This window comes from Rhodoferax potami (genome assembly GCF_032193805.1).
GTDB classification, from domain to species: Bacteria; Pseudomonadota; Gammaproteobacteria; order Burkholderiales; family Burkholderiaceae_C; genus Allorhodoferax; species Allorhodoferax potami_A.
The window spans coordinates 1,385,001-1,615,686 of record NZ_JAVBIK010000001.1; the positions used below are offsets into that span (position 1 = coordinate 1,385,001).

Here is a 230,686-nt window from a genome sequence, read left to right on the forward strand (position 1 = left end):
AATAAGAAAATCGATCTTTGACCGCAACTCTTGCTTCACTTTCGCCATGCCCGCATTCCCGGCTTTTCCTCGCATGAAAAATCTCTGTAGCCTTGCCTGGTCGAGTCCCTTCAACGAATCAGACTTGTATATTCCTTGCGAAGCGGTATGCAGTACTTTGGAGTCAATATCACTCGCGATCAACGAAAAATTTCCATTGGAGCCCAACGCCTCTGTCGCAGTCATCACGATGGAATAAGGCTCCTCCCCTGTTGAGGCTGCACTACACCACATTCTGCAGGCCCCCGCCGACTGGATCGACCGGAGGTACTCCGCCAAGACCTGAAAATGATGGCCTTCACGGAAAAAAGATGTCAAATTGGTCGTCAAAGCATTAACGAATTCCTGCCACTCTGGGCCGTCGGTCGCTTCAAGCCAACGTAAATACTCTCGAAAACTGTTGTGCCCAGTCTCTCGCAAGCGCCGCGAAAGTCTGCTGTAGACCATGGCGTGCTTTCCATCGTGCAAACTTATACCCGCACGCTGATAAATCAGCTTCTGGACATGATCAAAATCAGCACTTGTCCACAAGAACTCTCGACCTTGCATTTCATCTTGAGCATTCGGGGACATCTCTACCTTCCAAGGATTGACTGTGTTCGCAGAACCTAGTGCGCTATCGAGCGCACTTAGTCATCCATCGATACCAACCCCATCTCAGGCGCTGACATCAATTTCTCGATATCCAACAAGATCAGCATCCGCTCTCCGATTGAACCCAGCCCCAGAACTGCAGCACTATCAATCACGCTCTCAATGTCAGGTGCCGCTTTCAAGCTCTCCGGAGGCAACTCCATGACGTCGCTCACGGAGTCCACCACGATGCCAACAATTCTGTTCCTTAAATTAAGGACGATCACCACAGTGAAGGAGTTGTACTCGGACTTTGAACAGTTAAATTTCAAGCGCATGTCCACAATCGGGACAATAGTGCCACGCAAATTAACAACGCCTTTGATAAAGGACGGCGCATTCGCCACTCTGGTTGGTGGCTCATACCCCCGAATCTCTTGCACCTTGAGGATATCTATTCCATATTCCTCTTGATCGAGCCGAAAGGTTAGGTACTCTCGGGCGCCACCAGTTGTGAGATCGCTGAGCTTTTCCATCATTCCCATATCAGTCTCCTAAATGCGAGTGTCTAATGACGGGACCGTCGCACCAAGGCACCGGTATCCAAAATCAACGCAACTTTGCCATCACCGAGGATCGTGGCCCCCGATACGTTCGGAACTTTTCGGTAGTTGGACTCCAAGTTCTTAACTACCACTTGCTGCTGCCCCAAAAGCTCATCAACGAGCAACGCCACGCGGCTACCGTCAGCCTCAACCACCACCATGATGTCACTCGATTTTTCAAAATCAAAGCGCGGGATCTGGAAGACTTTCTCCAACTCGATGACAGGCATGTACTCATCACGAACCTTCACAAGCTGAGAACCTTGCCCGACCGTACTGACCGCTTCCGCCTTAACCTGGAACGACTCAATAACCGACGACAAAGGAAGGATGTAAACCTCTTCCCCAACCCCTACAGACATCCCGTCCATGATTGCGAGCGTCAGAGGCAAGCGCACGGAAACTTTCATTCCGTACCCTTCTGCAGAATCAATGTCAACGGTGCCGTTCAATGCTGCGATGTTTTTCTTGACAACATCCATACCTACGCCACGGCCAGAAACGTCTGTCACAACCGCTGCTGTAGAAAACCCGGGAGCAAAGATCAATTGCCACACTTCGGCGTCTGACATCTGGTCAGACACATCCAAGCCGCGCTCCCGCGCCTTGTTAAGTATTTTGCTGCGCGACAAGCCTCGACCATCATCACGCACCTCGATCACAATTGATCCGCCTTGGTGCGATGCGGATAGCGTGATCGTTCCAGATTCTGATTTGCCTGCGGCGATACGTTCCGCGGGCATTTCAATTCCATGATCACAGCTGTTGCGCACCAAGTGGGTCAGAGGATCTGTAATTTTTTCAACCAGGCCCTTGTCCAGCTCGGTGGCTTCGCCCTGCGTTACAAACTCTACTTTTTTTCCCAGCTTACTTGCAAGATCACGGAGCATTCGCGGGAAACGACTGAAAACGATGGACATCGGGATCATTCGAATCGACATCACTGACTCTTGCAGATCTCGTGTGTTGCGATCCAAGTCCGCAAGACCGGTCAGTAATTGCTGATAAACAGCGGGATCTAGCGCCCGGCTGTTTTGGGCCAACATCGCTTGCGTAATCACCAACTCGCCTACCAAGTTGATCAACTGATCCACTTTACTGATTGCAACGCGGATCGTGGCCGCCTCTGGCTGTGCGGCAGCGGCCGGACCCGCCTTTGGAGGAACTTTGGATGCAGGAACAACTTCTTGAGAGACAGTCGCAACAGAAGGCTGCTCAACCGCTTGATTAGGAGCACCAGGAGAACCATCAAAGAAGCCGAAGCCTTTTTCCGCGGCCGGCGCTTTCGGTTCCTCTGCTACCGCCCCGGGGGAACCGGCTGCACCGTCAAAAAAACCGAAACCTTCGTCGACTGCGGGTTCGTCAGCTTTATGTTCGATCTGGACTTTATCTCGTGCCACATGGAATGCAAACAAGTCCAACAGATCTTCATCACTGGAGGCCGTCGTAGCCTTGAACACTCGATGAGAGCCGTTAGGAGACTCAGCAGGCTGAATTGAACCTAGACCCGGGATATCTCGAAACAACTCTTGGATCGCGTCGGCCTGATCGGGCCTATCCAAGGGGCCGATAGTAATCACTAACTCTCGGTCGCCGCTTATCTTGGTAACTGGTTTGGGGGTCGCAACTTGAGCCGGTGCTGGAGTAGCCTTGGCTGGCGCTGCTGCTGAAGCTGCGGGCTTCTGTGAGGCTAAATCGCCGCCAGCAGCCAAGATGCTGATGCGCCTAACAAGATCCGCCGTAGGTAGTGCCTCACCCTCATCTCCCGCTTGATGACGTGCCAACAAACTGCGAGACGCATCGGCAGACTCCAAAAGCACGTCGACCATTATTGCGGTCGGCTGCAGCTCATGCCGACGCAGACGGTCCAGCAAGGACTCCATTTGATGGGTCAACTCAGCGACATCAGCAAACCCAAAAGTAGCTGCTCCGCCCTTCACAGAGTGAGCGCATCGAAAGATACCGTTGAGCTCTTCATCATCCGCGGTTTCCAGATTCAAATTGAGCAGCATTTGCTCCATCTGATCAAGATTCTCACCAGCTTCCTCAAAGAAAATTTGATAGAACTGACTGAGATCGAAGTCTCCGCCAGAACCGCTGTCTTGATGCGTCTCAGCCATAACTAACTCCTGTTATTGAGAACCAACGACGTCCCCGCCAACTTATCGAATAACTTTTTTAATGACATCCAGCAACTTCGCAGGATCGAACGGCTTCACCAGCCAGCCAGTGGCGCCTGCGGCACGCCCTGCCTGCTTCATCAAATCACTGGACTCTGTGGTCAGCATCAATATGGGCGTCGACTGAAAGTTCGGATGCTCGCGGAGCTTGCGTGTCAAGCCCAATCCGTCCAATCGCGGCATATTCTGGTCCGTCAGAACCAAGTCAAAAGTCTGAGTTTGTGCTTTTTCGTAGGCGTCTTGACCATCCACTGCTTCCACCACTTGGTAGCCCGCACCTGTTAAAGTGAAAGACACCATCTTTCGCATGGAAGGAGAATCGTCAACAGCAAGAATTAAAGGCATGAGAAGCTCCGAAAAAAACGCAGTAATTTATTTATCTTAAAAAAGCTCAATGGATCCAGCGTCCATCTCATCTTGAGTCACCGGATTGGGACGCTCTGGCACTTCATCAACAAAGGGCACCGCTTCACCATCTTCACTCCCCATCGATTCTGAAGCCAAACGGTAGGCGCAGCCTTGCAGTATCTTGGATGTGTGAACAATCAGCTGCGACGCCATGTCCTGGAACTGCAATTCAGTAACCGCTGCATGCAGCGCCTTACGAACCTGATCCAGCTCCTCTGATTGCCCCAAGGTAGGCGATGCCAAATGGGCGCTCGCAGATGTAAAGCGCTCCATGAGATTTTCCATGGTGTGCGCGAGCAAGCCATCCAAACGGGTAAGGTCATGCACCACTACCAATAGGGAGTCTTGCACTTCCGCCACCAACATTACAGGCAGCTGTACAGCCGGAGCAGCAGGTGGCGTCAACGATGGTTCCATTGTCATTCTTCCTCTGAGGCCTGTCTTGTTCGCTATCCTACGCCCGATTTGAAAGCTAAGCGCTTACACCTCATCGCACAAGTTGCAAGATTAACAAATTTTAGGAAAAAATCAATTACTTCGGCAGAATAAAAGCCTTTGTTTGCTCATCGAGCGGCTCATAATCGATTGCATGATAGCCCCGAACCATGAGTCTGAACCAATGGGTAACCCTGTAAAAGTACTCCACTTAGAGGATTCAGAAATCGACCACCGCTTGCTAGTTCGCGCGGTTCACGAATCAGGCCTTCAGGCTCAGTTTCTCAGACTCGATGAGCAGGCCGCCTTTATGGATGCTTTGCACACGCAAAGCTTCGACATCATTCTGATGGACTTCCGGCTCCCGGGCTTTACAGCCTTGGAGGCGTGGTCACAGGTCCAATCTCTGCCCAGTCATCCGCCGTGCGTCATCGTCTCAGGGGCAATTGGTGAACAAGCAGCTGTCAGTGCCATTCAAACCGGAATTTCGGACTATTTGCACAAAGACCGAATCGCTGAAATCGGCCGAGTGATTCAGCGGGCGATGCACCTCCATAAGATAGAAGAAGAGCGAATCAAAGCCCAGCAGGCCCTTTCGCTGTCAGAACAGCGAATTAGAGAACTCGCCAGGCACTTGCAGACTTCCCTAGAGGCTGAGCGAGCAGCCATCTCGAGAGAGATTCACGACGATATTGGTGGCTCACTCACTGCGCTCAAACTTGACCTAGCCTGGATCAAGAGGCACTCAAATCACCAGCCCACGCTCACACGCCTGGTAGCCGCAGAGGAAATGCTGAGTCTTGCCCTCGCAGCTACTCAGAGAATCATGCAAAACACGCGCCCTGCCATCCTCGATCAAGGGCTTAGCGCGTGCGTCGAATGGCTAGTCGCAGGACACAGCAGGCGCACCGGAAAGACAGTGAACCTCATCAACGACCTCACCTCGGAGGCACTGCCAGACGCATTCAGGCTTGCTGCGTACCGCATCGTGCAGGAAGCGCTGACCAATGCGGGTAAGTACGCCCCCGAATCGGACGTCAGCGTCGAGGTGTCTGATGCAGGTGGTACTTTGACGATCGAGATCCGCGACAGCGGGCCCGGATTTGAATTGAGCAGACTCCAGTCCAGCCGAGGATTCGGGCTTAAAGGCCTCAGCGAGCGAGCAGAATCAATCGGTGGATGGCTTGATATCAGCAGCACTCCTAAGCGCGGGACATCGATTACCCTCACCGCACCGCTCTCTTGGGCAGCCGACAACCGACAGGGAGATTCGAGGGAATGATTCACGTTGTACTTTGCGATGTAACCGGTCACTGTCCGGCGTTATTGCCTACGTTACCAAACCGTGTAATGGTGAACGCAATGGATTCTCGGCGAAGTGCTGCTTCCATTGACGAGGCGTCAGTTCTGAAACTCTGGAGGCGGGGTGGTGGCCTACGCGTTGCAAGACATCAACCAGGTAGGTGTAGGGGTCAATGTCATGTAAACGGCATGTCACGATCAGGCTCTGCATGATGCCCGCGCGCTTGGCGCCCACCTCCGTCCAGCAGAATAACCAATTGCGCCTGCCCATTGGTATCGCGCGCAAGGCGCGTTCCAGATGGTTCGTATCCATGGCCACATCCGCATCGCCCAGAAACACCTGCAGTTGCGCGCGGCGCTCGCGTGCATAGGCCAATGCCTTGGTCAACGGATTGCTGGGCAGGAAGCCTTGCCGCTCGAACTGCAAATCCACCCATTCAAAGAAGTTCTGCACCAGCGGTTTGCTGTGGCTTAGACGGTGCTCTCGTTTGGCATCCCCGTAGAGGTCACGTTCACGAATGGCTTCTTCCTGGGCGTAAATCTCGCCAATTTGCTGCAGCGCCTGGCCAGCGGCCTGTGGCTCGGCCCCTAGAGCTTCAAAGAAGCCACGCCTGCAGTGCGCCCAGCATTGGGCATGCGTAATGCCGGTCTTGGCAGCGTAACGTGCATAGGCCTCATAGCCGTCAGTGAGCAACACGGCATCTGTGGCCCCTGGCAGCCCCAATGCCTGCTGTACGTGCTCGTGGCGGCGCGACTCGAAATAGGCAAAGCACACCTCATCGAGTTCGCCGTACACAGGCCAGAAGTAGGCCGCCTTCATCTTGCCGGGCCCACTGCGCCCGGCCTTGATGGGGGTCTCGTCCATTGCCTTGACCCGGCTGTTGCGGATCGACTCGAGCTGCGTGTCGTAAATCGGCTCCAGCAGGGAAATGGTCTTTTGCGCCAGTTGCGTCAGCCACGCCCGGCTGAGTTTGAAGCCCGCTTGGCTCAGGCGCTGGTGCTGCCGGTACAGCGGAATGTGCCAGGCAAACTTGTCAACAACAACGCCTGCGAGCAAGCTCACGTCAGCGCGGCTGCCCTCAATGATGCCTGTTGGCGCGCCCGCACAGTGCAGGGTTTGCGTGTCGTGGCGCTTGATGACAGAGCGCACATACTTCAGCACCACATAGGCACCGGGGCGCTGTGCCAAGCGGTGGCTGACCTTCTGGCTGACAACCTCGTACTGATCGGGCGAGAGGTCTTTGGTCTCGGGGTTGGCCAGCTCGATGGTGTGCACGGGCACCTTGGTTTCGTCAAAGAACGATGCGGGCGTGCCCTCGTCGGCAAAGTTGCTGCGGGGTTTGCGTCGCTGGTGTGCAGGGATGGTGTTGGAGTCGGAGTCGGCTTCGGGCGCATCAGTGGCAGGGAGGTCGCCCAGGAGTTGCCCCAGGTGCATTTGCTGCGCATCGGGCAAGGGTGCAAAGCGCTCGCTCTTCTTGCCAAAGAGTTGGCGTTTGAACCATTCGAGCTGCTGCTCCAGCGCGCTGATGCTGGCGGCCTGTGCTTGCAGTGTCTGCGCGATGCTCTGCGGCGACAGCCCCATGACCGTTTCGACGGTAAATGTGGGAGTGCTGGTATTGGGCATCGACATGGGCCTTATCTTGCGGCCTTTAGGGACAAAGCAAAAGAGTGCTTCTCCGGATTGAAAATGGGCACATCGTCACCTCCGCGCAGGGTGTTGGTAGCGTTTGTGGCGTCGGCGCACTTCGATGCCTTCGAGCATCAGTTTGAGCGCCGTGCAGTCGATCTCGCCACTGCCGCCTTGAACGCCTTTACGGGAGAACTTGCCGCTCTCCAAACGCTTGCACCACAGGCACCAGCCGCTGCGGTCAAAGTACAGCACCTTCATCTGTGTTTGCCGCCGGTTGATGAAAACAAACATGTGTCCGGCCAGCACATCCACTTCAAACCCCTGGCGTGCCAGAGCGTACAAGCCGTCGTAGGACTGGCGCATATCGGCAGCTTGGCCATACAGGAACACGCGAATGCGGCCCTCGGGAAAGAACATTACCGGCGTACCAGATGCAAACTCATGCCCGAGCCGAGTTCGATGCGTAACTCCATGGCTCCATTGCCGCTGCCGTGCACTCCAGCAAGGTCGCCCAGATCAACGAACGCCGCCTTCGGCACGGTGGTGGGGGCTACCTTGTTCGTTCGCAGCGGGGACGCGATTCCCCTCTGTTTATTCCTAAGCGTGCGTCGGCGAGCAAGGCTGCTGCGACTGATGCCTTCGCGGCTGCAAAATTCATCTATCGTCAATCCAGCGCGGTCAAAACGATCCAGTACCTCAGCCCAAGTCTGTTCACTCAACACTGCACGCCTGAGCACGCTCTGCGTCTCTTCCATATCCGACCCCGTCCTGTTTGTTGATCAGGGCGCATTCTTTGGTACCTGCAATCAGTTCGCAAGAACGCCGGACAGTGACCGGTTACTTTGCGATGACCATGCAATGATCCGCCGGGGCATCAAAGACACGCTCAGCGATTCTGGGCAAATCATCGTCACCGGCGAGGCAGGTGTCACGCGCAGTATGAAAATGACACGAGAACGCGGTGAGGAATTGATACACCTCGACTAACGTGCCAAGCCATCCGAACCATGGATGGGACTGGCAATGATTACGAACGAGGAGTACATGGAACTCAAGGTATTAAGGAAACACAGGCTGAGCTTGCGCGAGATATCGGTGCAAACTGGTATGGCAGTCAACACGGTGCGTAAGTATTTGGAGGGTGGTCCGCCGGCCATGAAGAAACTGCCGGCATGTAAGAGCAAGCTCGATCCATTCAAGGACTACCTGGCTGGACGTATTCAGGCGGCCAAGCCTGATTGGATTCCAGCAACGGTGCTGCAGCGTGAGATTGCCGCACAGGGGTATACGGGCTCCGTGCGCATCCTGCAGGAGTACCTCAAGGAGTTGCGTCCACAGGCGCGCCCGGATCCGGTTGTGCGGTTCGAGACCCAGCCCGGTGAGCAAATGCAGATGGACTGGATCGAGTTCCGCAAGGCTGGGCATAAAGACGGCATGTTGGCGGCGTTTGTGGCAACGCTGGGCCACAGCCGGGCGACCTTCGCGGAGTTCGTCACAGACATGAAGCTGGAGACACTACTGGCGTGCCATGTCAGGGCGTTCGAGAGCTTTGGTGGAGTCACCCGTGAAGTGCTGTACGACAACATGAAGACCGTCATCCTCAAGCGTGACGCCTACGGCAAGAACCTGCACCAGTTCCAGGGTGCCTTTGCTGACTTTGCGCACCACCATGGCTTTGTGCCGCGGGTGTGCAAGCCCTATCGGGCCAAGACCAAGGGCAAAGTCGAACGCATGAATGGCTACATCCGGCGCAGCTTCTGGGTGCCATTGGTGGCGAGTATGAAGCAGCAAGGCTTGGTGGTGGACGCGGACACAGCCAATCGGGAAATGCGCACCTGGCTGCGTGACGTTGCCAATGTGCGGATCCACGGAACCACTGGGTGTGTGCCGGCACTGGCTTTGCAAACTGAGCGCGCACATCTGCTGGCCATCCCCAGCGCCTACAGTGGGCGAACAGTGCGTCAATTACAAAAAGTCACCGGTAGCGGCGCAGCAGTCCGGCCAATTCCAGCCGCGGCATGGCGAGGCCTGCAGCATCCTCTGGCGATGTATGACACGCTGGTGCACAACCAAGCCTCAGCAGGAGGACGACCATGAGCCTGCAAATGGAAAGACTGCGTGAACTGTGTGATCAGCTGCGCCTGCTCAACTTACCCGATCAGCTTGCCCACTTGGGGCAAATGGCGGCCAAGAAAGAGCTGGGGTACCTGGAGTTCCTGGAGCAAGCCTTGCGTGGCGAGGCTCTGGCCAGGGTGGAGAGAACGCGCGCCATGCTCACGCGCATAGCGGGCTTCCCCGCCATCAAGACGCTCGATGAGTTTGACTTCCAGTTTGCCAGCGGTGTGCCCAAAACTCTGGTGCAGGAGCTTGGCAGTCTGGCCTTCGTGGAGCGCAGCGAGAACGTGGTCTTGCTGGGCGCCAGTGGGGTGGGCAAAACCCACTTGGCCATCGCCTTGGGCTACAGGGCAACCCAGGCTGGAATCAAGACGCGTTTCATCACGGCGGCAGATCTGCTGATGACACTGAGCACGGCACTACGGCAGAACACCCTGGAAGAGGCTATCAAACGCATCGTGCGTCCCTACCGGCTGTTGATCATTGACGAAGTCGGGTACCTACCCATGAATCGGGAACAGGCGAATCTTCTGTTCCAAGTCATTGCCAAACGCTATGAAGTGGGAAGTCTCATCCTGACCTCCAATCTGCCGTTTGGGCAATGGGACCAGACATTTGCAGACGATGCAACGCTGACAGCGGCGCTACTTGACCGACTGCTCCACCACGCCCATGTGGTCCCGATCTCAGGAGACTCCTATCGCCTGAAAGATAAGCGGCGTGCCGGTGTGATTGCCGCCAGCAGCAATGCCCTACTCAAACGAAAACGCAGTCACCTTGATACACAGGAGGAGCAAGCAGCCTAGAGGCGCCAAGCAAAGACAAAACAACCAATCACCCCACATAACGGTGTATCAAATCCACGCCGCGTTTGCGTTCCACAGTTGTATCAAATCGAGACTGCGTTTGACACAGGCAGTCAGGAAGAACTGAAAAATGTGCTCCGCTCGGCTCGCTGCGAAATCCTGGTCCTCGACCTGAACCTACCGGGAAGGGGCGGGCTAGAAATTATTCCTACCCTGAAAGAGTCGCAGCCGCACATCAAGACACTAGTCGTTTCGATGTACCCCGAGGATCAATACGCGCTTCGGTGCCTCAAAGCAGGCGCGTCCGGGTACTTCAATAAATCGGGGGAACCAGCAGATCTGGTGAAGGCGATCCAACAAATCCATACTGGGAAACGATATTTAACGGCTGCCGTATCGGAGCTGTTAGTAGAAAGCTTGAACACACCAGAGCATGAAACCTTGCATGCGAAGCTATCCGAGCGAGAAATGCAAACGCTGATAAAAATTGCGTCCGGGAAAAAGCTCTCCGATATCGCGGAGGACCTGATGCTGAGTCCCAAGACCGTCAGCGTCTACAGGGCACGCCTCTTGGAAAAACTCGCTTTATCAAACAACGCGGAACTCACTGTCTACGCTATCCGCAACGCTCTGGTTTAAGCGTCAACCTACTCCGAACAGACTAACAACCCGAATCATCAGCGCCATAAAGGGCTGATCGAGCATCGGCAACGTAATGGCGATCGCCAAAATGCCGACGACTAGCGTGATCGGAAAACCGATTGCAAAAATATTCATTTGTGGCGACACCCGCGAAATGATCCCTAGCGCCATATTGGTGAACAACAAGATCCCGACCATTGGCAAGGCAATCCAGAGCGCACTCGCAAACACTTCGGCGCCTAGTTTTTGCAGCTGCATAGAGGCCAACTCTTGCAAGAAACTTGGCGAAACCGGAAAAGCCACAAAGCTTTGGGTAACGGCCATCAGCACCATCAAATGTCCGTTCATGACGACAAAAAGCAACGACGCCATCTGACCGAAAAACCGAGCGACTGCACTCGATTGGGTATTCATGGACGGATCAAAAAAAGCCGCGAAGTTCAGCCCCATTTGAAATCCGACTACCTCGCCAGCCAGCTCGACAGATGCAAAAACCAACCGAACAGCAAAGCCGATTGACAAACCGATCACCACCTGCTGCATCACAACTGCCAACGCTCGGGGGTCTGAAACGGAGATAACGGGAGCCTCAGGCAGGGTCGCTTGCGCCGCCAATGCCACTAAAAAGGACAGCGCAACCTTTGCGCGCATAGGAAAGGCGCGAGACGAAAGTACCGGAGCGGAAGTAAAAACCGCCAAAATCCGCAAAAAGGGCCAGAAGATTGGCGAGAGCCATTGGGCGATCTGTGCCTCGTCAAAAGAAATCACCGCTCGCCCAAGGCTAGACCACAGACGTTGGTATCGCTTCCAACATCCGTCGTATGTACTCCACCAGCATGGTCAACATCCATGGCCCAGCAACCGCGAATACAGCGATAACCGCCAAAAGCTTGGGAACGAATGCCAGAGTCGCTTCATGAATCTGCGTCACGGCTTGAAACAAACTGACCAGCAAACCCACCAGGAGCGCCGTTCCCAGCACTGGCGCTGACACCATCAACAACATGAGCAGCGCCTCTTGACCCAGGGTCAACACGGTTTGGGCATTCATCAGAACAATCCTCAGGTCACGAAGCTGGCTGCCAAAGAGCCGATGAGCAAGTTCCAGCCATCGGCCAAGACAAAAAGCATCAATTTGAATGGCAAGGCGACCAAAACAGGTGACAACATCATCATCCCGAGTGACATCAAGATGCTGGCCACCACAATATCGATGACCAAAAAAGGAATAAAAATCATGAAGCCGATCTGAAAGGCGGACTTCAACTCACTGATCACGAAGGCAGGCACCAACACCCGGATAGGCGCCGTTTCTGCGGTGACATCGGCCGGTAACTTGGCAAGTTTCGCAAACAATGAGAAATCAGACTGCCGCGTTTGCTTGACCATGAAGCTCCGAATCGGCACCTCCCCCTTTTGCAGAGCTTGCTCAAACGACAACGTACCTTGTGAGTACGGTTGATAGGCTTCGGCGTAGATCCGGTCAAAAGTCGGTCCCATGACAAAAAACGTCAAGAACAAAGAGAGACCCACAATGACTTGATTCGGTGGCGCAGACTGGGTACCCAGGGCTTGGCGCAGCAGGGACAGAACAATAACGATGCGGGTAAAACCCGTCATCATCAAAACGATCGCGGGAATGAAAGAAAGTGCCGTGAAAAACAGCAAGGTTTGAATAGGAACCGAAAAATTGGTCCCACCTGCACCTGTACCGACGAGAAGAGGCAACTGCCCTGCCGCTTGCGCAAACGCCGCGCCATGAGAAAAAAAAGCGGCCAGCGCCGCAATAACAAGCAGAAGACGACGGGAAATTCCAGAGACTCTCATATCACCTCACCGGCCGATTCTGCAGCTGGAGCGGCGCTTGTGTGCAAACACTGGATGCCATTTGTGGTCACTCCGAGGGTCAGCCAAACACGATCATGCGAGGGGCCGACTTCGACAGTGACGACACGCTGATGCGGACCCACGGCAACTGCAGAAATCACCTTATTCTGGGCACTCGCAAGATGCAAAGGCTGCGGAATTCGGGATTTTAGCCAGCGGATCAAAAAGGGCAGGCAAGCCAAACCCAGCAAAAACAATATGACGGGTAAAAATTGCAATGACATCGGCACTCGCCGGTTTAATTTCGACTGACACGTTTAAGCCGCTCAGATGGAGTGACAACATCCGTCAATCGTATACCGAACTTATCGTTCACCACGACCACTTCGCCCTGCGCAATCAGGTAGCCATTGACCAACACATCCATGGGCTCGCCCGCAAGCGCATCCAGCTCGACCACCGACCCTTGCCCAAGCTGCAGGATATGCTTGATGGGTACCTTGGTGCGCCCCAGCTCTACCGACAGCTGAACCGGAATATCCAACACCATGTTGATGTCATTCACCTGCCCATCCGTAGAGGCAGAGAACGGCTTAGGGGTCTCGCCGAAAAGAGGCCCGCCAGAGGGTGCTCCAGCGCTGGCATCTGTGGACTTCTGCTCCAGTAGCGCTTCCGCCCAATCCGCCATGCCGTCGTCGGCAGCGGGTTGACTCTCTTCGGGTTTGTCTTCAGATGGCATTTCGTTCTCCCAACCAATTTTGGTCATTGCCGCGAAGCGCCTTTTCTATGCGCAGCGCGTATTTTGAATTATGCGTACCGTACTGGCACTCGAAGATCGGCACCCCGTCGACAGTAGCTTGAATACGAGAAGCCCGATCCAACTCGATGAAATCCCCTTTTTTCATTCCCAGAAGTTGCTCCACCGTTGCATCCGCGCGTGCAAGCTCTGCCACCAGCGTGACCTCCGCGGCCTGGATCTCGCGCGTCAGCACATTCACCCACCGCCGGTCGACTTCGATCGAGTCCCCTTGGGTCGACGAATACAACACATCCCGAATTGGCTCCAGGGTGGAATAGGGAAAGCAAAAATGAATCGCGCCGGTGATATCTCCAATTTCTAGTTGGAACGATGTCGCAATCACGATCTCACTCGGCGTCGCAATATTCGCGAACTGCGGCTGCATTTCTGAACGCTGGTAATCCAGCTCCAAGGGATAAATGCCTTTCCATGCCTTCTTGTATTCGGTCGTAATGACGTCTACCAAGCGGTTGATGACGCGCTGCTCGGTGGCAGAAAAATCGCGCCCTTCAATCCGCGTCTGAAATTTCCCGATCCCGCCGTACAGCGTGTCGATCACACCAAACACCAGAGCCGGCTGACAAACAATCAGCCCGCTCCCCCGTAAGGGCCGAATGGCAACAATATTGAAGTTTGTCGGGACCGCCAACTCACGGAGGAAGGCGCTATAGCGCTGCACAGCCACCGGCCCCACCGAGATCTCAGGGCTACGGCGAATAAAGTTAAAAAGCCCCACCCGCAAATTACGGGCAAACCGCTCATTTACGATCTCCATCGTGGGCATACGCCCGCGAACAATACGCTCTTGGCTGGAGATGTTGTACGAGCGCACCTCACCATGCTCGGCGGCTTCCTCGACGGTTTTCTGGCTCTCACCAGTGACCCCCTCAAGTAAGGCATCGACCTCTTCTTGGGAAAGAAAGGATTCGCTCATAGCCGGCTGGAACTCCGTTTACTGCACGATAAAGCTGGAAAACAAAACACCCGTCACCGGGTACTGCACCTGCACGACTCTCTTTTTCTTTTTCTTGGTCGTCGACTCGTCCTCGTCATCCATGCTGCCCCCGAAAGGAACCGAGGTAGCCTTCAAAATATCCTCAACCAGCTTCTCTTTGCCTTCGGCCTTCAGCAGCTCATCAGCAGTTCGCTGCGATATCAGCATCAACACGCTACTACGAATAGTCGGCAAATAGGCTTTCACGGTGTCAGACGCTTTCGCGTCAATTACCTCGAGAGTAATTCCAATTTGGGCAACACGCTCGCCACCGGGATCGGACAAATTCACCACCATCGGATCCATTGGCAAATAGACAGGTGCCGCCTTCGGATCCACTTGAACTGCTGCTGCTTTTGGCGGTGGAGGTGCGGCCTCTTCTCCGCCCTCTTCCGCAGCTGCATTTTTCTTGCTGATAAAGAAAAAAGCGCCGCCACCTCCAAGTACCAGGACCAAGACTGCAGCAACAATGATGATGAGCATCTTTTTGCTTTTAGCGGGAGGGGGAGCTGCATCGGCTGCTTCTGGTTTTGCTGACACGTAGGTACCTCTATGGCTTATTGTTGGTTGGATTATTCAACGCTGACCTTCAGTCAAAAGATGAATAAGGGGGGTTAATTGGTGTTTCTCTGCATTGTCACCAAATCACTCAAACAAACAAATCAATGTTCCGCCCTGAATTGAGGGGCTTTATGCCGCTGGATACCGTCACCTCTTCCGCTCCTTCTACGCGAGCGCGACGCCATGGAGAACTCTGGCCTTGACCCGCCTTATCGCGTGAATCTCCCGCATTGGATGTACCCACCGACACCCCTGCCAAGCTCATTCCCTGACGGTTCAAGGCATCTTGCAACTGCGTGCTGGCGCTAGACAGCGCATCACGTGTTTGCGCCTCATCCGTACGGAAGGCCACATGCGCCTCATTTCCTTGCAAAGAAATACTCACCTCGACAGCCGATTGCCCGAACCCGTCCAGCGTGAGTTCCGCCTTTTGCATGTCCTGCCCGACCCAATACTTCACGTCTTCAGAAAACTGCTCCCCCATGGCCTCGGTAGCGGAGCCTGCAAACACGCCATCCACGCCCATGGCGCCGCCGGCGCTCTGCTGCAAACCACTCAGCGGCGCGAGGGCATCAGAACCGCCCCCCCGCGTCGACGTACCGGGCTCCTGCACACGGTCCCGCGAATTAGCGCCGGCTAAAGGGATCGCCTCAACACCTTTGAACATCGAAACGATTGCGTCCTGTGTCATGCGCTGAATGCGCTCCGGCATCACATCTTTGGGCGGCATCAGCAAGCCCGGGCTGGCCGCCGTAGTGCGATCTCCAGCATTACCCAGCACTGACTCACTGGCCGCTTCCGCCGCTGCCAGCAGCGCATCACGGCCCGACTTTGTCGGAGCGACAGGCGCCTTCTTAGCTCCCGCATCCAGCACACCGACCAGCGATGCGCCCCCCTCCGAGCTCTGCAGCTTGGCCGGCTTGGGCACCACACCCTCCGTTGGGGTAGCGATGGCCACTGCAGGCGGAGTTACGCCCAGCAATGCCAAGAACGCGGCATCACCAAGTAGCCCTTCCGCTTCATCATCCACGGCAACACCTGCCGCATCACTTTGAAGCGGCACAGCATCGCTCGCCAGTGGCAACCCGCCATCCAGCGTGCCCCCGGAAATGATATTGCCAGCAGGCGCTTCGTCTATACCTTCCAGAATCGTAAAGAAACTGGGCCCCACAGGAGTACTGGCGGTGCTATCAGCCGACGCCTTTTTGTTCACTTGAGGCGCAGATTCCTTCGCAGGGGTGGGCTGTGCTTTGGGGGCAAGTTCAATCGTCATAGCGTTTCACCCTGAAGGTTAAGAGCGCGGGTTCGCGCAAAAAGCTGCGCTGCCATTTCATCCATATCGGCCTGCTCACGGCGCCGGGCCAAGCGTTCCGCCTCAGCACGCCGCTTGGATAACACCGTTTTCAGCCCGGACAATCGAGACTCCGCGGCCTGCAATTGCTTTTGCACGAGCTCTGCCTGACGGCGCAGGTTGGCGATCACGCCCTCTTGCATCACCATGGCCTGCTGGAGACGCCCACTGAACTGGTAGTGATGCTTCAATAACTCCACGGACAAACCCACCGTGCCATTCCGGACCCAACGCCCGTCGGTATCGCCGGCATACGACCGCAGTTGCTCCAGTTGATCTAACGCTGAGCGCACATTTTGCTGACTCTGGGCCAACTGCTGCACCACCGCGTCACGCTTGCGCTCCGCCAAGGAAATCGCCAGCAGCAAGCCAGTTGAGTCACTCATGGCAAGGCCTCTACCGAGGTGCTCATCGCCAGCTCTGCCAGCGTTTGCTCCATGGGTGCCGCCTCAAACATATCCTGCTGTAAAAACTGATGCATACCGGGTTGCAATGCAATGGCTTCGTCCAACATCGGGTCAGAGCCCGGCGCATAGGCACCAATCTGAACCAAATCCCGGCCCTTCTGGTACCGGGAATAGAGGCTGCGAAAACGCCGTGCCTGTTCAAAATGCCCCCGATCCACCACGTTGTGCATCACCCGGGAAGCCGATTGCTCCACATCAATAGCCGGGTAGTGGCCCGACTCTGCCAGGGCACGTGACAGCACAATATGGCCGTCGAGAATGGCGCGCGCAGCATCCGCAATCGGATCCTGCTGGTCATCCCCCTCTGACAGCACGGTGTAAAACGCAGTGATCGAACCCACACCATTCAAACCATTGCCGCTGCGCTCGACCAGTTGGGGCAGCTTGGCAAAGCATGAAGGCGGATACCCCTTGGTCGCAGGTGGCTCCCCAATGGCTAGGGCAATTTCGCGCTGTGCCATCGCGTAACGCGTCAGCGAATCCATCAGCAGTAACACATGCCGGCCTTGGTCGCGGAAATACTCTGCAATCGCAGTGGCATAGGTTGCCCCCTGCATACGCAGCAAGGGCGGCGCATCTGCCGGCGCAGCAACCACGACCGATCGGGCACGCCCGTCCACGCCCAGAATGTCTTCGATGAATTCTTTAACTTCCCGGCCCCGCTCGCCGATCAAGCCCACCACAATCACATCGGCTTGGGTGTAGCGGGCCATCATCCCTAACAGCACACTCTTGCCCACACCGGAGCCTGCAAACAGCCCCAGTCGCTGGCCCCGCCCCACAGTCAAGAGCGCATTGATACTGCGCACTCCGGTGTCGAGCGCCTCGCGCACTGGCGCACGGTCCATCGCATTGATGGGCTTGCGGTCTAAAACACGTGCCGCAACATCGGCCAAAGGGCCCATGCGATCCATGGGGTAGCCTTGTGAGTCAACCACACGACCTAACAGCCCGTCACCCAAGGGCAGGCGCAACATACCGGCGGAGGCCGCATCCACGGTTGCTGGCTTTTCACCCAAACGGGGCACCGGCACAAAAGCAGGCGCTGCAGCCACTCCGGCTCCGCTAGAGAGGCCATGCACATCACCCGCCGGCATCAAATACGCCCGGTCCCCCGAAAACCCGACCACTTCGGCCAACACCGGCTCACGCGCACGCATCGTCACCACACATTGCGACCCGACGGGCACGCGGATTCCGCTGGCTTCCAGCACCAAGCCGGTCAATTTCGTCAGGGTGCCGCGCACTTCCAGCGACGACTCCTCGCGCACCGCATCCCGCGCCTGGGCTAGGAAAGTGGTCCACTTTTCAGTGGAAGCGGATGGCTGGGTCTCAGGTAGGGACATCTTCAGGCTCCCATGGCGCATCCAACCCCAAGGTGGCCACTGTTTTGCGCCAGCGTTGTTCCACGGTGCCATCGACCACCGTGCCTGCGGACTCCACTATGCAGCCTCCACGGCTGATGGAGCTATCAGGCAGCAAGGTCAGAGACAGATTCGAAAACTCTTGGCGCAAGACCTCCGACAGCACCTCCATGTCCAGAGGATTCAGCCGTACCAAGGCCGCTTTGCTATCAATCGCCAGAACACTCAACGCCTCGCGCACGACGGGCTGCAGGGCATTCGGGTTGGTGGACATTTCGTGGCGCAACACCTGGCGCGCCAGTTCACAGGCCAACTCCAACACGCCTTTTGCCATCACCTGCTCGGCTTCTGCAAGTTGGGCGTTCGCGGAAACAAATATCTGGGCAAAGCTCTCAGCAGTCGACCGGCTTTCGTTGGCGATGTACTCTTTGAGTTGCCGCTGGCCCTCCAGCGTGGCCTGCGCATGCCCCTGGGCAAAACCTTCTGCGTAGCCTTGAGCATGGCCCTCTGAAAAAGAGGTCTGCCGGACGCTCGCCTCTTTGGCCTGCTCTTCCAGCAAAGCCTGCGCTGCCAGCTTGGCCGCGAATTTGGATTTCGAGGTGTCTACATCGACAAAGTCCCAGTCCGTAACGGAACCGATTTCTTCGCCGGGGATAAAACGTGCTTGATTGCGACTCATCAGACCATGGCGTCGTCGCCACCTCCGCCACCGATAACGATCTGGCCTTCGTCTGCCAGGCGCCGCACAATCTTGAGAATTTCTTTCTGCTGCGCTTCCACCTCGGAAAGGCGCATCGGCCCGCGGGACTCCAAGTCTTCCTTGAGGGTCGCCGCAGCGCGAGAAGACATATTCGCCAGAATCTTGTCTTTGAGCTCGGGCTGTGCACCCTTGAGGGCCACGACCAGCACATCCGCAGACACTTCTTTAAGCACCATCTGAATCGCTTTGTCGTCGAGTTTGTTGACATCGTCGAACACAAACATCTTGTCCATGATCTTCTGGGCCAGGTCTGAGTCATGGCTGCGAATCGACTCGATCACGGTACCCTCGATCGCGGTACCCATCAAGTTGATCATTTCAGCCGCAGTCTTCACACCGCCCAAAGAAGACTTGCGAACCTTGTCCCCCCCTGCCAGTACCTTGAAAAGCACTTCATTCAGGTCCTTCAGGGCGGTGGGCTGGATACCCTCCATCGTGGCCACACGCAACATCACCTCGTTGCGCTGCCGCTCAGTCAGGTTCTTGAGCACATCAGCAGCTTGGTCGTAGTCCAAGTGCACCAGAATCGCCGCCACGATTTGCGGGTGCTCATTGCGCAACAACTCCGCCACAGAGAGCGGATCCATCCATTTCAGGCTTTCAATGCCGGAGACATCGCCACCCTGCAAAATACGGTCGATCAGGAGCGCCGCCTTGTCGTCGCCCAGCGCTAGCTTTAGCACCGAGCGCACATAGTCGCCCGAGTTAGACACCAGCAAGCTCTGCGAGGCAGCCACCCCGGTAAATTTATCGACGACCTCATCCACCTTTTCGCGGGTGAGCTGGGTGGTTTTGGCAATCGCCTCCCCCAGTCGCTGTACCTCTTTGGGGGACAGGTGTTTGAACACCTCCGATGCCTCGGCTTCGCCGAGAGACATCATGAGGATCGCTGCGTCTTGGAGTCCGTCTTCGTTTGCCATGGTGGTATTTTGCGCCGGAGATTAAGCCGGTGCTTCTCCATTCATCCATGCCTTGACGATGTTGGCCACCGCAGCCGGGTTATCACGGGTCAACTTGCGGGCATCTTCCAGGCGAAGTTCACTTGGCGAGGCTTGCGCCGCATCACTGCTGGTTCCGTCCGGGCCGGTCAGTTGTGGGCGTTCTGGCTGGTCATTCTCGATCGCATCCAACTGCGCAAAATCTTCTTCTGCCGTATTTTCAGCCGCAGGAATCGGCTGTGTCAGGGCCTTCATGGCTGGGCGAATAACACCCAAGAAGACGAGAGCCGCCATACCCAGGGTGCCCAAAGGCCACGCCAAGCTGCGGGCCAGGTCTTGCAATTCAGGCTGGCGCCACAGTGGAACCTCGTTGGAATCCACCTTTTCAGGAGCGAAAGGCGCATTCATCAAATTGACAGAATCGCCACGGCTTTGATTGAAGCCAACGGTTTCGCGCACCAAGGCGGTCATCTTCTCCAGCTGAGCGTCGGTCAGCGGCACACTGGTAGTAACGCCCTTCGCGTCGGTCGTGCTCTGGTTGTTCAGGACCACGGCAGCATTGATACGCTTGATCACGCCAATCGCCCCCTTGGTCACGCGCACCGTCTTGTCCACTTCGTAATTGATGATGGACTCTTTCTTGGAAGAACTATTGGCACCCGCTGCGCCTGCCTGGCCATTGGCAGCCAAGACTTGCGGCTGGCCATTGATCGGGGCAGCAGCCTGGGCGGGTGGCTGATTGGTTGTCGCACCGGGAATGCCGGCTGGCGGCGTAGGCTGCGCGCCGTTGGTGCTTTCCACAAGCTGTTGGCTTCGTACCGCACTGCTATCCACCGTTTGATTGGGCTTGTGGGACTCGGTCGTGCTTTCGGTTTGCGAAAAATCCAGCTCCGCAGTGACTTGCGCCTTCACGTTTTGCTTGCCGACCAGGGGCTCCAGCATGTCCAGAATGCGCCGGCTATAGATCTGCTCAATCTGCTGCACATATTGCAGCTGCTCAGCATCCACACCCGCAGCACCATCCGGGTTGGCGGACAACAGCTTGCCAGTGTCATCCAGCACACTGACGGCAGTGGGGTTCATCTCCGGCACACTGGACGCAACCAAGTGCACGATACCGGCAAGCTGGCCTTTGTCCAGCGCGCGACCGGGGTGCAGGCTCAGCAGCACAGAGGCCGAGGGCTTTTGCTGCTCCCGAAAAAAGCCGTTCTGATTAGGCAGAGCCAAGTGCACCCGAGCACTGGAGACAGAAGCCAGGGCCTGGATAGAACGGGTCAACTCACCCTCCAAGCCGCGCTGGAACGTCAGGCGCTCCTGAAACTGGGTCATGCCGAAGCGATTGGCCTCCATCATCTCGAACCCGCTGACAGAGCCTTTGGGCAAACCTTGCGAGGCCAGCTTCAAACGGACGTCATGCACACGATCGGCCGGAACCATGATGGCTCCGCCGCCTTCGGTGTACTTATAGGGAACATTCATAGTGGTCAGCTGGGCGATGACCGCGCCACCGTCTTTGTCTGCCAAGTTCGAGTAGAGCACGCGCCACTCTGCCTGACGCCCCATGACCATGCCGATCACAGCAATAGCAACAAACAGCGCAACGCCCAACGCCAAGCGAATGCGCTGCCCCTGGTCTAACGCCGAGAGGCGTTGTCCCAAGGTGGGGTTCACAGGAATGGTGGCAACTGCGGGCATGTCGTGGTTTCCAGGGCTGAGGGCGGGCTTCTCCGCATGAATGGAGCCGATTATTCGACCCACCTTCCAAAACATTAGGGTAATAAGCCACTGCTTTACCGGCCAATTCAAAAAAATACGCCATGAGGTGCAGGCATAGGATTCGCGGCAACCCAACTTACAGGGAGACCACCATGGATCTCAAGCTCACCCCGGTATCAATGCCCACCTCTATCCGCCCCTCCACCGGGATCAAACCCGGCGGGGCCAGCAGCGCCTCAGGCGTCGGTGGCGGCTTCTCCGGCGAACTCAAAAGCGCGCTTGGCGCAGTCAGCGCTGCCCAGAACGAATCCGGCCGCCTCCAACGGGAAGTGCAGCTGGAAAACCCCAAGGTCAGCCTGGAAGAAACCATGGTGGCCATACAAAAGGCCCAGATCGGGTTCCAGGCCACCCTCCATGTGCGCAACCGCATGGTGCAGGCCTACACCGACATCATGAACATGCAGGTTTGATGAATTTGCTATATTTTTAATAGCTAATAACGCAGTATTCACGAGCGTCAAAAGCACTTTTTGAGGCTTAAGTAAGTCTGTAACTTTTAAACCTGTGGAGCACTCCTAACTCCGAAAAAGCGCTATTTTTCCGGTTTGTGCCCCAACGGACTCAAGAATATTTCAGCCCTGCCGTAATACCGTGGAGAGGCCGTATTGTTGAAGTGGGTGACACGGGTCACCTGCCTAGCGGCCAGAAATTGCCAGCAGACACCTAATCCGAGAGGCTCCCCATGACCACGATCACCATCTCCGGCGGCGACAGCAACCTGACTTTGCCCGGAAACATCGACACGATCGTGGGCGGGACGGGGGTGGATGCCATCACCATCAGCTCCCAGCTCACCGATGTCAGCAACACCCTGATCGACTTGGGCAGTGGCACCGACTCCCTGACGCTCGGCAACTTCAACAACACCGGCACGATTGCGAATATCGAGTCTGTCAGCGGCAACTCCGGGGCCGACACCCTCACCCTGATGGCCTCCAGCACCGGTGTCACCATGGACCTTGGCGCAGGCGCTGACAGAGTGACACTCTCCACCGGCACCAATAGCGTCACCCTGAGCAATGTGGAAACGGTGGTCGGCGTCGCGGGCGATGACACGGTCACCATGGGTGGCTCTTTCGGCGCAGCCAGCGTCAGCCTCGGCGCAGGGGCCGATGCGCTGACCCTCACAACGGCGGTCACCTCCGGCGCTTTCGACTTGGGCGCCGACTCCGACAGCATCACCTTCGCCAACGGCGTGAACTCGGTCACGGTGGCAGGGGCTGAAACCGTTACTGGCAACGCCGGGGCCGACACCATTACCCTGACCACGTCCATCGCTTCAGCAGGGGTTATTGACCTTCTCGGGGGCGTTGACACCTTGACCTTGGCGGCAGGCGGCAACGTGGCCAGCATCTCTAATGTCGAGAGCATTTCCACCGCAGGCGCTGGTGCAGACGTCATTACCTTGGGCGCAGCACAAGCCAGTGGCGCGATCAACCTGGGCGACGGTGCCGACCAGATCACCCTGGCCGGCAGCGCCAACACCCTCACCCTGTCGAATATTGAGTCGGTGACCGGCAGCACCGGCAACGACACCTTGACATTGGGTGCCGCACAAACCGGCGTGTTTGACTTGGCCAGCGGCAGCGACACGCTGACCCTCGCCGCGGGCACCAACCTGATCACCGCATCCAACGTTGAATCCGTAGTGGGCGGCACCGGCGACGACACGGTGGCGCTGCAAACTGCGGTGACCGGAGGCAACTTCAACCTCGGCAGCGGCGCCGGGGTGGACACCTTGACGCTGGCCGATGGAACCAACACCCTCGCAGCGACGGGCATTGAAACACTTGCCGGCGGCACCGGTGACGACACCATCACCATGGGAGGCACCGTCACCAATGGCGTCTACCAGCTAGGCAGCGGCACGGACACCATCACGCTGGCCAACGGCACCAACAGCCTGAGCGCCACCAATGTGGAGACCATCGCTGGCGGCACCGGCGCTGACAGTGTCACTTTTGGCGCAGCCATTTCCGGCGCAATCGCCAATCTGGGCGCAGGCAGTGACAGCCTCACACTCGCAGCGGGCGGCAACATCGTCACCGCCAGCGGCGTTGAGCTCATCACCGGCGGAGCCGATGCGGATGAATTGACACTGACTGCCGCGCTCTCCGGCGGCACGATCGATCTGGCCGCAGGTGCTGACCGACTGACTCTCGCAGCAGGCGGTAACACCATCACGGTGTCCAACGTGGAATCGCTTACCGGCGCAGTCAATGCTGACAACATCACACTGGGAGCCAGCCAGGCCAGTGGGACCATAGACCTCGCAGCAGGCTCCGACACCTTGACGCTGGCCAACGGCACCAATGCGCTGACGGTTGCCAATACCGAAACCGTCACCGGCAACTCCGGCGGTGACAGCATCACCCTGAGCACCACCGCCAACAGCGGCGATATCGTGAACTTGGGCGCTGGAACCGACAGCCTGACGCTCTCCAACGGCGCCAACGTCATCACCGCCACCGGCGTCGAGTCGGTCACCGGGGGAACCGCTGCCGATTCTGTCACCTTCGGTGCGGCGATTGCCGGTGGCACTGTCGACCTAGGGTCTGGCTCCGACAGCCTGACCCTGGCCAACGGCACCAACACCATTACGGCTGCCGGTATCGAAAGCATTGCCGGCAATGCGGGTAACGACACCGTTGCGCTGACCGGCACCGTGACCGGCGCCACCTATGACTTGAAGGCCGGTACCGACACCCTGACCCTGGACGCCGGCACCGGCGCCAACACCCTGACTGCCAGCGGCGTCGAGACCCTGACCGGCGGCGGCGGGGATGACGATGTCACCTTGACCGGTGGCGTGACCGGCGGTTCCTACACACTGGGCGCAGGCGCAGACAAACTGACCTTGGGCGGAGCCTCCACCCTCACGCTGGACGGCAGCATCGAATCCCTGGTCGGTAGTACCGGCGCAGACACTATCACCATGAGCGCGGTGGTTGCCACCGGCACCACCATCGATTTGGGACTTGGCTCAGACAAGCTGAACCTTGCCGACGGCGGCAACACCATCACCCTGAATGCATCGGTAGAGACGCTGGTGGGCGGCGCCGGCGCAGACCTGATCACCTTGACGCAAAGCGTGATCAACATGCAGGTGGACAGCGCAGGCGGAGCCGATCAGCTGGTGCTGGCCAACGGCGCCAACATTTTGCAGGTATCAAACCTGGAGTCCATCACCGGCAACGCCGGGGCAGACCAGATCACTTTGCGCACCGGTGTCACCAACGGCCAGTTCAACCTGGCCGCGGGCACGACAGACCGGATTGTGTTGTCCGATGCCGACAACAGCCTCACCACCACCGCGGTCGAAACAGTCACCGGCGGTACCGGTGCCGACACGCTGGTTTTGGCAGACACCAGCACAGGAGGCGTCTTCAACTTGGGGGCCGGCACTGACAACCTGACGCTGTCTACTGGCGCCAACACCCTCACCGCCTCGAACATCGAAAGCATCACAGGCGTTGGTGGCGATGACACCGTGACGCTGGGCGCTGCAAGCACCAATACCGTGATTGACCTGGCCGGTGGTACCGACCAACTGAACCTTGCCGATGGCACCAACGCCATAACCGCCAGCAACGTGGAAACCATTGTGGGCAACTCCGGTGCCGACACGGTCACGCTGGGCGCAGCCCAAGGTGCTGGTGACATTGACCTAGGAGCTGGCGCTGCCGACAAACTGATCCTGGCAGCAGGCGGCAACACACTCACGGTCGCGGGCGCGGAAAGCCTCCTGGGCAACGGCGGAGCGGACGTCATTACGCTAGGCGCGGGCATCTCCAATGCTCTCATCGACTTGGGTGCCGGCGCTGACGTACTGACCCTCTCGGTCGAAAACCACAACATCACCGTCTCCAACATTGAAACACTCACCGGTGGCGTCGGCGACGACGTGGTGACCTTCAACACCTTGACCACCACTGCCGGCGTTTACGACCTTGGCGTGGGCAACGACCAGGTGATTCTGGGCAACGGCACGGCTGCCAACGGCATCACCGTCAGCAACGTCGAAAGCTTCACCGGTAGTTCCGCGGCAGACACCGTAACCTTCGGAGCGGCTGTGGCCAGTGGCACCGTCAACCTTGGCGCAGGCGCCGACAGCCTGACCTTGGCCGCAGGCGGCAACACCCTCACCGTGTCCGGCACCGAAAGCATTACCGGCGATGCAGGCGCTGACAACATCACCCTGGCCGCAGCCATCAACGGCGCGACCATCCATTTGCAAGGCGGCTCCGACCAACTGACCTTGGCGAACGGTACCAACGCGGTCACTGCCACGCAGGTGGAATCGATCACCGGTGGAAGCGGCGCAGACGCTGTCACGCTGGGTGCAGGCACGACGCTAGGCACCATCGATCTGGGCAGCGGTACAGACACCTTAGCCCTCTCTGCCGACGGCGGAACCTACACCGTCACCGGCGTAGAAACCACCACCGGTGGCGTGGGCGCCGACCTCGTGACATTGGGCAGCGCCGGAAGCGGCATGACCGTAACACTGGGCGCAGGCACTGACGCGCTGACACTCGCCAGCGGCACCAACACGGTGACCGCGGTCGATGTCGAAAGTGTGACCGGCGGCGCAGGCGCCGACACACTGGTACTGACCAATGTGGCCAACACCCTCACGACTGCGGGGGTGGAATCCATCCTCGGCGGCACCTTGACCGACACCCTCGCCCTGACGGACATCACCAACGCATTGACCGTTTCGTCGATTGAAAGCATCAACGGCGGCACCCTGGACGACAGCATCACTCTCGGTACATCGGTCACCGGAGCCGTCTTTGACCTCAACACCGGCATCGACACATTGCGGTTGGCCAGCGGCACCAACAGTCTCACAGCCACCGGTGTCGAGAGCGTTGTCGGTGGCGGCGGAACCGACACGCTAACCCTGGCGGGCAATGGCTCTGCGGTCACCGTCTCCGCCATCGAAACCATTGTGGGCAGCACCGGTAATGATGCGGTGACCCTCAGCACCATTGTCAGTGGTGGCAGCTTCGATCTGGGCAGCGGCACCGACACCCTGAATCTCGCCAACGGTGGCAACACCTTGACAGTGAGCGGCAACATTGAGACCGTTGTCGGCGGCTCGGGCAATGATTTGATCACCGTCGGCAGCGCTGTCACAGGCCTGACCTATGACCTGGGCGGTGGCACTGCAGACCGACTCACGCTCTCCAGCGCGGGCAATAACACCATCACTGCGGTAGGGATTGAGACCATCCAGGGTGGAGCATCCAACGACAACATTACCTTTACTGCTGCAGCCTCCGGTATCAGCATTGACCTGGGTACCGGCTCCGACACCATCAACTTGGCAGACGCGGCCAACACCCTCTCACTGAACGCCACAGTGGAGACCGTGGTGGGCGGTACGCTGACTGATGCGATCACCCTCACCACTGCAGTGACAGGGGGCGTTTACCAGCTCGGCTCCGGCGCCGACAGCCTGACCTTGACCAGCACCGCGGCCAACTCGTTAACTGCCAGCGACATAGAGACCATCACCGGAGCGAACGGTGACGACACCATCGCGTTGGGCAGCGCCATCACTGGCGGTGTCATCAACCTCAACGCCGGCAACGACAGCCTGACCCTGTTCAACGGCACCAACAGCCTGACCGCAACCGGCATTGAGTCCATCACCGGTGCAGGCGGCGACGACTCCGTGACATTGGGCACCGCAGTGAGCGGTGGCACTATTTCCCTCGGAGCGGGCAACGACACCTTGACCCTGGCAGGTGGTGTGGGCTCCACACTGACCCTGGACACTACGGTAGAGACCGTCGTGGGCAGTGCCGGTAACGACACCATCAACCTGAGTGCTACCGTCAACAGCGGCAGCTACGACCTAGGCGCAGGCGCAGGCGACCGATTGAACCTGTCGGGTGGCAACAATACGCTCACACTGGGCAATAGCATTGAGAGCCTGACTGCCGGCGCAGGCGATGACACCATCGTGCTCACGGCCGGTGTGGCCAATATGCGCCTCGACCTCGGTGACGGCACAGACAGCCTCACTCTGGCCAATGCCTCCAACAGCGTGACACTGTCCAACGTGGAGTCGGTCACCGGAAACGCAGGGGTTGACCAAGTCACATTCCTCACGACCCTGAGCAGCGGCCAAATCAATCTGGGCGCAGGCACTGCCGACAAGGTCACCCTGACCAACGGTGTCAACACCCTGAGCACCACCGGTGTTGAAACCGTCCTGGGCGGCACCGGGACTGACACCCTGACCTTGGCAGATGCAGCAACCGCGAGCCAGATCGACCTGGGTGCAGGCACAGACGTGCTGAACCTCGGCAACTTTGCCAACACACTGACCGTCAAAAACGTGGAAACCCTGGTGGGTAACGCCAACGCAGACACGGTCGCCTTGGGCAATAGCGTCACCGGCGCACAAATCGACCTCGGTGCCGGTGCCGACGTCCTGACGCTCTTCGATGCACCCAATAACCTGACGATCACCAACGTCGAAACCGTAGTTGGCGACTCCGGCGCAGACACGGTCACCTTGTCGGCCAGCGTTGCAGCGCTGAATGCCAATCTAGGTGCGGGCAACGACACCTTGGTATTGGCCACTGGTGGCAACACCATCAGCGCGACCAATGTGGAAACCATCACCGGCAACGCGGGTGATGACGTCATTACCTTCGGCGCCGGCGTTACCGGCGGCGTAGTGAACCTGGCAGGCGGTACCGGTGACTCCTTGACCCTCTTCAATGAGGACAACGTGCTCACACTGACCGGCGTTGAGACAGTCGTGGGCGACTCCGGATCGGACACGATCACGCTCACCGACACTGCAGCGGTTAACGTCAACTTCGGGGCCGGCACAGACACCTTGAACCTGGCCAACGGCGCCAACACGCTCACTATTAGCAACGTGGAAACGCTCAACGGCGGCAGCGGCAGCGATGCGGTGACTTTTGGGAGTGCCTTGACAGGCACCGTCGTCAACCTCGGCTCCGGCTCCGGCACCGACAGCCTGACCCTGGCCGATGGCACCAACACTGTCACCACCCAAAACGTAGAGTCGGTGTCGGGCGGCACCGGTGACGACACCCTCACGCTAGCGGTAGCCGCCACTGGCGTGACCATCGACCTGAAAGCCGGCAGCGACGCCCTGATTCTGGCCAATGGCGTGAACACACTCAATGTCAGCAACGTAGAGTCGATCACCGGCGGCTCCGGCGCTGATACCCTGACCCTGGGCGCTGGCAGCTCCGCCGGCACCATCGACCTCGGCAGCGGTGCCGACGCACTGACCCTCTCCAATTCGGATGGCGTATTCACCGTATCCGGCGTAGAAACGCTAACGGGTGGCACGGGTGCAGACACCATCACCCAGTCTGCCGCCGTCTCAGGCGCCATCATCAACCTGGGCAGCGGCACTGACAGCCTGACATTGGCCAACGGCACCAACACCGTCACCGCCAGCGGCGTGGAATCGATCACCGGTGATGCCGGCGCCGACACGGTCACCCTGAGCGCAGCCACCACGACGGCCAACCTCGATCTGGCAGCGGGCACCGACCGCTTGGTGTTGGCCAACGGCACCAATGCTGTCACTGCGGCCAACATCGAATCCATCGTGGGCGGCTCAGGAGCCGACACCCTCACGCTGACAAATATCGCCAACACCCTGTCGGTCTCGGGCATTGAGAGCGTGGTGGGGGGCACACTGGCAGACGCACTGACCCTGGGCGGCGCGGTGACCAACGCGGTCTACGACCTGGGCAGCGGCTCGGACAGCCTGACACTGTCGGGCGCAGCGGCCAACTCGCTGACCGCCACCGGGATCGAAACCATCACCGGCGGAAACGCGGCTGACACGATTGTGTTGGGCGCAGCCATCACCGGGGCCAGCATTGACCTGGGCTCCGGCGCTGACAGTTTGACGCTGGCTGCAGGCGGCACCACGCTGACAGTGAGCAACGTTGAGACCATTCTTGCCAGCGGCAGTGGCGACGACAGCATCACCCTCGCCACCAGTGTCTCTGGTGGCTCTGTGGACTTGGGCTCTGGCACTGACACCCTGACCCTAGGCGCCTCCGGCAATGCACTCACCGTGGGTGCATCGGTAGAGAGCCTGGTTGGCGGCGCGGGCGACGACATCGTGACCTTGAACGGCGCTGTCAACGGCCTGAGTTACGACCTCGGCGCCGGTTCCGGCGACAAACTGATCCTGTCCGGTGCAGGTGCCAATGCAGTCACCGTCAACAACATCGAAACCATTTCCGGCACAGGCTCGGTCAACGACACCGTCACCTTCACCGCGGCAGTCAGCGGCATTACCGTGGACCTGGGTGCAGGCACCGACCAGGTGGTGCTGGCCAATGCGATCAACACTTTGTCCCTGAATGCCACGGTAGAAACGGTCACCGGCGGCACATTGGCAGACAACATCACGCTGACCAATGCCGCCTCAGGCACGGTGTACAACCTGGGCGCAGGCACCGACCGCTTGACCCTGGCGGGTGGCACTAACATAGTGACCGCCAGCGATGTGGAAAGCATTGTGGGCGGCTCCGGCGCGGATGATGTCAGCCTGACCACTGCGACCAGCAATCTGGTGCTGGACCTGGGCGGCGGAACCACCGACAAACTCACACTGGCCAACGGCGCGAACACTGTTACCGCGAGCAATGTGGAAACCATTGCGGGCAATGCCGGCGCCGATATCGTGGTCTTGGGCTCGGTCATCAGCAACGGTAACATTGACCTTGCTGCGGGTGCAGACCAATTGGTCTTGGCCAATGGCAGCAACAACCTGACCGCCACCGGCATTGAAACCATTACCGGAGGTACAGGCGCAGACACCATCACCTTGGGCGCCGCCCAGAGCAGTGGCGTATTCAACCTCGGGGCCGGCGTCGACCGCCTCACCCTCTCCGGCGCAGCGGCCAACATCTTGAGCCTGGATGCCAGCGTGGAGCAAGTCATCGGCGGCGCTGCAGGCGATGCGCTCACGCTGACCCAAGCTGTCTCCGGTGCAGTTTACGACCTCGCAGGTGGCAGCGATAGCCTGACCCTAGCCAGCGGCACCAACTTGCTGACAGCCTCCAACGTCGAGTCGGTAACCGGCAATGCCGGCGACGACAACGTGACGCTAGGCGCTGCCATCAGTGGTGCCAATATTGACTTGGCGGGTGGCAACGATACCGTCCAACTGTCCAGCGCAGGCAATAACACCGTCACCCTGGCCAACGTCGAGTCCGTCTCCGGTGGCGGCAGCAATGACAACGTGACCCTGACCACCGTACTGTCCGGCGGCACCGTCAATCTGGCCGGCTCCAACGACAGCGACCGTTTGCAGCTGGCCGATGGCGGCAACGTCGCCACCATCAACAACGTGGAATCGCTCACGGGCGGCAACGGCAACGACGTTATCACCATGACCAACGCCAGCCCGTTTAACGCGGTGGTGGACCTTGGCGCAGGCAGCGGCGACCAGATCACACTGGCGGCCGGTGGCAACACCATGACCCTCAACAATGTGGAGTCGGTTGAGGGCAATGCGGGTGCTGACGTCATCACCTTCGGCACGGCCGTCGCAGGCGCACAGCTCGACCTGGGCGCTGGTGTCGACAAGCTCTTCCTGGCAGCCGGCGGCAACACCGTGACCGCTTCCAACCTGGAGAGTGTCTCCGGCGGCGCTGGCGATGACGTCATTGCCCTGCTAACCACGGTGACTGCGGGCAACTTTGACCTCGGCTCCGGCAGCGACAGCCTGAGCTTGGCCGATGGCACCAACAGCCTCACCGCCAGCAACTCGGTGGAAACCATGACCGGTGGATCGGGGGCAGACACCGTCACCTTCACCGGTGGCGTGAGCACCGGCGCTTTCAACCTTGGCGCAGGCAACGACACCTTGGTTCTGGCCAATGCCGCCAACAGCTTTACCGTCAGCAGCACCGTGGAGAGCGTGCTCGGGAACTCCGGTGCCGACACCCTGACCCTGGACGGTGCCGTGACCGGCAACACCTACGATTTGGGCGCAGGAGCGGACCGCCTCACGCTTTCGGGTCTGGGCGCCAATACCCTGACACTGAATGCTTCCATCGAATCGCTGGTGGGCAGCTCTGCTGACGACACGATTGCCTTGTTGGCCGCCGTCAGCGGCCACAACTACGACCTCGGCGCCGGCAATGACCAGCTAACGCTGGCCGACGGGGCCAATACCCTGACCCTGGCCGGTATTGAGTCTGTGCTTGGTGGCACCGGCACCGACACCTTGACCCTGAGCGCAGCCCAAACCAGCGGCACGATTGATCTGGGTGGCGGCTCCGACAAGATCACGCTGTTCAACGCCAACAACACCGTATCGCTGGGCAATGTCGAAACCATTGTGGGCAATGCTGGCGATGACTTGATCACGCTCACCACCGCGATATCGGGCGGCTCCGTCAGCCTGGGCGCCGGTGCTGACGTGTTGACCTTGGCCAACTTCAACAACAGCCTGTCGATTGATGCCGCTATCGAAAGCCTCGTGGGTGGTGATGCGAATGACTCCGTCACCCTGACCCAGATCGTGGCTGGCAACAGCTACGACTTGGGCTCGGGCACCGACACCTTGGTGCTGCTTGCCACTGGCAGTGGTGCCAACTCGGTTACTTTGTCGAATATTGAATCGCTCAAGGGCGGCTCAGGGGCAGACACCATCGCCTTGGCCACCACCGTCACCGGTGCCGTGTTTGACTTGGGTAGCGGCACAGACAGCCTGACGCTGGCGAATGGCACCAACACCCTCACCGTGTCTGGCGCCGAAAACATCACCGGCAATTCGGGTGATGACAACGTGACCCTGGGTGCCGCGGTTACCGGCGGATCCATTCTGTTGGGCTCGGGTACCGATACCTTGACCCTCGCCAACGCGGCCAACACCCTGACCGTGGGCGCAGATATCGAAACCTTGATCGGCAACGCCGGGGCTGATGTCATCAGCCTGGCGACCGCAGTGACAGGTCGCACCTATGACCTGGGTGCTGGCAGCGACCGCCTGATACTCGCTGATGGCACCAACCAGATCACCGCCGCCAACATCGAAACCGTCACGGGCGGCACCGGTGATGACAGCATCACTCTGGCTGCTGCGACCAGCGGTGGCTCCTTCAATCTGGGCAGTGGCACCGACATACTGACCTTGGCCGACTTCAACAACACACTGAGCCTGAACGGCTCGGTCGAGACGGTGGTGGGGGGCAATGCCAACGATACGATTACCCTGAGCGCCACCGTCACTGGTGCCGTGTACAACCTTGGCGCCGGCACCGACAAACTGACCTTGCTGGCCACAGGCTCCGGCGCCAACTCCCTGGCACTCAGTGGCGTCGAATCGGTTCTGGGTGGTTCCGGTGCTGACGCCGTCACCCTGACGACCCAAACCACCACAGGCAACTTCAATCTGGGCAGCGGTGCAGACACCCTGACCTTGGGCAACTTCGACAACACCTTGACGGCGACCGGTATCGAAACCATTGTTGGCGACAACGGCAACGACACAGTCACCCTCGGCGCCGGTCTGTCGGGCGTTACCAGCCTGGTGCTGGGCGCGGGCACAGACATCTTGAATCTTGCCAACGCCGCCAACACCATCACGCTGGGCAGTGACATTGAAACCGTCACCGGCAACTCCGCCAACGACGTGATCACGCTCAACGCAGCGGTTAATGGCAATGTCTATAACCTGGGTGGCGGTGCAGACGCGCTGACCCTCTCTGGGGCTGGCAATACAGTCACCTTGAGCGGCGTGGAGACCTTGACCGGCAGCTCGGGTGCGGACCTCGTGACCTTGAGTAGCGCGCAATCCTCAGGCACCTACGACCTGGGCTCTGGCGTTGACGTGCTGACCTTGGCTGCCGGGGTGAACACCCTCACGGTGCGCAACACAGAAAGCATTATTGGTACCTCTGGCGTCAACACCATCACCCTCGGCACTTTGGCTACCAACGGCGAGTTTGACCTTGGCGCCGGTCTGGACAAACTGACACTGGCCAATGGTGCCAACAGCGCCACCTTGTCCAATATCGAGACGATCGTGGGCGGCACAGGCGCTGACACCATCACTCTTGCCACCGCGGCCTCGGGCCTGAACATCGACTTGGGTTCAGGCGCCGACATTCTGCAACTCGGAGACTTTGCAAACACCCTCTCACTGGGCAACAGCATTGAAACCTTGCTGGGTGGCGACTTGGTGGACACCATCACCCTGACTGCGGCTAAATCTAACGGAGTCATTGACCTGGGAGATGGCAGCGACAAACTGGTCTTGCTCAATGGTGCCAATACCTTGACGGTTACCAACGTGGAAACACTGGTAGCCAATGCGGGTGCTGACTTCATTACCCTGGGCAATACCGTCACCGGCCAAACCTTCGACCTGGCAGCCGGTATAGACAAGCTCACCCTTTCCGGCACGGGTGCCAACACCTTGACGGCCAGCAACATTGAAACCATTGTGGGCCTCGCCGGCGATGACACCGTCACCTTGAGCGCAGCCGTGAGTGGTGCCAACATCTCGCTGGGCGCGGGTACCGACACCCTGGTCTTGGCTACCACCGGCACCAACACACTCACGCTGAACACCGACATTGAAACCCTGGTGGCAGGCGGTGCGAATGACGTCATCACGCTCAGCGCAGCAGTCGCGTCCCGCAGCTTCGACCTGGGGGCAGGCACGGACCAACTGACCTTGAGCGGCAACGGCAACACCGTCACACTTTCCAACGTCGAAACCGTGACCGGCAGCAGCGGTGCCGACACCGTCACGATCGCCACCAACTTGACAGCCGCCCTGGTGAATATGGGCTCCGGCGTGGACACCCTGGTGTTGGCCGCCACCTCTGGCGTCAATACCCTGGTGGTGTCGAACGCAGAAACTATCACGGCCAATGCCAGCGATGACACCTTAACCCTGAGCACAGGCATCACCAATGGGGTGATTGACTTGGGTGGAGGCGTCAACAAATTAACGCTTGCAGCTCCCGCCAACATCCTCACGCTATCGAATACCGAGAGTGTGACCGGTGGAACGGCTGACGACCGCCTCACGTTTGGCACCCAAATCACAGCGGGTAACTTCAACTTGGGCGGAGGCACCCAGGACACGCTCACTCTGGCCAACTTTGACAACACGCTCACAGCGCTGGGTGTCGAGACCATCGTGGGCAACGCCGGTGTTGACGACATCACCCTTGCCAATGCAGCAGCGGGTGGCTCGTTCAACCTGGGGGCCGGCAACGATGTCTTGCGCTTGTTCAACGGTGTCAACAACATCACGCTGACCAACTCGGTGGAAACCGTCATCGGCAACTCCGGCTCTGACGTGATCACCCTTGGCACCAACGGCGCGACGGGTAACCTCTATAGCCTGGGCGGCGGGGCTGACTCCATCACCTTTGGTAACTTTGTCAACGTGGCAACCTTGGCAGGGGTGGAAACCGTGACCGGCAACTCGGGCGCAGACACGATCACCCTGACTACACAAGCGGTCAACGCGCTGATCAACCTGGCCTCCGGCACCGACACCCTGAATCTGGCGAACTTTGCCAACACCGCCAGTGTGGCTGGCGTGGAAACACTCAACGGCAACGCGGGTGCAGACACCATTACCCTGACAGCTGCGCAAACCGCGGGCGTTTACGATTTAGGGGATGGCCTGGATAAGCTGACCCTTGCCGCCACGGGAAGCAATACGCTAACCCTGTCGAATGTTGAGAGTGTGCTTGGCTCCGGCGGTGTCGACACCCTCACCTTCACCGCAGGTTTGACCGGTACTGTGATCAACCTTGGCACCTTGAACGACAAACTTGTTTTGAGCAACGATGGCAATGATTTCACGGCTGCCAACGTCGAAACCGTCCTTGGCGGCACCGGCAACGATATCGTGACCTTCAGTGCTGCGATCACGGGTGCGACCAGCTTTACGGGCGGTGACGGAGTGGATGAGCTCCGGCTCTTCAACGGCGCCAATGCGTTCACCCTCTCGGATGGCACGATTGAAACCATCACCGGTAACTCCGCCGCAGATGTCATCACTCTGACCGCTGCGGTCAACGGCACCACGTACAACCTGGCAGCCGGCCTGGACTCGTTGACCCTCGGCAACTTCACCAACAACATCACCGCATCGGGCGTTGAGACCATCACCGGCAACTCGGGGGCAGATACCGTCACCCTGACCACGACCCTCTCCAGCGGCGTGATCAACTTGGCAAGCGGCACAGACACCCTGAACTTGTCGAGCGGAGTCAACAGCTTCTCGGTGTCGGGTGTGGAGTTCTTGAATGGCAACAGCGGCAGCGACCGCATCACCTACACCACGGCGATCACCAACGCCACCGTGGACCTGGGCGGTGCGAGCGATACCTTGACCTTGGCAACCAGCGGTACCAATCAGGTGACGATTGTGGGCGTGGAAACGCTGATTGCAGGTGGCGCCAGCGACGACATCACGCTGGGTGAAGTGGCCTCAGGCATGACCTTCAACCTCGGCGCCGGCTCTGACATCTTGCGCTTGTCCGGCAACGGGGCCAACAATGTCACCGCATCGGGTATCGAAAGCATCATCGGTGGCGTGGCCGATGACACGATCACTCTGGCACTGGCCACTGTCGGCTCCCGCCTGGATGGCGGCAATGGCGATGACAGTTTGATCGGCAGCAACGGTGCGGATATCTTGATCGGTGGCAACGGTGCTGACCGCTTCATCTTCCGCGACACCCTGCAATCGAGCATGACCGTGTCCGACACCATCAACGACTTTGTGGTGGGACAAGACAAGCTGGTGTTCGAAGGCCTGGGCAACGGCACCTTCAGCATCGTGAGTAGCTTCAGTAATACGGGCAATGCACAGGCTACTTACGCCTATAACGGCGGCACGAGCACCGGTACACTGTTGATCGACTCTGATGGCAACGGTGCAGCGGACATGAAACTCACCCTGCTTGGAGGTTCCGCGGCGGCGCTCAGCGCTTCCGATTTCCAATGGACTTGAACACGCTCAATGGCCGGACGGCAATCGAAACAGGACACCGATGCACTGTTTTCCCAAGCCCTGTCACTGCAAAGTGCGGGGCGTGGTGATGCCGCCCGCGAGGCGTACAGCGCCGTCCTGGCGCTGGAGCCGGAGCATGCCAACGCCCTGAACAACCTCGGGATCCTGCACAACAGTGCAGGCCAGCACGAAGAAGCGTTGGCCCTCTTTGAGCGCCTGGTACAAGCCACCCCCCACGATGCGCGCGCCCATGCCAACCGCGGCGTGGCGCTCAAAGCGCTGTCGCAATGGGAAGCCGCAGAACAGGCCTACCACGCGGCCTTGAAGGCGGACCCCGCCTTTCACTCTGCCCACAACAACCTGGGCAATCTGCATTACGCACGAGGCGACTTTGCAAAGTCGCTCACGCATTTTGAAGCAGCGTGCGCCCAGCAAACCCGTAACCCGGACTACCGCTTCATGCTGGCCAAGTGCCTGCTGGAGCTGCGCCAGATGGCACGCGCCCGGGCCGAGCTAGAGCAGGTGTTGCGCGCCGAGCCCGGCCATGCCGACGCCTGGGGCACACTCGCCCGCTGGCAAGGCGAGCGGCACTGCATGCCCGAAGCCCTGGCCTGTTTTGAGCGCGGCATCGCGGTGCGGCCGGACTACGCGGGCCTGATCTACAACCGCGGGCTGGCAAGGCTGCTGGCCGGCGACCTGCCCGGCGGCTTTGCCGACTACGAGCGCCGCTTTGACGTGCCCGACTTTCCCTCCAAACGGCTGCAGACAACCAAGCCGCTCTGGCAAGGCCAGCCCTTGCCCGACCAGACCTTGCTCATCCACGCCGAGCAGGGCTTGGGCGATACCTTGCAGTTTTTACGCTATATCGCCCTCTTGCCCAAGCCTATCAAGCGGGTACTGCTATTAATTCAGGAGTCTTTGACCTCGCTTCCGGTGCTCCCCGCCCATGTGGAGCTGGTCCACGAGGGGGCTCCGACACCCCACTTTGATGTGGTCTGCCCGCTCTTGAGCCTGCCGCACCTGCTGGGCCCGCAGTTGCCCGGCACCGATGCGCTCAACATTCCTCAGACGATTCCTTACCTCGCGCTGGACCATGTGCGTAGCGCGGGCTGGGAGTCTCACTTTGCGCACAGCGGTTTGCGGGTCGGTCTGGTGTGGGCCGGTAACCCGAGTCATAAAAACGATGCCAACCGCTCGGTGGACTTTGCAGCCCTTGCGCCACTCTGGAGTCTAGAGGGGGTGCACTTTTATTCGTTCCAGGTCGGTGCGCGCAGTGCCGACCTCGACTCGCTCACGCCCGAGCAACGCGCCAAGGTCACGGACATGGCGCCTTTGCTGCAGAACTTCGGCGATACGGCTGCTGCACTGGTGCATGTGGATCTGCTGGTGTGTGTGGACACCAGCATTTGCCATGTGGCGGGTGCTTTGGGTATTCCCGTGTGGCTGTTGATTCCGTGGATGCCGGATTGGCGCTGGTTGCTGCACCGTGAAGACTCCCCCTGGTACCCCAGCCTGCGCATCTTGCGCCAGCCGGCCTACCGGGATTGGGATTCGGTGCTGCACACGCTGGGCAAGGATTTGAAGGAGTTGGCCCATCCGCAGTCGGCTGGTGGCAAGCGCCGCCAGCAGGCCACCCATGCGCTGGTGGAGCAAGGGCGTGTGCTACTGGAGCGCAATGAGCCGGCGCTGGCCCGCCCTGCCTTCTGGCAGGCCTTGCGCGAGTGCCCGACCCACGCGCGGGCCGCCAGTGCCCTGGCCATTGCGGCCTTCCGTGCAGGCGACACACATGCCGCACTCATGCTCGGTGCCCGCGCTTGCCGGCAAAGCCCCAACGATCCCGAAAATTGGTCGAACTGTGGCGCCTACCTCAAGGCAGTGGGAGACCTGCCCGCTACGCTGGCCTGTTTTGAGCGCGGCATCGCGGTGCGGCCGGACTACGCGGGCCTGATCTACAACCGCGGGCTGGCAAGGCTGCTGGCCGGCGACCTGCCCGGCGGCTTTGCCGACTACGAGCGCCGCTTTGACGTGCCCGACTTTCCCTCCAAACGGCTGCAGACAACCAAGCCGCTCTGGCAAGGCCAGCCCTTGCCCGACCAGACCTTGCTCATCCACGCCGAGCAGGGCTTGGGCGATACCTTGCAGTTTTTACGCTATATCGCCCTCTTGCCCAAGCCTATCAAGCGGGTACTGCTATTAATTCAGGAGTCTTTGACCTCGCTTCCGGTGCTCCCCGCCCATGTGGAGCTGGTCCACGAGGGGGCTCCGACACCCCACTTTGATGTGGTCTGCCCGCTCTTGAGCCTGCCGCACCTGCTGGGCCCGCAGTTGCCCGGCACCGATGCGCTCAACATTCCTCAGACGATTCCTTACCTCGCGCTGGACCATGTGCGTAGCGCGGGCTGGGAGTCTCACTTTGCGCACAGCGGTTTGCGGGTCGGTCTGGTGTGGGCCGGTAACCCGAGTCATAAAAACGATGCCAACCGCTCGGTGGACTTTGCAGCCCTTGCGCCACTCTGGAGTCTAGAGGGGGTGCACTTTTATTCGTTCCAGGTCGGTGCGCGCAGTGCCGACCTCGACTCGCTCACGCCCGAGCAACGCGCCAAGGTCACGGACATGGCGCCTTTGCTGCAGAACTTCGGCGATACGGCTGCTGCACTGGTGCATGTGGATCTGCTGGTGTGTGTGGACACCAGCATTTGCCATGTGGCGGGTGCTTTGGGTATTCCCGTGTGGCTGTTGATTCCGTGGATGCCGGATTGGCGCTGGTTGCTGCACCGTGAAGACTCCCCCTGGTACCCCAGCCTGCGCATCTTGCGCCAGCCGGCCTACCGGGATTGGGATTCGGTGCTGCACACGCTGGGCAAGGATTTGAAGGAGTTGGCCCATCCGCAGTCGGCTGGTGGCAAGCGCCGCCAGCAGGCCACCCATGCGCTGGTGGAGCAAGGGCGTGTGCTACTGGAGCGCAATGAGCCGGCGCTGGCCCGCCCTGCCTTCTGGCAGGCCTTGCGCGAGTGCCCGACCCACGCGCGGGCCGCCAGTGCCCTGGCCATTGCGGCCTTCCGTGCAGGCGACACACATGCCGCACTCATGCTCGGTGCCCGCGCTTGCCGGCAAAGCCCCAACGATCCCGAAAATTGGTCGAACACCGGTGCTTTTTTCAAAGCGGCGGGCGATTTACAACGCGCCTTGCAATGCCAGCTCACTGCCGTCCAAAGAGCACCCGGTAGTCCGCAAGCCCAAGCCAACCTGGGCAATACCTTGGGCGCTTTGCATCGCTGGCCGGAAGCCCTTGAGGCCACCCGCAAGGCAGTGGCTTTGGTGCCCGGCTCCAGCGAGTACGTCTACAACCTGGGCATTGCACTCAAAGAAAACGGGCACTTCGAAGATGCCTTAAGCGCCTTTCGCAAGGCACAGCAAATGGCCGGCGGGCATGTGCGTGCGGCATTGCACGAATCCTTGTTGGAACTGCTAACCGGCGACCTTGCGGCCGGCTGGCGCCACTACGAAAGCCGCTGGGCCCAGCCCGACGCCAAAGAGGTGCGCCACTTCGCACAGCCTTTGTGGACAGGGCAGGACATTGCAGGCCAGACCATTCTGGTCCACGCAGAACAGGGATTTGGCGACACCTTCCAGTTCTTGCGCTACCTGCCGCTGCTCGCCGCCCGAGGCGCCAAGGTCTTGCTGGTGGTGCAAAGCGATGTGGAAAGCTTGGCAGAGCGCGTCCAAGGCTTGGCACAGCTGGTGCCCAATGGCAGCGAATTGCCGCCCTTTGACTGGCAGTGCCCGTTGCTGAGCCTGCCCATGGCCTTTGGCACCGTGCTTAAAACGGTCCCTGCCCCTATTCCTTACCTCAGCGCCTCCCCTGAACGCATCACGACCTGGCGCGAAAAGTTGGGCCCGGCCCGCGCTTACCGGGTCGCGCTGGTGTGGGCCGGCAGGCCGACCCACGGCAATGACGCCAACCGGTCGTTGGCACTGCACCACTTGGCCGCTTTGCTGCAGCTGGAGGGGGTGGAAATACTGTCTGTTCAAAAGGGCGAGGCGGTAGAACAAATCAAGGCCCTGACACCCGGCTGCCGCTTGCACAACTTGAGCCCCGAGATCCAGAGTTTTGAAGACACAGCGGCCATCCTGGTCGAAGTGGACGAACTCGTTACCGTGGACACCTCGGTAGCCCACCTCGCGGGCGGGCTAGGGTGCCAAGTGCGGGTGCTTTTGCCCCTTATTCCGGATTGGCGGTGGCTGCTCTCTCGGGCAGACTCACCGTGGTATCCCACTGCGCGCCTGTACCGCCAAACTGCCCGGGGAGCCTGGGCAGAGCCGGTCGCGGCGCTAGTGGCCGATGTTGCCAACGCTGCGCGGGCCCACAGGCCTGAAACCCCATGAACTACGTCAAACGCCCGTCGCCCTTTGTGATCCTGTCCACCAGCCAGGGCACCTTGATCACCAATAAAAACGACTACCGCATGATTGACGCCACGCGTGGTTACGGCGTCGGCTGGCAGCTATTCAACCAGGGCTGCTTCGACCCGGACGAAGTGGGCGCCGCCATCAAGCTGCTCAATATCCGCCACAAGTTTTTTGGCGATGGGGTCGTGGGCTTGGACTGCGGCGCCAATCTGGGCGTGCACACCGTCGAGTGGGCCAAGGCTTTGTATGGCAGGGGCAGCGTGATCGCCATCGAGGCACAAGAACGCATCTACTATGCGCTGGCGGGCAATATCGCCATCAACAACTGCTTCAACGCCCAGGCGATCCACGGCGCCATCGGCTCCGAAGTCGGTGAGCTTGAGATCCCCGTGCCCGACTACCTGCAGCCGGCCAGTTTTGGCAGCCTGGAGTTGCGCCAGACGGCCAAAAGCGAATTTATCGGCCAGACCATCCATGCAGAGCGCAACCAGAAGGTGCGGATGTTGACCATCGACTCGCTAAACCTGACGCGGCTGGACTTCATCAAAATCGATGTCGAAGGCATGGAGCTGGAGGCCCTCGCCGGCGGGCGCGCCACCATCGAGCGGCACAAACCGGTCATGCTGATCGAGTCGATCAAAACCGACAAAGCAGCGCTGTTGAAATTCCTCGAGGAGCATGGTTACCAAACCTTCCCGATGGGCATCAATGTGTTGGCGGTGCACAGCACCGACCCCACCCGCGAACAAATATCGGTACAAAGCTGAGCCGGCGCCATGGCCTACCTGTCATTCACCCGCAACTTTGAAGACGTCATGATCAACCGTGCACTGAGCGCGGTCGACAAAGGCTTTTTTGTGGACGTGGGTGGCTACATGCCCATCTCGGACAGCAACACCTGCGCCCTGTACCAACGCGGCTGGCGCGGCATTGTGGTGGAGCCGCAGGCGCGCCTTCACCCGCAATGGGCCAAACACCGGCCAGAAGACATCCTGGTCGGGGCGGCAGTGGGCGAAGCCGATGGCGAAGTGACCTTCAACGAATTCCCGTGGAACGACCAGGCGGCCACCATCGCACCCGAGATTGTGGCCATGCACCAGCGCGAGGGGCGCGAGGTCAAAAGCTACACCGTGCCCTTAGTCACGCTCAACAGCTTGCTCGAACAGCACCGCCCGCAAGGCGATGTTCATCTGCTGAGCATTGATGTGGAAGGCGCTGAAAAGTCGGCATTAAACGGCTTGGACCGCACCCGCTTCCGGCCATGGCTGATCGTGCTGGAAAGCGTGCTACCCAACCGGCCCCAGGCCAACTACGGTGAATGGGAGCACCTGCTGCTCTCTACCGGCTACGAGTTTGTGTATTTCGATGCGGTCAACCGCTTTTACCTGGCCCAAGAGCACCTGGACCTGCGTCAACACTTCAGCTACCCGCCCTGCGTGTGGGACAACTTTGTCGACCACCGCCTTCACCACGCGCAACAGGTGGCCGCCCAAGCGCAAGGTGAGCTGGCCCAGCTCAAGGCCCGCTTGCGGGAACTTGCCGGCTGAGTGCGTCGCTCAGGCGAGCGACCACTCCGGTCCAGTCGCCACTCGCGTCTTGCCGGAACAGGCGCATCCCCGGATACCAAGGGCTGTCGTCACGCCCCAGCAACCAGCGCCAATCGGGGCTGTAGGGCAACATCAACCACACAGGCTTACCCAATGCAGCCGCCACATGGGCCACCGAGGTATCCACCGCAATGACCCAGTCCATGTGCATGATCAAAGCGGCCGTGTCTGCAAACGAGTGCAGCGAGTCCGCCCAGAGGTGCACCCCCTTAGCCGCGGGGTCCCACGCCAGGTCGGCCGCACGGAACTCCTTCTGCAGGCAGTGAAACTCCGCCGGCCCCGCCAGCAAAGGGGCCAACTGCACAAGCGACATGGTGCGGTTGTGGTCATTTTTGTGCTCCGGCCTGCCGGACCACACCAGCCCCACCCGTTGTCGCCGGGGTGGCCCCAGCCGGCGCCCCCATTCGGCGACCAACTCCGGGTCGGCAAACAGATAAGGCACCTGGGCGGGCACCGACTCTGGGCCGGTTTGCAGAGCTCGCGGAAAGCTGAGCAGCGGGCAGTGGTAGTCAAACGGCGGCAGGGCATCCCCCTGGCGGAGCCACACATCCACACCAGCAAGCGAATGCAGCAAAGGCAGCAAGGGGGCTTGCACCTCCATCAAGACCCGGGCCCCCATGGCCTTGAGTTGAGCGGCGTAGCGGCAAAACTGCACTGTGTCCCCCAGCCCCTGCTCCGCATGCAAAAGAATCGTTTGACCTGCCAGGCTCTGCGCCCCGGTCCAGAGTGGCGCGGTGAAATGGCGCACCGCTGATTGCAGTTGCTCGGTTTTCCAGCGCCATTCGTAATGCGCAAACCCCTTATCGAACTCGCCTCGCAACAAATGGCAAATGGCTAGGTTCAGGTGCGCCCCACTGCATTCCGGATCGAGGGACAAAGCGCGCTGGTTCATGGCCATGGAGCCGTCAAGATCCATCATCTCCTTGAGCAGCGTGGAGCAGTTGACCAGTGCATCCAAGAAATCAGGTTGCAGCGCAATGGCTTGCTGGTAGCTTTGCAGCGCCTCTTGCATACGCCCCATGCGCTTGAGCAAGACGCCGCGGTTGGACCATGCCTGCGCATAGGCGGGCCGCAGCGCAATGGCGCGTTCATAGGCCGCCAGTGCATCGGGAAACGCCTCCAACTCACGCAATGCATTGCCACGGTCCAGACAGGCGACCGCCATATCCGGCTGGCACTGCAAAGCCCGGTCAAAGGCCGCTACCGCGTCTTGCCAGCGCAACAAATCGTGATAGGCCAGCCCCAGGCCATGCCAACTGTGGGCATAGCCGGGCTGAAGGTCCAAGGCTTTGCGGTAGGAGTCCACCGCCAGAAGGCTTTCACCGGTGTCCCGCAGCGCGTTTCCGCGGTTGCCCCAGGCTTGGGCGAAATCAGGTTGCAGAGCGACTGCCCGGTCGTAACAGGCCAAGGCCTCTTGGGGCCGCCCCAAGGCGCGTAGCACCAAGCCGGTGTTGGACAGCACGGCTGCATGATCCGGTTGCAAGCGCAATGCGCTCTCCAGCAGGACCAGCGCCAAGGCATTTTGCCCCATGCGGTGTTGAGTAAGCCCGCGCAAGTGGAGCGCCTCCACATGGCCCGGGGAGCGCGCCATCAGGCGCTCCAGCGCCCCGTCGGCCGCGACATAGTCTGCTTTCGCAAAGTGCTGCACTGCTGTTTGCAGCAGCGTGTCTACCGTGGCGGCATGGGCCGGCTGCAGCGCAGACATGGGAGTCGGGTCAGGGGGTGCCGCGGTTGGGGCTCAGCAGTTCGTCGATGTAAGACACCACCGAGTCCGCCGGCACGCCTGCCTTGTTGAACAAGCGCAAGCGCTGGAAGATATGGTCATAGCGGGCTTGGGCCAAGTCGCGCTGTGCCTGGAACACCTTGCGCACGGCCTCGAGCACATCCGCATTGGTGCGCAAGCCGGAAGCCTGACCCTTGAGCGTGCCCTCCAGCGCTACACGGCTGGCATCGAGCACATCTTCGTAGGCCAGCAACTTGGAGCTGCCCGTTTGAATGATCTGGTAGAGGCGGCTTACTTCAACCTCGAGGTTGCGCTTCTCGTTGAGCCACTCGGCTTCTGCCTTGGTTTTTTCGGCCAGCGCCTGCGTCACCGCGGCCTTGACGGCACCGCCGCTGTAGATCGGGATATTGAGCTGCAAGCCAATCGCACTTTGATTGACCGACTGGTTCAAGCTGCTGATCGACTCATTCCGGCTGTTCGACACGCTGGCAACCAGATCCAGACGCGGCATATGGCCGGCATTACTGCGGGCCACCAGGGCATCGGCAGCCTCCACCAGGTAGCGCTTGGCTTGCACATCTGGGTTGGCGCTCACCGCCTTGTCCTGCCATTCCTGCAGACCCGCAGGCACCAGCGGCGGTGGTGAAAATTCGTCTTCGAGCCGCACCACCAAAGGCTGAGGTACGCCTGTCATGGCCTCGAGGGTGTCCCGGGCACTCATCATCTGGTTTTTGGAGTCTGCCCACTGCACCAGCGTCAGGCTCAGGTTCGCGCGGGCCTCGGCCACTTCGGTACGGGTACCCTCGCCCTGTTCAAACCGACGGCGCATCAGGTTGCGCTGGGCCACCGTGGCGTGCACTTGGGCATGCAGCGAGAGGAATGCATCTTCTGCCAACATCCTCTGCAAATAGGCCACCGCCAAACGGTCCACAAGCTCTGCCTTACGGGCCACAAAAGTAGCCTCGGCATTGCCAACCTGAGCATTGGCTTGGCGGACCCGTGCCGTGCCTTCGAGGTTGAGCAAGGGCGCACGCAAGTTGATGCTTTGCACCGGGGCCCGGTAATCCAGGTTGTTGGTTTTGGCACTGCTGCCGGCTGACGTCGTACTGCTGGGTGCCTTGCACTACGGTGTCAGTAATAGACGCATTGACCGTGGGCAGCACCCCGCTGCGTGCCAATGGCAAGGCCTGTTGGCCCGATGCCAGGGTCGCTTTGGCGGACTGAAAGCGGGCATCGTTCTCCAGCGCGGCACGGTAGGCTTTTTCGAACTCGCCGGCGTGCACCGCAGGCCAGACCGCGCAGAGGGCCAGACCGATCAGCGCAACACGACGCAAGGTATGGGGCGTAAGGGGCGAACGTGTCATGGCTCTATGAGTGCCCGGTGCATCCGGTCCGTCAGTGGCTTGAGCAGATAGCTCATGAAGGTGCGCTCCCCTGTCTTGATGAAAACATCCGCCGGCATGCCGGCCTTGACTTCTTGACGCTGCAGTTTTTGCATGCCATCGGGTGTAACTTCGATGACCAGCTTGAAGTAACTGGCATTCTGCCTTGAATCGGTGGCGGCATCGGCAGCGACCTGCACGATGCGGCCTTCGATCCTTGGCGTGGTAGCTTGATTCAACGCACTGAACAAGATTCCCACCTCCATGCCCGGCTTGACTTTGTCAATCAGGTGGGTAGCCAGAGGGGTTTCGATGCGCAAGACATCGTCTTTTGGAAATATCTCCATCAAAGGCATGCCATTGCTGACCACGCCCCCTACGGTGTGGACGCTCAAGCTCATGACTGTTCCGCTCACAGGGGCCCGCACCTCGGCGTTGCGCACCTCGAACTCCAGTCCGCGCAGCCGGCCCTCCAGCGTCGCCGCTTCGCGCTGAACATCTGACAACTGGGACTCGATATCCTTGCGCTGCTCTTGCTGCCGTGCAGCTACGCGGGCACGCCCCTCGGCAATCGCCTGCCGGGTTTTACCCGCACTGTTAAGGTCTTCCGCCACGCCGCCTTGGATGCTGGCGTACAAGCGCTCTTGCTCAGACACCCGGTTGCGCGGGAAAAAGCCATCGTCCGCCAAAGACTTCTGGTTACGCAGCTCTTCACGCAACATGCGGCTTTGCGACTCCTTGGAGTACTTGGCGGCTTCTTGCCCTTGCACCTGGAACTCCAGACCGCGCAAGGCGGCCTCCATGCTTTGGAGTTCGTTCGCCCGCAACTGCCTGCGGGACTCCAGCAAACGGCTTTGCAAGGCCATGACCTCCATCACCCGTGTGTCTTCTCCCAGCTCCAGCAAGGCGGGGGGAAAATCGATCGTCGATCGCCCCTGTTGCTCGGCCTCCAGGCGTGCTTGGGTGGCCAAGGCAACGAGCCACTGCCCTTGCACGATGCTGAGTTGTGCGCGGGCGCTGGTGTCATCCAGCCGGACCAATACCTGCCCCGCCTGCACCTGGGCGCCATCCCGCGCCAAAATCTCCGCTACTTTGCCGCCTGTCAGGGGCTGCACCAACTTGCGGCTGCCGCTGACCACTACGGTGCCCGACGAGGTCACCGCCGCATCAAGGGGCGCCATGGTGGCCCAGGCCATAAAGCCGCCAAAGCCGAATAAAAGTAACAGCCAGCCCCAGCGGATGGGGCGGGCATCATTCAGGTCCACCGATACCGTAGAGCCGAAGGGGGCGTTTTGGAGCGTGCTACTCATCTCAATCACCGAACTTCAGATTGAATGGCGGCATGCCACTTGCTCCCTCGGGGGCTGCGGGAGCAGGAGCAGCCGGAGCCGGAGGCGCAGCAGTTGCAGCGGCAGGTACAGGCTTCGCCGGAGCTGCTTCAGCGGGTGCCGCAGTGACTGCAGGCGGCTGGCGGTTCACCAGCACTGGAGGAGTCATTCCGCGCGGCGGGCCTGCGGAGTTGGCGGCCGCCGGAGGTGCCGGCGGCGGCTCCATCGGCCGGCCATTGAGTGCAGCCAAGACCTCTTCACGCGGCCCATAAGCCGCCACAGTGCCTTCTCGCAAGACCAATAATTTGTTGGCAGCGCCCAGCGCCGACGGCCGGTGGGTGATGATGACCGAGGTCCGACCGCGTGAGGACAGGTCTTTGATGGCGTCTGTCAGTGCTTTTTCGCCGGCGTCATCGAGGTTGGAGTTGGGCTCATCCAGGACCACCAGCACCGGGTCGCCGTAGAGCGCTCTCGCAAGGGCAATACGCTGACGCTGCCCTCCGGACAATGCCGCACCTGCTGCGCCCACCGGCGTGTCATAGCCCTGGGGCAGCCGCAGAATTTGCTCATGAAAACCCACCCGCTGTGCAGCCACAACGACCTGCTGGGGGTCGATGTCGCCAAACCGGGCAATGTTCTCGGCCACCGTGCCATCAAACAGCTCAATATCCTGAGGAAGGTACCCAATAAAAGGGCCCAGCTCCTGCTTGTTCCAACGAAACAAGTCTGCACCGTCCAACCGCACCGTACCGGACAGTGCCGGCCAGATCCCCACGAGCAAGCGGGCCAGAGTCGATTTGCCCGCGCCACTGGCACCGATGACGGCAACGGCATCACCCGCCTGGATTTGGAAACTGATTTGCTTCAGGATGGCCGCACGCCCACCCGGTGCGGCAGTCACTACATTCTCAAAAGCAACCTGCCCGCTAGGCGCGGGCAACGACATGGACTGAGGCCGTGATGGAAAGGCCTGCAGCATCTCCCGCAATCGCTGATAGGCACTGCGCGCTGCGGCTAGCGAGGCCCAATTGCCCACCAGCCCCTCGGCCGGCGCCAGCGCGCGGCTGGTCAGCAGCGAGACCGCAATCATCATGCCGCCGGTCATCCGCCCGTCCAGCACCAACAGCGCCGCCAACCCTAGCGCCAAAGACTGCATGGCCATGCGCACAAAGCGGGTCAAGCTCTCCATAACAGCTGCGCGGTCACTCGCGCGGGCTTGCAAGCCGATTTCTTGGGTGTGCAGCCCTTGCCAGCGGCGCTGAATCGGGCCCAACATGCCCATGGCTTCGATGACCTCCACGTTTTGCAGGTGGCTGCTGAGTTCGCGTTGGGACTGCATGTTGTACTTTTGCGCCTCGTCCAAGGCGGCTTTGGCCAGCTTTTGGTTCAGCCAGGTGATGGCAACCAGCACCAGCGCCCCGGCCAACGTGAATGCCGCAGCCTCCGTAGAGAAAGACGCAATGATCAAGAGATACAGCGGCGCCCAAGGCGCATCAAATATGGCGATCAAACCCGGGCCGGTCAGTGTTTGACGCAGGGTCGTGAGGTCATGCAGGGGTTGGGTGCTGCTGTTGCCGGGCTGGCGGAGCATGCGCTCGTAGGTCGCGCCCAAAACCCGCAGGCCCATCAAATGGTCCAGCCGGGCACTCACCCGCACCAGCACCCAAGCGCGGATAGTCTCCAGCGCTGCCATGAACAGAAAGGCACCCACCACCAACAAGGTGAGGACGAGCAAGGTGGTTTCGTTGCGGCTGCCCAGCACCCGGTCATACACCTGCATCATGTACAGCGAAGGCGCCAACATCATCAGGTTCAAGAACCCGCTGAACACCGCCACCGTCACAAACGCCGTGCGGAGCTGGCGCAGCGCGTGCCTCAGCTCGTCAGGGGGTGCAGAAGGGGTGGAAGCCATGAGGGGGTGGGTACAGATAGAGCCGGTTCGGCCACCATCTTACGTACGCACCCCTGAGCCAAGGCGCGAAACAGCGCCTGAAAAACCGCGGTTTTCTAGTGCAGAAACTGGCGCTGGCCTTCGAAACGCTGCTCAAAGTGCGCGAGCCAAGGCTCGGCCAAGTAGCGGATCTGGGCATCGTTGTGAAGAATACGCTGCATGATGCGCGTTTTCTCTGCCTTGGCGGCGGCGTCGAGCTCTTCGCTGCGGGCCCGTTGGCGAAGTTGCTCGATAAGCACTGCGCAAGCACCTTCGAAGCGCATCACGCCATCCCAGTCTTCAGCCTTGGCGGCTTCCAACATTTTGGCGCTGCTGTCCTCGATGGCTTTGTAAAAGTCGATCAGCATTTGTGTCATGGCGAATTCCCCGCGCATCAGACGGGCTGCAAGTATGCAGGACCTTGGCCATTGATCTGCTTCCAGCCGTTCGCCACAGGCTCCATAACGCGCTGCACCTCTTCGATGACCGCGGCATCGCTGCGAATATTGGCCATCGTGAGCCGATTCACACAATAGCTATACAGATCGTGCAAGTTTTGTGCGAGTTCGCCGCCCTCTTGCAGATTTAACGGTGCCAGCAAGCCCTCTTCAAGAATGCGAATGGCGTGGTTGATGTGTTTACATTTGTTTGGAATGTCGCCATTTTGGATGGCTACGCGGGCACTGCCCAGAGTTTGCTGCAGTGCATCAAACAGAAGCACCACCAGCTTGTGGGGATCTGCATTGTCAACACTGGTCTCAATGCCAACGCGCTTGTAGGCAGAGGCGGAGCGGGAGCTGACGGAGGTAAACATGCTGCAATTCCTTGAGGAGATGCTTTAGTTATCGGCACTTGCCTCGACAAATCAAGTTTTTATCCTCAGGAAATAAAGGCGGCTTCACGTTGCTATTCTTTTTATAGCTATTGCGACAATAGGCGCGCTGGCAGAGCCTCATTTTCAACCTCAGCCTTCAGCCCGTTGACTTGTTCCAGGTGGTTACTTGCTGTGCCACGTAGGCGTTCAAGGCGGTCAGACTCGCCATTTTGGTGTCCAGTGCGGTGTACTGCTTTTTCAGGCGCTCTTCGACCAAGGTAGCGCGGTTACTGATCTTGGTTTGCTCGGTGGCGTTGTTGTCGATCGCTTTCTTCACCGCATTGGTCTTATTGGTGACCGCCCCGGAGGCAGATAGCAGGCCATTCGCAAAATCTTTGATCCGCACCCCGAAACCGTTGGTGCTATCAGTGCCGCCGAAGTTGGTGAATAGCTTTTGAACATTCTCAACATCAGAAAACGCGGCAGTTAATTTGGTGGAGTTCAAACTCAGGGCACCGCCCAGTTGCGCGGTAATTCCGACATCAGCCAACCGCGAAAACGTCGAACCCGTGTTGTTGACCGAGCTGAGCAACCCGCGGAATGCCCTTTGCAATCCATTGGTAACAGAGTCGCCTTGCAGGGGGCCGGCCGTTTTGCTGGATGCATCGTAGGCCGTCGCATCGGACAAAGTTGCATTGAGGGTGTTATAGGCTGTGATGAACTCTTCAATGTTTTTCTTGATCGATCCAGTGTCTTTGGCTACGACCACCTCAACCGGCGCAGTAGTGACTTGATTGAGATTCAGCGTCAAACCACCCAGAACTTCGGTCAACGTGTTTTTAGGTGAAGTTACCGCCACGCCGTTGATGGTTGCCTCGGCGTTTTGTGCAGCTTGGTTTTGCGTCATGTTGGCGGTGGCCAGGCGCGACAAATTGCTGCCAACGCCAGCCCCCTCTGTCACGGTTACGTTGAAGGCGCCAGCTATGCCTGTGTCAGTCGCCCGCAAAATCAGGTTCACTTTGCCCGAGCCATCAGTCAAAACGCTGGCGGAGACCCCCAGACCCGAAGTACTGTTGATTTTGTTGGCGATTTGCGCCAGTGTTCCCTCACCGGAGTTGATCGTGATGTCCACCGCCGCTTTGGTGCCAACCTGAATACTCAGAGTGCCTGCGCCGATTTGCTCTGTTGCAGTAGGGAGCGGGGTCGCAGTCGGGCCGGTCGGCAGGGATACCGATTGCGCCTTCGCCAGTTTTTGAACTTCAACGCTGTACGTGGCAGCTGCGGCACCCGTTGCGGCGGTAACGCCAAGTGCGGCGGTGTTGGACGAGGTGGCGGTTGTACCTTTCCAGTTCAACACACTGCCGAGTTTGGTGGCTGCGCTCACCACGGACGATATCTGCGATTGAATCGTCCCCACCGCAGAGAGCTGGGTCTGCAAGTTGGTCGCTTTGGATTGCAAGGCCTTCAGCGGTTGTTTTTCCAAAGCGGAAAGCTGGGAAATGATGCTGCTGACATCTAAGCCACTGCCCAAACCCGTTGATGAAATCGCCATACCTGACCTCCAGACTGATGCCAACCACGATTATGGTGAGGCAAATCATTCTCTAAAGGCTTAAGTAATCGGCAATCACCGGCCAAACTCAAGTGCGACATCCATAAAAAAAGCGACAACCGGATGAACGGTTGTCGCCTTGGCTTCCCCACCGCGGCCCGCAGGCCGCTTGGATAAGAGTTAACGCAAGAGAGCCAGCACGCCCTGGGGCAACTGGTTGGCCTGAGCCACCATCGCGGTACCGGCCTGCTGCAGGATCTGCGCACGGGAGAGGTTCGCGGTTTCTGCTGCGAAATCAGCATCCTGGATACGGGAGCGCGAAGCGCTTGCGTTTTCAGAGGTGACTGCCAAGTTGGACAATGTGGACTCAAACCGGGACTGAATCGCACCGAAGGATGCACGCTGTCCGTTCACGGTGGCGAGTGCCGCATCCGTAATTTTCAGAGCCAATGTTGCGCCTTCAACGGTAGTCAGGTCAATCTTGTTGACGGCGCTCAATGACGATGCAGCATTTGCAGTAAACAGCGCAGAGGCAGAGGTGCCGATAGAGAAGCTTTTCTCAGAGTTCAACTCTACAGAACCGACTGTGACAGCCGTACCGCCAGCCGCTGCCATGGATGCCGCAGTACCGAAGCCCGGCTGCGTAGTCAATGCATTGTCTTGGGCTGCCAAGGTAGCGACGGCAGTGACCGAGTTGTTCTTGATGTCAATGTTGTCACCCGCGGAACTGCGCAAAATAATGCCGTCCTTGGCCGCATTCAACTCTGCAGTGATACCGGTGGTACCAGACACATCGTTGAACGCATTGACAGCACCGGCCAAGCCGTTCGCGTCACTTGCAGCCACTGTGAACGAAATGCTCACTGCCGTGTCGGTGTTCGCACCTTTGACATCCAAGGCCACTGTGCCCGTGGTGGTCGTGAATTTCAGTTCGGAGATGTTGCGTGCTGTGGCCGATACACCTGTGAGATCCGACTGGCCATTGATCGCAGCAGCAGCAGTTGCAGCGGTGTCAGTGGCTGTCAATGTCACAGTGGCGCTCTTCTGACCGTTGATGACCACTGCACCGGCAATTGACGTTGCAGTCGCGGCCGCAGCAATACTGGTTGACTGGCTGATTTGTGCGCCGTATGTGTTGGTGCGGAAGTTACCTGTGGTCGTTGTGATTGTCTGGTTGGCATTGGCACCCACTTGGAACACCGAGGTGCTGGCCGTACCGTCCAACAGGTTTTTGCCGTTGAACTGTGTGGTCGTAGCAATGCGATCCAGTTCAGCAATCAGCTGATTGGCTTCTGCGTTAATCGCCTTGCGGTCGCTGGCGCTGTTAGTCGCGTTGGCAGATTGAACAGACAGCTCACGCACACGCTGCAAGATGTTGCTGGAGGAGGACAAAGCGCCTTCAGCGGTTTGCGCCAAGGAGATGCCGTCGTTGGCATTGCGGGAGGCTTGGTTCAAGCCGCGGATCTGGGAGCTGAAGCGCTCGGAAATGGCCAAGCCAGCCGCGTCGTCTTTGGCGCTGTTAATGCGCAGGCCCGAAGACAAACGCTGCATGGAAGTGGACAAAGACATTTGCGAACCGGTGAGGTTACGCTGGGCGGTCAACGAGTTGACATTGGTATTGATGGTGGAAGCCATTTTGGTAACTCCTAAAAAAGACTCACTTAATCCGGCGGAATGCCGATCTCAACGCCAGCATTGCTGCTGACACCATGACCGGCGCACCCCAGGAGATGCCTTCCGGACGACGAGTCCGCTATGAACCCGTTGGTTTTGTTTTCGGGAGTTCTCAAAAAAACTTTAGGTGATTCCGCAACGGCCTGCGCATAACACGCTGGTTTTGGCCGGAAAAATGGATTAGCCGGGCCTTTGCCCATTAATTTCCAGAACCAAGGGTTTACCCCTATAAAGATTCCTAGATCCGAATGGATATGGGCGCTTTTCCGGCCGCTTATCGCGTTTTTGCGCAAAACGCGAATCTCCAGAATTCATCCCATCGTTACTGATTGTCTGCAGGTACGCAGGCTTTGCAATCGGCGGCGACGCCGGTTCATTCTTTTTAGGAGTTTCGCAATGGCCTCAACCATCAACACCAACATCCAGTCGCTGACAGCACAGCGCAACTTGTCGATGACGCAAGCATCGTTGACAACTTCCATGCAACGCCTGTCGTCCGGTTTGCGCATTAACAGCGCGAAAGACGACGCGGCTGGCTTGGCCATCACCGACCGCATGACCTCGCAGATTCGCGGCCTGAACCAGGCAGCTCGGAATGCCAACGACGGAATCTCTCTGGCGCAGGTTGCTGAAGGTGCGCTGAGCAGCACATCAAACAACTTGCAACGCATTCGTGAGTTGGCAGTTCAGTCCGCCAACGGCACTAACAGCGCCAGCGACCGCCTCGCGTTGCAACAAGAAGTGATGCAGCTCACCACAGAAATTTCTCGCGTGGGCAGCCAAACTGAGTTCAACGGCTTGAAATTATTGGACGGCAGTTACACGACCCAACAGTTCCAAGTGGGAGCGAATGCCAATCAAACCATTGGGGTCAGTGTCACCAGCGCGCGGGCGGTAGACATGGGAAACAACGCCGTAAGCTCCAAGACCGCAGCGCCCAGCATCGCCACAGCCGCTGCTGGCCCCAGCTTGGCCGGCACCGCCAACGGATTTCTGTCTCAAACACTGACATTGGCCGGCAATGGCACGGTTAACACCATTCCTACATCGGGCACTCTGGCCGACGGCACTAGCGCCAAAGCCGTCGCTACTGCGATTAATGCCTTCACCGCACTCAGTGGGGTGACCGCAGTTGCGACAACGAAAGCCACGATCTCTAACGTATCGCTCGGCTCCGTGCAATTCCAGCTGCAAGGAAGCAACTTGCCGCCAGAACCCGCCATTACTGTTTCTGCCACTATAAATAACGTCTCTGATCTTGCCCCGTTGGCGCAAGCCATCAACGCGCAGAGCGGTTCTACCGGCATCACAGCAGTAGCAGACAAAATCGGCAACCTAGTGCTCACCCAAGCAGAAGGCGATGACATCAAAATTCTGAATATGGGGGTTACCGGTGGTTTGACAGGTGCAACCGTGGTAGGTGAAGACACCTTGACCCCTGTGACCTTTCAGCCTGGAACAGGCGGCACTCCAGCCCCACCCACCAGCGATGTGGCTGTTGCTGTGGGCGGAAAGGTCGCCTTGAACTCATCAACAGGCTTCACCGTAACCAGCACCGACGCCACAGGCACGCTGATCGCCGGTGGAAGCCAGGGTAGTGCGCTCTCGTCCGTCGCAAAAATCGACATCAGCACCCAAGAGGGCGCCAACGCAGCTTTGCTGGTGGTGGATGGCGCTTTGGCATCCATCAGTGCCAACCGCGCACAGCTAGGTGCGGTGCAAAACCGGTTCCTGACGACGATCGAGAACTTGCAAACTAACAGCGAAAACCTGTCCGCCTCACGTTCGCGTATTCAAGACGCGGACTTTGCGATGGAAACCGCCAACCTCTCGCGCACCCAGATCCTGCAACAGGCAGGCACCGCGATGGTGGCCCAGGCGAACCAGTTGCCACAGGGCGTGCTGCAGTTGTTGAAGGGCTAAGGCGGGGGGGCCCTCCCCGGCTTAGGCCGCTTCATTGAATTACGCCGTGCAAACGCGCGCTCCAGCGAGCGGGCCTGCACACGCTCCACTTGCATTCCGTGCTTTAGTTTGTAACTCGCGTGCCGATAAAGGTGCAGTGCCACTCCGTTGTGGCGAGCCACTCTTTGTCGTGATCCGGACCATGTAGGCATTTTTCCTACACAGTGTTCCGACGGCACTGACACGCGGATTAGACGAATTCCGATTTAAGTTCTGCGCCCCCCCGCACAGAATTCGCTCCATGGTGATTCAAACGAATCGCCCCCACTCAGGAGCTGAATCATGCGTAACGAACAAATCCTCGCCGAGATCCGCGAAGCCAACATGACCTACCTCATGCTGGCGCAAACTCTCATCCGTCAAGACAAAGCCGAAGCCCTGTTCCGCTTGGGCATGTCGGAAGAAGCTGCCGACATGATCGGCGCACTCTCCCCCGCCCAGATCATGCGCATTGCCTCCGGCAACATGCTGCTGTGCCGCTTCCGTGTCGATGACGACATCGTCTGGAACCTACTGACCAACCACTCGGTCAACAAAGTGGACAACGACGCCACCACCAAGCTGCACGCCAGCATCCTGATGGCCGGCCGCTTCGCAGAAGCCGTCTGACCCCACCCAAGCCCGAACCGATTTAGTCCAGGAGCAGCACCATGGCAACCCAGAAAAGTGTTTTGAACGATTCCAAGCAAGTGGAACGCGCAGTGTCTTTGATTCAGCTGGGCGCGCGCCTGCAAGTGCTGGAGAGCGAAACCGAGTTGTCGTATGAACGCCTGCTGCGCCTGTACAAAGAAGTGGCAGGCCGCTCACCGAGCAAAGGCCAACTGCCTTTCTCGACCGAATGGTTCCTGACCTGGCAGCCCAACATCCACGCGTCTCTCTTCCAGAACACCTATGAGTACCTGACCAAGGTCAGCGCCATGGAGGACATCGACGCCATCATGGCGGCCTACCGCCTCTATACCGAGCAAATCTCCGCCTGCGGAGTGGAGCCTTTGTTGTCCATCACCCGCGCATGGCGCTTGGTGAAGTTCATTGACAACAATATGTTGTCCATGACCAAGTGCTCCAAGTGCGGTGGGCACTTTGTTTCTGAAGCCTATGAAAACTCGCGTCATTTTGAGTGCGGCCTCTGCAGCCCCCCTGCCCGCGCCGGAAAAGGTGCTTCCACCGGTGGCATACTGCTCCACTAAGCTACTAATTTGATAGCACTTAGTGCATATATCTATTGAGCACCAAGCCTATTTGAAGACATAGTCAAACCATGGGCTACTGCGGGCGATATGATCGTACTGGGCCCGAAAAGCCCCGCTGTTCAACCCTTGAGGCCCACGACCTCCCTGTCACAATGAAACTATGTTTGTAATCATCGGTTGGGTTGTTACGCTCGGTCTGCTGTTTGGGCTCTTTATCGCTCACGGCGGAAATGTGGGTCCCATCATTAAGGCACTGCCTTGGGAAATGGGGATGATCGGAGGCGCGACGGTGGGCGCGTTTCTGGTGAACAACCAGATGAAGGTCATCAAGGCCACCATGAAGGGGCTAGGCGCTTGCTTCAAAGGGAGCAAGTACTCCAAAGCCCGCTACATGGAACTGTTGGCTTTGTTGTTCGACATTTTGCAAAAGGCCCGTAAAGAAGGGCTGATGGCCATCGAAAAAGACGTCGAAGAGCCCGAACAGTCCGAAATTTTCAAGAAGTATCCGACCGTGGGCTCCGACCACCATGTGGTGGAATTCATCACGGACTATCTGCGCATGATGGTTTCGGGCAACTTGAATGCCCACGAAATCGAGTCCATCATGGACAGCGAGATCGAAACACACCACCACGAAGAACATGCTGCGGTATCTGCCATTCAACGTGTGGCGGGTGGATTGCCTGCATTCGGCATCGTGGCTGCGGTGCTGGGGGTGATTAAAACCATGGGCAGCGTGGGCCAACCGCCTGCCGTGTTGGGCGGGATGATCGGCTCGGCGCTCGTAGGAACGTTTTTGGGTATTTTGCTGGCCTACGCCTTCGCAGAGCCACTCGCAGGGCTCTTGGAGCAAAAGAACGAAGAGGCCGGCAAAGAACTCCAGTGCATCAAGACCGTGTTGCTGGCGAGCATGCAAGGCTACAACCCTTCCACCGCCATCGAATTCGGCCGCAAAGTGCTGTACTCCACTGAGCGCCCGACCTTCGGCGAACTGGAAGCGCATGTCAAAAAGAAATAAAAGCAGGAGCTTCTGAGCATGGCCGGAGACGCCAAGAAACTCCAACCCATCATCATCAAGCGGGTGAAGAAGGGCGGCCACGCCGCGCATGGTGGTGCCTGGAAGATTGCGTACGCCGACTTTGTGACGGCCATGATGGCCTTTTTCTTGTTGATGTGGCTGCTTGGCAGCACCACAGAGGGCGACAAGAAAGGCATTTCCGACTATTTCCAATCGCCACTCAAAGTAGCACTGCAAGGCGGTGCCGGCGCGGGTGCCAGCAACAGCATCATTACCGGCGGAGGCAACGACTTAACCCAGTCCGCCGGACAATCCAAACGGGGTGAGGGCACCGACTCCAAAGCCAAGAAGAGCGCTGGCGACCAGCGCAAAATTGAACGGGCAAAAAAAGATGCCCAAACCTTGGCCGCCGTGGCCGCGAAAATCGCCAGCAGCATATCGAGCAACCCGAAGATGGCGGAGTTCAGCTCGCAGATCAAGCTTGAGATCACACCGGACGGACTCCTGATCCAAATTGTGGACGACCAGCGCCGCCCCATGTTCGACATCGGCAGTTCAGCGGTAAAGCCCTATATGCGAGAGATCCTGAAGGAAATCGGGGTAACCTTAACTGATATAGACAACAAAATCAGCTTGGACGGCCATACCGATCAAACCCCTTACGGGAATGCAGCACGCGGATACAGTAACTGGGAGCTTTCCGCGGACCGGGCTAATGCCAGTCGCCGCGAATTGATTGCGGCCGGGATGCCCGAAGACAAGTTGGCGCGAGTGGTCGGGATGGCCTCGAGTTTGTTGGCAGACCCGCAAAACCCCTTGAGTGCCGCAAACCGGCGCATTAGTATCTTGGTTATGACCAAAGAGGCCGAGGAACGGCTGTTGAGCGGAGCGGCGATCCCACTGGAAAATGAGGTGGAAACAGCCGAGCCCGTGGTGGAAAGCAAAAAAGCCAGTCCATGAAATCTCTAAAATTCAGTCATACTCGTTAAAATCAAAAATCGTACGGTCAAAGGTTATTTATGTCTAAAGAATTGCGCTTTCTCATCGTTGACGATTTCTCCACCATGCGACGTATCGTGCGTAACCTCTTGAAAGAAAGCGGCTACGCTGACGCCGATGAGGCGGAAGACGGTGTAGCGGCTCTACAAAAACTGCGCAACGCGACCTTTGATTTTGTGGTCAGCGATATCAACATGCCCAATATGAACGGGTTCCAGTTGCTCGCTGAAATCAAAAAAGACGAGAAACTCAAACATATTCCGGTTCTGATGGTGACGGCAGAAGCCCGTAAAGAAGACATCGTGCTCGCGGCCCAGCAAGGCGCGTCGGGGTACATCGTCAAGCCTTTCACGAAGGCCACCCTGGAGGACAAGGTCAACCATATTCTCACCAAGATGGGATTGAAATAATCATGTCGACCGAACCCACTCCCTCCACACCGACACTCAGCACGGTAGAAGTCCACCAGCAATTAGGCGCTTTGACGCGGCAGCTGCATGACTCGTTGAACGGGTTGGGGCTCGCTGACAAAGTGAAGGACTGGGCAGGCGAATTGCCAGATGCCAAAAGCCGTTTGTCCTACATCGCAAGATTAACGGGTCAGGCTGCTGAAAAAGTGCTCAACCAGGTAGACCAGGCCAAAGAACAGCACGACTTTATTGCAGCAGAAACACGCCGCATCGGCGAGCTCATCGTCAAAGATCCCGTGGCGGCAGTCGCCAAGGGCCACGTGATGAACTTCATCAACGATGTAGACCAAGCCAGCAAAAAGGTGGACGGACACCTCACCGAGATCATGATGGCGCAAGATTTTCACGACCTCACAGGTCAGGTGATTGCCAAAGTCGTCAATCTGGCAGCAACGATTGAAGAGCAGTTGGTGTTGTTGTTGCTACAAACTGCCCCGCCCGAAGCCGCGGCCAAAGCAGCACCACCGTCAGAATATGTGCCGGCACTTGCCGGGCCTGTGGTCGATGGTCAATCCAACCAGGAAGTCGTGACCGATCAGTCGCAAGTGGACGATTTGCTGGCAAGTCTCGGCTTCTAAACAGACCGGATGAAGGGGCAGAAAGCCCTTCTTTTCACCCTTTAGTTTCAGAGGGTGCTCGCGACAATGGTGAGAACGAAAGAGTCTCACCACCATGGAACAAGGCAGTCAAGATCGCAATTTACCGGCCTCCGAAAGGAAGCTGAAAAAAGCACGTGACGACGGCCAGGTCAGTCGCTCGCAGGACCTGACCCACTTGGGGGTGCTCGGCGCGGGCGCATTGGCCGTTCTCTCCCTCTCCCCCATTTTGTTTGAACAGCTCAAACTCAGCATGATCCAGCAGCTGAGTTTTGATGCGGACACGGTTCGCCGGACGGGAACCATGGTGCAACGCTTGGGTGATGCCAGCATCATTGGTACGGCCGGATGTGTCGCATTCGCAGCGATTGTCATGACAGCTGCCATTTTGTCGGCTGTTGCCTCTGGAGGCTGGGTTCAGAGTCTGAAGCCCTTGATGCCCGATTTTTCGCGGCTCAACCCGCTCTCAGGCTTTGCCAATCTCTTTTCTAAAAAGAAGTTCCTCGACACGGCCAAGATGATGTTGATGACGGGCATCTTGTTCGCCATCGCGGTGGGCTTCCTCAAATCCGGCATGCAAGAAATGGCGGCCATGTTGTTGCAGCCCTCACCGGCGGCCATTGCTCAACTCATGAAGTGGATGGTCAGCGGTCTCGGGCTGATGCTATTGGTCATTCTTCTCGCCGCGATGGTCGATGTACCGCTGCAACTTTTCTTGCACAAAGACCAGATGAAGATGTCGCACCAAGAGGTGAAAGAGGAAGGCAAAGAGACCGACGGTAACCCGCAGCTCAAAGGGAAGATCCGGCAGAAACAACGCGAAATGGCGCAAAAGAGCAGCGTCGGTGCCGTGCCCAAAGCGGACTTCATCGTGATGAACCCGACCCACTTTGCCGTCGCGATCCGCTATGACGAAGCCACGATGCGGGCTCCCCGCGTCATCTCCAAAGGTGCAGACCTTTTGGCTATGCGGATTCGCGATGTCGCCAAGCAGCACTCGATCCCGGTACTGCAGTCGCCCATGTTGGCGCGGGCACTGTATGCCAACGCCGAGCTTGACCAGGACATTCCGGCAACCCTGTACACCGCCGTAGCCCAGGTTCTGGCCTACGTCTATCGCTTGCGCGCAGCTCTGCGGGGCGAAGGCGTCATGCCCTCCGAAGTGCCGCAGCCCTTCGTGCCCCCTGAACTCGACCCCCTGTCCAAGACCGTGAAGGCATCCAACCTATGAACGCCCAACTCAAATCTTTCCAGCAGTGGTACGCCTCCAATGCTGGGGTGATGCAAGGCGCGGCAGCGCCTATGCTTGTGGTCGCTATTCTGGCCATGATGGTGCTTCCCATGCCCCCGCTGTTGCTGGACATGTTCTTCACCATCAATATTGCAGTGGCATTGATGGTGATGATGGTGGCTGCCTACATGATCCGCCCGCTGGACTTTGCCGCTTTCCCCTCGGTGTTGTTGCTGACCACCCTGATGCGCCTTTCCTTGAACGTCGCTTCCACCCGGGTTGTGCTGCTCGAGGGCCACACAGGGCCGGGTGCTGCGGGCGCTGTGATTGAAGCCTTCGGCCATTTTTTGATCGGTGGTAACTTTGCGGTCGGTTTGATCGTTTTTGCGATTCTGGTGGTCATCAACTTTGTCGTGATTACCAAGGGCTCTGAGCGGATTGCAGAAGTTTCGGCACGATTCACGCTGGACGCCATGCCCGGTAAACAAATGGCGGTGGATGCCGACCTGAACGCCGGCCTGATTGACGAAAAAGAAGCCAAACGACGCCGTGCTGAAATCGGCGAGGAAGCCGAGTTCTTTGGCTCGATGGACGGTGCATCCAAATTCGTACGGGGCGACGCTATTGCCGGGATTTTGATTTTGCTGATCAACATCTTCGGGGGCTTCGCCATCGGCATCTTGCAACACGATTTGAGTGCATCCCAGGCAGCCAACACTTACATCCTGCTGGCAGTGGGTGACGCGCTCGTTGCTCAGATTCCAGGCTTGCTGATTTCCGTGGCCGCTGCCATGGTGGTGTCACGGGTGGGCAAAGACAAGGACATCGGCAAACAAATCGTGGGCCAGATGTTTGTGTCCCCCAAGGTGCTTGGTATCACTGCGGCCATCATGATCATTTTGGGCTTGATCCCCAACATGCCGCATTTTGTGTTTTTGAGCATTGGCGCGGTGCTCGCCTACGGTGCTTGGGTGCTTGGCAACAAACCGGTTCCAACTGAAGCTGATACAGCCCCTGCGGCCCCCACTGGCGACGGCGACGCCACCTGGGATGACCTGCAGCCGGTGGATCAACTGGGCCTGGAACTGGGCTACCGCCTGATTGCATTGGTGGACAAAACACGCCAGGGCGACCTGCTGAACCGGATCAAAGGTGTGCGCCGTAAGTTTGCACAAGAGGTGGGCTTCCTGCCGCCATCGGTACACGTCCGGGACAACCTGGAGCTCAAGCCCAGCGCTTACCGGATCACACTGCGCGGCGTCATCGTCGGCGAGGGGGAAGCATTTCCCGGCAACTACCTGGCCATCAATCCCGGTGGTATTACCACCCCGCTAATCGGCACTGCCACCACCGACCCCGCGTTTGGACTCCCCGCACACTGGATCGATGAACGCCAGAAGGAAGCCGCACAAATGGCCGGATTTACGGTGGTTGATTCTGAGACCGTCATGGCAACCCATTTGTCACACTTGATGCAAGTCCAGGCCTCCAAGCTCTTGAGCCGGACAGAAACACAACAACTGGTGGAACACGTGGCGAAACTGGCTCCTAAACTCATTGAAGAGGTCGTCCCCAAGATGGTGTCGATTGCCGTCTTCCAAAAGGTGCTGCAGCTGCTTTTGGATGAGTCGGTGCACATCCGGGATATTCGCACCATCATCGAGTCGATTGCAGAGCATGCCCCCTCTACTACAGACCCTGCTGAGCTGGCCAAGCGTGTTCGCGTGGCACTGTCGCCCGCCATCGTTCAACAGATTTACGGGCCGACACGTGAACTCAATGTCATCGCCATCGACCCCGGCCTTGAGCGGCTGTTGGTGCAAGCCTTGGGCAGTGCATCCGGATCTGCTTTGGATCCGGGCGTAGCCGACATGCTCAGCCGTAATGCCGCAGAAACAGCGATGAAGCAAGAAGAGGTGGGCGTACCAGCCTGCCTGCTGGTGCCAGACCAGATCCGCAGCGCGATTTCCCGCCTGGTCCGCCGCGTCGCACCCCGCTTGCAAGTGCTTGGTCACAGTGAAATTCCAGAAACCCACACTATCCGTATCGGTCCGATTTTGAGAGGCGCCACATCATGAACGTCCAACGCTTTACAGCCGCCACCTCACGCGAAGCGTTAGCCAAGGCCCGCCAGGCCTTTGGTGAGGGCACCCTTATCCTGTCCAACCGCCCAACAGCGAATGGCGTAGAAGTCGTTGCCACCGCTGAAGACAGCTTGGCCACCCTCGACGCGGCAGTCAGTCGCACCGCCGCCCGCTCGGGTGGAAGCCCTCAACAACGGCAGCAGCCCCCCAGCTACCGCGAAGTGGCAAGCAAAGTGGAAGAGGACGCGGAGCAGCTGGCAATGAGCACCCTCTCCTTCCAAGACTACGTGCGGGAGCGCATGTTGCGCCGCCGGGCCGAGGCACAGCAGATCCCTGTCTTGCAGCCCGAAGTGACTTCCATGCCGATGCCCACCCCGGCGCCCGTGCCGCTCGAGCGCCCGCAACCCACTTTGACACAGCGCATTGCGATCGACATCGAGTCGCAGCCCAAGCGGGCGGCCCCCGTGCGGCAAACCGCGCCCGCGCCGCAAGCGCCGGCAGTGAACAAAATCGTCATGGACGAGTTGCACGCCATGAAGGAACTGATCGAGGACCGTTTCAACACCCTCACCTGGTTGGGTCAAGCGAAACAAAATCCGATCCAGTCCAACATGATGCTCAAGATGATCCGGGCCGGCTACTCGCCGACGCTGTCACGGGCGATCTTGGAGCGCTTGCCAGATGACATGGATGCACCCGAATCCGTACGTTGGGTGATGGACGTGCTGGAACGTAACCTGCATACCGATGCCGCCATTCCGGCACTCCATGAAGAGGGTGGCGTGTTTGCACTCATGGGTGCCACAGGGGTGGGCAAAACCACCACAGCGGCCAAACTCGCGGGCTTGTGCGCGCGGACCCATGGCCCCGGCAGCGTAGGTCTGATCACCTTGGACACTTACCGCATAGGCGCCCACGAACAACTGCGGGCTTATGGAAAGATGCTGGGCGTAGTGGCCCACCTCGCCCATGACAAAGCGGCCTTGCAAGACTTGCTGGGCCTCCTCTCCAACAAAAAAATGGTGTTGATTGACACCACCGGCATCGCACCGCGGGACCCCCGCAAACGCGAGCTGCTGGAGTTGCTCGACCTTCCGGAGATCAAACGCCTGTTGGTTCTGAATGCCGGAGGCCATGGGGACACCATGGACGAAGCTGTGGCCTGCTTCAAAACCGGAGAAACACAGCAAGTCATCCTGTCGAAGACCGATGAAGCGGTCAAACTCGGACCCTCCATCGATGCCTGCATTCGCCACCAATTGATGTTGCGGGGCACCACTACTGGTCAACGCGTCCCCGAAGACTGGGAAGCTGCAGTTGCCAGCAAGTTGGTCCGCACCTCCATGCGGAGCACGGGGGCTTCTGCCTACGACCCGAAAACGACCGATCTGGGCTTTTTCTTCAGCCAACCAGCCAACACCACTGCACACAAGGGGCGTATGAATGCTTGAAAGCCCCCCGAATCAGGCCGCCGGCTTGATGGACTTTGCCGTCCCTCAAACGCCGAAACTGTTGGCCATGGTGAGCCATGGAGATGAACAGGCAGAACTCCCACTGCTGCTGCGGGTGTGCGCCGCACTGGTCGGATTCGGCTACACCGTGACGGTCCTGGACGGGTCGGTACTGGAAACGACCGACAACCCAGGCTTAGAGCAATTGTTGAATTTCACGTTCACCCAGAGCACGGGAACCGAAGCTCCATCCTGGAGCATTCTTCCTGCGGGTCTGGGGCTCCAAAGCCTGGCAGCGGCCCACCGACACGGCGGCCCGGGGCTTGGTGACTGCGGTTCATTTTTTCCGCTTGAAAGCGTAGTGATCATTTATGCCAACGCACACAGCCTGACCCCGCTTATCAAGGGAAGCCAGATACGCCCGCTGTTGGCCATGTCTGCAGCAAAAACCTCATTGCTGACCACGTACCTCGCCCTCAAGCGCTTGTTGCTCAAAGCCAAGGTTGAGCCTACTATTGTGAATATGGTGGATCCTTCAAAGCCCGCCCAGGCCCACTCCACCACACCCACCAGCTTGAGCGACTGCGCCAAGTACTTTTTGAACTACGACGTGTTTCCGATTCACATCACAGCACCCATGGGGGATGAGCGCCCGTCGCCGTCCATTGAGCGATTGGCTCTGGGCCTGCTGGAAAACGCCATGTCGCTCGAAACGGGCTGGGCCTATGCGCCCCCCCAACAGAATCGTCAGTCTTTTAGCAGCCTAGCAGCCTCAGGGAGACATTGATGTACACCGCCAAAGGGCAGCTCGACCGCTCCGCATTGATCAAACAGTACCAGCCCTTGGTACGACGTTTGGCCCATCACATGATGGCCAAGCTACCGGCAAGTGTTGAAGTGGATGATCTGATTCAGGTGGGCCTTATCGGCCTGTCAGATGCCTTGTCCCGCTACGAGGCATCCCAAGGTGTTCAGTTCGAAACCTTTGCCACCCAACGCATACGCGGCGCCATGCTCGACGAGCTTCGCGAGAACGATTGGATGTCACGCGGCTCCCGCAAAAGCCAAAAAGAAATTGAAACTGCGTTACGCCGCCTGGAACACAGGCTCGGGCGCAGCCCTGCAGAGTCCGAGATCGCCGCAGAACTGGGGATGTCTCTCGCGGATTACCAGTCCCTGCTGGGCAAAGTGCGGGGCACCCAGTTGGTATATCTGGAAGACATGTCCCGTCGCAATGAAGACGATGACACCTACCTTGACCGCCATGTGGCTGATCAGGATGCAGATCCGCTCAACATGCTGCGCGATCAGCGCCTGCGGCAATCGTTGGTCGACGCCATCAAGGGGCTCCCCGAAAGAGAGCAATACATCATGAGCATGTATTACGAACAGGACATGAATTTGAAAGAAATCGCAGCGGTGCTGGACGTTACCGAGTCACGGGTATGCCAGTTGCACAGCCAATCGATTGCCAGGCTGCGCGCCAAAATGCGATCACACTAAGGTGGATGAACTGTATAAAAAAGGGCCCGTGAGGCCCTTTTTTTAAGCTCGGCAGGCCTTCAGGCACTTACCGCTGCCAATCGTCCTGAAGATTTGGGGCCTGCGCCGTAATAACCGCCCCCCGCATAGGTGGGATCCACGGAAGCAGGTACCACCAGGTTCAACGCTTGCTCCACCAACATGGCACGACGCAACAAACTAGAACGCACTATTTGCAAACCCTCGGCCAACGCTTTGACACGTTCTGCAATGCCTGGCTCTACCAAGCCTTGGCGCTGCCATTGCTGCCAAACCCCGGCAAGACTGACGGCTGTTTTCTGGATCTGTTCCGACAAAGCCGGCAAGGTTTCTGCGTCGCCGGTTGCAACAGCGAGTGCAAGGTCGTTGAACTGGACCTCCAGCGCATCGAAGTAAGAGTCAGGTTGGATGGTGCTCATGGGGTCCCCCTCGTATCAATGGCGATACGCAGGAGGCACGCACTTACCGGGTCGTTCGGTTCAGCATTTCCTGCGCGTTGGATAACAGCTTGTCGGCGATCGCTTCCGCATTCACGGAAAACGTGCCGTCCTGGATAGACGCCCGCACCGACTCCACTTTGGCGAGATCGACGTCCGAAGCCTCGCTGCGCTCGGGCTTCTCCAAAGCGCGCGCCGCAGTCGACACCGTCACAGCCACGCCGGCGGACCGGGTGCTCTGAGTGGCGTTGGTGTTCGCATTGGCCGCCGCATTGCTGCTCTGCGCAGCCTTTTGGGCAGCACCGGACACCGTAGTAGATACGGAAGCGGGTAATTCTGAGGGTTGACCAATTTTCATCGCGTTCTCCAAAACTACGGTAAGCGTAGCCTCGTACGATGTTTATCGGTCGGGTTCGGGCTAACTTTAGGGCTATTTTCACGATTTTCGCCTCTAAAGGTCTATTTTGACTGTACGCACATCCAGCACAGTCCCCGATGTCACCCGACCGTTGTCCATTTTGACGCGGGCCTGCTGCCCCACCACCCCAGCGGAAAGCGCCTGGGCCTCACTGGAAATCTGAAAGCCGGGGCCCTGCGCCACAATTTTGACGGTAGCCCCCGCCTGAAAAACCTGGGCCTGCCGCAACATGCCTTGGCGCAGCGCTTGTCCGGTCGTCAACGCGCGGGACGCTGTCTGCCCCAACCAGGCCGCCCGGTCCGTGAGGATCGCGCCCTGCTCTTCAGCCCAATCAACCTCGCCGCGTGTGACATCACTCTCCGTGACTGCCGTGCCCGCCGCGAGCTGAGTTTTTACGACCCACGCTTCACCGAGTGCCCGCACAGTGACCGGCAGCGTGACGTTCCAACGGCTGATGCCGTCCACACAACGCACCCCGACGCGGCTGCGCCCCCAGAGTCGCGCACCCGGTGGCACATAAGCCTCCATGTTGCCGCATGCCGCCAAGCGCACACGCGCATCGAGAGCACCTACGGTGACGTCCATCCGCAAAGGCGTCGGCTCAGCGCGTTGGCTTTTCTGCACCGCCTCAACCGCCCATTGCTGCGCAAGAGCCTGCACTCCCTGTGCCACCTGCTCTTGCGCAAATACAGGAGCCGCGCAAGCAACCAACGCTATCCACAGGGCCTGCGCGGGTTGGAGAGAGGTGCGAATTACGGGCATAGGGGGCTCCAGAAGTTGCTTCAACTATAGGAAGCAGCGCCCACGAAGAAGCCCGCAAATACACAGCTTTCAGCGCCTTATTCCAAAGCTCAAGAATTAAAGCTTTTCCCATAATTGCCCCACGTCACCGGCCGGCCCGCTTGCTGGGACCCGACGATCAACCGTTGAGGTATCTATGTTTTCGAAACTAACCAATGCTTTAGATTTCCAATCAAAGGGGTTGGTGCTGCGCGCAGAGCGGCAACGCGTCATCGCCAGCAACATCGCAAACGCCGACACGCCCGGATATTCCGGCCGCGACTTTGACTTCAAAAAAGCCATGGCGGAAGCGACTTCCGGCCCTGCTTTTCCCATGGCCACTCCCTCTAGCGGCCCCAACGGTGACGGCACAACCAATGCCCGCCACATACCGATCAGCAACATTGACAGCTCCACGTTGGGCGACAACAGCAGGCTTGCCTACACGCTCCAGACACAGCCCGCCATGGACGGCAACAGTGTGGATATGGACCGTGAGCGTGCCAACTTCGTCGACAACTCCGTCCGCTATGAAGCCACGCTCCGTTTTATTAACGGCTCTTCCCGAACAATCTTGAGCGCGATTCAAGGCCAGTAAGCCCTGAATTAGCCAGAGGAGACCCTCCATGTCCATGTTTTCCATCTTCAACGTCAGCGGCAGTGCCGTTAGCGCACAGTCCCAGCGCCTCAACGTCGTGGCCAGCAACCTGGCCAATGCGGACGCCGTAGCAGGCCCGGACGGCCAGGGTTACAAGAGCCGCCAAGTGGTGTTTGAAACCGTGCCCATGGGCTCGGAGGCTTCGGCAGGCGTCAAAGTAAACGCCATCAAGGAAAGCAACGAGCCCCTGCGCAAAGTGCACAACCCGATGCACCCCTCGGCAGATGCAGAAGGCTACGTCACCCAATCCAACGTGAATCCCGTCGAAGAAATGGTCAACATGATTTCTGCGTCGCGCTCGTACCAGAACAACGTGGAAGTCATGAACACGGCCAAGAGTCTGCTGCTCAAAACGCTGCAGATGGGTCAATAAATTCAAGGACGCTCACCATGGCTACTGCAGTCAGTAACAACACCGCACTCTCCGGCACCAGCGCCATATCGAGTGGAACCGTCAGCGCCCAAGAGCAAACAGACCGATTCATGAAGTTGTTGGTGGCACAACTCAACAACCAGGATCCCATGAACCCGATGGACAACGCCCAGATGACTAGCCAGATCGCACAGATCAACACGGTCTCCGGCATCCAGGAGCTCAACGCCACGATGCAAAGCATGGCGGCCCAGTTCACCTCTATGCAGGTCTTGCAGGGTGCCAGCATGGTGGGGCATGGAGTCCTCGTGGAGTCAAACACCCTGTCGATCGACGGCGGCACAGCCAAGGGTGCCATCAATCTGGCCAGCAAGGCAGACAAAGTCACGATCGACATCAAGACCGCTGGCGGCCAATTGCTGGAAACCATCAACCTTGGCGCATTGCCGGCAGGCCAGAGCAACTTCCAGTGGGACGCCTCCAAATACAGCGGCCTGAGCAGTGTCAACTTCAAGGTAAACGCGACCCAAGGCGGAAACACCGTCAAAAGCACCGATCTTGCCCGCGACACCGTAACGGCCGTCGGCACAGAAAACGGAGCCATGTCGCTCCAGCTCAAAGGCCGCACGGCAGTCGCATACAGCGCCATCAAATCCATTCTCTAACCCCCCATTTCCCAAGAGGTAACCACCATGAGCTTTCAAACAGGACTCTCCGGCCTCAACGGCGCCAGCAAAAGTCTGGACGTGATCGGCAACAACATCGCCAACGCCAATACCGTGGGAATGAAATACTCCCGCACAGAGTTTTCAGCACTGGTCGCAGGCCAGCTGGGCGCTGCAGGCGGAAGCACCGGCAACACACCGGGCATTGGAGTGTCTGTGGGTGCGATTGCACAGCAGTTCACCCAGGGCAACATCAGCATCACTGGCAATAGTCTTGACGTAGCGGTCAACGGCGGTGGCTTTTTTCAACTCACCCAGCCTGACGGCTCAACCGCCTACACCCGTGACGGCCAATTCAAGCTGGACTCCGCCGGCAACCTCGTCACCAACAGTGGCGCCAACGTGATGGGCTTCCCCACCGACTTGCTCGGAAACCGGACTAGCATCACGCCCCAGCCCATGGTGATTCCGACCAGCGCTCCGATTCCCGCACAACAAACTACTGCCATCACGGCGGAATTCAACTTGGATGCCCGGACCAAGCCGGCAATCCAAACCACACCGCCCACACCGATTTCTACCTACGGCACCACACTCACCGCATTTGACTCGCAAGGCAACGAAGTTCCGGTGAGCCTGTACTTCGTCAAGCGCGGCCCGGATACCACCGCCAACCCGGCTGTTACGACGGATATTTGGGACGTCTATGACGCCAGCACCGTGGCTGCAGGCACCACGGCACTCAATACCAATGCAGCGGTCTATGCCACGCACCAGGCCAACGTGGCCTACAACACCACCACCCCGCCACCGACAGACCTGAAACCCACCTTCGCAGCCGCAGGTACCGGCGCCTTTGCCGCACCTGCGCTCACCACGGTAGCGACCGGCGCGCTGTTTCAGTTGGAATACGACGTGAACGGCAAACTGACGTCGCCGCTGGCCGCTCAGCCCCTGACCTTGACCTCTCCCAACACGGCGATCGGTACCTTCAGCACCACGCTGGATCTGACCAAAACCACGCAGTACGGCACCACCTTTGCCGTTTCCAACCTCACCCAGGACGGCTACACCGCAGGCGACCTGACAGGCATCTCCATTGACCCGAGTGGCGTGATTACGACCCGCTACTCAAACGGTGAGACCCAGTCCCGTGGACAACTCCTGCTTGCGGACTTCCGTAACGTGCAAGGTTTGACACCCATTAGCGGTGGAAACTGGACCGAGTCGTTTGCCTCCGGGCAGCCGGTGCTTGGCAACCCGGGTCTGGGCAAGTTCGGCGGCCTTCGCTCGGGGGCCCTCGAAGACTCCAACGTCGACCTTACCGGTGAGCTCGTCAACATGATGACGGCCCAGCGTAACTACCAAGCCAATGCACAAACCATCAAGACCCAGGACCAGATCCTGTCGACCTTGGTTAATTTGCGTTAACCAACAGCAGGACTGAAGCACCATGGACCGCCTGATATACACCGCCATGACCGGCGCCAATGCGGCGGCGAGCCGGCAGTCGGTCATTGCCAACAACCTCGCCAACGTTTCCACCAACGGCTTTCGCGCACAGCTGGCAACGTACCGTGCGGTACCCCTGCGCGGCGAAGGCGCCACCACCCGGGTTTTTGCCCTCGAAGCAACAGCCGGACACCTCGACACCCCCGGCCCTGCCATGCGCACTGACCGTAGCCTCGATGTCATGGCCAAAGACGGTGCCTGTTTCGCGGTGCAAGGCCTGGACGGCACCGAGGCCTACACCCGCAACGGGCATGTGGAAGTCGCCACAGACGGCACACTGACCACCGGCAACGGGCTGCAGGTCCTGTCAAGCGACGGCTCCCCCATCACATCGCCCGCCGGGGCTGAACTCACCATTCAACCGGACGGCACGGTCAGCGCCAAAGTCGGCAACCAGCCGGCCAACGCCATCGGCAGGCTCAAACTGGTAGTTCCCACCCCGGAAGACCCACTCGTTCGCAGCGACGATGGTTTGTTCCGCGCCTTGTCCGGCGATCCGCTGAACAACGAAGACACCGCGCGCGTGCAGGCCGGCATGCTGGAAGGCTCCAATGTCAATGCGATCGAAGCCATGGTCGGCATGATCCAAACCGCGCGCCAGTTCGAAGCCCAAACCCGCCTCATGCAAACGGCCGAGTCAAATGACCGTTCTGCTGGGCAACTCTTGAACATGCAAGGATAAACACCATGATCAACTCGCTCTGGATTTCCAAAACGGGCATGGAAGCCCAACAAATGCAGTTGGACGTGATCTCCAACAACTTGGCCAACGTGTCAACCAATGGCTTCAAAAAATCGCATGCGGTCTTTGAAGACTTGATGTACCAGAACTTGCGCCAGGTCGGCTCCAATACGTCTGAGCAGTCTACCCTGCCCACCGGCTTGCAGCTCGGCTTGGGTGTGCGCACCGTAGCGACCAGCCGATCATTTGCGCAAGGCAACCTGCAACAGTCCAGCAACAATCTGGACGTGGCGATCCAAGGCAACGGCTTCTTTCAAGTCACCATGCCCGACGGCACCACCGGCTACACCCGCGACGGCGCCTTCCAGGTCGACAACACAGGTCGCATGGTCACCTCCAATGGACTGCCGATCTTGAACGGCATCACCGTTCCCGCCAACGCTACCAGCCTCGCGATTGCCCAAGACGGCAACGTGACCGTCACCATCCCCGGCAACGTGGCGCCCCAACCGATCGGCACCATCACCCTGGCCAGCTTTATCAACCCGGCAGGCCTGGAGCCCAAAGGGCAAAATATTTACGCAGAAAGCGCTGCATCGGGCCAGCCCAACGCCGGCACTGCTGGCGCTAACGGTCTGGGCACTTTGGCCCAAGGGTTTGTCGAGACCTCCAACGTCAACGTGGTCCAGGAACTGGTCACCATGATCCAGACCCAGCGGGCCTATGAAATGAACTCCAAGGCCATTCAAACCTCTGACCAGATGCTGCAAAAGCTCGGCCAGCTGTAAGGACGCAACATGACACACCGACGCCTACACCGCATCGCAGCCGCCGTGGCCATCGGCTTGCTGGCTGCGGGATGCCAGCAATTGCCGCAAAAAGTCGCCGTCGACTTTGTGGAGCCGCGCGTTCCTGCGGCGCCGATCGTTTCAGTGGCGTCCAAACCGGCCAACGGCAGCATCTACCAAACCGCTGCCTACCGCCCTGCCTTTGAAGACCGGCGCGCACGGCTGGTCGGCGACAACGTCACGATCCAGATCGTTGAAAACGTCACTGCCAGCCAAAAGTCCACCTCCACGGTCAATCGCAACACATCGATTGACTCCGCCATCACGGCCCTACCGGATCAAACACTGGCGGGCCTGGGCAAACTCAACATTGGCGCTGCGACCAACAACAACTTCTCAGGCAAGGGCGGCACCGAGAGTGCCAACACCTTTGCCGGGTCGATCACCGCCACCGTCATCGAAACACTGCCCAACGGGCACCTGATCGTGACCGGTGAAAAGCAGATCGGCGTCAACCAGAATGTGGACGTGCTCCGCTTCTCGGGCACCATCGACCCGCGGATGCTGCAACCCGGCAGCGTCATTAGTTCCACCCAGGTGGCTAATGTGCGCGTCGAGTCCCGCGGACGCGGCGCACAGGGCGAAGCGCAAACAGTTGGCTGGTTATCACGGTTCTTTTTGAGTTTTCAGCCCTTCTAAAGAAATCCAGAATAGTGCCGAGGGGTAACAGATCCAGTCGGATCGCCCCGTTAACCGACTCGGCACATGACACACTGGAACCACTTAGCGAACACCTTCCGCTCACAGCGCTGGGGCGGCTTGTTGGTGGCAATTGCCATGGCCGCAGCACCTGCGGCCCATAGCGCCAAACGCATCAAGGAAGTCGCCGCCATCGAAGGTGTGCGCAGCAACCAGTTGACGGGCTTTGGCCTCGTCATCGGCCTCGATGGCACCGGTGACCAAACCACCCAGATGCCTTACACCACGCAAGGCCTCAAAAACTACATGGAGCAGCTCGGGCTCACCCTGACGCCTGCCTCCCAGAACCAGTTGCAAATGAAAAACGTGGCGGCCGTGCTGGTCACCACCCAGCTGCCCGCATTTGCCCGGCCAGGGCAACTGCTCGACATCAATGTCTCCTCCCTGGGCAACGCCAAGTCCCTCAAAGGTGGCACCTTGATCGCCACCCCCCTCAAAGGAGCCGATGGCGAGGTCTATGCCATGGCACAGGGTAATTTGATCGTGGCCGGTGCCGGCGCCTCAGCGGGCGGCAGCAAAGTGCAGGTCAACCACCTGAGCGCCGGGCGTATTCCGGATGGTGCGCAAGTCGAACGCGCCGTTCCCACCAGCTTGCAAGACGGCCCCACCATCAACCTCAGCCTGAGCGCGTCGGACTTCCAGACCGCTCGCAAGGTAGCCCAAGCCGTCAACACCCGTTTCGGCCCCGGCGTGGCTCAAGCCCTGGACGGGCGGACGGTGCAGGTCAAAGCCCCCACCAACCCCAACGACCGTGTCAGCTTCATTGCCGATATGGAAGAGCTGCCGGTCGACAACTCGGTCGCTGCCGCCAAAATCATCATCAACTCGCGCACCGGCTCTATCGTCATGAACCAAGCGGTCACCCTGGGTGCCTGTGCGATCGCCCACGGCAACTTGTCGGTCAGCGTGTCGTCCAGCCCCGTCATCAGCCAGCCCAACCCGCTCTCGGGTGGGCAGACCGTGGTGGGTGAAAAGGCCAATATCGAGATCAAGCAAGACGCCGGCAAACTCATCCAATTGCCCCAAGCAGCCCAGCTGACCGATGTGGTCAAGGCCCTGAATTCGCTGGGCGCGACCCCCCAAGACTTGTTGGCCATTTTGCAAGCGATCAAATCGGCCGGTGCCTTGAACGCGGAGTTGGAGGTGATTTGACATGAGCTACGGTTCTGCCCTCGGCTCCACGCCGATATCCAGCGCCCAAGACCTGGTCGCTGATGCCCGCTCCCTGAGCGCCCTCAAAGCCGGTGCCGACAAAGCCACGCCGGACACCATCCGGGAAACCGCCAAACAGTTCGAATCGCTGTTCATGCGCGAACTCCTCAAAAGCATGCGCGAAGCGACCATGAAATCCGGCATGCTGGACAACGCCGGCAGTGACCTTGGCACCGACCTGTTCGACCAGCAAATGTCGGTCAGTATGTCCGGCCAGCCCGGCGGCCTGTCCGACCTGATTGCCCAGCAGCTCAGCCGCCAGATGGGTGTAGAAATGCCCGGCTCCACCGTCGGCATGGCTAACAGCAGCAGCCTGCAGCCTGTCAAGGCACCCGACACGCTGACCCCGAAAAGCAGCGTCGGCAAACTCACCGCATCCGATATGGCACTGACGCCGGTCGCCCCCAAAAAGGCGCCCACCAGCACCCAGGCGGATTTCGTTTCCAAGCACACTGATGCTGCCAACAAAATCGAAAAGGCCACCGGCATTCCTGCCAGCTTCATGCTCGGCCAGGCGGGTCACGAAACAGGCTGGGGCAAACACCAGATCAAGAACAAAGACGGCAGCAACTCGTTCAACCTGTTCGGCATCAAGGCAGGATCTAGCTGGACCGGCAAAGTCGCCGAAATCACGACCACCGAGTATGTGAATGGCGTCGCGCAAAAGAAGGTCGCCAAATTCCGCGCCTACGACTCTTTTGAAGACTCGTTCAAAGACTACGCCCGCTTGATTTCAGACAGCCCGCGCTACGCCAAGGCACGCCAGCAAACCCAGTCCGTCACGGCCTTTGCCACCGGCCTGCAAAAAGCCGGCTACGCCACCGACCCCGAGTACGCAGCCAAACTGAGCCGCGCCATCAACACCACCTTGCATCTGCGCCGCGCGCAAGTGCAGGCGTAATCGAGCCAGCGACAGACTATGAGCGTCCTCAATATCGGCACCCGGGCTCTGCAGGCCAATCAGATCGCCCTGCAGACTGCCGGCAACAACATCGCCAACGTCAACACGCCCGGCTATTCGCGCCAAAGCGTGGTGCTCACCGCGGTGGAGGGGCAGTTCAGCGGCGGTGGCTACGTCGGCAAAGGCGTGGATGTGCAAACCATCCAACGCAACTTCAGCGCCTTCCTGACCCGCCAAGCCACATTGGCCAGTGCCACCCAGAGCGCAGATGTCGCCCGCTCCAACAAGCTCAACCAGCTGCAAGACATTTTCTCGGGGGGTAGCACCGGCCTGGGCGCCGCGGTCAGCGACATGATGAACGCGTTCTCTGACGTCGCCAGCGCCCCGACCGACCTCACCGCCCGCACCGTGGCACTCACCCGTGTGGACGAAACCGCAGGGCGCTTTCGCGCTGCTTCGCAGGCAATTCAGGATTTGCAAGCCGGCGTCACCCAAGAGATTCAGCAAAAGGTCAACAACATCAATATGCTGGCCCAAAGCATTGCTGATGTGAACGATGAGATTGCCCGTGCGCAAGGCAAAGGCCAGCCGCCTAATGATTTGCTCGATCGCCGGGACCAACTGGTCCGCGAACTCAACCAATACGTCCAGACCACCTCCATCGCGGCGGACGACGGCAGCGTTGGCATCTTCCTCGCCGGCAGCCAGCCCCTGGTTCTAGGCACCAAGGTTTCGCCCCTCACGGTGGTGAGTGACGATTTTGGCGACCCGCTCAAAAGCAAGCTCTCCATCACCCGCGACGGCCAGCAGATACTGCTAGACGAGAACGCGCTGGGGGGCGGCGAAGTCTCGGGTCTGCTGCGTTTTCAAAACACCGATCTCACCGAGGGACGCAATCTTCTGGGACGTTTGTCGCTGGCCATTACAACCCAGATGAACCAGCAACACGCGCTAGGTCTGGACCTCGACGGCAACGCCGGCGGCCCCCTGTTTACCAGCGTCACCCTGCAGGCGCCGGACAACATCCGCACCCCCACACCGCCCGCCAACCCCAACTCCAACCCCTTGGTGGCGGTCAGCATTTCGGTAACAGACTCTACCCAACTCGCGGCTTCCGACTACACCATCAATTTCAATTCCGCCACGAGCGGAAGCATCATCCGCCTCTCAGACGGCAAGGTCACCAATTTCAACCAGACGCTGCCCTCCACCACATTGGCCACGGTCGATGGCATCACCTTTGACATGCCCAGCTCCGGCGCGGTGCCGCCCCAGGTGCCCGCTGCCGGCGACCGCTTTCTGATTCAGCCCTTCAACACCGCAGCTGCCAACGTGGATCGCGTTTTTTCCACCCCGCGCCAGCTGGCGGTGGCCAGCCCGATCGCAGGGGCCATGGGCACTACCAACAAGGGGAGCCTGCAGCTGGTGTCACTCACCGCGCTGAGCAATAACCAAGGGGCAACGCCCCACGCGCCGGTCACCCTCACCTTCACGAATGCGACCACGTACACACGCAGCGACGAACTGCCCGTGGCCAATGCAACCACCTACACGTTCAACCCCAGTACCCCCATCACTGCGGTAGACCCACTGGCCAACTGGAGCCTGAAACTCACCGGCACCCCCAAGGCGGGCGACACGTTCACGGTGGTCGACATCAAAGACCCGGCGTACAAACTCGACCTCAAGCTCAACGGCGGCAATGCCACGGCCATGATGAACCTGCGCGACAAAGCCATGTTCGACGGTGCAGCCATGACCGATGGCTACGCCAGCGCGATTTCGCAAATCGGCATCCGGACCCAAAGCGCAGGCTATTCGGCCACCGTATCAAGCTCGATTGCAGCCAACCTCGAACAGGACCGCAGCGCCGTGTCAGGCGTCAATCTTGACGAAGAGGCCGCCAAGCTCATCCAATACCAACAGGCGTACCAGGCCTCTGCCAAGATGATCCAGATCGCCCAGAACATATTCGACACCCTGATTCAGGGCTTGGGCCGTTAAGGCCTGAAGGAGAACTTTCATGGCTGTGAACCTCTCGCGCCTCGCATCGGCCAACACGTACGACAACGCCATCAGCAACCTTGCCAAACGGCAAACCGCCTTGTCGAACCTGCAAGAAAACCTCACCTCCGGCAAAAAGGTGGTGCGCGCCAGCGACGACCCGACCGGCGCCGCCCAGGCCGAGCGGGCACTCACCCGGCTGGCCCGCATTGCGACCGACCAGCGCGCCCTGGAGGCCCAGCGCAACACCATTGCCAACGCAGAGAGCACCTTGGGTGATGTGGTCGATGCGCTCCAACAATTCCGCGAACTGGTGGTCAGCGCCGGCAACGGCAGCCAAAGCCCGGCCGAGCGCAAAACGATTGCCAACCAATTGCAGGGCCTGCGCGAGCAGATCCTGAACTACGCCAACCGCAAGGACACCAACGGCCAGCCACTCTTCGGCGCTTTGGCAAGCGCTGCCGAGCCTTTTGTAGGCCCCACGGCAACCGCCCCCGACTACACCTATAACGGCCTGCCCGGCCAGGCCGCCACCAGCAACAACGCCATCGTGAGTGCGCTCGACGGCGAGAGCGCTTTCATGACCCAGACCGCGCGCGACGGCGTTTACAACGTGAGCACCAGCACCATTGCCAGCGGTCGCAGCCTGACTACAGGCAACGTGACGGTGACGGATGCAAGCCTGGTAACCCGCGCGACCTACAAAATCACCTTCGGCCCGGTGACAGCCGGGGCCACCGCGGGCACCAGTTCTACCAGCTACATCATCGAAGAAATCCCGGCCACCGGCGACCTGCCAACCTTCCCCGGTCCGCCCTACCAGGTAGGCCCCTTCACGGTACCGGACTACCCCACCGGCAAACCGGTGTCTGTGTTGATTGCCGACCAAGTCGGCCCGCCCGCTATTACCGGCATGCCCGGTCTCTCGCTCACCATCACCGGCACGCCGGCCGACGGCGATGTGGTCACCGTTGACCCCAACCCCAGCATCTTCAGTGTGATGGACGACGCCATCCGCGACATCGGCGGTGCCGCCAACTCAAATGCCGCCACCCAGGCCGTCGGCCAGGCAATCTACAACCTCGACATCGGCATGAACCGGGTGTCCGCCATCCGGGGCCAGGCAGGCGACTTGCTGAACAGGGCTGATCGCATTACCTCGAACCAGGAGAGCAAGAGCATCCAACTCGAAGCCGACCGCTCACGCGCGGAAGACCTCGACATGATCAAAGGCATTGCCGACTTCCAGAACCAGCAAACCGGCTACCAGGCCGCCTTGCAGTCGTACGCGCAAGTGCAAAAGCTCTCGCTATTCAACTTCATCAGCTAAGGCCATGAGCAGCTCGGTCCTTGGCAGCATCACCATCGGGTACGAAGCCCTGTGGGACCAATGGCGCAAGCGCATGGGGGTGCGGCTCTGGCTGGACCCGGACAGCAGCAGCGCGGTCGATGCCACCCACCTGATCGAATCCCTCCAAGAGCTCTGGCCGGCATCCCGCGAGATTTGCCTGCTCCATGCGCGCACCCCCAGCCTGCTGGCCGACTTGCTGGACCACAGCAGCGCGCCCAACATCTGGGTCGAAGTGCCCGAGCACTGGCTCAACGACGCCCTGTTGGCCGGCCGTGTGCGCAAGGCACAGCAACGTGGCGTCAAGCTGGTGTGGTGCGGCGAGCCGGGCGAGCGCCCGCAGGCCGACATGGCGCAGTGGTTTCACTCCACCGTGCTTTCGCTCACTCCAGCACAAGCGCTGGGTGCACTGCGCGCAGCCCTGCAACGCAGCCAGGACGGCAGCAGCGCTGCGTCGCGCCCGCCAGAGAGCCCGGTGCAAAGCGGGCAACTGTATGAATCCTTGGCAAGCCAAGCCCTGGTGGAGCATGCGCTCGACCAGCAGCATGTGCGCGCGGTATCCGGCTGGCCGGCAGAAGAGGTGTTGTACGCCTACCGCTACCGCCAGATCCAGCCCGCCCGCCAGGCGCTGCTGGACTTGGTCAAGGCGATCGATGCGGACGAATCCCTCGACGCTCTGGAACACGCCATGGGCCGCGAGCCCTTGCTCTGCTACCGCTTCATGCGCTTCGCCAACTCGGCCGCCTTGGGCCTGCGCAACGAAATCGGCAGCCTGCGCCAAGCCTTGATGACCCTCGGCTACAGCCGCTTACGGGCGTGGCTGATGGAGCACCTGCCCCATGCCAGCGCCGACAGCAACATCGACCCCATCCGCCACAACATGGTGCTGCGCGCCCGCATCATGGAGCACCTGGCAGACGCCGGTGTCGAAGACGAGCTGCGCCGGGAGGTATTTTTGTGCGGCGTGTTTTCGCAGGTCGATGTGCTGCTGGGCGAAAACCTGGGCGCAGCACTGCACCGCTTGCCCCTGCCGGGGCGGGTCGCATCTGCGGTGGTGGGCCAGACTGGCCCTTACGCGCCGTGGTTGGAAGTCGCAGCTGCGCTAGAGGGCCGCAACACCAAGGTCATCCGCGAGGTCTGCCGCGCCCACCAGATACCGGCCGACGAGGTCAACCGCGCACTCTTGCGGGCACTGGCGCAGCACTAGCCACGAGCCGGCTCATTTTTTGAGCCACATCAGCCGCTAGCCCTCGTTTTACATGCGTCATCAGCTACTAAATTCATAGCAACTACACCGCCAGCTGCCCATCCAACTTGAAGATGGACACGGTCTGGACCAGCGCCCGGGTTTGGGTTTCCAGGTTCTGGGACGCTGCGGCGCTCTCTTCCACCAAGGCTGCATTTTGCTGGGTCGTCTGGTCCAGCTGGGTGACGGCCTCGCCGATCTGGGCAATCGCACGCTCCTGCTCCGCGCTGGCGTGGCTGATTTCTTCCACCATATGGCCGACCCGCTGCACCACCTCCACCACATCGCGCATGGTGGCGCCGGCCTCGGTGACCAGGTTGGTTCCGGAGTTCACCTGCACCACACTGTCCTGGATCAGCTGCTTGATCTCTTTGGCCGCTTCGGCGCTGCGCTGGGCGAGGTGGCGCACCTCACTTGCCACCACCGCAAACCCGCGGCCCTGCTCACCGGCGCGAGCGGCTTCGACGGCGGCATTCAGCGCCAGGATATTGGTCTGAAAAGCAATGCCATCGATCACGCTGGTGATTTCACCAATACGCCGTGAGCTCGCGCTGATGCCTTGCATCGTGTCCACCACCTGCGCCACCTGGGCACCGCCCCGGTGCGCCACCGCGCTGGCGTTGCTGGCGAGTTCATTGGCGGCCTGGGCGCCTTCGGCGCTCTTGCGTGCCGCGCCGTTGAGCTCTTCCATGGTGGCGGCGGTTTCCTCGAGGGCGCTGGCCTGCTCTTCGGTGCGCTGGCTCAGGTCCATGCTGCCGGTTGCAATTTGCTGCACACCGGTGGCGAGGTTGTCACTTGCGGATCGCACCCGCCCCACGATCTCCACCAGACTGCCTTGCATCGCTCCCATGTAGGCCAGCACACTGCCTTCGGGCGCACCGGCAAATTGGGCTTTCGTAGTCAAGTCGCCATGGGCCACGCTCTCGGCGGTCGCCCGCAAATCAGAAGGTTCAGCGCCCAGCGCCCGACCCAAGTAGCGGATCATGGCCGTGGCCATGATCACCGCAGCCAACAGCGCCACCAAGGCAACACCTGCCAGCAACTGCAGGTTGCGGTGGAAAGAAGCCTCCGCTTCGGTCACCATCATTTGCGAGCGCTCGGTCGCGTAGGCGGCGTATTCCTCCGCCTTGCTCACCAAGGCCACCAGCAACGGGCGGCACTCGACATTGATTTTTTGAATGGCTTGATCGCGCTGCCCTTTCATCGCCAAGTCGACCACGGCCAAGGCTACTGGCTCGTACTGGGCCTCCACTTTGGCAATCTCTGCGACCAAGACGCGCCCGCGTGCTGTCTCGTCGGCATCCTGCATCCGTGTGGTCAGGGCGGCCAGCTTGGCGCCCACTTGCTTGTTGGCGGCCACCACGAGGGTGAACTCTTGTTGCTTGTCAGACTCGTTGGCCGCATTGACCAGGTTTCTGGCGTGCACCGCGCGCTTGAACACCGCGGCTTGCAGCTCCTCGGCAAGGGTGGAGCGGGCATTGACCCCCTTCACAAAACTGGACATGTCGGCATGCATCGCGTTGGTTGAGCGGTAGCCCATCCAAGACACCAGCATCAAAAAGCCGATCATCAGTCCAAAGGCCAGACTGAGTTGGGCGCGGATCGTGAGTGGAGAAGACATGGCAACACCTTGTAAAAGCAGGTGTCTTTACTTTACGCCCAAATTACCGTTTTAGTCAAATTTTTTGTTTTTGAATTAAATTTGCCTAATTCGCCTTTTGCTTGAATCGCAGTGACTCATCGCGCAGCCGGGCAAAGGTTTTCCAGAACTGTGCCTCTTGGGTACACGCAAAATTGATGCGCATCAGGCTGCTGGGCGTGCGCTGCGCATGAAACAGGGCGCCGGGGGCGAGCAGGTAGCCCTCGTCCAACATGCGCTGGCTCAGAGCGTCGGTGTCCACCCCGGTCTCCACCCAGCCAAACAAGCCCACCGGGTCCGATGCAAAGGTGCAGCCGTGGGCCAGCGCCAGCTTCACGCTGCGGGCGCGCGCAGCATCCAGCTGGGTGCGGATGCGCTCGGCGTGCCGGCGCAGCTGGCCTTGGTCGATGCACCAGGCAATGGCTTTTTCCAACAAGGCCGGCGTGGTCAGGGTGGAGAGCAGCTTGGTGTCGAGCAAGCGCTCGGCCAGGTCTTTGGGTGCAGCCATGTAGCCCACGCGCCAATTGGGCGCGAGGATCTTGGCAAAGCCCGCCACATAAATCGTGCGCTGCAGCCCGTCCAGCGCGCACAAGCGGGTGGCGTGCTCGGGGGCAAAGTGGCTGTAGGTGTCGTCTTCGACGATATGAAAATCGTGCTGATTCGCCAACTGCAGGATGCGGTAAGCGCTGCTGGGCGAGAGGCAAAAACCGGTGGGGTTATGGAACACGCTCACGCTCACAAACAGCTTGGGCTTGTGCACTTCGCAGTACTTGGCCATCACCTCCAGGTCCGGCCCCTCGGCGCGGCGCGGCACCGGCAGGATGCGCATGCCCAAGGCGTCCAGCCGCGCAAACTCCACCGCCCAGCCGGGCTCTTCGACCATCACATAGTCACCCGCGCGCAGCAGGGTGCGGCTCACCACGTCCAGCGCATGGGTGGCGCCCATGGTGGTGATGATCTGCTCCGGCGCAGCGTGCACCGCCAGCCCCGCCAGCTTGGTAGACAGCGCTCGGCGCAGCCCGATGTCGCCAGCCGGCTCGCCGTATTGCAGCGAAAAGGCGTTCAGCGCTTCCACACTGCAACTGCGGCGCACCGCGGTGGCCAGAAAGGTGGTCTCCAGCCACTCCTTGGGCAGCACGCCCATGCCGGGCTGCGGCTTGTTGCTCACGCCGTGGAACATGCCGCGTATCAGCGCTGTGGCGTTGAGCGGCGCGCGCTGGCGGGGCATGGTCAGCACCAAACTGCCGCCTTCCGCGCCAGCCTCATTTGCTCCTGAAATCATAGCTACACGCGCACCATCCACCTGGGCTAATGGCACATCTCGCACATAAAACCCGCGGTTGCGGCGCGCCTCGATCAGGCCTTGGGCCAGCAGCTGGTCATAGGCGGTCACCACGGTGGACGGGCTCACCTTTTGCTGCTGGGCACACAGGCGCACCGAGGGCAGGCGCGCGCCGGGCGCCAGCAAGCGGTCGCGAATGCGCTGGGCGAACACAGCGCAGAGCTGCTCGGCCAGGGTCTGGGCGGCGGTTTTCATCAACATGGGGCGGTCCCTTGGGGTGGCGCTGTAACGGTCGTGCCAGCAATACAGATTGCAGGCTGTTTAGCAAAACTGTACTGCAACTGTGTTGTTTTTCAAAGTACAGTGAATCGCATGAACTCCAAAAACGAAACACGCGGCCTCTGGCTGGGCCTGCTTGGCGTGGCGATCTTTGCCATTACCTTGCCCATGACCCGCCTGGCCACCGGCACCGCCGACGCGCCCCAGCTGTCGCCCTGGTTTGTGACGCTGGGTCGCGCGGCGCTGGCCGGCGGTTTGTCGATTGTGTTTCTGCTGGCCACCCGCTCGCGCTGGCCTACCGCCGCCGAGTGGCGCCCCTTAAGCATTGCCACGCTAGGCAATGCGCTGGGCTTCCCGCTGCTGATCGGCTACGCACTCCTCACCATCAGCGCGAGCCACGCCGCCGTCATCATTGCGCTGCTGCCGCTGGCGACTGCGGTGGTGGCCGCCATCGTCATGCACCAACGGGCACGGCTGGGCTTTTGGCTGAGTGCCTGCATTGGTGCCGCGCTGGTGGTGGGCTTTTCGCTCTACCGCGCCACGCAGCATGGCCCGAGCCTGGCCCTTGAGTGGGGCGATGTGCTGATGCTGGGCGCCGTGGTGTCTGCCGCGCTGGGTTATGTGTATGGCGCCAAGGTCACCCCCACGCTGGGTGCCGAGCAGGTTATCTGCTGGGTGTGTGTGCTGGCGCTGCCCGTCACCCTGCCGGGTGCCTGGCTCACCTGGCCGGAGCAGGCGGTTCGCGCCAGCTCCTGGTGGGCACTAGGATATGTGGGGGTGTTCTCGATGTGGGCGGGCTTTTTTGCCTGGTACCGCGGGCTGGCGCTGGGCGGCACGCTCAAGGTGAGCCAGGTGCAACTGCTGCAACCGTTCTTGAGCATTCTGGCGGCCATCCCCCTCTTGGGCGAGTCGTTAGACCTGATGACGGTGGGCTTTGCACTGGCCGTGGTGGCTACCGTGTTCATCGGCAAGCGGTTTGCCTCCAGCCCCGTGCCCCCACCTGCGCCCCGGGCCAGCCCTACCGACCTGCCAAGGGCCACGCCATGAACACCGAAACCCTTTTCGCCGCCGGCCTGTTTGCCGTGGTCAGCTCGGTCACACCCGGGCCTAACAACACCATGCTCATGGCCTCGGGCGTGAACTTCGGGTTCCGGCGCTCGCAGCGCCACCTGTGGGGTGTGAACCTGGGCTTTACCTTCATGCTGCTGTGTGTGGGCCTGGGGCTGCACTCGGTGCTGGACCGGTTTCCGCAGTTTTACGATGTGCTGCGCTACCTGGGCTCGGCCTACATGCTCTGGATTGCCTGGAAGCTGGCCAGCGCACGGCCGGCGCCCACCAGCGGCGCCACCGCAGCAGAGCCCGGCAACCCGGCCATCTTGCGCCCCATGGGGTTTTGGGCTGCCGCCGCCTTTCAATGGATCAACCCCAAGGCCTGGGTGATGGCGGTGACCTGCATGAGCACCTACCTCTCGCCCAACGCCGGAGCGGCCCAAGTGGCGCTGCTGGCGGGCCTGTTTATGGTGATGGGTGCGCCGTGCTCCGCGTTTTGGGTAGGCTTCGGGCTGGCCATGCGCGGCCTGCTGCAAGACCCGCTGCGCCTGCGCATTTTCAACATCACCATGGCGCTGGCCCTGGTGGCCTCGCTCTACCCTATGCTCAAGGGCTGACTCCGTATTTTTTCAAGAGACGATAACCATGACGAACTCCACGCACTGGACCCTGGCCGAACGTGCCGCCAAGATGAACCCCTCGGTGATCCGCGAGATCCTCAAAGTGACCGAGAAGCCCGGCATCATCAGCTTCGCCGGCGGCCTGCCCAGCAGCAAAACCTTCCCCGTGGCCGAGTTTGAAGCCGCCTGCGCCAAGGTGCTCAAAGACGACCCGGCTGGTGCACTGCAGTACGCCGCCAGCGAGGGCTACGGCCCCCTGCGCGAACTGGTCGCCGCCCAGCTCAAAGCCCAAAGCGCCGCTGCCGGCGTGACCTGGAACGTGGACCCCGCGCAGGTGCTCATCACCACCGGCTCGCAGCAAGGCCTGGACCTGGTTGCCAAAATCTTGATCGACAAAGACAGCAAGGTGCTGGTCGAGTCCCCCACCTATTTGGGCGCGGTGATGGCCTTCACGCCGATGGAGCCCAACGTGGTGAGCGTGGCCAGCGACGCTGAAGGCATCGATATTGCCGACCTGGCTGCCAAGTCTGCCGACGCCCGCTTTTTGTATGTGTTGCCCAACTTCCAGAACCCCACCGGCCGCAGCATGACCGAGGCGCGCCGCGCCGCGCTCAGCGCAGAAGCCGCCCGCAGTGGCCTGCCCATCATGGAAGACAACCCCTATGGCGACCTGTGGTTTGATCAGGCACCTCCTGCGCCCCTGACCGCGCGCAACCCCGAGGGCGGCATTTACCTCGGCTCGTTCTCCAAAGTGCTGGCGCCCGGCTTGCGCATGGGCTTTATCGTGGCGCCCAAGGCGGTGTACCCCAAGCTCTTGCAAGCCAAGCAAGCGGCCGACCTGCACAGCCCCGGCTTCAACCAGCGCCTGATTTTTGAGGTGATGCAAAACGGTTTCCTGGACCGCCATGTGCCCACCATCCGCAGCCTCTACAAAGCCCAGCGCGACGCCATGCTGGAAGCCTTGGCCAAGCACTTCCCCGAGTCGAAAGGCCCGGACTCTGCCAATGCCGACAGCACCTTCACCTGGAACACCCCCGCCGGTGGCATGTTCTTGTGGGCGCGCCTGCCTGCCGGCATGAACGCCGTGGACCTGCTGCCCCACGCCGTGGACAAGGGCGTGGCCTTTGTGCCCGGCGCGCCGTTCTACGCCGGCAATGCGGACGCCCGCGCCATGCGCCTGAGCTTTGTGACCCCGAGCGTGGAAGAAATCCACCGCGGTGTGGCCGCGCTGGCCGAAGCCATCCACGCCCAAAGGAGCTGAACATGACGGTCCATATCTGGGGGCGCCTGAGTTCGCTCAACGTACGCAAAGTGGTGTGGGCCGCGCAAGAAACCGGCGTCGCCTTTACCCGCAGCGATGCGGGCATGGCCTTCGGGGTGGTCAAAACCCCCGAGTACCTGGCCATGAACCCCAATGCGCTGGTGCCCACGCTGCAGGATGGCGACTTCACGCTCTGGGAGAGCAACGCCATCGTGCGTTACCTCCGCGCCAAGTACGGCAATGACCAGCTCTACCCCCAAGAACTGGCGCAACGCTTTGACGCCGAGCGCTGGATGGACTGGCAGCAAACCACCCTGAACCGCGAGAGCGGTGGCGCGTTCCTGCAATGGTTCCGCACGCCGGCAGACAAGCGCGACGCTGCCGTCATTGCCCGCTCCACCGCCGCCACCGAGCCGGCCATGGCCCAACTCAACGACCATTTGGCCACCCGCACCTGGATGTGCGGCGAGCACTTCAGCATGGCAGACATTCCCGTGGCCTGTGATGTGCACCGCTGGTTCGCCCTGCCGCAGCAGCGGCCTGCTTGGCCGCACCTGGAGCGCTGGTTTGCGGCCATCCTGGCGCGCCCGGCCACCCGCGGTGTGCTCGACCTCCCTATTTCATAACGCTCAATCCTAGAAAGGCTCCTCGTGCCCCAGCTTCGCCCCTTCGCCCAAGTCGATGTGTTCACTGCCCAGCCGTATTTGGGTAACCCGCTCGCCGTCGTGCTCGACGGCAGCGGCCTGAATGATGCGCAGATGCAGGGCTTTGCGCGATGGACGAACTTGAGCGAAACCACCTTTTTGCTGCCGCCCACCCCCGAGGCAGCGGCGCAGGGCGCGGACTACCGGGTGCGCATCTTCACCCCCGGCGGTGAACTGCCCTTTGCCGGCCACCCTACGCTGGGCAGCTGCCACGCTTGGCTGGAGGCCGGTGGCGCGCCCCAAGCCAAAGACCGCATCGTGCAGGAGTGCGCCAAAGGCCTGGTGCAGATCTGCCGCGACGGCAGCCGCCTGGCCTTTGCGGCCCCCTCGTTCCAACGCAAAAACCCCAGCCCCGGCTTGCTGGCGCAGGTGGCCCATGCGCTGGGCCTGACAGCCAAGCAAATCATCTCGGCCCAGCACCTGAGCAACGGCACCGATTGGCTGGGCGTGCTGGTGGACGACATGCAGTCCGTGCTGCAACTGCAGCCTGACCACCCTGCACTCAAGAATTTGGGTGTAAAAGTGGGTGTAGCCGCCGTGGATAGTGCGCGAGCAGCTCCTGATTCCATAGCAAGCAAACTGGAGGTGCGCGCTTTTGCCGCACTCAACGGCATCAACGAAGACCCGGTCACCGGCAGCCTGAACGCCAGCCTGGCCCAGTGGCTGATTGCGGACGAATACATGCCCGCCAGCTACGTGGTGCACCAGGGCACCTGCATCCAGCGCGAAGGCCGCATCCACATCCGCGAGGACGCCAGCGGCCAGGTCTGGGTGGGCGGTGACTCGGTCACCTGCATACGCGGCAGCGCCACTCTGTAACCCGACGAGACAGCTTATGACCCCACGCGCCTACCAACAAGTCGACGTCTTCACCCGCATCCCCTACCTCGGCAACGCCTTGGGCGTGGTGATGGACGGCAGCGGCCTCAGCGACGAAGAGATGCAGGCTTTCGCCCGCTGGACCAACCTGAGCGAGACCACTTTTTTGCTGCCCCCCAGCCCCGCAGCGGCGGCGCAGGGCGCGGACTACCGGGTGCGCATCTTCACCCCCGCCGATGAGCTGCCGTTTGCCGGCCACCCCACGCTGGGCAGCTGCCACGCCTGGCTGCAAGCGGGTGGCGCGTCCAAGGTGGCTGGCACCATCGTGCAAGAGTGCGCCAAAGGTTTAGTCAAACTCAAGCGCGACGACACCCGCCTCGCCTTTGCCGCGCCCAGCCTGCAGCGCAGCACGCCCGACTCAGCGCTGATCGCACGGGTGGCTTCAGGCTTGGGGCTGCGCGCAGAGCAAGTTCGCGCAGCCCAGTGGCTGGACAACGGGCCAGTCTGGCTGGGCCTGCTGCTCGACAGCATGGACACCGTGCTGGACTTGCGCCCGGATCACTCTGCCCTCAAAGGTTTGGCACGCGGCATCGGTGTAGCCGGCATGGATGTTGCGCCAGCAGCTCCTGATTTGATAGTACGCAGCAACCGCGAAGCACGCGCTTTCGGGGGCAGCAGCAGCTCAAGCGCCGCCACACTAGACGACCCCCCGTCCATCGAGGTCCGCTTCTTTGCGGACGATATCGGCGTGACCGAAGACCCCGTCACCGGCAGCTTCAACGCCAGTCTCGCCCAGTGGCTGATTGCCGATGGCATCGCCCCTGCCCGCTACGTAGCCGCCCAGGGCACCTGCATAGGCCGTGCCGGCCGCGTGTTTATTGAGCAAGACGCGCAGGGCCAGGTATGGGTGGGCGGCGACTCGGTCACTTGCATTGAAGGAAAGGTCACCCTGTGATGGCGCCGCTAGACGCCTGGCTGCACGCCCCCATGGCCGCGCAACTGGCGCTGGCGTGGACTACCTATTTGATTGGCACCGCCAGCCCCGGCCCCAGCAACATGGCCATCATGGGCATGGCCATGAACGCCGGGCGCCGCCCCGCGCTGTGGCTGACGCTGGGCATTTTGAGCGGCTCGTGGTTCTGGGGCGTACTGGCGGCACTGGGTGTTTCGCAGCTGCTGGCCAGCTTCGGAGCAGGCTTAATCGCCATGAAAGTGCTGTGCGGTTTGTACCTGCTGTGGCTGGCCTTCAAGTCGGGCCGCGCAGCCATGCAGCCCCACGCTGCTACAGCAGCGGCCACACCGCAGGCGGTGGATGCGCGCAGCCTGTATTTGCGTGGTTTGGCCATGCACCTCACCAACCCTAAAGCCGTTTTGAGCTGGCTGGCCACGGTCACGGTGGGCATTCCTGCCGGCGCCTCGCCCCACCTCGCTTGGGTAGTGGTAGGCGGCTGCATGGTCATGGGGGCGGCAATTTTCGGCGGCTACGCGCTGGCGTTTTCTACCCCTGCCGCACGCCGCGTCTATGCCCGCGCCCGCCGCGGGCTGGAGGGCCTGCTGGCAGCAGTGTTCGGCATAGCCGGGCTGCAGCTGCTGCGCACCAGCACCCACGCACATTGAATTTCACACTGCTTCAGGACCCACCATGACTGCCAACGCCCTGCTCCCCACCCTGCAAAACATCGAAGCTGCGGCCCAGGTGGTGTACCGCGAATTCGGCCCCACACCGCAGTACCGCTGGGGCCAGCTCTCCAGCCTGCTGGGCGCCACCTGCTGGGTCAAGCATGAGAACCACACGCCGGTGGGCGCCTTCAAGATCCGCGGCGGCCTGACCTACTTTGACCAGCTGGCCCAGCGCGGCGCCATGCCCGCCGAAGTGGTGGGCGCCACGCGCGGCAACCACGGCCAAAGCGTGGGCTGGGCCGCACGGGCGCACGGCGTGCCTTGCACCATCGTGGTCCCGCACGGCAACTCGGTGGAAAAGAACGCCGCCATGCGCGCACTGGGCGTCACCCTCATCGAGCACGGCACCGACTTTCAAGAGAGCCGCGAGTTCGCCATTCAACTCGCCCAAGACCGTGGCGCCCACATGGTGCCCAGCTTCCACCCTGACCTGCTGCGCGGCGTGGCCACCTACTGGTGGGAACTGCTCAAGGCGGCGCCGGAGTTGGATGTGATTTATGTGCCCATCGGCCAAGGCTCCGGCGCCTGCAGCGCCGTGGCTGCCAAACGCGCGCTGGGCCACCGGGCCCGCATTGTGGGCGTGGTGAGCGCACACGCCACCACCTATGCCGATTCATTCGCAGCCGGCAAAGTGGTCGAAGCCCCCGTGACCACCCAACTGGCCGACGGCATGGCCTGCCGCGTGGCAGACCCCGAGGCGCTGGAGATATTGATGGGCGCCATCGATCACCTGGTGCAAGTGACCGACGCCGAAGTCGCCCAAGCCATGCGCGACATCTTTGCCTGCACCCACAACGTAGCCGAAGGCGCCGGCGCTGCCAGCTTTGCCGCCGCCATGCAAGAACGGACTAGCCTGCAAGGGCAGACGGTGGGGATTACCTTGTGCGGGGGTAATGTGGACTCGGCGGTGTTTGCCGGGGTGCTGCGAGCTTAGTTTCCCTGCGCCCCACCACACCTCCTCCTTTCACTCTTTTTGTTGCACCATGATCTCCACACAACAGTTCCTGATCTTTGCTGCGGCCGCCTTGTTAATGGCGGTGACACCGGGGCCCAACATGATTTACCTCATCTCGCGCTCCTTGTGCCAGGGGCGCAAGGCCGGTGTCATGTCGTGGTTTGGCGTAGTACTTGGCTTTTCGGTGCACATGCTGTGTGCCTCCGTTGGCCTCACCGCGCTATTTATGGCGGTGCCCATGGGCTACGAATTGCTGAAGTTCGCGGGGGCTCTTTATTTGATCTGGCTGGCCTGGCAAGCGGTGCGCCCCGGCGCGCGCTCCCCTTTTGAGGCCAAGGACCTGCCACCCGAACCGCCCCGCAAGCTGTTCGTCATGGGCTTGCTCACCAGCGTCCTGAACCCGAAAGTCGCCATCTTTTATCTTTCCGTCTTGCCGCAGTTCATTGCACCCGAGTCCGGCTCAGTGCTGGCGCAAAGCATGATGCTGGGCTTCACTCAGGTCTTCATCGGCTCCAGTGTCAATTTGATGGTCACTCTCTCGGCGGCAGCCATGGCCAGCTGGTTCGCCCAGCACCGTCTGTGGCTCGCCGTTCAACGCTACGTCATGGGCTTGGTGTTGGGGGCGCTGGCGGTCAAACTCTTGGCCCAGCAGCGCAATGCGGCTTGAGCCTTGCGAAGTAAGTGTCCCTTTAACCTTCCCGACATTCAGAGACACCTGCAGCGCTCCTAATTTCATAGCTGCTGTCGCACATTTAACAAGTGCCAAGTGCCGATTGGGCTTAAATCCTACCCATGGGAAATCTTTATCTGGTGCGCCACGGGCAGGCCTCTTTCGGGGCGGCTGATTACGACAACCTGAGCGAGCTCGGCCACCGGCAGAGCGTGCGGCTGGGGGAGTACTTTGCGGGCAAGGGCTTGCAGTTTGACGCGGTGATCACCGGCACACTCAAGCGCCACGCCCAGACTTGGGCCGGTATTGCCCAAGGCGCGGGGCTCACGCACCAGCCCCTTGAGTGGCCGGGCCTGAATGAATACGACAGCGAGGCGGTGATCAAGGCGATTCACCCTACGCCCCTCGAAAAACCCGATACGCCCGAGATGTACCGCCACCACTTCCGGCTGCTGCGCGACGGCCTGACCCAGTGGATGAATGGGGTGGTCAGCCCGCAGGGCATGCCGAGCTACGACGATTTTGTGCGCGGAGTAACCAGCGCGCTGGAGCATGTCCGCAAGTCGCACACCGGCAATGTGCTGATCGTGAGCAGTGGCGGGCCTATCTCCACTGCCGTGGGGCATGTTTTGGGCACCACGCCCGAAACCACGATTGAGCTGAACCTGCGCATCCGCAACAGCTCTGTGACCGAGTTGGCCTACACCCCCAAACGCCACATGCTGGTGACCTACAACACCCTGCCCCACCTGGATGACGCAGCCCATGCGGATTGGGTGACTTACTCCTGAGGGTGTCGCGCTCGCGTCGCTAAAGACGACGCCCTTGGCGGCTCTGGCATAGCTCGTGCTTTGTGACCTGTGTTGGAAAACACAGAGGAACACAATGCACCAAAAAGGTCTGCCCTCCCTAGCGCTATGGATGGGCATCGTCGCGCTGAGCTGGTCGCTCACTACCCAGGCACAAACTCCCGCCAGCGGCACTGTTACCGAGGCCGCGCCAGTTGCAGCGGTAGTTGCAACAGAATCTGCACCGGCCCCGGCTGCGGTCGCAACACCGGCACCGACAACAACACCGACTCCAGCGCCTGTATCGGCATCGGTGTCGCCAGCGCCGACTAAACCCTTTCTGGCCAAGCAAGACAGCATCAACGCCGCAGACACGGCTTGGATGATGACCAGCACCGCACTGGTGTTGCTGATGACGCTGCCCGGTATTGCCTTGTTTTATGGCGGCATGGTGCGCAAAAAGAGTGTCATCAACACCATGGCGAGTGTGGTGGCGCTGGCGGCCCTGCTAAGCCTGCTTTGGTTTGCGGTGGGCTACTCGCTGGCCTTTACGCCGGGCACGGCCTGGCTGGGCGGGACCGAACGGATGTGGTTCAGCGGGCTGGGCTACCTTAAAGAGGCGGGCTTGGTGGCGGTGAGCCATGTGGCGCCGAATATCCCGGAGTCGGTGTATGCGATGTTTCAGCTCACCTTTTTCATCATCACCGGGGCGCTGATCGTGGGTGCACTGGTCGAGCGGATGCGCTTCTCGGCCATGCTGCTCTTTATAGGCATGTGGTCGGTGGTGGTGTACGCCCCGATTGCCCACTGGGTGTGGGAGCCGGGCGGCTGGCTGGTGCAAATGGGCGTGCTCGACTTTGCAGGCGGTGCCGTGGTGCACATCAATGCGGGTGTTCGGGCCTGGTGTGCGCCTACATGCTGGGCGCCCGCAAGGGCTATGGCAAAGAGCCGTTTGAGCCTTTCAACCTGGGCCTGACCATGGTGGGCGCGGGCCTGCTGTGGGTGGGCTGGTTCGGCTTCAATGCCGGATCGGCGGTGGCGGCCGATGGGCGGGCGGGCTTGGCCATGGCGGTTACGCACCTTGCGGCATCTGCCGGTGCCATGAGTTGGATGCTGGGTGAATGGGTCATGCGCGGGCGCCCCTCTTTGCTGGGGCTGTGCTCGGGCTTGGTGGCAGGGCTGGTGGCCATCACCCCGGCGGCAGGTTTTGTGTCGCCCAGCGCGGCGGTGATCATCGGTTTGGTGGCGGGGGTGACCTGCTACTGGGGCGCGACCGGCCTGAAGCGCATGCTCAATGCTGACGACTCGCTGGATGTATTCGGGGTGCACGGCATAGGCGGCATCGTCGGGTCTTTGCTTACCGGGGTGTTTGCCAGCAAGGGCATTTCGGGCGTGACCGGCAGTGTCGCCACCCAAGCGCTGGGCGCGGTGGTGGTGGTGGTCTACAGCGGCGCCATGAGCTTTGCGCTGCTGTGGCTGACCAAGGTGATTGTGGGCCTCCGGGTCGATGACAACGCGGAACTGGTGGGCCTGGATGTGTCGCAACACCGCGAGCACATCGGGGGTTGATAGTGTGATTTGAAACAGGTTGCGGCCGCCAGCGGCTGCCAAGGAGTGTTGCATGTTGAACAGCGAAAAACTGGCGATTGCCGCCCATTTGCACGTGCTGCTGCGCCGCAAAACCGGCCGGGTGACCGATACCGAGTGGATGGCCAGCAACACCGAGTACGCCGCTGAAATCATCCGCTTTGCGCGCGCCGCCGCCAAAGACGACGGCCATGCCGACCTCGGCGAATGGGCCGCCAAACTGGAGCTGGCCATGGAGCCGCAGCATCCCCACCGCGCGACCAGCCGCGACAAGCTGTTCGGCATGCTGGGGGGCAACACCCGCCCTGCGCCCCTGCCCGGCGCATCCGACTCGCTGCTGGGCGCTGCCGATGCGGGCGGGCACCGGTACATACGCGGCATCCGCTAGCGGCGGCCCAACCGGGGGCTATCACCGGCACAATCTGTGCATGCTGTGTTTAACCTTTCGCCTGTTGGCCTGTGCCGCACTAGTGTGCGCCACCACCCTGCACGCCAGCCCCTTGCTCCGCTGTGAGCTCACCTACGCTGGGAGTACCCAAACCCTAGAGGCCACGCCCGTGGACGATCCGTACCCGGTGGCATCGGTGGATGTGGGCGGGCGTTTTTACTTCAAGGCAGTAGTGGTGGGGCGCGGTGCACAGCCGGAGTACATCAAAACCTATGCCTACCTCGACACCCGCACCCAGCCGGTGCTGGTGCAGCAGGCCACGTATTTACCGCCCTTCGCCACTGCGCCGGGGGGCCAACGGCTGACGGGTAAACAGTTTGTGTACGCAGGCCCCGTGGAGCGGGAGCTGCAATACGAGTGTGTACTGCACGGGGTGCAACCATGAAGCGCCCCACCCTCAACAACGTGCTCGGCCTGCTGCTCGCAGGCACTATCGCCCTGCTGGGCCACAGCGCAGCCGTGGCGCAGCCGGTGCCACCAACCAAGGACGAGTCGGGCTGGGTAACGCTGGTGTTTGCCGGGGACATCGTGCTCGACGATGTGGCGGGCGCCATGATCGAACGGGGCGAAGACCCGTTTGGCGGCTTTCGGGACTTTTTTGCGAAGGCGGATATCCGCATTGGCAACCTCGAGTGCGTAGTGGCCACCACCGGCTCGGCGGGCGACAAAAACTTCACCTTCCGGGCCCACCCGCGGACCTTGCCGGTGCTCAAGCGCCACTTCGATGCGCTGGCCCTGGCCAACAACCACTCGGGCGACTATGGCCGCGAGGCATTTGCCGAAATGCTCACCCTGCTACCGGCCGCCGGGCTGCAGTACTTTGGCGGTGGCCGCAACCTGAAAGAGGCCCACGCGCCGCTGATCATGGAGCGCAAGGGCCTGCGGATTGCGCTGCTGAGCTACAACGAGTTCATGCCGCGCAGTTTTGAGGCGGACTTTGATGCGCCGGGCATCGCCTGGAGCGAAGATGAGCAGGTGGTGGCCGACATACGTGCCGCCCGAGCCCTGCACCGCGCGGATTTGGTGATTCCCGTGATGCATTGGGGGTGGGAAAACGAGCTGGTGGCCAACAACCGCCAACGCAGCTTGGCCCGCCGCATGGTGGATGCCGGCGCAGACGCGGTGATCGGCGGCCACCCGCATGTCACCCAGGACATCGACTACCACCAAGGCAAACCCATCGTTTACAGCGTGGGCAACTTTGTGATGAAGGAAACCGACAACGACGACCAGCGCCGCGCGTGGGTGCTGAAGTTGCGCCTGAGCGCACAGGGTGTGCAGGCATTTGAGACCCGGGCTGTCAATATTGACCTGCAGGGCATTCCCACCCCGGACCCGACCCGCGCCACACCGTGCTGGCGCCGTGGCGAGGCGGGTACCCGCCTGTGCACCCCAACCGACTGAGCTAAGCCCGCGACCTCAAGGTGTCGCCGGGCAGTGCATGGATCTCGGCCAATAAGCCCGCAAGGGCGCGGCCTGCGGCAGACAAGACCGCCTCGCCCTTGGCAGCTGTGGCGGCAGCCGCGTTGCCGACAGCGCCTGCAGGGTTGTAGTCCTGCATTTGCCAGCCCAGCTTGGCGCTCTTGCCATTGCCGAGGATGGGAAAGGCCTTGGCACGGTCTTCAGAAGTCGAGGCAAAGTTTTCTGCCTGCGCCATGTTTACGAGGTCAGGGCGCAGGGCGAGCATCATCGAGGTTTCGACGTCACCGGCATGGATGCCAAACCGGTGCTCATGGGCGCTGAAGAGCGCATTTACATCGCTGCCATCGGGCGCGGTGAGGGGCAAGCCAAACCAGTTGACGCTGTAGACCAGCATGCCGAGCCGGGCGCGCAGGTCACGCGCCACCACATCCATCAGCCCCACCTGGCCGCCGTGGCTGTTAAACAGCACCATGCGTTTCACCCCGGTGGCGGCCACGCATTCGCCGATCTCGGTCCAGATGCGGATCACGGTTTCGGCCTTGAAGGTCAGGGTGCCGGCGAACTCGGCGTGTTCAGGGCTGTACCCCACGGCTTGGGTGGGCAAAAACAGGGCGGGAATATCGGGGGCGATATGGGGTAGCGCATGCGCCACCACGCCATCGACCAGCGCGCTATCCACCTGCAAGGGCAGGTGCGGGCCATGCTGTTCGGTGGCAGCTACCGGTAACACGGCAATCATGCGATCCAGCGTGCCGGCGGTGCGGGCGGCGTCGAATTGCGGGCTGGTCCAGTCAGCCCAAAAACGGGAGGGAGGGTGCATCACTCCATCTTAACCAGCGGCACTGTCCGGCGCGATCATTGGTGCCACGAGCGGCATGCGGATGCGGAAGCACGCACCCGAGTCAGGCAGGTTGCTCACATCGATGGTGCCGCCCAGTGTTTTGGTCACCAGGTTGTAGACGATATTGAGCCCCAGACCACTGCCGCCTTGCCCCAGACGGGTGGTGAAAAACGGGTCAAAAACCCGCGCTAGGTGCGCTGCCGGTATGCCGCGTCCGTTGTCCGAGACCAGCAGTTCCAGCCGGTTGTCGCCGTCGAGGCGGGCGGTGATCTGGATGGTGCCGGGCGGGCCGTTGTCGTCGAACGCGTGGATCAGGGCGTTGTTCATCAAATTGGTGAGCACCTGCCCCAAGGGGCCGGGGTAGCTGTTGAGCTCGACATCGTGCGGGATATCGGTGGTCACCTTGTGCGGCGACTTGCGGATGGTGGGCCCCAGCGTCAGCAGAATTTCGGCCACCGTGTGCTGCAACTCAAAATTGCGCCGGTTTAAGCTGGTCTGGTCCACCGCCACTTGCTTGAAGCTGGCCACCAGCTCTGCCGCATGTTGCAGGCCGCGCATCAAGATGCCGGCGCCTTGCTGGGTGTTGGCCACGAACTCGTCCAGCCGGCTGCGGGTCAAGCCTTTGCTCATGCTCTGCGCAAAATTGTCGGCATGGTCTTGCAGGGTGCTGGCCACGGTGAGGCTGTTGCCGATCGGGGTGTTCAGCTCGTGGGCAATGCCGGCCACCAAAGAGCCCAAAGCCGACATTTTTTCGGCGCGCACCAGCTCGGACTGGGCGGCGCGCAGTTGCCCCAAAGCATCGGTCAGCTCCTGGGTGCGCTCTTGGACACGGTGCTCCAGGGTGGCGTTGAGCTGGAGGATGTTTTCGTCGTAGCGGTGCTGCTCGGTGATGTCGTCAAACGCCATGATCAACACCTCTTGCCCCTCCAACCACACCACCCGGCCGGACAGTTCGCAATAGATCTCGGCCCCATGCAAGCCGCGGCTCATCCACGCCTGAAAGTTGGATAGCTCCCCAGTTTTTTGCAAGGTGTCCAGCGCTTTTTCGCGCACGCTCAGGTCTTTCCAGATGCCGACCCGCTTGCCGTTGGTTCCGATCACGCTGGCGCGGTCCATGCCGAACACGCGGCCCCACGCGGAGTTGACATCGAGGGTCTGTACCTCGTCGCCCATGGTCGACACTGACATGGCCACTGGCGAGGCATCAAAAATCGCGGCAAATTTGGCCTGGCTGTCGCGCAGCGCCTGTTCGGTGCGGGCCCGCTCTTCGAGCTCGCGCTGCAGCGCCAAGGTTTTCTGCTCGCGCTCGCCGAGCAATGCGCCAAGGTCGATCCGCATAGTGTCGAGCGCGTTGGAGAGCTGGCCCATTTCGTCATTTTTGGGGCTGGCTACCGACTCGGACAAATCCCCGCGGGCCAGGCGCAAGGCACTTTCCCGCAAGCGCAGCATGGGTTGCACGATGCGGCTGCTGAACAAGGGCCAAATAAAGGCAAACGCCAGCGCGACCTGCAGCAGCAAGGCGCCGGAGAAGCGCATCAACTCATCACGCGCCTCAGCCTGCACCTGCAGGGTGGACATGGTGACGCTCAAGTTACCGACCCGGGCGCCGTTGTAAGTGATTTCGCGCTCTTCTTGCCGCTGGTTGTCGATATCGCCCGAGGCGTCGCCACGCTTGACGAAGGGCTCGCCGAACTCGTCGGTCACGGTCACACTCACCACGTCGGGGTTGCGCATCACGGCTTCGACCAGCTCGATCGCCACACCCCGGTCCAGATTCCACACCGCCACCGCCATGCCGCGCGACAGTACGTCGGCATATTGCTTGAGGGGGACTTCGACCCGCAGTGTGACCTCAGTCTCCAGCTTGCTGGTGACCTGAAAGCCGGCGAAAAACAGGGCTGGCAACAGAATGCCGGCAGCCACCCCGAGCATCAGCGTTTGGCGCAGCGAAAAACTCGGGAACTTCACGCGGAACGGGCCTTTCCGAAGGTTGTACCAAAGTGCTGTCGCAGTATGGCCGCGGGCAGCGGTGCGGGTCAAGCGCACAAAGCGCAGTTGCAACAACCGTACCTGTTTGGCCTGCCTGTTATAACCCAGCGCAAGTACCCCAGCCCTCGCAAGCCAGCCCCACGGCCCGCCCCGCGCGAGGAACTATTGCCCGCCCTTGTGGCTCTGACCAGCAGATGAACGACTCCTCTTTTTGCGCCCGCGTGCGCCGCCTGCCTGCCGCTCTCTTTTTTATAGCTGCTTGCGCACTGTTTTCGGGGGCTTATGCCCAATTGGGGCCTGCAACCAGCCCCATTCTGGGCGGACCCGCTGCGAGCGCAGCCGCGGGGGCCACGGTGCGCACCGAACAGGTGAGCGCCGAGCTGTTGGTGCATGCGCCCGACGGGCTCACGCCTGGCAGCACCCTGTGGCTGGGCTTGCGGCTGCAACACCAGCCCCATTGGCACACCTATTGGAAAAACCCTGGCGACTCCGGCCTGCCCACGCTGCTGCAGTGGACGTTGCCGCCCGGCCTGAGTGCCGGCGAGATTGCCTGGCCGGCCCCGCAAAAGATCGCCATCGGCACCCTGGCCAACCTGGGCTACGTGGGCGAGGTGCTGCTGCCGGTGCCCGTGCAGGTAAGCCGCGACTTCAAGGCCACCGGGCTACCCCCGGGCGCCGAGGTGCAGCTGGCGGCCAGCTGGCTGGTGTGCCGCGAAGAGTGCATTCCCCAAGAGGGCCGTTTCAGTGTGCGGATACCGGCCCAAGGCTCCACCGCGCTGCACGCCGGGCTCTTCAAGGCGGCGTGGGCCGCTGCGCCGCAGCCCTTCACCGGCAAATTTGAAGTGACCGCTGAGCCCGAAGGCCTGCGCCTGCAGGCAAGCGGCCTGCCCGCTGCATGGGTGGGCCGGGCCCTCCAGGCACTGCCTGAAACCGCCGAGTTGCTCGACACCCCGGCCCTGCCCTCCAACACCGACCGCTTGCACCAAGGCGCACTCCAGCTCCGCCAGCAAGGCTGGGATGGCACCACCTGGCGGGCCTGGCTGCCTTACGCCGCCCAACGCAACACCTCGCCCACGCGCTTGGCGTGGGTGCTGAGCGCCGGTGGCACCGAGAGCCTGCGCGCCGAGGTGCCTGTGAACGGCACTTGGCCGCCGGTGACCGCGATGGCCACCGTCTCGCCAGCCCTGCAAGCCGCGCTGGACAGCAATGCGCGTGGCAACGCTACACCGCCCGCCGCGCAAAGCGGCTGGGCCTGGATGCTGATGGGCGCCCTGCTGGGCGGGCTGATTTTGAATTTGATGCCCTGCGTGTTCCCGGTGCTGGCGCTCAAGGTGCTGGGCTTTGCCGGCCAAAGCGCCCAGCCCCGTGGCCAGCAACGCGCCCAGGGCTTGGCCTACACCGCCGGTGTGGTGCTGTCTTTCATGGCGCTGGGTGGCTTGCTGCTGGCGCTGCGCGCCGGGGGCGAGCAGCTGGGTTGGGGCTTTCAGCTGCAGTCTCCCGCGGTGATTGTGGCGCTGGCCTTGTTGTTCACCCTGCTGGCGATGAACCTGGCCGGTTGGCTGCACATAGGCAGCGTGGTGCCCGACCGTTTGGCCGGACTGCAACTGCGGCCCCCGGTGGCCGAGGCATTTTTGTCGGGGGTGTTGGCGGTGGCGATTGCCTCGCCGTGCACCGCGCCGTTCATGGGCGCGTCGCTGGGCTATGCCATTACTTTGCCGGGGGCGCAGTCTTTGGTGTTGTTTGCGGCACTGGGCTTCGGCATGGCCTTGCCTTACCTGCTGGCGAGCTGGTGGCCCGCGGTAGGCCGGATGCTGCCGCGCCCCGGTGCCTGGATGGAGACTTTCAAGCATTTCCTGGCATTCCCCATGGCAGCTACCGTGGTGTGGCTGGTGTGGGTGCTGGGTCATCTGGCCGGTGTGGATGGTGCTGCCAGCTTGCTGCTGCTGCTCTTGAGCGTGGGCCTTGGGGTCTGGGCGCGGCGGCAAACCGGCCGTGGCAAAGTGGCATTTACTATCATTTCTATAGCTGCTTGCGCACTGTCTATAAGCGCCACATGGCAATTTGGCTTAAAAACTGCGGAGGAGCCTACCGCGCGCACTACCGGTGCCGCACCGGCAGGTGCCAACTGGCAGCCATGGTCTGATGCCGCAGTGCAAGCCGCGCTGCAGCAAGGCAAGCCGGTGTTTGTGGATTTCACGGCCGCCTGGTGCATTACCTGCCAGGTGAACAAGAAAACCACCTTGGGCCAAGCCGAGGTGGAGGCCGCTTTTGCCGCCAAACAAGTCACCCTGCTGCGGGCAGACTGGACCCGGCGTGACCCCGCCATCACCCGCGCGCTAGAACAACTCGGTCGCAGCGGCGTGCCGGTCTATGTGCTGTACGCCCCGGGGCGCAGCCCCCAAGTGCTGACCGAGTTGCTCACGCCCGGCGAGGTGCTCGGCACCCTGGCCATCTTGTAAGCGCCCACACACCTTCGCCCGACCGACCACCATGCCCTCCATCGACACCGACATCCTTCACTCGCTGCTGTTCCCGCCCCGCACCGTGGCGGTGGTGGGCCTGTCGCCCAAGCCGCACCGCGAGAGTTTCAAGGTGGCGGCCTACATGCAGCGGCATGGCTGGCGCATCGTGCCGATCAACCCGAACGCCGCCGAGATCTTAGGCGAAAAGGCCTACCCCAGCCTCACCGAGGCCGCGGCGCATGAAACGATTGCCATGGTGAACGTATTCCGCAACAGCGAGGATGTGCCGCCGGTGGTGGACGAGGCGATTGCCATCGGCGCCCCCGCGATCTGGCTGCAACTCGGCATCCGCAACGACGACGCCATGGCCCGCGCTCGGGCGGCCGGCATGCAGACCGTGCAGGACAAGTGCCTACTGATAGAGCACGCGCGCGCCGCCCATTGAGGCACTTGCGTGCGGCCACAGGACAAGCCGTCGGGGTACGGGCAATGATGTCTTGACTTGAGGCAAGACAAAAGCGGCAGGCGCTTGAACTGCGACAATCGGTCCATGACCGACATCAACCCCACCAACGCACCTTTCGCAGTCGAGGCCACCACCTTTGACGGCCTGCACAACCCCACTTTTCTGCAGGCCTGCATGCGCCAGGCTACGCCTCACACCCCTGTGTGGTTGATGCGCCAGGCCGGCCGCTACCTGCCGGAATACGTGGCCACCCGCGCTACCGCCGGCAGCTTCATGGGCTTGGCCACCAACCGCGAATACGCCACCGAGGTGACCCTGCAACCCCTGGAGCGCTACCCGCTGGATGCGGCCATTTTGTTCAGCGACATCCTGACAGTGCCGGACGCCATGGGCCTGGGCCTGTCGTTCGCCCAGGGCGAAGGCCCACGCTTTGCCAGCCCCATCAAAAACGAGGCCGATGTGGCCAAGCTCGAAGTGCCCGACATGGCCAAGCTGCAATACGTGTTTGATGCGGTGAGCAGCATCCGCAAGGCGCTCACCGTAGACGGCAAGGGCCGCGTGCCCCTGATCGGCTTCAGTGGCAGCCCTTGGACACTGGCCTGCTACATGGTCGAAGGCAAAGGCAGCGACGACTACCGCCTGGTCAAAACCATGATGTACAGCCGCCCGGACCTGATGCACCGCATGCTGGCCATCAACGCGGACTCGGTCGCCGCCTATCTGAATGCCCAGATCGACGCCGGCGCCCAAGCGGTCATGGTGTTTGACAGCTGGGGCGGCGTGCTGGCCGATGGCGCTTTCCAAGAGTTCAGCCTGGCCTACACCGCACGGGTGTTGAAGCAGCTCAAGCGCTTCGGCACCGACGGCAAAGTGGTGCCACGCATTGTGTTTACCAAAGGCGGCGGCTTGTGGCTGCAAGACATGCAGGCGCTGGACTGCGAAGTGCTGGGCCTCGACTGGACGGTCAACCTTGCCAAAGCCCGTGCTTTGGTGGGAGGCAGTGAGAACGGCCCCGGCAAGGCATTGCAGGGCAACATCGACCCCAACGTCTTGTTTGCGCCACCGGCTGCAATTGAGGCAGAAGTGGCCAAAGTCTTGAACAGTTTCGGCACGCCCTATCAAGGCAGCGGCACCGGCCCCACGCACATCTTCAACCTGGGCCACGGCATCAGCCAGTACACCCCACCGGAACATGTGGCGGCACTGGTGGCAGCGGTACACAGCCACTCCAAAAACTTGCGCGCTTGATCGGCTACCACGTTTTTTTTGAAAAAACAAAGTTTCCGACACTTAGTTATGCACAAAAATGGCGATTTAGGGTTAACCCTTAATCCCCTTGGTAGGAGCAGCGCTACAAAACCGATAGCGCTCCTAAGTGCTTGATTTATATAGATTTCTGTTTTTGCTTTTTTTCTGGGCAGCGTAAGAAAACCCTTGATTTATAAGACCTGAAGCGCGGCTCAAGGCACATATCAACAAAGTTATCCACAGAAAACCTGAATCAAATGCAAACCTCTTGTAAATCAAGCACTTAGCCCTCATTCCGCAAGTTCACCTCAAGAAGACGCCCCAAGTGACATTCCGCATCACGAGAAGTCAGACGACCTCCGGACCCTGCCCATGAGCCATTGGCTGCCCGTTTTGGTGCACACGCCGGCGCATGCGGCGCTCGGACCCGTGCTCACCTACCGCAGCGAACAGCTGTTGCCGGCCGGCACCCTGGTACGGGTGCCCTTGGGCAAGCGCGAGACGCTGGGTGTGGTGTGGGACGCAGCGACTGCTGAGGCCACCGGCGAGTTCGACCCCGCCAAGGTGCGTGACATAGCCGGTGTGCTGGAGGGCATACCGCCCTTGAGTCGGGCCTGGCAGCAACTCTTGAGCTTTACCGCCGCCTACTACCAGCGCTCGGCCGGCGAAGTGGCGCTGGCCGCCTTGCCCCCGCAGCTGCGCGAGTTGAACCCCGAGCAGGTGGCGCGGCGCCTCAAGCGCAAAAAGGTGGATGCGGGTGCCGGCGGCGCGGTGCTGGCAGCACCGGCACTCAGCCCCGAGCAAGCTGCGGCGATTGCCCAGATCGATAGCCACAGCGGGCCCTTCTTGCTGTTCGGCGCCACCGGCAGCGGCAAAACCGAGGTGTATTTGCACTGCGTGCACAAGTTGCTGGCAGCCGACCCGGATGCCCAGGCGCTGGTCATGGTGCCGGAAATCAACCTCACCCCCCAGCTGGAAGAGCGCTTCAAGGCCCGCTTTGCCCCGCTCTACGGCGAACAGGCCGTGGTCAGCCTGCACAGCGGCATGACCAACCCGCAGCGCCTCAAAAGCTGGCTCAGCGCCCATGGCGGGGCGGCCCGCATCGTGCTGGGTACGCGGATGGCGGTGTTTGCCAGTCTGCCCAAACTGCGACTCATCGTGGTCGACGAAGAGCACGACCCCAGCTACAAGAGCGGCGAAGGGGCCCGCTACTCGGCGCGCGACCTCGCGGTGTACCGCGGCAAGTTGGAGGGGGCCAAGGTCGTCCTCGGCTCGGCCACGCCCTCGCTGGAGACTTGGCACCACAGCCGCCCAGCCGTTGACGGCGGGCGCTACCTGCGCCTGCACATGCCAAGCCGTATCGGAGAGTCTTCCAGATTACCGCTGGTGCGCCGGGTGGACATGAACCACCAGCCCCGGCGCGCCATTTTCTCGACACCGCTGATTGCCGCCATCACCGAGCGGGTGGCGCGCGGCGAGCAAGTCATGGTGTTTTTGAACCGGCGCGGCTACGCACCGGTGCTCACCTGCGAAGACTGTGGCTGGAAGAGCGAATGCCCGCACTGCAGCGCATTCCGCGTGTTCCACAAAATCGACCGCACCCTGCGCTGCCACCACTGCGGCTTTACCGAGCGGGTGCCACGCGCCTGCCCGGACTGCGGCAATGTGGACATTGCCCCCTTCGGCCGCGGCACCGAGCAGCTGGAGGAACACCTGGCCGAGTTGCTGGTGGATGTGCGACGCCATGGCTCCGTCACCCCCGAGAACCCCGACGGCGAACATGTGCGTATTGCACGCATCGACGCCGACAGCACCAAACTCAAAGGCCAGCTCGAAGAGCAACTGGCCGCCGTGCATGCGGGCGACGTGGATGTGCTGGTGGGCACGCAAATGATTGCCAAGGGCCACGACTTCCGCCGCATCACGCTGGTCGCAGCGGTGAACCCGGACGGCGCCTTGTTCAGCAGCGACTTCCGGGCGCCCGAGCGCTTGTTCAGCTTGCTGATGCAGGCCGCAGGTCGCGCGGGGCGCGATGCGTCACTGGGCGCGCAGAGCGAGGTGTGGCTGCAAACCTTCCAGCCCGAACACGGCCTGTACGCCGCCCTCAAGAAGCACGACTACCCCACCTTCGCGGCGCAGCAGCTCAAAGAGCGCGAGCAAGCCAATATGCCGCCCTTCAGCGCCCAAGCGCTGGTGCGCGCTGAGGCCAAGACGCAGGAGGCTGCACAGGCGTTCTTGAACGCCGCCCGCACCTTCGCCCAAACCGAAATGGCCGCGTGGGACGGCTGGGCCGAGGCGCTGGCACAAGTCTTCCTTTACCCCGCCGTGCCCATGGCCATCCAGCGGGTGGCCAATATCGAGCGGGCCCAAATGCTTATCGAGTGCCCCTCACGCGCCACGCTCCAGCAGTTCCTGACCGCCTGGCAAAGCGTGCTCCACGCCACCCGCAGCCAGCCCGAGTGCAAAGGGCTGATCCGCTGGGCGATTGATGTGGATCCGTTGGCGATTTGAAGCAAGTCCTGGCTCTGCTTGAAAGGCTCCGCGCCCGATGACACCCTGCCCCCATTGCCAAGGCGCCGGCGTGCCCTTGTCAGCAAAGAGACGCTCCAGCCGTGAACACCCTGCGGTCTGCAGCTTGTGCGGCAAGCTATCCCACGTGATTGCAAGCTCCAGCTCGGGCATATTTTGGTTTTCACTGTTTATTGTGGGCACCTTCTATTTGATCGGTGCAATCAACGAGGTAACGCTCTTGGGTTGGCTCGGTGTGCCAATAGCCATGGCGTGCTACCGATGGGCATGGAAGCGAGCCGCGCTTTGGCCCATTACCGGTGACAGCGCAAAGTCATCGCGGCAAGCCAGCCGACTAGTCAATGCACTCGGTTTACTGGGAATTTTCTGGTCCTAGCACTCGCTATTTGCAAGAAAACTCGGATAGAGATCATGAAAAAAATCACCGCCACGCTGATCGTGTCAATATCGGTAGCCGCACTTTCGTACTGGTATCTGAACTTGCCAACTGCCAAGGCGGTGTCTTTCAACCAGCGACTTTGGCTAGAAGCATCGTCAAGCGACCAAGAGAACGATCCAGGCTGCTATCGGGGCAGAATGGCAATGGAACTCGTGGACAAGCGCTTGTTGAACGGCAAAACCGGCCCAGAACTCATTTCACTTCTCGGCGTGCCCAGCAACTCCTCAGCAGGCAGTTGGACTTACCCCGTAGGTCAGTGTGGGATGCTGTGGGAGCATTTCCACTTGCGGGTTGACGTAGGGCCAGAGGGGAAGGTCATCCGCGCTGCTGTTGTCAAAGACGGGAGTTAGCCCGACTCGCGAGACACTCAGCGCTTGTCGGCATCCTGCCCATAAGACAGGGCCTGGTCGTTGCGCACCTCATGGGCTTGCACATCGACCACATCCGCCGCAGGCGCACCGTATCCAAAGCCTCCCGCTGCTGACGGGCCGGCAGCACCAAAACCACCGCGCTTGAATTGCTGACGCGCCTGATTGAACCGCTGGAAGGTGGTCACAAACGCCGGTTTGCGGCCGGTCAGCAAGGCCTTGAGCAGCACCCATACGACGCTCAGCAGCGCAACCACGATCAGGCTCAGGGCAAAGACGGCGGCCGCAGCGATAAGCACCAGTTTGAGTGCGGTGCGGAAAATGGCGGATACGAAATTCATCAGAGTGTCCATGTGATTATTGTGCGCGCCGGAGCAAAGCCACCTGCATTTCCAAGGATTCGCCCCGGACGGCTCCAGATCAGCATATTTTCAGCCTCTGGCGCCCATAGAACATGCGCAAGCAGCTATCAATTCAATAGCAACTAAATTCCTACCATCAGCGCCACAGCACCCGAAAAAGTGAAAAAAGCCGCTGCGGTAGAAACCAGAATGATGCGGGCAATGCGCCCATTGTCCGCACCGAAGCGCTCTGCCAGCAGCGACACATTGCTGGCACTCGGGAGTGCAGCCAGCAGCACCAGCACGGTGAGTGCAAATTTGTCGATGTGCACCCCGAGGCTCACTGCCGACACGCCGACCAGCAGCACCAGCAAGGGGTGCAAAAAGAGCTTGATCAGTGCCACTGGCACATATTCCTGCCAATGCACTTCGTGGGATTTGTCGTCCTTGGCCAGCATCTGCGAGCGGGCCAGCACCGCGCCGATGGTGAACAGCGCGACCGGCGAAGCCGCATCGGCCAGCAGACCCACAGTAGCGGCAACAGGCTTGGGTAGCTCTAGCTGCAGCGCAGAAAACAAGGCTCCGAGCAAGATGGACCAAGGCATGGGATTGGCAGCGACCCCCTTGAGCGCGTTTTTGGCCGCCTGCCCCGCCGACACACCGCCCTGCGCCGGGTCACCGCCAAGGCGCGACAGCGCAATACACAAAGACGAGGTGATCACCATGTCCACCAGAATCGTGACGATGGCAGGGCCCGCTGCCTTGGCCCCCAAGAGCGCAACCAGCAGCGGCACCCCCATGAAGCCGGTGTTGGGGAAGGCGCCCACCAGTGCGCCAAAGGCCGCGTCATTCCAGCCGATGCGACCGTGCAGCGTGACCGCCACCACAAAGGCCACCATCACCAGCGCACACAGCAGATACGTGAGCGCGAGACTCACGTCTAACAGTTCACCGATGGGCGTGCTCGCACCGAAGCGGTAGAGCATGCACGGCAACGCGAAAAACAGCACAAAGCCATTGAGCCCGGGGATGGCCGCCAGCGGCAGCATGCCCCGGCGGGCGGCCAGATAGCCGCAGAGCACCAAAGCGAAAAAGGGGAAAGTCACTGTCAGGATTTGCAGCATGGGGGCCATTGTCGGGGAAATGCAGGTGCACCCCAGCCACCGGGCGGGCGAGTAGCGGCGAGCCGTTAAGATGGCCCGCTCTTTGCACGCTACACCTGCCCGATCCATGTCCTCCCCTTCCGCCAACCACGGCATGAACCCCGCCCAGCAAGAGGCGGTGAACTACCTCCACGGGCCCTGCCTGGTGCTGGCAGGTGCGGGCTCGGGTAAAACGCGGGTGATCACTCACAAAATCGCCCGTCTGATCCAAATGGGCATGCCAGCCAACCGGATTGCGGCGATCACCTTTACCAACAAAGCAGCCGCCGAAATGCGGGAGCGCGCCAAGCACCTGATCGGCAAGGCAGCCAAGGATGTGGTGGTGTGCACCTTTCACGCGCTGGGCGTGCGCATGCTGCGGGAAGACGGCTCGGTGCTGGGCCTGAAACCCCAGTTCAGTATTCTGGACAGTGACGATGTGACCAGCATCATCAAAGATGCGGGCGGCACGATCGACACCGCTACCGCCCGCCAGTGGCAGTGGACCATCAGCGCCTGGAAAGGCGCAGGCCTGAACAGCGAGCAGGCGCTTGCCGCCGCCGAGGACGACAACGAGCGCATCATCGCCACCGCCATGGCGCGCTATGAAGAACGCTTGGTGGCCTACCAGAGTGTGGACTTTGACGACTTGATCAGTCTGCCGCTCAAGCTGCTGCGGGATTTCCCCGAAGTACGTGCCCGCTGGCAAAACCTGTTGGGCCATGTGCTGGTGGATGAGTACCAGGACACCAACGCCACCCAATATGAGGTGCTGAAGTACCTGGTCGGGGAGAAAGCGCGCTTTACCGCCGTGGGCGACGACGACCAGTCCATCTACGGTTGGCGCGGCGCCACGCTGGACAACCTGAAAAAGTTGCCGGTCGACTTTCCCACGCTCAAGGTCATCAAGCTGGAGCAGAACTACCGCTCCACCAGCGCCATCCTGCGGGCCGCCAACAATGTGATCGGCCCGAACCCCAAGCTGTTTCCGAAAACCTTGTTCAGTGAACTCGGCGAGGGCGAACCGGTGCGGGTCGTGGACGCTGACAACGAAGAGCACGAGGCCGAACGTGCCGTTGCCCGTATACAGAGCCTCCGAGCGAACGGGATTGGTGGGGGCGTCCCAGACGCCCAGGGCAAGCAGTACAAAGAATTTCGCGACTTTGCGGTGCTCTACCGGGCCAACCACCAGGCTAAGCCATTTGAAAAGGCGCTGCGCAAAGCGGGCATTCCGTACAAGGTGTCTGGCGGCCAGAGCTTTTTTGACCGGGCCGAAATCCGCGACCTGTGCGCCTGGTTCCGCCTATGGAGCAATAACGACGATGACCCCGCGTTTTTGCGGGCAGTCACTACGCCCAAGCGCGGCATTGGCCACACCACCTTGGGCACCCTGGGGGTGTTTGCCACCCAGTACAAGCTGAGTCTGTTTGAGTCGCTGTTTTCGTCGTCACTCGCCAGTGTGCTGAGCGCCAAGGCACTGGGCAGCCTGCATGAGTTTGGCCGGTATATCAACGACCTTGAATACCGCGCGCGCCATACCGAGGGCGCCGAGGCGGCACTGGCGTTCATCATGGATTGGCTCAAAGAAATCGGGTACGAGAAACACCTCTACGACGGGGAAGACAGTGAGGGCGCCGCGTCTGCCAAGTGGAGCAATGTGATCGAGTTCTGCGAATGGATGGCCCAGCGCTGCGGCGGTCAGATTGACGATGCGGCCGGCGTGACCAACACGCGGGAAATCAAAAATCTGCTCGAAGTCTCGCAAACCATCGCCCTGCTCTCGACCATCAGCGAGCGGGAAAAAGACCAGAACGTGGTGACGCTCTCCACGCTGCATGCCTCCAAGGGCCTGGAGTGGCCGCATGTGATGCTGGTCGGTGTGACCGAAGGCATGTTGCCCTTCAAGCTGGGGGACGGCGCAGACACTTTGGGTGGCTCTAGCCTGGACCATGAGTCTGCCAATGAAGACATCGCCGCCCGCCTGCAGGAAGAGCGCCGCTTGATGTACGTGGGCATTACCCGCGCGCAGCGCAGTTTGGCGGTGAGCTGGACCCGCCGCCGCAAGAAAGGCCGGGAGATGGTCGCCGCCTTGCCCAGCCGGTTTATTGCCGAGATGGCACTGGACTCTGCGACCGCGAAAGAAGACCCGCGCGAAAAACTGCGCGCCCTGCGCGCAGAGTTCGCCGCCAAAGCCCTTGCTACAGCCGCCAGTGCGGCCGAAAAACCATGAAGAATCGCAAACACCTCGCTGTTGGTCTGCTCGTACTCTCTGCTCTCTCAGCGGCTAGCCATGCGCAAAAAAAGCCTGAACCCGCCACGGCCGACGCTTTGCTGGTGGAGTCTGTGGCGCCTGTCGAGACCCCGGTGCCCCTAGAGGTGGTGAGCTGCAAAAACCCCTCTGCAACGCCGCTATCGCGCTTCTGGGAGCTGGAGCCTGCCAGCGACTGCGGTACCTTCGGCTTGAGAGGGTATCGGCCTGTGAGTCTTGCAGTCATCGGCTCCGACAGCGTCAATACGGCACCCAGCTCGCCGGCGAGCGGACACACGGGTACCTTTCAGGCCTACACCAAGACCGAAACGCGTATCAACCTCTCCGTGCGGACCAAAGTGGCGCAGGGCCTGCTGACGGGCGGCGACCCCAACCGCTTGGATTCGTTGTGGTTTGCGTACAGCCAGCAGTCGTATTGGCAGCTTTTCAATGCGGATTTGTCGCGCCCTTTCCGCGCAACGGACCATGAGCCCGAGTTGATCTACATTTTCCCGATCGCCAGCGCCCTGCCCTCCGGCTGGCGCTTGCGCTACGGCGGTATCGGAGTGAACCACCAGAGCAATGGCCAAAGCTTGCCCCTTTCGCGGAGCTGGAACCGGATCATCGGGCGGGCCGGCTTGGAGTTCGGAAACCAAATCTCGATCACCGGCGCGCTATGGCAGCGCATTCCGGAGGACAGTGCCAGCGATGACAACCCCGATATCGTGGACCGCATTGGTCGCGCGGAAGTGTCGGCCGTCTGGAATGTGGATCCACACAACTCTTTGGCGCTGACCGTTCGCCATTCCCTGCAATCCAGCGATAGCGGATCTTTGCGTTTCGCTTGGTTCAAAAAAATCGGGAGTGCGACTGAGAACTCCAACCGGAGCAGTCTTCGCTTGCACACCGAGCTGTTTACCGGCTACGGTGACTCCTTGATGGACTACAACCGCCAGCGCACGGTGCTGAGCGTAGGGCTGACCCTGCTGGATTGGTAAGGGCTATCAGCGCAGCCCGCTCAAGCTGGAATGCACCGACGGCGCAAACCCTGAATCAGAGGGGGGCTCTGCGGGGCCGAACAGCACATCGTGCAAATCGGCCAGTTGCAGCATGGCCTCGACAGCTTCAGGCTTGAATCCGATGCGTGCATTCCCCATGCCATCGCCACCACTCATGATGAGTTGGTTGATGTAAGCACTGCACTCTTTGTAGCCCCACAGCGTACGGATCGTTTGGGCAATCCGGTGGTGGTGCAGTTCAACCCGCTCTAGGGCCTCTGCAGCCAGCACTTCAGGCTCTTTCTCATCCAGCCCCATCGGGCGGGTGGGGGCATCATCAAAATCCAAAGCACGATGGGCCGGATAGAGCCCGGGCATGCGGTGTTGCGCCGCGCTACCGTTCGGACGCGTATTGCCGGCTGCATCCAGCATGCTGTGTTGGGAATCCTGCGCAGCCAAGGCGTTGTCCCACAAACTCCAGGAAGTTTCAGGATCATCCTCAACTACTTCGAGCCCCCTGGAGTCTTGGGCCTCAGATCGCTGGGCCCCTCCGGACGCACTTTTGCCGAAAATTTTGCTGAACATGTGATACCCCAGATTGTTTTTTTATATCTGTGAAGCGCGGCTTTTTGCCTGTATCGCTCCCCCACTCCCGCCGCGTGCTGGAACCCACTCACACAGCATCTAAAGGTTAAACCCTTCGTTGCCTCAAGACAAGTGCCCATAGGGACTAGTGGCAAATCCAGAAAAGTAACAAGTACCGGCAAAGAAAAAGCGGCATCTCTTTGAAAGAAATGCCGCTTTATATCTGGTGGCCTGGGGCGGAATCGAACCACCGACACAAGGATTTTCAATCCTCTGCTCTACCGACTGAGCTACCGGGCCTAAGCCTTGAATTCTAGCATTAAATTTAGACGTTATTTCGTTTGCCGCGAGAAAGATCAACTCCGAGTTGTTTCAGCTTGCGGTAGAGATGGGTTCTTTCCAGCCCGGTCCGCTCGGCGACCCGCGTCATGGAGCCATTTTCTTTGACCAAATGGTATTCAAAGTAGGCCTTTTCAAACTCATCGCGAGCTTCCCGCAATGGCTTGTCTAATTCGAAATCTTGATGCGCTTGTGGACCTGTTTCAACAAGACTCACCACCGCGAGGGAATCGACAGCGATGGGTTCTGGCAATGCGCTGTATTCGACGGGTGATGGCGCCGCCTTGCGCACCGCACCACGCGTGAGCCCTTGCTCGACCGCTTTCAAGAGCTTTTGAAGTGTGACGGGCTTCTCGAGGAACGCGAGTGCTCCTATTTTTGTGGCCTCGACCGCAGTGTCGATGGTCGCGTGGCCGCTCATCATGATCACCGGCATGGTGAGGGCACCAGTGGAAGCCCACTCCTTCAACAGGGTGACGCCGTCGGTGTCAGGCATCCAGATATCCAGCAAGACAAGGTCCGGGCGCTCCCGCAGGCGGGCTGCGCGGGCTTGCGCTGCGTTTTCGGCGAGCTCTACCGTATGTCCTTCATCATTAAGGATTTCGGAAAGAAGCTCACGGATGCCGTGCTCGTCATCCACCACCAAAATATTCGCCATATTGCTTGCGCTGTCCCTTGTGAAACCCGTTTAGCGTTCAGGCCGCTGCGTCGGGTGCAATAGCCAATGATAACGACACTTGCGCACCCAAGATGACGCCATCTTTTTGTATGTTGCCTATGTCAATCCGCGAGCCATGCTCATCAGAAATCTTCTTCACCACAGCAAGTCCCAGGCCAGTTCCTCGGGTTTTGGTGGTGACATAGGGCTCAAACGCCCTTTTCAAAATGTTCTCGGAGAATCCGTCGCCCTGGTCCCGGATTGACAACCGGACCCTGCGGTTGGCGGATTGCCACTGGGTGCGAATGGTCACGGTGCGCACGGTGTCATGCGTAGTGGTTGCAGACAGGCATGCGTCCTGGGCGTTTTGCAACAGGTTATGAATGACCTGTCGCAACTGTTCGGCGTCGCCCAAAACGGGAGGACATTCGGGGTCCAACTCCAGGACTACGGGTACTTTGGTGTTTTCCAAGTCATACAGGTGGAGCACGTTTTTCACGAGGCTGTTGAGCATCAGGGGCTTTAGTTCGGCTGCAGGCAGGCGGGCGTAGTCACGAAACTCGTTGACCAAGCGCTTCATCGAGTCGACCTGATCCACGATAGTTTTGACGGACTTGATCAGAATTGCATTCTCAACCGCCTCTAACTTGCCGGTCAGTTTTTTTTCTAGACGCTCGGCGGAGAGTTGAATCGGCGTTAAGGGGTTTTTGATTTCATGTGCCAAACGACGGGCGACCTCGCCCCACGCTTGCGCGCGCTGGGCCGACACGATTTCCGTAATGTCATCAAATACCAATAACTGATGATGCGAAGGAAGCTCCGCCCCCCGCGCTACAAGGGTTACGGGTCCCTCGAAGGGGCTATTGACGGTGGATACCGAACCCGACAACTCAAACGGCTGCTGCCAATGGTCTATGGCTTGGTCCTGATTGCCTTCAACCAAAATATCGAACTGCTTTTTCGCCCCAGCGCCAAACAGTTCCAGACCTTGGATTTCGGATAGCAGCTGCCCTTCAAACTGCACCAAGTCTTTCTTCAGAATACGCGAGGCGCCCGGGTTGGAGCTCACGATGGCGCCGGTTGGGTCCAACACAATCACGCCTGACGTGAGGTTATCGAGGATCGTTTGCAGGTGGGCACGGGCCGAATTCACCTGCGACATACTGACTTCGACAGCCTGCCGCGCATCAGAGAGCTGCTGCGTCATGGACGCAAACGCGCGCGTGAGCCCGCCCAGCTCGTCGCGCCCCTGCAAAGCCAGTTTGGGCGTCAAGTCGCCTGCCGCCACCTGATTCACGCCTTCTGTCAGCAGCAACAAGGGGCGTGCGATTTGGTTTCCCAGCACAACTGCCAGCAAAATTGCAGCGAATACCGCCAAAAACAAGCTCAAGGTGAGTGTTCCGATGTACATGCGCTTCAACCCTTCCCGGCCCAACGCACGTTCTTGGTACTCGCGGTTTGCACGGTCAACAGCCAAAGCATTGCCGACGAGGCTTGTGGGGAGTGCTTTTGTGACCAACATGTAGCGCGCTTCGGATGCCAAGCCGAGGTTCGGGTTTGATATGGGCACCAAGGCTTTTATCCGGGCGGTTGTCAAACCATCCATCGCCACATCATCCAAGCCCTCTACCCATGCCAATGATCTCTGCTGTCTCGCACTTCGAAACTGGCTATTGGTTGGTTTATCCGGGCTCAGTTGAAACTTGGATTGACCGGTGCTCACGATCAACGCACCTGAGCCACTCCAGATCGTGATGTCGGTCGCACCCAGTTGGTCCAGCAACTTCTCTGCGATCAGACCAGAAGCCCCCTCCGGACTTTCAGCCAGTAGACCGGCAGCCGCTTTGGATTTGCCGGCAAGGTCGACGGTCAGCGTATCTAACGTGACCCGCCCCAAATTCAAACCCGCTTCGAGCGCACCTTCGACTTTGACGTCAAACCAGGTTTCGATGGAACGCGATACAAATTGGTAAGAGACGACATAGATCAACAGCCCGGGGGCTACACCCACCAGAGCGAAAATCGTGGCTAACTTCAGGAGCAGCTTGCTCCCGAATCGCCCTTGCCGAAGTCGCGTGACAAGCCGGTAACTCACCCATGCAATTGCGCCTACCAACAGGCTCGCAACCACCACATTCACCATGAAGAGCGTTTGGTAGCTGCTTTCGTAGAGTTCACGATTGTTAGTGGCCTGCGTCAGGAGATACAGCAAAGTAAGGCCGATCAGCACCATGACCGTGGAGCCAATCGCAATTGCGCGGCGCATCGGGCGCGATGTGTGCTGGACTTTCGTCGGATCAGCCCTTTCAGCGTGGGCCATGTCGCTCACTTGCTGAACTCCGGCAAAAGGGGCTGCGAGCGGAGGATGTTGATGTCCCAGTCCGTTTGCCCCAATAGCCCGATTTGGAAGGGGCGTGGCAATTGGCTTACATCCAAGTTGAACCGGAAATCTAAGCGATAACGCCCGGTCGGCTCCAACTCACCGGGCCCGGCTACTCGCCAGCGACTGATTTTTTTCACAGACGACATCGCAGCAGCCAAGGTGTCATAGGACTGACTCAGTGCCAAACCCTGACCGGCTGCGCTGGAGGGACCTGCACTGACGCTCACACGCCACCGCCTGGTCAGCGGCTGATAAGCGAGCTTGTAGTGCCTGGAGACTGCGGAGAGCGACTTGTCATACCAGTACCAGCGTTCTCTAAGCACTTCGGCTTCCGCCCGAAAATACACGGGGATGCCCCGCAGCAGGGCATCCTCTACCGAGGACGAAAGCTCGAATTGCACTTGTGCGTTGAGTACAACTTCTTCGGCATAGCGCTCCACCTCGAACTGGGTGACTTCCACTTGCGTTTGTGCAAAGCAAGGCCACAGCGCGGAGACAAACAGCAACGCGCACAGCCTGTGCAGGAGCTTTTCAAACCCTCGTCTTTTCGAACAGTGCATAGAAGAAGCCGTCATGGTCACCGATTTGATTGTCGGCCATGACGGACGAAGTGGGCACTGCAGCGGGAATTAAATGGCCGGGAGACTGAAGAAGGCGAGCGTCCTTGTTGTTATCTAGAAACGCTTTGACCTGTTCATCCCCCTCAGCCCGAAAAATGGAGCAGGTGCAGTACAGCAAGCGCCCACCCTCTTTCACCAAGGGCCATAGACCCTTGAGGATCCGCCGCTGCTCTGCGGCAAGCTGAACCACATCTGTGGGGCGGCGCAGCCAACGTATGTCGGGATGCCGCCGAACAATACCCGAAGCGGTACAGGGGGCATCCAGCAAAATGTAATCAAAAGGACGGCCATCCCACCAGGTGGCAGGTTCAGCGGCATCGGCGCAGAGCACCGTCGCAGTCAGGCCCAAGCGTTTCAAAGTTTGCTCGATTCGTTGCGCCCGGGTGGGGTCAATTTCCAACGCAAGGACATCCGCCTCGACGAGCTCTAAAAGGTGAGCAGTTTTTCCGCCTGGCGCAGCACATGCGTCCAAGATGCGTGGCCGTTCTTGAGGAGTAGCCGCCTCAAGCAAAAGTGTCGCAGCAACTTGGGCGGCACCGTCCTGCACGGAGACCCACCCCTCTTGAAAACCGGGGAGCTGGGTTACCGCGACTGGTTTCGCCAGTTCTATGCCTGAGCCGTAGGCGTTGCTGACCTCAATACCGGCTGTTTGCAGTGATAGTGCGTATTGCGCGCTTGTCACCTTGCGGAGGTTCACGCGCAACGTCATTGGGGGATGGCGATTAGCTGCCGTCAGCACCGCTTCCCAACGGTCAGGATGATCCTGCTGTACTTTTTTGATCCACCAAAGGGGATGATTCCAACGGGCCTCCAAGCGCCTATCTGCCTCTGCAAGAAGCTGGGGAGCCTCTCTCAAATACCGACGCAAGCATGCGTTGATGAAATTTGCCTGGGATCGGGTACGTGGGCATTGCTTGGCAGCCTCTACCGTTTGATTCACCAAAGTGAAAGCGTCGTAACTGGCATCTGCATCGTTCGATAGGAGGCCCAACGCGAGACACAACAATGCGTCAGCGTGTGGGGCTGGTGGCTTTTTTGCGAGGAGCGAGCGAATCGCCGTCGATCTGCCTTGATTCCGCCACGCATGAAAAGCCAATGCTTGAACCGCTCCACGCAAGTGAGGCGGCACAACGTCCATGGCAGCACTACCGGATTGACCGTTAGATACCTGCAAAAGGACATCTACAGTCGCCTTCAATTGACGCCACAGCTCGGGCGACCTTTGTATCTCACTCATTTGATCCCTATTAATGCACTGACCTTGAATCCGAAAAAATGTGCAACCCAACAAGCAGGCGGCTCACTGACGCCCTCGTTGTAGTCTTTCAATATCGCGTTCAAGGCATCTGAAATTACGATAACTTTCGCTGTACTTGCCTCCCACTCGAGGCGAAATGAATCGGGAACACAAGGCCCTGCCAAATCAGGAGGGGCAGAAACCCAAGCGCTCCATGCTGTCATCAACTTCGCCCAGCTCTCTGTTCGCTGCTGCTGGACATCTATATCCAGACGATCTCTTCGGGGAGCAGCCCAGACCTCCTCCATGAGTCGCAGCGCTTGTAGCCATTCCGCACGGTATTCGTCTGATGCGTTGTTTGACGTATCCGCAGGACTTGCAACCAAGCGATGTTGTAAGGGCACTATCCCTGACGAGACTTGCTTCTCGAGAGCGCTCAGTATCGCGAGTGCCCGCGCACGGAGCCGCATCAATCGATTGTGTACGCCCATTAACCAAAACAACAGGCAGGCACATAGCAACCACACATAAAGCGTCTGTCCCATTTCGAGCCTCGTTCTCTATTTGCAACTCAACAAAAAAAACGCCCCAAGTTGCGTGCAACCTGGGGCGTTTTTATTCAGAAGCGCAGATTACTCAGCAGAGGTATCGTCCGCACCAGCCACGTCCTCTGCCAAGTCAGCGGTACCAGCCAGTTCAGCGGCCTCAGCTTCGGCAATAGCACGCCGTTCAGCATCATCCATGGACTCACGGACTTTACGTGCTTCGTGATAAGCCAAGCCAGTACCAGCAGGAATCAAGCGACCGACGATCACGTTTTCCTTCAGTCCGCGCAGCTCGTCGCGCTTGCCCATGATGGCAGCTTCGGTCAACACACGGGTAGTTTCCTGGAACGAAGCCGCAGAAATGAAACTGTCTGTCGACAACGATGCCTTGGTAATACCCAAAAGCAAGTTGGTGAAGGTCGCAGGGATTTTGCCCTCGCCACGCAAAGCGTCGTTGGTGTTGAGCATTTCAGAGCGTTCCACCTGCTCACCATTGATGTAGCCGGAATCGCCAGCGTTTTCCACGACGACACGACGCAACATCTGACGAACAATCACTTCGATGTGCTTGTCGTTGATCTTCACGCCTTGCAAACGGTAAACGTCTTGCACTTCGTCCACGATGTAACGCGCCAACTCTTCCGAGCCCAACAAGCGCAGAATGTCTTGCGGATCGGCTGGGCCGTCCACCACCGACTCACCCTTGTTGACCACCTGGCCTTCGTGCACCAAGATGTTCTTTTCCTTGGGCACGAGCTCTTCCCAGACCTTGCCTTCTGGATCAGTGATTTGCAAACGAACCTTGCCTTTGGTTTCTTTACCGAAAGACACGGTACCGGTCACTTCAGCCAAGACACCCTTGTCTTTCGGTGAACGAGCTTCAAACAGTTCGGCCACGCGTGGCAGACCACCGGTAATGTCGCGGGTCTTTTGACCTTCGATAGGAATACGGGCCAGCACTTCGCCGGGGCCCACGTCCTGACCGTCACGCACCTGAACCAATGATCCCACAGGGAAACCGATAGTCACGGAGTGGTCGGTTCCGGGAATCTTCACTTCGTGACCCGATGCATCGATCAGCTTCACTTGTGGACGCACTACCTTGGCAGCGCCCCGGCGCTTGGGGTCGATAACCACCAAAGTCGACAAGCCTGTTACCTCATCCACCTGCTTTGCAACGGTCAGGCCTTCTTCGACGTTTTCGAAATGAGCCTTACCCGCGAACTCGGTAATGATGGGGCGTGTCAAAGGATCCCAGTTCGCCAGAATTGCGCCAGCCTTGATGGATTGATCTACCTTGACAGTCAACACGGCACCATAAGGAACCTTGTGGCGTTCGCGCTCGCGGCCATGCTCATCGTGAATGATGATTTCGCCGGAACGAGCAATCACCACCAACTCGCCCTTGCTGTTGGTCACATAGCGCATCGTTGCATTGAAGCCGATGTTGCCGTTAGATTTGGCTTCGACGCTAGAGGCGATCGCCGCACGGGATGCCGCACCACCGATGTGGAAGGTACGCATGGTCAGCTGAGTACCGGGTTCACCAATGGACTGCGCTGCAATCACGCCGACCGCTTCGCCACCGTTGATCAAACCACCGCGACCCAAGTCACGTCCATAGCACTTGGCACAGATACCAAAGCGGGTTTCACATGTAAGAGCGGTGCGGACCTTGACTTCGTCGACGCCAGCAGCTTCCAGCATTTCGATTTCGTCTTCGTCCAGCATGGAGCCCGCGGGCAACAGCACGCCACGTGTTTCAGGGTGCAAGACATCATCCGCAGCGGTACGACCGAGAATACGATCGCGCAGGGATTCAATCACTTCACCGCCTTCAACAATGGCGCGCATCAGGTACCCACCGTGTGTGCCGCAGTCTTGCTCGGTCACAACCAGATCCTGGGTCACATCGACCAAACGACGTGTCAGGTAACCGGAGTTCGCTGTCTTCAACGCGGTATCGGCCAGACCCTTACGGGCACCGTGGGTGGAGATGAAGTACTCCAACACGTTCAGACCTTCGCGGAAGTTCGCGGTAATAGGCGTTTCAATAATGGAGCCATCAGGCTTGGCCATCAGACCCCGCATACCGGCCACCTGACGGATCTGGGCAGCAGAGCCGCGGGCACCGGAGTCGGCCATCATGTAGATGGAGTTGAAGGATTCCTGTTGTACCTGGTTGCCATGGCGATCGGTGACCAATTCCTTGGACAACTTGGCCATCATCACCTTGGACACTTCGTCACCCGACTTGCCCCAGATATCCACCACCTTGTTGTAGCGCTCACCGGAAGTCACCAGACCGGACACATACTGCTGTTCGATCTCTTTTACTTCCTTCTGGGCGCGACCGATGATGTCGTGCTTTTCCTGTGGCACCAACATGTCGTCGATACAGATAGAAATACCTGCCTTCGTTGCCAAACGGAAACCGCTTTGCAGCAGCTTGTCGGCAAACACCACGGTTTCCTTCAGTCCGCACTTGCGGAAGGACACGTTGATGAGCTTGGAAATTTCCTTCTTCTTCAACGCTTTGTTGATGTTGGCGAAAGGCAGTCCCTTGGGCAGGATTTCAGACAACAAGGCGCGACCTGCGGTGGTTTCCCACAGCTTAGTTTCAGGCACGAATTCGCCAGTTTCCTTGTTCTTGGTCCATTCGGTCAAACGAACGTTGATACGTGCGTTCAGTTCCACTTGGCCCGCGTCGAAAGCGCGCTGGACTTCACCGGTATCCGCAAACACCAGACCCTCACCCTTGCCGTTGATACGGTCACGGGTGGTGTAGTACAAGCCCAACACCACGTCTTGCGAAGGAACGATGGAAGGTTCGCCGTTGGCAGGGAACAGCACGTTGTTGGAGGCCAGCATCAAGGTGCGGGCTTCCATCTGCGCTTCCACCGACAGCGGTACGTGCACAGCCATTTGGTCACCGTCGAAGTCGGCGTTGAAGGCCGCGCAAACGAGAGGGTGCAACTGGATAGCCTTGCCTTCAATCAGAATAGGCTCAAAAGCTTGGATACCCAAACGGTGCAGCGTTGGCGCACGGTTCAGCATCACGGGGTGCTCTTTGATGACCTCTTCCAGAATGTCCCACACCACGGGGGTGCCGGATTCAACTTCTTTCTTGGCAGCCTTGATGGTGGTCGCAATGCCCATGGCTTCCAGGCGCGCGAAGATGAATGGCTTGAACAATTCCAAGGCCATCAGCTTAGGCAGACCGCACTGGTGCAGTTTGAGCGTTGGGCCCACGGTAATCACGGAACGACCGGAGTAATCCACGCGCTTGCCCAGCAAGTTCTGGCGGAAACGGCCGCTCTTGCCCTTGATCATGTCGGCCAAGGACTTCAAGGCGCGCTTGTTGGCGCCAGTCATAGCCTTGCCGCGACGGCCGTTGTCCAGCAAGCTGTCCACGGCTTCTTGCAGCATCCGCTTTTCGTTGCGGGCAATGATTTCAGGGGCCTTCAACTCCAGCAAACGGCGCAGACGGCTGTTGCGGTTGATCACGCGGCGATACAGGTCGTTCAAGTCGGAGGTCGCAAAGCGGCCGCCGTCCAAGGGAACCAAGGGACGCAAGTCCGGTGGCAGAACTGGCAACACGTCCAACACCATCCACTCAGGCTTGATGCCGGACTTCTTGAAGGCTTCCAGCACTTTGAGGCGCTTGGCGTTCTTCTTGATCTTCAGCTCAGAGCCGGTCAGGTCGTTGCGCAGCTTCTCGATGGAACCGTCGATGTCGATGCTTTCCAGCAAGTCCTTGATGCCCTCGGCGCCCATTTTGGCAATGAATTCATCGCCATACTCTTGGAATTTTGCGTCGTAATCGTCCTCAGACATGATGCTGTATTTCTTCAGCGGGGTCATGCCGGGGTCGGTCACCACGTATGCTTCAAAGTACAACACGCGCTCGATGTCACGCAAAGTCATGTCCAGCACCAAGCCCAAACGGCTAGGCAAAGACTTCAAGAACCAGATGTGTGCGCAAGGAGCCGCCAAGTCAATGTGACCCATGCGTTCACGACGCACTTTGGTCTGTGTGACTTCAACGCCGCATTTTTCGCAGATCACACCGCGGTGCTTCAGGCGCTTGTATTTACCGCACAAGCATTCATAGTCTTTGATGGGTCCGAAAATCTTGGCGCAAAACAGACCGTCACGCTCAGGCTTGAAAGTGCGGTAGTTGATGGTTTCAGGTTTTTTAACTTCGCCGAAAGACCAGGAACGGATCTTTTCAGGCGACGCCATGCCGATCTTGATGGCATCAAAATGCTCATCGGGCGTGAACTGCTTGAACAGGTCGAGTAAAGATTTCATGTGACTCTTTCCCTTGTCTTTAAGAACGATCCAGCTCAATGTCGATGCCCAAGGAACGGATTTCCTTGACCAGCACATTGAACGATTCCGGCATGCCGGCTTCAATAGAGTGTTCGCCCTTGACGATGTTTTCGTACACCTTGGTACGACCTTGCACGTCATCGGACTTGACCGTCAGCATTTCCTGCAGCACGTAAGAAGCACCGTAGGCTTCCAGCGCCCACACTTCCATTTCACCGAAGCGCTGGCCACCGAACTGGGCCTTACCGCCCAGCGGCTGTTGGGTCACCAAGCTGTATGGGCCGGTAGAGCGGGCGTGCATCTTGTCGTCCACCAAGTGGTGCAGCTTCAGGTAGTGCATGTAGCCGACGGTGGTGGTGCGCTCGAAAGCATCACCACTTCGTCCGTCATACAGTTGGGCTTGTGTGCGGGTAGCGGTCAAACCCTTGGCCTTGGCCACGTCATCCGGATACGCCAACTGCAGCATGTCACCGATTTCTTTTTCGGTAGCGCCATCAAACACGGGTGACGCGAACGGCACACCGGTAATCAGCTCTTTGGCCATGTCTTGGACTTCGCTGTCCGTCAACTGAGCGAGGTCTTCCTTGCGACCGGTGCTGTTGTACACCTGCTCCAGGAAACCACGGATCTCGGTAGAGGCCGCTTCGCGTTGCAGCATGTCGCCAATGCGCTGACCCAAGCCCTTGCCGGCCCAGCCCAAGTGCACTTCCAACACCTGACCAATGTTCATACGCGATGGAACGCCCAGAGGATTCAGCACGATGTCCACCGGTGTACCGTCCGCGAGGTAAGGCATGTCTTCAACAGGAGTGATCTTGGAGACCACACCCTTGTTACCGTGACGGCCGGCCATCTTGTCACCGGGCTGCAAGCGACGCTTGACCGCGATGTAGACCTTGACCATCTTCAACACGCCTGCAGGCAGCTCGTCGCCTTGCGTCAACTTCTTGCGCTTTTCTTCAAAAGCGAGGTCGAAGCTGTGGCGAGTTTGCTCCAGGGAGTTCTTGATGCTTTCGAGCTGGCTTGCCACCTCTTCGTCCGCAGGACGGATGTCAAACCAGTGGAACTTCTCCACAGAAGTCAGGTAAGCCTTGTCGAGCTTGGTGCCCTTGGCCAGCTTTTGCGGGCCGCCATTGGCGACTTTGCCAGTCAACAACTTTTCGATACGGTCAAATGCGTCCGCTTCCACGATACGCAGCTGATCGTTCAGGTCGAGGCGGAACCGCTTGAGCTCGTCGTCAATGATCTGCTGTGCACGACGGTCACGCTGAATGCCTTCGCGGGTGAACACTTGGACGTCGATGACGGTGCCGGAGCTGCCCTGATCCACGCGCAGAGAAGTGTCCTTCACGTCGCTGGCCTTCTCGCCGAAGATCGCACGCAAGAGCTTTTCTTCAGGAGTGAGCGTGGTTTCGCCCTTGGGCGTGACCTTGCCAACCAAGGTGTCGCCCGGCAGAACTTCTGCACCCACATAAATGATGCCGGACTCGTCCAGACGGTTGAGCTGCTGTTCGCTCAAGTTGGGGATATCGCGCGTAATTTCTTCCGCACCCAACTTGGTGTCACGCGCCATCACCACGAGTTCTTCGATGTGGATGGAGGTGTAGCGGTCTTCCGCCACTACGCGCTCGCTGATCAAGATCGAATCTTCGAAGTTGTAGCCGTTCCACGGCATAAACGCGACCAACATGTTCTGACCAATGGCGATTTCACCCAGGTCAGTCGATGCGCCGTCGGCAATCACGTCGCCCTTGGCGAGCTTGTCGCCCTTCTTCACGATGGGGCGCTGATGGATGTTGGTGTTCTGGTTGGAACGCTGATACTTGATCAGGTTGTAGATATCCACACCGACTTCACCGGCTTGCGCTTCTGCATCGTTTACGCGGATCACGACTCGAGTCGCATCGACGTAATCGACGATACCGCCACGGGTCGCTGTCACCACAGTGCCGGAGTCGACCGCGGCGACGCGCTCGATACCGGTACCCACCATCGGTTTTTCAGGACGCAAAACGGGCACGGCTTGACGTGACATGTTGGCACCCATCAAAGCGCGGTTGGCGTCATCGTGTTCCAGGAATGGAACCAGAGAAGCAGCCACCGACACGATCTGGGCAGGCGACACGTCCATGTACTGAACGCGGTCAGCGCTCACCAGAATGGATTCACCCTTTTCACGTGCAGACACTAGGTCGCCGGTCAGCGTACCTTCCTTGTCCAGTGCCGCGTTGGCCTGGGCAATAACGTACTTGCCTTCTTCAATCGCAGACAGGTAGTCGATGTCATTGGTGACTTTGCTGTCCACCACACGGCGATAAGGGGTTTCAATGAAACCGTACTCGTTCAGGCGTGCGTACAGCGCCAAAGAGTTGATCAGGCCGATGTTTGGACCTTCGGGAGTTTCGATAGGACACACGCGACCATAGTGGGTCACGTGCACGTCTCGCACTTCGAAGCCAGCTCGCTCGCGGGTCAAACCACCAGGGCCAAGGGCCGATACACGGCGCTTGTGGGTGATTTCTGCCAGCGGGTTGGTCTGGTCCATGAACTGGGACAGCTGCGAAGCGCCAAAGAATTCCTTCAAGGCTGCCGAAATCGGCTTGCTGTTGATCAGGTCATGCGGCATCAGTGGCTCTTGCTCTGCCTGACCCAAACGTTCTTTCACCGCTTTTTCGATGCGCGCCAAACCAGTTCGGTATTGGTTCTCGGCCAATTCGCCCACACAACGTACGCGGCGGTTACCCAAGTGGTCGATGTCATCGACGTCACCACGGCCATTGCGCAGATCCACCAAGATCTTGACGACAGCCAGGATGTCTTCGTTGGTCAGCACCATCGGGCCGGTAGATTCCGTGCGGCCCATCTTGGCGTTGAACTTCATACGACCCACGCGAGACAAATCGTAGGTATCGGGGTTGTAGAACAAACGCTGGAACAGCGCCTGAACTGCGTCCTCTGTGGGCGGCTCGCCGGGACGCATCATGCGGTAGATAGCCACGCGTGCTGCGAACTCGTCTACCGTTTCATCGGTGCGCAGGGTTTGCGAAATGTAGGCGCCCTGGTCCAACTCGTTGGTGTAGATGCAAGCCAAGTCCTGAATACCTGCAGTGCGCAGTTTCTTCAGGAGTGCTTCTGTAAGCTCTTCGTTGGCCTTGGCCACGATTTCGCCGGTATCGCCGTCGACCACATTGCGCGCGACGACGCGGCCAATCAAAAAGTCTTCAGGGACGCTGATGTGTGTAGTGCCGGACTGTTCCAGTTCACGGGTGTGACGTGCTGTGACGCGCTTGTCCTTGGCAACAATGACCTTGCCCGACTTATCTGTGATGTCAAAGCGTGCGACTTCGCCACGCAAGCGCTCAGCCACGAATTCCATTTGCGCGCCACTGTCCATCAAGCGGAAGTTGTCGTTCACAAAGAAGTTGGCGAGGATGGACTCATTGTTCAGACCGATGGCCTTGAGCAAGATCGTGACCGGCATTTTGCGGCGACGGTCCACACGGAAATACAGCAAGTCTTTGGGGTCAAATTCAAAGTCTAGCCAAGAACCACGGTACGGGATGATGCGCGCAGAGAACAGCAATTTGCCCGAGCTGTGGGTCTTGCCCTTGTCATGTTCGAAGAACACGCCAGGGGAACGATGTAACTGGGACACGATCACGCGCTCAGTACCGTTGATGATGAAAGAGCCCTTGCCAGTCATCAGGGGCACTTCGCCCATGTAGACCTCTTGCTCTTTGACTTCCTTGACCACCTTGTTCTGACCGGTCGAAGACTCGCGGTCATAAATGATCAGTTGCACTTTGGCACGAACCGCAGATGCATAGGTCAAGCCACGGGTCTGGCATTCACGAACGTCAAAAGCTGGCTTGGCCAAGTTGTACTCGAGGTACTTCATTTCCACGAAACCGTTGTGCGAAACGATCGGGAAAGCAGCTTCGAAGGCAGCTTGCAAGCCCTCGGCGGTACGCTTTTTCGGTGTGATATCTGCTTGCAAGAACGCTGTGTAGGCGTCTTTTTGCATTTGCAGCAGGTAAGGGATCTCTAGCACGCTATCGCGACTACCGAAGTTTTTGCGAATTCGCTTGCGTTCTGTGTATGTGTAAGCCATTAGATCTCCGGGCAAAGGCTGAGGAATCCTGGGGGTCCTAGGCGACTGTCGCGTTGAGCATTCTCAACAGACTTGGCGATTGGCCACTACCAATCATTGGCGGACGGTCACGCGTTGCACGCGACCCGTACCAAGGCATCTTCTGCAGTCGGATCAGAAGACACAGGAAAGGAGTTCGTCACTACTTTCCTGTGCACACTAATACGGAGCCTACAAGCGGCAAAGGCTGGAGGCTCTTTTCGAACCTCCAGCCCATGCGAATCGGTCGATTACTTGAGTTCGACCTTAGCGCCAGCTTCTTCCAGCTTCTTCTTAGCAGCGTCAGCGTCAGCCTTGGACACGCCTTCCTTGACTGCCTTAGGTGCGCCGTCAACCAGGTCCTTGGCTTCTTTCAAGCCCAGACCAGTGATTTCGCGCACTGCCTTGATGACGGACACTTTGTTCGCGCCAGCGTCTGTCAAGACAACGTTGAATTCAGTCTTCTCTTCTGCAGCAGCAGCGGCACCGCCACCAGCAGCAGCAGGAGCAGCCATAGCAGCAGCGCTCACACCAAATTTCTCTTCGATGGCTTTCACCAGGTCGTTGAGTTCCATGACCGTCATGCTGTCCAGCGCGGTCAAAAATGCGTCTTTATCGAATGCCATTTTGATTTCCTAACAATATTGGTTACTACAGACAGGCAGCGATTACGCTGCAGCTGCCTCTGCGGGGGCAGCTTCTGCTGCGCCAGCGCCACGCTGTTCCGCCAATGCCGACAACACACGTGCTGTACGGGAAATGGGGGACTGCATCAAGCCCAACAACTGAGCCAACAACACTTCCTTCGAAGGGATGCTTGCCAATTGCTTCACGCCGTTCACGTCCAGGGCCTTACCGCCGTACGCACCAGCACGGATCACCAACTTGTCGTTGGTTTTCGCGAACTCGGCAACCACCTTAGCGGCAGCCACTGCGTCTTCGGAAAAGCCGTAGATCAGAGGACCGGTCATCTGGTCGGACACAATTTCAAACGCGCTGCCAGCAACGGCGCGGCGGGCCAAGGTGTTTTTCAACACACTCAGACTCACACCAGCGCTGCGTGCTGTGTTACGCAGTTTGGTCATGTCAGCGACCGTGATGCCACGGTATTCCGCGATCACGAGCGTTTGAGCTTTAGCGGCGAGGCCGGTCACATCACTGATGACCGCTTCTTTCTCACTGCGATTCAGACTCAAGGTCTACTCCTTTAAATGCACTTTGCAACTTACGCTGCTCATGCTCCACATTGCAGCGACCAACTGTTAACAGAACTCTCATTCCATCTGCAGCGGGATCGCCATCTGCGTTGGCAAAAATTAAGTGCCTATGGCACACCAACGGTCTTGGATGGCCCGGTTGCACCTTAACAGCACCCCCGGCCCACCACATCGGATTGGCCCGAGGACCAACCCAAATTCACGATTACGCCGCGATAGACTGGATGTCGACGCGAACGCCAACGCCCATCGTGGAAGACACCGCCACTTTACGCAGGTACAGACCCTTGCTAGATGCGGGCTTAGCTTTATTCAAAGCATCGACCAAAGCGGCCAAGTTACCTTGCAACTGGCCAGCTTCGAACGAACGACGACCGATGGTGCTGTGCACGATACCGGCCTTGTCAACGCGGAACTGCACTTGACCAGCCTTTGCATTCTTCACTGCTGTAGCAACGTCTGGAGTCACTGTGCCAACCTTGGGGTTAGGCATCAAACCGCGTGGTCCAAGGATCTGACCCAATGTACCCACGATACGCATCGCATCAGGAGCAGCAATCACGATATCGAAAGGCATGTCACCAGCCTTCACCATGGCGGCGAGGTCGTCCATACCAACCACATCTGCACCGGCGGCTTTAGCTTCTTCAGCCTTAGCACCTTGAGCAAACACAGCAACGCGCTTTGTCTTGCCGGTGCCGTTAGGCAACACAACAGCACCGCGAACTACTTGATCAGACTTCTTAGCATCAATCCCCAGTTGCACTGCAACGTCGATGGACTCATCGAACTTTGCGTTAGCAAATTCCTTGACCAAAGCCAAAGCATCAGTCAATGCGTACAGCTTGAGGCTGTCGATTTTGCCCACTTGGGTCTTTTGTTTTTTAGTCAGCTTGGACATTTACACGCCCTCCACATTCACGCCCATGGAACGGGCAGAGCCAGCGATAGTACGAACAGCAGCGTCGAGGTCGGCGGCAGTCATGTCCTTCATCTTGGTCTTTGCGATTTCTTCCAGCTGTGCGCGGGTGATCTTGCCAACCTTGTCTACGTGGGGACGGGCAGAACCCTTGTCCAACTTGATAGCCTTTTTGATCAAGACTGTTGCAGGTGGAGTTTTGATAACAAAAGTGAAGCTCTTGTCAGCAAATGCGGTGATCACCACAGGCAGTGGCAGACCTGGCTCAACACCTTGGGTCTGGGCATTGAATGCCTTGCAGAATTCCATGATGTTCAGGCCACGTTGACCCAATGCGGGGCCAATAGGTGGGGATGGGTTGGCCTTACCGGCCGGTACTTGCAGCTTGATAAAGCCGACAATCTTCTTTGCCATGATTTCTCCTGACGGGTCAAACGCCTCAAACCAGCAACTGGTCTCAGCTCCCCGGGGCTAGCGACTCAAAAGTTACCTAAAGTGCCGAGTCGAAAAACACTTTAAGTCGCGGCGCGATGCGCCAAAAATTGTCAGGTCTTCTCGATTTGAGAAAACTCCAGTTCGACCGGAGTAGAGCGACCAAAGATAGTGACCGAAACGCGCACCTTGCTCTTTTCGTAGTTCACATCTTCCACTGAACCATTGAAGTCGGTAAAAGGACCTTCCTTCACCCGAACAAACTCACCGACCACAAACTCAATCTTGTGTCGGGGCTTGTCAGTACCTTCTTGCATCTGATTGACGATTTTCATCACTTCAGACTCAGAAATAGGCGCTGGGCGGTTTTTAGCACCACCCACAAACCCTGTAACTTTGTTCGTGTGCTTGACCAAATGCCATGTATCGTCATCCATGACCATCTCAACCAAGACGTAGCCCGGAAAGAACTTGCGCTCAGTGGTTTTCTTTTGGCCGTTTTTGACTTCGACGACCTCTTCCATGGGAACCAGGATGCGACCGAACTTGGATTGCATGCCAGCGCGCTGGATACGCTCCAAAATATTGCGCTCCACGGCCTTCTCCATGCCGGAGTACGCATGAACCACGTACCAACGCAAATCTGGATTGGCAGCAGACGCAGCCGCTTCCGCAGCGGGAACTAGCACATCGTCAGTCATCATTTCTTCCATCCCAGGATCAAGTCGTAAAAGAGCCACTCCAGCGTCTTGTCAGTCAGCCACAAGAACACTGCCATGATCAACACAAATCCAAAAACGTAAGCCGTGATCTGAATGGCTTCTTTGCGCTCAGGCCAGACCACTTTTTTTACTTCACGCCATGCGTCGCGCCCGAATGCAATCAACTGGCGCCCGGATTCCGAAGAAAAGAAGGCGGCAGCAGACAACGCAAGTCCAACCAACAAAGCACCCCATTGCGCAACCTGACCTTGCTTGCCCAATAGATAAAAGGCAGCCAATGCCGCCAACAACAACACCACAGCCGCAGCAAGCTTGAACTTGTCTGCGCCCGTGTTGACGGTTTCAATTTGAGTCGATGCCATGTTATTTTTTCGCGTTTGCTTGCATTCGGTTTCAGCGACCTTAAGACGCTGAAGCCCGCTACACGGTAGCGGGCTCTTGGTTATCCACCGAATTCTGTTTCGGTGGCAGGGGCAGTAGGAATCGAACCTACAACCTTCGGTTTTGGAGACCGACGCTCTGCCAATTGAGCTATACCCCTACAGACTTTCCTTTACGCGATGATTTTGGCAACCACGCCGGCGCCCACGGTACGACCGCCTTCGCGAATAGCGAAACGCAGGCCTTCTTCCATGGCGATGGGGTTGATCAACTTCACAGTGATGGACACGTTGTCACCAGGCATCACCATTTCTTTGCCTTCTGGCAACTCGATCGCACCGGTCACGTCCGTAGTACGGAAGTAGAACTGGGGACGGTAGTTGTTGAAGAAAGGAGTGTGACGTCCGCCTTCGTCCTTGGACAAAACGTAGATTTCGCCAGTGAAGTGGGTGTGTGGCTTGATCGAACCGGGCTTGCACAGCACTTGGCCGCGCTGCACGTCTTCGCGCTTGGTGCCGCGCAACAGGATACCGACGTTATCGCCTGCTTGACCTTGGTCGAGCAGCTTGCGGAACATTTCGACGCCTGTGCAGGTGGTCTTTTGTGTGTCGGCGATACCAACGATTTCGATTTCTTCGCCAACCTTGATGATACCGCGCTCAACGCGACCTGTCACCACGGTGCCGCGACCGGAGATCGAGAACACGTCTTCCACGGGCATCAGGAATGCGCCGTCCACTGCGCGCTCTGGCAGGGGGATGTAGGAGTCAAGTGCGTCAGCCAACTTCATGATCGCGCCTTCGCCCAGGTCACCCTTGTCGCCTTCCATGGCGAGCTTGGCGGAACCGTGGATGATGGGGGTGTCGTCGCCTGGGAAGTCGTACTTGGACAGGAGTTCGCGAACTTCCATTTCGACCAGTTCCAACAACTCAGCGTCGTCAACCATGTCGCACTTGTTCAGGAACACGATGATGTAAGGCACGCCCACTTGACGAGCCAACAAGATGTGCTCACGTGTCTGGGGCATTGGGCCGTCAGCTGCGGAGCAAACCAGAATAGCGCCGTCCATTTGTGCCGCGCCAGTGATCATGTTCTTCACATAGTCAGCGTGCCCGGGGCAATCCACGTGTGCATAGTGGCGGTTGGCGGTTTCGTACTCAACGTGTGCAGTGTTGATGGTAATGCCGCGTGCTTTTTCTTCAGGTGCTGCGTCGATCTGGTCGTACGCTTTGGCGGATCCACCAAACTTGGCTGCCAACACAGTGGTGATAGCCGCTGTCAGTGTGGTCTTGCCGTGGTCCACATGACCAATGGTGCCAACGTTGACGTGTGGCTTGGTACGTGTGAATTTTTCTTTACCCATGCTTAGCTCCGAAAAGTAATAGGTTCAAACAAATAACTATCGCCGTACTACCGCCATCACAAGCATGCCAGCGGCAACGCCAAAATTGGTGCCCTTTGCGGGAATCGGACCCGCGACCTCTCCCTTACCAAGGGAGTGCTCTACCACTGAGCCAAAAGGGCAAAGATTTGCTTGCGCAAACCTTGATATTTCAACACAACAAACACAGCAACTTGCGACTTTGGAGCGGGGTAGGAGAATCGAACTCCTCGCTTTAGCTTGGAAGGCTAAGGTATTACCACTATACGAACCCCGCACAGGCCCGCCAATCTAACAGTCTTTCAAGTCACTGGTGGAGAGGGCTGGATTCGAACCAGCGTACTCGTAAGAGGGCAGATTTACAGTCTGCTGCCATTAACCACTCGGCCACCTCTCCTTCGGTGAACCCCGGATTATGCCAGCTTTATTCCAACGCGTCACCTTCGCGCTGTTTTTTTTGCAAATTGCACTGAAATAGTTCTTGAGCGCCCAGCATCCGGGACGAATCACTCTTCGGACAAGATCCGGTTTGCCTCGGAAAAATGTCCACACCCGATGAAGGGAACAGGTGGACGCAAGGCAGAAAGTGGCGAGGGATGATTCGCGCACAACACGGTATGGCGAGTCTCGTCTATCAGCGTCCGCTTGCTTTGAGCATGCGCCCCCCAGAGCATGAAAATCACACGGCCTGGGGCACCCGATACCGCGCTGATGGCTGCATCCGTCAGAGTCTCCCAGCCGCGGCGTGCATGGCTCGCGGGCTTCCCCTCCTCCACCGTCAAGCAGGTGTTGAGCAGCAAGACACCCCGACTTGCCCACGACAACAGGCTGCCCTGCGTCATGAGAAAGCAGCTATCGAGCGCGAGAGGCTCGCGCGCCAGTTCTTTGAAAATATTGCGCAAAGAAGGTGGGACAGCGACTCCGGGCGCCACCGAAAAAGCAAGACCTTCCGCTTGGCCGCGGCCATGGTAGGGGTCTTGCCCGAGGATGACCACTCTGACGGATTTCAACGGCGTGAGCTCCAAGGCACGCATTGGCTGCGGAGGAAAAATGACCGCGCCCGCCGCCAAACGCTGCCTGAGGAATGCGAGCAGCCCTTGGCCAACCGCGCCCGAGAAAAATGGATCGGTGACGGCCTGCCAACTCGGATGAACCGGCCACCGCCCGGGATCAGCAGACTGCAATTGCGAGTTCGCAAAAGCGGGCCCGCCCCCGTCATCCGGCAGCAGCGAAAACTGCATGCGGGTCAGCCGAACAGCGCTTCCAGCGCCTCGCCGGGCTCTGGCGCCCGCATGAACGCCTCGCCCACCAGAAATGCGTTCACACCGGCGGCGCCCATGCGCAAAACATCGTCCCGGGTGTGAATGCCGCTCTCGGTTACCAAGAGCTTGTCCGCCGGCACCATGGCCCGCAAGGCGAGCGTGGTGTCCAGCGTCACTTCGAACGTTTTCAAATTGCGGTTGTTGATGCCCAGCAGCGGCGTTTTGAGCTTCAAGGCACGCTCCAACTCGGCTTGGTCATGGACCTCCACCAGCACCGCCATATCGAGGCTGAGAGCAATTGCTTCCAAGTCTTTCATTTGCGCATCGTCCAGGCACGCAGCAATCAGCAGGATGGCGTCAGCGCCCATGGCGCGCGATTCATAAATTTGATAGGGATCGACCATGAAATCTTTGCGCAATACCGGCAACTGGCAGCTGGCGCGCGCTTGCTTCAGGTAGTCCACCTCGCCCTGAAAAAACTGCACATCGGTCAGTACCGACAAACACGCCGCGCCATGCTCTGCATAGCTCTGCGCAATATCCGCAGGAATGAAGTCTTCCCGAATCACGCCCTTGGAAGGACTGGCCTTTTTCACCTCGGCAATCACCGCCGGTTTGCCTGCTGAAATCTTGCTGCGCAGCGCACCCACGAAGTCGCGTGTTAGCACCCGCGATTCCGCGTCGGCTCGCACGATCTCCAATGATTTACGGCGGATAGCGGCCGCCACTTCCTGGTGCTTAACGGCTACGATTTTGTCGAGAATGTCGCTCATGATATTTCCTGTTATTTAGTTCGCCAGCCGGGCACTCAAGGCTACCAGCGCATCCAGCTTGGCCTTCGCCGCTCCTGATTCGATAGCAGCTTGCGCCAGCTTGATGCCGGCTTCCATAGATTCCGCCACATTGGCGGCATAAAGTGCGACACCGGCATTCAAGACCACAATGTCTTTGGCCGGCCCGCTTTGGTTGTTCAGCACGCCCATCAACATGGCTTTGGAGTCCTCAGCGGTTTCCACCTTCAGGGCCCGGTTGCTGGCCATGACCATGCCGAAGTCTTCGGGGTGGATTTCGTATTCGCGGATTTCGCCGTTCTTGAGCTCACCCACCAGCGTGCCGGCGCCCAAGCTCACCTCGTCCATGCCATCACGGCCGTAGACCACGATAGCGTGTTCCGCGCCCAAGCGCTGCAAAGCGCGCACCTGGATACCCACCAAATCAGCGTGGAACACGCCCATGAGGATGTTGGGGGCGCCGGCCGGGTTGGTCAGCGGGCCCAAGATGTTGAAGATGGTGCGGACACCCATTTCCTTGCGCACTGGAGCCACATTCTTCATGGCAGGGTGGTGGTTCGGCGCGAACATGAAGCCGATACCCTGCTCCGCCACGCACTGGGCGATCTGCTCGGGTTTGAGGTTGATGTTCAGGCCCAATGCCTCCAACACATCGGCGCTGCCGCTTTTGCTGCTCACGCTGCGCCCGCCATGCTTGCTGACCTTGGCGCCTGCCGCAGCGGCCACAAACATGCTGCAAGTGGAGATGTTGAAAGTGTGGCTGCCGTCGCCGCCCGTGCCCACGATGTCCACCAGATTGGTTTTGTCCGCGACCTCCACCTTGGTAGAAAACTCGCGCATCACCTGCGCGGCGGCGGTAATTTCGCCGATGGTTTCCTTTTTAACGCGCAGGCCGGTAATGATGGCTGCCATCATCACGGGAGACATCTCGCCGGACATGATCTGGCGCATCAGGTGCAGCATCTCGTCGTGAAAGATTTCACGGTGTTCGATGGTGCGCTGCAAGGCCTCTTGAGGGGTGATTTTGACGGTGTGCGGCATGACAGACTCCTTAGACTTTGGGCGCTGCACTCAGCGCCAATTTGATTCCGAAACCGACAAACAAGGCGCCGGCCAGCCGGTCGAGCCAATGCATGCCCCTCTGGATCGCAGCGGTTCGCTGCGCGGCCCAAGCCGCCAGGACGGCATAACCGATATTGATCGGGATGGCGTTGAGATTGAACAGCACCCCCAGCACCAGAAAAGCCACCGTGGGATGGGCTGCGCCCGGCGTAATGAACTGCGGCACAAAGGCCAGAAAAAACAGCGCCACTTTGGGGTTGAGTGCGTTCGTCCAAAAGCCTCTGAAAAACAAAGATTTTAGGCCTCCAGCCATCACAGAATCTTCGCTTCCCGCTTCTATTTTGATAGCATCCGGTGTCCTGGACAGGAGCAGCCGCACACCTACGTACAGCAAGTAGGCCGCCCCCACCCACTTGAGCACACTGAACGCCATGGCCGAGGTCGCCATCAGCGCGCTCACCCCCAAGCCGGCCGCCACAATGTGCACAAAGCAACCGGCCGTGATCCCCAACGCGGCCACGATACCTGCCCGCACCCCGCTGCGCAGGGCGCTACTCACGATGTAGAGCACATCGGGGCCCGGGGTCAGGTTCAGCAACCAGCCCGACAGCACAAACAAACCAAGGTGCTCGATTCCCAGCTCTGCGAGCATCCCGCGCGCCTCCGCTTAGTAGACCGCGGCGCCGGGCAGCGCAGCAGCCGGTGCGGACGGCACGGCCTGGGCAAAGAAGCTGCGCACCGCTTCGATGGCGCGGTCAATACCCGCAGCGTCCACGTCCAGGTGGGTCACAAAGCGCAAACCAATCAGCCCGGTGGCCAGCACGCCGCGCTCTTTCAAGTGGGCCAGCAGAGCCGGGCCACGGCCCTGCTCCACGTCGACAAACACAATGTTGGTGTTGGCCGAGCGCACCTTTAAGCCGTCGATCCCATGCAGGCCCGCAGCCAATCGCTGTGCCAGCGCATGATCGTCCGCCAAGCGCTCCACATGGTGGCCCAGCGCAAAGCTGGCCGCCGCCGCCAGAAAACCCGCTTGGCGCATGCCGCCACCCGCCATCTTGCGGATGCGGTGGGCACGGGCGATCAGCTCGCGGCTGCCACACAAAGCCGATCCCACAGGCGCACCCAAGCCCTTGCTGAAGCACACCGACACGCTGTCAAAGTAACCCGCTATCCGGCGGGCAGACGCCAGGGCGGTTTCACCCGCTTGACGGGTAGCTACCGCCGCATTGAACAGGCGCGCGCCATCCAGGTGCACCGCGAGACCACGCTCCCGCGCCAGTGCGGTTGCCTGCTCCAGGTAACTCGCAGGCATGGGGTTGCCGTTCCAGGTGTTTTCCAGGCACAGCAAGCGGGTACGGGCGAAGTGGCAGTCATCGGGTTTGATGGCAGCCGCAATGTCGGCCAGCGCCATTTGCCCGCCCGCATCTTGCGCGAGCGGCTGCGGTTGAATGCTGCCGAGCACCGCAGCACCACCGCCCTCATAGCGGTAGGTGTGGGCCATTTGACCGACGATGTACTCGTCACCCCGGCCGCAATGCGCCATCAGGCCGCACAGGTTGCTTTGGGTGCCGGTGGGCATGAACAGCGCCGCCTCGAAACCAAGCAATGCAGCCAGCTTGTCCTGCAGCGCATTGACACTGGGGTCATCGCCAAACACATCGTCGCCCACCGGCGCGGCCCACATGGCTTCGCGCATGGCGGCGGTCGGGCGGGTCACGGTGTCGCTACGCAAGTCAACAATAGGAGTCATTTGAGCCTCTAGCGCTTATGGAATATGCGCGAGTAGCTATTAAAACAATAGCTGCCCGCCTACCGGTTTATTGCAGAAAGTTCTTCAGCATGGCATGGCCATGCTCGGTCAGGATGCTCTCGGGGTGGAACTGCACCCCCTCCATGCGCACCGCGTGCGGCAGGTTCTTGTGGCGCACCCCCATGATCTCGCCATCATCCGTCCACGCGGTGACCGCCAGCTCTTGCGGGCAGCTCGCGCGCTCAATCGCCAGCGAGTGGTAACGGTTGACGGTGAACCTCTCGGGCAGACCGGCGAAAACGCCTTCTTGCGTGGTGGTGATCACACTGGTTTTGCCGTGCATCAACTCCTGCGCGCGGATGATCTTGCCACCCAAGGCTGCGCCAATGCTCTGGTGCCCGAGGCACACACCCAGAATCGGCAACTTGCCCATGAAATGGCGGATCGCGGGCACCGAAATCCCTGCCTCGTTGGGTGAGCAGGGGCCGGGCGAAATCACCAGCCGGTCGGCGCCGCGTGCGGCAATGCCTTCGAGGGTGATTTCGTCGTTGCGGAACACCTCGACCTCGGCACCGAGTTCACCGAAGTACTGCACGATGTTGAAAGTGAACGAGTCGTAGTTGTCGATCATCACGAGTTTCATACGGTTTCTCCTTGGCGCAAACGGGCAAACTCCCGGTGCTCAAATGCAATCGAAGCGTCCATCAGGGCGCGGTAGGCGGCTTCCAGCACATCAGGCTGCCCACCCAGCTCGGTAGCCATACGGCGCACCCGGGCGGCGATGAATTCAATCCGCTCCTGGTCATGCACTTTGGTCACATCCTGCTTGATACGGGCCGCTTGGCTCATGTAGTGGGTCCGCTCGACCAGCAAGGCGGTGATCCGCTCATCGAGGGCGTCGATATGGCTGCGCACCTCGGCCATGGTGTCGCAGTGCCGGGCCTGGGGCAGGTCTTTGTGTAGCAGGCTCATTGCAGTCCCTCCTCCACCAGTTCGGCGGCGCGCAGCAATGCACGGGCCTTCGCCTCGGTTTCTTTCCACTCCAGCTCAGGAACGCTGTCGGCCACCACGCCGGCTGCGGCCTGCACATACAGCATCTGGTCTTTGATGATGCCGGTGCGGATGGCAATCGCCACATCCATGTCGCCCGCGTAGCTCAGATAACCGCAGGCGCCACCATAAATGCCGCGCTTGATCGGCTCCAGCTGGTCGATCAGCTCCATGGCGTGCACCTTGGGTGCGCCGGTGAGTGTGCCGGCCGGGAAAGTGGCCTTGAGCACGTCCATGCTGGTCATGCCGGCGTTCAGGGTGCCCTCGACGTTGCTCACGATGTGCATCACATGGCTATAGCGCTCGACGATGAAAGCATCGGTCACCTTCACAGAGCCGATTTCGGCAATGCGGCCGATGTCGTTGCGGGCCAGGTCGATCAGCATCACATGCTCGGCGCGCTCTTTGGGGTCGTTGATCAACTCCACCTCGGCCGCCTTGTCCAGCTCAGGGGTGGCACCGCGCGGGCGGGTGCCGGCCAGGGGGCGGATGGTCACTTTGGTACCGGGCTTGTCGCCCACGGTGATTTGCTCTTGGCGGACCAAAATCTCCGGCGAAGCGCCCACCACTTGAAAGTCCCCAAAGTTGTAGAAATACATGTAGGGGCTGGGGTTCAGCGTGCGAAGGGCACGGTACAGACTCAGGGGCGATGCGGTGTAGCGCTTCTTGATGCGCTGCCCCACCTGCACCTGCATGAAATCGCCACCGGCAATCAGCTCTTTGGCGCGCTCCACGGCGGCAATGTAGTCCGCCTTAGCAAAATCGCGCTGAGGCTCGAAGGACTGACCGGGCTTGATATCCGGCGCGCTCACGGCCTGCGCCAGCTTGGCACGTAGCTCGGCCAAGCGCGCTTGGCCTGCGGCATACGCGCCGGGTAAAGCCGGATCCATGTACACCATCAGGTGCAGCTTGCCCGACAAGTTGTCAATCACCGCCAGCTCTTCGCACTGCAAGAGCAGGATGTCAGGCGTGCCCAGCTCATCCGGCGGGCAGCTGTGCTGCAACTTTTTCTCGATATAGCGCACGGCGTCGTAGCCAAAGTACCCTGCCAGACCACCGCAGAAACGCGGCATGCCGGGCTGCAGCGCCACCTTGAAGCGCTGCTGGTACTGCGCAATAAAGTCGAGGGGGTTGAGCGCCGAGGTTTCCACCACCACGCCATCGGTGACCACTTCGGTCCGGACATCAGCGCCAAAATGACTGGCTCGCACCAGGGTGCGCGCAGGCAACCCGATAAAGCTGTAGCGGCCAAAGCGCTCGCCGCCCACCACCGACTCCAGCAAAAAGCTGTTGGCAGCAGGTTCGGCTTCCCCAGCATTACGGGCGAGCTTGAGGTATACGGAAAGTGGGGTTTCCAGGTCCGCAAAAGCCTGGATGCTCAAAGGGATGCGGTTGTAGCCTTGCGCCTGCAGGGCCAAAAATTCGGATTCAGTCATCGGGGGCTGTGCCTCTCAAACAATCTATTCACGGGGAGCTGGCACGCGAAGCTGCCAACTCGAAAAAGGTGCGCGCAATAGATCGGAGGGGAATCCGTGCCACTTGATCGCGCAAAGCCCAAAAACCGTGCGCAGTGGCCGCTATATGCGGCCGGCAGGTATCAGAGCCCAGGCACAACAGACAAGGTACGCCAGGGCCAGGCCCCCCGGTCGCTCAAACCTGTTCTGCTGATGTGGTGGATAAACATAGGCACCCAGTGTAGCAAACACGCCAGGGAACCGGACCACAAAGAAACGGGGCTACCCGCAAAAACCCTGATGCGCGTTCGGTTCCACAAATGCACAATCGAATTTAGAAAAAAGAACGACCGTTCTATTTAAGGCCTCCATGACATTGAAACATTTTTTTTCCACGTGGCTGCTAGCGGCTTGTGCAGCAACGAGTGCTGTTGCGGCAACGGAAATCCATGGCGTCAAAATCGAAGACAGCATCACACTGGCCGGCAGCAAACTGCAGCTCAACGGCGCAGGCACCCGCTTTAAAGCCGTGTTCAAGGTCTATGTCGGCGAGCTCTACACCAGCCAGAAGGTCAGCTCCCTCGATGAACTGATTGCAGCGCCCGGGCCCAAGCGCCTGAGCATGACGTTCGTCCGCGAAATCGAAGCCGGTCCCTTCGGCAAGTTGCTGACGCGCGGGGTGGAAGACAACGTACCGAAAAACGAAATGTCCAAGCTGGTGCCGGGTCTGATCCGCATGGGCGACATCTTTACGGTGAACAAAGTGCTTGTCCCAGGGGATGTGATCTATCTCGACTGGATACCGGGCACCGGCATGGTCGTGACCGCCAAAGGCAAAGTCCAGGGCGAGCCCTTCAAGGAGCCTGAGTTCTACAAGGCCATCATGTCCATCTGGTTCGGCCCCTCACCGGCCGACTTCAAACTGAAAGAGGCCCTGCTCGGCCAGAAATAAGTTCCGCTTTACTCCAAGCCTCACAGGCCGGTATGGAAACGTACCGGCCTTTTTTCTTGTGCCGCCCATCAAACACCGCAAATCAAGGTGACAAAGTCACGGCGGCGCGTTAGATTGGGTGCGCCACCTCCATCCCCTCTTGCAGCCTTGGGAGACACACGTGAAACTCAGTTTGAAACTGCCACTGGCATTTGTACTGGCTTTGGTATTGCTGTTCATGGGGGGCGTGTTTGGCATACGAACACTCAACCATGCGGTAGACACCTACCGGATCGACGTGTTGCGCCACGTCGAAGCCAATAAAAAGGCGGCCGACATCGCAGGACAGTTTTCCGTCGCTATCCAGGAGTGGAAAAACGTGCTGCTGCGCGGAAAGAACCCGAAAGACCTCGACCTCTACTGGGCCGCGCACCAAAAAGAAATGGCAAAGGTCATTGAAGGTGTGGACGCCCTGAGCCGCGAAATGGACGACAGCACCAGCCGCGACCTCACCACACGGCTATCGGCCGCCATGGGCAGCACCGCCAAGGCCTATGAGAGTGCTTTCATGGCGTTCAAGGTAAGTGGTTTCGATGCCACCGTGGGTGACAAAGCCGCCCGCGGCAAAGACCGGGAGTCCGCCGGTCTGTTGATCACCCTGCGCAAACACCTGTCTGAAGAAGAAGCCCTGGCCTCCGAGAGCGCGAGCGCGCTAGCCTCGCGCGGAAGCGCTTTGGCCTATGGGGTCATGACCCTCGTCACCCTGATCGGTTTTGCCGGCAGCATTTGGATGAGCCGGCAAATTGTGCGCCCCTTGAGAGAGGCTGTGAGTGCCGCAGACAAGGTATCCCGCGGCGATTTGACGGCAACCCTTTACCCCGAGGGGCAAGACGAAATCGCCCATTTGCTGCGCTCCCTGCAAACCATGCAGACCAACCTGTCCACACTGGTCACCAAAGTACGGCAAGGCGCGGAAAACGTGTCCCACGCGAGTGCGGAGATTGCCCATGGCAATCACGACCTGTCGCTCCGCACCGAACAGCAGGCCAGCGCCTTACAAGAAACCGCAGCGTCCATGGATGAATTAGGCGCGACAGTGAGCCGCAGCTCCGAGGGTGCAGCGCAAGCGAATGAGCGCGCAGTGAGCGCCTCGGAGGTTGCTTCGCGCGGTGGAGACGCGGTGGGCAAAGTGGTCGAGACAATGAAAGGCATTCACACCGCATCGAGCCGTATTTCAGAAATCATCGGGGTCATCGACGGCATCGCGTTCCAGACCAATATTCTGGCCCTGAATGCGGCAGTCGAGGCAGCCCGGGCCGGGGAGCAAGGCCGCGGTTTTGCGGTGGTGGCCGCAGAGGTCCGCAGCTTGGCCGGCCGGAGTGCCGAGGCCGCCAAAGAAATCAAAAGCCTGATCAACGCCAGCGTGGAGCAAGTGGCCCTCGGGAGCAGCCAGGCCGCCCAAGCGGGCCACACCATGGCGGAGGTGGTGAACGCCATCCGGGAGGTCAGCACCATGGTGAGCGACATCAGCAATGCCAGTCACGAGCAACGCATTGGCGTCAGCCAAGCGGGGCACGCGGTCACCCTGATCGATGAGGCGACCCAACAAAACGCTGCCTTGGTCGAGCAAATGGCCGCCGCTGCGTCGGGGCTGAAAGAGCAGGCCAAGGAATTGGTGGGCGTGGCCACCGTCTTCAGGCTCGCCACCTGAACCGCCGCCCGGCCTGTTCCGGCCGGGCGTTTTCTAGATCCAGCGCAGCTGCGTCAGGCGGTCGACCACTGCATCCGCGTCGACCTGATCCACCGGTTCCCCATGGTTGTAGCCGTAACTGACCAGCAACACGGGGCAGCCTGCGGCCCGTGCGGCTTGCGCATCGTTGCTCGAATCTCCCACCATGAGGGTGCGCCCCGGCACGGTGCCGAGTCGCTCGCAGGCGTGCAACAAAGGCATGGGGTCCGGCTTCTTCCGGGCTACCGTGTCGCCGCCAATTACGAGTGGAAAAAATGGCGCAAGGCCTTTCTCTTGCAGCAAGTCGCGCGCAAACGCAGCCGGCTTGTTGGTCACGCACACCATGGGTAGCCCCGCCTGCTGCCAGCCGGCCAGCGCATCACGAACTCCGGGGTAAACCTCAGAGTAGCGTCCGTTGATCGCCCGATAGTGATGCTGGTAAGACGCCCATGCCTGTTCAAAAAGTGCTACGTTATCAGTAGCGGCAACCCCTTGATCAATGTGCGCCAGAAGGCCTTTTATCAAGTTTTCCGAGCCTTTGCCCACCAGCCGCTCGACCAAGGCTTGTTCCACCACAAAATCCCGGTACGGCAGCGGCAGATCTGCCACCATGCGCTGCAGAGCCTGTACAAAATCACCCAGCGTGTCCACCATGGTTCCGTCCAGGTCCACGATCACGGCATCTACATTTGACCGGGGCCAATCCAACATCTCACTCACGAATTCCACTCCTGATGGCGCGCGCCTGAATCCAGGACACGAGTTCATTCACGGGCAAAGGCTTGGCAATCCAATACCCTTGGGCTTTCTGGCAACCCATGGCCGCCATTTGCAAGGCTTGCGCCTCGGTTTCAATGCCTTCGGCCACAGTGCCGAGTTTGAGCGTTGCAGCAACCCGCAGGGTCGCTTCGATCAGCACCCGGTGGTATTCGCTCTTGTCGAGCAAGTTCACAAACGACCGGTCGATCTTCACCGAGTGAACCGGCAGCTCGTGCAAGCACGCAAGCGACGAGTAGCCGGTACCGAAATCGTCCAGCGACAGCGCAATACCCATCGCCCGCAGGTCTTGCAAGGTGCTTTGCACCAGCGCATCTTGCGCGGCCAAGCTCTCGGTGACTTCCAGCACCAGCTGGAAGGGCTCCATATTGGCCAGACGCAGGGCGTCCCGCACCGCATCCACCAGCCCCGGCTCCCGGAGTTGCGCACGGGACAGGTTGACCGACACACTGGGTGGCGCCTCCGGACCCAGCACACGCTGCATTTTTTCAAAAGCCTGGCAGGCCTCTTGCAAGACGAACTGGCCCAAGGCGGCTATCAAGCCGCAAGACTCCGCCAGCGGAATAAAGTCCACCGGCGACACTGCGCCGCGCACCGGATGGTGCCAACGCACCAAGGCTTCCATTCCCGCCAGCCCGTATCCGGGCAGATCCACAAGCGGCTGGTACACCACTGACATTTCACGCTGGGCCAGCGCATCGCGCAGGTCGTTTTCGAGCGCCACGGAATTGCTGACCTGCGAACGCATGGCAGGGTCGAACACCACATAGCGCGCACGGCCCGTGCGCTTGGCTTCATACATGGCGATGTCAGCGTCGCGCAGCACGCTGTCAGCATCGGGCTCGGCGTGGGCGCTGGTCACGATGCCGATGCTCACCGTAGAAATCACCCGGTGCCCCTCCACGGTGTAGGGCACGGCCAAAGTGTCCAGCAAACGGCTCGCGACATGGATTGCATCGAGATCGCCCCGAATGTCATCCAGCAGCACCACGAACTCGTCTCCGCCGATACGGGCCGCCACTTTTTCGAAGTCGTCGCCCAGGGTAAAGGCATCACCCGGCCGAAGGCTGTCTTCGAGGCGGCGCGCGATTTGGCGCAGCAGACCGTCGCCCACCGTATGGCCCAAGGTGTCGTTGACCTGCTTGAAGCGGTCAAAATCCATGAAAAGGACGGCAAAGTGGTAGCCCGGCTCGGTCCGGTGCCGCTCAATCGCCGTGCGGATCAACTCAAGCATCACGGTCCGGTTGGGCAAGGCCGTCAAGTCGTCAGTGCGCGCTGCAGAGCGGAGCTGCTGCTCCAAGGCCTTTTGGGCATTGACGTCCATCGCCACGCCGGCAATCCGCAGCACCCGGCCTTGCACCGTGCGGTCCGCCGCGCGGCCTGCAAACAAAATCCAGATCCAGCGACCGGACTGATGCCGCAAGCGCACCGAGAGCCGGTGCTCGTGGGTTTCATCCAGCAGGTGTTGGCGAATCGACTCCTTCCAGGGCAACCAATCGTCCGGGTGAATCAATGCTTTCCAACTCTCTGCGTGGGGGGACAAAACTCCGTCGGGATAGCCCAGGAACTGCTGCATGCGGCGGTTCCAGCCCACGGTGTTATCCAACAGATCCCAATGCCAAATCCCCAAGCCAGCCCCGGATACGGCCAACGACAAAATCTCTTGCTGGGAGCGCACTTCACTCAAATCGGTGGCCACCAGCACCCAACCGGCGTCGCCGCCTGCAGGGTCTGCAATCGGCTGCATGTCCACCAGCACCCAGCCCCGCAAGCCTTGCCTCGTCAATATGCGGACCTCACGCTTGATGCCACGGCCTTGGACCAGGGCTTCGGTGAACTCTGAAAAATGCGTCGGGTCCGCACTGCGCCCCCGCAACAACGTGCCGATCCGGCGGCCTTGCGCCGCCTCGCTGGTGTAACCGGTGAGCTCGGTGAATGCTTGATTGATCCAGGTCACCCGGTGGGAGGCATCGGTAATGGCAATCGCATTGGAGCTGATTTCGGCGACAGTCGCCATGCGCTTAAGCCGCTCGGCTTGGCGCGATAACTCTTCATATTGGCGGCGCACCGCCCGGGCAGTGGGCTCCACCAGAAACACCGCCAGCGCAAGGATCAGGAGCACAACCCCACCGACGATAGCCCATATCGTTCTAATCAGGCGGTGGCTGCGCTGCGAGGTATCCGCGGCCAACTGCTGCGCCAAGGTGTACAGCGTCATCTCCGCACGCGCGATGACCCGCATGGTGCTGCGGACCTCCGTGTCCTGCAGCGCCCGGGGCGTCTCGCCGGACAGATTAGCCCGGTCGAGTGACGCCCACAGGGCCTCGCGGACTACCAGCCAATCCTTCAAGGCAGCAATGGTTTCCCGGGAAGAAAGCGGGGCACTCTCCGACTGGCGGCGCTGCATTTGATCCAGCACATCCGCCTCTTTGCGCAGTCGCAGCGTGGTAGACGCCAGCGCCTGCCAACGATCAGGGTCCGGCGCTTGCGCCTCCGGGTCGGGGACCAACAGGCTGAGCCGCTGCAGCAACACCCGCTGCTCGGACACGCTGTGCAATATGTGCAGGTCCAATTGCCGGTTTTCCTGCCACTGCAAAGACAAAACGGCACGGTAAATCCCGAGCACCAACAGCAGCAGCAACACCCCGTACATGGCGCAGCGCACCAGCACATGGGTGTACAGCCCGCCCGAAGGAGGCACGCGGAGTCGCTGCATCAGCACGCGGGGGGTAGCCACAAATCGCGGAGTGTGATGCAGCGCTGGATCAGCGAGCGACGCGTCAAGCCGCCAGCGCCAGGCGCATGGCATCGACGACCGACTTGTAGTCCGGCTTGCCGAAAATAGCACTGCCAGCCACAAAGGTGTCTGCACCAGCATCGGCTACGCGGCGGATGTTGTCGGTCTTGATACCACCGTCCACCTCAAGGCGGATGTCTTTACCGCTTGCGTCGATGCGCTTGCGCACTGCCTCGATCTTGCGCAAGGCCGAGTCAATAAAGCTCTGCCCACCAAAGCCGGGGTTCACGCTCATGATGAGAATCAGGTCGATGTCGTCGATCACCCAGTCCAGCACATCCAAAGGCTCGGCGGGGTTGAACACCAAACCGGCTTTTACGCCCTTGCTCTTGATCGCCTGCACGCTGCGGTGCACATGGCCGGAGGCATCGGGGTGAAAGCTGATGTAGTCCGCACCGGCCTCGGCAAAGCTCGCCGCCAGCGCATCCACCGGGGAAATCATCAAATGCACATCAATCGGCACTGCCACGCCGGCCGCTGTTTTGGCATGGGGCTTGAGTGCACTGCAAATCATGGGGCCGAAGGTCAGGTTCGGCACATAGTGGTTGTCCATCACATCAAAGTGAATCCAGTCCGCACCTGCCGCGATAACGTCAGTCACTTCTTGACCCAAACGGGCAAAGTCGGCGGAGAGGATGGAGGGAGCAATGCGAAAGGTCATAACAACGACGTCCGGGTAGGGGTGAGCGGGTTTATAGGGGTATTTCGGATTGCTTATTTTCGCAGGTAGCATTGCCCGATGGCCAAATATGCTTTTATGGTGGAAGTCAGCCCCCAATACTTGGCGGACCAATCCGCACCGAACGAGGACCTCTACGTCTTCGCCTATACCGTCACGATCACCAATGTCGGCGAGGTGACAGCCCAATTGATCTCCCGCACCTGGAACGTCAACGACGCGACCGGCCATACCGAGCGCGTCAAAGGGCTGGGGGTGGTGGGGCAGCAACCCCTGCTCAAGCCCGGCCAGGCCTTCGAGTACACCAGCGGCACCCGTTTGCGCACCCCCACCGGCACCATGCACGGCAGCTTTTTCTGTGTGGCCGAGGATGGTGAGAAGTTTGATACCGATATCCCGATGTTCGTTCTGGACGCCCTGAGCGACGCCGGCGGCTCGCGCACCTTGCATTGAGTAACGCCATGGCCCAAGACGACCTCTCGACCCTGCTGGAACAACTGGAACACCCCACCACCGGGGTGGATCGCCATATTTGGCTGATCCGCTTGATCACCTGGGTGCGCGGAGCCGAAGACGCGCCGGAAGCACCCGTTGCACGCGTGACGCTGCTACTGGATGTGCTGGCCGCGCGCCCCCACACCACCAGCCTGCTGCGCAGCTGGTGGGCCGAACTGCTGGGTACTGTCGACGGCAGCACCTTGCTCTCGGACTACGGCTTCGGGTCCCGCAACGCCTTCATGAGCGAGCTCATGGAGCGCCTGAACCGCAAGCTCTTACCGGCCACGCCGGAAACCCAAGATGCCTCCGAATTGTTTGCGCTGGTGCTCAACGACCCGCGGGATGCGCGCTGGATCGCTGCACTCCCGGCAGAAGCCCTGACACGGCTGGCAACCCTGCTCTCTTTGTCGGTGCCGCCCCCCGGGCCTGTGGGTGCTTTGCGGCCAGTCAGCGTCTGGCAACACACCTTGCTCAATGCATTGACGTTTTGTGTCAGCCAGATTCGGGCCACAGGCTTCTCCCAGGAAATGCGGCTGCGCATGAGCAGCCCGGTGCGGGATGGCAGCCCGTTCCACACCCTTGCCGCCGACCTCGACAAGGTCATCGACACCTGGCTGGGCGGCGCCAACACCGGGGCTGCCGCGCAGCACTTCCGCACCCAGCTGGATGCCTGCCGGCAGGCCGCTGCCACGGTGTACTCCCACCTGGATGCGCATGGCATTTCGGTAGATCTGGTGTTCCGCCTTCGCCAGCTCCGCGAGCGGGTCTTGCGGGTGCGCGCTTTGCTGGACTGCCTGCTCGACGACACCGACCACACCAGCACCGCCAGGCTGCTCTCGCACCTGGCCAGCGTCGGACAAGAGCAACGCAGCGTGGGCGCCTTGATTGCCTCCAACTCCTCGCTGCTGGCGGCCAAGGTGGCAGAGCGCAGCTCTGAGACCGGCGAACACTACATCACCCGCAACCGCGCGGAATACCGGGCCATGCTCGGCAACGCGGCTGGCGGCGGGGCCTTGACGGCCCTGACCACCGCCATGAAGTTCGGCATCATGGCGCTGGGGCTGTCTGCGTTCTGGTACGGGTTCTGGTCGGGCGTGATGTATGCCGCCAGCTTTGTGCTGATCCAGATGCTGCACTTCACGCTGGCCACCAAGCAGCCTGCGATGACGGCCCCTGCCATGGCCGCCAAATTGAAAGACATTTCAGACTCGCAAGCGCTGCAGGCCTTTGTGGACGAGGTCACCCACCTGGTGCGCTCGCAGATGGCGGCCATATTGGGCAACGTGGTCTTGGTGTTTCCGGTCACGGTGCTGCTGTCCGCCGCCATGGTGTTGACCACCGGCGCGCCCATGCTCACCCCCGAAAAAGCGGATTACGTGCTGCACTCGCTTACGCTGCTCGGGCCCTCGTTGCTGTTTGCAGCGTTCACCGGCGTGTTGCTTTTCTCGAGCAGCATTGTGGCGGGCTGGGTCGAAAACTGGTTTGTGCTGCACCGCCTGGACTCCGCCATCCGCTACAACCCCCGCATCACCGCGTGGCTGGGTGCGCTGCGGGCCGATCGCTGGGCCCAGTTCATGCGGCACAACATCTCGGGCTTGGCGGCCAACATCTCGCTGGGCATGATGCTCGGCTTGGTCCCCGCCATCCTGGCATTCCTGGGCCCTGCCCTCGATGTGCGCCACGTCACGCTGTCAGCCGGTCAATTGGGCGCGGCCTGCGCGGCGCTGGGCTGGGAGGTGGTGCGCAGCCCGGCCCTGTGGTGGGCGGCAGCCAGCATCCCGCTGATCGGCCTGCTGAACGTGGGCGTGAGCTTTTACCTCGCATTCAGGGTGGCTCTGCAGGCTCACAACATCTCGGGGGTAGACCGCTCCCGCATCCGGTCGGCCATCTGGCAACGTCTGCGCGTAGCCCCGATGAGCTTTTTGTGGCCCGCCAAAGAATGAGTTCCCTTGGTGAGTTTGAGCTGATCGCGCAGTACTTTGCGCGCGCCCACCGGCCTCTGCCCACCCAGGTGGTGCTGGGCATTGGCGACGACTGCGCCTTGCTACAACCCACCCCCGGCATGCAATGGGCCATCAGCAGCGACATGCTGGTCAGCGGGCGCCACTTTTTTGCCGATGTGGATCCGCGCACCTTGGGCCACAAGGCACTGGCCGTGAACCTGAGCGATCTGGCCGCCTGCGGCGCTACGCCCGTGGGCTTTACCTTGGCGCTGAGCCTTCCGGAAGCCAATGCCCAATGGCTGCATGACTTTTCGCAAGGGCTGTTTGCGTTGGCCGATGCCCATAGCTGCCCCTTGGTAGGTGGCGATACTACCCAAGGCCCGCTCAACATCTGCATCACCGTGTTTGGCGAAATACCGCCCGGCCAAGCGCTGCTGCGTAGCGGAGCGCAAGCGGGCGACGACATCTGGGTCAGCGGCACGCTGGGCGACGCGGCCTTGGCGCTGCATTGCCTCTGGGGCCGCGATGCACTGCCGGCGCCCGACTTGGCACGAGCCCGCCAGCGCCTGGAGCAACCCAGCCCCCGGGTCGCCCTGGGCCAAGCCTTGCGCGGTGTCGCCCACGCCGCGGCCGATGTCAGCGACGGCTTGTTGGGCGACCTGGGCCACATTCTCAAAGCCAGCAAGGTTGGCGCTGATTTGATGGCCGCCGACGCTATGAATTTAATAGCTAGCAGCGCATATTCCACGAGCGCTAACGGCCTATTTGACCCTCAATCGAATCGTACTGCTGCAGTGCTCGAATATGTGCTGAGCGGCGGCGACGACTACGAACTCGTGTTTACCGCAGCCCCGGCGGAGCGCGAGGCCATTGCCGCTGCAGGCACGAAGAGCAACACCCGGGTCACCCGTGTTGGCACAGTGACCTCAGCACCTGGCGTGCGGGTACTGTGGCCGGACGGCAGCCAGGCACTTGGCAAGTGGGCCAGCTTTGACCATTTCAAAGCGGTAGCCACACCGGGGTCCTAAAGGGTCATGAAGGGGCAGCGAAAGACCAGTGGGCGCCCGTGCTGCCCCGCCCCCTAGTTCAACAGCGAGTAACGATGCGCTAGCTCCGGGGGAATATCCTCCGCCGATGTCATCGGCATGGCCGAGGTAGTGGGCGGGCTGAGGTTTTCTCCGGACCCGAGCGCGTCCCGCGCCCGCAGGTTCAAACTGCGGGCAGGCTCTAACGAAGGGCTGCCCAAGAAAAAGCCCTGTGCAATATCCACCTCCAAGGCCTTCATCGTCAGCAGTTCCTCCCCAGTTTCCACCGACTTGGCCACCAGCAAGGCGTTTTGCGTGCGGGCAATCCGCACCAGGCTGCGCACCATCCGGCTTTGTTCTGATTCGGTGGCGATGTTGTGGGTCCACCGGGGCGCCATCTTCACCATGTTCGGGAGCAAAACACTCCAGGCGTTCATGCTTTTTTCGGAGGCACTGAAGTTATCGAGCGCCACCGTGACACCGGCCGTCCGCAAGGGGGACAAGGCGTCGAGCAAGGCGTCAAGCTTGTGCACACGGGTGTAGCCGGACACATCCAAACCGACATGCTTGGGGTTGATCCGGTGTTTGTGCATCAGCTGCAACAAACTCGCGGTGCCCTGCGACTGCTGAAGCTGCACCAAAGACTGGGCGCTGAAATTCACAAACAGCTTGCCTTTGCCGATCTGCGAGGACCATTGCTCCATCACCGCTTCCAGGCAGGTGAGCTCCAACTCTTGGAGACAGTTCTCTTTCTCAGCGGTCTTCCAGAGATCTTCCAAACTCGTATCAGCCAGGGTGCGGGGGGGCGCACCAAGGCCTCTTGCCCGAGCACGATACCGGTGCGCAAGTCCACCATGGGCTGAAACACCGGTGCCAGGCCTTCGCTGCCCAGCAACTGCATCACATTGCGCCCCCGGGCTCGTGGTGCCCGGCGCAACCAGCTCCCCATTTTCGATAACCATTCAGACATTCCAACCCTTTCAAAAACCCGCAAAGCTCTCCCGCTGCGGCGGGGCCAAGGCCCCTCGCGGAAGAGACCGTTTCCTTCAAGACCGGTAGCAGGTGACAGTCCACCACCGATCCTGTGGATTCGCCGACAACACTGCCCGCGAACCCCTCATGCCCACCATGTCCGGCAATTACACGCCGCTTGCCGATCGAACGCAAGCCGGAGCCTCGGACGTGCCCGAATTGCCCCGAAAATCAGGGCATGAGCCGCCTCTCTCTCACCCGGACCAAGATCTACAACACCGTCGCCCGGCAGCTGCATGGGCAAGTGCCCTGCTGGGTTTGCGGTCAACACGTCACCCCCGAAGACGCCACGCTGGAGCACATCCGCCCCCAAAGCGAGGGCGGCAGCAGCCACCTGGAAAATTTGGCCATCAGCCATGGCACCTGTAACCGGGGACGCCACATTCCACAACAGGCCGCCTGAGAGGTCTAGGCGCTGGAGGTAAAACTTTGTAAACCTCGCTGTCTTGCGTCAGCCGGGCGGGCCCGCCCCGGTGCTGCAAGTCGACCACGGCTTTGGGTAAGCTGTACCCATGAACAAACACCTCGCGGCCTATGCGGCCACCGCCCTTGTGCTTTTGATGCTCGATGTGTTGTGGATCGGCGGGCTGGCCCAGTCCCTCTACCAAGAGGGCATCGGCCACCTGATGGCGGAGCAACCCCGGCTTGGCGTGGCTGCATTGTTTTATGTGCTGTATCCCATAGGTTTGCTGGTGTTTGTTGTAGCCCCCCGGGGGGTGACTGACGACTGGCCCGCCACTTTGTTGCGCGGCGCGCTGTTCGGACTCGTGGCCTATGCCACTTATGACCTGACCAACCTGGCCACGCTCAAAGAGTGGCCGGCAGGGCTGGCGATGCTGGACATGGCATGGGGATGTGTGGCGAGCTGCGGAGCTGCTTCCGCGGGAAGACTGGCATTTCAGCGCTTTGCATAAATAAGGGTTTGGGCGCTTATGGGCCTTGTGCCCCTCAGGCTCCAGCATAGTGAATGAAGGTGCTGCTGACATAGCATTGTCAACAGGCTGCAAAAGTTTCGTCATCAAAACGTCGTCATATTCCTGCAACGCGCTTGGCGCAGGATGCTTGCTGTTGCATTTTTCGAAGAGGTTTTGCCATGGCAGTGTCTGAACAACGCGTCCACACCCGCGCCACCTATTTCCGGATAGGTACCGGGACGCAGACAGCGTCTTACTTTGTATTCCGCGATGCGAACAAGCCCGACGCGATTGCCGCGCTGATATTGGACATCAGCGAAGGAGGGGTGCAAATCCTGTCGCAAGCGGGCTCCTACCTCACCGGCAAATCATTCCGTCTGGATTTGCATGTGGCCAGTGCGGACGGGTTCGAGGTGGTGGATGGCGGCGAAGTCCAGTGGGTCTGGTCGCAGCCCGACGGCATTTACACCCGCAGCGGCTTTGTGTCGCGCGCCGAGGGCCACAGCTTGGCCACCCTGCTGCAAGGCCTGCCGGTGCAGAACGAGCAGGTGATCCGCTGCGCGCTCTATCCCGTGGGTCACATGGCGATGGCCTGAGCGGCAGAGGTTTTGGCAAGTGCGCGGGCGGCTTGGGTCTGCCCGCAATACCTGATTGCTAATAGCGCCAGCCCCTCCCTGAACCGCTGGAATCGCGCCGAGGGCACCACCACCGAGGCGCTGACGGTGCTCAACCTAGTGCGCTATGGGGTAGGCATCGCCCGCCTGAATGACCTGATGGCAGCACCCTTGGTACGCTCTGGCGAACTGGTGCCCTTGCTGCAAACGCATTTCGGCGGTGGCCGCGTCCCCATCTTTGCTGTGATGCTGCAGAAGCGGCACCGCTTGCCAAAAGTCCGCACTTGTCTGGATTACCGGGCGGAATGGATTGCCGGCATGTCCTGACGCACTCGACGAAAAACATTCGCAGCGAAAAGATGCCGGGAGGACGTGCTAATCCGCTTTAGCACACTGCCTGCGCCGTTGAATAATCGGGGGATGAGCGAACCTGTCACCCTGATTCCCCTCGATACCCAGACCGGCGAACCCCTGTACCCACCCCGCCCGCGCAAACCGGCCGGGCCTACCGCCCAATTCATGTTCTCCCACCCGGCGCATGTGATTGCGCTGGGCTTGGGCTCCGGCCTGTCGCGGATTGCACCCGGCACCTCCGGCACCTTGTGGGCCTGGGTGGCGTTCATTGCGCTGTCGCAGTGGCTGGGGGAGTTCGGCTGGGGCGTGTTGATTGCCCTGAGCATTCCGGTGGGCTGGTGGGCCAGCACTGTCACCGCACGCAACATGGGCGTGCTGGACCCGGGCAACATCGTGATCGACGAGATCGTGGCGTTCTGGCTGGTGCTTTGGCTGGTCACGCCCACCTCGCTGGTGGGGCAGGCACTGGCCTTCGGCCTGTTCCGCTACTTTGACGCGGCCAAACCCGGACCGGTGGGCTGGGCCGACCGGCTCTTCCATGGCCTGCAGGCCGACACCGACCGTTTTGCTTGGACCAAGGCCGGCTGGGGCATCATGCTCGACGACCTGGTGGCAGCCGGCTGCACGCTGATGGTGATTGCCATCTGGAGGTTTGCGTGAGCGCAACACCCAATCACCCGCTATCAAATCAGGAGCTGCTCGCGCATATTCCATGTGCGCCCTTGGCCGATTTGATGCTGAAACGCCAATGGATGCTGGCTACTGCCGAGAGCTGCACCGGCGGCATGATTGCAGCTGCCTGCACTGAGCTGGCGGGGTCGAGTGCCTGGTTTGAGCGCGGCTTTGTGACCTATTCCAACGAAGCCAAGTCCGACATGCTGGGCGTGCCGGCTGAACTGATTGCCACCCACGGTGCGGTGAGCGAGCCGGTGGCACGGGCCATGGCCAGTGGCGCCTTGCAACACTCCAGGGGCCAAGTGGCCCTGTCGGTGACCGGCATAGCCGGACCGAGTGGCGGCAGCCCTGACAAGCCGGTGGGCACGGTCTGGTTCGGCTGGGCCACACCCGATGGTGTGTGGAGCGACATGCAGCGCTTTGATGGCGACCGCGCCGCAGTCCGCACCGCGACCCTGCGCCACAGCCTCACGCGGCTGGTGGAGCTGCTCACACCTGCGACCTGAAAAGCCGCATTAACGTTTGGGCTTGGCGGGCGTGCGCTCTGGCGCCGGGGCTATGGCATTCAAGCGGCAGCCCGGCCAATTGAGCTTTTCTGTGTAAGCGGGCGTGCGCTTCAGTGCCCGCAAGCCGCGGTTGAAGGCCTGCAAGCGGGCCGCACTGTCGGGCAGTTTGTCGCTGAACATCACATGGGTGGTGAAGTTAGGGGCAAAGAGTCGCGGGTGCGCCCGCAGGTCTTGCACCTCGCTGTCCATGAAATGGTGCTGCATCAGGTAGCACGCCACGTTGCGCTCCATAGGCACCACATCCAAACGCCCGCCAATCAACAAGCGCAGGCTCGCCAGGTCATCTGGCGCGGTGACCGTGTTCAAAGTGCCCGCCTTCAGCAGAGCCAGGAACTCCGGGGTGTAGGTGTAAGACTGCACCACCCCAATGCGCAGGCCCTTCAGGTCAATAAGCCCCTTCCAGTCGAACGGAGCTTCCTTGAAAGCGGCCTGGCGGTACACCAGCACCCATTGCTCGGTCAGCACGTTGTCACTGATCAGAAAACCTTTGTCCCGCTCAGGGTTGCGACCCCAATAGGCCGTGGCATCCCACAAGCCGGCGCGCGACTCTTCGAGGGTGCGGGTCCAGGGCTTGAAGGTGTACTCCACCTCAAACCCCTCCAAGGCGAAGGCGCGCCGGACAATGTCCAGTGCAATACCCTGGTCAGGCCGCTCCTGGGTGGCATAGGGCGCAAACTGGCCGGTCGCAAGCCGAAGCACCTCGGCGGCAGCCGGCGCGCACGCGCACGCCAGCGACAGCAGCGCGGCCCCGATGCTGGAGCGAAAAGCTTGCAGTTGAAAACTGGTGAAGCCCATCGATGTCATGCCTGTGTGAATCCCTTGATCATCATAGTGCGGCCTGTGGCTATTGCACGAGGGACAAGCCCTGTTTTACAAATCACTTAGCCTTAGACCCCGGTTTTGCACACGCATGGAGACACACATGTCCTGGTTTGATGGTTTCGAGCAACGCGATTTCGAGGTCCACGGAGTGCGCATCCACGCCCGGGTACCCCAGGACGCGCAGGGGGACAGGCCCGCGCTTTTGCTCTTGCATGGCTTCCCGCAAACCCATGTGCTGTGGCACCGGGTGGCACAGCAGCTGGCCCAGGACTTCTACCTGGTCATGCCGGATTTGCGCGGCTACGGTGACTCCAGCAAACCCACCGGCCTTACGGACCACAGCAACTACAGCAAACGCGCACTGGCCGCCGATGTGGTGGCCGTGATGGATGCGCTGGGCATCGCCCGCTTCGGCATCTGCGGGCATGACCGGGGCGGGCGCGTCGCCCACCGGCTCGCAGTGGACCACCCGGAACGGGTGCAAGGCCTGTGCGTGATCGACATCGCCCCCACGCTAGACATGTACGCCGCCACCGACTTTGCCTATGCCAGTGCGTATTACCACTGGTTCCACCTGATTCAGCCCACACCTTTGCCCGAGACCATGATCCTGGGCGCGCCCCTGCCCTATCTGCACACCAAGCTGGGCGGCTGGGGCGGCACCGGCACCGCCTTCATTGAGCCGCAGGCCATGGCGGAATACGAGCGCTGTTTTTTGCTGCCGGGCACGGTGCACAGCATGTGCGAGGACTACCGGGCCAGCGCAGGCATAGACCTCGAACACGACCGCGCCAGCCGGGCACTGCCGAACGGAGCCGGGCGCATTGCCTGCAACACCCTCGTGTTGTGGGGCGAGCGGGGCGTGGTGAACCGCCTGTTTGATCCGCTGGCACTGTGGCAGGCCCAATGTGCAGCGACAGTCACCGGCGCAGCCATGTCCGCAGGCCACTTCATCCCCGAAGAGCTTCCCGAGCTCACTGCGCGCTATTTGAAGGAGTTCTTCCATGGGTGAGGGCACCGGAATCACCCATTTGCCCCATGGTGGCAGCGCCATCGTCATTGGCGCCGGCGGCGGTATCGGCGCTGCGCTGTTGCGCAGCCTGGAAGCTTCTGGCCAGTTTGAAACAGTCTGGGGCTTGGGGCGCCACACGACGCCAGCGTTGGACCTGCTGGATGAAGACAGCATCCGGACATCGGCACAGGCTATTCAAGCCGCCGGTCTACCCGTTCGGCTGGTGCTGGATGCGACCGGTTTTCTGCACAACGACACCTGGAGCCCGGAGAAAAGCTGGCAACAGCTCGACCCCGCGCACATGGCGCACAGTTTCGCCATCAATGCCATCGGGCCGGCGCTGCTCATGAAGCACTTTTTGCCGCTGTTGACCCGCGAAGGGAAAACGGCTTTCGTCACCTTATCAGCCAAGGTGGGCAGCATCGGCGATAACCGGCTGGGCGGGTGGTACAGCTACCGCGCGAGCAAAGCGGCACTAAACCAACTGGTGCACACCGCAGCCATTGAGTTAAAGCGCCGCCACCCGCATGCGGTGTGTGTCGCCCTGCACCCAGGCACGGTAGACACCGGCCTGTCCACCCCGTTTGCAAAAACCGGACTGGATGTGCGCACACCAGACGCCGCCGCCGAACGCCTGCTGGCAGTGATCCACCACCTGCAGCCGGAGCAGAGCGGCGGATTCATCAATCACGATGGCACAGAGTTGCCGTGGTGACCTAGCTGGCTTAAGCGCCGTGGCACTTCTTGTACTTTTTGCCGCTGCCGCAATGGCAAGGGTCGTTGCGGCCGGGTTCAGCTTCCTTGCGCACGGTCTCGACACGGGGGCCGAAATTGCGCCATAGTTCGCGCAGGTCGTAGACCGCCCACACGGCATCTGAAAAGTCATTGATGCGGCGCTGGCTCACACTGGCCGGGCCGTTGTCGTCAAACACCGAAATCGTGGGTTCGTCGGTGTCGTCTTCGGTGAGCGCGACGATGGCTTGCAAAGAGGCGTCCAGCCACTTTTCCGCCTCTTTGTCGCGCGGGGCGGCCCACTCTTCCGGCCAGGATTCCACGGCGAACATGAAGCCCAAGGCCCAGACCTGTCCGAATGAGGGCAAGTCTTCGCCCTCCATCTTCGCGCGGTCTTCCTCCGGCAAAGAGGCGACCGCACCGCGGACATCCATCACCTCCGGGTGGTAGGCGTTTTCGTCATCCAGGCCGTTGATTTCCACACCCAAACCGCGCACAACATCGTCCCAGCGGCGGGTCCAGAGGGCCATGAAACGCGCGGCTTGAGCGGCATCCGTAAATCCACCGGCCTCGCCGGGGGCCGGGACTTCCATATCGAGGAGCACCGGGAAATATTCATCAGCCGCAATCGGGCGACGGCAAACCACGAGCGCGGCCATAAAGCCTTCGCAGAATTCCCATTGGGGAATTTCGTCATGGCGGGTCCGCAGATCGTCCAGGATGGTGTCAATTTCATCAAATTCCTCGGGGCTCAGGCTGTAGCCCTGGGACATTTCCAGATCAGTTGCGGATTCGGTCGGTGTATTGGTGGTCATAAGCTGTGCAAAGAGAGTGCAGGCTGGTATTGTCTCTCCGAAGGAGTGCCATGCCATGCTCAATACCCTGAATGCCGTTTTCCCGATTCGCTACACCGTGCTGGGGCTCAGTGTTTTCGCATTGCTGCTGAGCGTCTTCAGCGTGTTGGTGTTCGGTGTGGGCTTCGGCTCATTGCTGATCACCGGCTTGCTGGTCGGCGTGGGGGTGTACGACCTGCGCCAGACCAAACGATCTATCCTGCGCAACTACCCCATCATCGGTCATCTGCGCTTCATCCTCGAGTTTGTGCGGCCCGAGATACGCCAGTACTTTATCGAGAGCGACAACGAGGCCACGCCGTTCTCAAGATCTCAGCGTTCACTGGTGTACCAGCGGGCTAAAGGGGACCCAGACAAGCGGCCCTTTGGCACCCAGTTGGATGTCCATGCCGATGGCTACGAGTGGGTCAACCACTCGGTGTCGCCCACCAAAATCGCCTCGCACGATTTCCGCATCACCATCGGCGAGCACAGCGCCCAACCCTATTCAGCCAGCGTGTTCAACATTTCGGCCATGAGCTTCGGGTCGCTGAGTGCCAATGCCATCCTCGCGCTCAATAAAGGCGCCAAGCGGGGCAACTTTGCCCACGACACGGGCGAAGGCTCGATATCAACCCACCACCGGGTGCATGGTGGCGACTTGATCTGGGAGGTCGCGTCAGGCTACTTCGGCTGCCGCAATGACGACGGCAGTTTCAACGCCGACAAATTCGCAGACAACGCCCGCGACCCGCAGGTCAAAATGATTGAGCTCAAACTCAGCCAAGGGGCCAAGCCGGGCCATGGCGGCATGTTGCCGGGCCCCAAAGTCACCCCTGAGATTGCACAGGCACGCGGCGTACCGGTCGGGGTGGACTGCATTTCGCCGGCCTCGCACAGCGCGTTCTCCACCCCGATCGAAATGATGCAATTCATTGCCCGCTTGCGCGACCTCTCGGGCGGCAAGCCGACCGGCATGAAGCTGTGTATCGGCCATCCGTGGGAGTGGTTTGCGATGGTCAAAGCCATGTTGGAAACCGGCATCACCCCGGACTTTATTGTGGTGGATGGTGCCGAGGGCGGCACGGGAGCCGCACCCCTCGAATTCACTGACCACGTGGGCGCTCCGGTGCAAGAGGGCCTGCTGCTGGTACACAACACCTTGCGGGGCGTGGGCCTGCGGGATCGCGTAAAAATCGGGGTGGCCGGCAAAGTGGTGAGCGCATTTGATGTGGCCCGCTACATGGCGCTGGGGGCCGACTGGTGCAACAGCGCGCGGGGCTTCATGTTTGCCTTGGGTTGCATCCAGGCCCAACACTGCCACACGGGCCACTGCCCCACGGGCGTGACCACCCAAGACCCGTTGCGACAGCAAAGCCTGGTCGTGCCTGACAAGGCGGATCGGGTCTACAACTTCCACCAACAGACCTTGTTTGCGCTCAAGGAAATGGTGCAAGCCGTGGGGGTGTACCACCCGAACGAAATCACCGCCCATCACATCGTGCGCCGCAGCGACAACAAGGTCCGCTCGCTGGCACAGTTCATCCTGACCCAGTTGCCCAACGGCGCCTTGCTAGGCGAATCGGTGGCCAGCTTGCCCTTGATCTACCGCCAAACCTGGCCCCGGGCACAGGCCCACAGTTTTGCGCTCCGCCCCGAATAATGCAGTTCCAGCGGGCAGCGTTTTACAAGCGGGTTCTATGGCTGATGGCATGGCTCTGGTGCGTCGCATCTCCGGCGCTGGCCGGAGACGGCACACGGGTGCTGATGCTGGTTTCGTACCACCCGGGCATGGCGTGGAGCGATGCACAACTCGCCGGTGTGCGCACGGCCCTGGAGGGGGTCGCGCCACCGATTGACCTGCAAATCGAGTACCTCGACACCAAGCGCGTCGCGCCGAGCGACAAGCATTTCCGCCTGGTAGAGGCGGTCTTGATGAGCAAGATCGGGGCCTCTGCTCCGGCCTTGATTCTGGCCTCGGACGATGATGCCCTGGACCTGGCTTTGCAACTCCGCAAACGTCACTATCCGCAAGTGCCGGTGTTGTTCTCTGGCGTGGCGATCAGCCGCTCGGAAGCATTGGCTCGCGAAACCCGCATCGGTGGCGTGTTTGACGACGTGAACGTGGGCAGCAGCCTCATGGTGGTCCTCCGAATGCTCCCCGCCACCCGGCGCATCGTGGTGGTACACGACCAAAGCCGTACCAGCCTAGCCCAAGTCGAGACTCTGCGCGAAGGCTTGGCCGCGCAGCCACGGCTGGAGGTGGAATACCTGACCGACATACCCGCCGCCGCGGTGCAAGCGCGCTTGGCACAACTGGGGCCGCAGGACCTGGTGTTTGCACTGCCATTCAACCGGGATGCCAACGGCGCCCTCTTTAGCCACGAGGAGGCTGCAGACCTTTGGGCCAGCGCGTCGCGAGCGCCGGTCGCGGTAACCCGCGATGTCGCCATGCGGCCCGGGATTCTGGGTGGTTTTCTGGTGTCGGGGCTCGCCCAAGGGCAGGCCATGGGGGAACTGGCGAAGCAGCTCATCAGCGGCAGCGCCCCCCAACCCCTGCCGATGAAAGCAGCCCCGGTGCAGGCCACGTTTGACTACCCGCAACTCCAGCGCTGGGGCATAGACCCGGACCTGCTGCCGCCTGATGTGGTGGTGCTCAACCCACCGCCTAACCCGCTCGAAGACTTGCGCCCTTACTTGGTCTGGCTGGCCGCCTTGTTCGGGAGTCTGCTGATCATCATTGGCTTGCTGCTGTACGGCATTCGCAGCCGCCAGATCGCAGCGCGCGCACTGCAGCAAAGCGAGAAAAACTACCGCGACTTGTTTGACCACAGCCCGGACGGGATCCTGATCCAAGCGCTTCCCGCTGGGCACACGGTAGAGGTCAACCCGCGGTTTCTGGGCATGTTCGGCTACACCGCCATCGAGGCACGGCAACTGCAGTTCAAAGATTTGCGCGTGGAGGCGGGGGCTGCCCCTTTGACCCCGACACAGGCGACTGAGGCCCAGCTCCGCCGCAAAGACGGCAGCGTGTTCTGGGCCGAGGTCTCTGCGATCGAACTGCAGGTGGGCACGTCGAACCGTGCGGTCATCAACCTGCGTGATATCACCGACCGCAAGCGGGCCGAGTCGTTGGCGCAAGAGATGGAACACCGCATCCGGCAGATTTACGAAAACCTCCCGGTGGCTGTGTTTGCCATTGACGCCCAGCACCGCGTGACTTTCTGGAACCCGCAAATGACGCGCCTGACCGGCGTCAAAGCGCAAGACGTGGTGGGCACTACCGACAGTTGGCGCGGCATCTACCCTTCCAAACGCCCCTGCCTGCTGGATGTGCTGGTCGACGGTACCAAGGCCGATGACATCACCCGTTTCTTTGGCGACAACCTGCGAGCCAGCACCCATGTGCCCGGCGCGCTGGAGGGCGAAGGCTATTTCACGAATGCGGACCAGACACAGGGCATGTGGGGCCGCTTCTGCGCATCGCCGCTGCGTGACGCAGATGGCAGGATCACCGGTGCGATTGAAACCATGATCGACATCACGCCGCTCAAGCTCATCCAAACCGATCTGGAGACCCTGAACCGTGAACTTGAAGCCCGGGTGGAGACCCGCAATGCAGAGCTGCAGCGCGCCATGGGTCAGCTGCTGCAAAGTGAAAAGCTCGCCGCACTCGGCAGCCTGGTGGCTGGCATGGCCCATGAGCTCAACACGCCTATCGGCAACGTCTTGGCGGTCGCAAGCACCTTGACCGAAGATGCGGCCTCGTTTTCCCAAAAGCTGCTCTCTGGCAGTGCACGGCGGGGCGATGTTGAAAAAGGCGCACTCCGCCTGCAAGAAGCCAGCGTGTTGATCGAGCGCAACGCCGGCCGTGCAGCCAAGCTGATCAGCGACTTCAAAGAAGTAGCGGTGGACCAGACCAGCTCGCGCAGGCGCCATTTCTCGTTGCTGGAGGTCATGCAAGAAATTTTGCACACCACACAGCCGCTATTCAAAGGAAAGGGCCACACCGTCACACTCGATATCCCGCCTGACCTGGAACTCGACAGCTACCCCGGCCCGTTGGAACAAATCATGACCAATCTGTTGGCCAACTCGGTCCACCACGCGTTTGCAGCCGATGTGGCCGGCGCAATGGTGATTCGGGCTGAGTCGCAGGGTGAGCAGATCCTGCTGCACTACCGGGACAACGGCTGCGGCATTCCCGCGGCCAACTTGGCACACATTTTTGAGCCGTTTTACACCACCAAACTTGGCAAGGGCGGCAGCGGGCTTGGGATGTACCTTGTCTACAACCTGGTGAGCAATGTTCTTGGAGGGCGCATCCAGGTGCAAAGCCCGCCTGGCGAGGGCACCTGGGTGGACATCACGATCCCGCGCACTGCGCCGGACGTAGCCACCAACCCTTTGGCCAAAGGTGTCAGCCAGCCCGGATTCTGAGTTGCTATGCTTTAAATAGCAACACGCGCATGCGCACCGAGGGCTAGCAGCCTTTTTTCCATACAAAGTACCGCCTGGTCCTTGCTGAGCACGGTGCACCGGTGCGCGACCGCGAGGTCGATAAAGCGCTGGTCATCCGGGTCCTTGCAGGTCACCGGGGCCTTGTCGGCCACCGCCACGGTGTGTACCAGCGCATCGCGCGCAGCCAGCACCGCCTCGGGCAGCAGGGCATAAAACGCCAGACGTTTGGCGATTTGGGGGTAGGCCAGCACCCGCTCCAGCTCGTCCCGCATGGCGGGAGTCGCAATCCACCGCAGCGCGCCTGTGCTCAATGCGGCCTGCAAGGGCTGGGTCAGCGGGTCTTTGAACACCAACAGGTCAAGGACGATGTTGGTGTCGAGCACAATGCCCGGCGCCATCTCAGGCATCGGGAGCCGGTGTACCGGGCTTGGCAAGCCGGCCCTTGACCATGTCGAACTTGAACAAGCGGCACTCCAGCGGACCGTTCCACATCGGTACCCGGCGCGACTCTTTGAGGCGCATTTTGCTGGGCAGCTTGAGGTCGGGGGTGAGCATCCAGGCGGTCCAGCCGCTGTAATTTTTCTTCCAGTGGCTAGCCAGCTGGTTGAAAAAGTCCACGCCCTCATCGGTCTCCGCCAGCTCACGCGCGCCATAACGGGCGCCTTCACCCTCACCCGCCACGCCGCTGATACCGATACGCTCGCCATACGGTGGGTTGATCAGCATGACGCCACCCCCGGTGTCGCTCACATTAATAGGAGGCATGCGCTGCAAAGCATCGCCGCCGCGGAACTCGATCACATCAGCCACACCCGCGCGCTGCGCATTGCGCTCGGCAAAGTCAACCATCCGGAAGGACACATCGCTGCCGTAGATCAAGGCTTTTTGGCCTGGCTCCGGCTTCACGACGGCGTCAGCAGCTTCTTTTTTCATAGCAGCCCACTCTTCCGAGCGGAAGGGCTTGAACTTCTCAAACGCGAAGCGGCGCAGCGAGCCTGCTGCGATATTGCAGGCAATTTGGGCCGCTTCAATGACCACCGTGCCGCTGCCGCAGCAGGGGTCATAGAGGGGCAGCAAATCGGCGTCGCCCGAGGCCCAGCCGCTAGCGGCGATCATGGCGGCGGCGAGGGTTTCTTTGAGCGGCGCATCGCCCTTGTCTTCGCGCCAGCCGCGCTTGAATAGGGGCTCACCCGAGGTGTCGATATAGAGCGAACAGCTGTCGGTGGTCAGGTGGGCGAAGATGCGTACATCTGGCCACTGGGTGTTCACATCCGGGCGCACGCCGCCCGCCACTTCGCGGAAGCGGTCGCAGACTGCGTCTTTCACCTTCAGCGCGGCAAAGTTCAACGAGGTCAAGGGGCTGTGCTGCGCCGTGACCTCGACCTTGATGCTTTCGCGCGGCGTGAACCAGCGCTCCCAGGCCACTTGCATGGCGGCACGGTACAAGTCCTGCTCGCTGCGGTACTCGGTGTACGACACCAAGACCAGCACCCGTTGGGCCAGGCGGCTGTAGAGGTTGAGCAGCATCGCATGCTCAAACCCGGTGCGCACGGCTACGCCGCCGCGTTGCTTGGTGATACAGCCAGGGGGCAGACCGGTGATCTGCAAAATTTCGGGGGCAAGAAAGTCCTCCACGCCAGCAGCGCAGGGGAGAAAAAGAGTCAATTGGTTCATAGCGCTTTGCGGAGTGAGGCGGGGGCAATCTTCAGCCCCTCGCGGTATTTGGCCACGGTGCGCCGGGCGCATTCAATGCCCTGCTCTTTGAGCATGTCGGAAATCTGGTTATCGCTCAAGGGCTTTTTAGGGCTCTCGGAGGCAATAAATTGCTTGATCAGCGCCCGCACCGCGGTGCTGGACGCATTGCCACCGCTCTCGGTGCCCAGGCCGGAGCCGAAAAAGTATTTCAGCTCAAAGGTGCCGAACGGCGTGGCCATGTACTTGGCGGTCGTGACGCGGCTGATGGTGGACTCGTGCAGGCCCAGCTCGTCAGCAATTTCACGGAGCACCAGAGGGCGCATGGCCAGCTCACCGTGGGTGAAGAAATTCTTTTGTCGCTCGACGATGGCGGTGCTGACCCGCAAAATCGTGTCGAAGCGCTGCTGGATGTTTTTGATGAACCAGCGTGCTTCCTGCAATCGCTGCTGCAGCCCGGCATGGCTGGAGCTGGCTTTGTGGTTGCGCAGCACATTGGCATAGATGTCGTGGACTTTGAGCCGCGGCATCACATCGGGGTTGAGCTGCACCCGAAACTTGGCGGCGCCACCCACTCTGCCGATCGGCACGACCAGCACATCGGGCACCACGATGTTGCGCTCGACATCCACAAAACGGCGGCCGGGCTTGGGCTCCAGGCGGGCAATCAGGGCAATGGCTTCACGCACCAGCGCGTCGCTCCCGACGCCGGCTTGCACCAGACGCTTGATGTCCCGGCGGGCCAACAACTCCATGGGCTGTTGGCAAATCGCCAACGCAACCTGCAACACCTCGATACGGGCCCATTCGCCATCGTCATCCGCGGTTTGCAACAGGGCCTGGATCTGCAGGCGCAAGCACTCGCCCAAGTCACGCGCGCCTACCCCCACCGGCTCCAGGCTGTGCAACAAGCCCCGTGCGACGGTGAAGTGGTGCACCAGTTCGTGGAGCTGCTCTTCGTCACCGGGGTGCAGGCTTTGGGCCAATTCCGCCAGCGGCTCTTCAAGGTAACCGTCGTCGTTCAGGGACTCGATCAAGAACCGCAGGGCCGCTGCATCCTCAGGGCTCAGGCGCAGGCCCGCCGCCTGGCGGTGCAAAAAAATCTGCAATGACTCGCCCGAGCGCGCCAGTTCGGTGGCGTCTTTCTGCTCGTCGTCGTCGAGGTTGTTGGCTTTGGCCTTCGCGTCAACGCCCCATTCGCCATCGTCCGGGGTCATTTCGGTCGTTCCGTCGCCCTCCCAGCTGGGTTCGTCGCTACTAGACAAGGGGGAGGATTCTTCCTCATTGGAGCCGCTAGCGCTGGTACTACTTGCGTATTCAGCTACAGAATTGATAGCAAAATCAGGCTCTTGCTCGCTCAATCGATCGCCCTCGCTCACTGTGGCATCGACCGTATCGAGCCCGAAGTCCTCGCGCTCGGCACGCTCTTCGGTCAACTCCAGAAACGGGTTTTCATCCAGCATTTGCTCCACTTCCTGGCTGAGCTCCAGGGTGGAGAGCTGCAACAGGCGAATGGATTGTTGCAGCTGGGGCGTGAGTGCCAGGTGCTGCGAAACTCGGAGCGAGAGACCTTGTTTCATCTACATCTTGAAATGTTCACCGAGGTACACCCGGCGCACATCGGCGTTATTCACGATCTCTGAGGGCGTACCCTCTGCCAGCACATGCCCGTCACTGATGATGTACGCGTGGTCGCAAATGCCCAATGTCTCACGCACGTTGTGGTCGGTGATCAGCACGCCGATACCGCGGGCCTTCAGGAAGTTGATGATGCGTTGGATCTCAATCACCGCGATCGGGTCGATACCCGCAAAAGGCTCATCCAGCAAGATAAAGCGGGGCCGGGTCGCCAATGCCCGGGCGATTTCCACACGGCGCCGCTCCCCTCCGGACAAGGCAAGCGAGGGCGATTCCCGCAAATGCTCCACCCGGAGTTCTTGCAGCAAATCGGTCAGCCGGCGTTCGATTTCATCGGACTTCAAAGGCGCTCCGGCATCGTCGCGCTGCAGCTCCAGCACGGCGCGCACGTTGTCTTCCACATTGAGCTTGCGGAAGATGGAGGCTTCTTGCGGCAAGTAGCCCAAGCCGAGACGGGCACGGCGGTGAATCGGCATGTGCTCGATGCTTTGGCCGTCGATGGTGATGTCGCCCGCACTGGCTCGCAGCAAACCCACGATCATGTAAAACGAGGTGGTTTTACCCGCGCCATTGGGGCCCAGCAAACCTACTACCTCACCGGTGCGAACCGCCAGCGACACATCTTTCACGACCTGGCGCTTGCCATAGTACTTTTGCAGATGGCGGGCTTCGAGCCGCCCGGCACTGCTGTCCGGGGTGTCTTTGACGAGGTCGTTCACTGGCCGACCTTCTCGATTTGGGGCGTAACTTTGAGTTCAGCACCACTGGCCGCCGACGCCGCAGTGCCCCGCTCGGGCTTGGGTGTCAACATGGCACGCACCCGCCCTGCAGGGGCTGCGGCTGTCTTGGGCGCACCATCGACTGTGAAACGGTCGGTCAGGTTCTCATAGAGGATGACCGCACCGGTTACCTCGTCCGCCAGCGTTGCGCCGCGCAAACGGCGCATCTGGGCTTTTTTGATGAAGCGCACGGTGTCGGCTTTGCCGTCGTATTCGATCGTATCGCCTTCGCCCTCGATGTATTCATCGATGCCGTCGCGCTTCTGGCGAAAAAAGGCCTGCTTGTCCGGTGAGCCGGTCACCAAGCCGAATTGGTAGCCCTCGGGGTCCTGGCGAACCTCGATCTGGCTCCCGCGGATCAGGATGCTCCCCTTGGTGAGGATGACATTGCCCGTGAAGATGCTGACTTGTTTGAGGTCGTCGTAACGCAAAGCATCGGACTCCACATTCATGGGCTTATTGCGGTCCGCTTTTTCGGCGCGAACGCTGCCCACAAGGCCCGACAAGACCAGCAGAACCGACAGGGACAACACAATTTTTTTCATAGGGGCACGAAACTTGCTCGAAGAGCGCTCGGCTCATTGTACCGAGCACTTCACGGCTCCTGCCCCCGCCGTACTCAGCCGTCTGCGTTAATTTTGTGGATCAGTGCTTGCAGCACTTCGGCAGCTTGGGCGTTATCCACTTGGCAGGTGCCGGCATTGGCATGACCGCCGCCGCCGTAGCTCAGCATCAATTCGCCAACATGGGTTTTGGAGCTGCGGTTGGTGATCGATTTACCGGTCGCAAACACGGTGTTTTGTTTTTGCAGACCCCACAACACGTGGATGGAAATATTGGTGTCCGGGAACAAGGCGTACACCATGAACCGGTTGACTGCGTAAATGATGTCCTCATTGCGCAAGTCCAGCACCAGCAGATTGCCGTGCACGGTAGAGCAGCGCAAGAGCTGCTCCTTGGCTTTGGCCGCATGCTCAAAATAGAGCTCGACCCGCTCGACCACGTCCGGCAGCTGCAGGATCTGCTCGATACCGTGGTGACGGCAGTACTGGATCAAGTCCATCATCAGCTGGTAATTGCTGACCCGGAACTCGCGGAATCGGCCGAGGCCGGTGCGCGAATCCATCAGGTAATTCAGCAGCACCCAGCCTGTGGGATTCATGATTTCATCGTGGCTGAAGCGGGCAGAGTCGCCTTTGTCCACCGCCTCCATCATGTCGTAGAAGCGTGCCGGAAAGCGGCTGGCGCCACCGTAGTGGTCATAGACCACGCGGGCCGCCGAATCGGCATGCGGGAGGATGATGTGATTGGGCCGCTCGCCGGTGTTGCGCAGCGTCTCAGACTCGTGGTGATCAAACGCCAAGTGAACGCCCGGCACATAGGGCAGATTGGTCGTGATATCGCGGTCAGAGACCTCGATCTTGCCGTCCTGCATGTCCTTGGGGTGGACGAACTTGATGTCGTCAATCAAGTCCAACTCGTTGAGGAGAACGGCGCACACCAAGCCATCGAAATCGCTACGGGTGACCAAACGGAACTTCTGGCTAGACATACGACAGACTCCTCAAGGGTAAATAAAAATTCATTCTAGCCCCGCACCTGAGGCCAAGCGCCACAGGTTTGCCTAGTGCAGGGCTGGGGTATTAGCCGCGTCCTGCGCGCTGGTCGGCGATCAATGTATCGACCACTTGCAAGGCCCGCTGCATGTTACCGGCCATAGAGCCGTCGGTATAAAAACGCCCCGCCACACCGAGGGCCGGCACGCCTTCCACCTTGTAGGCGTTTTGCAACTGCAGTGCCTTGCCGGCCTTGGTCGCTACTGTGAATGAGTTGTACTGGGCCACAAACTGCTCCCGGTTCACGCCCTGTTGGCTGATCCACTCCACGATGGCCTCGGGCCGCGCCAGGTTTTGCTTTTCCACATGGATGGCGGCAAACACTTTGGCGTGGAGTTTGGGCACCAGGCCCATGGCCTCGAGTGTGTAAAACAAGCGCTGCTGGGGAACAAAGCTTTCCTGGAAAGCAATCGGCGCACGGCGGAACGACACATCTTTGGGAAGATTTTTGGTCCAAGCCTGCAATGCCGGCTCAAACGCGTTGCAGTGCGGGCAGTTGTACCAAAAGAACTCCACCACCTCGATCTTTCCTGCGGGCGCCTCGACCGGCGCGCGGGGATCTACCACCTGATAGTCGGTACCGGCCTCTGGCTTTTTCGCTTGGGCTTGGGCCAAAGAAAACCAGGTTCCGGCGGCGCTCAAGGCGGCGCCAGCAGCGACATGGGTAAATGCACGACGTTTCATATCAAAAAGACTCCATAGAGGCGCTGTGTGAGCAAGCACCGCGCCCAAAGTTCCCGCTCTGGCTCAGCGCTGCACGCGCACCAGCGCTGTTTCCAAACCGGCTTTGTCCATCTTTTCCTTGGCCTTGTCCGCATCCTCTTTCTTCTCGAAAGGACCGACCCGGACCCGGAACACCGGTTTGCCCGATAGCTCGCGCTCAGAAATTTTGGTTTCAATACCGCTCAACGAAAGCTTGGCACGCTGGCTTTCTGCATCCTCGGCAGTACGGAACGAGCCCACCTGCACCCAGAAAGAGAACACCTCCGACTCTGAGGCTGCCACCTTGGCCTTTGCCAGATCACCCAAAGGATCGGCAGAGGCTTTGGGGTCTGCTTTGGCATCCGGCTTGCCGGCTGTTTTGGCGTCGGCCTTGGTATCCGACTTAGCCTCTGACTTTGCTTCGGATTTGGCATCCGTTTTTGCGTCAGTTACTGCCGGCTTCGCTTCGGTAACTTTGCTCGGCGCACTCGGGCTCGAAGCGGCAAGTCCCGGCACGCTGGTAGCAGGCACAGCTCCGGCCGGGTTTTTGCCGTACATCGGCGCATTCGGGTCCCAGTTTTTGTTTTTCTGGGTCTCGGCAGCATCCTGGTCGGCGCTGCGGCTGTTGCTCTTGTTCATAAAAGGCACAGGCACCTTGGTGACGTAAACCGCCACCGCCAGCGCTGCGCCCAAGCCCACCACCACGCCTACGATGAACCCGACCAGAGTTCCGCCACGCTCGTTCTTCATGCCTTGCTTTCTCAGAGAAATTACATCTTCTGCGGAGCGCTCACGCCCAGCACCGCCAGGCCATTGTGCAGCACCTGTGCAGTCGCAGCGACCAGCGCCAGGCGCGCGAGTTTGACCGCCTCGTCATCCACCAGAATGCGCTCGGCATCGTAGTAGCTGTGGTAGCTGGCCGCCAATTCGCGCAGGTAGAAAGTCACGTCATGCGGCGCCTCGCCCTCAGTAGCGGCGGTCAGCATTTCAGGGAACTTGGCCAACAGCAGCATCAGGGCCTGGGCTTGCGGGCTCTCGAGGGCTGACAGGTCAACCCCCTTGAGCAGGGCCACATCGCCACCCCAGCTCGCCAGCACCGAGCAAATGCGTGCGTGGGCGTACTGCACGTAGTAAACAGGGTTGTCGTTGTTTTTGGCCACTGCCAAATCCACATCGAAGGTGTATTCGGTGTCCGGCTTGCGGCTCAGCAGGAAGAAGCGCACTGCGTCTTTGCTGGTCCACTCAATCAGGTCGCGCAGCGTCACATAGCTGCCCGCGCGCTTGCTGATCTTGACCTCTTCACCGCCCTTGACCACGCGCACCATAGTGTGCAACACGTAGTCGGGGTAGCCTTGGGGAATGCCTACATCGGCCGCTTGCAGCCCGGCGCGCACCCGGGCAATCGTGCCGTGGTGGTCGGTGCCCTGGATGTTCACCACTTTGCTGAAGCCACGCTCCCACTTGGCAATGTGGTACGCCACATCGGGCACGAAGTAGGTGTAGGTGCCATCCTTCTTGCGCATGACGCGGTCTTTGTCGTCACCGTAGTCAGTGCTCTTGAGCCACAGCGCGCCGTCTTGTTCATAAGTTTTGCCGTTGGACACCAGCTTGTTCACTGCCGCTTCGACACGGCCGCTGGTGTACAGGCTGGACTCAAGGTAGTACTGGTCAAAGTGCAGATTGAAGGCCTGCAGGTCTTTGTCTTGCTCGTTACGCAAGTAGGCCACTGCAAACTGGCGGATGTTGTCGTAATCCTCTACATCGCCATTGGCGGTGAACTCGCGGTCGTCGGCCTTGACGGTCGCACAGGCCAGAAAATCGTTGGCAATTTCCTGGATGTAATCGCCGTTGTAAAACGCCTTGCTCTCCGGGTTGTCGGGGTCGGTGGGCCAGCAGGTGTCGCCCGGCTTGAAGCCCTTGGCGCGCAGTTGGGTGCTCTTGGTGAGCGTTTCGATTTGCACGCCGGCGTCGTTGTAATAAAACTCGCGGTGCACCTTGTAGCCTTGGGTGGCAAACAGGTTGCAGATAGCGTCGCCCAGCGCCGCCTGGCGGCCGTGGCCCACGTGCAGCGGACCGGTGGGGTTGGCCGACACAAACTCCACCAACACCGGCTTGCCGCTGTCCGCCTGGTAGCCAAAGCGCAAGCCTTGGCCCAGCACTTCGCGCACCACTTCTTGCTTTGCAGCGGGCTTGAGGCGAATGTTGATAAAGCCGGGGCCGGCAATTTCAACGTCTTGCACCCACTGTTGGTACACCGGAGTGGCCAGCAGCTCCGTGCGCAGCGTTTCGGCGAGCTGGCGCGGGTTCATCTTGAGCGGCTTGGCCAATTGCATGGCCGCCGTGGTGGCGAAATCGCCATGGGCCGCCACCTTGGGCGACTCGAAGGCGGCCTTGGGGCCGGCTCCGGGAGAAAGTTTTTCCAGGCAGGCGGCCAGCGCCTGCAGAAGTTCGTGTTTAACAGTAAGCATGCGCAGATTTTACGGGCCTGGAAAAACTGTGATTTCTGTGACTTTGTCCGCCCCTGTGGTCATGGGCTGGCTGTATGCTGACGGCTCCCATTGAGGGATTTCTGCAACGGCAGCTGCGCTGCCTTTTTTACGGGACACCACATGAAGCAACTGATTTCTTATATCGCTTTGGGTTTGGCTCTGGCAGTGGGCGGCGCGCATGCTGCCGACGAAAAGGCTCCAACAGCCCAGCAAAGCAAGATGAAGACCTGCAATGCCGATGCCAAGACCAAAGACCTCAAAGGCGATGAACGCAAAGCCTTCATGAAAGACTGCCTGAGCGCCAAGCCCGCCGCAGCTGAAGGCGGCAAAACCGCCCAGCAAAACAAAATGAAGACCTGTAATGCGGACGCCAAGACCAAAGACCTCAAGGGCGATGACCGCAAGAAGTTCATGAGCGAGTGCCTGAGCGCCAAGTAAGCCACCCGGCATCGCTACATCCAAGGCCCGGCGGCATCACTGCCCGGGCCTTTTTTTATGGCCCGACGCTGAGCAACACACCCACAAACACTGAAAAACCCACCCAGTGGTTCAATCGGAAGGCTTTGAAACAGCCTTCCCGGGATCGATCTCGGATCAGCGTGCCATGCCAAACCACTTGCACCGCGGCCCCGGCAACCCCCAGCCACCACCCCCAAGCAGCATCAAGCCCGGGCAGCACCAACCACGACCAGAGGGCCAGATAGGCCACATAAAACGCCATCACAGCGGGCACATCCCAGCGCCCCAGGGTGATGGCAGAGGTTTTCATGCCGATGCGCAGGTCGTCGTCCCGGTCGACCATGGCGTACTCGGTGTCATAGGCCAACACCCAAAACAGGTTCCCCACCAACAGCGCCCACGCCTGCCACGGAATGTCGCCCCTCACGGCTGCGTAGGCCATGGGTATGCCAAAGCTGAACGCCACGCCCAACACCGCCTGCGGCATGGAGACATAGCGCTTGGCATAGGGGTAGACCAAGGCCACCGCCAGCGCGGCGAAGGACCATGCAATCGTCACGGCATTGGTCGTCAGCACCAAGCCGAAAGCGGCTGCGGCCAGCACACCGCCTACCGCCAGGGCCTCGCGGCTCGAAATACGGCCACTGGTCACCGGGCGCTGGGCGGTGCGCTTGACGTGCTTGTCAAACTCCCGGTCCGCCACGTCGTTCACGCAGCAGCCGGCACTGCGCATCAAGATGGTGCCCAAGGTGAACACCACCACCAAATGCCAACCCGGAAACCCACCTTGGGCCAACCACAAGGCAGACAAGGTCGGCCACAAGAGAAGCAGCCAGCCGGCAGGCCGGTTCCAGCGGATCAGGTCTAGATAGAGAGAGAGTTTCGCGCGCACGGAATTACGATGATTTTGATAGCTACTGGCCCATTTAAAACCTGGGCAAACAGCCGTTTTTATTCAATTCAAGACAAACGGGTCACACCCGGCAGCTCACAACTGTAGATGGCATTGCGCAAAGCGGCGATGGCCTCGTACCGGGTAAAGCTGCGGCGCCAGGCCAGCACCACGCGGCGCATGGGCGGCGGTAGCGGGCTGCCATCGGGCTTGGCATCCTGGACCGGCAGGTATTTGACGAACCCGGGCTCTGCACCTCGTTTTTTGGGCTCCAGCGCCTCTTTGGGCACGCTCATGCGGGGCACCAGTGTCATCCCCATGCCGGCAGCCACCATGTGCTTGATGGTCTCCAGCGAGGAGCCCTCAAAACTTTTGCGGATACCCTCAGCATCGCTGGAAAAACGCGCGAACTCGGGGCAGACCTCCAACACGTGGTCACGGAAGCAGTGGCCATTGCCCAGCAGCAACATGGTTTCGCTTTTGAGTTGCTCCGCCGTGACCGAGCTTTGCTTGGCGAGTGCGTGCCCTGCAGGTACCGCCGCATAGAAGGGCTCGTCATACAGCGGCGCGAGCGCCAGGCCAGTATCCGGAAAAGGCTCGGCCAGAATGGCGCAGTCGATCTCTCCAGTGCGGAGCATTTCGAGCAGCTTCACCGTGAAGTTCTCTTGTAGCACCAGCGGCATTTGGGGGCTCTTGGTGATGACTTGCCGCACCAAAGCCGGCAGGAGGTAAGGCGCTATCGTGTAAATCACCCCCAACTTGAGGGGACCAGCCAAGGGGTCTTTGCCACGCTTGGCGATGTCTTTGATGTTGGCCGCCTGCTCCAGCACACTCTGGGCCTGCCGGATAATTTCTTCGCCGAGCGGGGTCACCGTCACCTCGTTGGCGCTGCGCTCAAACAGCTTACAGTCCAGCTCCTCTTCGAGCTTTTTGACCGCCACGGAAAGCGTGGGCTGCGAGACAAAGCAGGCGTCCGCTGCCTTGCCGAAGTGCCGCTCACGGGCCACCGCCACAATGTATTTCAGTTCTGTCAGCGTCATACCGTCGCCTCCTAATCGTCAACCATGATGCCACGGCCGATAGCCTGAATCAATGCCGCCTTTCAATGGGCATGGCCCTTGGGCTCGATGATGACCAGCGCAATACCGCAGACCAAGAGACCCGCGCCGCTCCAAAACGCAGCGTCCGGCGTCTCCGCAAAAAATACCGCGCCCAGCGCCGGGCTGAACAACAGCAAGGAAAAGCTACCCGCCTCCACCGCCGACGCATCGCCCGCTCGGTAGGCGAAAAAATAACCGAGGTAAATCCCCGCCGCGGCCATGCCCACCACCGGCAACAAGGGCCACAAATTCGCAGGCACTGCGGGAAGTGCAAAGCCGGTAAACAGCCCGAACGTGAGCCAACATGCCACCTGGCTCCAGGTCAGCACCGCGATCGGGTGCTCGGTGCCGGAGTATTTTTTCAAGACGATGCCCAGCATCGATTCCATGAGCGCGCCCAGCAAAGCCACCAATGCCGCCGGATGAAAAGCACCCGCGCCCGGCTGCAAAATCACCAGCACCCCTCCGAAGCCCACGGCCACGCCAGTCCAGCGCAGCCAATGCGGTTTCTCTCCCAAAAAGAACACCCCCAAGGGCAACATGAAGAGAGAGCCGGTCATCAAAAAGGCACTCGCCTCCGCGAGCGGCAAATGCGAGACCGCATAGGCCGCGCACCAGGCTGAGGTGACGATGAAGCCCGCCCGCAGCACATGGATCAGGGGCTTTCGACTGCGCACCACCCGCCCCTTTGTCGCCACCCATACGGGCATCAGCATGCACAAGACGATGGACGCTTGCAAAAACAGCACCTGCTTGGGCACCAGCCCTTGGGCCATGAGTTGCTTGTTGCAGGCGTCCAGCACAGACCAGCACAGCATCGCCATGACGACCAGCAAAACCCCACGGGTATTGCCCTGCAGCGCTTGCCAGCGCCTGACCATTGTTTGAACCATAGGGTGTGAAATCAGCCCACCGACGTCAGGTCGTGGCGGGCACCATTTTCTTGAGGCTGTCGCGCAGAATTTCCATGCGCTCTTTCCAGGCGCGGCGTACATCGGGCGGCGTATTCTTCAGCACCCGGAAGGAGTGGGGGTCCGGGTGCCCCTCGGCGTCCAGCACATTGATTTCGAGCTCGCCGCCCAAAGAGGTCACCGTGGCACCCCGCAGCGTCGTGTGGGCCGTCTGCTTGCCGGAATGCAAGGTAATGCGGCCTGTCGCGTCGAGGTCAATAAACCACTCAATCCCACCTTTGCCATCCAGACCCACTTCACTGGTGGTCCCGGTAAAACCCGCTACACGCCGCCACTGGGCGATTTGCTCATCGGGGGTCATGGCGTTGACTTTGCCTTTGGCCTTGAGGGCCGCTTTGGCCGCAGCAGCCTCTTCGGCCTCGCGCTTGGCCGCTTCTTCCGCATCCAGGCGCGCTTGGCGCTGGTGCTCCAAGCGCTCTACCCACAGCTGGATTTGCTTGGCAAAGGTGACAAATTCGTCCGCAACCTTGCTGGGCAAGGGCGCCAGGCGCAGCTCAGCATCTTCTTCGGATGCCAGAAATGCTAGGCTGTGCCAGCCAGAGGGCTCAGTGGCTTCCTGACCCGGCTTGGGATTGCTCAGGGTGCGCACCATGCGAGCGAGTTCGATGCGCAGGCCCAGCGCATCAAAGGTCACATCCAGCGCGCCCTGTTTTTCCATCTCAGCCTGGCCTTCGCGCGCCTTCTGGTGGTAGGTGGCTTTGCGCGCTTTGACCCGTATCTTGCCTGCACGACGCAGCATGTCGACGCTGAACTCATGGGCCTCAAAGCGCTGGCCTCCGGGGATTTTGGTGACCGCAGTGCGCATCCAAAAGGCCTGTAACTCGGCATAGAGGTAAGCCGCGATCGACAGCACGAAGATCGCCCCCACACTCCACAAGATCCAATCCATTTGTCCGCTCATGCAGCGATGTTAACGGGCCACGATGACACTAGGCCCGATCAGGCCTTGAGAAACTCAGCCTTGCCACCCAACCAGCGTGCCACATGCTTCGCCGCCAAATGCGGGTAGGTATCGAGCAGCATGGGCGCCTCGGCTTTGGCCCACTCCAGCAAATCCACATCGACCGAAAGATCCGCAAAGCGCAGCATGGCCTCGCCGCTTTGGCGGGCGCCCAAAAACTCACCGGGGCCGCGGATCTCCAAGTCACGCCGGGCAATTTCAAACCCGTCATTGGTCTCGGCCATGGCCTTCAGCCGCTCCCGCGCCGCTTCGCCCAGCCGCGGCGCATCGCCGGTGGAGTACAGCAGCACACAAGCCGATGCCGCAGCGCCCCGCCCCACCCGCCCGCGCAACTGGTGCAGTTGGCTTAGGCCGAAACGCTCGGCATGTTCAATCACCATCAGCGAGGCATTGGGCACATCCACACCCACTTCAATGACCGTGGTGCTCACCAGCACCGACATCAGCCCCGCGGTGAAGGCGCCCATGACGGCCTTTTTGTCATCCACATGCATGCGCGAGTGCAGTAGCCCGATCAGCACCGGCTGGCCGTCGGCACGGATAGCACCCTGCAGAGCCTCGGCCAGATCGGCGTGGGTCTGGGTGGCGTTGCTCAAGTCCAGTGCCTCGCTCTCTTCAATCAGCGGGCACACCCAATACACCTGCCGGCCCTGGCTGATCTGGGCGCGGATGCGCTCAATCACCTCATCGCGCCGCGCATCGTTCACCACCTTGGTGACGATGGGCGTGCGCCCGGGCGGCAGCTCATCGAGGGTGGATACATCGAGGTCCGCGTAGTAGCTCATCGCCAGCGTGCGCGGTATAGGCGTCGCCGTCATCATCAGCAAATGAGGTTCCATATCCTCATGGTGCAGCTTGTTGCGCAGGGCCAAGCGTTGCGCCACGCCAAAGCGGTGTTGCTCGTCGATGATGGCCAGGGCCAGGTTCTTGAACTTCACCTTGTCCTGGATGATGGCGTGGGTGCCCACCACCAACTGGGCTTCGCCGCTCTCGATCAAGGCCAGCATGGCCCTGCGCTCTTTGGCCTTTTGGGTGCCGGTGAGCCAGGCGGTGGTGATGCCCAAGGGCTCCAGCCAAGCCAGCAGCTTGCGGAAGTGTTGTTCGGCCAAAATTTCGGTGGGCGCCATCAGGGCACACTGCCAACCCGCATCCATGCAGATAGCGGCAGCCAGCGCTGCCACCACGGTTTTGCCGGCACCGACATCGCCCTGCAACAAACGGTGCATGGGGATGCGGCGTGCCATGTCCTTGGCAATTTCTTCGCCCACGCGTTGTTGCGCATTCGTCAGGCCAAAGGGCAACGCCGCCAGCAGCCGGGCATGCAGCGTGCCGCCCTCCACCGCTTGGAGCTGCGGGGCCTTGAGCGCCGCTCGCTCGCGCCGGCTTTGCAGCTGGCTGAGTTGCTGGGCCAACAGTTCCTCGGCCTTGAGTCGTTGCCAGGCCGGGTGGCTGTGGTCCATCAGGGTGTCGATCGACACATCCGGCGTGGGGTGGTGCAAAAACTGTAGCGCGTCACGCAGTGTCCACAAGGGCTGCTGGTGGTTTTGATGCTGACGATGCTGCAGCCACTCTAGGTCTCCGGGCGCGAAGGTGTCGCTCAAATCGGCCCGCGCCAAGCCGGAGAGCACCGCCTTGCGCAGGTAGGCCTGGGGCAAACCAGCCACCGTGGGGTACACCGGGGTGAGCGCCGTCGGCAGATCGCCACCGGCTGCCTTGAAGCTGGGGTGCAACATGGTGCGCCCCAGAAAGCCCCCCTTGACTTCGCCGCGCACCCGCACCGTGTTGCCTACCGCGAGCGCCTTTTGCTGTGAGCCATAGAAACTGAAGAAACGCAGGGTGCAAGTGTCGGTGCCATCGTCCACCGTCACGATGAGCTGGCGGCGCGGCCGGTACGTCACCTCCTGGTGGGTGACCGTGGCTTCAATCTGGACAGGGTAGCTGTCGCGCACGTCACTGAGTTTGACGATGCGGGTTTCGTCTTCGTAACGCAGGGGCAGGTGCAAGGCGAGGTCGATATCCCGGCGCAGGCCCAGCTTTTCGAGGGCTTTTTGCGACTCGGTTTTGGGCTTGACTTCAGGCATGGGCGCATTGTGCCGCACTACACTGGGGTGTTTGCCTGCCAGCGCAGGCTCAGTCACCGAGGAGACCACATGAAACAATGGATTGCACCGCTGGCCGTCGTGGCCACCCTGCTGGGCAGCGCTGTCAGCGCCCCCGTTTACGCCCAAACCGCGGCCTACCCGTCCAAGCCTATTCGCTTGGTTATTCCCTTCCCGCCAGGAGGCGGCACCGACATCCTCTCCCGCCTGGTCGCAAGCAAGCTGACCGAAAACTTCCAGTGGACCGTGGTGCCTGACAACAAGGCCGGCGCCGGCGGAACTATCGGCATTGCCGAAGCCATCAAGGCCGCGCCCACGGGGTATGACATGGTTATGGGCCAGAAAGACAACTTGGTAGTGGCCCCTTGGCTCTACGGCAACCTGCCCTGGGACCCGACCAAAGACCTGGTGCCCGTGGCCCACGTGGCCTACACGCCGGTGGTGATTGCCACCGCCGCCAACTCCAAGTTCAAGACATTGGCAGACGTGGTCGCAGCTGCCAAAGCCGCGCCCGACACCATCACCTACGGCTCGCCCGGTAACGGCACCACCATTCACCTCGCGGGCAACCTGTTCGAAAAGGCCGCCAAGGTCGATATCCGCCACATCCCCTACAAAGGCTCCAATCCAGCGCTGATGGACGCACTGGCCGGTAATGTGGATTTGTTGGTGTCCTCCGTACCCTCGGCGATTGCCCAGATCAAGGCGGGCAAATTGCGCGCCTTGGCAGTGACCTCTGCCGCCCGCAGCACCTCGCTGCCCGATGTGCCCACCGTGGCCGAGTCCGGCTACAAAGACTTTGATGTGAGCACCTGGTACGGCCTTTTCATGCCCGCCGGCACGCCCGCCAACGTGGTCACCTTGGTGAACAGCAAGGTCAATGAGCTGCTCGCCACCGCTGAATTCAAGGCCGCCATCCACGCCCAAGGTGCAGAGCCTCAGGCCATGAAGTCCGAGCAATTCGGCAACCTGCTGAAAACGGACTACGCCAAGTGGAAGGGCATCGTGCAGGCCTCCGGCGCCAAGGTGGAATAGTCCGGCAGAAGCCGCAAAACGCAACTGCTTCAGATCTGCCATTTCCTGCCGATATCGAGGCATGGAAATGGCTCACCCGGAACTCGAAGCGCGCCCGACTGAAACCTCGCTGCTCACGCTGCGCATACGGTCTGCAATTGCCCTGAGTGTCCGCAATTGCCTGTGCCACTGGTTCCCCCACAACTTCCACTCCTTATGCCATGCCTTTGCGGTGGTGGGATCGAATGTGGCGAGCATCGCGCTAGATCGCAACTATCGCCCGGTTGCGGGCTTGGCGGCTATAGATGCGGGCAATGACCAGATCATTGTGATGGCCGATGAGCAGGCATTCAGCAACCCGCTGGGCGGTGCCTACCACTGCTGGATCGAGTCGGATGACGCGGCTCCGGTGGAGCTGGTCGACTTCACTTTTGAGCACAACCACATCTACGCCGAAGCCAATGGATACCCCTGGATCGGAGAGGCATCGCCGGCGTATCTGTGGGGTCCTTCCGACGTCGTATCGATCCGGACGCCCTTGGCCAGCCTGCGTCCAGGCTTTGGCAAAGACAAAATCTGGGTGAGCGAACCGCAGGCAGGCGCGCGATGGATGCAAGCGCACATTGCCAACAATACCAACGCCTATGTGCAGCTGACCTCTGACGCTTTAACCCGGTATCAACAGCTGATGGCCTGATTCGCCCCGCATTCTGCAAAAGCACCGCTATGGGAAAATAGCGGCCTTTCAACCTTGGAACGGGCCTGTCCGGCCCTCAAGCACCATGTCTTTGCCTACTTCTGACGCGCAACGCGTCTTCACCCTTAGCGACTTCGACTTTGAACTCCCCGAAGCGCTGATTGCCCAACACCCCGCTACAGAACGCAGTGGCTCCCGATTGCTGGACGGCACGGGCGATACCTCAGTAGACCGCATCTTCAAGGACCTGCCCGGCCTGCTGCGTGCGGGTGACTTGCTGGTGTTCAACGACACCAAGGTCATCAACGCCCGCCTCTTCGGGGAAAAAACGACCGGCGGCAAGGTGGAACTGCTGATCGAGCGCGTGCTGGGCGGCAACCAGGTGGCAGCCCACATGCGGGTCAGCAAAAAGCCCGAGGTGGGCGCCACCATCAAGATGATCTGTGCCCCCGGCCAGGAAGACGGCCTGTGCGCCACCCTGCTCGGCCGCTGGCCGAATGTGGACGGGCCGATTTACCGCTTTGTGCTGAGCAACGACCGGGGCGACGACCCCTATACCCTGATGGAGCGCCACGGCCATGTGCCCCTGCCGCCCTACATCACCCACAGCGACTCGCCGGAGGATGTGCAGCGCTACCAGACGGTGTTTGCCAAGAACCCCGGCGCAGTGGCCGCACCGACGGCCGCCCTGCACTTTGACGAAGGTGTATTTGCGCAGCTCGATGCCATGGGCGTACACCGTGCGCATGTGACGCTTCACGTCGGCGCGGGCACTTTTCAGCCGGTCAAAACCGAGAACATCGCCGAGCACCAGATGCACAGCGAGTGGTACAACGTGCCGCTCGAAACGCAAGAAGCGATTGCTGCCTGCAAGGCACGTGGCGGGCGCATAGTGGCGGTGGGCACCACCAGTGTGCGCACCCTAGAGAGCTGGGCCCAAACCGGCATTGCCAGTGGCGACACCAATATCTTCATCACCCCCGGCTTTGAGTTCAAGCTGGTCGATGTGCTGGTCACCAACTTCCACCTCCCCAAGAGCAGCCTGATGATGCTGGTGAGCGCCTTCACCGGCTATGACCATGTGATGGGCCTATACCGCGACGCGATTGCGCGCGGCTACCGCTTCTTCAGCTATGGCGATTCCATGCTGCTGACGCGAAGATAAGCACCCACGCGCCAATTAAGCGCGGGTGGCCGCTCAGCGCAGACCAGGCAAAGTGCCGAGGCGCAAAAACTGCGTCTCGCCGTTGGAGCCATCTACACCGTCGTTGTCGGTAATCGCAAAGGCTTGGCCCGCGCTGTCCACCGCAAAACTCTCCACTTTGTCCAAGACATAGCCGTGGGGCTTTTGCAGGTCGGGCACGAGGTTGCGCAGCAGGCGCTTGGTCACGACCGGCACTTTGGCATCGCCAGGGGCGGCGGCCGTCAAGCCAGCCACTGAGAAGCTGTGCAGGGTTTTCAAGGCGGAATCGCCAAACTGGTTGTCTCGCTCAATCACCACAAAGGTGTCCGGGCCGACAGCCGTGATTTCTGAGAGGCCGACCCAGCCGCCTTCGGCCTTGGTCGCTTCCAGCGGGTAATGCAGCACGCCCCAGGTTTTGGTAGCGGGGGTGTAACGCAAGATTTTGGTGAAGCCCTTGGGGTCGTCCTTCCACTCGCGCTGCACCGCCAGCCACACCACTTCCTGATCACCGGTGCCGGTAACAGTCACGCCTTCCAAACCAAAGCGGGTGGCATGTCGGGCCAATGCCTCGGGCAATTCGATTTCTTCTTGCACTTCGGCCTTGGCGTTCAGGCGCAAGAGCAGGTTGCGCAAGGGCGCAGGCTTCTTGTCCGGGTCACCTTCCGAGGCTACCCAGAAGCCGCCATCCGCACGCTGGGCAATGCCCTCGCCGTCGTAGCCCACGGGCTTGCCGTCTTTGGTGACGGTCATCGCGTTGGCAATCAGTGCGGGCGTGAAATTCGTGTCGATTTCCAGAATGCGGGTGGTGGCGTAGACGCTGTCAGTCACAGCGAACAGGCGCCCGGCCTGCTTGCGGTCTGCAGTGGTGCCGGAGATCGCACCCCAAGGAATGGGCGGGCCGGCGGGCGAGTCGCTGGACATGAGCGTGGGGTACGCTGGTGCATCCGCGCCTTGCTGGTAAATCATCACACTCGAACGGGCGGCGCCATCGTTTTCACTGGCGACCACCAACAAGCCGCGCTGCGGGATCGCTGTCAGCCCTTCAGGGCCACTGCCGGCGGGCAAGGCCTGCAGGTATTCAGGCGCTTTGCCCGCACCCCGGTCCCGCCACACGGTGACCAGCGAAGAGCGCTCGGAGCCTACGAAGATCAAGGTGTCTTTGCCAAACACGCCGACCTCTACACCTTCGGGCTCGTTGCCTTTGGCAGCAGAGCGGCTCTCGGGGTAATGGCCCAGGCGCATGGCTTCATGGTCCAGGAAGTTGCCACTGTCCCATTCCACTTTGCCATCGGTGTTGAAGATGGAGATGCTGCGCGAGCCCCCTTTGTAGTCGCCCTCATTGGCGGTCACAAAGCGGGTGTTGTCCAACCAGGCCACCGCGTCGGGTTCGCGCAGCAGGCCTTTGGCGGACTCGCTGGGGTTGATGATGCCGTCGCGGGTGCGATCAATCTCTTTCAAGTCCACTGCACCGGCGGAGAAATGCTTGATGACCTGGCGCTTGGCCACGTCGACCAACACGATATGGTTGTTTTCTTGCAGGGTCACCACCGCAATGCCTTGGGCGTTGACCTTGACCAACTCGGGCTCAGCGTCGTCCGGGGCAATCTCGGCCAAACCGTTCAAGGCCACAGGGTGTGAGCGGGTGCAATCGGGCATGCCTGTCGCACTCAAGGGGATGATGGTGAGATTGCCACCCGGCAGCTGGGGGATCGCGCCTTTGTTGAACTTTTCGTCACGCTCGTTTTCCATCACGATGACCGCGTGGCGCCCACCTTTGTCCAGGGCAATCGAATCGGGCTGGCCGAACAAGGGGCAGGTCCCTTGGGCCTTGCGGCTGGCCAGGTCAAACACCGCCAGGTGACCGGTGGGCTGGGTGAAGTCTTTGGTGGAGTTGACGGCCGCCAACACCTTGCCATGTGCAATCGTCACCGAGGTGGGCTCACCTTCGACCGGCAAGAAACCCGCAGGCTTGGGCTGCGCCGGGTTGCGAATGTCGATCAGGCCAATGCCCATTTGCTCGCCATCGGTGTAGGCGAGCGTCATGCCGTCTGCGCTGACTGCGACGATCTCCGCTACCGACTTTTTGCTCACGTTGCGCCCGGCAGGCACATTGCGGTGCGCCTCAAAAGTAGCGACGCGGTTGAAGTAAGGGCCTGTGGCCGTGGCCTTAACTGGCTGTTTGGGTTGGGCAGCGTGCACGGCGGCAACGCAAACCAGGCTGAGCGCCAATGACGCATACAAGGGATGCAAACGCATGAATTTTCCTTACGGTGGCGAGGGAGCGCACAGCCACACCTTGCGGAGGCTTTCGCGCTAAAACCGCCGATTGGAAGCCGCGGATATGACGAAACGGTGACACATCCGTGTCCTATGGGTCACCCCCAAGCCACCGCTTGCGAGCGTCGACCGCTCCGTGCTGCGCGCCGCTGCGGGCGCTTCGCCGACAATAGAGGCATGCTGAAATTTGAACTTTTGAACAACGACCCCGCCACCGACGATGGCGCCTACTTGGGTAGCCACGCTCGCCGCGGGCGCCTCACACTGAACCATGGCGTGGTCGAAACCCCCATCTTCATGCCTGTGGGCACCTACGGCACTGTCAAAGGCGTGATGCCGCGCAGCCTTCACGACATGAATGCCCAGATCATTCTGGGCAACACCTTCCACCTCTGGATGCGCCCGGGCCTGGACGTGGTCGAAAAGTTCGGCGGCTTGCACCAGTTCGAAAAGTGGGACAAACCCATCCTCACCGACTCGGGCGGCTTCCAGGTCTGGAGCCTGGGTGAAATGCGCAAGATTTCAGAAGAAGGCGTGAAGTTCGCCTCGCCCGTCAACGGCGACAAGCTGTTTTTGACGCCCGAGATCAGCATGCAAATCCAGACCACGCTGAACTCTGACATCGTGATGCAGTTCGACGAGTGCACCCCCTATCTGTCGGTAGAGACCAAGACCAAGGGCCAGATCACCACCGAGCGCGAAGCCCGTAGCTCCATGGAGTTGAGTTTGAGGTGGGCCAAGCGCTGCCAGGACGAGTTTGCCCGCCTGAACAATCCCAATGCACTCTTCGGCATCGTGCAGGGCGGAATGTTTGAGCACTTGCGTGACGAATCGCTAGCAGGTCTTGAAGCCTTGGACTTCCCCGGTATCGCGGTCGGCGGTTTGTCGGTGGGCGAGCCCAAAGAAGACATGATGCGCATCCTGAAGCACATCGGCCCCAAGCTACCTAAGCACAAGCCGCACTACCTGATGGGCGTAGGTACACCGGAAGACCTGATTGCCGGCGTGCAAAACGGCATCGACATGTTCGACTGCGTGATGCCCACCCGCAATGCGCGTAACGGCACCTTGTTCAGCCGCTACGGCGACCTGAAGATCCGCAACGCCCGCCACAAGAGCGACGAGCAGCCGCTCGACGTGACCTGCACCTGCTACGCCTGTGCCGGCTCAAGTGGTGTGAGCTGGGCCGACGGCGGGCGCGAAGGCTTCAGCCGCGCCTATCTGCACCACCTCGACCGCTGCGGTGAGATGCTCGGCCCGATGTTGGCCAGCGTGCACAACCTGCACTACTACCTGAACCTGATGCAAGAGGTGCGCGATGCACTGGACGCCGGCCGCTTTGGCGCTTTTGTGCAGCAGTTTCACGCAGACCGCGCACGCGGAGTGTGAGCCTGCGCCAAGCGGCACAAGTAAAAGGGGCCCTCGGGCCCCTGTTTAGTTGCTACAAAATTAATAGCTACCCGCGCAAATATTACTTGGGCCGACGGCCGATTTGACTCATAACCGGAAGGTCGCCACCACCTGAACGAGATCCGTGGCTTGGCTCTTCAGGCTGCTGGCAGCAGCTGCCATCTCTTCTACCAGGGCCGCGTTTTGCTGCGTGGCCTGGTCCATCTGGGTGACTGCTTCTCCGATCTGGTTGACCCCCGCGCTCTGCTCGTGGCTGGCTGCGCTGATCTCGCCCATGATGTCTGTCACCCGACGGATGCTGCTCACCACTTCTGTCATGGTGGTGCCGGCTTTGTCTACCAGGGCAGTGCCTTGCTCCACCCGCTCTACGCTGGCGTTGATGAGCGTTTTGATTTCTTTAGCCGCTTCGGCTGAGCGACCCGCCAGTGAGCGGACTTCCGAGGCCACCACGGCAAAGCCCCGGCCTTGCTCTCCGGCTCGGGCGGCTTCCACCGCGGCGTTGAGGGCCAGAATGTTGGTTTGAAAGGCGATGCCGTCAATGACGCTGATGATGTCAGCGATCTTGCGGCTGGCTTCGTTGATGCCTTTCATGGTGTCCACCACTTGGCCTACGACTTCTCCACCCTGCACGGCGACCGTGGAGGCGTTGGTCGCCAGCTGATTGGCCTGGCGGGCGTTGTCAGCGTTTTGTTTGACCGCTGAGTTCAGCTCTTCCATGCTGGCTGCGGTTTCTTCCAGGGCACTGGCTTGGCTCTCCGTCCGGGCGGAGAGGTCGTGGTTGCCTTGTGCGATCTCCGCACTGGCCGTAGCCACAGACTCCGAGCCCTCGCGGACCTTGGAGACCACATGCCCCAGCTTGGTCTGCATTTGCTCCAGGCTCCCGAGCAAGCGCCCCAATTCATCCGTACCCTTGATCGCCACCCGGGTGCTTAAATCACCGTCGGCAATCCGGCCGGCCAACTCCATCGCCTGCTGCACCGGTTGAATCACGCTCGCAGGCACCATCCAGATCAACAGCACCCCGACCAGCACAATCACCAGCAATGCCCCCACCATGGCGCGCTCTGCCGAGGCCACGGTGTCCTGAACCTTGAGGGCCGCGATGGCTGTTCCGTCCAAATTGAATTTGAGGATCTTCTCCATCGCGCCAAAAGTTTGCTGGAAAGCGGCAGGCGCTTTTGCGGCGAATTCGTCGCGGGCACGGGCTAACGCTTCTTCTGAACCACTGGCGCTACCCATGCCATCCAGCACCGCTTTCACGACACCGAAATAGGCATCCCGTTGCGTCTGGTATTCCGCGAACAAGGCCTTTTCAGCATCCGCTTGCGGATCGCCCGCCTCGTAGGACAAAAGAGTCGCGGCATAGACCTCGGTCGCTTTGCGCAAGGCCTCGCCGTTTTCGTTGATCCGGCGGTTAAAGGTCGCCAGGTCTTGCTTGTCACGGCCGCCCACCCGGTCACTGACCAACAGGTAGTGGTCTGCCACAAAACCTTTCATGTTGCCGAGGTTCTCGATGGCAGGGATCCATGAGGTCGCGACCTCACCCGATTCGAACTTGACCGACATGTTGCGGTACAGCGAGTTGGCTGCACTCAGAATGGCCAAGGCCAAAATCAGGGCCAAACCCAGGGTGATGCGAGCACGTATGCCCAGATGGTTCAAGCTCATCGACGTTCTCCGCAGAGGGCGCTTCCAACGCGCAAAAGGTGAAATTCCGGCTCAATCAAAGTCTTCAGGACCGAGCCGGCGAAAATCTGGCGCACGGCGCTCAAAAGGTTTCCCAATCATCATCGCCGCCCGCCGGAGTGACCCGAGCTACCGGCTTCGGCAGGGTCGTTACCTTGGGAGCCGACAAAGACGAAGGCGCTTTGGCTGCTGGCGGGCGTGATGCGGCGGGCTTGGCTAAGGGCGTGGCTGGCGGCCGTAGCGCAGGCTTGCTGACCGGTTTGGGCAGGGGCCGGGATGCCGGCGCGGGTCGTGCGGGCGGTGCGATCGAGGGCACCGATACCGTGTGGGTCTGCTGCCCCGCGGCAAGCTTGAACACCGACACCACCTGCACCAGGTCATTGGCCTGGCTCTTCAGGCTGCTGGCAGCAGCTGCCATCTCTTCTACCAGGGCCGCGTTTTGCTGCGTGGCCTGGTCCATCTGGGTGACTGCTTCTCCGATCTGGTTGACCCCCGCGCTCTGCTCGTGGCTGGCTGCGCTGATCTCTCCCATAATGTCTGTCACCCGCCGGATGCTGCTCACCACTTCTGTCATGGTGGTGCCGGCTTTGTCCACCAGGGCGGTGCCTTGCTCCACCCGCTCTACGCTGGCGTTGATGAGCGTTTTGATTTCCTTGGCCGCTTCGGCTGAGCGACCCGCCAGTGAGCGGACTTCGGAGGCCACCACCGCAAAGCCTCTGCCTTGCTCTCCGGCACGGGCGGCTTCCACCGCGGCGTTGAGGGCCAGAATGTTGGTTTGAAAGGCGATGCCGTCAATGACGCTGATGATGTCAGCGATCTTGCGGCTGGCTTCGTTGATGCCTTTCATGGTGTCCACCACTTGGCCTACGACTTCTCCGCCCTGCACGGCGACCGTGGAGGCGTTGGTCGCCAGTTGGTTGGCCTGGCGGGCGTTGTCAGCGTTTTGTTTCACCGCTGAGTTCAGCTCTTCCATGCTGGCTGCGGTTTCTTCCAGGGCGCTGGCTTGGCTTTCCGTCCGGGCGGAGAGGTCGTGGTTGCCTTGTGCGATCTCGGAGCTGGCACTTGCCACCCCTTCTGACCCTTGGCGCACTTGTGTCACGACACGCACCAGACTGTCCTGCATGCCTTGCATGGCCTGCAACAGCTTGCCCACCTCATCTTGGCTGGTACTGTTGATAGGCTCACTCAGGTTACCGCTTGAGACTGCTTCAGCGGCTAGGAGTGCTTGGCCCAAGGGACGGGTTATCGAGCGGGTAATGACCGTCGCAATCACCACACCGAACACCAAGGCCAACAACAAAGAGGCTCCAAGAGTATTACGCGCGGCTGCATACGTGGCATCAGCCTCTTTGATTTGCGCGTCTGCGGCATCCCGATTGAGGTCAATCATTTTCTGCAGCGTCGCCTTAGAGCGCTCAAACATGGCTTTCGATTCAGAATCGAGCAGCATGGCCGCGCCGGTTGCGTCGTTGCGGCGGGAGTAGTCTTTGATGTCTTTATGAAGATCGAGGTACTTCACCCGGAATTTGCCAAACTCTTCATACAGGCGCCTTTCTTCGTCGGAGCTAATGAGCGGCTCGTAGCGCTCGCGGCTCGCTTTGATATTGGCCTGTGTTGCATCCAAGACTTTTTCAATATCTTGTTTGGCCCCCTCCTCGATACTGAGGGCATGCTGCATTTCAAAAATGCGGAAGTCGGAGATCAGAGTATTGAGGTGATTCGCCTCTTGCACGCTGGGCAATGCGTTTTCGGCAATCACTTTGGCAGCGCCTTCTAAGGCCGCCAAGCGATTAAGGGCCAAACCAACGACCAGCAGTATCAACAGCAACAAAACACCAAAGGCTGCATACAGCCGGGTGCCAATCTTCAAATTACCCATCGCAATCTCCTCTTAATCTATGGGTCGGATGGGCCATGCAGCCGCACCTTCGGGGGTTCAGAACCGTACCGCTTACTCGTGAAAAACCGTCAACACGCCGGTGTATCCGTACAACTGATCCGCGGCGATTTCGCCACCCGCAAAAAACCCACCAGTGGCACGTCGCCCAAGGCACGACGCACGATCTGCATCTCGGCGCTAGGTGCGCCAAAGTGGGGGCCTCCGCGCCCGGAGCAACTCACATACACCGCACCGGCAATGCGCCGCGCGGGATGGGGGGCCGACATGGCCTCGTCCGCGTGCAGTGCAGTCGCTACTGCGAAACTCAATTCCTGGGGTTCCAGCTCTTCGCGGATTTCCGCCCCGATGCGCATCAGGTCTGCACGGGCAGCCTCGCGGTTGCGGCGGCAAAACGCCAGCTGCGCCCCCACCGTGATCTGCTCCGCCACCGCAAAACCACGGCGCCCCGGATCCAGCCCGATGATGTGACGCACCATGACCTCGCTGCCGAGATTGCCGGTGCTGCGCACCATGCCGGGCGCATCGTCCGCGGCACTGGCCGCCAAGGCCACCAAGGTCGCCCGGACTGTCGGGAGCGCAGCCTCGGGCTGATCGAGGGTGACGCCCAGGTCCTGCAAGAGCACGTCCAAGGCGGGTTTGCCGTCCAAAGAGATCACCACATTGCGATCGGCTTCGGTGATCGTGCGTGTTTTGGATACCGGGCTGCACCCTTGCGTGACCCGCGACACCATAGCGACCTCGCGGGTGAAAGCCACGCCACTCAAGCCTCCGGAAAAAACCCCGCTTGCCGTTCCGTGACCACTCAGGTTGCCATCGGCTGCGACAGCAAACTGCACACTGCGGCCCCGGCTGCTGCTGATGCCGCCAAACAAGTAGCCCGTGGTGGTGCGACCGGCCATTTCCTCGACCAAATCGCCCAGATCCACCGTGCCGCCATCGGCATGCACCAGCGCCGTGTGGGCCTCAAACCCGAGCCCCAGCGGGGCAATCCCGGAAAACACCCGGTACTGATCACCGGGTATGTCCATCAACATCACGGCCAGCGCGGGCTCGTCAAAGTACTCGACGTTGTTGCTCGCAATCCCGACGCCCACCGTGCCCGACCAATCGGTCACGAGGGGAAGCTCCCCGCTCAGGTGATCCAGGATGTCTTGCGCATGGGGTGCGTAATGGTCGGTGATGTAGAGCAAGGCCAGCGTGGGTTGGGACGCGTAGTCCGGCAGCGCCATTTGCGCTCGCAACTGCGCCAACACCAGCGCGGCAGCCATGGGCCACTGCGGATGGGTGGCGTGGGCATAGGGGAACAAACGCATGACTGGTGTACCAACTCCGTTCATGAGCCGCAGGCCTAACGGCCGCTGGCTTTGCGGGCCGGCGCTTTGCGCGGAGCCGCCTTTTTGGCGACCGCTTTTTTGGTGGCGGCCTTGGCTGTTTTAAGGGCGTCTTTGGCCAAACCGGCGGCCATGTTTTTGGTGATGTCTACCGCTGTTTTGCTCGTGGCTTCCTTGAGCGCGTTGGCAGCAATATGTTGAAACTGCTGGGTCAGCGCGCCCCACAGTTGCAGGGGGTCGCCCAGCGGGTTGGCGGCCGGCGCATCGGCTGATTTGCTCTCGGATTTGCTGTCGGATTTGCCGGTAGCAGCCTCGGCAATCGATTTTGCGGTTTCGGTGGCTTTCTCGGTCGCTTTCTGGACACCGCTGTAGACCGAATCAGCCGCCTTGAGCTTGAGTGCATTGGCCATATCGCCAATGTTGAAATTCATGCCCTTGAGGGTGGCCAGCGTCATCTTCTGGACCTCCAGTGCCTGGATCGTGGCTGCCAGGGCCCGCGAGTTTTGCTCCAGCCAGAAGTGCACGTTCTTCAGCTCATCGATGCGCTTGTCCAGCTCCTCCACATTCAAGGTCGGGGCCACCCAGTTGCCCAGGTTGGGCATCTGGGGGATATTGCTGCCGGCACCTTTGGCCAGGTTTTGCAGAAAGTCAAAACCGGGCACGAATTTGCCGAAACCAGTGCTGTCTGAATCGCTCATTGCTGCTCCTCGGGCTCGATATAGGCCACATCGACAGCTTACTCCAAGCCACAGGAATTGAAGAGCAGAAAGCCCCTGCTTCAGGCCTGCAAACTCCCGCCCCACAGCGACGCCCTCAGCGAACCGGGGCGTCACCCGCATGTCAAGACAAGGCCGCCTTGAGCCCGGGCCACCGCGAAATCAGCACATAGTCCAACACGATGGCAGCCAGCATCACGCCACCGGCCAAAGGAAACGCGAGACCGGTGAGCACCATGACGATGGCGCCACCCTTCCACAAGGGCGTCTGCGCGGGCACCGAGGGTGCAACCAAGCGACCACTCCCCGCAGGCCTGCGAATCCACCACATCACCACACCGCTGACGCAAAGCAACACAATGGCCAGGCAGGCCACGATGTTGGCCCAGGCGCTCCACAGGCCGATATCGCCCTGGTGCAGCGCAATGCCGATGGCCATGCCTTTGGCAACCACCGAGTAGTCGGCAAACGCCACATCGGCCAGCACCCGACCGGTATAGCGGTCTATGTGCACGGTGCGGTCTTTGAAAGGATTGGTCAGGTCGCCACTCATGGTGTCGGCGGAGACGGTGTACACCCCCTTCTCGTCCCGCGGCAGGTTGATATGGAACTGCCCGGCAAAGCCCAAGCGATTCGCCAAAGCCGCCACGCTGTCGAGGTTGACCGGCTCACCGGATGTCACCCCCGGTACGCCAGCGCCCGAGCCGGACTGCGGCAGTGGCGTTTGCTCCAGGCCCCAAGGCACATCGCGGATGCCGGCTGAGTTCAGGCTGGCGTGGGTCAGGTCGGAGGTGGGCACCGCGTCCCACTTGGCTGCGGGGAAGGTGCCCCAAGGCTGCACAAACTTGCCGCCCCAGACTTCCGTCCACGACATGCCGGTCAGCAAAAAAGAGAACAGCACCACGCTGATCCAGAAGCCGATGCTCGTGTGCAAAGACTTCCACCACCGGCGGCCTGTGGCCCGTCACTCAGGCACCAGCACCTGCGCCCAGCCGCTGCCATTGCGCGGCCAAAACAGGTACAGGCCAGTCACGATCATTACGATCCCCAGACCGGAAGCTACCTCCATGACGCGCTTGCCGGTGTCCCCCAGCAGCAGGCTGGCGTGAATCTTCCGGGCCCAGGCGAAGCCGGTGCTCTCTTTGTCTGTGGACTGGATGACAGTAGCGGTGTAGGGGTTGACCGCGACCGCCTCGGTCGCGTGACCCTGCGCCACGATGAACCAGGCCGCCAAGTCCGGCGATTTGGGTGCGATGTATTCCTTCAGCGTGACATCCGGAAAGTGGGCAAACACGGCCTTGGCTTGGGCGGTAACCGCTTGGGTTGTGGCTTGCGGCTGAACGTACACCAGGTTGCCAAGGCGGCTCTGGAAACCGGTGAAATACACCATCACCAAACCGGTGATCGCCAACACCAACAAAAAGGGAACCACAAACAGACCGGTATAAAAATGCCAGCGCCAGGCAGTTGCATATAGACGGGAAGACGAGGCTGCGCGCGACGGCGCCGCCTTGGGGGCAAGAGAAGACATAGTTCAAACATCCACGAAACATGAAGCACCGCAACCGGCGAAGAAACATCGCCGGGCCGCGGAAAGAGCCTGCACACAGCCGGTGCAGGAAGGTGCTTATGTCAAGTCCGGCGGGCCCCGCGCTGGCGGCGGGCGCGAGAGTATTTGAAGCAGGTGCGCGGCTGGCAGCACCGCAATCGGGACGCTACGGGCAGGCTGCGCCGCAAAGGGCAACGCTGCGGGCGGTGGCGCCGCACGGTCTGAGGGTTGCAGGCAAAACGGGCAGTGGTCCAGCGAGAGGGCCACAGGCGCGTCGACAGGTGTTTCTACCTGCGCATCTGCAGCTCCGCGCACCCACTGGGCTGCACCATTGGCGGAACAAATTTCGACCCACGCCCCGGCGCTGGCCCATGCCGCTGCGCGAGATACGGTGGGCAATGCCGCACCCAGCCCCATGACGCACAGCATGAGCCACACCGCCCATCGGCGATGGAGTGGCATGCGGTTCATGGAGTGGGGCAAGGCCACGCTAGAGGCTCTGAGGCGTTAGCCGCTTAGTGCTTGTGGGCACCGTGCGCAGGCGCTGCAGCCGCTCCGGCGGGGGCAGTTTGCGAGACCGGCAGCTTGATCTCTTTTTTGGTTTCCACGCCCTTGGCGTCTTTGAAAACCAGGGTGACCGGGATGGTGGTGTCTTTTTGCAAAGGCAATTTCAAGTCCATCAACATGACGTGATAGCCGCCCGGCTTGAGCTCGACTGGCTTGCCCGCAGGCAGCTCCAATCCGTTAGCGAGCGCACGCATTTTCATGACATCGCCCTCCATCTTCATTTCGTGGACCTCGGCCACTCCGGCGACCGGGGAGCTGACGGACACCAAGCGACCGGGCGTTTGCGCGGTCAATGTCATGAAGGCGCCGCTGGCCTTCTGGCCTTGCACCGTGGCGCGGGCCCATGCGTTTTGCACCTCCACGTTCTGGGCCTGAGCCCACGACGTGAAGGCAAGACCGGTGACGCACACCGCGGTGGCAATAGAACGGATCAATGTCATAGCTACTCCTGTAAAAGTTCAGTGGGCATGGCCGCCGGCGGCCTGGACATCCAGGACATCCAGACGGGCCGCGGGGAATTCCAAACGGTGGGCGTTTTGCCCGTGCGCGGGGATCTCGACCCAAGCGTTCCGGCCGGACTCGCAAGCCTGCACCACTTTGAACCACAAAGTGCCCGGCTTCTTGGGGGTGGTGCCGCGGAACACAAATTCGTCGGCAAACGCATCAGGGAGCGCATTCTCAGCGCCTTTGGCGGTCCAGGTGATTTCCTGCACGCCCTCGGTATAGGTTTTGCCATGGGCTTCATAAGGCTGCTCGAGCTTACCGATTTTGGTGCTCACCGCCCAACCCGGCTTGACAAGGGGCTGCGCGCTGGTGAACCCGGAAGGAATCGCTACGGTGATCGCCGTGGTGGCCGCACCGGCACAGCCGTGCCCAACCCGCAGAACCGCACGGTAGCCCGCGCCGGCCGCTGCAGCCTGGTCGGCCAACGTTACATGAGAAAAAACAGCACTAGCTCCCGTCATCATTGCGCAAGCAGCTACTAATTTTATAGCAAAACGAACCATACAACACCCCAATAAGATCGGCGTAGCCCGGTGCTAACACGCACGGCAAGGCACACCTGACTCACAAAAAACGAATGGAAAGCGAGAACCGCCAGCCGGGCAGCCACAAGCTGCCGACGGGCTTAGGCCACAGCGGGGGGGCCGCGGGCCGACGCGGGGTCGGCATCTTGGGGGGTGAAGTGCCGGAAGGCGGCCATCGGCCGGACGGCAGGAGGGGTTTCGGGCGATACAACCTCGGGGAAGACAGACGGCGGCGCACCTGCAGACAAGCACAGCACGCAGTCCAGCGCATGGACCATCGGCTGGGTGCCGGTGTCATCGCTGCCGGACACCAGCTTGACGACACCTGCCGTGGTGCACACCAGGGTGAGCGCCTGCGGGTTCACCACGGGTGCCGCGACCGCCACGCCAATCGACAGCGCAAACCACACCAACATCCAACGGATGACGGAGCGTGCCTGGCGCAAGGATTGGAGGGAGGACATGGGTCGGGATTATGTACGAGCCGGCGGCAAGGGGCCTGGTCATCGCCCCAAGCTTGACACGCATCAAAGCTTTTTTCGGCGGGCAGGTAGAGCATGGCAAATCCACAACGCAGGAAACACCATGACACACCCCGACCTCCACAGCTACCAGAAACAATTGCTCCAGCAGCGCGACGACTTGCGCGCCCGCCTGAACCAGCTGCGCGGTGGCGAACCCAGCCGGGCATTGGCCTCGGCCGCACATTTCAGCGGACACGAAGACCCCCAAGCCCAAGCCAACACCGAGCGCGACCTGGAGCTGGCACTGGATGAGCACGAAACGGCCGAACTACGCCGCATCGACGCGGCCCTGCAACGGGCAGCTCTCGGCACTTACGGCCGGTGCATCGCCTGTGGCACCACCATCCCCGAAGCCCGGCTGCGCGCCACCCCGGATGCGGAGCGCTGCATCGACTGCCAAAGCGCCCTTGAAGACGCCTGATCGGCACCGCGGCAGCGCCGCGGGCTGGTATTCTCGGGCGCTCTTTCGACCACGCTGGCCCGCCCGGTGTTACGCGCCATGATGAATTACACCTTCGCCTCTGCGACCATTCTGCTGATCCTGATCACGGATCCGATCGGCAACATTCCTATTTTTGCCAACGCGCTCAAACACGTGGCGCCCGAGCGGCGGCACAAGGTGATCCTGCGGGAGATCCTGATCGCTTTCACCCTGCTGCTGACCTTCATGTTTGTGGGCGAGAGCTTTTTGCGGGTGATGAATTTGAGCGAGCTGTCCCTGCAGATCGGCGGCGGCGTGATTCTGTTCCTGATTGCGCTGCGCATGGTGTTTCCTCCACCGAGCACCGCAGAGAGCGAGATCAAGACCGAGCCCCTGATCGTGCCGCTGGCTATTCCCGCGGTAGCCGGCCCCTCGGCCCTGGCCACGGTGCTGCTGCTCGTGTCCCAACAGCCCGACCGCCGCATGGAGTGGATCGGCGCACTCTGCGTGACCATGCTGGTCAGCGCGGTGGTGCTGGTATCGGCAGAGCGGATTCAGCGCATCATCGGCGACCGACTGGTCGTGGCGGCAGAGCGCCTGATGGGTCTGGTGCTGGTGTCGGTGGCGATTGAAATGATGCTGCGCGGCATCAAGACCTTTGTGCAGCAAGTCGCCGCAGCCAGCTGAGCTGCCGTAGCTCCATAAAAAAAGCGCTCCACAGGGAGCGCTTTTTTGTGGGTCAGGCGCTTAGCCCGCCAGCCCCGCGGCGTGGTGCCGCACATGGTCTTCGATAAAGGTGCTGATGAAGTAGTACCCGTGGTCGTAGCCCGCATGACGGCGCAGGGTGAGCGGCTGCCCGGCTTGGGCACACGCGGCCTCGAGGGCCTGCGGGTACAGCTGCTCGTCCAAAAACTTGTCTGCCAGCCCCTGGTCCACCAGAATGCCGCCGGGGTACGGCGCAGCGCTTTGAGCCGCCATCAGGGCGCTGGCGTCGTGCGCAGCCCACAGGCTCTCGTCCGGCCCCAAATACCCGGTAAACGCCTTTTTGCCCCAGGGGCACTGGGTGGGGGCGCAAATCGGCGCCAACGCCGACAAGGTTTTGAACATGCCGGGGTGGCGTTGCGCCAGGGTCAGGGCGCCGTGGCCACCCATGGAGTGCCCGCTTATGCCCATGCGTGCGGCATCGACCGGTAACTCCCGGGTGATCTGCGGCAACAGCTCGTCGATCAAATAACTTTCCATGCGCCAGTGGCCACTCCAGGGGGCCTGGGTGGCATCAAGGTAGAAGCCTGCGCCCACGCCAAAGTCCCAATGCTCAGCCTCGCCCGCCAGCCCCGCACCACGCGGGCTGGTGTCAGGGGTGATCAGTGCCAGGCCCAACTCGGCAGCCACCCGCTGGGCACCGGCCTTGAAGGCAAAGGTTTCTTCGGTGCAGGTCAGCCCCGCCAGAAACACCAGCGCAGGCACCGGCCCCGCCGATGCTTGGGGTGGCAGGTACACGCCGAAACGCATCGGCAGCCCGATTTCTGTCGAGGCGTGCTTGTAAAAGCGCTGCACGCCGCCGAAGCACGCGTGCTCGCTCAGCAGTTCAAAGTGGGGGTTTTGCATTGTTTGCTATCAAAAGAGGAGCTGCCTGCGCAATCATTACCTGCGCCAGCAGCACTTTTCATCAATAAATGACGACGCCGCGGATCGACTCGCCGCGCTTCATCAAATCGAAGCCCTTGTTGATGTCTTCCAGCGGCATGGTGTGGGTGATCAGGCTGTCGATGTTGATCTTGCCTTCCATGTACCAGTCCACGATCTTGGGCACATCGGTGCGGCCGCGTGCGCCACCGAAGGCAGAGCCCTTCCATTCCCGGCCGGTGACCAGCTGGAAGGGGCGGGTAGAAATTTCGGCACCGGCCTCGGCCACGCCGATGATGATGCTCTGGCCCCAACCTTTATGGGTGCACTCCAGCGCCTGGCGCATGACCTTGGTGTTGCCGATGCACTCGAAGCTGTAGTCCGCGCCGCCATCGGTCAATTGAACGATAGCGTCCACGATGTTGCCGCCAGCGGCTTCGATGTCTTTCGGGTTCAGGAAGTGGGTCATGCCGAAGCTGCGGGCCATGGCCTCGCGCTCGGGGTTCAGGTCCACGCCGATGATCTTGTCCGCGCCCACCATCTTCAGGCCTTGGATCACGTTCAGGCCGATACCGCCCAAGCCAAACACCACCGCGTTGGCGCCGGCTTCCACCTTGGCCGTGAAGATCACTGCGCCAATACCGGTGGTCACGCCGCAGCCGATGTAGCAAACCTTGTCAAAAGGCGCGTCGTCACGGATTTTGGCCAAGCTGATTTCAGGCGCCACGGTGTAGTTGCTGAAGGTGCTGGTGCCCATGTAGTGAAAGATGGGGTCGCCATTCAGGCTGAAGCGGCTGGTGGCGTCGGGCATGAGCCCTTTACCCTGGGTGCCGCGGATCAGCTGGCACAAATTAGTTTTGCGAGACAGGCAGAACTTGCACTGGCGGCACTCGGGGGTGTAGAGCGGAATGACGTGGTCGCCCTTTTTGAGGCTGGTCACGCCCGGGCCCACGTCCACCACAATGCCGGCGCCTTCATGGCCCAGGATCGCGGGGAAGATGCCTTCAGGGTCGGCACCGCTCAGGGTGTAGTAGTCGGTGTGGCAGATGCCGGTGGCCTTGATTTCGACGAGCACTTCGCCGAACTTGGGGCCTTGCAAGTCCACGGTTTCAATGGTGAGGGGTTGGCCTGCTTTCCAGGCGACGGCGGCACGTGTTTTCATTCGGAGCTCCCTAGGGTGGTTTCTGGAGATGCATCAGGGGACGCATCGGTAATGGTGGATTCTGGAGTGACAGCGCTGGCTTGAGCAGCAGCCCGCGGCCGGCCTTCCGCCGGCACGAGCTCTTGCAGGATGGCGCCGAACACACTGGCGCCATCGCGGCCTTTCACCTCGATGCGGATGGTGTCGCCGAACTTCATGTACTCCGTGGTGGGCCTGCCGTCTTGCAGGGTTTCCATGGCGCGCTTTTCGGCGATACAGCTGTAGCCGTTGGGCCAGTCTGTGCGGTTCTTGCGCGCCACCCCTTTGTTGCTGACGGTGCCCGAACCGATGATGCTGCCGGCCCGCAGACGCCGGGTTTTGGCCGCGTGCGCAATGAGCTGGCCGAAGTGGAAATGCATGTCGGACCCGGCCTCGCAGAGCCCGACTTTGCGGCCGTTCCATATGCACTGCACCGGCAGGTGCACGCGGCCGCGGGCCCAGGCGTCGCCCAACTCGTCGGGGGTGACCATGACGGGCGCAAATGCGGTCGCGGGTTTGCTCTGCACAAATCCGAAGCCTTTGGCTAGCTCATCGGGCACCAGGTTGCGCAGGGTCACATCGTTGACCAGCGCGATCAGGCGGACTGCATCCAAGGCACGGTCTGAGGCGCAGCCCATGGGCACATCGCCGGTCACCACGGCGAGCTCGGCCTCGAAGTCCGCGCCCCAGGCCTCGCTGGCGCACACGATATCGGCATGCGGGCCCGCCAAGTCGTCGCTACCGCCTTGGTACATCAAGGGGTCGGTCTGTGCGCTCTCGGGCATCTCCGCGCCCCGGGCTTTGCGCACCAACTCCACATGGTTCAGATAAGCAGATCCATCAAGCCATTGGTAGGCCCGTGGCAAAGGCGCCATGCACTGGGCCGGGTCAAAGGCGAACGCGTGACGCGCCCGCCCTTGGTTGAGCTGGGTGTAGACCTCCTCCAAAGCCGGGGCAAGGTAATTCCAGTCATCCAGCACCTGCTGCAATCGATTGGCAATGTGGGTGGCGTAATGGGCCTGACTCAGGTCCCGCGAGACCACGACCAATTGGCCGTCACGGGTACCGTCCTGGTAGGTGGCGAGTTTCATGCGCGCATTTTCGCTGGGTTTGCAAAGCCCGCGCACACTTGTGTCTACCGTACACTGCCGCGCAACGTTCTACACACCATGATGGCCACCGATTACGCCACCTCAGCGCCTTTGCGCCGACGCCCTTGGCACCTCGTAGCCCTGGGGGTCTTGGTGCTGGCGTTGCACTGGAGTTTGCTGGGCGGCTTTGCGTACACCATGCCGTGGCTGGCTGAAAGCAGCGCCGTGGATTCGCCCCCTATGCTCCTGCCGTCACTGTCGACCCGGGTGATTGCAAGCCAGGCCGAACCGGACACGCCGCCACCCACTGCAGCTCCCGCCCTAGCACGCCCGCGGCCTGCATCCGCAGCCCCCCGTCACACCGACATTGGCGTGGCCGTCAACAGTGATACCGCCAGCAGTGCCAGCGCAACGCCTGCAAGCGACAACCCGGCCACTACGCCGCCCGAAGACTCGCCAAGTGAACAGGTCGACACCGCGGCACCATCCAGCGAGCCGGCAAGTCTGGACAAAGCCGCAGACAGCGCCGCTGAAAGCCCTGCTGCCCTCCCCACCGCGCCCGCCAAGAGCACCGAGCGGCCTTTGCGCTTTGCATTTCCACCGCCAATGCAACTCAACTACGACGTGAGCGGACTGACCGACGGCCAACAAAACGTGGTGAGCGCAACGATTGCATGGCGACACGACGGCGCCGCCTACCAGGCCAGCCTGAATGTCACCAAATTCATGCTGAGCTTGCGGCAATGGAACAGCAAAGGCGCGTTAACCGTCGCCGGCCTGGCACCTGCGCGGTTTGGCGAAAAAGGCTTGCGTCGCGCAGAAGTCGCGTCGCATTTTGTGCGCGAAGAAGGCCGTGTGATTTTTAGCGCCAACTCTGCGCCCGCCCCCCTGCTACCGGGGGCACAAGACCACATGAGTGTGTTCATGCAACTGGCGAGCATGTGGGCCGGTGAGCCCAACCGGTTCGGCGCTGGCGATTCGCTGTCGTTCCAGTCCATAGGCCCGAGGCAAGCGGAAACCTGGACTTTTGTGGTGTCTGCGGAAGATCGCATCAGCGTCCCGGGCGGCAATATGCAAGCCATCAAGCTCACGCGCGAGCCCACGGGGGAGTACAGCACCAAAGCAGAAATCTGGCTGGCACCCCAACTGGCTTATATGCCTGCCCACATCAGACTGTCCGAACCCAACGGCAACGTGCTCGACATGGTCTGGACCGGCAGCCAACCCCTTTAAATAAACACACTACCTGTGCCTCCTGATTCATTCGCTACCACAACAAGACGCGCCCTACTGGCGCTCGCAGCCGCATGGGCCAGCCCCTCCTGGGCCCAAACCAGCCTTGTAGAGGTAGCACCGGCTTCTGCCGCGCTGTACCAGCCGCCACCATCGGCTCGCATCGCCTATGACGTGGATGGGCTCATAGGCGGATCGTCTTACAGCGGCAACGCGGAGTTGGTGTGGACGCGGGATAGCAAAAACTATCAAACGCAGTTGCTGATCCGCAAATTCGGACTCACGCTCCAGGCGTGGACCAGTGCGGGCAGGCTCACCGCACGCGGGTTGGAGCCCGAGACTTTCAGCAGCCAAAAAATAGGCCAAGCCGAGATATTTGCCTACTTCGAGCGGGATGCAAACCGGATCCGCTTTAGCGCCGGTACTCCGAATGCCCCTTTGCAGCGCGGTGCCCAAGACCAACTCAGTGTGTTCATGCAACTGGCCAGCCTGTTGGGCGGAGCCGGTACATCTGCGACCTCGGGAAAAGCCGTCAGCATGCAAGCGATCGGCGACCGGTACGCCGAGCAATGGAGCTTTCACCCGTCCGCGCCTGAGACGGTAAAGCTGCCAAGCGGGACGCTTCAGGCCGTCAAGTTCACCCATGAACCCACGGCAGAGCGCAAGCAGCGCCTGGAGCTCTGGTACGCGCCCACCCCACACTATGTGCCGGTGCGGATACGCATTACCGAAGCCAACGGGGATTACCTTGATTTAGTGGGGGCAAATACCCAATTCCGCTGAGGTTCGCACGCGGGCGCGTTTTTGCTGCTACTCTTGAATCGGTGCAGATGGCATCCATTTACGGTTCATCTCTCAGGTAACACCTATGCAAACGCTCTACGACTCCGATTCTTTCTCCGTCACCCACATGCTCGCCAATGGCGAGGCCGAGGGTCAGGCACCGGAAAAAACCGAGCGCTACCCCTTGGGCGTACCGAGCCTGGCGCGCCATGGCTTCGAAATTGTGGACAAACGCTCCAACAAGGAGGTGTACCTGGACGGCTCTTGGGCCGAACTCTTCCAGCAGCACATCATGGCCTGGCAAGTCAACACGCCCACCCAAGAGGAAGTGGAAGACACCCTGGAGCAATACGCCGAGCTAGCGCAAACGCCCGTGCAGATTCACTGACTCGGGACATTGCCGGCGGCTCTGCCCCGGTTGCGCGGAACTGCGACAATCGGGGGATGAGCCAGACCTATATTCTTACGTTTTCCTGCCCCGACCGCTTGGGGCTTGTCCATGCTGTTTCGGGTTTTTTGCTGGAACGCGGTGGCAACATTGAAGAAGCAGCCCAGTACAACGACCACGACACCGGCCTGTTTTTCATGCGGGTGCAGTTCAGTTGCGACTCGCTCAGCGCTGAAGAGTTAAAAGCCCAGATCGGCACCTTGGGACAAACCTTGCAGCTGCAATGGAGCCTGCACACCCAAGCACAGCCGGTGCGCACCGTCATCATGGTCAGCAAGGAAGGGCATTGCCTGAACGACTTGCTGTTCCGCAGGAAGAGCGGCCTGCTGCCACTAGACATCCGGGCCATCGTGTCTAACCACCGCGAGTTTTATCAACTCGCTGCCAGCTACAACGTGCCCTTCCACCACATCCCGGTGACTGCTGCGACCAAAGAGCAGGCCGAGGCAAAGCAGCTCGAGATCATCGAGGCAGAAGGCGCTGAACTGGTGGTGTTGGCCCGTTACATGCAGATCCTGAGCGACAACATGTGCCAACAACTCAATGGCCGTGCCATCAATATCCACCACAGCTTTTTGCCCAGCTTCAAGGGTGCCAAGCCGTATTACCAAGCCCATGACCGAGGTGTGAAACTGATCGGTGCAACCGCCCACTACGTGACGGCAGACCTGGACGAAGGCCCGATCATTGAGCAAGATGTGGCCCGCGTGGACCACAGCCGCACCGTCGAAGACCTGACCACGCTAGGCCGCGACACCGAGAGCCAAGTGTTGGCACGCGCGGTCAAGTGGCACAGCGAACACCGCGTGCTGCTCAACGGCCACAAGACAGTGATCTTCCGCTAACGACACCAGGAATAAAAAACGGCGGCCATGGGCCGCCGTTTTTGTTGGTGCCAACCAAAGGCTTAACTGCGCAAGTGGAAGCGTCCTACTAGCTGATCCAACGACTGCGCTTGCTCATCCAGCGACTGCGCTGCAGCGGCGGCCTCTTCCACCAGCGCGGCGTTTTGCTGGGTGCTGTCATCCAACTGCGCAACCGCCCGGTTGATCTCTTCAATACCGTGGTTCTGCTGCGCCGAAGCGCCTGAGATCTCGTCCATCACGGCACTGGTTTGCTGCACAGTTTCTGCCATTTCGCTGATGGTCTGGCCCGCCTTGCTGGCGAGTTCTGCGCCTTCGGTGACCTGGCGGGTGGACTCCTCGATCAGCGCATTGATTTCACGAGCTGCTTTGGCACTGCGTTCGGCCAGTGAGCGCACTTCCTGCGCAACCACCGCAAAGCCACGCCCCTGCTCGCCGGCGTGCGCCGCCTCGACCGCCGCATTGAGCGCCAGGATGTTGGTCTGAAAGGCGATTCCTTCAATCACACTGATGTTGCCGTGAATAGCCTGGGTGCTCTTGCTGATCTTCTCCATGGTGCGGATCACATCGGCCACCACTTCTCCCCCCAAGCGGGCGGAGCGGCTGGCATTGCCCGAGAGCTGTGCAGCTTCCGCAGCGCTCTCGGCATAGCGCCGGGTCAGCGATGCCATCTGCTCCACGTTGGTGCTGGTTTTTTCCAGGGAGGCGCTTTGCTGCTCGGTGCGCTGGGACAAATCGAGGTTGCCCATGGAAATCTCGCGCGAGGCATTGGCCACCTGCTTGGAGCTGTCGGCGATGTCGCGCATGGTGTCCGAGAGCTTCATCTGCATGTCGCGCAGCGAATACAGCAGACTGTCGTTGTCTTTGGGGGCCAGCCGGATTTGCATGGTCAGGTCACCATCCGCGATACGACTGGCAATGGACTTGGCATACGCCGGTTCCCCACCCAGCTGGCGGGACAAGCGTCCGGTAACCCAAGCGCTGATCACGAGCGACAACACCAGTAGCAACAGCATGATGCCGATGACCCACATTTGCGAAGACTGGTAGATCTGGCCTGCCATTTCAATCGTGGCCTTGGCCGACTGTGCGCGTTGCTCCACCAAAGTGTCGACCAGCTTTTCCAACTTGCGGGTGTCGTTGAGCAGGCGGGCGTCCTCGGTGGGTACATCGGTGCTCATCTGCACCAGATCAAGGGGCTGCTCTTTCACCAATGCAATGTAGGCACGTTGGCGTTTGGTCCAGCTGCCCATGGCATCGATCAGCTGTTGGCTGGTGGCCGTGGTTTCCTCAGAGTCAGACAGGCCTTTGATGATGTCCAAGCGCTTGGCAATATCCGCCAAACTGGTTTCGATCGCAGCGCCCAAGGTGTCCCGCTCGGCTGCCGTGGTGGCCGTGAGCAGTTGTGTCTGGGCGCGGCTGGCGCGAAGAATCAGGCTACGAGCCTCTTCCGCAGCCTGACCCGCGGCGTATTCCTGCTCGTAAATCACCTTGGTGGAGGCGTTCAAGCGTCCCATCTGGAACAGAGAGAACACCCCAATCACCACCGCGCCCAACAGCATGCTGGCAAACGCCATCCACAAAGTCGAGCGGACGGTCAAACGGTCCAGCGCAGCGATGCGCGTGCGGCGGTAAGGAACCGACTCAGGGGGCTCACTGCTTCCAACGACAGAAGCAGAAGATTCGGGTACGACGTCAGCGTTACTCATGGCAAGCCCTCTGTGGGGTTTCAAAAAACTCAGGATACTGAATTTCAGCCCCGTCCGCTCGATTAAATACCCATGCTTTCACCCAGCTGTACGGGTTTGGCGGGTGACCATTCGGGGTTGAAGTTCAGCGCATCTTTGCGAAACAGCAAAACGACGGTAGAGCCAAGCAAGAAACGGCCCATCTCATCGCCCTGCTTGAGAACCACGTTGCCCGGCTCGTAATGCCACTCCGTCACCTGCGGCAAGCGCGGGGGATTCACCACGCCATGCCAGGTGGTCGCCATGCTGCCGACCACGGTGGCACCCACCAAAGTCAATACAAACTCACCATGGGGCGAATCGAACACGCAGACCACCCGCTCGTTGCGTGCAAACAGGCCCGGCACGCCGCGGGCTGTCGTGGGGTTTACTGAAAACAGATCGCCCGGCACATAGATCATGCGGCGCAATTCACCGTCACAGGGCATGTGGATGCGGTGGTAGTCGCGCGGGCTGAGGTAGATGGTGGCGAAGGTGCCGTGGTCGAACTGAGCGGCCAACCCGGCATCACCGCCCACCAGGGCCGTGCTGCTGTAGTGGTGACCCTTGGCCTGGAATATCTGGTCCTTGTCGATCGCACCGAACTGGCTGATCGCGCCATCCACAGGGCACACAAAGGGTGCGTGTGCCAGGGGGCGGACACCGGGCTTCAACGCCCGGGTAAAAAACTCGTTGAAGGTCGGGTACGCCGCGGGGTCCGGATTGGCGGCTTCCGCCATGTTGACTTTGTATTTGCCAATGAACCAGCGAATCAGCGCCGTTGTAGCCTTACCCCCGCGCGCGCCAGCCACCAGACCGGCAAACGCCGTAAGGGCTTTTTTGGGGAGTAGGTACTGCGGGAGTACGGCGAGGGCATCAGACACAGGGCAACTCCCGAAAGAAAAAGAGGGCCATTCTACTGACGCCTCTTCTTCTCGATAGAGCGTTTCCCCCTACTTTCCCGGATCTCAGGAATCGGCGGTGAATCCGATTTTCTTGATCAAGGGCCCCCAGGTGTCGAACTCTGATTTTTGCCAGCGGGCTTGCTCTTCAGGCGTGGAGCCGCGGGGAATCAAGCCGACCAGCGCCAGGCTGTCGATGACCGATTTTTCTTTCAAGGCTGCGTTGATCGCTGTATTGGCAGCCATCACCACTGACTTCGGAGTATTTACAGGCGCGTAGAAACCGAACCACTCTTCGGTCGTCAGCTCCGGGAAGCCCTGCTCAGCGAAGGTGGGGACCTCGGGCGCGTAGGGCGAGCGGTTGGGGCCGGAGGTCGCGAGAATGCGCAATTTGCCAGCCTTGTAATTGGCTAGGTAGTCGCCGTGCGGCGTCACCATGGCTGCCACTTGACCACCCACCAGATCGGTCACGCCGGGCACCGAGCCGCGATAGGGCACATGCCGGAGGTCCACCCCGCTATTGATGCCCAGCAAAGCGCCAATGAAATGCGGTGTGGAGCCCGCACCGGGCGAACCGTAGCTCGCGTCTTTGGGGTTGGCCTTGGCCCACGCCAAGAAATCCTTCACTGTCCGGACATTGGCAGGCACCATGGGGCCCACCGCCAGGCCGTGGTGCATGATGGCCGCAATGGAGACAGGGGCAAAGTCCTTGTCGGTATAGGGCATCTTGTTGAAGATGTGCGGATAGTTCGCAAGCGCTGACACCTGCGAGAGCGCCAGCACCGAGCCATCGGCCGGCGCGCTTTTGAGGGCCTCGAGGGCAATACGACCGCCTGCGCCGGGCTTGTTTTCCACAATGCCTGCGTTTTTACTGAAGGGCGTACCCGCCCACTTTTCCGCGACCCGGCGCGCCACGGTGTCGCCGGAACTGCCCGGCGGAAAGCCGAAGTACACCTTGACTTGGTCTACCTGCGCTTGCGCAGTGAGTGGATACAGCGCGCCCAAAGCAGCGCTGCTGCCCAAGGCGTGAATGAGTTGCCTGCGAGTGAACATGGTTGTCTCCTATTTTTAATTGGCAGGTTGCACAGGGAAAGAAATGCTGCTGAGTTAGCGCGGCGCCATGCGCAGCGCGCCATCGAGCCGGATCACCTCGCCATTGAGGTGCCCATTGGTCACGATGTGGCAAGCCAGTTCAGCGAACTCTTGCGGCTTACCCAAACGGGACGGGAAAGGGATGCTGGCCGCCAGAGATTGCTGCACGGCTTCCGGCAACTCCTTCATCAAGGGGGTGGCAAACAAGCCGGGGGCTACGGTGCACACCCGAATCGCGTGCTGCGCAAGGTCTCGGGCCATGGGCAGCGTCATGCCGACCAGGCCACCCTTGGAGGCGCTGTAGGCCTGCTGGCCCACTTGCCCGTCAAACGCGGCGACCGAGGCCGTGAACATCATCACCCCGCGCTCGCCATTCTCCAGGGGGTGCAGCTTGCTACACGCCGCCGCGAACAAGCGGCTAATGTTGTAGGTGCCAATCAGGTTGATGGAGACCACGCGGGCAAAGTCTTCCAGCGGTGCTGCACTCCCGTCGCGTTGGACCACGCGCTTGGCGCTTCCGATGCCGGCCACGTTCATCAGGATGCGCGCGGCACCCAAGGCGCGCTCAGAAGCGTCTAAAGCAGCTTGCACGCTGTCAGTCTGCGTGATGTCGCAACGCAGCCCGATGGCACGGCCCTCACCGAACTCTGCCCGGATCGCGGACGCCACGGTTTCTGCTTGGGCTTCATTGATGTCCAGCACGGCGACTTTCGCGCCCAGTCTCGCCAGATCACGGGCAGTCGCTTCACCCAAACCTGATGCTGCACCGGTCACCAGTGCGGTTTGTCCTTGAATATGCATGTCTTTTTCCTGGGCTGAGGCGCACTCAGGCCGTGGGTTTGATGATGAAAGGCAGGGCGTCGTCGTGCAGCCCCCCAACCAAGGTGTGGCGATGTTTCAAGACGGCCCGTTGGTTCAGCGAGCCTTTGTCGGTGATCTCGCCCTTTTCGGCGGACGGTGGTTCCACCATCAGCAGTGCGCGGGCGATGCGGCTGGCACTGCCTGTCGCTTCGCGGGCCAGCTGGTCTACAACGGCTTCTATGCGCTGCCGCACTGGCGCACTCTGGACCACATCCGCCCAAGGCGCATCCGCTGGAAGATTCGCTACATCGCGGCAAGCGGCAGACAGGAACAGCAGCGCTCCGACTTCTTTGCGATTCAGTCCGGTAATCACCGCGTCCTGGATGTAGGGCGCGCCCGACACCACAATCTTGGCGCGCATGGGGCCCACGCTGACGAAGGTACCCGTGGAGAGCTTGAAGTCCTCCGCGATCCGGCCATCAAAGCGCAGGCCACGGTGAATATCAGACTCGGAAATCCACTTCACCGCATCGCCAGTGCAGAGGTAACCTTCCTCATCAAACGCATCCCGCGTAGCCGCATCTGAGCGCCAATAGCCCGGGGTCACGTTGGGTCCGCGGTAGCGCACCTCAGTTTTGCCATCCACATCTACCAGTTTGAGCGTCATGCCCGGCACCGGAACGCCGATGTCCCCGGACGCCACATCCGGGCTGTTGACGAACATGGCAGAGGGCGAAGACTCGGTCATGCCCAGCCCGGTGGCCATTACGATCCGCTCGCCGATGGCGGACTCCTGGATCGCGTGGAGCTTGTCCCACACAGGCTGAGACAACCCTGCACCAGAATAGAAGAAAACCTTCAAACGCGACAGCAAGGTGGTGCGCAACTGCGCATCAGACTCCATGGCCGATGCGATCATCTCGAAGCCGGTGGGCACATTGAAGTACACCGTCGGCGCGATCTCCCGCAGGTTGCGCAGCGTTTCGCCAATGAGCGCCGCAGTGGGTTTGCCGTCATCGATGTACAGCGTGCCGCCGTGTTGCAGGGTGAGCCCGAAATTGTGGTTGCCACCAAACGTGTGATTCCAGGGCAGCCAGTCCACCAACACTGGCGGCGCTTCGGCAAACACGGGCAGCGACAGGGATATCTGCTGCAGGTTGGCGCACCACATGCGCTGTGTGTTGATGACCGGCTTGGGCAGCTTGGTCGAGCCGCTGGTGAACAAGAACTTCACGATGGTGCCCGGGCCGGTGGCATGCATGGCAGCGTCCACGGCAGGCGTAGCCGTTGTGGCCAACAAGGACGCATAGGAAGTTGCTACCCGACCTTGCATCTGCCCGGCTGCAGCCACCACTTCCACATCCAGCCCGACCGTGGCGGCAACGCCCGCGCCATAGCGGCTTGCGTCCGCCACAAAGACCAGCCCCGGCGTCAGGGTGTCCATCACATGGCGCAGCTTTTCGAAGTCCTGGCTCACGGTCGCATAGGCTGAAGACACCGGGCAATAGGGCACGCCGGCATACAGGCAACCCAGCGCCATCATGGCGTGCTCGAGGCTGTTCTCGCTCAGGATGACGACTGGCCGTTCCGGGCTCAAGCCCCGGTCTAAAAGCGCCTGCCCGATGCTGCGGGCGCTTTCCAGCGCCTGGGCATAGCTGATGTGCTGCCATTCGCCGGTCGTGCCGTCCGGCAACTGCTGGCGTCGGGCCAGAAAGGTCTGGTCCGGCGTGATCTCCGCCCAATGCACCAGGTAGTCAGCGATCCGGCGGGCATAGGCACCCAATGCCAAATCAGCCTGCAGATAGCGAACGCCGGGCGCGCCGTCAGTGACGGTAATGCGGGTGACGCCGAATTTGGTCTCGCGGTAACGCGGGGTGGGGAGTTGCATGTCGCTCATGGCCTCAGTCCTGCTTGCGTACCTTGGCAGCACGGCCTTCCAAAAAGTCGTTCAGACGGGTCTTGGCCTCCGGTGCGCTTTGGGCAATAGCCGCCATCATGGCTTCGGTGAACAGCCCCTGGTCGGCCGGTTGCTCTGCAATGCGCGGCAAGGCGTGCATCAGGGCGTAGTTCGTCAGCGGTGCGTTCTGCGCCACGCGCACCGCCAGCTCCAGCGCCTTGTCAAAGGCAGCGCCCTCCGGCACCAGGTATTGCGCAAGACCAATGCGCTCACCATCCTGCGCGTTGTACACACGGCCGGTGAGCATCATGTCGGTCATGCGGGCTGCACCGATCAATTTGGGAATGCGCACCGCACCGCCGCCGCCCACAAAAATGCCGCGGGAACCCTCCGGCAAGGCATAGAACGCAGAAGCATCGGCCACACGAATGTGGCAAGCGCTTGCCAACTCCAAGCCGCCACCCACCACTGCGCCTTGCAGGGCTGCGATCACAGGAACGGGGCCGTATTGCACACGCTCCAGCGCGGCGTGCCACATGCGGGAATGGTGCAAGCCCTGGCCGGCATCACGCTCTTTGAGCTCACTCAGGTCCAGGCCTGCACAGAAGTGCGGTCCCTCGCCGGCGATCACAGCAGACCGCACGCCTTCGGGCATGTTTTCGAACAGTTCCCGCAGCGCGAGGATGAGTCCGTCGTTCAGGGCGTTGCGCTTGGCGCCGCGGGTCAGGCGGATCACCGCCACTTCTTGTTCCTCACCGAGGCGTTCGAAATGGATATCGGGGTGTTGCGTAAAAGTTTTCATAATGGCGCAATTTTGGTTATAGTTAATAACCAAATCAAGTCACTTGAACGCTCTTTTTCTAGGTAGTTTCCCTTGCTATCCTTCCCGGGAAGTACGCAATCAGGGAGGCTGCCCCCGTGCGTCCACAGATAACTAACAGGAGACAACCATGGACTACAAAAATCTGCGCGCCATCGATATCCACACCCACGCGGAAGTGAGTTGCTGGAACCCGTTTGACAACTACGGCGAGGAATACGACCGGGCCGCCGACAAGTACTTCAAGAACGGGCGACGCCCCACGATTGCAGAAACCGTGGCCTATTACCGCGAACAGAAAGTCGGCTTGGTGATGTTCACCGTGGACGCCGAATCGAAAATGGGCCGCCGCCGTATTCCCAACGAAGAAATTGCCGAAGCCGCCAAAGCCAACAGCGACATGATGACGGCGTTTGCCAGCATCGACCCGCACAAAGGCAAGATGGGTGCGCGCGAGGCGCGCAAGCTGATCGAGGAGCACGGCATCAAGGGCTTCAAGTTTCACCCCACGGTGCAGGCCTACCACCCCTACGACAAGATGGCCTGGCCCATTTACGAGGTGATTGCCGAATACGGCATGCCCGCCATTTTTCACACGGGCCACAGTGGCATCGGCAGCGGCATGCGCTGCGGCGGCGGACTGAGGCTGGAATACAGCAACCCGATGCACCTGGACGATGTGGCCATTGATTTCCCGGACATGCAAATCGTCATGGCCCACCCCAGCTTTCCCTGGCAAGACGAGGCCTTGAGCGTGGCCACCCACAAGCCCAATGTCTGGATTGACCTCTCCGGTTGGAGCCCCAAATACTTTCCCAAGCAACTGGTGCAATACGCCAACACCTTGCTCAAAGACCGTGTCTTGTTTGGCTCGGATTACCCGCTCATCACCCCTGAGCGCTGGATGAAAGACTTCCAGGAAGCAGGCTTCAAACCCGAGGTGATGCCCGGCATCCTGAAAGACAACGCGGTGCGTTTGCTGCGCCTGGACCCCGCGGCGGTAGCCGGCGAGTAAAGCGCCGCTCAGTCGGCCGGGGTGTAGACCTTTTGCAGCAGGCGGATCAGGGTTTTGCGCTCTGCGTCCGTCAAGCGGGAGGTGGCATCCATCTCCAGGTCGAATGCCGTTTTCTCCGCCTGCAACATCAGCTCTGTACCTTGGGGCGTGAGGTGCACGCCCATGGCCCGGCCATCACTGGGGTGGGGCAGCCGCTCAATCAGGCCCCGGCGTTCTAGTGTGGCAATCAAACCCACCAAGTTGGGCGGTAGCACGCTGAGCGCCGCGCACAGTTGGCGGGACGTGATGCCCGGGTTGTGCGCGACCAGCGAGAGCACCGAGAAGTCCACTACCTTGAGGTCATAGGGCGCCATGCGCACCATGAAGGTCTCGATGATCGCGAGTGACGCGCGCCGGGCGTTGTAGCCCACCAGCGTGCGCAAGTAGCTGGTGTCTACAGGTTCTACCGGAAGCGCATCAGGGGCTGCCGCGCGCTGACGCCCGCTTTTGGCCGTTGCCAGACTGGCCGACGCCGCAGGTTTGCGCACACGCGCCGCCGGCTTGGACTTGACCGCGGGCGACTGGGCAGAGGTAGAAATTTTTTTCAATGGGTTCAAAACAAAATCAACGCCTAGCCCACGCAGAATGTGCGCAAGCAGCTATCAAAAAAGGAGCAATCAACACGTTGAATTCAACCCAACTGTTGACCGCCTAGGGTGAATGCTAACGGTTGAACCTTGCCGCAAACTGGCTGCACATGCACATGCACCGGCTCAGACCAGCCCGTGCTTTCTGGCCCGGTAGGCAAGCTTGGCGCGGCTGGTGTTCAGCAGCCGTGCGGCTGCCGACAGGTTGCCCCCCGAAGCTGCAATCGCCTTTTGGAGCAGCGATTGCTCGGTTTGCTCCAAGGTCATCGCCTGCGCCGCCGAGTATTGATCGACGCACTGCGGCACAAACCTTCTTGGCGTCAAGGACTGTGGCCGCGCGAATTTCAAGTGACATTGATAATTTACCAACTCAGTGAAACTAACCAATTCAACGCTAGTTATTTAGAAGCCATGACTCCACGCGGACCTTCAATCCGAAGCCGGGGCATATAGAGACAAATAGCCTGCTTTCGTATTGAGCTAAAGCAGTCGTTACGTCCCTCTCGATGGAAGGGTTAGGCGTCACTGCCCGCACCCTTTAGAACTTTCTTTGGATCTCGGATAAATGCTGCGACACGCGAGCGCTCAAGCGCGATGGCAATAGCGGCAGACTTTGCTTCGATCGGCTGCCAGAACTCGACTGCGAATAGGCTGCAGTCGAGCAACTCACTCAGTTCGCAAAGCGACTCTATAAACTCAGTTGCCTCGCCTCTGGCATCTATCCGGGCGCCTATTTCCGCCGTGCCATCTTGATCAAGGACGAGATCTACACGACTTCCATCTGTCGGTCCGTAGATTAGCCAACCATCAAGCATTTCCCATGGCTCACCGAAGCGCGCAGACAACCAAGCTTTGGCTTCGACAACTCTCTCAGCTCCGACTGAGGGGCTTTCGTGACCGTCCGAAGTTCGTGATGGCATTGGACCGCCGCAGGGAACGAGTGAGAGGTCGAATTGCCAGATTGCCATGGTCGACGCGTTCGTGACGCCTAACGTTTGAGATGAGAGGAGTCGCGGTGCCAGTGAGCCGCTGATTCATGGCTTTTCGCGAACCGCTTGCCCGGCGGATAGCGTGGCGACCACCAAGCATGCCAATACCGACATAAAGCCAACAGTCGCGACTGCAAACAGGCCGGACTGAAATGCTTGTGTCGCCTCCGTAGCGGTTAATGGCGCAAACTCTTTAAACAAACCGTTGATCCACACCGGCAATACATGGATAACTCCAAGACTGCTGATGAGTAGCAGTGGAATGCCGAGCCAGTGCAAACGCCAGGATCTGTGGATTGAGGCATATGCCAGCGTGAGAGCCAGCAAAGTTGCGGCCGGAACGCCTCGCTCCGCTTGGATGTGTGGGTACTCGAATTTTGAGATTGACCAAACGAGCTCGATGAACCACAGCGTGGCGACCACTGCAAGGAGCAGTGTTGTTGCTTTCGCAAGCTTCGATCGCATGCTTTGACGACGCCTAACGTTGGAGGCCACCAGCAGGCAACATGCGCCGCGAAGCGGCAACCTGATGTTGCTTGTCCGTGTGGGCCGAAGTGTTAAGCGTCATTTTCAGCATAGTGAATAATTCTTTCGACTAATGAATGAAGGTCCGGCAGCTGTATTGGCTGGTTAGCCCTCCATTCAGTCAGCATCTCTAGAACGATTGACGCCTCCAAAAAGTACTCCATGCCAGGAGCGCGTTCGGCTGCGACTTCGCGCCACGGGAGTGAAAGCTCATTCTCTGAAAGTACAAGCGCAACCGCAGCCGACCGTGAGAGAAACTGGCCGTTTACGCGCTCGGCAAAAATCAAGGTTTCGTCCGGACACTCACTTAGCCCAGCGATGACTTCGTGCAGTTGCATGATGTTTAACGCCCAAGTTCACCGGCGGCCATGCGAAGCATGGACGTCCGTGTGCAACGACCAGTTAGGCTGGTGGCGGATGCTCGGGTGTTGATACGCATGACACTATTCACGGGTTCTTCGGGCCTCTTCAAACGGACAGATGCTGTCGGGCGGTGGAAGACGCGCAGGGTTCTCGGAGTAGTTGTAGAGCTCGAGGTTAACAATGCGAGTGCCAGACGCCCACAAGATCATGCCAATTTCTTCGCCGTCCTCGGTGTATCCAAGTCCATCCGCGAGACGAAACTGATTTTTTGCTTCGGTGACGCCGCTGAAGAACAGGCTTTCGCAGCCGCAGGGGCATTTGCCAACGATCGTCAGTGAACCAATTTCGCAAGATGAGGCTTCACAGGATGGACCAATTGGCGCACGTGTGAGCAGCGCGCTAACTACAGCTGCTTCAATAGGCGCTATTGGTCGCGGAGTGACGGGCAGCATGAGAGGCCTAACGTTTGCGGTAAGCGGACCAGCCAGAGTAGCTGGCGCAGGTCCGCTTGACCAAAAGGTTATGCCTCACCTGCGCCTGCCTTCGAACTTTTCAGCCAACTCGTAGAGCAGGCGAAGCTCTTGCTCTTGCCCCGGCTCGCCCTCCAGCATGTCGATTTGATGGCGAACAAGGTGGAACTCGCCCTCTCCACGAATGGATCCGCGCATCTTGATCTTTGCGAGGCGGTCGGCTTCCTTGACTAGGAAGTCCGGATAGTGGGCTGAGGTTGCTGCCGCTAGCGCTTGGACAGCGTGCTTTCTAGCCTCGGGTTGCATGGATTGCATCAGCATCGGTGTTTCGCGGAGACCCTGCTCCATTCCGGAGGCAAGCGCTGATCGAGGAGCAATCGTCGGCTGGTCGTATTGATGCCGAATCCCGGCCCAGTTCACCACAAGGCGCTGCGCCATCGGATCGTCTAGCTTCGCGATGGCGAAGTGGAACTGGTCAAAGACGGCGACCAACTTACCAAGCTTGTCACTTCGTGTCACGGTGCGGTCCTGAGGCATAACGTTTGAGCTGAGGGGCCGGAACCGGGATGGCGCTTGGCCCGCGAAGCGGATGATGACAGCGAGCGCTTCGCGGGCCAAGAGCCATGCCGGTGGAGGTCCCGCTCCAGCGAAGGGTTAGGCCTCGCTCGCTGGGTGAGGAACTGGCTCGCAGAGATTTCGGCTCACCGCTTGTAGCGAGTGACTGCCGGCGCCTCCGCTCTTTGCACCCAGTTGCGGTGCGCCCATGGCTGCCACCCAAGTTGCACGCTCAATGAGTACCGGTGATTCTGAGTAGCAGGCCTATGCATGCGCCTGCGACAGCTGCTGCGCTACAGAAAAATGCGCTACGAACCTTGGTGCGACGGGCTTTGACTAACGGATTGAACTTGCCTAGCAGTACACCGGGTCCTTTCGAGAATGCACGATTCTCTGCGACCACGAACCACGATAGAGCGATACAAACTGCGAAGAGTCCGAGGATGACGTGCGGCACGTACTCTGCTGTGACGACACCCGCAAGCAATGCGCCAGCGATCGCGCTAAGCAAAGGTAGAAGAACGTACATGGGTCGGAGTCGCGAGGCCTAACGTGTTATGGGCGTCAAACACGTCTTATGAACAAAGCTACATGGACCCATGTTTTCCTCCCGTGGATTTTTTAAGTGCTTGATTTATATACGATGAGCCCGACCTGAGGCCGCATGGCCAACTATAAAAATGAAGCTAAACCCTGCAAACCTGCTTATGAACAAGGTGGCTTGCTGATGAACAAGGTGGCTTGCTGATGAACATTGCGAACGAAAGATCAGTAAGTCTTTGAATCGATTGGGCATTTTGACTTTGGCTGGAATTTTTATGTGAATAACAGAATAGTCAAACCCTGCAACAAGCTAGAACTAGGTGTCTTGTTCGTAGGTCCGCTTATGCCCCTCATTGCACCCGCCCCACTAATGGCATCATCCCCGCCATGAGCGCCTCCCGCATCCCCCCGATTCAGTGCCTGTTGACCTTTGAAGCCCTGGCGCGCCTGCGTTCGGTCACCCTGGCGGCAGAAGAACTCTTTGTCACCCCCAGCGCCGTAAGCCACCGGGTGCGGCAGCTGGAGCAGATCATCGGCACCAAGCTGTTCGGCCGGGCGGACTTTTCGCTGACCACTGAGGGCAGCGAGTACCTGGCCCATGTGCGTGAAGGCCTCGCCATCCTGCAGAAATTTCCCAGCGCCGCTGCGGCACCTGGCAAGCGCAAGCTGCGCCTGGCGGTTACGCCCACGTTTTCGCGCTCCATTTTGATCCCGCGCCTGCGCCAGTTCACCGACGCCTACCCCGAGATCGACCTGACCCTGCAGGTGTCCATTCCCCTGCTCGACGTGGTGGCCGAAGATGCCGACCTGATGGTGCGCTTTGGCGCAGGCCGCTATGCCGACATGGAGCATGTGTGCCTGATGAAGGACGAGGTGACACCCCTCGCCTCACCCGCTTTTGTGCGGGAACATGGCCCATTCGAAACTCCGCAAGATCTCGCCAACCTGCCCCTCTTGCGCAGCCCGCTGGAGCCCTGGCGCACCTGGTTTGCCGCCAACGGGCTGGACTGGCCGGAGCCGGTAGAGGGTTCCCAGTTCAACGACATCGGCCTCATGTGCGATGGCGCCGCCGCCGGCATGGGCGTGGGCCTGATCCGCCTGAAGCTGGGTGCCCCCTGGCTGGACAACGGCTCGCTGGTGCGGCTGTATGCCCACAACGCGCCCAGCCCCCACGCGCACTACCTGTGCTGGCGCACAGGCGCCATGGACCGCTGGGAAGTGGCGGCCTTTGCCGACTGGCTCAAAAAGGCGGTGGGTTAGCCGCCCCCGAGACCCGTCACCGGGCCCTTTTTCACACAGGGCTGCAAGTTTCTTCACGCCACGGGGGGCCGCTTTCTTTTAGAGTGAGGTTCCACGCAACCGCCCTTTCAGCACCCGATAGCCCCCATGAACGCCCCACTTGATACAACCGCCCGGGAAATGCTACAAAAAAGAGAGCTACTCGCGCAGGTATTGCCTGCGCTAGAGGCCTATTTGCCTAAGCATGCGCTGCTCTACCAGACGGAAGACACCACACCCTATGAATGCGACGGCCTGACCGCCTACCGCCAGCGCCCGCTGCTGGTGGCCCTGCCGGAAACCGAAGACCAAGTGGCTGCGGTGTTGCGGGTGTGTCATGGCTTGAATGTGCCGGTGGTGGCTCGCGGCGCGGGCACCGGCCTGTCCGGTGGTGCCATGCCCCATGCCATGGGGGTCACGCTCTCTTTGGCCAAGTTCAACAAGATTCTGAAAGTGGACAAACGCAGCCGCACGGCGGTGGTGCAGTGCGGCGTGCGCAACCTGGCCATTAGCGAGGCGGCAGCGCCCTATGGGCTGTATTACGCGCCGGACCCCAGCAGCCAGATTGCCTGCACGATTGGCGGCAACGTGGCCGAGAACTCAGGCGGCGTGCACTGCCTGAAATACGGCCTGACGCTGCACAACGTGCTCAAGGTACGCGGCTTCACCATGGAAGGCGAGCCCATCGAATTCGGTGGTGACGCGCTCGACGCCCCCGGCTACGACCTGATGAGCGTGGTAGTCGGCAGCGAGGGCATGCTGGCCGTCACCACCGAGGTCACTGTCAAGCTGGTGCCCAAGCCACAACTGGCCCGCTGCATCATGGCCAGCTTTGACGACCTGCGCAAAGCGGGCGATGCGGTGGCTGCGGTGATCGCCGCCGGCATCATCCCCGCCGGGCTGGAGATGATGGACAAGCCCATGACCGCCGCAGTGGAAGACTTTGTGCACGCGGGCTACGACCTGAGCGCCGAAGCCATTCTGCTGTGCGAGAGCGACGGCACACCCGAAGAGGTGGAAGAAGAAATCGGCCGCATGAGCGAAGTGCTGCGCGCAGCCGGCGCCACCGGCATTGCGGTGAGCAACAGCGAAGCCGAACGCCTGCGCTTCTGGAGCGGGCGCAAGAACGCCTTCCCCGCTAGCGGCCGCATCAGCCCCGACTACATGTGCATGGACAGCACCATTCCCCGCGCCCGGCTGGCCGACATCCTGCTGGCTATTGCCGAGATGGAAAAGAAGTACCAGCTGCGCTGCGCCAACGTGTTCCATGCCGGCGACGGCAACCTGCACCCGCTGATTTTGTTTGATGCGAACGACCCCGACCAGCTGCGCCGCTGCGAGCTGTTCGGCGCCGAAATTCTGGAGGCCAGCGTCGCCATGGGCGGCACGGTGACCGGCGAACACGGCGTGGGAATCGAGAAGCTCAACAGCATGTGCGTGCAGTTCAGCGCCGAAGAAAATGCCCAGATGTTTGCGCTGAAGGCGGCCTTCGACCCGCAGGGGCTACTCAACCCGGGCAAGGTCATTCCTACGTTGCAGCGCTGCGCCGAATACGGCAAAGAGCTGGTGCGCGGCGGCAAGCTCAAGCACCCCGACCTGCCGCGCTTTTAGTGCGGGGATCAGAACTTCGAACTGAGGACGAAGTTGATCGCCCCGGACTCGCCGACAAACGCTTGGTACTGAAAAGACTGACCGGCCGCCGTGGTGTGGACCGAGCGCCATTGGGCGATCAGGCTTTTGCCGGTGGGGTCGTAGGCGAGCTCTAAGGGGCTGTTGCTGAACGAGGTCAGGGACACCCCTATTTTTTTGCGGGCACCGTCATACCGGGTATCGAAGGCCACCACGGTGTTGTGCAGTAGCAGGCCGATCGACTTGCGCTCCGCCACCGCCTTGTCGAGCAAACTGCGGTCCGATTGGTTGAGCGACGGCGCCGCACCCGAAGGCAGGCGGGTCAGAGAGATGGCCTCCTGGCCAAAGGCCTGGCTCGTCAAGCTGGCGCACAAGGCAACTGCAAAGACTGGGTGGTTCATCGGGCCCTCCTGACACACGCAGGAGCCCAATGTCGCACAGCCGCCGCGGCTTGAAAAGCGCTAATTGGCGGTGTTTTGCAACATGGTGTTGCGCTTACCGCCCCGCCCGCAGCGCGCAGGCGGCTCAAAAAAACAAGCCAAATCGGCAGCTATCCCTTATAAATATTGCGCTACTAGCTATGAATTAAATAGCAATCAAACCAGAAAACCCCGCACCGGGTCCGCTGCGCTGCGCTGCAGCCAGTTACTCGCGGCATAGGTAGTGCTCGCGTCGGTCACATGCAGGGTGTAGGCATGGCGGGACACGGCGGAGCGGTTCGGGGCACTGTAGTGCGGCAGCAAGCCATGGAACACCACCAAAGCGCCGGCCTGAACCTCCAGGGGCACTGCGTTGACATTGCTGGCAGGCCATGGGGTACTGTCGAGCTTGCGCATGGTGATGGAGTCACCCTCTCGCTCAAAGCGCTCACGCAACACGCCCCGGGGGCCCCGGTGGCCGCCCGGCTCGGTCCACAAGCAGCCGTTACTCAAGGTGGCGTCTTCGAGGGCAAACCAGAAGGTGGTCACGCTGATCGGGGTGGTGTCAAAAAAGGTGGCATCCTGGTGCCAACCGACTTCGCCCCCGATGCCGGGTTGCTTGAAGATATACATCGACTGCCAGACTTGCGGCTGGGTCAGCCCGAGATCGGCCGCCAACTCTGCCAACGCAGGCCCATGCGAGAAGGCCTCGAACACCGGGTCCTTGTCGTGCATGGCATGGCCGATTTTGTTGATCGAGAGCGCCTTGGCCTGCCGCAAGGCGCCGTTTGCATCGAACGCCTCTTCTTCAAAAAAGCAGCTGATGCGATCGGCCGAGTTCAAAAAGTAGTGGTCCACCTTGCGCGCCTGCTCATTGGTGGTGAAGATGGTGCGGCTCTCTGCCGGATCGAAGGCGTCCACGATAGCTTCTGCCCGCGCGCGCAGGGCTGCAATCTCGGCCTTGGATTTGAAGTCGGGAAGGATCAGGTAGCCGTCTTCCGCGTAGCGGATTTTCTGTTCAGAGGTAAGCATGGGCTATGCAGAGGTTGGCAGTGTAGATAGCGTTTCAGTATAGACAGCCTGGGCAAGGGAATGCGCAAATTCGGCTACTCTCTGGCACAGGAGAGACACGCACTTGAACCTCACACCCCTGATCCAACTCACCCGCGGCGGCACCCCCGAGTGCCTGCATTTCGGCGCGGTCGCTGTGACCAACCGCCTCGGACAACTCACGGCCTTTGCCGGTGACCCGCACTTGGTGACCTTTACCCGGTCCACCCTGAAGGCGCTGCAAGCACTGCCTTTTGTCGAAGCGGGTGGCCCCGCGACTTTTGGCTTCACCCAGGCCGAAAACGCCCTGCTCTGCGCCAGCCACAACGGCGAGGCCATGCACGCGGATGCCGCCGTCAGCATGTTGGGCAAATCGGGCAACACCTACCAGACCCTGCGCTGCGGCTGCCATGTACCACTGCTGTTCAGCTACTTTGACAAAGGAGCACCTGAGGGCGCCACCTACACCGAAGCCCACAACAACTGCAGCGGCAAACACGCCGGCTTTGTGGCCTATTGCGTGCAGCACAACTTGCCCCTGGACGACTACACCGCCCCCGACCATCCGCTGCAGCAAGCGATAGCACGGGATGTTGCCCGCGCCGTCGGCATGGACGTGCAAGACATGCCGCGCGGCATTGACGGCTGCTCTGCACCCAACTTTGCCATGCCCTTGTCCAAGCTGGCGACCGGCTATGCGCGCCTGGCCAGTGGCGCGCAGGATGCCGAGTTCGGCGCTAGCTTTGCACTCTTGAGCGAAGCTATGACCGCCTACCCCGAAATGGTGAGCGGCACAGGGCGTAACGACCTGGACTTCATGCGCGTGGGCAGAGGCGACTGGGTGAGCAAGGTCGGTGCAGATGGTGTGCAGGTGGTGGGCAGCAAAAGCCGGGGCGAGGCCTTTGCCCTCAAGATCATCGATGGCAATAAGCCCGCCCTGTTTGCAGCCAGCGTGGAGGTCCTCGACCAACTCGGCTGGCTTGACGACGCGCAGCGCGCCGCTTTGAAGCCGTGGCGTGCCGCCGAAATTCGCAATGCCCGCGGCCTGCTGGTCGGCGAGCGGCTCCCTGTTTTCCAATTGCAAACACCATGAACCGACACATCAGCCTGATTGGCGCTCCGACCGACATCGGCGCGGGCAGCCGCGGCGCCAGCATGGGGCCGGAGGCCTTGCGCGTGGCGGGCATCCACCATGTTTTGCAGAGCCACGGACTCGAGGTCCGCGACACCGGCAACCTCAGCGGGCCCAACAACCCGTGGCAACCCCCTGTCAACGGGTACCGCCATTTGCCTGAAGTGACCGCATGGAACCGCAGCCTGCATGACGCGGTCTACGCCGAATTACAAGACGGGCGCATGCCCATCGTGCTGGGCGGGGACCATTGCCTGGGTATCGGCTCGATCAGCGCCGTGGCCCGCCACTGCCGCGACACCGGCAAAAAGCTGCGGGTGCTGTGGCTGGACGCCCATGCCGACTTCAATACCAACACGCTCACCCCGAGCGGCAACATCCATGGCATGCCCGTGGCCTGCCTTTGCGGCTTCGGCCCGCAGGAGTTGATCGAGATTGGTGGTCATGTGCCGGCGATCTCACCCAAGTGGGTACGGCAGATCGGTATCCGCAGCGTGGACGAAGGTGAAAAGCGCTTCGTGCATGAGCAGAACATTGAAGTGTTCGACATGCGCTACATCGACGAAATGGGCATGCGCTCCGCCATGGAGCTGGCCCTCGCGCTGATGGACAGCAACACCCACCTGCATGTGAGTTTTGATGTCGACTTTCTGGATCCGGATATCGCACCCGGCGTAGGCACCACCGTGCGAGGTGGCCCCACCTACCGAGAAGCGCAGCTCTGCATGGAAATGATTGCAGACACCGGGCGCATGGGCAGCCTGGACGTGTTCGAACTGAACCCCGCGCTCGATGAACGCAATCGCACCGCCGAAGTGGCGGTGGATTTGATCGAATCCCTGTTCGGGAAAAGTACCTTAATGCGAAAGTAGGCGGGTGGACGAGTGACCGGCATCGTTGCCGGTCCGGAACACCGCCACGGTATTGACCAGCTCGCCAGCCTGATTGCGCAAGCTGCTCGCTGCGGCAGCCATTTGCTCGACCAGTGCGGCGTTCTGTTGGGTGGTCTGGTCCATCTGGTTCACCGCGTCGCTCACTTGGTGCACACCGGCGCTCTGCTCAGAGCTCGCCGCCGTGATCTCGCCCATGATGTCATTCACCCGCCGGATCGACGCAACCACCTCGGTCATGGTCTCACCCGCTTGGTTCACCAGCTTGGTGCCCTGCTCTACACGGCCGACGCTGTCATCAATCAGGCCCTTGATCTCTTTGGCCGCCTCGGCACTCCGGCCTGCCAAGGAGCGAACCTCGCTGGCGACCACCGCAAAGCCACGGCCCTGCTCACCCGCACGCGCTGCCTCAACGGCAGCATTCAAGGCCAGGATATTGGTTTGGAAGGCGATGCCATCGATCACACCGATGATGTCGGCAATCCGTGCCGAGGACTGGTTGATGCCCTTCATGGTTTCCACCACCTGGTCCATCACCTGGCCACCGCGCAGGGCCACGTCTGACGCGTTCACGGCCATCTGGTTGGCTTGGCGGGCGTTGTCCACGTTGTGATTCACAGTGCTGCTCAGGGTGGCCATGCTGCTGGCCGTCTGCTGCAGCGCGCTGGCTTGCTGCTCGGTGCGCATCGACAGGTCGTGGTTGCCTTGGGCAATTTCGGAGCTGGCATTGGCCACACTCTCAGAGCCTTCGCGCACCGCGGACACCACACCAGCCAGGCCTGAGCCGATCTGGTTGATCGCTTCGACCAGGCGCCCGATTTCATCCTGGCTCTGGGCCTTGATCTGCACTGTCAAGTCGCCGCTGGCGATTTGGCTGGCGGCAAGCTGCACCTGCTGCAATGGCATAGACACGAGTCGCTTCACCATCACAAACAACACAATGGCCGTCAAAAGCACGACGCCCACGCCCACTGCACCAAAAATGTTACGGATCTGACGCACCTCGGAAGTGAACTCATCCACATAGGCGCCGCCAGCGATCACCCAGTTGAGGGGCTTCAGGTGGCTGAAGGCCACCACCTTCTCACGCGCGGCAGAGTCTCCGAGTTCGGCATTCTTCCAGGGGTAGCGGATGCTTCCGTTCTTTTGCTCGAGAATCTCTTTGATGAATTCACGACCGCTGGAGTCTTTGGAATCCAGAATGTTTTTACCCTCTTGGGCCGGGTGCACGATCAGGTTGCCCAAATTGGGGCCCGTGCGGGCATCCAGCACATAGAAGTAGCCGGTCTCGCCGATCTTCATGGCGCGGATCGTGTCTTTGAGTTGCTTCAAGTAGTTGCTGAAGTCCATGCCCACGAATGCCAATCCAACCACTTTGCCTGCAGCATTTTTGATCGGCTCATAGTGCGTCATGTACTGGCGCCCAAACAAGGTCGCCGGACCGGCGTAGGTCCCGCCTTCAATCACGGCTTTGTAGCCGGGGTGGGCGCGGTCAAGCAGTGTGCCGACCACACGTTCGCCCTTGTCGTTTTTGAGGGAAGTGCTCACCCGCACAAAGTCTTGGCCGGATGCCGCAAAGATGGTCGCTACCGCGCCGGTGGCCTCGGTGAACTGATCCACCACACTGAAATCCATATTGATGGGTTTGCCACCTAGAGCCAACGCCGGCGTGGGTTTGCCGGCAATGTCGATGCTCTCTCCGGTCAAATCAAATCCGGCGCCGAGCCGTGCGTCAAACGTTTTGGCCAGAGTGACCGTACGGCTGCGCAAATCACTGTCGGTGGCCTCGACCAAAGACACGATGAGTTTGGTTTTCTCGGCGACCTCATCGCTGGCACGGGACTCCACCACGCGGACCAAGGTCACACCGATGCTTATCACGAGCAGGGCGACAAACACGCTCACCATTGCCATCAAGCTCAAGGAGAGCTTGCTACCCACGCCTAAGCGGGAAAACCAGGAAACTTGCTGCATAGGGACTCCAATTCAACGACCGACATCAAACGCAACTTACAGATATTTAAATTTAACGGATTTAATGAAAAAAGCATAAAACCGCACATTACCATAAGTTGATAAGGGTTTTTGGTTTGAAAACCCGGTCCTCCACTGAACCTGCCCTGTTCACACCGACAATCGCATCCTAACCATCTTTACCCCCTCTTGACCATGACCACACTCGGAACGCCTCTCTCCCCCCATGCGACCAAAGTAATGCTGCTCGGCAGCGGTGAATTGGGCAAAGAAGTGTTGATTGCATTGCAACGCCTGGGGGTCGAGACCATTGCGGTAGATCGCTATGACAACGCACCCGGTCAACAAGTGGCCCACCACGCGCGCACGATCACCATGAGCGATCCAGCGCAGCTCCAAGCACTGATTGAAGCGGAGCGCCCCATGCTGGTGGTGCCGGAAATTGAAGCCATTGCAACGCCCATGCTCGAGGAGCTGGAGGCCGCAGGCACGGTGCGCGTGATTCCAACCGCCCGGGCCGCCCGCTTGACGATGGACCGGGAAGGCATCCGCCGCTTGGCAGCAGAAACTTTGGGCCTGCCCACCAGCCCCTACCAGTTTTGTGACTCACTCGCCGAATTGCAGGCGGCGATCGATGGCGAAAACGGGCAAGGTATCGGCTACCCCTGTATCGTCAAACCGGTGATGAGCAGCTCCGGCAAAGGCCAAAGCAAAATTGACGGCCCCGAAGATGTCCAGAAAGCATGGGACTACGCCATGGCCGGCGGTCGCGTCAGCCACGGCCGGGTCATTGTGGAAGGGTTTATCGATTTCGATTACGAAATCACCCAGCTCACCGTGCGCTCGGTCGGCGCAGATGGCCAGATCGTGACCAGCTTTTGCGACCCCATCGGCCACGTGCAGGTCAGTGGCGACTATGTCGAGAGCTGGCAGCCGATGCAGATGCACGCTGCCGCCCTGGAGCGCGCCCGCGAAGTCTCCAAGGCGGTGACCGACAACCTGGGCGGGCAAGGCCTGTTTGGGGTGGAGTTGTTTGTCAAAGGCGAACAGGTGTGGTTCAGCGAGGTCAGCCCCCGCCCCCACGACACAGGCTTGGTGACCCTGTGCACCCAGCACCAAAGCGAATTTGAGCTGCATGCCCGCGCGATTCTGGGCTTGCCGGTCGACACTTCTTTGCGTAATCCGGGCGCCAGTGCCGTGATTTACGGCGGCGCCGATGCGCAAGGCATGGTGTTTGACGGCGTGGACCAGGCCTTGGCAATCCCCGGTACCGATCTGCGCTTGTTCGGCAAACCCGAGAGCTTTACCAAGCGTCGCATGGGGGTTGCGCTGGCACGGGCCGAGGACACCGACACTGCTCGCAGCAACGCCAAGCTGGCTGCATCGAAAGTGAAGCCGCGCGTGGTTTAAGCCGCGATCCGGTCGGCTGCTGGCAGCGGTATGGAGCGGGTCTCTCCATGCCGCATCAACCACACGTGCCCGGGTGCGAGATTGCGCTCGGCCAGCGCGATCGCAAGGTCGCGTGGGGGTTGATCAAATGCCTCTTGGGTCAGCATGAAGGTGCCCCAATGCACGCCCATAGCGAGGGGCGCGTCCAGGTCCAGCAGCATCTGCACCGCATCGGCCGGGTTCACGTGCATCGGCTTCATAAAGTCGCGCGGCAGGTAAGCCCCGATGGGGAGGGCCACAAAATCCATACGCCCGATCCGCTGGCGGATAGCTTGAAAGTCACGGCTGTAGCCGGTGTCGCCGGGGAACAAAAACCGCCAAGGCGCGGCGGGCGCTGCATGCCACTCGAGGCAATAGCCTCCCCACAATGATGCATTGGTGTCCCACGGGGTGCGCCGGCTCCAGTGCTGAGCCGGCGTGAAGTGCACCCGGATACCATCCGCCACAGCGAGCGACTCCCACCAATCCAGCTCTTGCACCCGGGGAATGCCGCGCTGGTCAAACCAGGCTTTCAGTCCCTTAGGCACGATGAAGCGCGGTGTTTGACCGGCGGCCAACAGGCCACGGATCGTGGCATCGCACAAATGGTCGTAATGGTTATGAGAGATCAACACCAGATCAATGCGCGGCAGCTGCGTGGGCGTCAGCGGCGCCTTCACGCGGCGGCGGGCACCGACCCTGCCCCCAGGGCCGGCAAACTCTGCCAGCGTGGGGTCCATCAAGATATTCAGCCCCGCGACTTGCAGCAACACCGTCACATGCCCCAGCCAGGTCACCTGTGGTGTCTCCGGCGCTTGCCGCAAAGCATCGTGGTTGACGGGTACGGTCCATGCGGCTTCAAAAGCCGCATAGCCTTGGTCGGGCGCGCGAAGCGGCTTGAAATCACCGCGCAATGTGCGCCACAACATCTCGTACCACGGAAAGTTACCGAGCTGGACCTGAGGGTCCGAGTTGGAGAAGCGGTTCGGTACAGAGCGGTTGCCGGGCATCAGTCAAACGGAGGAGGTTGAAAGACTGCCATCATGCCCCAAGGTGCCAACCCCGCCAGCCCCGCAGGGCGGCAGGCACTACGCCCGCTGGGGCTATGGGTGAAACACCGCCACAGTGCGCACCAAATCTTGGGCCTGTTGGCGCAAACTGCCGGCGGCAGCGGCCATTTCCTCGACCAGAGATGCATTTTGCTGGGTGGCCTGATCCATCTGGGCAACAGCTTCGCCGACCTCGTTCACACCTTCGGACTGCGCAGCGCTGGCGGCGCTGATCTCGCCCATGATGTCTGTCACCCGGCGGATGCTGCTCACGACTTCGGTCATGGTTTCGCCAGCTTTATCGACCAAGGTAGTGCCTTGCTCCACACGGTCCACGCTGGTGCTGATCAGCGTTTTGATTTCTTTGGCAGCCTCGGCGGAGCGGCCGGCCAGGCTTCGGACCTCGCTGGCCACCACCGCGAAGCCACGCCCTTGTTCACCGGCGCGGGCCGCCTCGACTGCGGCGTTCAACGCCAGAATATTGGTCTGGAAGGCAATGCCATCAATGACTCCGATGATGTCGCTGATCTTGCGGCTCGCTTCATTGATGCCCTGCATGGTGAGCACCACTTCGCTCACCACCTCGCCACCGCGGGCCGCCGTGGTACTGGCGGTCATGGCGAGTGCGTTGGCCTGACGGGCACTTTCGGCCGACTGGGCCATTGCCCCTGTGAGCTGCGACATGGTGCTGGCCGTGCGTTGCAGATTGGCGGCGGTTTGCTCGGTCCGGTTGCTGAGGTCTTCGTTACCCGTCGCAATCTCGTCACAGGCTACATCGATGCTGCCGGTACTGCGACGCACCGCCGCAACTGCGGCATCCATGCGCGCCAGCGTTTCACGGAGCATGGTGCCACCGCGGGTGGTGGTCGGAATGTCGTGCACATTGAGGTCGATCGTGTTTTCCCGGTTGACCTGAGCCACGAGCACCCGCAACTCGTCGCCTTCCCGGCCTGCGCGAGCCATGTTGATCGCCATGATGGACTGCACGCCGGACTGGATGACCACGTACACCGAATGGATCACGACGCGGCCAAAGTTGGGCTCGGCGATGCAGTACAAACCAAAACCCGCCGCCTGCAAACGATCAAACACCACGTGGTGGATCGCATAGAGCACGGCACCGAAAACAATGACCCGCCAATCGCGGTAGGTCAAAAAGAGCGCCAAGGAAACAAACACCCCGAAGTGCATTTCTTCCATGCCCCTGGCGAGTTGGATGTGCAGTGCCACGAAAGAGACCAACACAAACGCCAGTACAAACCGGCTGAGCACGGTGTAACGGGCCACCGCAAACACCCCAAAGGCAAGCCCCAACAGCAACACCGTGGCGGTAATGGCCAGCCCGCTGTCTACAAAAGACAAGCCCAGTGCGACCGACACCACCGCAGACAACACAATGGCTGACAGCAGCACCTTGTCGCCCAACTGGGCAAGGGCTTCCGTACTGGTCCGGCTTTGAGCGATGGTCATGGGAACTCCTGTGTAACGGATTCCCACCATATCAAATTGTGAGCTTTTGCCAATGGCGAAAAGCACTAGGAATCCGGCACACATCCCCGCCTGAGACGGTCTGTTCACTCGGCACGCGATACACATTTTGTAACCGCTTGGCTTTTGCGCGGGAACAATCAGGCCAAAAACAAGAGACTACACTCTGTGGATGCAATTGCTCGTCATAGATGATCATCCGATCGTGCGCCAAGGCTTGGTCGCAGCTTTGCGGCAACTCCAACCCGGGGTTGAGGTGCTCGAAGCGACTGACGGGGCCCACGGACTGGAGCTCTTGGAGCGGTATCCGCGCATCAAAGCGGTGCTGATCGATCTGGAAATGCAGCCATTGGGCGGCCTACCGACCATCCGCCAGATTCGCCAGATGCAAACGGACTTGCCCGTGCTGGTAGTCGCTGGTTCTGAAAACCCGGCCGACTACCATGCAGCCATTCAAGCGGGTGCCAACGGCTATTGCCCCAAATCCAGCGGACTGCGCGCCATTCGCGAGGCGGTGCGCCAGGTACTGGACGGCAAACCCCATGTGCCAGACTTCATAGGTTCAGACCCCGCGTGAGCCAAACGCAAACCCCGATGCTAGACCCGGAGCGGGTCCAGTTGCTGAGCTATTTCGGCTCCGCAGTGGCACTGGCCTGTTGCCTGTATGCCGGGTTCAACTGGCTGATGGGCTTTTTCACGGGCGTGTGGATCATGCTGGGCAACGGCTTATTGCTGATGCTCAACCAGCTGCGGCTCGGCAGCATCGACAGCCACAGCGCCTACAACCGCTTGGCCACCACCCAAACCACCATTTGTTTTCTGGCCGTCTGTGCCGTGATCCAACAAACGGGCGGGGTGCAATCTCCGGTGATCGTGTGGGTAGCACTCGCCCCGATCGCGGCCACCCTGCTGTTTGGATTCACCAGCAGGACGGTGTTTTGGCTCCTGATGACGCTCGGGGCGGTGTCGGTGTTCGGCTTGCTGCCGCTGATCGGCATCCCGGTGCCCCGCAACTACAACACCGAGCTCACCCATGTCTTTTTCAGCTGCAGCCTATTTGGCTTTGTGTTGCTGCTGTTTTTGTTGACCCAGATTTTTGAGAGCACCAAAAACCGGGCGCTGCAACAGTCGGAAACCCACAACCGGGAACTGCGTCTGGCCAACGACCGGGTGGAAGCGGCCTATGTGGCCAAGTCCCGCTTTTTGGCAGCGGCAAGCCACGACTTGCGACAACCGGCGCATGCGCTGGGGATGTTTGTGGCCCGCTTGAGCCAAATGCACAAGCGCCGGGTGGATGACACACAAACCGCAGAGAGCTACCCCGATCTGGTGCAGGGCGTCGAAGCCTCCGCACAGGCCTTGCAAGAGTTGCTGGATGTGCTGTTTGACTACTCACGCCTGGAGGCCAACTCCACCGACAGCCCCTTGTGCCCGGTCAATGTGAATGCACTGTTCAACCAAATGCGCGTGCTGTTCTCGGAAACCGCCAACAGCAAAGGCCTGCGCCTGCGGATACGCCCCACATCGACCTGGATCATCAGCGACCCAGTGCTTTTGCAGCGAGTGCTGCTGAATTTGATCGCCAATGCGATCGAATACACCCCCTGCGGAACCGTGCTGGTCAGCTGCCGGCCCGCGGGCGGCGGTCAGCAAGCTTGTATCCAAGTATGGGACAGCGGCATCGGCATCGACCGGAGCTTGCACACCACGGTGTTTGAAGAGTTTTTCCAGGTCGAGAACCCTGAGCGGGATCGCGCCAAAGGCCTCGGTCTGGGGCTGAGCATGGTAGATCGCGCGTGCCGGCTGCTGGGCCACACGCTGAACTTGCGCTCCAACTTGGGTTGCGGCAGCCGTTTTTCTGTCACCGCGAATAGCACGACCTTGCGTCCGGCTGTGGCCGAGCAGCCCCCAGTCGCTCAGCAAACTGTGGCCCATGATGTTCACGGCACGGCCATTTGGCTGATTGAAGACAACCAAATGGGTGGGGAGGCGCTGCAAGGCCTGCTGCAATCGTGGGGCTGCGACGTTACTTGGTTTGAAAGCGGCCAAGAAGCGCTTGAAGCCGCTGCAAACGGCAACTGGCCTGACTTCATCATCAGCGACTACCGTTTGCGCGACAACCTGACCGGCATCGAAGCGATTCTGGAATTGCGGGACGCAGCGCAATCCGACATCCCGGCCTGCCTGATCACCGGCGACCTGGAAGAAGACGTGAAATACCAGGCCCACCGCGCAGGCCTGACGCTCTTGAAGAAACCCATCCAGCCCGCCAAGCTGCGGAGCTTGCTGCGCCGGAGCGTGACAGTCGCGCTCGATTGAAACAGGGCTGACCTTGCCTGCTGGCAAGGGGTCATGCACTTGTCATACCGCCTACGTAGAGTGCGCCGGCAATCGTGCACAACCTACGTAATTTCAACATGCAATCCAACAGCCGTACCGACGTGCTCGCCACCGCGAGCCATGACGACGACAACCTCAACAACAGCAGCAACCCTTCACTCAACGACATCATCGATGCGCGCATGAGCCGCCGTGGTGTGTTCCGCGCTGCATTCAGCACTGCAGGCGGAGCCGTGCTTGGCTCTATGGGCCTGTCTGCCTGCGGCGGAGGCGGTAGCGCAGCATCGACCCCGGCCGCAACCGTGGCGAAGGCAGCCACTTTGGGCTTCACCGCTGTCGCAAAAAACAAGTTAGACACCGTCACTATCGCCACGGGTTACACCGCCCGTACCATCTACGCATTGGGTGACCCACTCACGGCCGCTACTAGCGCATATTTGAACGACGGCACCGACACCGACTTTGACAACCGCGCAGGCGATCACCATGATGGCATGGAGTATTTCGGCCTGAGTACCTCAGGCACCGCAGACGCGAGCAGCAGCGACCGCGGCCTGCTCGTGATGAACCATGAAGCCATCACTGACCAATTCCTGCACGCCGCTGGCGTCAGCGCCCGACCACGCCCCGCTTCGGAGACCGACAAGGAAGTGCCCGCCCATGGCGTATCGATCGTGGAAGTACGCAAAACTGCAGGAGTTTTCAGCTACCAGCAGTCTTCCACCTTCAACCGCCGCATCACGCCGCTGACTCCGATGGAAATCAAAGGCGTAGCCCGGGGTAACGCCCTGATGCAAACCAAGTTCTCAAACACCGGCAACGACTGCCGCGGCACCATCAACAATTGCGGCACAGGCTATACCCCCTGGGGCACCTACCTGTCCGGCGAAGAGAACTGGTCGGGTTACTTCACCCGCAGCGCAACTGACAACACCACCCGCGGTGGCGCCACCGCCAAAAGTGTGATCTCGCTCAACCGCTACGGCCGCTCCCAAGGTGCCAGCAGTCGGCATGGCTGGGAAACATCCGGCACTGACGACAAGTACGCCCGTTGGATCATCACGCAAGGTACCGGTGCTGCTACCGACGACTACCGCAATGAGATGAACACCTTCGGCTACATGGTGGAGATCGACCCCTATGACAAAACGGCAGCTATCCGCAAGCGCACGACCCTGGGTCGATTCGCCCACGAGAGCGGCGTGTTCGGCAAAGTTACAGCGGGCAAACCACTCGCTGTATACATGGGCGACGACTCACGCGGCGAGTACATTTACAAATACGTCTCCAACACCACCTGGAGTGCAGCTGACGCCACTCCTGCCAACCGCATGAACACCGGAGACAAGTACCTCGACAATGGCAAGCTGTATGTGGCCAAGTTCAACGCCGACGGCTCAGGCCAGTGGATTGAGCTGAGCATGTCCAACTCCACTTTGGCAAGCGCAACCAACTACAGCTTTGCCGACAATGGCGACGTAGCCATGAACAGCCGCCTGGCTGCTGACGCGGTGGGCGCTACCCGCATGGACCGCCCCGAATGGTGCGCAGTGAACCCGATCAATGGCGAGATTTACTACACACTCACCAACAACGCCAACCGTAAGCTGGAGCCCACCTCCAGCCAGCAGGGATTGGATGCTGCCAACCCTCGCAGCTACCAAGACTCTTTCAACAGCGGCGCCCTGGGCTCTGCCCAAAACGTAAACGGGCACATCTTGCGTATGCGCGAGGACAGCGACGAACCCTCAGCAGTAAGCTTCCGCTGGGATGTCTACCTGTTCGGCGCGCAAGCCGATGCGGACACTGCGCTGGTGAACCTGTCGGGTCTGTCGACCGACCAAGACTTCTCCAGCCCTGACGGCCTGTGGTTCAGCCCCAAATCCGGCCTGTGCTTTATCCAGACCGATGACGGCGCCTACACCGATGTCACCAACTGCATGATGTTGATCGGCCGCCCGGGGCAAGTGGGCGACGGCACCACCCCGACCCTGAGCTACACCAAGGCCGACAACACCAAGGTCGATGTGCAAACCCGCATGGGCGTCAAGCCCACAGTGGATACGCTGCGCCGCTTCCTGGTCGGCCCCGTGGACTGCGAAATCACCGGCTGCTGCGAAACACCCGATGGCAAGGCACTGTTTGTGAATATCCAGCACCCGGGCGAAACCATCACCAAAGCCAATGTGTCAGACGCGAGCCAGTACTTGAGCCACTGGCCGGGCAATGCCGGCTATGGCGCTGGAGGCGCCAATGCGCGCCCCCGCTCTGCCACCATCGTCATCACCAAAAATGACGGCGGTTTGATCGGTACCTGAGTGCAAACCGGGCGCTGAGCGCCCGTGCACAAGCACCGCAGCGGTTCAGTGCATGCCTGCCAACAAAGCGGCATTGCCTCCCGCGGCGGTGGTGTTCACCGTCACGGTTTGCTCCGCGCAGAAGCGGTACAAGTAGTGCGGGCCACCGGCTTTGGGGCCGGTGCCACTCAACCCTTCGCCGCCAAAAGGCTGCACACCCACCACCGCGCCGATCATGTTGCGGTTGATGTAGATGTTGCCCACATGGGCCTGCGCGGCCAGCGCTTGGGCGCGGCTGTCGATGCGGGTCTGGATGCCCAGCGTCAGGCCGTAACCCAGCGCGTTGATCTGGGCGATCACGTCTTCCGGGTTACCGTCCCAGCGCACCACTTGCAGCACCGGGCCGAAGATTTCGGCCTTCACTTGCGCAATGCTTTCCACTTCAAAAGCGTGGGGCGCGATCAGGTTGGCTATGAGCGGACGCGACAACGCGTTTTGCTCCGTGTCCCCCGCCCGCGTTGCGGGCTCCTCCTTGACCTGCGCAAAACGCGTTGCCGCGCCCGCTCCGACCAGCACCTTTGACTCATTTTTCAGGCGAGTGATGTGGCGCTGGATGTTGTCGAACGCTTCGCGGTCAATCACCGGGCCGAGGTCGGTGGTCAGGTCGGCCGGGTTACCCACCTGCAACTCTTGGGCTGCGCCTTGCAGCATCTCGATCACGCCATCGGCAATCGCGCTGTGCACCACCAGCAGGCGCAGCGCGGAGCAGCGCTGGCCGGCGGAGCGGAAGGCGCTCATCACCACCGCGTCCACCACCTGCTCGGGCAGCGCGCTGCTGTCGACCAGCATGGCGTTGATGCCACCGGTTTCGGCAATCAGCGGGACGATGGGCCCGTCTTTCGCAGCCAGCGCGCGCTGGATGATTTTGGCCACCTGGGTGGAGCCGGTGAACACCACTCCGGCCACGCCGGGCTGGGCTACAAGCGCCGCACCCACGGTTTCACCGGCGCCGTGCAAGAGCTGCAACGCGTCAGCTGGCACACCAGCTGCCACCATCAAATCCACCGCAGCTTTGGCCACGCCGGGCGTTTGCTCGGCGGGCTTGGCCATGACGGTGTTGCCGGTAGCCAGTGCGGCAGCGACCTGACCCATGAAGATGGCCAGCGGGAAGTTCCAGGGGCTGATGCACACCCACACGCCGCGCGCAGTCAGGCGCAGGGTGTTGGTCTCGCCAGTCACGCCGTATTGGTAGCCGGCCTGTGCATTGGCAACGACGGGACAAGCAATGGGCTGCATGATGCGCTGCGCCTCGTCGGCGTAATAGCGCAAGAAGTCCACCGCCTCGCGCACTTCGCTGACCGCGTCGCCCCAGGTCTTGAAGGCTTCTTTCACTAACAGTGCGCAAAACTGCGGCATAGCGGTTTGCAGTGCATCGGCAGCGCGGCGTAAGGTAGCAGCGCGCTCTTCCACCGGCACTTTGCTCCACTTTTGATAGCTGCTCGCGCATGCTGCATAAGCGCCAGGGATGTTTTTGACATCAAACTCCGGCACCACCGGCACAGGGGCGGTCTGCAACGCGGCCAACAGTGGGTCGCGCATGGCGGCCACGGTCAGGTCCAGGCCGGTGCTGTTGGCGCGGCTGCCCGGGTGCTTGCCGAACAGGTCGGCCGGCAGCGGCAGGCTGGGGTGCGGCTCTAGGCGCAAAGGCGAAATCAGCAGCTCGCCCATGCCCACCGATTCGTCGGCGAGCTGGTGCACAAAGCTGGAGTTGGCGCCATTCTCCAGCAGGCGGCGCACCAGATAAGCCAGCAAATCTTTGTGCGCACCCACCGGGGCGTAGACGCGGCAGGCCACCAGCGGGTTTTTGAGCACCTCGCGGAAGATGCCCTCGCCCATACCGTGCAGGCGCTGCAGCTCAAAGGGTGCGCCCGTTTTGGCGCCCATTTGAAGTATGGCGGCGATGGTGCCGGCGTTGTGGCCGGCAAACTGGGGGTAAATGGCATCGGGCACCGCCAGCAACGCGCGGGCGCAGGCCAGGTAGGACACATCGGTGTGGTGCTTGTGGGTGAACACGGGGTAGTGCGGCAGCCCCAACTCCTGGGCGCGCTTGACCTCCGCATCCCAGTACGCGCCCTTGACCAGGCGGCACATCAGCTTGATTTGGTATTTGCGAGCCAGCGCGGTGACGTGCTCGATCAGCTCCAGCGCACGGGTCTGGTAGGCCTGCATGGCCAGCCCCAGTCCGGCCCACTGCGGGCAGTGCGCAGCCATTTGCACCAGCAGGGCTTCAAACACTTCGAGCGACAGCTCCAGGCGATCCACCTCTTCGGCGTCGATGGTGAGGTTGATGTTGGCGGCAGCGGCGGCTTCGCACAGCGTCCAGACGCGGGGCACCAACTCGTCCAGCACCGCCTGGCGATGTGCGTCTTCATAGCGCGGGTACAGGGCGCTGAGCTTGATAGAAATACCATCGTTTTCGGCCAGGGCGCTCGTCTTGTTTGTGCGAGCAGCTATGAATTCAATAGCATTCGCATAACTCTTGAGGTAGCGCAGCGCATCCTTGTCGGTGCGGGCACCTTCGCCGAGCATGTCGTAGCTGAAGCGCACATTGGCTTTTTTGCGAGACACATCGGCCTCTTTCATCGCCTCCGGCATGGTTTGGCCGAGCACAAATTGGCGACCCAAGAGCTGAACCGCGCGCAGCATGGCGGCCACCACGGTGCGGGCGCCGAGCTTGGCCATCATGCCGGGCTCGTTCTGCGCGTCCGGCAAAAAGTGCTTGGACAGGGCAATGGCGGTGCTGGACAGGCGGGAGAGGACCTTGTCGCCGCTGGCCTCAAAGTCGGCACGGCCCAGTTGGTCGGTGGTGAGCGCAATCGCGGTTTCGGCATCCGGGACGCGCAGCAAAGCCTCCGCCAAGCGCATCAGGGCCAGGCCCTCGGCGCTGGAGATGGGGTATTCCTTGAGCAGACTCTCCATCGCCCAAAAAGGCGGCGGGTTCTCGCGCACCGCTTGCACCCAAGACTCGGCGGAGCGGGCGGCATGGGCCCAGTCGAGCGCGCCTTCCAACACCTGCAAACGGTGGGAGACGATGTGGTCTTCCGCGCGATAGGGCGTGGGCAAACGGGGCGGGACGGGGGTGAACGCGGTAGAACGGGCAGACTGGGACATAGCGACTCCTGCACAAGGCAACGAAATGATTTGTCGCTATTTTTCAGAAGATTA

Annotated in this window: 200 protein-coding genes, 5 tRNA genes and 4 pseudogenes (1 of these 209 running past the window's edge); 90 read left to right on the forward strand and 119 right to left on the reverse strand. The window is 60.4% G+C overall.

Annotated features, from left to right (window positions below):
• The 5 genes in view from RAE19_RS06620 to RAE19_RS06640 are tightly spaced (at most 56 nt apart) and all read right to left on the reverse strand, a layout consistent with a single transcriptional unit that may run on beyond the window.
• Positions 1-612: the 5' portion of a CheR family methyltransferase gene (locus RAE19_RS06620; RefSeq protein ID WP_313874146.1), read on the reverse strand. Its footprint begins 225 nt before the window's first position; the window shows 612 of its 837 coding nt (coding positions 1-612); it begins with the start codon at positions 610-612; the stop codon falls past the left edge of the window.
• A gap of 56 nt (positions 613-668) precedes the next feature.
• Complete coding sequence (locus RAE19_RS06625) at positions 669-1,157, reverse strand: chemotaxis protein CheW (protein WP_313874147.1); 489 nt, start codon at positions 1,155-1,157, stop codon at positions 669-671.
• Positions 1,158-1,180: 23 nt separating this feature from the next.
• On the reverse strand, positions 1,181-3,337 hold the full coding sequence (locus RAE19_RS06630; RefSeq protein WP_313874148.1) for a chemotaxis protein CheA: 2,157 nt from the start codon (positions 3,335-3,337) through the stop codon (positions 1,181-1,183).
• Between the two features lie 42 nt (positions 3,338-3,379).
• Positions 3,380-3,742 (reverse strand): response regulator, encoded by a 363-nt coding sequence (locus RAE19_RS06635; RefSeq protein ID WP_313874149.1) that lies wholly within the window; start codon positions 3,740-3,742, stop codon positions 3,380-3,382.
• Between the two features lie 36 nt (positions 3,743-3,778).
• A complete protein-coding gene (locus tag RAE19_RS06640; protein WP_313874150.1) occupies positions 3,779-4,222 on the reverse strand; it encodes a hypothetical protein in 444 nt (147 codons plus the stop codon).
• A gap of 202 nt (positions 4,223-4,424) precedes the next feature.
• On the opposite strand from RAE19_RS06640, the gene RAE19_RS06645 reads away from it, so the two are divergent.
• The gene (locus tag RAE19_RS06645) at positions 4,425-5,522 is read left to right on the forward strand and encodes a hybrid sensor histidine kinase/response regulator (protein WP_313874151.1); all 1,098 of its coding nucleotides are present in this window, start codon (positions 4,425-4,427) and stop codon (positions 5,520-5,522) included.
• A 48-nt stretch (positions 5,523-5,570) separates the two neighbouring features.
• Here the strand turns inward: RAE19_RS06645 and tnpC are convergent, their stop codons facing one another.
• The 3 genes from tnpC to RAE19_RS06660 all read right to left on the reverse strand — a co-directional run bounded on the left by tnpC (position 5,571) and on the right by RAE19_RS06660 (position 7,927).
• A complete protein-coding gene (gene tnpC, locus RAE19_RS06650) occupies positions 5,571-7,172 on the reverse strand; it encodes an IS66 family transposase (RefSeq protein WP_313872998.1) in 1,602 nt (533 codons plus the stop codon).
• A 69-nt stretch (positions 7,173-7,241) separates the two neighbouring features.
• The gene (tnpB, locus tag RAE19_RS06655) at positions 7,242-7,589 is read right to left on the reverse strand and encodes an IS66 family insertion sequence element accessory protein TnpB (RefSeq protein ID WP_313873004.1); all 348 of its coding nucleotides are present in this window, start codon (positions 7,587-7,589) and stop codon (positions 7,242-7,244) included.
• A complete protein-coding gene (locus RAE19_RS06660; RefSeq protein WP_313873005.1) occupies positions 7,589-7,927 on the reverse strand; it encodes a hypothetical protein in 339 nt (112 codons plus the stop codon). The genes tnpB and RAE19_RS06660 overlap by 1 nt, the downstream gene beginning before the upstream one ends.
• Positions 7,928-8,030: 103 nt before the next feature.
• On the opposite strand from RAE19_RS06660, the pseudogene RAE19_RS19420 reads away from it, so the two are divergent.
• The 4 genes and pseudogenes from RAE19_RS19420 to RAE19_RS06675 form a co-directional block, all read left to right on the forward strand.
• Positions 8,031-8,099, forward strand: a pseudogene (locus RAE19_RS19420) (DNA-binding response regulator); the annotation flags it as partial.
• Positions 8,100-8,195: 96 nt separating this feature from the next.
• Positions 8,196-9,269 (forward strand): IS21 family transposase, encoded by a 1,074-nt coding sequence (istA, locus tag RAE19_RS06665; RefSeq protein ID WP_430962508.1) that lies wholly within the window; start codon positions 8,196-8,198, stop codon positions 9,267-9,269.
• The gene (gene istB, locus RAE19_RS06670; RefSeq protein ID WP_313873548.1) at positions 9,266-10,093 is read left to right on the forward strand and encodes an IS21-like element helper ATPase IstB; all 828 of its coding nucleotides are present in this window, start codon (positions 9,266-9,268) and stop codon (positions 10,091-10,093) included. The genes istA and istB overlap by 4 nt, the downstream gene beginning before the upstream one ends.
• A 78-nt stretch (positions 10,094-10,171) precedes the next feature.
• On the forward strand, positions 10,172-10,732 hold the full coding sequence (locus RAE19_RS06675; protein ID WP_313874152.1) for a response regulator transcription factor: 561 nt from the start codon (positions 10,172-10,174) through the stop codon (positions 10,730-10,732).
• A gap of 3 nt (positions 10,733-10,735) precedes the next feature.
• Here the strand turns inward: RAE19_RS06675 and fliR are convergent, their stop codons facing one another.
• The 13 genes from fliR to fliF all read right to left on the reverse strand — a co-directional run bounded on the left by fliR (position 10,736) and on the right by fliF (position 21,491).
• On the reverse strand, positions 10,736-11,503 hold the full coding sequence (gene fliR / locus RAE19_RS06680) for a flagellar biosynthetic protein FliR (protein ID WP_313874153.1): 768 nt from the start codon (positions 11,501-11,503) through the stop codon (positions 10,736-10,738).
• Positions 11,504-11,516: 13 nt separating this feature from the next.
• Positions 11,517-11,786: a flagellar biosynthesis protein FliQ gene (gene fliQ / locus RAE19_RS06685; RefSeq protein WP_313874154.1), complete on the reverse strand. Its 270-nt coding sequence runs from the start codon at positions 11,784-11,786 to the stop codon at positions 11,517-11,519.
• Positions 11,787-11,797: 11 nt separating this feature from the next.
• Positions 11,798-12,562 carry a flagellar type III secretion system pore protein FliP gene (gene fliP / locus RAE19_RS06690; RefSeq protein WP_313874155.1) on the reverse strand — a complete coding sequence of 255 codons (765 nt, stop codon included), beginning with the start codon at positions 12,560-12,562 and terminating at the stop codon, positions 11,798-11,800.
• On the reverse strand, positions 12,559-12,846 hold the full coding sequence (locus RAE19_RS06695; RefSeq protein ID WP_313874156.1) for a FliO/MopB family protein: 288 nt from the start codon (positions 12,844-12,846) through the stop codon (positions 12,559-12,561). Before RAE19_RS06695 ends, fliP begins: the two co-directional genes overlap by 4 nt.
• A 14-nt stretch (positions 12,847-12,860) precedes the next feature.
• On the reverse strand, positions 12,861-13,301 hold the full coding sequence (fliN, locus tag RAE19_RS06700) for a flagellar motor switch protein FliN (RefSeq protein ID WP_313874157.1): 441 nt from the start codon (positions 13,299-13,301) through the stop codon (positions 12,861-12,863).
• Positions 13,291-14,295 carry a flagellar motor switch protein FliM gene (gene fliM / locus RAE19_RS06705; RefSeq protein WP_313874158.1) on the reverse strand — a complete coding sequence of 335 codons (1,005 nt, stop codon included), beginning with the start codon at positions 14,293-14,295 and terminating at the stop codon, positions 13,291-13,293. The genes fliN and fliM overlap by 11 nt, the downstream gene beginning before the upstream one ends.
• 18 nt (positions 14,296-14,313) lie before the next feature.
• The gene (locus tag RAE19_RS06710) at positions 14,314-14,895 is read right to left on the reverse strand and encodes a flagellar basal body-associated FliL family protein (RefSeq protein ID WP_313874159.1); all 582 of its coding nucleotides are present in this window, start codon (positions 14,893-14,895) and stop codon (positions 14,314-14,316) included.
• A 109-nt stretch (positions 14,896-15,004) separates the two neighbouring features.
• Positions 15,005-16,189 (reverse strand): flagellar hook-length control protein FliK, encoded by a 1,185-nt coding sequence (locus RAE19_RS06715; RefSeq protein WP_313874160.1) that lies wholly within the window; start codon positions 16,187-16,189, stop codon positions 15,005-15,007.
• A complete protein-coding gene (gene fliJ, locus RAE19_RS06720) occupies positions 16,186-16,653 on the reverse strand; it encodes a flagellar export protein FliJ (RefSeq protein ID WP_313874161.1) in 468 nt (155 codons plus the stop codon). The genes RAE19_RS06715 and fliJ overlap by 4 nt, the downstream gene beginning before the upstream one ends.
• The gene (fliI, locus tag RAE19_RS06725) at positions 16,650-18,080 is read right to left on the reverse strand and encodes a flagellar protein export ATPase FliI (protein ID WP_313874162.1); all 1,431 of its coding nucleotides are present in this window, start codon (positions 18,078-18,080) and stop codon (positions 16,650-16,652) included. Before fliI ends, fliJ begins: the two co-directional genes overlap by 4 nt.
• On the reverse strand, positions 18,067-18,777 hold the full coding sequence (locus tag RAE19_RS06730; RefSeq protein WP_313874163.1) for a FliH/SctL family protein: 711 nt from the start codon (positions 18,775-18,777) through the stop codon (positions 18,067-18,069). The genes fliI and RAE19_RS06730 overlap by 14 nt, the downstream gene beginning before the upstream one ends.
• Positions 18,777-19,778, reverse strand: coding sequence for a flagellar motor switch protein FliG (fliG, locus tag RAE19_RS06735; RefSeq protein ID WP_313874164.1), 1,002 nt, complete (start codon positions 19,776-19,778; stop codon positions 18,777-18,779). The genes RAE19_RS06730 and fliG overlap by 1 nt, the downstream gene beginning before the upstream one ends.
• A gap of 21 nt (positions 19,779-19,799) precedes the next feature.
• Entirely contained in the window at positions 19,800-21,491 is a 1,692-nt protein-coding gene (gene fliF, locus RAE19_RS06740; RefSeq protein ID WP_313874165.1) for a flagellar basal-body MS-ring/collar protein FliF, read from the reverse strand.
• Positions 21,492-21,664: 173 nt separating this feature from the next.
• Here fliF and fliE point away from each other — a divergent pair, with 173 nt between their 5' ends.
• The 5 genes from fliE (at position 21,665) to RAE19_RS06765 (ending at position 42,545) form a co-directional block, all read left to right on the forward strand.
• Positions 21,665-21,982 (forward strand): flagellar hook-basal body complex protein FliE, encoded by a 318-nt coding sequence (gene fliE / locus RAE19_RS06745; protein WP_430962519.1) that lies wholly within the window; start codon positions 21,665-21,667, stop codon positions 21,980-21,982.
• A gap of 272 nt (positions 21,983-22,254) precedes the next feature.
• Entirely contained in the window at positions 22,255-36,588 is a 14,334-nt protein-coding gene (locus RAE19_RS06750) for a M10 family metallopeptidase C-terminal domain-containing protein (protein ID WP_313874166.1), read from the forward strand.
• 9 nt (positions 36,589-36,597) lie between these two features.
• Positions 36,598-40,974 (forward strand): tetratricopeptide repeat protein, encoded by a 4,377-nt coding sequence (locus RAE19_RS06755; RefSeq protein WP_313874167.1) that lies wholly within the window; start codon positions 36,598-36,600, stop codon positions 40,972-40,974.
• The gene (locus RAE19_RS06760) at positions 40,971-41,765 is read left to right on the forward strand and encodes an FkbM family methyltransferase (RefSeq protein ID WP_313874168.1); all 795 of its coding nucleotides are present in this window, start codon (positions 40,971-40,973) and stop codon (positions 41,763-41,765) included. Before RAE19_RS06755 ends, RAE19_RS06760 begins: the two co-directional genes overlap by 4 nt.
• Before the next feature lie 9 nt (positions 41,766-41,774).
• On the forward strand, positions 41,775-42,545 hold the full coding sequence (locus tag RAE19_RS06765) for an FkbM family methyltransferase (protein WP_313874169.1): 771 nt from the start codon (positions 41,775-41,777) through the stop codon (positions 42,543-42,545).
• Here the strand turns inward: RAE19_RS06765 and RAE19_RS06770 are convergent.
• The 9 genes from RAE19_RS06770 to RAE19_RS06810 form a co-directional block, all read right to left on the reverse strand.
• Positions 42,514-44,310: a tetratricopeptide repeat-containing glycosyltransferase family protein gene (locus RAE19_RS06770; RefSeq protein WP_313874170.1), complete on the reverse strand. Its 1,797-nt coding sequence runs from the start codon at positions 44,308-44,310 to the stop codon at positions 42,514-42,516. The genes RAE19_RS06765 and RAE19_RS06770 overlap by 32 nt on opposite strands.
• 10 nt (positions 44,311-44,320) lie before the next feature.
• Positions 44,321-45,379, reverse strand: a complete 1,059-nt coding sequence (locus RAE19_RS06775; protein ID WP_313874171.1) for a TolC family protein — start codon at positions 45,377-45,379, stop codon at positions 44,321-44,323.
• Positions 45,270-45,692: a hypothetical protein gene (locus RAE19_RS06780; protein WP_313874172.1), complete on the reverse strand. Its 423-nt coding sequence runs from the start codon at positions 45,690-45,692 to the stop codon at positions 45,270-45,272. The genes RAE19_RS06775 and RAE19_RS06780 overlap by 110 nt, the downstream gene beginning before the upstream one ends.
• Positions 45,689-47,020, reverse strand: a complete 1,332-nt coding sequence (locus RAE19_RS06785; protein WP_313874173.1) for an HlyD family type I secretion periplasmic adaptor subunit — start codon at positions 47,018-47,020, stop codon at positions 45,689-45,691. Before RAE19_RS06785 ends, RAE19_RS06780 begins: the two co-directional genes overlap by 4 nt.
• Position 47,021: 1 nt before the next feature.
• A complete protein-coding gene (locus RAE19_RS06790) occupies positions 47,022-48,950 on the reverse strand; it encodes a type I secretion system permease/ATPase (RefSeq protein WP_313874174.1) in 1,929 nt (642 codons plus the stop codon).
• Positions 48,951-49,045: 95 nt separating this feature from the next.
• Positions 49,046-49,345 carry a flagellar protein FliT gene (locus tag RAE19_RS06795; protein WP_313874175.1) on the reverse strand — a complete coding sequence of 100 codons (300 nt, stop codon included), beginning with the start codon at positions 49,343-49,345 and terminating at the stop codon, positions 49,046-49,048.
• A 17-nt stretch (positions 49,346-49,362) separates the two neighbouring features.
• The gene (fliS, locus tag RAE19_RS06800; RefSeq protein WP_313874176.1) at positions 49,363-49,782 is read right to left on the reverse strand and encodes a flagellar export chaperone FliS; all 420 of its coding nucleotides are present in this window, start codon (positions 49,780-49,782) and stop codon (positions 49,363-49,365) included.
• A gap of 157 nt (positions 49,783-49,939) precedes the next feature.
• Positions 49,940-51,334: a flagellar filament capping protein FliD gene (gene fliD, locus RAE19_RS06805; RefSeq protein WP_313874177.1), complete on the reverse strand. Its 1,395-nt coding sequence runs from the start codon at positions 51,332-51,334 to the stop codon at positions 49,940-49,942.
• A gap of 180 nt (positions 51,335-51,514) precedes the next feature.
• Positions 51,515-52,969, reverse strand: a complete 1,455-nt coding sequence (locus RAE19_RS06810; protein ID WP_313874178.1) for a flagellin — start codon at positions 52,967-52,969, stop codon at positions 51,515-51,517.
• Positions 52,970-53,404: 435 nt separating this feature from the next.
• Between RAE19_RS06810 and RAE19_RS06815 the strand changes: the two genes are divergently transcribed.
• The 12 genes from RAE19_RS06815 to RAE19_RS06870 all read left to right on the forward strand — a co-directional run bounded on the left by RAE19_RS06815 (position 53,405) and on the right by RAE19_RS06870 (position 65,515).
• Positions 53,405-54,931 (forward strand): flagellin, encoded by a 1,527-nt coding sequence (locus RAE19_RS06815; protein WP_313874179.1) that lies wholly within the window; start codon positions 53,405-53,407, stop codon positions 54,929-54,931.
• A 321-nt stretch (positions 54,932-55,252) separates the two neighbouring features.
• Complete coding sequence (gene flhD, locus RAE19_RS06820; protein ID WP_313874180.1) at positions 55,253-55,579, forward strand: flagellar transcriptional regulator FlhD; 327 nt, start codon at positions 55,253-55,255, stop codon at positions 55,577-55,579.
• Between the two features lie 41 nt (positions 55,580-55,620).
• Entirely contained in the window at positions 55,621-56,160 is a 540-nt protein-coding gene (gene flhC, locus RAE19_RS06825; protein ID WP_313874181.1) for a flagellar transcriptional regulator FlhC, read from the forward strand.
• A 163-nt stretch (positions 56,161-56,323) separates the two neighbouring features.
• Entirely contained in the window at positions 56,324-57,181 is an 858-nt protein-coding gene (motA, locus tag RAE19_RS06830) for a flagellar motor stator protein MotA (RefSeq protein WP_313874182.1), read from the forward strand.
• Between the two features lie 18 nt (positions 57,182-57,199).
• The gene (motB, locus tag RAE19_RS06835) at positions 57,200-58,141 is read left to right on the forward strand and encodes a flagellar motor protein MotB (protein ID WP_313874183.1); all 942 of its coding nucleotides are present in this window, start codon (positions 57,200-57,202) and stop codon (positions 58,139-58,141) included.
• A gap of 59 nt (positions 58,142-58,200) precedes the next feature.
• The gene (gene cheY, locus RAE19_RS06840) at positions 58,201-58,590 is read left to right on the forward strand and encodes a chemotaxis response regulator CheY (RefSeq protein WP_313874184.1); all 390 of its coding nucleotides are present in this window, start codon (positions 58,201-58,203) and stop codon (positions 58,588-58,590) included.
• Positions 58,591-58,592: 2 nt separating this feature from the next.
• Positions 58,593-59,228, forward strand: a complete 636-nt coding sequence (locus tag RAE19_RS06845; RefSeq protein ID WP_313874185.1) for a protein phosphatase CheZ — start codon at positions 58,593-58,595, stop codon at positions 59,226-59,228.
• A gap of 94 nt (positions 59,229-59,322) precedes the next feature.
• Positions 59,323-60,477, forward strand: a complete 1,155-nt coding sequence (locus tag RAE19_RS06850) for an EscU/YscU/HrcU family type III secretion system export apparatus switch protein (protein ID WP_313874186.1) — start codon at positions 59,323-59,325, stop codon at positions 60,475-60,477.
• Positions 60,474-62,555, forward strand: a complete 2,082-nt coding sequence (flhA, locus tag RAE19_RS06855) for a flagellar biosynthesis protein FlhA (RefSeq protein WP_313874187.1) — start codon at positions 60,474-60,476, stop codon at positions 62,553-62,555. The genes RAE19_RS06850 and flhA overlap by 4 nt, the downstream gene beginning before the upstream one ends.
• Positions 62,552-64,012 (forward strand): flagellar biosynthesis protein FlhF, encoded by a 1,461-nt coding sequence (flhF, locus tag RAE19_RS06860; protein WP_313874188.1) that lies wholly within the window; start codon positions 62,552-62,554, stop codon positions 64,010-64,012. The genes flhA and flhF overlap by 4 nt, the downstream gene beginning before the upstream one ends.
• On the forward strand, positions 64,005-64,799 hold the full coding sequence (locus RAE19_RS06865) for a hypothetical protein (protein ID WP_313874189.1): 795 nt from the start codon (positions 64,005-64,007) through the stop codon (positions 64,797-64,799). Before flhF ends, RAE19_RS06865 begins: the two co-directional genes overlap by 8 nt.
• Entirely contained in the window at positions 64,799-65,515 is a 717-nt protein-coding gene (locus RAE19_RS06870) for an RNA polymerase sigma factor FliA (protein ID WP_313874190.1), read from the forward strand. The genes RAE19_RS06865 and RAE19_RS06870 overlap by 1 nt, the downstream gene beginning before the upstream one ends.
• Before the next feature lie 59 nt (positions 65,516-65,574).
• Here the strand turns inward: RAE19_RS06870 and RAE19_RS06875 are convergent, their stop codons facing one another.
• The 3 genes from RAE19_RS06875 to flgA all read right to left on the reverse strand — a co-directional run bounded on the left by RAE19_RS06875 (position 65,575) and on the right by flgA (position 67,150).
• The gene (locus RAE19_RS06875; RefSeq protein ID WP_313874191.1) at positions 65,575-65,952 is read right to left on the reverse strand and encodes a hypothetical protein; all 378 of its coding nucleotides are present in this window, start codon (positions 65,950-65,952) and stop codon (positions 65,575-65,577) included.
• A 43-nt stretch (positions 65,953-65,995) separates the two neighbouring features.
• Entirely contained in the window at positions 65,996-66,328 is a 333-nt protein-coding gene (flgM, locus tag RAE19_RS06880) for a flagellar biosynthesis anti-sigma factor FlgM (protein WP_313874192.1), read from the reverse strand.
• Positions 66,329-66,421: 93 nt separating this feature from the next.
• Positions 66,422-67,150, reverse strand: coding sequence for a flagellar basal body P-ring formation chaperone FlgA (flgA, locus tag RAE19_RS06885; protein ID WP_313874193.1), 729 nt, complete (start codon positions 67,148-67,150; stop codon positions 66,422-66,424).
• A 175-nt stretch (positions 67,151-67,325) separates the two neighbouring features.
• Between flgA and flgB the strand changes: the two genes are divergently transcribed.
• From flgB to RAE19_RS06945, 12 genes are all read left to right on the forward strand, one after another.
• Positions 67,326-67,766, forward strand: coding sequence for a flagellar basal body rod protein FlgB (flgB, locus tag RAE19_RS06890; RefSeq protein ID WP_313874194.1), 441 nt, complete (start codon positions 67,326-67,328; stop codon positions 67,764-67,766).
• Between the two features lie 28 nt (positions 67,767-67,794).
• Entirely contained in the window at positions 67,795-68,199 is a 405-nt protein-coding gene (gene flgC, locus RAE19_RS06895) for a flagellar basal body rod protein FlgC (RefSeq protein WP_313874195.1), read from the forward strand.
• A 17-nt stretch (positions 68,200-68,216) separates the two neighbouring features.
• Positions 68,217-68,864, forward strand: a complete 648-nt coding sequence (locus RAE19_RS06900; RefSeq protein ID WP_313874196.1) for a flagellar hook assembly protein FlgD — start codon at positions 68,217-68,219, stop codon at positions 68,862-68,864.
• A 27-nt stretch (positions 68,865-68,891) separates the two neighbouring features.
• Positions 68,892-70,295, forward strand: coding sequence for a flagellar hook protein FlgE (gene flgE / locus RAE19_RS06905; RefSeq protein ID WP_313874197.1), 1,404 nt, complete (start codon positions 68,892-68,894; stop codon positions 70,293-70,295).
• Between the two features lie 22 nt (positions 70,296-70,317).
• The gene (locus tag RAE19_RS06910) at positions 70,318-71,058 is read left to right on the forward strand and encodes a flagellar basal body rod protein FlgF (RefSeq protein ID WP_313874198.1); all 741 of its coding nucleotides are present in this window, start codon (positions 70,318-70,320) and stop codon (positions 71,056-71,058) included.
• Positions 71,059-71,063: 5 nt separating this feature from the next.
• Positions 71,064-71,846: a flagellar basal-body rod protein FlgG gene (gene flgG / locus RAE19_RS06915; RefSeq protein ID WP_313874199.1), complete on the forward strand. Its 783-nt coding sequence runs from the start codon at positions 71,064-71,066 to the stop codon at positions 71,844-71,846.
• A gap of 9 nt (positions 71,847-71,855) precedes the next feature.
• Positions 71,856-72,545 (forward strand): flagellar basal body L-ring protein FlgH, encoded by a 690-nt coding sequence (locus RAE19_RS06920; protein ID WP_313874200.1) that lies wholly within the window; start codon positions 71,856-71,858, stop codon positions 72,543-72,545.
• Between the two features lie 138 nt (positions 72,546-72,683).
• On the forward strand, positions 72,684-73,757 hold the full coding sequence (locus RAE19_RS06925) for a flagellar basal body P-ring protein FlgI (protein ID WP_313876191.1): 1,074 nt from the start codon (positions 72,684-72,686) through the stop codon (positions 73,755-73,757).
• A 1-nt stretch (position 73,758) separates the two neighbouring features.
• Positions 73,759-74,718, forward strand: coding sequence for a flagellar assembly peptidoglycan hydrolase FlgJ (flgJ, locus tag RAE19_RS06930; protein WP_313874201.1), 960 nt, complete (start codon positions 73,759-73,761; stop codon positions 74,716-74,718).
• Positions 74,719-74,736: 18 nt separating this feature from the next.
• A complete protein-coding gene (gene flgK / locus RAE19_RS06935; RefSeq protein WP_313874202.1) occupies positions 74,737-76,722 on the forward strand; it encodes a flagellar hook-associated protein FlgK in 1,986 nt (661 codons plus the stop codon).
• 19 nt (positions 76,723-76,741) lie between these two features.
• A complete protein-coding gene (flgL, locus tag RAE19_RS06940) occupies positions 76,742-78,052 on the forward strand; it encodes a flagellar hook-associated protein FlgL (protein WP_313874203.1) in 1,311 nt (436 codons plus the stop codon).
• 4 nt (positions 78,053-78,056) lie between these two features.
• Positions 78,057-79,277, forward strand: a complete 1,221-nt coding sequence (locus tag RAE19_RS06945) for an HDOD domain-containing protein (RefSeq protein WP_313874204.1) — start codon at positions 78,057-78,059, stop codon at positions 79,275-79,277.
• Between the two features lie 82 nt (positions 79,278-79,359).
• Here the strand turns inward: RAE19_RS06945 and RAE19_RS06950 are convergent, their stop codons facing one another.
• Together RAE19_RS06950 and RAE19_RS06955 are read right to left on the reverse strand one after the other, a co-directional pair.
• Positions 79,360-80,937, reverse strand: a complete 1,578-nt coding sequence (locus RAE19_RS06950; protein WP_313874205.1) for a methyl-accepting chemotaxis protein — start codon at positions 80,935-80,937, stop codon at positions 79,360-79,362.
• An 85-nt stretch (positions 80,938-81,022) separates the two neighbouring features.
• Entirely contained in the window at positions 81,023-82,498 is a 1,476-nt protein-coding gene (locus RAE19_RS06955) for a PLP-dependent aminotransferase family protein (protein ID WP_313874206.1), read from the reverse strand.
• Between the two features lie 111 nt (positions 82,499-82,609).
• Between RAE19_RS06955 and RAE19_RS06960 the strand changes: the two genes are divergently transcribed.
• The 14 genes and pseudogenes from RAE19_RS06960 (at position 82,610) to RAE19_RS07025 (ending at position 94,502) form a co-directional block, all read left to right on the forward strand.
• A complete protein-coding gene (locus RAE19_RS06960) occupies positions 82,610-83,563 on the forward strand; it encodes a DMT family transporter (RefSeq protein ID WP_313874207.1) in 954 nt (317 codons plus the stop codon).
• The gene (locus RAE19_RS06965; protein ID WP_313874208.1) at positions 83,560-84,183 is read left to right on the forward strand and encodes a LysE family translocator; all 624 of its coding nucleotides are present in this window, start codon (positions 83,560-83,562) and stop codon (positions 84,181-84,183) included. Before RAE19_RS06960 ends, RAE19_RS06965 begins: the two co-directional genes overlap by 4 nt.
• A gap of 28 nt (positions 84,184-84,211) precedes the next feature.
• Entirely contained in the window at positions 84,212-85,447 is a 1,236-nt protein-coding gene (locus RAE19_RS06970; protein WP_313874209.1) for a PLP-dependent aminotransferase family protein, read from the forward strand.
• Positions 85,448-85,449: 2 nt separating this feature from the next.
• Positions 85,450-86,073, forward strand: coding sequence for a glutathione S-transferase family protein (locus tag RAE19_RS06975; RefSeq protein ID WP_313874210.1), 624 nt, complete (start codon positions 85,450-85,452; stop codon positions 86,071-86,073).
• Between the two features lie 24 nt (positions 86,074-86,097).
• Positions 86,098-86,970, forward strand: coding sequence for a PhzF family phenazine biosynthesis protein (locus RAE19_RS06980; protein WP_313874211.1), 873 nt, complete (start codon positions 86,098-86,100; stop codon positions 86,968-86,970).
• Between the two features lie 16 nt (positions 86,971-86,986).
• Entirely contained in the window at positions 86,987-87,925 is a 939-nt protein-coding gene (locus RAE19_RS06985) for a PhzF family phenazine biosynthesis protein (protein WP_313874212.1), read from the forward strand.
• Complete coding sequence (locus tag RAE19_RS06990) at positions 87,925-88,587, forward strand: LysE family translocator (protein WP_313874213.1); 663 nt, start codon at positions 87,925-87,927, stop codon at positions 88,585-88,587. The genes RAE19_RS06985 and RAE19_RS06990 overlap by 1 nt, the downstream gene beginning before the upstream one ends.
• Before the next feature lie 25 nt (positions 88,588-88,612).
• On the forward strand, positions 88,613-89,584 hold the full coding sequence (locus RAE19_RS06995) for a threonine dehydratase (protein ID WP_313874214.1): 972 nt from the start codon (positions 88,613-88,615) through the stop codon (positions 89,582-89,584).
• A gap of 49 nt (positions 89,585-89,633) precedes the next feature.
• Entirely contained in the window at positions 89,634-90,272 is a 639-nt protein-coding gene (locus RAE19_RS07000; RefSeq protein WP_313874215.1) for a LysE family translocator, read from the forward strand.
• Between the two features lie 125 nt (positions 90,273-90,397).
• The gene (locus RAE19_RS07005; protein WP_313874216.1) at positions 90,398-91,066 is read left to right on the forward strand and encodes a histidine phosphatase family protein; all 669 of its coding nucleotides are present in this window, start codon (positions 90,398-90,400) and stop codon (positions 91,064-91,066) included.
• Between the two features lie 379 nt (positions 91,067-91,445).
• Positions 91,446-92,632, forward strand: a pseudogene (locus RAE19_RS07010) (ammonium transporter).
• A gap of 52 nt (positions 92,633-92,684) precedes the next feature.
• Positions 92,685-93,038, forward strand: coding sequence for a hypothetical protein (locus tag RAE19_RS07015; RefSeq protein WP_313874217.1), 354 nt, complete (start codon positions 92,685-92,687; stop codon positions 93,036-93,038).
• A gap of 40 nt (positions 93,039-93,078) precedes the next feature.
• The gene (locus RAE19_RS07020) at positions 93,079-93,483 is read left to right on the forward strand and encodes a hypothetical protein (RefSeq protein ID WP_313874218.1); all 405 of its coding nucleotides are present in this window, start codon (positions 93,079-93,081) and stop codon (positions 93,481-93,483) included.
• Positions 93,480-94,502, forward strand: a complete 1,023-nt coding sequence (locus RAE19_RS07025; RefSeq protein ID WP_313874219.1) for a CapA family protein — start codon at positions 93,480-93,482, stop codon at positions 94,500-94,502. Before RAE19_RS07020 ends, RAE19_RS07025 begins: the two co-directional genes overlap by 4 nt.
• A gap of 1 nt (position 94,503) precedes the next feature.
• On the opposite strand, the gene RAE19_RS07030 is transcribed toward RAE19_RS07025, so the two are convergent.
• Both RAE19_RS07030 and RAE19_RS07035 read right to left on the reverse strand, forming a co-directional pair.
• Positions 94,504-95,340: a creatininase family protein gene (locus tag RAE19_RS07030; protein ID WP_313874220.1), complete on the reverse strand. Its 837-nt coding sequence runs from the start codon at positions 95,338-95,340 to the stop codon at positions 94,504-94,506.
• 9 nt (positions 95,341-95,349) lie between these two features.
• Positions 95,350-97,422, reverse strand: a complete 2,073-nt coding sequence (locus RAE19_RS07035; protein WP_313874221.1) for an ATP-binding protein — start codon at positions 97,420-97,422, stop codon at positions 95,350-95,352.
• 122 nt (positions 97,423-97,544) lie between these two features.
• Here RAE19_RS07035 and RAE19_RS07040 point away from each other — a divergent pair, with 122 nt between their 5' ends.
• The 5 genes from RAE19_RS07040 (at position 97,545) to RAE19_RS07060 (ending at position 104,844) form a co-directional block, all read left to right on the forward strand.
• A complete protein-coding gene (locus tag RAE19_RS07040) occupies positions 97,545-99,809 on the forward strand; it encodes a protein-disulfide reductase DsbD family protein (protein ID WP_313874222.1) in 2,265 nt (754 codons plus the stop codon).
• 31 nt (positions 99,810-99,840) lie between these two features.
• Positions 99,841-100,257: a CoA-binding protein gene (locus tag RAE19_RS07045; RefSeq protein ID WP_313874223.1), complete on the forward strand. Its 417-nt coding sequence runs from the start codon at positions 99,841-99,843 to the stop codon at positions 100,255-100,257.
• Positions 100,258-100,362: 105 nt separating this feature from the next.
• A complete protein-coding gene (gene hemE, locus RAE19_RS07050; protein ID WP_313874224.1) occupies positions 100,363-101,526 on the forward strand; it encodes a uroporphyrinogen decarboxylase in 1,164 nt (387 codons plus the stop codon).
• 372 nt (positions 101,527-101,898) lie between these two features.
• Complete coding sequence (gene priA / locus RAE19_RS07055; RefSeq protein WP_313874225.1) at positions 101,899-104,037, forward strand: replication restart helicase PriA; 2,139 nt, start codon at positions 101,899-101,901, stop codon at positions 104,035-104,037.
• A gap of 429 nt (positions 104,038-104,466) precedes the next feature.
• Positions 104,467-104,844 carry a hypothetical protein gene (locus RAE19_RS07060; protein WP_313874226.1) on the forward strand — a complete coding sequence of 126 codons (378 nt, stop codon included), beginning with the start codon at positions 104,467-104,469 and terminating at the stop codon, positions 104,842-104,844.
• Positions 104,845-104,861: 17 nt separating this feature from the next.
• On the opposite strand, the gene RAE19_RS07065 is transcribed toward RAE19_RS07060, so the two are convergent.
• Together RAE19_RS07065 and RAE19_RS07070 are read right to left on the reverse strand one after the other, a co-directional pair.
• Complete coding sequence (locus tag RAE19_RS07065) at positions 104,862-105,203, reverse strand: hypothetical protein (protein WP_313874227.1); 342 nt, start codon at positions 105,201-105,203, stop codon at positions 104,862-104,864.
• Positions 105,204-105,346: 143 nt separating this feature from the next.
• Positions 105,347-106,327 (reverse strand): AEC family transporter, encoded by a 981-nt coding sequence (locus tag RAE19_RS07070; RefSeq protein WP_313874228.1) that lies wholly within the window; start codon positions 106,325-106,327, stop codon positions 105,347-105,349.
• Positions 106,328-106,433: 106 nt separating this feature from the next.
• Here RAE19_RS07070 and RAE19_RS07075 point away from each other — a divergent pair, with 106 nt between their 5' ends.
• Both RAE19_RS07075 and RAE19_RS07080 read left to right on the forward strand, forming a co-directional pair.
• Complete coding sequence (locus RAE19_RS07075) at positions 106,434-108,575, forward strand: ATP-dependent helicase (protein WP_313874229.1); 2,142 nt, start codon at positions 106,434-106,436, stop codon at positions 108,573-108,575.
• Entirely contained in the window at positions 108,572-109,591 is a 1,020-nt protein-coding gene (locus tag RAE19_RS07080; protein WP_313874230.1) for a phospholipase A, read from the forward strand. Before RAE19_RS07075 ends, RAE19_RS07080 begins: the two co-directional genes overlap by 4 nt.
• Before the next feature lie 6 nt (positions 109,592-109,597).
• On the opposite strand, the gene RAE19_RS07085 is transcribed toward RAE19_RS07080, so the two are convergent.
• The 28 genes from RAE19_RS07085 to RAE19_RS07220 form a co-directional block, all read right to left on the reverse strand.
• Entirely contained in the window at positions 109,598-110,176 is a 579-nt protein-coding gene (locus RAE19_RS07085) for a hypothetical protein (RefSeq protein WP_313874231.1), read from the reverse strand.
• A gap of 224 nt (positions 110,177-110,400) precedes the next feature.
• Positions 110,401-110,476 (reverse strand) — tRNA-Phe (locus RAE19_RS07090).
• A 25-nt stretch (positions 110,477-110,501) separates the two neighbouring features.
• The gene (locus tag RAE19_RS07095) at positions 110,502-111,173 is read right to left on the reverse strand and encodes a response regulator (protein ID WP_313874232.1); all 672 of its coding nucleotides are present in this window, start codon (positions 111,171-111,173) and stop codon (positions 110,502-110,504) included.
• Between the two features lie 37 nt (positions 111,174-111,210).
• Positions 111,211-113,439, reverse strand: coding sequence for a sensor histidine kinase (locus RAE19_RS07100; RefSeq protein WP_313874233.1), 2,229 nt, complete (start codon positions 113,437-113,439; stop codon positions 111,211-111,213).
• Between the two features lie 59 nt (positions 113,440-113,498).
• The gene (locus RAE19_RS07105; RefSeq protein ID WP_313874234.1) at positions 113,499-114,062 is read right to left on the reverse strand and encodes a DUF4390 domain-containing protein; all 564 of its coding nucleotides are present in this window, start codon (positions 114,060-114,062) and stop codon (positions 113,499-113,501) included.
• 25 nt (positions 114,063-114,087) lie between these two features.
• A complete protein-coding gene (gene rsmB / locus RAE19_RS07110; RefSeq protein WP_313874235.1) occupies positions 114,088-115,413 on the reverse strand; it encodes a 16S rRNA (cytosine(967)-C(5))-methyltransferase RsmB in 1,326 nt (441 codons plus the stop codon).
• Positions 115,410-115,958 carry a hypothetical protein gene (locus RAE19_RS07115; protein WP_313874236.1) on the reverse strand — a complete coding sequence of 183 codons (549 nt, stop codon included), beginning with the start codon at positions 115,956-115,958 and terminating at the stop codon, positions 115,410-115,412. Before RAE19_RS07115 ends, rsmB begins: the two co-directional genes overlap by 4 nt.
• Positions 115,959-116,045: 87 nt before the next feature.
• A complete protein-coding gene (rpoC, locus tag RAE19_RS07120; protein ID WP_313874237.1) occupies positions 116,046-120,272 on the reverse strand; it encodes a DNA-directed RNA polymerase subunit beta' in 4,227 nt (1,408 codons plus the stop codon).
• A gap of 19 nt (positions 120,273-120,291) precedes the next feature.
• Positions 120,292-124,404: a DNA-directed RNA polymerase subunit beta gene (rpoB, locus tag RAE19_RS07125; protein WP_313874238.1), complete on the reverse strand. Its 4,113-nt coding sequence runs from the start codon at positions 124,402-124,404 to the stop codon at positions 120,292-120,294.
• 269 nt (positions 124,405-124,673) lie between these two features.
• Entirely contained in the window at positions 124,674-125,048 is a 375-nt protein-coding gene (gene rplL / locus RAE19_RS07130) for a 50S ribosomal protein L7/L12 (RefSeq protein WP_313874239.1), read from the reverse strand.
• A 42-nt stretch (positions 125,049-125,090) separates the two neighbouring features.
• The gene (gene rplJ, locus RAE19_RS07135) at positions 125,091-125,618 is read right to left on the reverse strand and encodes a 50S ribosomal protein L10 (RefSeq protein WP_313874240.1); all 528 of its coding nucleotides are present in this window, start codon (positions 125,616-125,618) and stop codon (positions 125,091-125,093) included.
• Between the two features lie 226 nt (positions 125,619-125,844).
• Positions 125,845-126,540: a 50S ribosomal protein L1 gene (rplA, locus tag RAE19_RS07140; protein WP_313874241.1), complete on the reverse strand. Its 696-nt coding sequence runs from the start codon at positions 126,538-126,540 to the stop codon at positions 125,845-125,847.
• A complete protein-coding gene (gene rplK / locus RAE19_RS07145) occupies positions 126,541-126,972 on the reverse strand; it encodes a 50S ribosomal protein L11 (protein WP_313874242.1) in 432 nt (143 codons plus the stop codon).
• Positions 126,973-127,103: 131 nt separating this feature from the next.
• On the reverse strand, positions 127,104-127,691 hold the full coding sequence (nusG, locus tag RAE19_RS07150; RefSeq protein ID WP_313874243.1) for a transcription termination/antitermination protein NusG: 588 nt from the start codon (positions 127,689-127,691) through the stop codon (positions 127,104-127,106).
• Positions 127,691-128,074 carry a preprotein translocase subunit SecE gene (secE, locus tag RAE19_RS07155; RefSeq protein WP_313874244.1) on the reverse strand — a complete coding sequence of 128 codons (384 nt, stop codon included), beginning with the start codon at positions 128,072-128,074 and terminating at the stop codon, positions 127,691-127,693. The genes nusG and secE overlap by 1 nt, the downstream gene beginning before the upstream one ends.
• 103 nt (positions 128,075-128,177) lie before the next feature.
• Positions 128,178-128,253 (reverse strand) — tRNA-Trp (locus RAE19_RS07160).
• 12 nt (positions 128,254-128,265) lie between these two features.
• Complete coding sequence (gene tuf / locus RAE19_RS07165; RefSeq protein ID WP_313874245.1) at positions 128,266-129,456, reverse strand: elongation factor Tu; 1,191 nt, start codon at positions 129,454-129,456, stop codon at positions 128,266-128,268.
• 86 nt (positions 129,457-129,542) lie between these two features.
• Positions 129,543-129,617, reverse strand: a tRNA-Thr gene (locus RAE19_RS07170).
• A gap of 60 nt (positions 129,618-129,677) precedes the next feature.
• Positions 129,678-129,751 (reverse strand) — tRNA-Gly (locus RAE19_RS07175).
• Positions 129,752-129,785: 34 nt separating this feature from the next.
• A tRNA-Tyr gene (locus tag RAE19_RS07180) sits at positions 129,786-129,871 on the reverse strand.
• A gap of 109 nt (positions 129,872-129,980) precedes the next feature.
• Complete coding sequence (locus tag RAE19_RS07185; RefSeq protein WP_313874246.1) at positions 129,981-130,715, reverse strand: uracil-DNA glycosylase; 735 nt, start codon at positions 130,713-130,715, stop codon at positions 129,981-129,983.
• A gap of 5 nt (positions 130,716-130,720) precedes the next feature.
• Complete coding sequence (trpC, locus tag RAE19_RS07190; RefSeq protein ID WP_313874247.1) at positions 130,721-131,509, reverse strand: indole-3-glycerol phosphate synthase TrpC; 789 nt, start codon at positions 131,507-131,509, stop codon at positions 130,721-130,723.
• Positions 131,510-131,524: 15 nt separating this feature from the next.
• Positions 131,525-132,568, reverse strand: a complete 1,044-nt coding sequence (gene trpD / locus RAE19_RS07195) for an anthranilate phosphoribosyltransferase (protein WP_313874248.1) — start codon at positions 132,566-132,568, stop codon at positions 131,525-131,527.
• A gap of 10 nt (positions 132,569-132,578) precedes the next feature.
• Positions 132,579-133,241, reverse strand: coding sequence for a LysE family translocator (locus RAE19_RS07200; protein WP_313874249.1), 663 nt, complete (start codon positions 133,239-133,241; stop codon positions 132,579-132,581).
• 15 nt (positions 133,242-133,256) lie between these two features.
• Positions 133,257-134,339: a low-specificity L-threonine aldolase gene (gene ltaE, locus RAE19_RS07205; protein ID WP_313874250.1), complete on the reverse strand. Its 1,083-nt coding sequence runs from the start codon at positions 134,337-134,339 to the stop codon at positions 133,257-133,259.
• Between the two features lie 67 nt (positions 134,340-134,406).
• On the reverse strand, positions 134,407-134,982 hold the full coding sequence (locus RAE19_RS07210) for an anthranilate synthase component II (RefSeq protein ID WP_313874251.1): 576 nt from the start codon (positions 134,980-134,982) through the stop codon (positions 134,407-134,409).
• Positions 134,979-135,311, reverse strand: a complete 333-nt coding sequence (locus RAE19_RS07215; protein ID WP_313874252.1) for a chorismate mutase — start codon at positions 135,309-135,311, stop codon at positions 134,979-134,981. The genes RAE19_RS07210 and RAE19_RS07215 overlap by 4 nt, the downstream gene beginning before the upstream one ends.
• On the reverse strand, positions 135,308-136,825 hold the full coding sequence (locus RAE19_RS07220; RefSeq protein ID WP_313874253.1) for an anthranilate synthase component I family protein: 1,518 nt from the start codon (positions 136,823-136,825) through the stop codon (positions 135,308-135,310). Before RAE19_RS07220 ends, RAE19_RS07215 begins: the two co-directional genes overlap by 4 nt.
• 388 nt (positions 136,826-137,213) lie before the next feature.
• On the opposite strand from RAE19_RS07220, the gene RAE19_RS07225 reads away from it, so the two are divergent.
• A complete protein-coding gene (locus tag RAE19_RS07225) occupies positions 137,214-137,795 on the forward strand; it encodes a chalcone isomerase family protein (RefSeq protein ID WP_313874254.1) in 582 nt (193 codons plus the stop codon).
• Between the two features lie 160 nt (positions 137,796-137,955).
• Entirely contained in the window at positions 137,956-139,485 is a 1,530-nt protein-coding gene (locus RAE19_RS07230; protein ID WP_313874255.1) for a methyl-accepting chemotaxis protein, read from the forward strand.
• 33 nt (positions 139,486-139,518) lie between these two features.
• Here RAE19_RS07230 and gph read toward each other — a convergent pair whose 3' ends face one another.
• Genes gph through rpe form a run of 3 tightly spaced genes read right to left on the reverse strand, consistent with a single transcriptional unit; the run spans position 139,519 to position 143,738 of the window.
• On the reverse strand, positions 139,519-140,214 hold the full coding sequence (gph, locus tag RAE19_RS07235) for a phosphoglycolate phosphatase (protein WP_313876192.1): 696 nt from the start codon (positions 140,212-140,214) through the stop codon (positions 139,519-139,521).
• 1 nt (position 140,215) lies between these two features.
• Positions 140,216-143,017 carry a putative bifunctional diguanylate cyclase/phosphodiesterase gene (locus tag RAE19_RS07240; RefSeq protein ID WP_313874256.1) on the reverse strand — a complete coding sequence of 934 codons (2,802 nt, stop codon included), beginning with the start codon at positions 143,015-143,017 and terminating at the stop codon, positions 140,216-140,218.
• 43 nt (positions 143,018-143,060) lie between these two features.
• The gene (rpe, locus tag RAE19_RS07245) at positions 143,061-143,738 is read right to left on the reverse strand and encodes a ribulose-phosphate 3-epimerase (RefSeq protein ID WP_313874257.1); all 678 of its coding nucleotides are present in this window, start codon (positions 143,736-143,738) and stop codon (positions 143,061-143,063) included.
• Between the two features lie 78 nt (positions 143,739-143,816).
• Here rpe and apaG point away from each other — a divergent pair, with 78 nt between their 5' ends.
• From apaG to thiL, 3 genes are read left to right on the forward strand one after another with little or no spacing between them, the layout of a single operon-like run.
• A complete protein-coding gene (gene apaG, locus RAE19_RS07250; protein ID WP_313874258.1) occupies positions 143,817-144,209 on the forward strand; it encodes a Co2+/Mg2+ efflux protein ApaG in 393 nt (130 codons plus the stop codon).
• 8 nt (positions 144,210-144,217) lie between these two features.
• Positions 144,218-146,197, forward strand: a complete 1,980-nt coding sequence (locus RAE19_RS07255) for a site-specific recombinase (RefSeq protein WP_313874259.1) — start codon at positions 144,218-144,220, stop codon at positions 146,195-146,197.
• Positions 146,194-147,225 (forward strand): thiamine-phosphate kinase, encoded by a 1,032-nt coding sequence (gene thiL, locus RAE19_RS07260; RefSeq protein WP_313874260.1) that lies wholly within the window; start codon positions 146,194-146,196, stop codon positions 147,223-147,225. Before RAE19_RS07255 ends, thiL begins: the two co-directional genes overlap by 4 nt.
• A 53-nt stretch (positions 147,226-147,278) precedes the next feature.
• On the opposite strand, the gene RAE19_RS07265 is transcribed toward thiL, so the two are convergent.
• On the reverse strand, positions 147,279-148,001 hold the full coding sequence (locus RAE19_RS07265; protein ID WP_313874261.1) for an EAL domain-containing protein: 723 nt from the start codon (positions 147,999-148,001) through the stop codon (positions 147,279-147,281).
• Positions 148,002-148,432: 431 nt separating this feature from the next.
• Here RAE19_RS07265 and RAE19_RS07270 point away from each other — a divergent pair, with 431 nt between their 5' ends.
• The 6 genes from RAE19_RS07270 to RAE19_RS07295 all read left to right on the forward strand — a co-directional run bounded on the left by RAE19_RS07270 (position 148,433) and on the right by RAE19_RS07295 (position 151,317).
• Positions 148,433-148,657, forward strand: a complete 225-nt coding sequence (locus tag RAE19_RS07270; RefSeq protein ID WP_313874262.1) for an HNH endonuclease — start codon at positions 148,433-148,435, stop codon at positions 148,655-148,657.
• 109 nt (positions 148,658-148,766) lie between these two features.
• A complete protein-coding gene (locus RAE19_RS07275; protein WP_313874263.1) occupies positions 148,767-149,168 on the forward strand; it encodes a DUF2177 family protein in 402 nt (133 codons plus the stop codon).
• Between the two features lie 179 nt (positions 149,169-149,347).
• Positions 149,348-149,764, forward strand: coding sequence for a PilZ domain-containing protein (locus RAE19_RS07280; RefSeq protein ID WP_313874264.1), 417 nt, complete (start codon positions 149,348-149,350; stop codon positions 149,762-149,764).
• A gap of 12 nt (positions 149,765-149,776) precedes the next feature.
• Positions 149,777-150,109 (forward strand): LysR substrate-binding domain-containing protein, encoded by a 333-nt coding sequence (locus RAE19_RS07285; protein ID WP_313874265.1) that lies wholly within the window; start codon positions 149,777-149,779, stop codon positions 150,107-150,109.
• A 93-nt stretch (positions 150,110-150,202) separates the two neighbouring features.
• Complete coding sequence (locus RAE19_RS07290; protein WP_428983726.1) at positions 150,203-150,796, forward strand: phosphatidylglycerophosphatase A family protein; 594 nt, start codon at positions 150,203-150,205, stop codon at positions 150,794-150,796.
• Positions 150,797-150,870: 74 nt separating this feature from the next.
• Positions 150,871-151,317, forward strand: a complete 447-nt coding sequence (locus tag RAE19_RS07295) for a CinA family protein (protein WP_313876194.1) — start codon at positions 150,871-150,873, stop codon at positions 151,315-151,317.
• 9 nt (positions 151,318-151,326) lie between these two features.
• Here RAE19_RS07295 and RAE19_RS07300 read toward each other — a convergent pair whose 3' ends face one another.
• Positions 151,327-152,181: a substrate-binding periplasmic protein gene (locus tag RAE19_RS07300; RefSeq protein ID WP_313874266.1), complete on the reverse strand. Its 855-nt coding sequence runs from the start codon at positions 152,179-152,181 to the stop codon at positions 151,327-151,329.
• Between the two features lie 118 nt (positions 152,182-152,299).
• On the opposite strand from RAE19_RS07300, the gene RAE19_RS07305 reads away from it, so the two are divergent.
• Positions 152,300-153,211 (forward strand): alpha/beta fold hydrolase, encoded by a 912-nt coding sequence (locus RAE19_RS07305; protein WP_313874267.1) that lies wholly within the window; start codon positions 152,300-152,302, stop codon positions 153,209-153,211.
• The gene (locus tag RAE19_RS07310) at positions 153,204-153,926 is read left to right on the forward strand and encodes an SDR family NAD(P)-dependent oxidoreductase (RefSeq protein WP_313874268.1); all 723 of its coding nucleotides are present in this window, start codon (positions 153,204-153,206) and stop codon (positions 153,924-153,926) included. Before RAE19_RS07305 ends, RAE19_RS07310 begins: the two co-directional genes overlap by 8 nt.
• Before the next feature lie 10 nt (positions 153,927-153,936).
• On the opposite strand, the gene RAE19_RS07315 is transcribed toward RAE19_RS07310, so the two are convergent.
• Positions 153,937-154,758: a UPF0149 family protein gene (locus tag RAE19_RS07315; protein ID WP_313874269.1), complete on the reverse strand. Its 822-nt coding sequence runs from the start codon at positions 154,756-154,758 to the stop codon at positions 153,937-153,939.
• Positions 154,759-154,813: 55 nt separating this feature from the next.
• On the opposite strand from RAE19_RS07315, the gene RAE19_RS07320 reads away from it, so the two are divergent.
• Positions 154,814-156,439, forward strand: coding sequence for an FMN-binding glutamate synthase family protein (locus RAE19_RS07320; protein WP_313874270.1), 1,626 nt, complete (start codon positions 154,814-154,816; stop codon positions 156,437-156,439).
• Entirely contained in the window at positions 156,439-159,216 is a 2,778-nt protein-coding gene (locus tag RAE19_RS07325) for a sensor histidine kinase (protein ID WP_313874271.1), read from the forward strand. The genes RAE19_RS07320 and RAE19_RS07325 overlap by 1 nt, the downstream gene beginning before the upstream one ends.
• Before the next feature lie 11 nt (positions 159,217-159,227).
• Here the strand turns inward: RAE19_RS07325 and RAE19_RS07330 are convergent, their stop codons facing one another.
• The 9 genes from RAE19_RS07330 to argS all read right to left on the reverse strand — a co-directional run bounded on the left by RAE19_RS07330 (position 159,228) and on the right by argS (position 168,132).
• Positions 159,228-159,635 (reverse strand): putative toxin-antitoxin system toxin component, PIN family, encoded by a 408-nt coding sequence (locus RAE19_RS07330; protein WP_313874272.1) that lies wholly within the window; start codon positions 159,633-159,635, stop codon positions 159,228-159,230.
• 1 nt (position 159,636) lies between these two features.
• Positions 159,637-160,911, reverse strand: coding sequence for a THUMP domain-containing class I SAM-dependent RNA methyltransferase (locus RAE19_RS07335; protein ID WP_313874273.1), 1,275 nt, complete (start codon positions 160,909-160,911; stop codon positions 159,637-159,639).
• Complete coding sequence (gene rpoN / locus RAE19_RS07340) at positions 160,908-162,509, reverse strand: RNA polymerase factor sigma-54 (RefSeq protein ID WP_313874274.1); 1,602 nt, start codon at positions 162,507-162,509, stop codon at positions 160,908-160,910. Before rpoN ends, RAE19_RS07335 begins: the two co-directional genes overlap by 4 nt.
• Positions 162,510-163,286, reverse strand: coding sequence for an LPS export ABC transporter ATP-binding protein (gene lptB / locus RAE19_RS07345; protein ID WP_313874275.1), 777 nt, complete (start codon positions 163,284-163,286; stop codon positions 162,510-162,512).
• Positions 163,283-163,891 carry a lipopolysaccharide transport periplasmic protein LptA gene (lptA, locus tag RAE19_RS07350; RefSeq protein WP_313874276.1) on the reverse strand — a complete coding sequence of 203 codons (609 nt, stop codon included), beginning with the start codon at positions 163,889-163,891 and terminating at the stop codon, positions 163,283-163,285. Before lptA ends, lptB begins: the two co-directional genes overlap by 4 nt.
• 74 nt (positions 163,892-163,965) lie before the next feature.
• The gene (locus RAE19_RS07355) at positions 163,966-164,898 is read right to left on the reverse strand and encodes an exopolyphosphatase (RefSeq protein WP_313874277.1); all 933 of its coding nucleotides are present in this window, start codon (positions 164,896-164,898) and stop codon (positions 163,966-163,968) included.
• Between the two features lie 91 nt (positions 164,899-164,989).
• On the reverse strand, positions 164,990-165,646 hold the full coding sequence (locus RAE19_RS07360; RefSeq protein ID WP_313874278.1) for a thiol:disulfide interchange protein DsbA/DsbL: 657 nt from the start codon (positions 165,644-165,646) through the stop codon (positions 164,990-164,992).
• Positions 165,647-165,709: 63 nt separating this feature from the next.
• Complete coding sequence (locus RAE19_RS07365) at positions 165,710-166,414, reverse strand: SPOR domain-containing protein (RefSeq protein WP_313874279.1); 705 nt, start codon at positions 166,412-166,414, stop codon at positions 165,710-165,712.
• A gap of 20 nt (positions 166,415-166,434) precedes the next feature.
• Positions 166,435-168,132: an arginine--tRNA ligase gene (gene argS, locus RAE19_RS07370; protein WP_313874280.1), complete on the reverse strand. Its 1,698-nt coding sequence runs from the start codon at positions 168,130-168,132 to the stop codon at positions 166,435-166,437.
• 141 nt (positions 168,133-168,273) lie between these two features.
• On the opposite strand from argS, the gene RAE19_RS07375 reads away from it, so the two are divergent.
• Entirely contained in the window at positions 168,274-168,591 is a 318-nt protein-coding gene (locus tag RAE19_RS07375) for a PsiF family protein (protein ID WP_313874281.1), read from the forward strand.
• A 55-nt stretch (positions 168,592-168,646) separates the two neighbouring features.
• Here RAE19_RS07375 and ubiA read toward each other — a convergent pair whose 3' ends face one another.
• The 5 genes from ubiA to recG form a co-directional block, all read right to left on the reverse strand.
• Positions 168,647-169,504 carry a 4-hydroxybenzoate octaprenyltransferase gene (ubiA, locus tag RAE19_RS07380; protein ID WP_313874282.1) on the reverse strand — a complete coding sequence of 286 codons (858 nt, stop codon included), beginning with the start codon at positions 169,502-169,504 and terminating at the stop codon, positions 168,647-168,649.
• A 68-nt stretch (positions 169,505-169,572) separates the two neighbouring features.
• Positions 169,573-170,544 carry a LysR substrate-binding domain-containing protein gene (locus RAE19_RS07385; RefSeq protein WP_313874283.1) on the reverse strand — a complete coding sequence of 324 codons (972 nt, stop codon included), beginning with the start codon at positions 170,542-170,544 and terminating at the stop codon, positions 169,573-169,575.
• A gap of 62 nt (positions 170,545-170,606) precedes the next feature.
• Positions 170,607-171,497, reverse strand: coding sequence for a DMT family transporter (locus RAE19_RS07390; protein ID WP_313874284.1), 891 nt, complete (start codon positions 171,495-171,497; stop codon positions 170,607-170,609).
• A 25-nt stretch (positions 171,498-171,522) separates the two neighbouring features.
• Positions 171,523-172,476, reverse strand: coding sequence for a hypothetical protein (locus tag RAE19_RS07395; protein WP_313874285.1), 954 nt, complete (start codon positions 172,474-172,476; stop codon positions 171,523-171,525).
• Positions 172,477-172,514: 38 nt separating this feature from the next.
• Entirely contained in the window at positions 172,515-174,617 is a 2,103-nt protein-coding gene (gene recG, locus RAE19_RS07400; protein ID WP_313874286.1) for an ATP-dependent DNA helicase RecG, read from the reverse strand.
• A 69-nt stretch (positions 174,618-174,686) separates the two neighbouring features.
• On the opposite strand from recG, the gene RAE19_RS07405 reads away from it, so the two are divergent.
• The 3 genes from RAE19_RS07405 (at position 174,687) to queA (ending at position 177,511) form a co-directional block, all read left to right on the forward strand.
• Positions 174,687-175,670 carry a Bug family tripartite tricarboxylate transporter substrate binding protein gene (locus tag RAE19_RS07405; protein ID WP_313874287.1) on the forward strand — a complete coding sequence of 328 codons (984 nt, stop codon included), beginning with the start codon at positions 174,687-174,689 and terminating at the stop codon, positions 175,668-175,670.
• 61 nt (positions 175,671-175,731) lie between these two features.
• The gene (locus RAE19_RS07410) at positions 175,732-176,346 is read left to right on the forward strand and encodes a hypothetical protein (protein ID WP_313874288.1); all 615 of its coding nucleotides are present in this window, start codon (positions 175,732-175,734) and stop codon (positions 176,344-176,346) included.
• Between the two features lie 85 nt (positions 176,347-176,431).
• Positions 176,432-177,511 (forward strand): tRNA preQ1(34) S-adenosylmethionine ribosyltransferase-isomerase QueA, encoded by a 1,080-nt coding sequence (queA, locus tag RAE19_RS07415; RefSeq protein WP_313874289.1) that lies wholly within the window; start codon positions 176,432-176,434, stop codon positions 177,509-177,511.
• Between the two features lie 33 nt (positions 177,512-177,544).
• On the opposite strand, the gene RAE19_RS07420 is transcribed toward queA, so the two are convergent.
• Entirely contained in the window at positions 177,545-179,785 is a 2,241-nt protein-coding gene (locus tag RAE19_RS07420; protein ID WP_313874290.1) for an esterase-like activity of phytase family protein, read from the reverse strand.
• Between the two features lie 198 nt (positions 179,786-179,983).
• Here RAE19_RS07420 and tgt point away from each other — a divergent pair, with 198 nt between their 5' ends.
• Positions 179,984-181,195: a tRNA guanosine(34) transglycosylase Tgt gene (gene tgt / locus RAE19_RS07425; RefSeq protein ID WP_313874291.1), complete on the forward strand. Its 1,212-nt coding sequence runs from the start codon at positions 179,984-179,986 to the stop codon at positions 181,193-181,195.
• A gap of 108 nt (positions 181,196-181,303) precedes the next feature.
• Here the strand turns inward: tgt and RAE19_RS07430 are convergent, their stop codons facing one another.
• From RAE19_RS07430 to RAE19_RS07470, 9 genes and pseudogenes are all read right to left on the reverse strand, one after another.
• Complete coding sequence (locus RAE19_RS07430) at positions 181,304-182,884, reverse strand: methyl-accepting chemotaxis protein (RefSeq protein ID WP_313874292.1); 1,581 nt, start codon at positions 182,882-182,884, stop codon at positions 181,304-181,306.
• Positions 182,885-182,984: 100 nt separating this feature from the next.
• On the reverse strand, positions 182,985-184,781 hold the full coding sequence (locus RAE19_RS07435) for a methyl-accepting chemotaxis protein (protein WP_313874293.1): 1,797 nt from the start codon (positions 184,779-184,781) through the stop codon (positions 182,985-182,987).
• 72 nt (positions 184,782-184,853) lie between these two features.
• Positions 184,854-186,115: pseudogene (locus tag RAE19_RS07440) on the reverse strand (FIST signal transduction protein).
• Between the two features lie 35 nt (positions 186,116-186,150).
• The gene (locus RAE19_RS07445) at positions 186,151-186,831 is read right to left on the reverse strand and encodes a PhaM family polyhydroxyalkanoate granule multifunctional regulatory protein (RefSeq protein ID WP_313874294.1); all 681 of its coding nucleotides are present in this window, start codon (positions 186,829-186,831) and stop codon (positions 186,151-186,153) included.
• Positions 186,832-186,973: 142 nt separating this feature from the next.
• A pseudogene (locus RAE19_RS07450) lies at positions 186,974-188,380 on the reverse strand (PepSY-associated TM helix domain-containing protein).
• Positions 188,381-188,476: 96 nt separating this feature from the next.
• Complete coding sequence (locus RAE19_RS07455; RefSeq protein WP_313874295.1) at positions 188,477-188,860, reverse strand: DUF2946 family protein; 384 nt, start codon at positions 188,858-188,860, stop codon at positions 188,477-188,479.
• A gap of 53 nt (positions 188,861-188,913) precedes the next feature.
• Positions 188,914-189,405: a copper chaperone PCu(A)C gene (locus tag RAE19_RS07460; RefSeq protein WP_313874296.1), complete on the reverse strand. Its 492-nt coding sequence runs from the start codon at positions 189,403-189,405 to the stop codon at positions 188,914-188,916.
• An 18-nt stretch (positions 189,406-189,423) separates the two neighbouring features.
• The gene (locus tag RAE19_RS07465) at positions 189,424-189,894 is read right to left on the reverse strand and encodes a YcnI family copper-binding membrane protein (RefSeq protein WP_313874297.1); all 471 of its coding nucleotides are present in this window, start codon (positions 189,892-189,894) and stop codon (positions 189,424-189,426) included.
• Between the two features lie 200 nt (positions 189,895-190,094).
• The gene (locus RAE19_RS07470; RefSeq protein ID WP_313874298.1) at positions 190,095-190,457 is read right to left on the reverse strand and encodes a DUF2946 domain-containing protein; all 363 of its coding nucleotides are present in this window, start codon (positions 190,455-190,457) and stop codon (positions 190,095-190,097) included.
• A gap of 121 nt (positions 190,458-190,578) precedes the next feature.
• Here RAE19_RS07470 and RAE19_RS07475 point away from each other — a divergent pair, with 121 nt between their 5' ends.
• Positions 190,579-190,938 carry a TraR/DksA family transcriptional regulator gene (locus RAE19_RS07475; protein ID WP_313874299.1) on the forward strand — a complete coding sequence of 120 codons (360 nt, stop codon included), beginning with the start codon at positions 190,579-190,581 and terminating at the stop codon, positions 190,936-190,938.
• Between the two features lie 81 nt (positions 190,939-191,019).
• Positions 191,020-191,625, forward strand: a complete 606-nt coding sequence (locus tag RAE19_RS07480; RefSeq protein ID WP_313876195.1) for a MarC family protein — start codon at positions 191,020-191,022, stop codon at positions 191,623-191,625.
• Between the two features lie 60 nt (positions 191,626-191,685).
• Here the strand turns inward: RAE19_RS07480 and fghA are convergent, their stop codons facing one another.
• The 3 genes from fghA to RAE19_RS07495 form a co-directional block, all read right to left on the reverse strand.
• Positions 191,686-192,546, reverse strand: coding sequence for an S-formylglutathione hydrolase (gene fghA / locus RAE19_RS07485; RefSeq protein ID WP_313874300.1), 861 nt, complete (start codon positions 192,544-192,546; stop codon positions 191,686-191,688).
• 61 nt (positions 192,547-192,607) lie between these two features.
• Complete coding sequence (locus RAE19_RS07490) at positions 192,608-193,726, reverse strand: S-(hydroxymethyl)glutathione dehydrogenase/class III alcohol dehydrogenase (RefSeq protein WP_313874301.1); 1,119 nt, start codon at positions 193,724-193,726, stop codon at positions 192,608-192,610.
• Positions 193,723-194,835, reverse strand: coding sequence for a fumarylacetoacetate hydrolase family protein (locus RAE19_RS07495; protein WP_313874302.1), 1,113 nt, complete (start codon positions 194,833-194,835; stop codon positions 193,723-193,725). The genes RAE19_RS07490 and RAE19_RS07495 overlap by 4 nt, the downstream gene beginning before the upstream one ends.
• Before the next feature lie 78 nt (positions 194,836-194,913).
• On the opposite strand from RAE19_RS07495, the gene RAE19_RS07500 reads away from it, so the two are divergent.
• The 4 genes from RAE19_RS07500 to purU all read left to right on the forward strand — a co-directional run bounded on the left by RAE19_RS07500 (position 194,914) and on the right by purU (position 198,144).
• Entirely contained in the window at positions 194,914-196,068 is a 1,155-nt protein-coding gene (locus RAE19_RS07500) for a DUF3108 domain-containing protein (RefSeq protein WP_313874303.1), read from the forward strand.
• 15 nt (positions 196,069-196,083) lie between these two features.
• Entirely contained in the window at positions 196,084-196,851 is a 768-nt protein-coding gene (locus tag RAE19_RS07505; RefSeq protein WP_313874304.1) for a DUF3108 domain-containing protein, read from the forward strand.
• An 85-nt stretch (positions 196,852-196,936) separates the two neighbouring features.
• Positions 196,937-197,239 (forward strand): BTH_I0359 family protein, encoded by a 303-nt coding sequence (locus tag RAE19_RS07510; RefSeq protein ID WP_313874305.1) that lies wholly within the window; start codon positions 196,937-196,939, stop codon positions 197,237-197,239.
• 56 nt (positions 197,240-197,295) lie between these two features.
• The gene (gene purU, locus RAE19_RS07515; protein ID WP_313874306.1) at positions 197,296-198,144 is read left to right on the forward strand and encodes a formyltetrahydrofolate deformylase; all 849 of its coding nucleotides are present in this window, start codon (positions 197,296-197,298) and stop codon (positions 198,142-198,144) included.
• Between the two features lie 62 nt (positions 198,145-198,206).
• On the opposite strand, the gene RAE19_RS07520 is transcribed toward purU, so the two are convergent.
• The 6 genes from RAE19_RS07520 to RAE19_RS07545 form a co-directional block, all read right to left on the reverse strand.
• Positions 198,207-199,871: a methyl-accepting chemotaxis protein gene (locus tag RAE19_RS07520; RefSeq protein WP_313874307.1), complete on the reverse strand. Its 1,665-nt coding sequence runs from the start codon at positions 199,869-199,871 to the stop codon at positions 198,207-198,209.
• A gap of 62 nt (positions 199,872-199,933) precedes the next feature.
• Positions 199,934-200,773 carry an archaetidylserine decarboxylase gene (gene asd / locus RAE19_RS07525; RefSeq protein WP_313874308.1) on the reverse strand — a complete coding sequence of 280 codons (840 nt, stop codon included), beginning with the start codon at positions 200,771-200,773 and terminating at the stop codon, positions 199,934-199,936.
• An 84-nt stretch (positions 200,774-200,857) separates the two neighbouring features.
• Positions 200,858-201,844 carry a Bug family tripartite tricarboxylate transporter substrate binding protein gene (locus RAE19_RS07530; RefSeq protein WP_313874309.1) on the reverse strand — a complete coding sequence of 329 codons (987 nt, stop codon included), beginning with the start codon at positions 201,842-201,844 and terminating at the stop codon, positions 200,858-200,860.
• Positions 201,845-201,898: 54 nt separating this feature from the next.
• Positions 201,899-202,684: an SDR family NAD(P)-dependent oxidoreductase gene (locus tag RAE19_RS07535; protein ID WP_313874310.1), complete on the reverse strand. Its 786-nt coding sequence runs from the start codon at positions 202,682-202,684 to the stop codon at positions 201,899-201,901.
• Positions 202,685-202,709: 25 nt separating this feature from the next.
• Entirely contained in the window at positions 202,710-204,581 is a 1,872-nt protein-coding gene (locus RAE19_RS07540) for a feruloyl-CoA synthase (protein ID WP_313874311.1), read from the reverse strand.
• A 4-nt stretch (positions 204,582-204,585) separates the two neighbouring features.
• Positions 204,586-205,383, reverse strand: a complete 798-nt coding sequence (locus RAE19_RS07545) for a crotonase/enoyl-CoA hydratase family protein (RefSeq protein ID WP_313874312.1) — start codon at positions 205,381-205,383, stop codon at positions 204,586-204,588.
• A gap of 148 nt (positions 205,384-205,531) precedes the next feature.
• Here RAE19_RS07545 and RAE19_RS07550 point away from each other — a divergent pair, with 148 nt between their 5' ends.
• Positions 205,532-206,416, forward strand: a complete 885-nt coding sequence (locus RAE19_RS07550; RefSeq protein WP_313874313.1) for an amidohydrolase family protein — start codon at positions 205,532-205,534, stop codon at positions 206,414-206,416.
• 8 nt (positions 206,417-206,424) lie between these two features.
• Here the strand turns inward: RAE19_RS07550 and RAE19_RS07555 are convergent, their stop codons facing one another.
• The 7 genes from RAE19_RS07555 to RAE19_RS07585 all read right to left on the reverse strand — a co-directional run bounded on the left by RAE19_RS07555 (position 206,425) and on the right by RAE19_RS07585 (position 209,908).
• The gene (locus tag RAE19_RS07555; RefSeq protein WP_313876196.1) at positions 206,425-206,916 is read right to left on the reverse strand and encodes a MarR family winged helix-turn-helix transcriptional regulator; all 492 of its coding nucleotides are present in this window, start codon (positions 206,914-206,916) and stop codon (positions 206,425-206,427) included.
• 252 nt (positions 206,917-207,168) lie between these two features.
• Positions 207,169-207,309: a helix-turn-helix domain-containing protein gene (locus tag RAE19_RS07560; RefSeq protein ID WP_313874314.1), complete on the reverse strand. Its 141-nt coding sequence runs from the start codon at positions 207,307-207,309 to the stop codon at positions 207,169-207,171.
• A 248-nt stretch (positions 207,310-207,557) separates the two neighbouring features.
• Positions 207,558-208,010, reverse strand: coding sequence for a hypothetical protein (locus RAE19_RS07565; RefSeq protein ID WP_313874315.1), 453 nt, complete (start codon positions 208,008-208,010; stop codon positions 207,558-207,560).
• Positions 208,011-208,076: 66 nt separating this feature from the next.
• The gene (locus tag RAE19_RS07570) at positions 208,077-208,496 is read right to left on the reverse strand and encodes a hypothetical protein (protein WP_313874316.1); all 420 of its coding nucleotides are present in this window, start codon (positions 208,494-208,496) and stop codon (positions 208,077-208,079) included.
• A gap of 92 nt (positions 208,497-208,588) precedes the next feature.
• A complete protein-coding gene (locus RAE19_RS07575; protein WP_313874317.1) occupies positions 208,589-208,894 on the reverse strand; it encodes a hypothetical protein in 306 nt (101 codons plus the stop codon).
• 105 nt (positions 208,895-208,999) lie between these two features.
• On the reverse strand, positions 209,000-209,371 hold the full coding sequence (locus RAE19_RS07580; protein WP_313874318.1) for a hypothetical protein: 372 nt from the start codon (positions 209,369-209,371) through the stop codon (positions 209,000-209,002).
• Positions 209,372-209,446: 75 nt separating this feature from the next.
• Positions 209,447-209,908 carry a hypothetical protein gene (locus RAE19_RS07585; RefSeq protein WP_313874319.1) on the reverse strand — a complete coding sequence of 154 codons (462 nt, stop codon included), beginning with the start codon at positions 209,906-209,908 and terminating at the stop codon, positions 209,447-209,449.
• Positions 209,909-210,874: 966 nt separating this feature from the next.
• Here RAE19_RS07585 and RAE19_RS07590 point away from each other — a divergent pair.
• The gene (locus tag RAE19_RS07590) at positions 210,875-211,747 is read left to right on the forward strand and encodes a LysR substrate-binding domain-containing protein (protein ID WP_313874320.1); all 873 of its coding nucleotides are present in this window, start codon (positions 210,875-210,877) and stop codon (positions 211,745-211,747) included.
• A 126-nt stretch (positions 211,748-211,873) separates the two neighbouring features.
• On the forward strand, positions 211,874-213,376 hold the full coding sequence (locus tag RAE19_RS07595; RefSeq protein WP_313874321.1) for an FAD-linked oxidase C-terminal domain-containing protein: 1,503 nt from the start codon (positions 211,874-211,876) through the stop codon (positions 213,374-213,376).
• Positions 213,377-213,384: 8 nt separating this feature from the next.
• Here RAE19_RS07595 and RAE19_RS07600 read toward each other — a convergent pair whose 3' ends face one another.
• The gene (locus RAE19_RS07600) at positions 213,385-213,795 is read right to left on the reverse strand and encodes a hypothetical protein (RefSeq protein ID WP_313874322.1); all 411 of its coding nucleotides are present in this window, start codon (positions 213,793-213,795) and stop codon (positions 213,385-213,387) included.
• 195 nt (positions 213,796-213,990) lie between these two features.
• The gene (locus tag RAE19_RS07605; protein ID WP_313874323.1) at positions 213,991-214,845 is read right to left on the reverse strand and encodes a phytanoyl-CoA dioxygenase family protein; all 855 of its coding nucleotides are present in this window, start codon (positions 214,843-214,845) and stop codon (positions 213,991-213,993) included.
• A gap of 103 nt (positions 214,846-214,948) precedes the next feature.
• Between RAE19_RS07605 and RAE19_RS07610 the strand changes: the two genes are divergently transcribed.
• Together RAE19_RS07610 and rocF are read left to right on the forward strand one after the other, a co-directional pair.
• Positions 214,949-215,956: an asparaginase gene (locus RAE19_RS07610; RefSeq protein ID WP_313874324.1), complete on the forward strand. Its 1,008-nt coding sequence runs from the start codon at positions 214,949-214,951 to the stop codon at positions 215,954-215,956.
• Complete coding sequence (gene rocF / locus RAE19_RS07615) at positions 215,953-216,867, forward strand: arginase (RefSeq protein ID WP_313874325.1); 915 nt, start codon at positions 215,953-215,955, stop codon at positions 216,865-216,867. Before RAE19_RS07610 ends, rocF begins: the two co-directional genes overlap by 4 nt.
• Here rocF and RAE19_RS07620 read toward each other — a convergent pair.
• On the reverse strand, positions 216,853-218,859 hold the full coding sequence (locus tag RAE19_RS07620) for a methyl-accepting chemotaxis protein (RefSeq protein WP_313874326.1): 2,007 nt from the start codon (positions 218,857-218,859) through the stop codon (positions 216,853-216,855). The two genes, rocF and RAE19_RS07620, sit on opposite strands and share 15 nt — an antisense overlap.
• Positions 218,860-219,054: 195 nt before the next feature.
• Here RAE19_RS07620 and purT point away from each other — a divergent pair, with 195 nt between their 5' ends.
• Positions 219,055-220,269, forward strand: coding sequence for a formate-dependent phosphoribosylglycinamide formyltransferase (gene purT, locus RAE19_RS07625; RefSeq protein WP_313874327.1), 1,215 nt, complete (start codon positions 219,055-219,057; stop codon positions 220,267-220,269).
• Here purT and RAE19_RS07630 read toward each other — a convergent pair.
• Both RAE19_RS07630 and RAE19_RS07635 read right to left on the reverse strand, forming a co-directional pair.
• Positions 220,266-221,297: an MBL fold metallo-hydrolase gene (locus RAE19_RS07630; protein ID WP_313874328.1), complete on the reverse strand. Its 1,032-nt coding sequence runs from the start codon at positions 221,295-221,297 to the stop codon at positions 220,266-220,268. The two genes, purT and RAE19_RS07630, sit on opposite strands and share 4 nt — an antisense overlap.
• A 93-nt stretch (positions 221,298-221,390) precedes the next feature.
• Positions 221,391-222,806, reverse strand: a complete 1,416-nt coding sequence (locus RAE19_RS07635) for a methyl-accepting chemotaxis protein (RefSeq protein ID WP_313874329.1) — start codon at positions 222,804-222,806, stop codon at positions 221,391-221,393.
• A 190-nt stretch (positions 222,807-222,996) separates the two neighbouring features.
• Here RAE19_RS07635 and RAE19_RS07640 point away from each other — a divergent pair, with 190 nt between their 5' ends.
• The 3 genes from RAE19_RS07640 (at position 222,997) to RAE19_RS07650 (ending at position 227,482) form a co-directional block, all read left to right on the forward strand.
• Positions 222,997-223,401 carry a response regulator gene (locus tag RAE19_RS07640; RefSeq protein ID WP_313874330.1) on the forward strand — a complete coding sequence of 135 codons (405 nt, stop codon included), beginning with the start codon at positions 222,997-222,999 and terminating at the stop codon, positions 223,399-223,401.
• Positions 223,398-225,143 carry an ATP-binding response regulator gene (locus RAE19_RS07645; protein ID WP_313874331.1) on the forward strand — a complete coding sequence of 582 codons (1,746 nt, stop codon included), beginning with the start codon at positions 223,398-223,400 and terminating at the stop codon, positions 225,141-225,143. Before RAE19_RS07640 ends, RAE19_RS07645 begins: the two co-directional genes overlap by 4 nt.
• 98 nt (positions 225,144-225,241) lie before the next feature.
• Complete coding sequence (locus RAE19_RS07650) at positions 225,242-227,482, forward strand: PhoX family protein (RefSeq protein ID WP_313874332.1); 2,241 nt, start codon at positions 225,242-225,244, stop codon at positions 227,480-227,482.
• A 45-nt stretch (positions 227,483-227,527) separates the two neighbouring features.
• Here RAE19_RS07650 and RAE19_RS07655 read toward each other — a convergent pair whose 3' ends face one another.
• A complete protein-coding gene (locus tag RAE19_RS07655; protein ID WP_313874333.1) occupies positions 227,528-230,632 on the reverse strand; it encodes an L-glutamate gamma-semialdehyde dehydrogenase in 3,105 nt (1,034 codons plus the stop codon).
• Positions 230,633-230,686 lie beyond the last annotated feature (54 nt).

Excerpts from the sequence above, each read along its gene's own strand:
- RAE19_RS06625 (WP_313874147.1), bottom strand. The coding sequence starts at position 1,157 with ATGGGAATGATGGAAAAGCTCAGCGATCTCACAACTGGTGGCGCCCGA.
- RAE19_RS06630 (WP_313874148.1), bottom strand. The coding sequence starts at position 3,337 with ATGGCTGAGACGCATCAAGACAGCGGTTCTGGCGGAGACTTCGATCTC.
- RAE19_RS06635 (WP_313874149.1), bottom strand. The coding sequence starts at position 3,742 with ATGCCTTTAATTCTTGCTGTTGACGATTCTCCTTCCATGCGAAAGATG.
- RAE19_RS06640 (WP_313874150.1), bottom strand. The coding sequence starts at position 4,222 with ATGGAACCATCGTTGACGCCACCTGCTGCTCCGGCTGTACAGCTGCCT.
- RAE19_RS06645 (WP_313874151.1), top strand. The coding sequence starts at position 4,425 with ATGGGTAACCCTGTAAAAGTACTCCACTTAGAGGATTCAGAAATCGAC.
- tnpC (WP_313872998.1), bottom strand. The coding sequence starts at position 7,172 with ATGTCGATGCCCAATACCAGCACTCCCACATTTACCGTCGAAACGGTC.
- tnpB (WP_313873004.1), bottom strand. The coding sequence starts at position 7,589 with ATGTTCTTTCCCGAGGGCCGCATTCGCGTGTTCCTGTATGGCCAAGCT.
- RAE19_RS06660 (WP_313873005.1), bottom strand. The coding sequence starts at position 7,927 with ATGGAAGAGACGCAGAGCGTGCTCAGGCGTGCAGTGTTGAGTGAACAG.
- istA (WP_430962508.1), top strand. The coding sequence starts at position 8,196 with ATGATTACGAACGAGGAGTACATGGAACTCAAGGTATTAAGGAAACAC.
- istB (WP_313873548.1), top strand. The coding sequence starts at position 9,266 with ATGAGCCTGCAAATGGAAAGACTGCGTGAACTGTGTGATCAGCTGCGC.
- fliQ (WP_313874154.1), bottom strand. The coding sequence starts at position 11,786 with ATGAATGCCCAAACCGTGTTGACCCTGGGTCAAGAGGCGCTGCTCATG.
- fliP (WP_313874155.1), bottom strand. The coding sequence starts at position 12,562 with ATGAGAGTCTCTGGAATTTCCCGTCGTCTTCTGCTTGTTATTGCGGCG.
- RAE19_RS06695 (WP_313874156.1), bottom strand. The coding sequence starts at position 12,846 with ATGTCATTGCAATTTTTACCCGTCATATTGTTTTTGCTGGGTTTGGCT.
- fliN (WP_313874157.1), bottom strand. The coding sequence starts at position 13,301 with ATGCCATCTGAAGACAAACCCGAAGAGAGTCAACCCGCTGCCGACGAC.
- fliM (WP_313874158.1), bottom strand. The coding sequence starts at position 14,295 with ATGAGCGAATCCTTTCTTTCCCAAGAAGAGGTCGATGCCTTACTTGAG.
- RAE19_RS06715 (WP_313874160.1), bottom strand. The coding sequence starts at position 16,189 with ATGACGATTGAACTTGCCCCCAAAGCACAGCCCACCCCTGCGAAGGAA.
- fliJ (WP_313874161.1), bottom strand. The coding sequence starts at position 16,653 with ATGAGTGACTCAACTGGCTTGCTGCTGGCGATTTCCTTGGCGGAGCGC.
- fliI (WP_313874162.1), bottom strand. The coding sequence starts at position 18,080 with ATGTCCCTACCTGAGACCCAGCCATCCGCTTCCACTGAAAAGTGGACC.
- RAE19_RS06730 (WP_313874163.1), bottom strand. The coding sequence starts at position 18,777 with ATGAGTCGCAATCAAGCACGTTTTATCCCCGGCGAAGAAATCGGTTCC.
- fliG (WP_313874164.1), bottom strand. The coding sequence starts at position 19,778 with ATGGCAAACGAAGACGGACTCCAAGACGCAGCGATCCTCATGATGTCT.
- fliF (WP_313874165.1), bottom strand. The coding sequence starts at position 21,491 with ATGCCCGCAGTTGCCACCATTCCTGTGAACCCCACCTTGGGACAACGC.
- fliE (WP_430962519.1), top strand. The coding sequence starts at position 21,665 with ATGGATCTCAAGCTCACCCCGGTATCAATGCCCACCTCTATCCGCCCC.
- RAE19_RS06750 (WP_313874166.1), top strand. The coding sequence starts at position 22,255 with ATGACCACGATCACCATCTCCGGCGGCGACAGCAACCTGACTTTGCCC.
- RAE19_RS06755 (WP_313874167.1), top strand. The coding sequence starts at position 36,598 with ATGGCCGGACGGCAATCGAAACAGGACACCGATGCACTGTTTTCCCAA.
- RAE19_RS06760 (WP_313874168.1), top strand. The coding sequence starts at position 40,971 with ATGAACTACGTCAAACGCCCGTCGCCCTTTGTGATCCTGTCCACCAGC.
- RAE19_RS06765 (WP_313874169.1), top strand. The coding sequence starts at position 41,775 with ATGGCCTACCTGTCATTCACCCGCAACTTTGAAGACGTCATGATCAAC.
- RAE19_RS06770 (WP_313874170.1), bottom strand. The coding sequence starts at position 44,310 with ATGTCTGCGCTGCAGCCGGCCCATGCCGCCACGGTAGACACGCTGCTG.
- RAE19_RS06780 (WP_313874172.1), bottom strand. The coding sequence starts at position 45,692 with ATGACACGTTCGCCCCTTACGCCCCATACCTTGCGTCGTGTTGCGCTG.
- RAE19_RS06785 (WP_313874173.1), bottom strand. The coding sequence starts at position 47,020 with ATGAGTAGCACGCTCCAAAACGCCCCCTTCGGCTCTACGGTATCGGTG.
- RAE19_RS06790 (WP_313874174.1), bottom strand. The coding sequence starts at position 48,950 with ATGGCTTCCACCCCTTCTGCACCCCCTGACGAGCTGAGGCACGCGCTG.
- RAE19_RS06795 (WP_313874175.1), bottom strand. The coding sequence starts at position 49,345 with ATGACACAAATGCTGATCGACTTTTACAAAGCCATCGAGGACAGCAGC.
- fliS (WP_313874176.1), bottom strand. The coding sequence starts at position 49,782 with ATGTTTACCTCCGTCAGCTCCCGCTCCGCCTCTGCCTACAAGCGCGTT.
- fliD (WP_313874177.1), bottom strand. The coding sequence starts at position 51,334 with ATGGCGATTTCATCAACGGGTTTGGGCAGTGGCTTAGATGTCAGCAGC.
- RAE19_RS06810 (WP_313874178.1), bottom strand. The coding sequence starts at position 52,969 with ATGGCTTCCACCATCAATACCAATGTCAACTCGTTGACCGCCCAGCGT.
- RAE19_RS06815 (WP_313874179.1), top strand. The coding sequence starts at position 53,405 with ATGGCCTCAACCATCAACACCAACATCCAGTCGCTGACAGCACAGCGC.
- flhD (WP_313874180.1), top strand. The coding sequence starts at position 55,253 with ATGCGTAACGAACAAATCCTCGCCGAGATCCGCGAAGCCAACATGACC.
- flhC (WP_313874181.1), top strand. The coding sequence starts at position 55,621 with ATGGCAACCCAGAAAAGTGTTTTGAACGATTCCAAGCAAGTGGAACGC.
- motA (WP_313874182.1), top strand. The coding sequence starts at position 56,324 with ATGTTTGTAATCATCGGTTGGGTTGTTACGCTCGGTCTGCTGTTTGGG.
- motB (WP_313874183.1), top strand. The coding sequence starts at position 57,200 with ATGGCCGGAGACGCCAAGAAACTCCAACCCATCATCATCAAGCGGGTG.
- cheY (WP_313874184.1), top strand. The coding sequence starts at position 58,201 with ATGTCTAAAGAATTGCGCTTTCTCATCGTTGACGATTTCTCCACCATG.
- RAE19_RS06845 (WP_313874185.1), top strand. The coding sequence starts at position 58,593 with ATGTCGACCGAACCCACTCCCTCCACACCGACACTCAGCACGGTAGAA.
- RAE19_RS06850 (WP_313874186.1), top strand. The coding sequence starts at position 59,323 with ATGGAACAAGGCAGTCAAGATCGCAATTTACCGGCCTCCGAAAGGAAG.
- flhA (WP_313874187.1), top strand. The coding sequence starts at position 60,474 with ATGAACGCCCAACTCAAATCTTTCCAGCAGTGGTACGCCTCCAATGCT.
- flhF (WP_313874188.1), top strand. The coding sequence starts at position 62,552 with ATGAACGTCCAACGCTTTACAGCCGCCACCTCACGCGAAGCGTTAGCC.
- RAE19_RS06865 (WP_313874189.1), top strand. The coding sequence starts at position 64,005 with ATGCTTGAAAGCCCCCCGAATCAGGCCGCCGGCTTGATGGACTTTGCC.
- RAE19_RS06870 (WP_313874190.1), top strand. The coding sequence starts at position 64,799 with ATGTACACCGCCAAAGGGCAGCTCGACCGCTCCGCATTGATCAAACAG.
- RAE19_RS06875 (WP_313874191.1), bottom strand. The coding sequence starts at position 65,952 with ATGAGCACCATCCAACCTGACTCTTACTTCGATGCGCTGGAGGTCCAG.
- flgM (WP_313874192.1), bottom strand. The coding sequence starts at position 66,328 with ATGAAAATTGGTCAACCCTCAGAATTACCCGCTTCCGTATCTACTACG.
- flgA (WP_313874193.1), bottom strand. The coding sequence starts at position 67,150 with ATGCCCGTAATTCGCACCTCTCTCCAACCCGCGCAGGCCCTGTGGATA.
- flgB (WP_313874194.1), top strand. The coding sequence starts at position 67,326 with ATGTTTTCGAAACTAACCAATGCTTTAGATTTCCAATCAAAGGGGTTG.
- flgC (WP_313874195.1), top strand. The coding sequence starts at position 67,795 with ATGTCCATGTTTTCCATCTTCAACGTCAGCGGCAGTGCCGTTAGCGCA.
- RAE19_RS06900 (WP_313874196.1), top strand. The coding sequence starts at position 68,217 with ATGGCTACTGCAGTCAGTAACAACACCGCACTCTCCGGCACCAGCGCC.
- flgE (WP_313874197.1), top strand. The coding sequence starts at position 68,892 with ATGAGCTTTCAAACAGGACTCTCCGGCCTCAACGGCGCCAGCAAAAGT.
- RAE19_RS06910 (WP_313874198.1), top strand. The coding sequence starts at position 70,318 with ATGGACCGCCTGATATACACCGCCATGACCGGCGCCAATGCGGCGGCG.
- flgG (WP_313874199.1), top strand. The coding sequence starts at position 71,064 with ATGATCAACTCGCTCTGGATTTCCAAAACGGGCATGGAAGCCCAACAA.
- RAE19_RS06920 (WP_313874200.1), top strand. The coding sequence starts at position 71,856 with ATGACACACCGACGCCTACACCGCATCGCAGCCGCCGTGGCCATCGGC.
- RAE19_RS06925 (WP_313876191.1), top strand. The coding sequence starts at position 72,684 with ATGGCCGCAGCACCTGCGGCCCATAGCGCCAAACGCATCAAGGAAGTC.
- flgJ (WP_313874201.1), top strand. The coding sequence starts at position 73,759 with ATGAGCTACGGTTCTGCCCTCGGCTCCACGCCGATATCCAGCGCCCAA.
- flgK (WP_313874202.1), top strand. The coding sequence starts at position 74,737 with ATGAGCGTCCTCAATATCGGCACCCGGGCTCTGCAGGCCAATCAGATC.
- flgL (WP_313874203.1), top strand. The coding sequence starts at position 76,742 with ATGGCTGTGAACCTCTCGCGCCTCGCATCGGCCAACACGTACGACAAC.
- RAE19_RS06945 (WP_313874204.1), top strand. The coding sequence starts at position 78,057 with ATGAGCAGCTCGGTCCTTGGCAGCATCACCATCGGGTACGAAGCCCTG.
- RAE19_RS06950 (WP_313874205.1), bottom strand. The coding sequence starts at position 80,937 with ATGTCTTCTCCACTCACGATCCGCGCCCAACTCAGTCTGGCCTTTGGA.
- RAE19_RS06955 (WP_313874206.1), bottom strand. The coding sequence starts at position 82,498 with ATGTTGATGAAAACCGCCGCCCAGACCCTGGCCGAGCAGCTCTGCGCT.
- RAE19_RS06960 (WP_313874207.1), top strand. The coding sequence starts at position 82,610 with ATGAACTCCAAAAACGAAACACGCGGCCTCTGGCTGGGCCTGCTTGGC.
- RAE19_RS06965 (WP_313874208.1), top strand. The coding sequence starts at position 83,560 with ATGAACACCGAAACCCTTTTCGCCGCCGGCCTGTTTGCCGTGGTCAGC.
- RAE19_RS06970 (WP_313874209.1), top strand. The coding sequence starts at position 84,212 with ATGACGAACTCCACGCACTGGACCCTGGCCGAACGTGCCGCCAAGATG.
- RAE19_RS06975 (WP_313874210.1), top strand. The coding sequence starts at position 85,450 with ATGACGGTCCATATCTGGGGGCGCCTGAGTTCGCTCAACGTACGCAAA.
- RAE19_RS06985 (WP_313874212.1), top strand. The coding sequence starts at position 86,987 with ATGACCCCACGCGCCTACCAACAAGTCGACGTCTTCACCCGCATCCCC.
- RAE19_RS06990 (WP_313874213.1), top strand. The coding sequence starts at position 87,925 with ATGGCGCCGCTAGACGCCTGGCTGCACGCCCCCATGGCCGCGCAACTG.
- RAE19_RS06995 (WP_313874214.1), top strand. The coding sequence starts at position 88,613 with ATGACTGCCAACGCCCTGCTCCCCACCCTGCAAAACATCGAAGCTGCG.
- RAE19_RS07000 (WP_313874215.1), top strand. The coding sequence starts at position 89,634 with ATGATCTCCACACAACAGTTCCTGATCTTTGCTGCGGCCGCCTTGTTA.
- RAE19_RS07005 (WP_313874216.1), top strand. The coding sequence starts at position 90,398 with ATGGGAAATCTTTATCTGGTGCGCCACGGGCAGGCCTCTTTCGGGGCG.
- RAE19_RS07015 (WP_313874217.1), top strand. The coding sequence starts at position 92,685 with ATGTTGAACAGCGAAAAACTGGCGATTGCCGCCCATTTGCACGTGCTG.
- RAE19_RS07020 (WP_313874218.1), top strand. The coding sequence starts at position 93,079 with ATGCTGTGTTTAACCTTTCGCCTGTTGGCCTGTGCCGCACTAGTGTGC.
- RAE19_RS07025 (WP_313874219.1), top strand. The coding sequence starts at position 93,480 with ATGAAGCGCCCCACCCTCAACAACGTGCTCGGCCTGCTGCTCGCAGGC.
- RAE19_RS07030 (WP_313874220.1), bottom strand. The coding sequence starts at position 95,340 with ATGCACCCTCCCTCCCGTTTTTGGGCTGACTGGACCAGCCCGCAATTC.
- RAE19_RS07040 (WP_313874222.1), top strand. The coding sequence starts at position 97,545 with ATGAACGACTCCTCTTTTTGCGCCCGCGTGCGCCGCCTGCCTGCCGCT.
- RAE19_RS07045 (WP_313874223.1), top strand. The coding sequence starts at position 99,841 with ATGCCCTCCATCGACACCGACATCCTTCACTCGCTGCTGTTCCCGCCC.
- hemE (WP_313874224.1), top strand. The coding sequence starts at position 100,363 with ATGACCGACATCAACCCCACCAACGCACCTTTCGCAGTCGAGGCCACC.
- priA (WP_313874225.1), top strand. The coding sequence starts at position 101,899 with ATGAGCCATTGGCTGCCCGTTTTGGTGCACACGCCGGCGCATGCGGCG.
- RAE19_RS07060 (WP_313874226.1), top strand. The coding sequence starts at position 104,467 with ATGAAAAAAATCACCGCCACGCTGATCGTGTCAATATCGGTAGCCGCA.
- RAE19_RS07065 (WP_313874227.1), bottom strand. The coding sequence starts at position 105,203 with ATGAATTTCGTATCCGCCATTTTCCGCACCGCACTCAAACTGGTGCTT.
- RAE19_RS07070 (WP_313874228.1), bottom strand. The coding sequence starts at position 106,327 with ATGCTGCAAATCCTGACAGTGACTTTCCCCTTTTTCGCTTTGGTGCTC.
- RAE19_RS07075 (WP_313874229.1), top strand. The coding sequence starts at position 106,434 with ATGTCCTCCCCTTCCGCCAACCACGGCATGAACCCCGCCCAGCAAGAG.
- RAE19_RS07080 (WP_313874230.1), top strand. The coding sequence starts at position 108,572 with ATGAAGAATCGCAAACACCTCGCTGTTGGTCTGCTCGTACTCTCTGCT.
- RAE19_RS07085 (WP_313874231.1), bottom strand. The coding sequence starts at position 110,176 with ATGTTCAGCAAAATTTTCGGCAAAAGTGCGTCCGGAGGGGCCCAGCGA.
- RAE19_RS07095 (WP_313874232.1), bottom strand. The coding sequence starts at position 111,173 with ATGGCGAATATTTTGGTGGTGGATGACGAGCACGGCATCCGTGAGCTT.
- RAE19_RS07100 (WP_313874233.1), bottom strand. The coding sequence starts at position 113,439 with ATGCGCCGCGCAATTGCGATTGGCTCCACGGTCATGGTGCTGATCGGC.
- rsmB (WP_313874235.1), bottom strand. The coding sequence starts at position 115,413 with ATGAGTGAGATACAAAGGTCGCCCGAGCTGTGGCGTCAATTGAAGGCG.
- RAE19_RS07115 (WP_313874236.1), bottom strand. The coding sequence starts at position 115,958 with ATGGGACAGACGCTTTATGTGTGGTTGCTATGTGCCTGCCTGTTGTTT.
- rpoC (WP_313874237.1), bottom strand. The coding sequence starts at position 120,272 with ATGAAATCTTTACTCGACCTGTTCAAGCAGTTCACGCCCGATGAGCAT.
- rpoB (WP_313874238.1), bottom strand. The coding sequence starts at position 124,404 with ATGGCTTACACATACACAGAACGCAAGCGAATTCGCAAAAACTTCGGT.
- rplL (WP_313874239.1), bottom strand. The coding sequence starts at position 125,048 with ATGGCATTCGATAAAGACGCATTTTTGACCGCGCTGGACAGCATGACG.
- rplA (WP_313874241.1), bottom strand. The coding sequence starts at position 126,540 with ATGTCCAAGCTGACTAAAAAACAAAAGACCCAAGTGGGCAAAATCGAC.
- rplK (WP_313874242.1), bottom strand. The coding sequence starts at position 126,972 with ATGGCAAAGAAGATTGTCGGCTTTATCAAGCTGCAAGTACCGGCCGGT.
- nusG (WP_313874243.1), bottom strand. The coding sequence starts at position 127,691 with ATGACTGACGATGTGCTAGTTCCCGCTGCGGAAGCGGCTGCGTCTGCT.
- secE (WP_313874244.1), bottom strand. The coding sequence starts at position 128,074 with ATGGCATCGACTCAAATTGAAACCGTCAACACGGGCGCAGACAAGTTC.
- tuf (WP_313874245.1), bottom strand. The coding sequence starts at position 129,456 with ATGGGTAAAGAAAAATTCACACGTACCAAGCCACACGTCAACGTTGGC.
- RAE19_RS07185 (WP_313874246.1), bottom strand. The coding sequence starts at position 130,715 with ATGCAGTTTTCGCTGCTGCCGGATGACGGGGGCGGGCCCGCTTTTGCG.
- trpC (WP_313874247.1), bottom strand. The coding sequence starts at position 131,509 with ATGAGCGACATTCTCGACAAAATCGTAGCCGTTAAGCACCAGGAAGTG.
- trpD (WP_313874248.1), bottom strand. The coding sequence starts at position 132,568 with ATGCCGCACACCGTCAAAATCACCCCTCAAGAGGCCTTGCAGCGCACC.
- RAE19_RS07200 (WP_313874249.1), bottom strand. The coding sequence starts at position 133,241 with ATGCTCGCAGAGCTGGGAATCGAGCACCTTGGTTTGTTTGTGCTGTCG.
- ltaE (WP_313874250.1), bottom strand. The coding sequence starts at position 134,339 with ATGACTCCTATTGTTGACTTGCGTAGCGACACCGTGACCCGCCCGACC.
- RAE19_RS07210 (WP_313874251.1), bottom strand. The coding sequence starts at position 134,982 with ATGAAACTCGTGATGATCGACAACTACGACTCGTTCACTTTCAACATC.
- RAE19_RS07215 (WP_313874252.1), bottom strand. The coding sequence starts at position 135,311 with ATGAGCCTGCTACACAAAGACCTGCCCCAGGCCCGGCACTGCGACACC.
- RAE19_RS07220 (WP_313874253.1), bottom strand. The coding sequence starts at position 136,825 with ATGACTGAATCCGAATTTTTGGCCCTGCAGGCGCAAGGCTACAACCGC.
- RAE19_RS07225 (WP_313874254.1), top strand. The coding sequence starts at position 137,214 with ATGACATTGAAACATTTTTTTTCCACGTGGCTGCTAGCGGCTTGTGCA.
- gph (WP_313876192.1), bottom strand. The coding sequence starts at position 140,214 with ATGTTGGATTGGCCCCGGTCAAATGTAGATGCCGTGATCGTGGACCTG.
- rpe (WP_313874257.1), bottom strand. The coding sequence starts at position 143,738 with ATGACCTTTCGCATTGCTCCCTCCATCCTCTCCGCCGACTTTGCCCGT.
- apaG (WP_313874258.1), top strand. The coding sequence starts at position 143,817 with ATGGCCAAATATGCTTTTATGGTGGAAGTCAGCCCCCAATACTTGGCG.
- RAE19_RS07255 (WP_313874259.1), top strand. The coding sequence starts at position 144,218 with ATGGCCCAAGACGACCTCTCGACCCTGCTGGAACAACTGGAACACCCC.
- thiL (WP_313874260.1), top strand. The coding sequence starts at position 146,194 with ATGAGTTCCCTTGGTGAGTTTGAGCTGATCGCGCAGTACTTTGCGCGC.
- RAE19_RS07270 (WP_313874262.1), top strand. The coding sequence starts at position 148,433 with ATGAGCCGCCTCTCTCTCACCCGGACCAAGATCTACAACACCGTCGCC.
- RAE19_RS07275 (WP_313874263.1), top strand. The coding sequence starts at position 148,767 with ATGAACAAACACCTCGCGGCCTATGCGGCCACCGCCCTTGTGCTTTTG.
- RAE19_RS07280 (WP_313874264.1), top strand. The coding sequence starts at position 149,348 with ATGGCAGTGTCTGAACAACGCGTCCACACCCGCGCCACCTATTTCCGG.
- RAE19_RS07290 (WP_428983726.1), top strand. The coding sequence starts at position 150,203 with ATGAGCGAACCTGTCACCCTGATTCCCCTCGATACCCAGACCGGCGAA.
- RAE19_RS07295 (WP_313876194.1), top strand. The coding sequence starts at position 150,871 with ATGCTGAAACGCCAATGGATGCTGGCTACTGCCGAGAGCTGCACCGGC.
- RAE19_RS07300 (WP_313874266.1), bottom strand. The coding sequence starts at position 152,181 with ATGACATCGATGGGCTTCACCAGTTTTCAACTGCAAGCTTTTCGCTCC.
- RAE19_RS07305 (WP_313874267.1), top strand. The coding sequence starts at position 152,300 with ATGTCCTGGTTTGATGGTTTCGAGCAACGCGATTTCGAGGTCCACGGA.
- RAE19_RS07310 (WP_313874268.1), top strand. The coding sequence starts at position 153,204 with ATGGGTGAGGGCACCGGAATCACCCATTTGCCCCATGGTGGCAGCGCC.
- RAE19_RS07315 (WP_313874269.1), bottom strand. The coding sequence starts at position 154,758 with ATGACCACCAATACACCGACCGAATCCGCAACTGATCTGGAAATGTCC.
- RAE19_RS07320 (WP_313874270.1), top strand. The coding sequence starts at position 154,814 with ATGCTCAATACCCTGAATGCCGTTTTCCCGATTCGCTACACCGTGCTG.
- RAE19_RS07325 (WP_313874271.1), top strand. The coding sequence starts at position 156,439 with ATGCAGTTCCAGCGGGCAGCGTTTTACAAGCGGGTTCTATGGCTGATG.
- RAE19_RS07330 (WP_313874272.1), bottom strand. The coding sequence starts at position 159,635 with ATGGCGCCGGGCATTGTGCTCGACACCAACATCGTCCTTGACCTGTTG.
- RAE19_RS07335 (WP_313874273.1), bottom strand. The coding sequence starts at position 160,911 with ATGAACCAATTGACTCTTTTTCTCCCCTGCGCTGCTGGCGTGGAGGAC.
- rpoN (WP_313874274.1), bottom strand. The coding sequence starts at position 162,509 with ATGAAACAAGGTCTCTCGCTCCGAGTTTCGCAGCACCTGGCACTCACG.
- lptA (WP_313874276.1), bottom strand. The coding sequence starts at position 163,891 with ATGAAAAAAATTGTGTTGTCCCTGTCGGTTCTGCTGGTCTTGTCGGGC.
- RAE19_RS07355 (WP_313874277.1), bottom strand. The coding sequence starts at position 164,898 with ATGTCTAGCCAGAAGTTCCGTTTGGTCACCCGTAGCGATTTCGATGGC.
- RAE19_RS07360 (WP_313874278.1), bottom strand. The coding sequence starts at position 165,646 with ATGAAACGTCGTGCATTTACCCATGTCGCTGCTGGCGCCGCCTTGAGC.
- RAE19_RS07365 (WP_313874279.1), bottom strand. The coding sequence starts at position 166,414 with ATGAAGAACGAGCGTGGCGGAACTCTGGTCGGGTTCATCGTAGGCGTG.
- argS (WP_313874280.1), bottom strand. The coding sequence starts at position 168,132 with ATGCTTACTGTTAAACACGAACTTCTGCAGGCGCTGGCCGCCTGCCTG.
- RAE19_RS07375 (WP_313874281.1), top strand. The coding sequence starts at position 168,274 with ATGAAGCAACTGATTTCTTATATCGCTTTGGGTTTGGCTCTGGCAGTG.
- RAE19_RS07385 (WP_313874283.1), bottom strand. The coding sequence starts at position 170,544 with ATGACGCTGACAGAACTGAAATACATTGTGGCGGTGGCCCGTGAGCGG.
- RAE19_RS07390 (WP_313874284.1), bottom strand. The coding sequence starts at position 171,497 with ATGGTTCAAACAATGGTCAGGCGCTGGCAAGCGCTGCAGGGCAATACC.
- RAE19_RS07395 (WP_313874285.1), bottom strand. The coding sequence starts at position 172,476 with ATGAGCGGACAAATGGATTGGATCTTGTGGAGTGTGGGGGCGATCTTC.
- recG (WP_313874286.1), bottom strand. The coding sequence starts at position 174,617 with ATGCCTGAAGTCAAGCCCAAAACCGAGTCGCAAAAAGCCCTCGAAAAG.
- RAE19_RS07405 (WP_313874287.1), top strand. The coding sequence starts at position 174,687 with ATGAAACAATGGATTGCACCGCTGGCCGTCGTGGCCACCCTGCTGGGC.
- RAE19_RS07410 (WP_313874288.1), top strand. The coding sequence starts at position 175,732 with ATGGAAATGGCTCACCCGGAACTCGAAGCGCGCCCGACTGAAACCTCG.
- queA (WP_313874289.1), top strand. The coding sequence starts at position 176,432 with ATGTCTTTGCCTACTTCTGACGCGCAACGCGTCTTCACCCTTAGCGAC.
- RAE19_RS07420 (WP_313874290.1), bottom strand. The coding sequence starts at position 179,785 with ATGCGTTTGCATCCCTTGTATGCGTCATTGGCGCTCAGCCTGGTTTGC.
- tgt (WP_313874291.1), top strand. The coding sequence starts at position 179,984 with ATGCTGAAATTTGAACTTTTGAACAACGACCCCGCCACCGACGATGGC.
- RAE19_RS07430 (WP_313874292.1), bottom strand. The coding sequence starts at position 182,884 with ATGAGCTTGAACCATCTGGGCATACGTGCTCGCATCACCCTGGGTTTG.
- RAE19_RS07435 (WP_313874293.1), bottom strand. The coding sequence starts at position 184,781 with ATGGGTAATTTGAAGATTGGCACCCGGCTGTATGCAGCCTTTGGTGTT.
- RAE19_RS07445 (WP_313874294.1), bottom strand. The coding sequence starts at position 186,831 with ATGAGCGATTCAGACAGCACTGGTTTCGGCAAATTCGTGCCCGGTTTT.
- RAE19_RS07455 (WP_313874295.1), bottom strand. The coding sequence starts at position 188,860 with ATGCCACTCCATCGCCGATGGGCGGTGTGGCTCATGCTGTGCGTCATG.
- RAE19_RS07460 (WP_313874296.1), bottom strand. The coding sequence starts at position 189,405 with ATGACATTGATCCGTTCTATTGCCACCGCGGTGTGCGTCACCGGTCTT.
- RAE19_RS07470 (WP_313874298.1), bottom strand. The coding sequence starts at position 190,457 with ATGTCCTCCCTCCAATCCTTGCGCCAGGCACGCTCCGTCATCCGTTGG.
- RAE19_RS07475 (WP_313874299.1), top strand. The coding sequence starts at position 190,579 with ATGACACACCCCGACCTCCACAGCTACCAGAAACAATTGCTCCAGCAG.
- RAE19_RS07480 (WP_313876195.1), top strand. The coding sequence starts at position 191,020 with ATGAATTACACCTTCGCCTCTGCGACCATTCTGCTGATCCTGATCACG.
- fghA (WP_313874300.1), bottom strand. The coding sequence starts at position 192,546 with ATGCAAAACCCCCACTTTGAACTGCTGAGCGAGCACGCGTGCTTCGGC.
- RAE19_RS07490 (WP_313874301.1), bottom strand. The coding sequence starts at position 193,726 with ATGAAAACACGTGCCGCCGTCGCCTGGAAAGCAGGCCAACCCCTCACC.
- RAE19_RS07495 (WP_313874302.1), bottom strand. The coding sequence starts at position 194,835 with ATGAAACTCGCCACCTACCAGGACGGTACCCGTGACGGCCAATTGGTC.
- RAE19_RS07500 (WP_313874303.1), top strand. The coding sequence starts at position 194,914 with ATGATGGCCACCGATTACGCCACCTCAGCGCCTTTGCGCCGACGCCCT.
- RAE19_RS07510 (WP_313874305.1), top strand. The coding sequence starts at position 196,937 with ATGCAAACGCTCTACGACTCCGATTCTTTCTCCGTCACCCACATGCTC.
- purU (WP_313874306.1), top strand. The coding sequence starts at position 197,296 with ATGAGCCAGACCTATATTCTTACGTTTTCCTGCCCCGACCGCTTGGGG.
- RAE19_RS07520 (WP_313874307.1), bottom strand. The coding sequence starts at position 199,871 with ATGAGTAACGCTGACGTCGTACCCGAATCTTCTGCTTCTGTCGTTGGA.
- RAE19_RS07530 (WP_313874309.1), bottom strand. The coding sequence starts at position 201,844 with ATGTTCACTCGCAGGCAACTCATTCACGCCTTGGGCAGCAGCGCTGCT.
- RAE19_RS07535 (WP_313874310.1), bottom strand. The coding sequence starts at position 202,684 with ATGCATATTCAAGGACAAACCGCACTGGTGACCGGTGCAGCATCAGGT.
- RAE19_RS07540 (WP_313874311.1), bottom strand. The coding sequence starts at position 204,581 with ATGAGCGACATGCAACTCCCCACCCCGCGTTACCGCGAGACCAAATTC.
- RAE19_RS07545 (WP_313874312.1), bottom strand. The coding sequence starts at position 205,383 with ATGAAAACTTTTACGCAACACCCCGATATCCATTTCGAACGCCTCGGT.
- RAE19_RS07550 (WP_313874313.1), top strand. The coding sequence starts at position 205,532 with ATGGACTACAAAAATCTGCGCGCCATCGATATCCACACCCACGCGGAA.
- RAE19_RS07560 (WP_313874314.1), bottom strand. The coding sequence starts at position 207,309 with ATGACCTTGGAGCAAACCGAGCAATCGCTGCTCCAAAAGGCGATTGCA.
- RAE19_RS07565 (WP_313874315.1), bottom strand. The coding sequence starts at position 208,010 with ATGGCAATCTGGCAATTCGACCTCTCACTCGTTCCCTGCGGCGGTCCA.
- RAE19_RS07570 (WP_313874316.1), bottom strand. The coding sequence starts at position 208,496 with ATGCGATCGAAGCTTGCGAAAGCAACAACACTGCTCCTTGCAGTGGTC.
- RAE19_RS07575 (WP_313874317.1), bottom strand. The coding sequence starts at position 208,894 with ATGCAACTGCACGAAGTCATCGCTGGGCTAAGTGAGTGTCCGGACGAA.
- RAE19_RS07580 (WP_313874318.1), bottom strand. The coding sequence starts at position 209,371 with ATGCTGCCCGTCACTCCGCGACCAATAGCGCCTATTGAAGCAGCTGTA.
- RAE19_RS07590 (WP_313874320.1), top strand. The coding sequence starts at position 210,875 with ATGAGCGCCTCCCGCATCCCCCCGATTCAGTGCCTGTTGACCTTTGAA.
- RAE19_RS07595 (WP_313874321.1), top strand. The coding sequence starts at position 211,874 with ATGAACGCCCCACTTGATACAACCGCCCGGGAAATGCTACAAAAAAGA.
- RAE19_RS07600 (WP_313874322.1), bottom strand. The coding sequence starts at position 213,795 with ATGAACCACCCAGTCTTTGCAGTTGCCTTGTGCGCCAGCTTGACGAGC.
- RAE19_RS07605 (WP_313874323.1), bottom strand. The coding sequence starts at position 214,845 with ATGCTTACCTCTGAACAGAAAATCCGCTACGCGGAAGACGGCTACCTG.
- rocF (WP_313874325.1), top strand. The coding sequence starts at position 215,953 with ATGAACCGACACATCAGCCTGATTGGCGCTCCGACCGACATCGGCGCG.
- RAE19_RS07620 (WP_313874326.1), bottom strand. The coding sequence starts at position 218,859 with ATGCAGCAAGTTTCCTGGTTTTCCCGCTTAGGCGTGGGTAGCAAGCTC.
- purT (WP_313874327.1), top strand. The coding sequence starts at position 219,055 with ATGACCACACTCGGAACGCCTCTCTCCCCCCATGCGACCAAAGTAATG.
- RAE19_RS07630 (WP_313874328.1), bottom strand. The coding sequence starts at position 221,297 with ATGCCCGGCAACCGCTCTGTACCGAACCGCTTCTCCAACTCGGACCCT.
- RAE19_RS07635 (WP_313874329.1), bottom strand. The coding sequence starts at position 222,806 with ATGACCATCGCTCAAAGCCGGACCAGTACGGAAGCCCTTGCCCAGTTG.
- RAE19_RS07640 (WP_313874330.1), top strand. The coding sequence starts at position 222,997 with ATGCAATTGCTCGTCATAGATGATCATCCGATCGTGCGCCAAGGCTTG.
- RAE19_RS07650 (WP_313874332.1), top strand. The coding sequence starts at position 225,242 with ATGCAATCCAACAGCCGTACCGACGTGCTCGCCACCGCGAGCCATGAC.
- RAE19_RS07655 (WP_313874333.1), bottom strand. The coding sequence starts at position 230,632 with ATGTCCCAGTCTGCCCGTTCTACCGCGTTCACCCCCGTCCCGCCCCGT.